Below are 223135 nucleotides of genomic sequence, written 5' to 3' on the forward strand. Positions count from 1 at the left end.
CGAGGGCTGGGCCACGTTCTGGCATTACAACCTGCTCAACACCATGTACGACAACGGCTGGCTGACCGACGGCATCATGATGGAATGGCTGCAGTCGCACACGAATGTGGTTTTCCAGCCGCCCGTCGGCCACCGGGCCTACAGCGGTCTCAACCCCTATGCGCTGGGTTTTGCGATGTACACCGATCTGCGGCGCATCTGCGAAAACCCGACGGAGGAAGACCGGCTGTGGTTCCCTGATTTTGCAGGCTCCGCCAAGGGCGCTGCGCCGGGCAGCCATGTCTGGCTCACGACCCTGGACTATGCGATGCGCAACTTCAAGGACGAGAGCTTCATCGGGCAGTTCCTGTCGCCGAAGGTGATGCGCGATTTCCGGCTCTTTGCCATCCGTGACGAAGAGGAGGCCAGCACCTACGAGGTGAGTGCCATCCATGACCAGGCTGGCTACCAGGCCTTGCGGGAAACCTTGTCCAGGCAGTATGACCTGGGCTCGCGCGAGCCCAATATCCAGGTGTGGAGCGTCAACCTGCGTGGTGACCGCTCACTGACCTTGCGTCATACCCAGCACAACGACAGGCCGCTGGGCGAGAGCACCCGGGAGGTGCTCAAGCATGTAGGGCGCCTGTGGGGCTTCACGGTGCACCTGGAAAGTGTCGACAACCAGGGCCATATCAAGCAGAACTGGACGGTGGTGCCGGCCACCGCCGACTGAGTCGGCTGGCGGTTCAGTCGTCCAGGTCCTGCATCAGGCTGTCAACGGCCCGTTGCATGATGCTGCGCTCTTCCAGACTGGTGGCCAGGCCTTCGTGGCGCAGCCGCTCCAGCGCCCTTTTGCTCAAGGCGTGCATCTGGCTGGTCTTGTTGTTGGTGAACAGGAAGAAGCGGCGGTTGGCACTGGCCCACAGCATGCGGGCAGTGATCCATTCACCTTCCACGAACAGTTTGTACCAGGCGCCGCTGCGCAGGGAGTCCAGCCAGCGGTCCACGGCTTCTTCGGCGAGGGACTCGTCGTGTTCGTCACCCAGGCCCATGGGAATCGTGGGCAGGTCACCCAGGCCCGTGTTCATGACGGGCTGCACCTCGTCAAACTCGAAACCGCTCTGGCCCATGGGGGGGAAGATCTCGTCGCGCATCTGCTGGACGAGCTCCTGGGGGGTCAGCTCTCGTGCAGGTTTGGGCATGGCTCGCAGATAGCGACCATGGATGCCGCGCAACTCGTCCAGCAGCGCACCGCGGTCCTCTGTCGGCATGTCGATCAGGGCCATGCCCTGGCGGATGCGTTCGATCAGGTCAGGCAGGTTCTGTCGCAACGCATCGCGCTCAGCCAGGGTGGTGGGGCGTTGCAGGCTGCCGATGAGGTCTTCCACCACGCGGAGCATGGACTGAATGAGGGCTTCATCGTGCTCAGGTGAGGACATGGTCTTGGCCATGACCTCGACCCAAGGCCCCAGCAGGAAGCTTTGTACCAGTTCCACGACCGGGTTGGCCAGCAGTTGCTCGCGGACCTGCTGGCGCAGGATGGGCATCAGCGTCTGCTGGTGGTCTGCGCGCTCCAGTCGGCTCACCGCCTGTTGATTGGGCTTGAGTTGGGCCTGATCCTGTTGCTCGATGAAATCCTGAATCTGGGAGATCGCCTCTTCGTACTGGTCCGCCAGCGGGGTGGGGGAGGTGGAGAGTTGCTCGATCAGCGGTTCAAGAAAGGCTTGAAACTGGTGCAGCTGGATGTTGTCGGTGTTTTCATACCCCGTGGCGAACGAGGCAATTTCGTTGATCAGGCGCCACGCCGGGTGCTGTGCCGTGCGCAGCACGCGGGGATCTTGAACGGCCATGCGTGACACGGCCGCTTCCAGCTGACCGATGAGGCGGCGGATCCCGGGTTGGAGTTCGGTATCCTGGACCATCTGATTGAACAGCCCAGACAGCAGGTGGAGGGTCTTGCGCTCGCTGGGCGACAGCGGCGCAGTGTCGTCCGCTGCCACGGGAACCCGTTGGGCCAGATTTTGCAAGGCGCCAGGTTGGGTGATGTCCACCTCGGAGTGGTGGGTGGTGCGGGGATGGGTCACGGCGCGGTAGGCCAGGGGGCTGACGCCTTGCTGCTGCAAATCGGCGCAGACGTCCGCGTACAGCCCCTGCAGGCGATCAGCCAGCGCTTTGCCCCCAAGGCGCAGCAGCATGTTGCGACCGGCCGGAGGCAAGCCGAGGCTTTGTACAGCCTTGCTGAAACCCCGTGCATAAATCACGGGGCGAAAAGGGTTGGCCTCAGGGCGCAGGCTGATTTCACCTTGCAGCGTGGCCGACAGGGCCTGCAGCTCACGCCATTCCCACTCGGCTTTCAGTTCGACGAGCTGAACCGTCCGCGAGATCTCGATGTCGACCTCGGCCTGGTCCTCATCGACCAGCGTCAGGTCATCGAGTCTCAGGGAGTCGAGGGTGGGCTTGCCTCCAACGCCCGTTCCCTCGTCATAAGACGATTCGATGGTCTTGATGAAGCTGGATTCGAGTGCGGCCTCAAAGCGCAAGCCCTGACTGGCGAGGGCTTCCGACACCTGAAAAAGCTGACTGCGATCTTGCGCCATGGCGAGATCGGCACTGGCGCTGCGCAGTGAATTTCGGACGTCATTGACGATCAGGTGCGCCAATTCGGCGCTGCGACCGAGGACGTGTCGATAGTGGCGTTGGAATGCCGGCGTGTTGGCCATATGGGTCTGGAGCTTAGCGGAGAACCGCCATTGTCAGTACAAGGAAATAAGCCGGTTTGCATGGGGGATTGCACCGGCTTGGCTACAAGCCAATGAATAGCAGGTTTTGGGCCCTGCTTATCCGGCTAAAGATTTTTTACATGTCCTGAAGAATCGGGCCAGCACCGCAGTTTTTTTGTTTGCACGCCATGGCCGACGACAGTTCACAGGACAAGCAGTTACCCGCCTCGGAGCGGAAGCTGAGAAAAGCCCGCGAGGACGGGCAGGTTGTCCGTTCGCGTGATCTGGGCCACTTTCTAGTCATCCTGGCTGCCACCGGGGTGTTGATCGCATTGACCCCCGTGTGGATGGAGCGCCTGCAGGAGCAGTTGCATGCGGGGCTGCGCTTTGATGCCCGCAGTGTCGCCAATCCCGATGTGATGTTCGAGCGTCTGGGCACCTGGAGCAGTCAGGCGCTCATGATGGTGGTGCCCTTTGGCCTGGGTGTGGCCTTGGCATCGGTCGCCGCAGCGGTGCTGTCGGGCGGCTGGGTGATGTCCTTCAAGGTGGTGTTTCCCAAGTTTGGCAAGCTCAACCCGATCGCCGGGGTGGGCAACCTGCTGTCCAAGCAGCAGATCATCGATGCCCTGAAGGCCTCTGCGCTGGGTCTGATCATCGGCGCTGTGGGTGCTGGCGTGCTCTACAAGGTCTGGCCCAATCTGGTCGATTTGCTGGCCAAGCCCTTGCCCTCGGCATTGGCGGACCTGGGGCAGCTCTTCAAGCAGGTGCTGATGTCGATGCTGCTGGTGCTGGCAGCTTTTGCCTTGATCGACTGGCCCTTGCAGCGTTTCCTGTTCATGCAGCGCATGCGCATGAGTCATCAGGAAGTCAAGGACGAATTCAAGCAGCAAGAAGGCAATGTCGAGGTCAAGCAGCGCATCAAGCAGCGCATGCGTGAAATGGCCCGCAAGCGCATGCTGGCAGCGGTACCTACGGCCGACCTGGTCGTCATGAACCCGACTCACTATGCCGTGGCCTTGAAGTACGACGAGGCTTCCATGGGGGCGCCGCGTGTGGTGGCCAAGGGGCTGGACCTGCTGGCCATGCGCATTCGCGATGTCGCCACGGCCAGCAAGGTGCCTGTGCTCGAGGCACCACCGCTGGCCCGTGCCCTGTACGCCAGCACCGAGGTCGACGCCGAGGTGCCGATGGCGCTTTACAACGCCGTGGCCCAGGTGCTGGCCTACGTCTACCAGCTCAAGGCTGCCCTGGCTGGCCGGGCACCGTTGCCTGGCAACCTGCCAGATCTGCAGGTGCCGGCTGAACTCGATCCGCAACACGGCAAGGTCGTGGAGGCTGAAGCATGAACCCGATGCTGCAACAAGTGCAAAACCTCCTGGGAGGCAAAGCCAAACACATCCAGATGCTGGGTGCCCCCATCGTCGTCCTGCTCGTGCTGGTGATGATGGTGTTGCCCCTGCCGCCGCTGGTGCTGGACATCTTCTTCACCTTCAACATCGCCATGGCGTTGATGGTGATGATGGTGTCGGCCACGATGCTGCGTCCGCTGGACTTCGCCGCCTTCCCGACCGTGCTGCTGCTGACCACCTTGCTGCGGCTGTCGCTGAACGTGGCGTCGACCCGCGTGGTGCTGCTGCAAGGCCACACGGGTCCCGGCGCAGCGGGCCGCGTGATCGAATCCTTCGGGCACTTCCTGATTGGCGGCAACTTTGCCGTCGGGATCATCGTGTTTGCCATCCTGGTGGTGATCAACTTTGTGGTGGTGACCAAGGGGTCCGAACGGATCGCCGAAGTGGGGGCCCGCTTCACCCTGGATGCCATGCCCGGCAAGCAGATGGCCATCGATGCGGACCTCAATGCGGGTCTGATCGATGAGAAGGAGGCCAAGCGCCGCCGTCGCGAAGTGGGTGAAGAGGCCGAGTTCCACGGTGCCATGGACGGTGCCTCGAAGTTCGTGCGTGGCGATGCCATTGCCGGCATCCTGATTTTGTTCATCAACATCATTGGCGGCTTCGTGATCGGGGTGGCCCAGCACGATCTGTCGCCCGGTGATGCAGCGAGCTCATATGTGCTGCTGGCCGTTGGTGATGCGCTGGTGGCCCAGATTCCTGCGCTGCTGATCTCGGTGGCTGCGGCCATGGTGGTGTCACGGGTCGGCAAGGACCAGGACATGGGCGCGCAGATTGCCGGCCAGATGTTCCGCAATCCGAAAGTCATCGGGGTGGCTGCGGGGGTCATTGGTCTGCTTGGCGTCATCCCGGGCATGCCGTTCCTGGTGTTCGTGCCGTTCGCGGCAGGCCTGGGCTACTGGGCCTGGCACCTGCAGAAGCAGGTTGAAGCCGCTGCCCGGGCGCCCAAGCCCGTTGACAAGCCGGCCGATGCACCAGCGAACAATGGCGAAGCGACCTGGGACGATCTGCAGCCTGTGGACACGCTGGGTCTGGAGGTGGGCTATCGCCTGATCCAGCTGGTTGACAAGGACAGGGGTGGGGACCTGCTTACCCGCATCAAGGGCGTGCGGCGCAAGTTTGCGCAGGAAGTGGGCTTCCTGCCGCCGTCCGTGCACATCAAGGACAACCTGGAGCTGCGGCCCAGCTTCTATCGCATCACCTTGCGTGGCGCCATCGTCGGCGAGGGCGAGGTGTTCCCCGGCATGCTGATGGCGATCAACCCGGGGCATGTGACGAATCCCATCAAGGGCACGGCTGCGGTGGACCCGGCCTTTGGTCTGCCTGCCGTCTGGGTGGAGGAGCGCCAGCGTGAAGCCGCGCAAATGGCGGGCTACACCGTGGTTGATCCATCGACCGTAGTCGCCACACATCTCTCACACTTGATGCAAGTCCATGCAGCCAAGTTGCTTGGCCGGGTCGAGACCCAGCAACTGGTAGAGCATGTGACGAAGCTGGCCCCCAAACTCATTGAAGACGTGGTCCCCAAGATGGTCGGAATCGCCACCCTGCAAAAAGTGCTGCAACTGCTCCTCGAAGAGGGCGTGCACATCCGTGACATGCGCTCCATCATCGAGACCATGGCAGAGCAGACGGCCATGTCGCCGCAGATCGCCAGCGACCCGACCGAACTGGCCCGCCGTATCCGCATCGGGTTGGCCCCGGCCATCGTGCAGCAGATCTATGGTCCGGTGAAGGAGCTCGATGTGATCGCCATCGAACCGGATCTGGAGCGTCTGTTGACCCAGGCCCTGACCTCGCAGAACGGCCCGATGCTCGACCCGGGCGTGGCCGACCACCTGACCCGCCAGGCCGCCGAAGCCACCCAGCGCCAGGAAAACATGGGTCACCCGGCCTGCCTGCTGGTGCCCGATTCGATCCGCCCGATGGTGGCCCGACTGATCAAGCGCGCAGCACCCCGTCTGAAGGTGCTGGGCCACAGCGAAATCCCTGAAACCCACTCGATCCGCATTGGTACCCTGATTGGAGGCCACGCATGAACGTCAAACGCTTTACCGGACGGAACTCTCGTGAGGCTATGCAGAAGGTCAAGCAGGCCTTCGGCGACGACGCCGTGGTGCTGTCGACCAAGCCGGCACCCGAGGGGGGCATTGAAATCCTGGCGATGGCGGGCGACAGCGTCCCTGCGATCGAGTCATATGCGAAAGAACCGGAGGTCGCTGTCGAGCCGGCTCTGTCGCGCGAAACAGCGTCCCGCCTGCGTGACAAGCTGGGCCGCGATGAGCCCGAGATGGATGGCCGCAAGGAACCCTCGGCAGGTCGCACTGGTGCATCTGGCCTGGTCGCTTCGGTACAGGACGATGTCAAGCAACTGGCCATGAGCACCTTGTCCTTCCAGGACTACGTGCGCGAGCGCATGCTCAAGCGTCGCCAGGCTGCACTGAAGACCCGCACCGAGCCCGCGCTGGAAGGCACGCCAGAGCAGCAACTGTCGCAGCGCCTGGGTAGTGTCAATCCTCGGCCTGCGCCGGTGTCTGCACCGGCCGCCCATGTGGATCTGGCAGAAGCACCGCGTGCAGCACAGGTGCTGCCTATGCGTGCTGAACCGCCCGTGGTGCGCGAAGCTGTTCAAGCTGCACCGAAGGCTGTGGCGGCTCGTCAGCCGGCACGTGCTGTGGTTGCCGACATGGACCTGAGCATGGCTGCGGTCACGCCCAGCCGTGCGCCAGCCAGCGAGCGCGTCGATGCAGCCACCGCCCAGGCGCTCAAGGCTGCACAAGACGCCAATGCCTCGATGCTGGAAGAGCTGCGTGCGATGCGCGCCATGATGAAAGAGCGCTTCGAAACCATCGCCTTCATCGAGAAGCTCGGTCGTACACCCGCTCAGGCCAGCCTCGCGCAAAAGCTGCTGGACGGTGGTTTCTCGCCGGTGCTGATCCGCAAGATGCTGGACGCGATGCCAGCCGATGTGAGCAACGGCGCCCAGGACGAGCACAACTGGGGTGCCCAGGTGCTGCAACGCAACCTGAACACCGCAGACAATGAAGCTGCCATCGAAGACCAGGGTGGCGTGTTTGCCCTGATCGGCTCGACCGGTGTCGGCAAGACGACCACCACAGCCAAGCTGGCTGCGATGTTTGCAGCCAAGCATGGTGCACAGAACCTGGGCCTGATCACGCTGGATGCCTATCGCGTGGGTGCCCATGACCAACTGCGCGCATACGGCCGCATCCTGGGTGTGCCGGTGCACATGGCGCATGACCGTGCTGCCCTGGAAGACCTGCTGGAATTGCTGTCCGGCAAGAAACTGGTGCTGATCGACACCGCAGGCATGGCCCAGCGTGATGGCCGTACCAAGGAGTTGCTCGACATGCTGGCGCACCGCAGCATCCGCAAGGTGCTGGTGGTCAATGCCTCGTCTCAGGGTGATGCCATTGAAGATGTGATGACGGCCTACCAGGCTCATGCCTGTGCCGGCGTCATCCTGTCCAAGCTGGACGAGGCCGTGAAGCTCGGGCCGGCTCTGGATGCCCTGATCCGCCACAAGCTGAAGGTGCTGGGCGTGGCCAATGGTCAGCGCGTGCCAGAAGATTGGCATCGCCTGTCGGCACAAGCCCTGGTTCACCGTGCCTTGCGTGCCAGTCTGAACCCCGCATACCGACTGGACCCCAACGAAGTGAGCCTGGTCTTTTCCACGCCCTCAGCGGGAGAAACGGTCATGCGCTCGGCCGCCATGTGAGCATCGTTCGAATCGACGTTTTGCCTGATCAACACAAGAAGTCAAGACCATGATCAGTTCTTCCAGATCGTCGGCCCCGACCAACCGTCCGGTCGATCAGGCCCAGGGTCTTCGCCAGATGTTCGCGACACGGGTGCTGAGATTCGTGCCTGTGGTCGCCAACAGTGCGGCAGCCCCATACGGCGGCGTGGTGCTGGAGCGGCTGTGTACCGCCTACGGCGCCATGGGCCTCCACACTTTGGTGGTCGATGCGAGCGAGCAGGCCCGGGCTCCGGGTGAGCTGGCTCAGTTCGATCTGAGCGAGGGTGTAGAGCAGCTGTCGCCGGATGTCAGTTACCTGGCGGCCCGCGGTCTGCCGTTGAAGTACGCAGACACCCGCGGCTCATGCAGCGCCTTCATGGATGCCGTGGCCGATGCTGCACCGCAATGCGATGTGGTGCTGGTGCACGCCTCTGCCAGCGAGTTGGTACGTGTCTTTGGCGATCGTGCCAAAGCGCACAACCTGAGACCCCTCGTTTTCTCTGATGACCGGCCAGAAGGCCTCACGAGCGCGTATGCTGGCGTCAAGCTCATGAGTCAGCGCGCACGCTGGATGGCCTATGACCTGCTGGTCTGTGCTTTACCCCAGTCTGACAGAGCCGATGCCATTGCGCAGCGGCTGGCTCAGTGTGCCGACAGTTTTCTGGGGGTCGCGCAGCGTCAGTGCGTGCGCATCAATCCACACGAACCGTCGAGCCTGGATCCGGGCGCGCGGTTCATCGAACTGGCGGCAGGGCTGTTGCAGTGTGCCCTGCCTCATACCCTGGGTGACTCGGCATTCGATCACCTCGTCTCACCAGGTGCGGCCCTGCCTTCGCGCATGGCCCCCGTTCTCAACTGATGTTCATGGAGCAGCACATGTACACCGCCAAAGGCCGCCTCGATATGGACGCCATGCTCCGCCAGTACAGCCCACTGGTTCGGAGACTGGCGCACCAGATGATTGCCAAGCTGCCGGCGAACGTCGAAGTGGATGACCTGATCCAGGTCGGCATGATCGGCCTCAGTGATGCGCTGACGCGGTTCGACGCAGGGCAGGGCGTGCAGTTCGAGACCTTTGCGACGCAGCGCATCCGAGGTGCCATGCTCGACGAGTTGCGTGGTGCCGACTGGATGAGCCGGGGCACCCGCAAGCAGCAACGTGACATCGAGGCCGCTGTTCACAAGCTCGAACAACGTCTGGGCCGAGCGCCGCAGGAAAGCGAGATCGCCAAGGAGATGGGCATGTCGCTGGTGGATTACCAGGAGATGCTCGGCAAGGTGCGCGGCACGCAGCTCATCCACCTGGAAGACATGAGCGGTGAAGATGGCGACAACGACTTCCTTGACCGCCATGTCAGCGACGAAGGCAGTGACCCGCTCAGCCTGCTGCAGGACCATCGTATGCGTACGGCTCTGGTCGAGGCGATCAAGAATCTGCCCGAACGTGAGCAGTTCGTCATGAGCATGTACTACGAACAGGATATGAATCTCAAGGAGATTGCGGCAGTATTGGGTGTCACCGAATCTCGCGTCTGCCAGCTCCACAGCCAGTCGATCGCGAGGTTGAGGGTCAAGCTCCGGGAGTGGTAGCCATGTTTTTCGATTTCTTGCGCAAGGAAGCGTCCGCAGTACCCCACCGTGCCAGCGAGGCTGATTCAGCGCTTGAAGTCGATGGCGCGCAAGCCGCAGGCAAGCCTTGCAGTTCCGAGGTCTACGAGCTCGCGCAGACGCTGCAACAAGATTCCAACGGCTTGGGTATGGAGGCCGCCGAGTTGCGCGGCACGCTGGAAGATGCCTCCGGTGTAGCCCGGAGACAGGCCGAAGCGTTCGGCTCGCTGGTGACCCAATTGCAGGACATCGGCCAGGCCCAGCAGCGCATCCACGAGGTCAGCCACCAGAGCCTGAAGGCCGTGGAGCAAGCCCGAGACGGGGTGGGCCATGTTGGGCGAGAAGTGGGTGGCGTACTCGAGTCCTTGCACGAGGTGGCAGAAGCCGCCAAGCAAATCACCCAGATTGCTTTGCAGACCCGCCTGGTGGCATTCAATGCGTCGGTTGAGGCCAAGCGCGCCGGTGAGGCCGGCCGAGGCTTTTCAGTGGTGGCCGATGCTGTGAAGGATCTGGCGACGCAGGTCGAGGACACCTCGAAAGCCATCATGGGTACGGTGTCGCTGCTGGATGAACGCATCCAGTCGCTGTCGCGTGATCTGCTGTCTACCGATGAATCGGTCGAAAGCCTGGATGGCAAGTCGCGTCGCATCACCTTCCACCATGCGCTGACGCAGGTGGAAGAGGGGGTGCTCCATGTCACCGAGGCTGCCAACCGCAGCCGGGCTGCCTCAGAAGGCATCAACCAGCAAGTCGAGCAGATGAATGTGGAAGTCGGGCATACCCACGACGCCCTGACCACGGCGCTCAAGCGCAGCGAGGCTGTGCTGTCGGTTTCCGAGCGCCTGATGGACCTGATTGCCGGTTGCGGCGTCTACACCCCCGACACTCCCTATATCGAACAAGCCCAGAAAGTGGCAGGCCAGATCGGTGCCGCGCTGGAGCAGGCCATCGACCAGGGGCGCATCAGTCTGGACGGGCTGTTCGACGAGCATTACCGACCCATGGCGGGCACCAACCCACCTCAGCATGCGGCATGCTTCAATGACCTCACGGATGAGCTGTTTCCTCTCATCCAGGAGGCGGGGGTGGCGGCCTTGCCGGACGTGGTCTTCTGCATCGCAGCCGATCGAAACGGTTATATCTCGACGCACAACCAGAAGTACTGCCAGCCGCAGCGGCAAGGGGATGTGGAGTGGAACACCGCCCACTCACGGTGGCGGCGCATTTTCAACGACCGCACCGGGCTGGCTTCGGCACGCAACGAACGGCCGTTCTTGCTGCAGACCTACCGCCGCGACATGGGCGGTGGTCACTTTGTGATGCTCAAGGAAGCGGCTGCCCCCATCATCGTGTGCGGGCGCCACTGGGGCGGCTTGCGACTCGCTTACCGCTTCTGAGTTGATCAGCCGATCCGGCCCAGCAACAGGAACTCCATCAGGGCCTTCTGCACATGCAGGCGGTTCTCGGCCTCATCCCACACCACGGACTGCGGGCCATCGATCACCTCGCCCGAGACTTCCTCGCCGCGGTGTGCGGGCAGGCAGTGCATGAAGAGTGCATCGGGCTTCGCCACGGCCATCATGTCGCTGTCGACACACCAGTCTGCAAAGGCCTTCATGCGGGCCTCGTTTTCGGCCTCGTAGCCCATCGATGTCCAGACGTCGGTGGTGACCAGGTCGGCACCACGGCAGGCGTCCATCGGGTCCTTGAAGATCTTGTAGCAACTGGTGTCCTTGACACCGGCCACGGTCGGGTCGATCTCGTAGCCACTGGGCGTGCTCACATGCACCGTGAAGCCCAGCAGTTCAGCGGCTTGCAGCCAGGTGTTGGCCATGTTGTTGCCGTCACCGACCCAAGCTACCACCTTGCCCTGGATCGAGCCCCGGTGCTCGATGTAGGTGAAGATGTCGGCCAGGATCTGGCAGGGGTGGTATTCGTTGGTCAGACCATTGATGACCGGCACACGCGAGTTGGCCGCGAACTTCACGATCTTGGCTTGCTCATAGGTACGGATCATCACGATGTCGACCATGCGCGAGATCACCTTGGCGCTGTCCTCGATGGGCTCGCTGCGGCCCAGTTGGCTGCCATCGGTGGTCAGGTGCACCACCGAGCCACCCATCTGGTACATGCCAGCTTCGAAGCTCACGCGGGTGCGGGTCGAGGCCTTCTCGAAGATCATGGCCAGCGTGCGGTCGGCGAGCGGCTGGTACTTCTCGTAGTTCTTGAAGCGGCGCTTGATGATGGCAGCACGCTCGAACAGGTAGACGTATTCTTCGGCCCGCAGATCCTTGAACTGCAGATAGTGTTTGATCAGACTCATACCAGGCTTCATGGGTGGAATCAGGCAACAGCAGGTTCAGACAGGAACTGGCGCACCAGCGGGGCCAGGATGGCCACGATCTGGTCAGCTTCTTCGGTGGTCAGGATGAGCGGCGGCACCAGGCGGATGACCTTGTCGGCCGTCACGCTCAGCAAGAGGCCGGCTTCCATGGCGCGCGAGAGGATCACACCACAGGGGCGATCCAGCTCGATGCCAATCATCAGGCCCTGGCCGCGGACTTCGGTCACGCCGGCCACCTTGCCCAGCTCACGCTCCAGCGCAGACATGAGGTGCTGGCCCACGCGGCCGGCATTGGCCAGCAGGCCTTCCTCTTCCATGATCTTGATGGTTTCCACGCCTGCGCGCATCGACAGCGGGTTGCCGCCGAAGGTGCTGCCGTGGTTGCCGGGCTTGAGCACATGGGCGGCGCGTGGGCCGCAGACGACGGCACCAACAGGCACCCCCGAACCCAGGCCTTTGGCCAGCGGCATCACGTCAGGCTGGATGCCGGCCCACTGGTGGGCAAACCACTTGCCCGTGCGGCCGACACCGCATTGCACTTCGTCGAGCATCAGCAGCCAGCCTTTGTCATCACACAGCTGACGCACGGCCTGCAGGTACTCGATGCGGGCCGGGTGGATGCCGCCTTCGCCTTGCACGGTTTCCATGAACACGGCGGTGATGTTCGGGTGGCTGTCCGCCACGGCACGCAGGCTGTCGATGTCGTTGAACTTGACGCGCACAAAACCTTCAACCAGCGGCTCGAAGCCCTGGTGGACCTTGGGGTTGCCGGTGGCCGACAAGGTGGCGATAGAGCGGCCATGGAAGGCGCGTTCACATACCACCACTTCTGCACGGTCGATACCCTTGTCATGGCCATACTTGCGGGCAATCTTGAGGGCTGCCTCGTTGGCCTCCAGGCCCGAGTTGCAGAAGAACACATTGGTCAGGCCCGAGCGCTCGACCAGCATGCGGGCCAGTTCCTCTTGCAGGGGCACCTGGTAGTAGTTGCAGCAGTGGATCATCTTGGTGACCTGATCCTGCAGGGCGGCCACCAGTTTCGGGTGCTTGTGACCCAGGGTGTTGACGGCGATGCCGCCCAGCCCATCAAGGTATTCGCGCCCGTCGGTGTCCCAGACGCGGCAACCGTCCCCATGCGTCAGGGCAATGGGCAGGCGGCCATAGGTGGGCATCACATGGGGCATCGAAACGGCGGTCATGACGAATCTCTCAGAAAAAAAGAAAAGCGCAGAAGCAATGCTGCGCCGATGCCTATTCTAAGTAAAAGGCACGCAACTGACCATGTCCGAAACTCAAGGGCATGATCAAATGACCGAAGTCCTGTCATGAGGGATTGCCCTGGAGCCCTACCGTGCCACGGGGATTCCGGCCATGTCGCTTGCGACATCCTTGCATGTGTCCGACAATGGAGGTCTGTCAGCGATGGATACCACCCTTGAAGTCGTGACTACTCTGAAGGCGGTTGCCGAGGATGATCCTCTGACCGCCTTTCCTGTTCCCCGCAGCCAGCAGACACAATCTGCGACTGCGCCTGTCAATCTACCCATTGCACAGTCTGTCGGAAGCGCCACCGTGTCGACGCCCCCATCTCGCACCAAGCCCCGTGAAGTGTTCATTCAGGGTGTGACCTCAGCCGGTCGCACCTTTCGTCCAAGTGACTGGGCAGAGCGACTGGCAGGCGCCATGGCTTCTTTCAGACCAGGCGGGGTACAGAAGGGCATTGGCGCTCACATCGGGTACTCCCCATACTGCGTGCCGACCACGCTCGGCAATGTGAAATGTGTGGTGGTCAACGAAGCCTTGCGCGACATCGAACCGATGGCCTGGGACTTCGTGATGAACTTCGCCCGAGACAATGACCTGCAGGTGCTCGACGCCTGCCTGCTGCCTGACCCTCCGTCTGCGCGTTGAGCTGATCTGACGGGTCATGAAGCCGCACGACCTGTTGCAGTTTCTCGACTCCGTGGCTGGCCGGCCCTTCCTGGCCGAATTTGTGCTGCGCAGCTATGCCAAGGGGCAGGTCGTCAGTACGCCCGGTGGCGATGTCTTCACCACCCATACCCCGACCTTTGTCGAAGCGGTTCAGGCTTCCGAGTTGATGCTGGTCGACACGCGTCGGTTCGCCGTGCTGCTGGCGCAGGAGCCTGCAGCGGTCTCCGGCATCATGCGGGTGTTGGGCACCTTGCTGGGCAACACGATCGGGGTGGTCGAGAACCTCGTTTTCCGTGATGCTCGACAACGGTTCACCCACTTTCTGGTCAGTGTGGCCCGGCGGCAAGGCGGGGCGGATGCGTCAGGCCGCTGCCAGGTGCAGTTGGGTGTCACGCTGACAGAGGCCGCCTTGCTACTGGGGTCGACGCGGCAGACCGTTTCAGCGGTGCTCAACGACATGGTCCGCGAAGGTCTGGTGGAGCGCGTGGGGCGGCAGAAACTGATCATTCACAACCTGGTTCAACTCGATGAGTGGGGTGCGCACCTATCTCCGTGAACGTCGGCCAGCCGACGGACGGCGACCCGAGGCCTTCCTAACCTCCCGATGGTTTTGACCTTGTTCGGGAGTTGTGCATGTCTTGCTGTAAACCAGGATCGTCCGCCGGTGTGGATCGCTACACCACCTTTGCCGGGATCGACTGTGGCGGGAACACCCGTCGCGTGATGGTGCTCATCGAGCACCACACCTTGCTGCAGGTCGATAGACCGGATGCTGCTTTTTGGGCTTATTTTCACCAACGGCGCAACGCGCGCACCGCTGTGCAATGCGATGACCTGCTGCTGTTGGCGAGTTTCGTCAACCAGGTCCGCGAGTTGTTCGAGTCTTGCAGTGACGCTGATGGCATCACCTTGCTTGAGCAGCTGGAAGCAGAGTGCTTTTGAGCTGAAAAGCAAAAAGCCCGCCGAAGCGGGCTTTTGTTTGTGGACACCAACTGGTGGTGTCGACAGGAGATCAGGCCAGAGCCTTGACCTTGGCAGCCAGGCGGCTCTTGTGGCGAGCGGCCTTGTTCTTGTGGAAGATGCCCTTGTCGGCGATCGAGTCGATCACGCTTTGAGCAGCCTTGAAGGCGTCAGAAGCCTTGGCCTTGTCGCCAGCTTGCACAGCCTTCAGCACGCCCTTGATGGCGGTGCGGAACTTCGAACGCAGGGCAGCGTTGGCAGCGTTCAGCTTGATGTCCTGGCGAACGCGCTTGCGGCCAGAAGCGATACGGACGGTCTTTTTGGCTTTGGAAGAAGATGCCATGATGTTTTGGGCCTTGCTGATGCCTGGTGTCTGTGGCGGGATGTGCCCCGACAAGACAGCCCAATTCGCACCCGGCAAAGCCAAGTTGGTTGGAAAGCCGAAAAATATACCACGATCTGTCCGATCTGACTAGAGGGGTGAGGGTCGTTCCTATAATGGGCCGCATGAGCCTGTTGAAATCTGCCTCGATTGTTTCTCTGCTGACGCTGGCTTCCCGCGTAGCGGGTCTGGTTCGGGAGTTGTTGATCGCCGCCATCTTTGGTGCCAGTGCCACCACGGATGCCTTCAATGTCGCTTTCCGCATTCCGAATTTGCTTCGACGCTTGTTCGCAGAAGGGGCGTTTTCGCAGGCTTTCGTGCCCATCCTGGCCGAAAGTCGAACCCGCCAGGGGGACGCACCCACACACGATCTGGTGAACGCGGTCGGGACGGTGCTGTTTGGCGTGCTTGCCGTGGTTTGTGTGCTGGGGGTGATCGGGGCGCCGGTGGTGGTCTGGTTGATGGCATCCGGGCTGAAGGACAGCGGTGGGTTTGATGCTGCGGTGGTGATGACCCGCTGGATGTTTCCCTACATCGGCTTCATGTCCCTGGTCGCGCTCAGTGCGGGCATCCTCAATACTTGGGGGCGCTTTGGGGTGCCTGCTGCCACGCCGGTGTTGCTCAACGTCTCGATGATCGGTGCTGCGGCCTTCCTGGCGCCGTGGTTTCGCCATGTGGGTGTGGAGCCCGTCTATGCCCTGGCTGTGGGCGTGATGGTGGGCGGTCTTCTTCAGTTGGCCATCCAGGTGCCGGCCCTGCTGCGCATCGGCATGGTCCCGCGCATTGGTCTCACCCCCGCGCGCTGGCGCGCTGCGTTTGCGCACCCAGGTGTCAAGCGGGTGCTCCGGCAGATGGCACCTGCTGTGCTCGGGGTGTCGGTGGCGCAGGTGTCCTTGCTCATCAACACGCAGATTGCGTCGCATCTGGGTGCCGGTGCCGTGTCCTGGCTGACCTATGCCGACCGCCTGATGGAGTTTCCGACCGCCATGTTGGGTGTCGCCCTGGGGGTGGTGCTGCTGCCCCAGCTGTCGCGCGCACAGGCGAGCGGCAATGTCACCGAGTTTTCCAATTTGCTGGACGGGGGGCTGAGGCTGGTGCTGATGCTCGCCTTGCCCTGTGCCGTGGCCTTGCTGGTGTTTGCCAAGCCCTTGGTGGCGGTGCTCTACCACTATGGGCGCTTCAACCCACATGACGTGCAGCAGACGGTGCTGGCGCTGTCCTGCTACGGTGTGGGGCTCATGGGTTTGATCGGCGTGAAGGTGCTGGCACCGGGTTTCTATGCCACCCAGGACATCCGCACACCCGTGCGCATTGGTATCTTCGTGCTGGTGATCACCCAGTGCTTCAACGCCATTTTTGTACCGATGCTGTCGCATGCCGGGCTGGCCCTGTCGATCGGGCTGGGCTCGCTGGTCAATGCCGGCTGGTTGCTGGTGGGTTTGCGCCGTGCCGGGCGTTACCAGCCCACCGCCGGTTGGCTGGGCTTCTCTGTTCGTGTGGTGCTGGCCACGGCACTGCTGGGCGCGGGTTTGTGGGTGGCCGCCCAGCATATCGACTGGATCGGTTTGCGGCAGCAACCCTGGCTCCGCATTGGTGCCATGCTGATGTGCCTGGTCGGCGCTGCCGTGGTGTATTTCGGCACGCTGATGGCCTCCGGCGTGAACCTGCGCCAGATCTTCCGGCGCTGATGAGCGGTTTCAGCCGAGGCTGCGTACGAGGTCGATGGCTTCTTCTACCCGCTCGACGGGGTGGATGGTGAGTCCCTCGATGGGCTTCTTGGGGGCATTCGCCTTGGGTACCACGGCCACCGAAAAGCCGAGCTTGGCGGCTTCCTTGAGGCGTTCCTGGCCGCGTGGTGCCGGTCGCACCTCACCGGCGAGGCCCACTTCGCCGAAGGCCACGAAGCCCTTGGGCAAGGGCTTGGCGCGCAGGCTGCTCTGGATGGACAGCAGCACGGCCAGGTCGGCTGCCGGCTCGCTGATGCGCACGCCGCCAACCGCGTTCACGAACACATCCTGGTCATAGCAGGCCATGCCAGCATGGCGGTGCAGCACGGCCAGCAGCATGGCCAGACGGTCGCGCTCCAGCCCCACGCTGAGGCGGCGCGGGTTGGGGCCGCTGGTATCGACCAGGGCCTGCAATTCGACCAGCATCGGGCGGGTGCCTTCCAGGGTCACCATCACGCATGACCCTGGCACAGGCTCGCTGTGCGTGGACAGGAAGATGGCGCTCGGGTTGCTGACCCCCTTGAGGCCCTTTTCCGTCATGGCGAACACGCCAATTTCGTTGACAGCGCCAAAGCGGTTCTTGATGGCGCGGATCAGACGGAACGAACTGTGGGTGTCGCCTTCGAAATAGAGCACCGTGTCCACGATGTGCTCCAGCACACGCGGGCCGGCCAGTGCGCCTTCCTTGGTGACATGGCCCACCATCACCATGGTGCAGCCGCTGGATTTCGCTACGCGTGTGAGGTGGGCTGCGCATTCGCGTACCTGCGCCACGGAGCCTGGGGCCGAGCTCAGTTGGTCTGAGTAGATGGTCTGGATGGAGTCGATCACGCAGAAGGCCGGCTTTTCGGCATCCAGTGTGGCGATGATGTTTTCCAGCTGGATTTCAGCCTGCACGCGCACCTGATGGCCATCCAGCCCCAGTCGGCGGGCCCGCAAGGCCACTTGCGCGCCGCTTTCTTCGCCTGTCACATAGAGCACAGGCATTTGCCGGGACAAGGCATCGAGGGCCTGCAGCAGCAGTGTGGATTTGCCAATGCCCGGGTCACCCCCGATCAGGATGACGCCGCCGGCCACGATGCCGCCGCCCAGGACCCGGTCGAGCTCTTCCAGCCCGGTGGGGGTGCGCGAGACATCGGCCGCTTCGATTTCGGAGAGCGTGGCCACAGGCTGCGCTGCATTCAGGCCGCGCGTCAGTGCCTGCATGCGGTTCTTGCCAGGGGTGTCCACGCGGGTTTCTTCCAGCGTGTTCCAGGCCTGGCAGTGCGGGCATTTGCCCAGCCACTTCGGGCTGGTGCCACCGCACTCGCTGCAGGTGTAGATGGTCTTGTCCTTGGCCATGCAGGCTCAGTCGGCCAGGGCGCCGTTGGGCGGGGACTGTTGCTTGATGGCCTGGAACTGGCGGTCCAGATCCTGGCGCAGCTTGCGGCGCAGCTGGGCTTCATGGAAGCGGCGGTGCTCGTCCGGGGTCTCCGGCATCAGCTGCTGCACCGGGGTTGGCTTGGCATTCTCGTCCACGGCCACCATGGTGAAGAAGCAGCTGTTGGCGTGGCGAACCACCTGGGTGCGGATGTTTTCGGCAATCACCTTCACACCGATTTCCATGGAGGACGTGCCAGTGAAGTTGACCGATGCCAGGAAGGTGACCAGTTCCCCCACGTGAATGGGTTGTCGGAAGATGACGCGGTCCACGGAGAGGGTCACGACGTAGCAGCCGGCATAGCGGCTGGCGCAGGCGTAAGCCACCTGATCGAGCAGCTTCAGGATGGTGCCGCCATGTACGTTGCCGGAGAAGTTGGCCATGTCAGGTGTCATGAGCAGGGTCATGCGCAACTGATGGCGTTTGTGATCGATGTCCATGTGTGATTGTGGTGCAATTGTCATGAGGTCCTCAGCAGGAGGGCCTTTGAAGCAAGTTCCATGCTGTTGACCAAATGCCTTAGCCGTGATGCGGTTGCAGCACTTCCACTGATACGCGAGGTGAAATGGCGCACATCAGCTCATAGCTGAGTGTGCCGCAATGGCGGGCGACTTCGTCAATCGGCAAGAGGGTGGGGTGGCCATCGACATGAGGGCCCTGGCCCCACAAGGTCACCTCCGCACCCACATCGGCTTGCGGCACCAGGCTGAGGTCCACGCACAGCATGTCCATCGACACCCGCCCGATCAGTGGCACGCGCACGCCATTGACCAGCACGGGGGTGCCATTCGGGGCCACGCGGGGGTAGCCGTCGGCATAGCCGCAGGCGACCACGCCGATGCGCATGGCGCGGTCTGCCGTGAAACGGCTGCCATAGCCGACGGTGTCACCAGCCTGGAGTTGCTGTGTGCCGATGATCTTGGAGTGCAGGGTCATGGCGGGCAGCAGCCCCCAGTCCGCAGCCGAGTGCTCGGGGTAATCGGGCGAGCCGCCATAGAGCATCAGACCTGGCCTCACCCAGTCGCCGCGGACGGCGGCGTCCTTGCCGTGGCGCAAGACCGCAGCGCTGTTGCAGACGCTGCGCTCGCCACTGAGGTCGGCGCAGGTGCGGTTGAAGACCGCCATCTGGTGGTCGATGCCCCGCGCCGTGTCGGCATCCGAGAAGTGGGTGATGAGGGACACCTCTTCAACCTGCGTCAAGGCGCTCAGGCGTGTCCAGGCGCTGCGAAAGGCGTCCGGGGTGAAGCCCAGGCGGTTCATGCCCGTGTTGAGCTTGAGGAACACGCGGTGCGGCCATTCGGTCTTGTGCTGGGCCAGCCAGTCGATCTGTTCGTCGCAGTGCACCACGTGCCACAGGCCCAGACGCGAGCACCACTCCAAGTCGCGTGCATCAAACACGCCTTCCAGCAACAGAATCGGGCCGCGCCAGTCGAGTTCGCGCAGACGGCGGGCTTCTGCAATTTCCAGCAGGGCAAAACCATCGGTGCCGCGCAGGCCCTCAAAGACGCGCTCCAGGCCATGGCCGTAAGCATTGGCCTTGACGACCGACCAGACTTGCGCATCAGGTGCGCACGCTCGGGCGCGCTGTAGGTTGTGGTGAAGGGCGTCGATGTGGATCAGGGCTTCTAAGGGGCGCGGCATACCGAGATTGTGCCAGCCGACGTGCTATAACCGGCGGCTCAACCTGCGTGTTTCTCAAGTGGCGCAGAATTCGACTCTTGATGACACGCGTGATGCTCTCGGCTGCCTCTCTATGAAAAAAGGCTTTTTCACCATCATGGCGGCGCAGTTCTTCAGCTCGCTCGCCGACAACGCCTTGTTCGTGGCTGCCGTCGAGTTGCTGAGGACTTCAGGCGCCGGCGAGTGGCAACGAGCCGCGCTGGTGCCCATGTTTGCGCTGTTTTATGTGGTGCTGGCGCCCTTCGTTGGCGCCTTCGCCGATGCGCTACCCAAGGGGCGCGTCATGTTCATTTCCAACAGCATCAAGGTGGTTGGCTGCCTGTTGATGCTGTTTGGTGGGCACCCGCTGATGTCGTACGCCATCGTGGGGCTGGGTGCAGCGGCTTATTCGCCGGCCAAATACGGCATCCTCACCGAACTGTTGCCACCTTCGCAATTGGTGAAGGCCAATGGCTGGATCGAAGGTCTGACGATTTCGTCCATCATCCTGGGGGTGGTGTTGGGTGGGCAGTTGATGGGCGGGCATGTGGCGCCGCATCTGCTGTCCTTTGATGTGCCGGTGATTGACACGGGGGTGGACACGCCCGCCGAGGCGGCCATTGCCTGTCTGATTGTGCTGTATGTGATTGCGGCCTTGTTCAACCTCCGCATTCCCCGTACAGAAACCCCCTTGCAGCCCATGCCGTCTCAGCCATGGGTTCTGGTTCCTGATTTCATCGCCTGCAACCGGCGGCTCTGGAAAGACAAGCTGGGCCAGATTTCGCTGGCCACGACGACCTTGTTCTGGGGTGTGTCTGGCAACCTGCGTTATATCGTTCTGGCCTGGGCGGCTGTGGCCCTGGGCTTCGATACGGTGAAAGCATCAGCCCTGGTGGGGGTGGTCGCAGTGGGGACGGCAGTTGGCGCTGTGGTGGCGTCCATTCGCTCCAGGCTTGATCGGGCCACAGGGGTCATTCCGCTGGGTATTGCCATGGGCCTGCTGGTGCTGGGCATGAATTTCATCCGGGACTTGCCTGTGGCCGTGCCTTTCCTGATCATTTTGGGGGGCTTGGGCGGTTACCTGGTGGTGCCCATGAATGCGCTGTTGCAGCACCGTGGCCACAACCTGATGGGGGCAGGGCGGTCCATCGCCGTGCAGAACTTCAATGAACAGGCCTGCATCCTGGTGCTGGGTTTGGGCTACAGCAGCCTGACCAAGGTCGGGTTGTCTGCCTTTGGCGCCATCACTGTTTTCGGCTTGTTTGTGGCGGGCTCCATGGCCCTGATCCGCCGGTGGCACCAGCGCAATCTGGTCCACCATCGCGAAGAAGTCAGTCATCTGCTGGCCATCGCGCGCAGTGATGGCCACCACGGCCACCACTGAAGTCTGCTCAGCTCAGCGTCGGCGCGAGCTGCCGCCACCCAGCAGGGAGCCCAGCACGCCCCGGATGATTTCACGGCCCACCGTCGAGCCAATGGTGCGTGCGGCAGATTTGGCGACCGTTTCCAGAATGGAGTCGCTTCGGCCATTGCCTTTGAGAACCGAGCCCGCCATGTCGCCCAGCCAGCCACCGGCTGACCCTGCGGCCGCATCCTGGGCGCCACCGGGCGTGCCGCGCCGGAAGGCGTCGGCTGCTTCGTCTTTCATCGAGCGCTCACCCTTGGGGGCTGCGTCGGTGTTGGCGGGGCTGCTGGCTGCGCGGCCTTTGAGCTTCTCGTAGGCTGATTCCCGGTCAACCGTCTTCTCATACACACCGGCTACCAGCGAGCTGCTCAGCAAGCCCTGGCGCTGCGCAGCTGTGATGGGCCCGATCTGGCTACCAGGCGGCAGCACGAACACCCGCTGGGTGATCTCGGGGCGGCCCTTGTCATCCAGCAGGCTGATGAGGGCCTCGCCCACGGCCAGCTCGGTGATGGCGGTGGCGATGTCCAGGCCCGGGTTGGCGCGCATGGTCTCTGCGGCGCTTTTGACGGCTTTCTGGTCGCGCGGGGTGAAGGCGCGCAGGGCGTGTTGCACACGGTTGCCCAGCTGACCCAGCACGGTGTCGGGTACGTCCAGGGGGTTCTGGGTCACGAAATAGACGCCCACCCCCTTGGATCGCACCAGCCGTACCACCAGCTCGATGCGTTCGATCAGCGCGGCAGGTGCATCCTTGAACAGCAGGTGGGCTTCATCGAAGAAGAACACCAGTTTGGGCTTGTCGAGGTCACCGACCTCGGGCAGGGTTTCAAACAGCTCGGACAGCATCCACAGCAGGAAGGTGGCGTACAGCCGGGGGGCATTCATCAGCTTGTCGGCGGCCAGGATGTTGACGACACCCTTGCCATCGACGGTTTGCATGAAATCGCCAATGTTGAGCATGGGCTCGCCAAAGAACTTGTCGCCGCCTTGTTCTTCTACCTGCAGCAAGCCACGCTGGATGGCGCCCACGCTGGCCGCACTGATGTTGCCGTATTCGGTGGTGAACTGGCTTGCGTTGTCGCCCACATGCTGCAGCATGGCGCGCAGGTCTTTCAGGTCGAGCAGCAGCAGGCCATTGTCGTCTGCGATCTTGAAAACCAGTTGCAGCACGCCCTGCTGGGTGTCGTTCAGGGCCAGCATGCGGCCCAGCAGCAACGGGCCCATGTCGGAGATGGTGGCGCGCACAGGGTGCCCCTGCTCGCCGAAGACGTCCCACAGGGTGGTCGGGCAGGTGAACGGCTCGGGGGTGTCGATGCCCCGTTCCTGAAGGATGCCGGCCAATTTCGGAGACACCGTGCCCGCTTGCGAGATGCCGGTCAGGTCGCCCTTGATGTCCGCCAGGAACACGGGTACACCCAGTTTGGAGAAGCTTTCAGCCAGTTTCTGCAGCGAGATGGTTTTGCCGGTGCCGGTGGCGCCGGTGATCAGGCCGTGGCGGTTGGCCAGGGCGGGCAGCAGGTGACATTCGGTATCGCCGTGACGGGCGAGCAGGATTGGGTCGGCCATGACAGGGCTCCACTGCGGGTGACGAGGTAAAATCCAAGTATCACTCAGCTTTGACTGAGTCCAATCTGTTCAGCGCGCGATGGCAGGTCGTCTTCGCGCGCTCTGTCGTTATCCATAGACATTCATCCGGAGCACTACGCCATGGCCGGTCATTCCAAGTGGGCCAATATTCAACACCGCAAGGGCCGTCAGGACGAAAAGCGCGGCAAGATCTGGACCCGCCTCACCCGTGAAATCATCGTCTCAGCCCGTCAGGGTGGCGGTGACATCGCGATGAACCCGCGTCTGCGTCTGGCCATCGACAAGGCCAAGGCGGCCAACATGCCGGCCGACAACATCAAGCGCAACATCGACAAGGCCACGGGCAACCTCGATGGGGTCACCTACGAAGAAATTCGCTATGAGGGCTACGGCATCGGTGGCGCAGCCATCATCGTCGACTGCATGACGGACAACCGCGTGCGCACGGTGGCCGATGTGCGTCATGCCTTCAGCAAACATGGCGGTAACCTGGGCACCGAAGGTTCGGTGGCTTTCCAGTTCAAGCACGTCGGGCAGTTCCTGTTCGCGCCGGGCGTGAGCGAGGACAAGGTCATGGAAGTGGCCCTGGAAGCCGGCGCTGAAGACGTCGTCACCCATGACGATGGCTCCATCGAGGTGCTGAGCGCACCCGCCGACTTCGAGGCCGTCAAGGCCGCGCTGGAAGGCGCTGGCTTGAACCCGGAAATCGCCGAAGTGACCATGCGTGCAGAAAACACCGTGGCGCTGGCCGGGGATGAGGCTGCACGCATGCAGAAGTTGCTGGATGTACTCGAGGACCTGGACGACGTCCAGGACGTGTATCACAACGCTGAACTGGACTGAGATCCTGACCACACCATGAATATTCTCGTCATCGGCTCGGGAGGCCGTGAACATGCCCTGGCCTGGAAACTGGCCCAGTCGCCCAAGGCGGGCAAAGTGTACGTGGCCCCTGGTAACGGCGGCACCGCACGCGACAGCCGCCTGGACAATGTGGCCATCACCGATGTGAAGGCCCTGGCTGACTTCGCTCAGGACAACAAGATCACCCTGACCGTGGTGGGCCCGGAAGCACCGCTGGCGGCTGGTGTGGTCGATGAATTCCGTTCGCGTGGCTTGCGCATCTTTGGCCCCACCAAGGCTGCTGCGCAACTTGAAAGTTCCAAGGCCTTTGCCAAGGACTTCATGAAGCGCCATCACATCCCGACGGCGTTTTATGAGACCTTCACCGATGCTGCTGCCGCCCACGCGTACGTGGATCACCATGGCGCCCCCATCGTCATCAAGGCCGATGGCCTGGCGGCGGGCAAGGGCGTGGTCGTGGCGATGTCGCTGCAAGAGGCCCATGAGGCCATCGACTGGATGCTGCTCGACAACAAGCTGGGCGTGCAGCACAACGCGGGCGGCGCCCGTATCGTGATCGAAGAGTTCCTGCAAGGCGAAGAAGCCAGTTTCATCGTGCTGGCCGATGGCAAGAACGTGCTGGCGCTGGCTACTAGCCAGGACCACAAGCGCCTGCTGGATGCCGATGCCGGCCCGAACACGGGCGGCATGGGGGCCTATTCGCCCGCCCCGGTGGTGACACCCAATGTGCACGCCAAGGCGATGCAGGACATCATCCTGCCGACACTGGCTGGCATGGCCAAGGACGGTATTCCCTTCACGGGCTTCCTGTATGCCGGTCTGATGATCGACGCTCAGGGCAACCCCAAGACGCTGGAATTCAACTGCCGCATGGGTGACCCCGAGACGCAGCCGATCATGATGCGACTCAAGAGCGACCTCATCGACGTGTTCATGCACGCCACCGACGGCACGCTCGATCAGGTCGAACTGCAGTGGGACCGGCGCTTTGCGCTGGGCGTGGTCATGGCCGCTGGCGGCTATCCGCTCGACCCGAAGAAGGGCGATGTCATCACCGGCCTGCCTGTGGAGGCTGAAGATGCCGTGGTGTTCCATGCTGGAACCACCATGGTCGATGGCAAGGTGCTCACCAGTGGTGGTCGGGTGCTGTGCGTGACGGCCTTGGGTGAATCTGCCAAGCTCGCCCAGCATCGTGCCTACGAGTACCTGCGCGGCATCCAGTTCGATGGCATGCAGTTCCGCACCGACATTGGCTGGCGCGCCATCAAGCCCCGCTGAGCACAGACCATGAATCAGGCTGACCTCCAAACGGGCGCCGTGCGCGCCTACTTGCTCGATTTGCAGGACCGCATCGTGTCTGCTTTCGAGCAGGCCGACGGCAAACCCTTCTTGCGTGATGCCTGGACCCGTGACCCGGGTGAAAGGCTGCAGGGCGATGGTTGCTCCCGCCTGGTCGAGGACGGCCATGTGCTGGAACGCGGTGGGTGCAATTTCTCGCACGTCAAGGGGGCCACCATGCCGCCTTCGGCCACGCAACACCGGCCTGAGCTGGCCGGGTGCCCGTTCGAAGCCATGGGCGTGTCGCTGGTGTTTCACCCCCGCAACCCTTATGTGCCCACCGTGCACATGAACGTGCGCATGTTTGCTGCGCACAAGCCTGATGGCAGCCTGGTGGCCTGGTTCGGCGGTGGCATGGACCTCACGCCTTACTACGGGTTCGAAGAGGATGCGCGCCACTTCCACCAGGTATGCAAGGCATCGCTGGCTGCATTCGGTGACGACAAGCATCCTCGCTTCAAGGCCTGGTGCGACGAGTACTTCTTCCTCAAGCATCGCAATGAGGCGCGCGGTGTGGGTGGCATCTTCTTTGATGACTTCACCGAGCTGGGCTTCGATGGCGGCTTTGACATGATCCGCTCGGTCGGCGACGCCTTCACCGAAGCCTATCTGCCCATCCTGCAGCGCCGCCGCGATACGCCTTATGGCGAGGCGGAGCGCGATTTCCAGGCTTTCCGCCGGGGGCGCTATGTCGAGTTCAATCTGGTGTGGGACCGCGGTACCCTGTTTGGGCTGCAATCTGGTGGTCGTACCGAGAGCATCCTGATGTCGATGCCACCCCTTGTGAAGTGGCGTTACGACTGGCACCCCGAGCCCGGCACGCCCGAGGCCCGTCTGTACACCGACTTCCTGCCTCCGCGTGACTGGGTCTGATTTCGCCCAGTCGGTTGCCCCGCGTCGAGTCGGTTTGATGGGCGGCAGCTTCGATCCCGTCCACCAGGCGCACGTGAACCTCGCAGCGCTGGCTCTCGCGCAATTGCACCTGGACGAGGTTCGCTGGATACCCGTCGGCCACCCCTGGCAGAAATCACGCCAGCTGGCTTCGGCGGCAGACCGCCTGGCCATGGTTGAAGCGGCCACGGCTCACGAACCCCGGTTTGTGGTGGACCCCATCGAAGTGAACCGATCGGGCCCGTCGTACACTCTCGACACCGTGCGGGCCCTGCAAGGCAGTGCTGAGCCGGATCCGGGCCATTGGTTTCTCATCATCGGACAGGATCAGTACGCCAATTTCCACACCTGGCATGGCTGGCAGGAATTGCTGCAGCGCGTCACGCTGGCTGTGGCAGGTCGTGCTGGCGAGCCACCGCGCCCTGGTGACGCATTGGCAGCCCAGCCTCACGATGTGGTGATGCTGCCCTTGCCCCCCATGCCGGTTTCTTCAACTGACATCCGCGCCCGACTGGCGCGAGGTGAGTATCCCGCCTCCCTGGCGCCTGCACTGGTCCCCGAGCCTGTGGCGCGCTATATTGCCAACCATCAACTCTACGCCCCGAGCCACCGCTGAATGGACATTCGTAAACTGCAACGCGCCATCGTCGATGGCCTGGAAGACGTCAAGGCACAAGATATCCGTGTCTTCAACACCGAACACCTGTCGCCCTTGTTCGAGCGGGTGATCATTGCCACGGGTAACTCCAACCGCCAGACCAAGGCACTGGCGTCGAGCGTGCGCGAGGCCGTGAAGGGCGCCGGTTTCCAGGTGATGCGCACCGAAGGCGAAGACAACAGTGAATGGATCATCGTGGACTGCGGCGCTGCTGTCGTGCACGTGATGCAGCCGGCCATCCGCCAGTACTACCAGCTCGAAGAGATCTGGGGTGAGAAGCCGGTGGCCATCAAGCTCAAGTCCACCAAGACTTCCCTGGTCAAGGCTTCCGAGCCCATGGACGCAGAGGCGCCCGTGAAGCCCCGCAAGGCGTCTGGCAAGGCCACCGCTGCACAGAAGGCAGCAACCACGGCACCGACCACCCGTCAGGCTGCCGCGAAGAAAGCGCCCGCCAAGAAAGCGGCGCCCAAGACTGTCGTGGCCAAGAAGGCAGCCGCCAAGAAGGTGGCTGCGCGCAAGACCGCCAAGGCCCCTGTGGCCGAGACTGTGGTGGTCAACAAGCCAGTCAAGAAGGTGGCCGCCAAGAAAGTGGCTGCCAAGAAGGCACCTGCCAGGAAGCCTGTCGCAGTGAAGAAGGTTGCGGCCAAGAAGACTGCCCGCAAGGCCTCATGAAACTGACCGTGGTGGCGGTGGGCCAGCGTCAGCCGGCCTGGGCCGACACGGCCTGTGAGGATTACCTCAAGCGTTTTCCGCCTGACTGGAAGGTCGAGGTCAAGGCCATCAAGGCCGAGCCTCGCGAAGGCAAGCCTGTGCCTGTCATCATGCAGGCAGAGGCCAACCGCATCGAGTCTGCCCTGGACCGTGGTGTGCGACGCATCATCCTGGATGAGCGTGGCACCCGCCTGACCAGTGTGGAGTTGTCGCGACGCGCCGAGGCGTGGATGCACGATGGCCGGGACGTGGCCTTCATCATTGGCGGCGCAGATGGCATTGATCCGGCGCTCAAGCAGACGGCCGATGAGACCATGCGTCTGTCTGACCTGACCTTGCCGCATGCCATGGCGCGCGTGATGCTGCTGGAGCAGCTCTACCGCGCCTGGTCGCTGTTACACAATCACCCTTATCACCGCGCCTGAGTTGCCTGGGGCGCGGTTTGCTGATTCCTGACCATGTCCCACCAGCCCGACTCAGAACACTTCATCTACCTGGCATCACAAAGCCCTCGTCGCCGTCAGCTGTTGACACAACTGGGCGTGCGGTACGAGATGCTCCTGCCCGAAGCGCATGAAGATGCGGAGGCGCTGGAGACCGAGCGTGCAGGTGAAAAGCCGGAAGACTACGTGCAGCGCGTGACGCTGGCCAAGTGGGAGGCTGCCCGCGCCAGGCTGGATCGCTGGCGCGCCACATCGGGCCACACGCTGGCGCCGGTGCTGTGTGCTGACACCACGGTGGCCGTCGATGACGACATCCTGGGCAAGCCGCAAGATGCCGCTGATGCCGCACGCATGCTGACCCGCCTGTCGGGACGCAGCCACCGGGTGCTCACCGCTGTGGTGGTGGATGGGCGTATTCTGGTCAGCACCTCGCATGTTGAATGGCGGACACTGGACGACGACGAAATCGCCCGTTACGTGGCCAGCGGGGAACCCATGGGCAAGGCCGGGGCCTACGCCATCCAGAGCCAGGCCGCAGCGTGGACGCGTCGCATGGACGGCAGCTACAGCGGCATCATGGGCTTGCCACTCTTTGAAACAGCGGAATTGCTCAAGCCTTTAGGCTGGCGGTTCTGAGTCGCTTCCACCGAATAGCTCACCGGACCTTTGCGTATGGCCTTTCCTCACGACATCCTGATCAACTGGACTCCCCAGGAGACCCGCGTCGCCATCGTCGAAAACGGCGCTGTGCAGGAGTTGCACGTCGAGCGCGCACTGGAGCGCGGCCTGGTCGGCAACATCTATGCGGGCAAGGTTTCTCGTGTCCTGCCAGGCATGCAGTCGGCCTTCATCGACATTGGGCTGGAGCGCGCCGCTTTTTTGCATGTGGCAGACCTGCATGCGGAAGACGGCGGCAGCAACCGCCGGCACAGCGAAGCCCCTGTGCCCATTGAGAAGCGGGTGCATGAGGGCCAGACCCTGATGGTGCAAGTCATCAAGGACCCCATTGGGACCAAGGGGGCTCGGCTGTCTACCCAGGTCAGCATTGCAGGCCGCTTGCTGGTGTTCCTGCCGCAGGACGAACACATTGGCATCTCGCAGAAGATTGGCTCGCCCGAACTGCGCGAGCAACTGCGCCAGCGCATGCTGACATTGCTGGGCGAGGCCGATAACCGGGAAGGGCGCACCCGTTCCGGGGGCTTCATCTTGCGGACCAACGCAGAAGACGCATCTGACGAAGAGCTTGCCGCCGATATCGCCTACTTGCGCAAGACCTGGGCAACCATCCGCGAGCAGGCGCTCAAGGCGGCACCGGGGTCGCTGTTGTATCAGGACCTGAACCTCGCTCAGCGGGTGCTGCGAGATCTGGTCACCGATCAGACCCAGAGCATCCGCATTGACTCGCTGGTGCAATTCCAGTCGATGCGCGCTTTCGGGCAGGAGTTCACCCCCTCGGCAGTGGGCAAGCTGCAGCACTACAAGGGCGAGCGCCCCATTTTCGACCTCTACAACATCGATCAGGAAATCGAGAAAGCCCTGGCGCGTCGGGTGGATCTGAAGTCGGGCGGGTACCTCATCGTGGACCAGACCGAAGCGCTCACCACCTTTGACGTCAACACCGGTGGCTATGTCGGTGCGCGCAATTTCGACGACACGATTTTCAAGACCAACCTGGAAGCGGCACAGGCCATTGCGCGGCAGCTGCGGCTGCGCAATCTCGGGGGCATCATCATCCTGGACTTCATCGACATGCTGCGAGAAGACCACCGGGAGCAGGTGCTGGCCGAGTTGCGCAAGCAACTGGGGCGCGACCGCACGAAGATGACGGTCAGCAGTTTCTCTCCCCTGGGGCTGGTCGAGATGACCCGCAAGCGTACGCGTGAATCGCTGGCCCACATGCTGTGTCAGCCTTGTCCGACTTGTGAAGGCAGGGGGCAGGTCAAGACGGCGCGCACGGTCTGCTACGACATCCTGCGCGAAATTTTGCGTGAGGCTCGGCAGTTCAATCCCAAGGAATTCCGGGTGGTGGCCAGCGCCGCCGTGGTCGAGATGATGCTGGACGAAGAAAGCGACCACCTGGCCGGTTTGATCGAGTTCATCGGCAAGCCTGTGTCACTTCAAGCGGAACCTTCTTTCTCGCCAGAGCACTATGACATTGTGCTGATCTGACATTGCTTCGTAAATATTGGCACAATAGCAACCTTGACCGTGTCACAACGGCAAACAAGACAATGCCTGATCTTTTATTGAAACAGACAGCTTCTTCGCCTGTGCTGGCTTCGCGCCGCAGTTGCTTGAAGGGGCTGATGTCTGGTGGTGCGCTGGCGGCTACAGGGCTGTTCGCTGCACCGGCTCTCGCACAGTTCCGAGTGGAAATCTCCGGCGTGGGTGCCACCCGTATTCCGGTGGCCATTGCCCGGTTCCGCGGTGAAGAGCGTGCTCCGCAACCGGTCTCGGCCATCGTCTCGGACGACCTCAACCGCTGTGGCCTGTTCCGTGTGCTGGACGCCTCGTCCGCCGGGATGGATGATGCGGCCCGCCCCAACCTCAGCGACTGGCGTGGCAAAGGTGCAGATGCCTTGCTGGCTGGCTCCATCACGCAGTTGGCTGATGGTCGATACGACATCCGTTACCGTATCTGGGATGCTGTCAAGAACCGCGATTTCGGTATCCAGAGCCTGGTGGTGACGGCCATCGACCTGCGCCTGGCTGCACACCGCATCGCCGACGACATTTATGAAAAGCTCACGGGTGACAAGGGGGCGTTTGCCACCCGCATCGCCTATGTCGCCAAGACCGGCAAGCGCTATGTGCTGTGGGTGGCCGACTCTGACGGCAAGGGCGAGCGAGATGCCCTGACCAGCTTGGAGCCCATCATTTCGCCGGCCTGGTCGCCTGATGGCAGCAAGCTGGCCTATGTGTCGTTCGAAGGCGGCAAGGCTTCGGTCATGGTGCAGGAGCTCACCACTGGGCGTCGCTACACGGTGGCCCGTTTCAAGGGCACCAACAGCGCACCCTCGTGGTCGCCTGATGGCCGTCAACTCGTGGTGACGCTGAGCCGCGATGGTGGCTCGCAACTGTATGTGATCGGGGCGGATGGCAGTGGTGCACGTCGGTTGACCCAGAGCGGCGCCATTGATACCGAAGCCACTTTTTCGCCTGACGGCGCCAGCTTGTACTTCGTCAGCGACCGTGGCGGCACACCCCAGATTTACCGCATGCCAGCGGGTGGTGGCAGCGCCCAGCGCCTGACTTTCAACGGCCCCTACAACATCAGCCCGGCCATCAGCCCGGACGGCAAGTCGATGACCTTCATTGCGCAGGTCAATGGTGCTTTCCGTGTGCATGTGATGGACTTGGCCTCGGGCCAGGTGAAGGCCCTGACCGATACCCGTGATGACGAGAGCCCGAGTTTTGCCCCGAATGGCAAGACCATCATCTACGCCACACGCGCCCAAGGCCGTGACGTGCTCATGACCACCTCGCTGGATGGTCGCATCAAGGCCACCCTCAGCACGCCCTTGGCCGATGTACGTGAGCCCGTCTGGGGCCCCGATATGTTTGGTGCCAAGCGCTGACTGCCTGACGCCGTTTGCTTGTCTGTATGTTGATATAGGAGAAATTGAAATGAAGGCTTCCCGCTACCTCTTGTTGAGTTTTGCCAGTGCTGCCGTGCTGCTGGCTGGTTGTGCATCGTCCGTGAAGCTGGATCAGCCCGCACCGATCGTGGACAACAGCGCTGCATCCAAGAGCGGCTCTGGTTCCACGGGCTCGGCCTCGGCTGTGGCCCCGGTGGTGGTTGATCAAAGTGCTGGTGCAGATGCCAACGCCAATGTGGCCCGCGTGGTGTATTTCGACTTCGACAGCTATGTCGTGAAGGACGAGTTCCGCCCTGTGGTGGAAACCAATGCCAAGATCCTGACGAAGTCGCCTGCCAAGAAGATGATGCTCGAAGGGCATACCGACGAACGTGGTGGCCGCGAGTACAACCTGGCCCTGGGCCAAAAGCGTGCTGAAGCGGTGCTGAAGTCGCTGACCCTGCTGGGCGTCAAGGGCGAGCAGCTCGAAGCCGTGAGCTATGGCAAGGAGCGTCCTGCTGATGCAGGCCACACCGAAGAAGCCTGGGCCAAGAACCGCCGCGTCGAGCTGAAGGCTCAGTGACCCACTGACTGTTGAGAAAGGACTACCCGGATGAGTGCCAAGCTGATGTTGGGTCGGGTGCGCCCCTGGGTGGTCGCGATTGCCGCCCTGGGCGGTGTGATGCAGGCGCAGGCAGGTATCTTCGACGATGATGAGGCCCGCCGTGCCATCCTGGAGTTGCGCGAGCAACGCACGCGCGACCAGGAACAATTCAAGGCCCTTGAGTCTCAGATCGAGCAACTCAAGAGCGGCCTGCTCGATATGAATGCCCGTATCGAGCAGTTGCGTCAGGACCTCGCCTCTCAGCGTGGTGACAACGAAGTGCTCGGACGTGATTTGTCTGATCTGCAACGTCGCCAGAAGGATCTGCAGCAAAGCGTCGATGACCGCGTGCGCAAGCTGGAGCCCCAGACTGTGACAGTCGATGGCAAGACTTTCCAGGCCGAGCCCGACGAGAAAAAGCAGTTCGAAGACGCGCTGACCAAGCTGCGTCAGGCTGACTTCGATGGCAGTGCTGCTGCCCTTCAGACCTTCCTCAAGCGCTTTCCTACATCGGGCTATTACGACTCGGGCCTGTACTGGCTGGGCAATGCGCAATATGGTCAACGCAACTACAAGGACGCGATGACCACATTCCGTGCCTTGCTGGCGCGCACGCCTGACCAGGTGCACGCGCCTGAGGCCATGCTCTCGATTTCGAGTTGCCAGACCGAACTGAAAGACACCAAGGGGTCTCGCAAGACGCTGGAAGACCTGGTCAAGCAGTATCCCAAGAGCGAAGCAGCCCAGGCGGCCAAAGACCGCTTGACCACGCTGGGCAGCGGGACTGCAGCTGGCAAGTCGCGCAAGGACTGAGCGGGTGACGGCATCCACGGTGAGTCAGGCGTCCTGCCACACGGACGCCGATCTGGAGCGCCGGTTTGGCGGTCTGCGTCGGCTGTACGGCGAGGCGGCTTATGCGCGCTTGCGGGCAGCCCGCGTGGTGGTGGTCGGCATTGGTGGCGTCGGTTCGTGGGCTGCCGAGGCCCTGGCTCGCAGTGGCGTGGCTGAACTCACGCTGGTTGATCTGGACCACGTGGCCGAGTCGAACATCAACCGGCAAGTGCATGCGCTGGAGCGCACCTTGGGTCAGGCCAAAGTGCTGGCCATGAAGGAGCGCATCGCTGACATCCATCCTGGTTGCCTGGTGCACGATGTGGATGAGTTCGTCGATGAGCAGAATGTGGCGGATTTGCTGCAGGCCAACCCGGTTGATGCGGTCATCGACTGTTGCGACCAGGTGCGGGCCAAGGCGGCCTTGGCTGCATGGGCCATGCAGCATGGTGTGCCTGTGGTGATGGTGGGGGCCGCCGGCGGCAAAAGCCGCCCCGAACTGGTGGAAACAGCCGATCTGGTCGAGGTGACGCATGACCCTTTGCTGTCGAATGTGCGGCAACGGTTGCGTCAACGCCACGGTGCGGCCCGCAAAGGGCGCATCGGTGTGCACTGTGTGTTTTCTCGCGAAGCCGTGCGTCCGCCCCAGGATGCCACCTGTGACACCAGCGGTAACGATGGGTCGCTGAATTGCCACGGGTATGGCTCCAGCGTGACGGTCACCGCCACATTTGGACTGGTTGCTGCAGCGGAAGTGATCAACACCTTGATCAAGACGTAAAAAGCAGCATATAATTTAAGGCTCATCTGCCGGGTCGGTAGCTCAGTCGGTAGAGCAGCGGACTTTTAATCCGTTGGTCGCGAGTTCGAGTCTCGCCCGACCCACCAGCCACACAGTGTTGCGGCTAGCTGATGAAAAAATTGCAAGACTTGCTTGCGTAGCCGAAAAAAATCGGTATATAATTCAAGTCTTCGCAGCGTACCCAAGCGCTGCAGCCAAGCTGAAAAGCAAGGCGAAAAAATGAGCGGGCTCTTAGCTCAGTTGGTAGAGCAGCGGACTCTTAATCCGTTGGTCGAGTGTTCGAGTCACTCAGGGCCCACCAAACTTTCAAAGCCACCTGCGCAAGCAGGTGGCTTTTTGTTTTGTTGGGGGGTACGTGAGGAAGCAAAAAAGCCTCCGAAGCAGGGCCTCGGAGGCTGTCAAAGGATGCTGCCTTGCGGCAGTGAATCCCGTCCTCTTGTTTGCGGAGAGAACGTCTCTCAGGAGAGATCAGGTGGCTGACAGCGAGGTGCTGACGGGCAGACCGGTCAGGTAGCCCACGGCAGCGCCGAAGCGGTTTTCATAGTTTTCGTTGATGGTGGCGACCACCGTGGTATTAGCCTTGACGATGCTGTGGATAGACTCCCAGTCGCCGGGGTGCTGGAAGTTGCTCAGCACGTAGGCGAAGCCATTGATGTCGTCAGACATGTGCAGGCCGGTCGATTCAGCACCGGTCGGGCACGACAGGATGCGGGTCAGTGTCTTCGTGTCCACGTTGTAGGCCCACAGGAAGTTGTTGACGTGCATGCCGCTGTCTTCGCCGATGAACAGGGTGCGCAGCTTTTCCGAGAACTTCAGGTTGTCGGGGTTGGCAATCTTGTCAGGGTTAGCTGTGTTACCCAGGCTGTCCGAGCTGATGTCTTGGCCCAACAGGATGAACTTTGAGCTGGTAGGCACCCATTCGCTGTTGATGGCGTGGCCGTCGGAGTCCACCTGGCCGCCGGCCATGGTGTGCTCCAGCACGCCACCGGCGTTGATGGCGGTGGCAAAGTTGACGTTCAGTGACGAAACGTTGCTGCTCTTGCCGGTGACCATCGAGTCCTTGATGGCGGAGATGGCCGAGTAGGCCTTCTTGTCGGCGATGTTGACGGTGGTGCCTTCCATCTTGGTGAAGGCCAGGCTGCCGCCCTTCATGGCAGCGTAGCGGTGGGTTTCCAGGAAGGCTGCAGCCTTTTCCTTGCCCGAGATGGCGCGGACCCACACGTTGGTCTTGTTCAGCACAACCTTGGTGTAGCTGCTGTCGCTGGGGTCGGTGGTCACCGAGTTCATGATGTCCGTGCAAACGATGCCGCCATCGACCAGGGCCTTGATTTCGTCGCTGGTGGCCGAGCCCAGCTTGATCCAGCTGATGGAGCCGGTTGAGGTGTCGTTCAGCTCGGTGGTGTACTTGGCCACATACAGCGTGCCGGCAGACAGGTCCTTGGCGGTGTCGGCCACGAACATGAACAGGCCGCCGTTGGTGGCATCGTCACCCATCAGCGCGGTGCGGTTGTCGGGCATGACCTGGATCAGTTCATGCGAAATGCGGCCCATGCAGTAGTGTTTTTTGATGGTGCCGGTACCGTCGGGGTTCACGGTCACCTCAGGCAGGTGGCCGTAGTGATAAGGGTTGGCGGTGCTGCTGTCGCCAAACAGGTTGGTGCTGAAACCACGCAGGGTGGACAGTGGTTGACCCAGGGCACCCTGATCGAACGCATCTGGCTCATATTCTTCAGAAGACAGGTGGGTGCCCCAGGGCGACAGGCTGGCGCCGCAGGTGATCCACAGGCCCTTGACACCGGAAGTGTCGACATTGTGGTACTTGACCAGGCTCAGCTCGCCGGTGGTCTTGTTTTGGTCCAAGGTGAGCACGGCAATGGGCGAGGGCAGCAGACCGTACATCGAGGTCAGTGCCTGGTTGCGGGTGGTGTATTCGAACTGCACCACGGCAAACACGGTGTTGCCGGTGACGCCGGTCACGGTCGGGTTGCTGACAGTCAGCAAGGTGCTGCCGTCCGGGCAATCGGAGAAGAACTGACGGGTGGCAAGGGCAACGGAGGTGTCGTAGATCGGCTCGTTGTCGATGTTGTAGTAGCCGCCAGCGATCACGGTTCCGCCCTTGCCGTCGGAGACCTGCTCGCCCGTGATGAAGAAGGTCTTGTAGCCCAGATCGTACGTCTTGGTGGTGTTGTCGCTGTAAGTGACCACCATGCTCGAGTCAACTGTGGTGGTGGCAATGTTTTCGGGGTTGGCCAGGGTGGGTGCGGCCATGCCGGTGAAGCTCACGGACGAGATTTTGGCGCTTGTGCTGGAGTCGTTGCTGCTGCCGCCGCCACCGCAGGCAGTCAGCATGGCCGTAGAGGCGCCTGCTGCGAGGGGGAACAGTGGCATGCCGCCAAGCAGCTTCACCAGATTGCGACGGGACAGGTCGGGGGTACGTGACATGGGAACAGCTCCGGTATGGGGTAAATCAATCGGAGGCGACGATAGAGGTGTCGTGTGACGTAGTCCTTACCTTTCTGTGAATCAAATGTGACAGCAAAAATAGTCACATTGATCAAGATCAAGTGTGCGGGTGCGGCTGGAAATTGACCGGATGTCAGGTGTGGTTTTTGCAGATGTTGATGTGAAGGACTCCGCAAAGGGCGTGCGTGCACGACATTCAGTCACAAGCTGAACCAAGTCGGTGAGTGCATGGCGGAGGCCGCACAGCGAGGAGGTGTTCCTATGGCTAGAGCGCACCACGAGCGGGCAAGCATCGAGCTGATGACGATCTATCAAATCAGCAAGATCCTGGGCTCGTCCCTGGACATCCATAAGACCTTCAGAGAGGCACTGAATGTATTGGTGTCCATGATGGGCTGGCGACGCAGTGCCGTGTTGCTGATGTCCGATGAGGGCCACCTGGTGGGACAGTGCGCAGTGGGTTACTCCCGCGACGAGGCGCAACGGCTGGAGTTCGCAGTAGGGGAAGGGATTGTCGGTCGGGTGTATGCCTCCGGCATGCAGATGGTGGTTCCGAATATTGCCGATGAACCGCTCTTTCTGAACCGTACCGGCGGGCTGGAGCAGACGCCTGCCGAGCAGATTGGCTACATCGCAGCCCCCATCAAGGCTGATCGACGAACACTGGGCGTGCTCAGCATGGACCGCATCGTCAATGAAGAGCACGCCTTGTTTGATGAGGATGCCCGCTTGCTCGCCATGGTGGCCACCTTGCTGGGGCAGAACCTGTTGTTGCATCGCAGTGTGGCTGCCGAGCACGAGCGCTTCACTGACGAATCCCGCCGTCTGGCCAAGGCCCTCAAGCCTGTTTACCAGTTGGACACGGTGATCGGCCGCTCCTCGCGCATGCAGCAGGTGTTTGGCGAGGTGCATCAGGTGGCGCCGGCACGCACCACCGTGCTGTTGCGTGGCGAAAGTGGCACCGGCAAGGAAGTGATCGCGCGGGCTGTTCACAACCTGTCACCACGCAAGGACCACCCATTCATCCGGGTCAACTGCGCGGCGCTCACGGAGTCGCTGCTTGAGTCGGAACTGTTCGGGCACGAGAAAGGCGCGTTCACCGGGGCCATGGGGGTGCGCAAGGGGCGCTTCGAGATGGCGCATGGCGGCACGCTGTTCCTCGATGAAATTGGCGATATCTCGGCCTCGTTCCAGGCGAAGCTGCTGCGTGTGCTGCAAGAACGTGAGTTTGAGCGGGTGGGGGGCTCCACCCCGATTCGGGTCGACGTGCGTCTGGTGCTGGCGACCAACCGCAACCTGGAAAAGATGGTGGCGGCGGGTGAGTTCCGTGCTGATTTGTATTACCGCATCAATGTGGTGAGTGTGTTCCTGCCGCCATTGCGCGAACGCAGGGAAGACATCCCACTGATGGTCGAACACTTCCTGTCGCGATTCAACAAGGAAAACGGACGGAAAGTGAAGGCCACGCCCAAGGCGATGAAGGTACTGTCAAGTTGCTATTGGCCTGGCAATGTGCGTGAGTTGGAAAACTGTGTGGAGCGCACGGCCACCATGGCGGCCAACAACGAGTTGACGGACCTCAGCTTCCCCTGCCACGAGAACCGCTGCCTGACGCAGGTGCTGCACCATGTGGAGCGTGAAGATGCGGTTCGACCAGGTCGCCCGGTCAACATCCCGGTGACCGAAGTGCCGATGCGCTCCAGTGAGGCTGAAGAATCGTACGGGCATGGCTCGGATGTCGCCGTGGCCGAGGCACCTCGCAGCGCGGTCGCCTCCGCGCCGTCGGACAAACCGGAAGGCGAGCGTGAGCGCCTCATCTGGGCCATGGAAAAGTGCGGTTGGGTGCAGGCCAAAGCAGCCCGCTTGCTCAACATCACACCCCGGCAGATGGGCTATGCCCTGCAGAAGTACGACATCGAGGTCCGCAAGTTCTGAGGGCCTCTCAGCGACACCAAGAGGGCACCGACTGGTGCCCTTTTTCATGGTCTGGCAGGGTAGAGGCGCGTCTCAGACTTCCGGTGCAAAGCACACGGACACTTCCTCGCAAGACTCGCAATGAGGTGACTTGCAGATGAGCACCTGCGCCCGTTCGCAGATCTCGCGGTAGAGGAACTTCTTCCAGCGCATGTTCTGGCTGTTGCGTGCCTTCAGTGCTGGAAAGTGGCGCTGCATCAGGGTGTTGAGTTCGGCCCGGTCTGTCAGCCCCAGGTCCTGCCAGAGGTGGTTGGGGCCCATGCTGCATTCGGCAATGCGCGCAATCAGCATGCGGGTGGTAGGACTGTCGTCTGCGGCGTATTCCTGCAGCAGGCGCGCCACGTCGGCGATCTCGTCAGCCAGCATGGCTTGGAGAACCTCTGTGGGCAGCATTGTGTTCATGACAGGCCTCCAGTCGGGTAGGGGCACGCAGATGTGCTGAACACCCTGAGGGGCAAAAGCCATGCCATGCGTGTTTCCCTCTGAGCGGCTTCCATGTCGGGTCCAGACGCTGTCAGCTTTGTCAGAGAACCGACAGCACGACGTCGACAGACGTGTGCCAAACCTGCCAAGCCTCACCCAAGTGAAACGCTATGGAATGTCTAAGTGATTGATTTGAAATGGTTTTAAGGGTGGCACGGAACTGGCAAAGGCCCTCTCAGTCGGGCGGCTCGCCCATGACCAGGGGAACTTCATGGACGCATCATCACTTGCATCAAAGGCCTACATTGGTATCGGTCAGATCCGCCCCTTGGGCGCCGCACCAGAGCCCGAATCGCACAGCGGTTGTGGCACCAGCGGTGGCTCGGGGAAATCGAGCTGCGGCTCGTCGGGTGGCCCTGACGACATGCCCCCGGAGATCTGGGAAAAGGTGAAGAACCATCCCTGTTACTCCGAAGAGGCCCACCACCACTATGCCCGCATGCACGTGGCTGTGGCGCCGGCTTGCAACATCCAGTGCAACTACTGCAATCGCAAGTACGACTGCTCGAACGAGTCACGCCCTGGTGTGGTCTCGCAAAAGCTGACGCCCGAACAGGCCGTCAAGAAGGTGCTGGCCGTGGCCAGCGAGATTCCGCAGATGACCGTGCTGGGCATTGCCGGCCCTGGCGATTCACTGGCCAACCCAAAGAAGACCTTTGACACCATGCGCATGCTTCATGAGCAGGCGCCGGACATCAAGCTGTGTCTGTCGACCAATGGTCTGGCGCTGCCTGATCAGGTCGACGAGATCGTCAAGTACAACATCGACCACGTCACGATCACCATCAACATGGTGGACCCGGCTGTGGGCGAGAAGATCTACCCGTGGATCTTCTGGGACCACAAGCGTGTCACCGGCTACGAAGCCGCCAAGATCCTGCATGAGCGTCAGATGCTGGGCCTCGAGATGCTGACCGCCCGCGGTGTGCTCACCAAGATCAACTCGGTGCTGATTCCCGGTATCAACGACGAGCACCTGATCGAGGTGAACCGCGAAGTGAAGAAGCGCGGGGCCTTCCTGCACAACATCATGCCGCTGATTTCGGAAGCCGAGCACGGCACCTACTTCGGCCTCAATGGCCAGCGCGGCCCGACTGCGCAGGAATTGAAGGTCGTGCAGGATGCCTGTGCCGGTGGGGCAAACCTGATGCGTCACTGCCGTCAGTGCCGTGCCGATGCGGTCGGCCTGCTGGGTGAAGACCGCAGCGATGAGTTCACGCTCGACAAGATCGAGGAAATGGAAGTGGTCTACGACCTGGACAAGCGTCGTCAGTACCAGGACAAGGTCGAGGTGGAGCGCCAAGCGCAGCAGGCTGCCAAGCAGGAAGCCCTGTCGGCCCAGACCGATGCCGACGGTGCCGTGGGCGACATCAAGGTCCTGGTGGCTGTGGCCACGGAAGGCGGCGGTCGCGTCAACCAGCACTTTGGCCACGCCACCGAATTCCAGATCTTCGAGGTGTCCGCCAAGGAAGCCTTGTTCGTCGGACACCGCCGCGTCGACCTGTACTGCCAGGGTGGCTTCGGTGAAGACGAGCAACTGCCGTCCATCGTGAACGCCATCAACGACTGCCATGCCGTGCTGGTGTCGAAGATCGGTGCCTGCCCGCGTGACGAGCTCAAGGCTGCGGGCATCGAGCCGGTGGACGCCTATGCCCACGAGTTCATCGAAAAGGCGGCCCTGAGCTGGTTTGCCGACTATTGCTCGCGCGTGGCGAGCGGAGAGATCACCCACCAGGCGCGTGGCGATGCCGTCATTCGCCAGGGTGCGTTTACCGCGGAAGCGGCTGCCTGACCCCCACTTGTTTGCGAAGGAGAACATCATGGCCCTCAAGATCATTGCCTCTACCTGCACCGGCTGCTCGGCTTGCGAGCCCGAGTGCCCCAACGTCGCCATCAGCGAAAAGGGTGGCGTTTTCAAGATCAACCCTGACCTGTGCACCGAATGCGAAGGCCAGTACGACGCGCCCCAGTGCGTGTCGGTCTGCCCGGTTGACGGCTGCATCGTCAAGGTCTGAAGGAGCACCTCACCATGATCCCCAACATGACCGTGACACAGGCCGCAGAGCGCTTCATGAAGCGCATGGTGCGGTTCTCCGGCCTGCCCACCACAGCAGGGTTCCGTCTCACCGTGACGCCGGGCGGTTGCTCTGGCTACAGCTCCGAATTCACGGTGGAAGCGGCTCCCCAGGATGGGGATCAGGTGTTCGACATCAACGGCATGAACCTGTTCCTGCCGGCACAAAGTCGACTGATGCTGGACGGGGTGACCGTGGACTTTGCCGACACGCCCACCCAGTCCGGCCTGACTTTCTTCAACCCGAATGCCGGTGCCTGCGGTTGCAGCAGCAGCGGTGACAGTGCCAGCACTTCGCCGCCCAGCGTCGCGAAGATCGAGATTGCCTCGATCCGTTCGTCGATGCCTCGGCCGGTGAACTGATTCGCACAAGGCAGGCCACCATGACGCCCCCGGCACCGTTCGATGCGGAAGGCGACTTCGATGTCGCCGTGCTGGGCGGCGGGCTGCCTGCCGAGGTTGAGGCGCTGATCCGTGACGCGGGGTTGATCCGTCAGGATCGTGACCGTGCCTTGCCCTTGCTGATGGAAGCCAGGGCGCTGGCACCACGGCATCCGGCCACCCTGATCGCCCTCTACCGTTTCCATTTTTACGGACATGACTTGCGCGCGGCGCGTGAAGTGGCCTGGGCGTCACTGCGCGTGGCTCGCGAGGCCATTGTCTCGGGCGCACCTGAAGACCGCCCCTGCGACGATGAACTGGTGCTGAGCGCGCCCATCACCGATGAACAAGCGCGCTTCGACCCCTCCGTGCGCTTCTATTTGTTCACGCTCAAAGGCCTGGCCTATCTGAGCCTGCGCCTGGGCGATCTGGAACTGGGACGCCGTGCCTTGCAGGTGCTGCAGACGTTGGACCCGCAGGACCGCGTGGGTGGGGCGGTGCTGGCCCAGGTGCTGGCGCGCGCCGAGGCAGGGCTGTTGGATGACGATGATGACAGCACCGTGCTGCATCCGCAGGCTTCTGCAGCCCCTTCACCGCGCGGCTGGAGCGCCCCATGATGGCTATGGACACGTCTGCACCGACCGCCACGGCACCAGGTGGCGACATCGCACCCATGGATTGGCAAGGCCAGGCACTGGACTGCACCAGTTGCGCCTACCGCGCGCTGCTGGAAGCCGGGCGGTGCGAGCTGGGCCGGTCCTGTGTGCAGGACTGCTATGCCCGCCGCATTGACCGCTTCATGCACTGGAATCCGCAACTCGCCAACGAGCTGCTGGACCACCCCTATTTCGAAGTTCGTGCCATTGCTTCCCGGTTCGCCGATGTGTTTCGCTTGCCGGAGTTGATCAACGACCCGGATGAAACCGTGCGGCTGCAACTGGCCTTGCGATTGCCGCAGCGTCAGCTCATGCGACTGTGTCATGACCCGCATCGTGAAGTGCGCATCCGCGTGGCCCAGCGCCTGGACACGGCCAACCTGTCTTCCATGATCCACGACGACGACTATGCCGTGCGCCAGGTGGTGGCGCGTCGCCTGCCCGTGGCCTTGCTGCCCTTGCTGGTCAGCGATGTGGAAAGCGAAGTGCGCGAAGAGGTGGCCCAGCGCATCGAGATGCCCGCGCTGATGCGTCTGATCGACGACCCCTCTGATGTGGTGCGCCGTGTGGTGGCCGAGCGCCTGCCGGCGCCCTTGCTGGGCCAATTGGCCCGCGATACCGATTTGCTGGTCCGCTGGGAAGTGGCCCAGCGTGCCCAACGTGACGTGTTGGTGTGGTTGCTGAAGGACCCTGATGACGAGATTCGTCAGGCGGCTCGCCAACGTCTGATGCCCGGTGACGCTGTGAACAACCCAGGAGAAGCCCATGGTTGATATCGCCCGTGATGACGATGTGATCGAGGTGGCCGAGCCGCCACGCTTCCATTACGGAGAGCGTGTGGTGAGTCGCAGCACGATCCGCAACGACGGCACTTTCAACGGCAAGGACATCGGAGATGTCCTGGTCAAGAAGGGCGACATCGGCTACGTGGTGTCGATTGGCACCTTCCTGCAGCAGTTCTACATCTATGCCGTCGAGTTCACCGAGCACGGCTATCGGGTTGGCATGCGTGCCAAAGAGCTGATGACGCTCGACAACCTGCCCGAAGACATCCTTGCTCAACTGGGCGAGCGTGCCGACGAGCTTCAGAACCTGAGATGAGGTCAGCCATGATGATCGAACCGCGTGAAGCACTGTATCAATGGGGCCAGCGAGTGGTGGCCCTGGTCGACCTGATCAACGACGGCACCTACCCTGAACGGCCGGACGATGCCGTGCTGGCCGAAGTGGGCAGCGAAGGCGAGATCGTGCAGGTCGGGCACCATGAAGAGGCCAATCAGCCGGTCTACATGGTCGACTTCGATGGCACCGTGGTCGGTTGCGTCGAAGAGGAAATCATGCTGCTGCAGGAGTTGCGCAACATGGTCACCGAAGCCCGTGGACAGGTGCCGCAGCCGGCTGATGACAGTCGGCCTGGTGCACCCTGATCCAGGCCGAAGCGAGGTGGCGGAGATGGCCGTGATGCAGCGTTCGTCCCGAGGATCCGTGCTGGACCTGGACCGCCGCCGCATACAGCGCGCGCTGCGTGAGCGGGTGCGCTACCGCTATGTGCAGCCGCATGTGGACCGGGTGGATGCCGGCTACATGATCACCAGCCCTTGTTGCTCTCGCAATGTGGACCCGGACGGTGGTGTCATCGAGATCGCGTGGCTTCAGCCCATCGAAGAAGGCTGGCGTGTGTACTCGCGCGACCACGCCAACCACGCCTGGATCTTGCAGGAAGAGTCCGATCAGTTGCAGGTTTTGCTGGACGTGATCTGTGTGGATGCAGAAAGGGTGTTCTGGCCATGAGTGCACTGAATCTCTACCTGGACAGCAACGCCACCACGCCGCCTGCAGCAGCGGTGATGCAGGCAGTGTTCGATGCCATGCAGGGGCATTGGGCCAACGCGTCATCTACACACGCGCAAGGGCAATTGTCGAAACAACTGCTGGTTGCGGACCGCGGCAAGGTGGCGCGCTTCCTGGGCTGCAAGCCTGCCGAAGTCGTGTTCACCAGTGGTGCCACGGAAGCCAATCACATGGCTTTGCGTGGCGGGATCGGCTTCAACAACCGCATGCGGCTGGTGGTGAGCGCGGGTGAGCACGCCGGCGTGATGAAACTGGCGCGCCATCTGGCAGGACTCCCTGGCGTCACCGTGGACATGATCCGGCTCACGCCTGATGGCGAGCTGGACCTGGCGCATGCCGCCGAACTGATTCGTGACGATGTGGCGCTGGTGTCGGTGATGGCGGCCAACAACGAGACCGGTGTGCTGATGCCCATTGGCGAGCTGGCACGCCTGGCACACGAGCGTGGCGCTATGTTGCACGTTGACGCCACCCAGTTGGTGGGCAAGCTGCCGTTTGACTTTGCACGCAGTGGTGCTGACCTGGCATCGGTTTCCGCACACAAATTTCATGGCCCCAAGGGCATCGGTGCCTTGCTGGTGCGCCAGGGGCTGAACTGGCCAGTGCTGTTCCAGGGCTCGCAGGAGCGGGCGCGACGCGGCGGCACCGAGAACCTGCCCGGCATCCACGGCTTCGCAGTGGCCGCTGAGGCGCTGACGCTGTCAGCCGAGGCCTGGGTCACGCGGGCATCGGCGTTGGCCGCCATGCGTGATCGCCTGGAGCAGGGCTTGCTGAGTCGCCTGCCAGGTACGGTGGTGTTTGGGCAGGTACAGACCCGTTTGCCCAACACCAGCTACCTGCGCTTCGGGCGTGTACATGCCGACGTCGTGCTGCAACGGCTGGAGCGCCTGGGTGTGATGGCTTCGTCAGGTGCAGCCTGTTCGGCTGGTGGCAATGAGCCCTCGCATGTGTTGACGGCCATGGGCGTTTCCCGCGAAGAGGCGCTGTGTGCAGTTCGCCTGTCCTTGCCCGATGACCTGCAGTCCCCGCAGATCGATCAGCTGATGGCCAGCCTCAGCGCCGAACTGGCCCCGCTCATGGCCGAGGCCCGTGCCACCCCCGATTCCCAACCATCCATAGCCCCACCAGGAGTGTTTGCATGAAAGTCATGATCCGCAAGGCCGCCAATGGCACGCTGTCTGCCTATGTGCCCAAGAAGGATCTGGAAGAGCCCATCGTCTCGATGGAGCGTCCGGAGATGTGGGGTGGCACGGTGACCCTGGCCAATGGCTGGCAACTCGCTTTGCCCGAGATGGCTGAAGGTACCAGCCTGCCCATCACGGTGGAAGCCAAGCGCACCTCGTCGGGCGACGAGTAAAGCAGGAGGTCGGCATGAGCATCACCACCGAACAGCTCGATACCGCAGTCAAGGTGCTGGGGGAAGCCGCCAGTGTGCGGGCAGCCGCAGCCGCATTGCGCGAGCAGATGGCCCCCCTGCACGTCACGGTGCTCGATGCCTTCGACATGCGCCGTGAGACGCCTGCGGCCCGTGTAGCAGACCGCGCGCTGTATCTGATGTCAACCGACGGGCACTGCTGGTCCGTCACGGTCGAGCCCGCCCAGGCTTCGGCCTTCGTGCTGACGCAGGCCTGATCCGGGACCACCTCAAGGAGTCACACCATGGAAGAAGAACTCGACTGGATCGCCTTGTCGGACCCCGACGTCACCACGGACGAACTGGAAGCCGTGGTGATGTCCCTGCGCAGCAGCGACCTGTCCGGCGGGCCGGTCGTGCAGGCCTTCGAAGAAGCCTATGCCCGCTGGTTGTCGCGGCCCCATGCCGTGGCCGTGACCAGCGGCACATTGGGCCTGTGCCTGGTGCTCAAGGCCTGGGGCATTGGCCCGGGCGACGAGGTCATCACCACGGGCTATGCCTGGCACCAGATCGCCCACGCCATCGACATCGTGGGAGCCACCACGGTGCTGGCCGACATCGATTACTGGTGCGGCTGCATCGACCCGGTGAAGGCGGCAGAAAAAATCACGCCGGCGACCAAGGCCATTCTGGCCAGCAACATCAATGGCCACCCGGCAGACTGGGCCGCGTTGCGTGAACTGGCTGACCGGCATGGCATCAAGCTGATCGAAGACAGCACCGAAGCCATTGGCTCTCGCTACCAGGGGCAGCTCGTGGGCAGCTTTGGTGACGCGGCCATCTTCGATTTTTCGCAGCCCTCCGCCCTGTGCTGTGGGCAGGGCGCCATGGTGGTGACCGATGATGCCCATCTGGCCAGCGAGGTGGGCTACCTGCTCGAGCGCAAGGTGAAAGACCGGACCTCGGTCTCGGTGGGTAGCCGGGTGCCCTGGCAGGCCACCATGAGCGATCTGGATGCCGCCCTGGGCCTGGCGCAACTGGGTCGCATCGACGAGATCCTGACCAAGCGCAAGCAGGTGGAAGCCTGGTACCACCTCGAAATGCAGAGCTTCGAAGGCATCAAACCACCGTACCTGGCCGAGCACATCGACGAGGTGCACTGGATGCTCTACAAGATCCACCTGGGCAAGCGCTTCACCGGCAGTGCCCGCAACCAGATCATCGACGACATGGACTCGAACGCGGTGGAGTGCGCCATTTACTGCATGCCACTGCACCAGCAGTTCCATTACCAGCAGCAAGGCAACAAGCGTGGGCAATTGCCCAACACCGAGCGCATTGCAGACCGCTCGATGTGCCTGCCTTTCCATGCCCACATTGACCAGGATGAAGTCAAGTTCATCGTCAAGACGCTCAAGGATGCCTCGGTGAATGTCGGGGCCGGGGCGGCCATCTACTGACATCGCAAACCGGAGCACCCCCATGACCGTGACCACCGCCCCCGCCGCCACCGACACGTGGCTGACCGACATCCAGCAAGGGCTGCAGGCCCGCCGCATCGTGCCCTATCTGGGGCCGGGCGTGCTGAGCCTGATTCCCGAGCCCCTGGTGCCGACGACACCGGAAGCCCTGGTGGCCAGGCTGGTGGTCAAGGCCACCGTGCCGCACAAGATTCGCAATCGGCTGACCCAGGCGGCGCAGTTCATCGAGAACTTCAAGCACCGCAAGACCATCGTGACCCTGATGAACGAGGCCTTCACGGCGGTACCCGAGCCCAGCGCATTTCACCGCTGGCTGGCCCGCACGGGGGCACCGCTCATCGTTGAGAGCTGGTATGACGACACCTTGACCAAGGCTTATGAGCTGGAGCGTCCGCAAGGGGACTGGGGACAGGCGCAAGGCCTGTCGCAGTCCGAGCACTTTGGCACGTGGACGGCCTTCTATGACGCACAGGGCCAACTGGCCGAGTCGTACGGGAAGGACTGGAGTTCGCTGGTGTACCGACCGATTGGCGGTCACAGCCCGGCAGGCAACTACCTGGTGTCGGACTCCGACTATGTCGAGGTGCTGACCGAGATCGACATCCAGACCCCGATTCCGACCGAGGTGCAGACCTTGCGTACGGGCAAGTCTTTCCTGTTCCTGGGCTGCCGCTTCAACGACCAGCTGACCCGCAGCTTTGCCCGCCAGATCATGAAGCGCTCCAGCGATCGGCACTGGGCTGTGCTGCCCGAGCCGCCTACCCGCATGGAGGCGCGCTTCCTGGAAGAAAACAACGTGACCCGCATTGATCTGCCTCTGGCCGAAGTGGCAGCCATGCTGGCCACAGCCTGAACACATTTCCCCCCTGTCTTTGATCTTGCACACAAGGAGAAAACCATGACGACCCTCACGATCATGCCAACCGGTATCACGTTTGAAGCTGAACCCGGTAGCACCTTGCTGGCTGCCCTGAAGGCAGCTGGCGCCACCATCATGAGCAAATGCGAAGGCAAGGGCCAGTGCGGTGCCTGTCATGTCTTCGTGCATGAAGGCCGCAAGGGCCTGTCCAAGATTCAGCGCACGGAAAATGAAAAGCTCGACACCATGGTGGGCGTGGGTTCGAAGTCCCGTCTGGCTTGTCAGGCCACGCTGGGCGAAGAGCCCGTCACGGTGGAAGTGCTGACCTTCGTTTGAGACTGGCAGGGCTTTTGACAACCATGTACGGTGCTGCCTTGCTGAAGACCATCGATGAAACCGGGGTCGCGGTGCTGACCCTGACAGAAGGTCTGGAAGACTCGGAACTACTCGCCTCCCGCCTGACCCGCGGCGAGGTTGAGCGCCAGTTCAAGTTGCTGGCCATGGCGGCCAGTGGCCTGCCGGAGACCTGGCGCAGTCAGTTGCCCGAGGTGGACTGGGACGGCCTGCAAGGCTGTGCCATCACGCTGGATGGCCCACGCGGTGCCGAGCTGGATGAGGCGCTGGTGTTTGCCGCGCGCTCACTGGTGCCGGCCACCTTGATGTGGATGCGTGTCTACCGGCAGCAGCAACCCCAGCTGTTTGCCATGACCATCGCCTGACCAACACGGAAGCCACCCGCTGACACAGAGGGTGGCTTCTGGCGTGGGCAAGCAGCAGGTGTGTCAGGACAGCAGCTTGCTGCGTTCCTTCTGGCTGTAGTTGCTCATGTGCCCCTCGGCCGCCGCTCGTTGCCGAGCAGCCTTGAGGATGGCGGCACTTTTGCCTGGTGCTGCAGGGGCCGTGACGCACTTTTCCAGATTGGTCGATCCGCACTTCGGGCAGGTTGGCACGGTTGACGACCGCACCAGCAGTTCGAAGTGGTTGTCACAGGCGGGGCAGTGGTAGTCGTACAAAGGCATGGTGTTTTGTCGGGATTCCGACATCCGTTGCGGTGACACCTGCTTCAGTGCAAGAACAATGCCGCGCCTGTGGTCAAGCAATCAGGCAGTCTGGGCCGCCTCAGGGCGTGCAGATGCGCGGCGGCGCTCGGACATCTCGCGGCCCATGCCGTGCAGATCCCAGGCCGCGATGCGGGCCTTGGCTTCCGGGTAGATCAGCGATTCTTCCAGTGCCATGTGATCCTGATACAGCGCCGCGAACACTGGAATGCCGTGAACCAGTTGGTCCAGGTCATACCAGGTGTAGCCCGCTGCAATCGATTCCAGTTGGGGCGCCAGTTCCAGCCAGTCCTCTTCGATCCAGCCATGGTCCTGAATCAGTCGGCGGGTGGCTTGAACCAGTTCATCGTCACCGCTGGACAGGAGGGTAGGGAACACATGCTTTTCTTCGTCCAGGTGGTGCTGGCGTGCTGTGTTCGAAAAGAATTGATAGATGTCTTGAGCCAGAGCCTGGGTCTGCCCATCGACGCCGCGCTCCTGCAGCATCTCGACCAGTTCTCCCAGGCGCTGCAAGGCAAGCACCATTTGCTGGTGACAGGCATCCAGTACATCAAACGGCTGAATGGCGAGGCCGCGACGGCCCAAGATAGCGGTGATATCGAGGTTGGTGGACATGTCAGCTCCTTAGGGACATTACTGAGTTCATTCTGATCAGGCAGGTGTTCACCGGCTTGCGTTAGGTCAAGCCCGATAGAATCGGCGCCATCCAGTCATCCGGGTTGTCATCGTGTCTGACCGTCTCTTCGTCCTGTCCCAGTATGTGTTGCCCAAGCAGTTGCTCACCGAATTGGCCGGGCGTCTGGCCTCTGCCAAGGGCGGCAAGCTGACCACCCATGCGATCCGCTGGTTCATCGGTCGATATGGGGTCAACATGGCCGAGGCGGCCAACCCGGATCCGGCCAGCTACAGCACCTTCAACGAGTTCTTTACCCGACCATTGAAGTCGGGTGCACGGCCTCTGGCTGCAGCAGCACAGGTGTGTCCCGTAGACGGTGCCATCAGCCAGTTCGGGCCCATTGAAAAAGACCAGATCTTCCAGGCCAAGGGGCACAGCTATTCCACGACGGCCCTGGTAGGCGGTGATGCCGAGTTGGCGCGGCAGTTTGAAGATGGTCGCTTCGCGACGATCTACCTCAGCCCGCGTGACTACCACCGCATCCACATGCCGTGCGATGGGCGCTTGCGCCGCATGATCTATGTGCCAGGTGAGCTGTTTTCGGTCAATCCCGCCACGGCCCGCGGTGTGCCCGGTCTGTTTGCCCGCAACGAGCGGGTGGTGTGTGTGTTCGACACGGCCGAAGGCCCCATGGTGCTGACATTGGTGGGCGCCACGATCGTGGGCAGCATGGCCACGGTGTGGCATGGCACCATCAACCCACCGCGCAGCCGCGAGGTCCGGGAGTGGCGTTACGACGATCAGCACATCGAGCTCAAGCAGGGCGACGAGATGGGCCGCTTCATGCTGGGCTCTACCGTGGTTTTGCTGTGGCCGAAGGCTCCTGCCAGCCAGGCCGCGTTTCACCCTCAGTGGGCGCCAGGCAAGGCCGTGCGCATGGGTGAAGCCATGGCGGGGTTGCCGACAGCCTGATGGCGTGTGTCAGGTCGGCGCAAGGGCGAGCTGTCGCTGGCTCTCGAACCGCCGTGTGACACCTGAGTACGGATCGACAAAGCTCAGTTCGCGCGCCAGCAACTGCAAGGGGCGCGTGTAGTCAGGTATGCCGTCTGGCAGCAGCACCGGATAGATGAGGTCGTTGATGATGGGCACGCCCAACGCATGCATGTGGGCGCGCAACTGGTGCTTTTGACCGGTGCGGGGGCGCAGGCGATAGTGCGCGCAGGCACCGGTCCGTGCAATCAGCTCGACGGTGGTTTCGGCATTGGCTTCGCCATCCACTTCCTGCATGGCCATGAACCGCTCGCTTTCAACCAGTCGGCTGCGATAGGTTTGCGGCAGGACCAGGTCATCGCGCCAGGGGGCAACTGCTTCGTAGGTCTTGCTCACCAGGCGATCACGGAACAGGGCCTGATAGGCGGCACGCGTGGCCGGTTGCACGGTGAACACCACCAGCCCGGCTGTGTCGCGGTCGATCCGGTGCATGGGCACCAGGGTGTCGATGCCCAGTTTGCGCTTGAGACGGACGAGTAAGGTTTCCTGCACATAGCGGCCTGATGGCACGACGGGCAGAAAGTGAGGCTTGTCAGCCACAACCAGGAAATCGTCCTGAAAGACGATGGTTTCCTCGAAGGGTATGGCTGGTTCGTGCGCCAGTTTGCGGTAGTAGTAGACCGTTTCCCTAGCCGGGTAGGGCGTCTCTGGCGGGAGTGCCTGGCCTTGGGCGTCAAGGACTTCGCCAGCGTGCATGCGGGCGGCCCAGTCTTCGCGGGTGACTGCAGGCAGCTTGTAGCAAAGGTAGTCCAGCAGGGTGGACCAATGGCCGGGTGGCAGGCACAGCCGGCTGGGGCTGACGCCGTTGATGGTCGGGAGCATGGCGCAAGACGATATCAGCACGAAACCGTTTGCGTACGGTTCGTGCAAGTCGCAGAAATGTGGTTTCCCGTTATCGGAAATGAGAATTACATCGCTACAGTTCGGTTCTGGTCAACATAAACCGCCTCCAATTATACACGTAAGTTTACGGTACCCATGGAGGCGGCTCCGTCACATCTGATCTGTCACGAGCAGTCTGTATGAGCATCGAAAAGAACAACACCGCGGCGGCAGTCACGCCGCGTCGCCGCAAGAATCCGGAAGCCAAAGCGGCCTTCCGTGATGAGGTGGTGGCCATTGCTCGGCAACTTTTCGCCGAGGAAGGGTTTGAAAGCGTCTCCCTGCGCACGATTGCTGCGCGCGCAGGGTGTTCGCCCATGACCCTGTATGTGTATTTCCCCAACAAGCTGGCCATGTTGCGCTTCATCTGGGCTGACATCTTCAAGGCGGTTTTCGCCGAGATGGAAGCGGCCATGGCCGTGCAGCCCGATGCCGCGTCCAAGCTGCGCGCCTATGGTCTGGCCTGGTTCCACTACTGGTTGGCGCACCCGGAAAACTACCGGGTGGTGTTCATGAACCAGGACGAAGGCACGTACCACGCCAAAGCGGACCAGGACGGTCTGGATCAGCCCTTCTTTGCCGATGGCGAGTTGGCGATGTCCCATCGTCGCTTGCTGGCCGGTGTGTTCGAGGAAGGCATGGCGAAGGGACAAATCCGCCAGATGGCCTCGGAGCGGTGTGTGCAGGTCTTCCTGGCGCAGTTGCTGGGTGGGGTGCACGGCATCATCACCGTGCCTGAATTCAACTGGGATCCGGTGGATGCGCTGACGGTCGACCTCGTAGAGGCGAGCGTACGCAGCTTCCGTCCCGACTGAGCCCGTCAGCCGCCCATGTCCTGCCGGCAAATACCCATGCTGGCAGGGTGGCGTGGCCGCGGGCACAATGGCGCCCATGACCACCCGACCGACTCCTGAACTGCTGCTTCCCGCCGGCTCGCTCGAGAAGATGCGCGCCGCCTACGATTTTGGCGCCGATGCCGTCTATGCCGGCCAGCCACGCTATTCCCTGCGTGCCCGTAACAACGAATTCCGCCTGGAGCAGTTGCAGCAGGGCATTCAGGAGGCCCATGCACGGGGCAAGAAGCTCTACGTCACCAGCAACCTGATCGCGCACAACGACAAGGTGCGCACCTACCTGCGTGACATCGAGCCGGTGGTTGCCATGAAACCGGACGGCATCATCATGGCCGACCCGGGTCTGATCATGATGGTGCGGGAAAAATGGCCGGAGGTGCCGATTCACCTCTCGGTGCAGGCCAACACCACCAACTTTGCGACGGTGAAGTTCTGGCAGAAGATGGGCGTGCAGCGCATCATCCTGTCTCGCGAACTCAGCCTGGACGAGATCGAGAAAGTGCGCCAGGAATGCCCGGACATGGAGCTGGAGGTGTTCGTGCACGGGGCACTGTGCATTGCTTACTCGGGGCGCTGCCTGCTGTCGGGCTATTTCAACCGCCGCGACCCCAACCAGGGCACCTGCACCAATGCCTGCCGCTGGGAATACAACACCTATCAAGGCACGCAATCGTCCGACACCGGTGAGGTCATCCCCATCAAGCTGGAAGGGGACTTCAATTTCGCCAAGGAACAGGAAGATGCCGAGAAGGCGTTTTCGGCCTGCGGTGATGGCAAGCGGCATCCCGCGGCCGATCAGGTCTATCTGATCGAGGAAGCGGGCCGCCCTGGCGAGCTCATGCCCATCATGGAAGATGAGCATGGCACCTACATCATGAACTCGAAGGACCTGCGTGCGGTCGAGCACGTCGAGCGTCTGGCGAAGATCGGTGTCGACTCGCTGAAGGTGGAGGGGCGCACCAAGTCGCTGTACTACGTGGCCCGTGTGGCCCAGGTCTACCGTCAGGCCATTGACGATGCGGCGGCGGGGCGTCCGTTCAACCCGGATCTGCTGCTGCAGCTCGAAGGCATGGCCAACCGCGGCTACACCGGCGGTCTGCTGGAGCGTCGTCCCGCGCAGGACTATCAGAACTACATCGTCGGGCACTCGCAGTTCCAACGCAGCCAGTTTGTGGCCGAGGTGCGCGGCATTGACGATGGCTGGGCTGAAGTCGAGGTCAAGAACAAGTTCTCCGTGGGGGACACCATCGAGGTGATCCACCCGCAGGGCAACGAGATCATCCAGCTGGGCGCCATGCGCAACATGGATGGCGAGCCCATCGAGGTGGCTCCCGGCAGCCCGCTGCACGTGCGCATCCCGCTGGACGCGCGTTACAAAGGGGCCTTGCTGGCCCGCATGCTCAACGCCGCCTGAGGCGACGGCCTGCGCCATGAGCGGGCGGGCGATCAGGCCCGTCGGCTCAGGGCCCGCTCGATGAAGTGGCGAGGCACCGTGGGTTTGGGCACACGCACGTTGAACCAGCTGCGGACATCGGTGTCGAGGCAGATGCCGTGCATATAGTTGTAGATCGCCTTTTTCAGCGCCTGCCCCATGGCATCGTGGTCGGTGCCGGTCGGGTCGATGAAGGCGATGTCGTTCTTCGCGAAGCTGACCGGCGGCAGGGCCTGCAGGGTGATGCCGTAGTCCTCGGGGTTCAGGCCGACAGGAGAGTGCACCGTGCAAGCAAACCGGTGGAAGAAGCCAGACTGGATGCAGCCTTGCTCGAAGAGCTGGCGCACGTATTCCAGGGCGTCGACCGTGTCCTGCACGGTCTGGGTGGGGAAGCCGTACATCAGGTAGGCGTGTACCAGGATGCCGGCCTCGGTGAACGAGCGTGTCACCTGGGCCACCTGTTCCACCGATACGCCTTTTTTCATCATGGCGAGCAGGCGGTCAGAGGCCACCTCCAGGCCGCCTGAGATGGCGATGCAGCCGCTGTCGGCCAGCTCTTCGCACAGCTGGGGCGTGAACGATTTTTCGAAGCGGATGTTGCCCCACCAGGAAATGCCCAGGTTGCGGCGCTTCAGTTCGGCGGCCAGGGCCCGCAGGGCTTTCGGGGGCGCAGCTTCGTCCACGAAGTGGAAGCCTGTTTGCCCGGTTTCCTCAACGATGGCCTCGATGCGGTCGACCAGCACCGAGGCGTTGGCGCCCTCGTAGCGCGAGATGTAGTCCAGGCTGACGTCGCAGAAGCTGCACTTTTTCCAGTAGCAGCCGTGGGCCACGGTGAGCTTGTTCCAGCGCCCGTCCGACCACAGGCGGTTCATGGGGTTGAGCATGTCCAGCAGCGACAGATAGCGCTTCAAGGGCAGCCCGTCCCAGGTGGGGGTGCCCACTTCCGCGAAGGGCACGTCGGGTTCCGGCCAGTTCATGTAGCGCACGGCGCCGGAGTCCGCCTCGCGTACGAAACAGCGCACCAGACGTTCGCGTGAACGTTCGCCGTGCAGGTGCTCCAGCAGGGCGATCAAGGGGCGCTCGCCAGCGTCCAGCGTGACGAAGTCCATGTAGTCGAACACGCGCGGTTCGCTCAGTTCGCGCAGTTCGGTGTTGACGAAGCCTCCGCCGAGCGAGGTGATGATGCTCGGGTCATGTGCCTTGATGAACTGCGCTATGCGGAAAGCGGCGTACACAGAGCCCGGAAAGGGCACGGACAGCAGCACAAGGCGAGGGCGGTGACGCTCGAGCGCCTGCAAGGTCAGGTCGCGCAGCGTCTCGTCGACCAGGGTCAGTGGGGCCGACAGGGCTTGGGCCAGTGGCTCGAAGGTGGGCTGACTGGCGGCCAGCGATTCGGCGTAACGCACGAACTCGAAGCGGGGGTCGACGGCATGCTTGATGACATCGGCGAGATCGTTGAGGTAGAGCGTGGCCAGGTGCTTGGCGCGGTCCTGCATGCCCAGGGCACCGAAGGCCCAGGCCAGTGAGTCGCCCCCTTCCTCGTCGACGTAGGCCTCGAGGTTGTCGAAGCGGGGGCCTTCGGGCAGAAAGGCACGGTTGCAGATGCGGTGACCCAGGGTGGGGTCGTCTCCCTGCAGGAAAGCGATGACGCGGTCAATGGTGCGCAGGTAGTCGTCGACATGCTCGACAAAGAAGGCGACCGTGCGCGAGGCGTGAGCCTGACCGGATGCCTGGATGTGCTCATGGATGGCCTGCAAACCGGTGCGTGACAGCATGCGCAGCACGGTGGCCAGGGCCAGGTCTTCCTGCACGGCATCCACCCCGCGCGAACGCAGGAAACCCGTCAGGTAGGCCGTGGACGGGTAGGGGGTATTGAGCTGCGTCATCGGGGGGATGACGGAGAGGACGCGGAAATCAGGGCTGGGCATGCCCAAATTGTGCCAGTCAGCTAGACCGCAGGGAGTGCCAACAGCTGTCGGACCTGTTGTTCGATGGCCTGGCGGACCTGGGGCTTGAGCGCCTTCAGCCAGCGTGTCGGGATACCCTGCAGGCCTGAGCGCGCGCCGGCCAGCATGCCGGCAAGGGCCCCCGTGGTGTCGGCATCGTCGCCGCGGTTCACGGTGGCCACCACGCACGCTTCGAAGTCGGGCTCCTGCAGCACGAAGTGCAGCACGGTCTGAACCGTGTCGACGATGTAGCCGGTGGCCCGCCCAGGGTAGGGGTCAAACCGGAAGGCCGGGTACTGCGCCACCAGTTGGGCGGCACGCTCGGGCATGCGTCGGGATGCGGTCTCGGGTGCGAGGATCCAGTCCCGCACCATGTGGCCCAGACACAGCGTGGCGGCATCGGACAAGGGATGGTGGTGGGTGAAATGCGCCTGCTCGATCGACCAGCGCTCAAAGGCAGCCGAGCTGTGCAGCGTGGCCAGCACCACAGGCAGGTTGCGCATCAGCGCCCCATTGCCTCCATCGCCTTCGCGCAGCGGTCCTTCCAGCGAGCCGTCGCCCATGTAGCGCCGGATGCCCCGACGGCAGGTGTTGCCGCAGTCGACCGGCCCCTGGCGCAACCACTCGACCCAGGCTTGTGCCACATGGGGCATGGACCAGCCCTGTGCGTCGACCATGGCCTGGCCCAAGGCGAGCGACATGGTCGTGTCGTCGGTGACGTCGCCGGCGGGCAGTTTCAGCCAGCCTCCGCCGGTGATCTGGTCGTGCACCCGGTATTGGTAGGCAATTTCGCGGGGCGTCATGAACTCGACCGTGGCACCCAGCGCGTCACCGATGGCCAGCCCCAGATACGCGGCCAGGGCGCGGTCGTGCACCGAGCCGGCAGGGATGGTGTTGGCTGAGGGCTCAGACATAGGATGCCTTGACGCGGTAGGCCCCGCCCAGCGCAATCACTTCGCTTTCGCCGGCGAGCAACGACTTGCCGAGCAAGCCGGGGAAGAACAGCAGCTTTTGCACGGGCACATCGGTTTCGAGGATCCAGTCGCCAAACATCTCGGCTTTCTCGCGCGACAGCGCAAAGGAGTTGAGGTTGTTGAGCAGCAGCACGCACTCGCGTTCGCGCAGGCTGCCAGCAAGCAGTCGGTGTTCGCGCAGGTTGTTGACCCCCCGCCAGACCTTGATGCGGGTCCGGGCGGGCAGCCCGAAGCGGCGTGCACACCATTGGCAGAATTCGAACAACAGATCGAGTTGCTGGTTGATGTTGTTGTTGTGAAAGCGACTGGTGTACTTCTCTTCGATGTAACGCATCCAGGCTGCCGACGGGTAGTGATCCAGCAGTTCGTGGTGGAAGGTGGGCGCCAGGCCAAAACGGCTTTCCACCCAGCCCTTGAGCACGGAACCCTGGGGGCTGTTGGAGTCAAATCCCCAGCCTTCCAGCACCTTCAGGTAGCTGCTCTTCCAGCGCAGTTGTTCGGCACGGTTGCGGGCATCCGGATCAGGGCGCAGACCAAAGGTGATGCTCATGAAATGGCGAAACACGTCGCTGGCTTCCTGCAGGTCGGACACGGTGTCGAGCACCTTGAACAGGCCGAGTGCCGATTCCCGGGTGCCGTGGATGCGCAACCGAACCGCGTGCTCGTTGAAATCGACCGAGCCGATCAGACCTGGTGGCACCCCCACCAGGTTCGTGCCTGTATTCAGCAGGGGCCAGTCGAACATGGATGACACGCGGGGCTGGGATTCAGGCCTTGTCGGGGTGGCAGGTGGCAGAGGGGTGTGCGGCAGCACAACCTTCGAGGGAACGAGGGCCTTCACTGGCTGCCGGGCGCAAGCCGACCCAGGCTGCCACGGCATCGGTTTCGAAGCCGACCATGTAGCTGGTGCAGCCATCAGCTTGCGTCACCGACATCAGGGGGGCGGCGAATCAACAGGGGTTCGTGCAGCATCAGGGCCAGGGCCTCATCGGCCCCGAGGTGGGCTGGCTGGACTTCACCCGACTTCACCCTTGGCGCAGCCATGTTGAACCAGCGCGGCACGGGCAGCGAGCCGAAATAGCCGAGCAGGCGTTCGGCCGTCCAGGGCTCGGCCAGCAGGTTGCGCACATCCAGCGTGTGGCCCGCTTCGGTGAGCATGATCTTCTGGCGGGCGTTGCCGCCACAGCCAGGTTTCTCGTAGAACACGATGTGGGCCATGGGTGCTCCTGCGGTCTCAGACCGGGCGGTTTTCGTTCGGGTTGCGCACAGGGCCCATCAGCTCCAGCCCCTCGCTGTAGGTGATCATGTCGAAGGTGATGTCGAACTTCATGGCGGCCTCGGCGATGACGTCCAGCTTGGTGCCGGTGTCCATGCGCTTGAGTTCATTGCGGTCCAGGTAGAGCAGTTCCAGCAATTCGTTGTAGACCGTGGCCTCGTCGATGGGCAGCACATAGAACATGGCGCCCTTGTAGGGCACCTGGTACTTTTTGCTCAGGTCGATGTTGTTGCAGAACAGGAAGTACTTGCCGCCAGCTGTGAGGGCCGTGCCCAGCACCTCGGCCACGTCCTTCAGATGCTCGAAGGACAGCAGGTAGCCCGCCAAGAAAGGGATGGTCTTCTCGCCAGCCTGGGCAATGGCCATCACCTGGTCGCAGGTCAGCTCGGGCGGGCGGGCTTCATCGGCCATCTGGGTGGAAAAGCGCAGCGCCAGTTCTCCACGGAAGCCGAAGCGGCCCGGCTTGCCGGTGGGTGCCTTCAGCACCGGGTTCTGCAGGCGCTTTTGCGCCTCAAGGGGCCCGAAGGCGGTCTGGTCGATCGTGGGCTTGTCGGTGACGGCGCTCATGGCATGTACTCCTGTCAGGCTGGTGACTCAGTGGGGACGGTCGTTGCGGATGAAATCGGCGGTCTTGAAAAAGGCCTGCATCAACTGGGCACGCAAGGCCTCGTCAGCGACCACTTCATCGAGCGCGCCTTTCATGCACAGCATCCAGGCGTCGCGCTCGGCCTCGCCAATGGGAAACGGCATGTGGCGGCGCCGCAGGTGAGGTTGCCCGCGCTCGGCTGAATACACGCGCGGGCCACCCAGCCACTCGCTGAGAAACAGCCTCAGCACAGCCTTGGTATGCGAGAGATCGGGCTCGTGCATGGCGCGGATGCCGGCGGCTTGCGGAAGGGTATCCATGAGCCGATAGAAGGCATCGACCAGCGCGGCCACAGCCGGTTCACCACCGATCTTCTCGTAGTGCGGATTGACCGGCGCAGCCAGCTTGAGGCCGGCTTGGGGAGGTTTGTCGTGCGTGTCCATGCGCACGGATGCTGCAAACGCCGTACCAGCGTTGTGTGGGCCGGCACATCACCGACCAAAGCGCACGGATTACCGAGTGGCGATGTCCTTTCTGCCACGGGGTGTCGGTGTGCTTGAGCGCATTGGGCGTGTCCGACAGGTCTGTTTTGTTCCTGACGCCAGTAGGGTCTTTTGTCGGCTTTCGCACAAACAAAAAAGCCCCCTATCAAAAACGAACAAAAGTGAATTTATTCAATTAAATCAATGACTTAATGATTGTGTTCTGGCTTGGCACGGCAGTTGCGGTAGGGGGAGTGCGCAGACCATGTCTGGCCAGAGGGTGACGACAGACGAAGACCGATAACGGCACCGAAGGCTCTCCAGGGTCGCGACTTCGCAACCTGCTTTCAATCCTCAGCATCATTTTTTTGGAGAACTGCTATGTCCCTCAGACAGATCGCCTTCTACGGCAAGGGTGGTATCGGCAAGTCGACCACTTCTCAAAACACGCTGGCTGCTCTGGCCGAAATGGGTCAAAAGATCCTGATCGTCGGCTGCGACCCCAAGGCTGACTCGACTCGTCTGATTCTGCACGCAAAGGCCCAGGACACCATCCTGTCGCTGGCTGCTGAAGCTGGCTCCGTGGAGGACCTGGAAATCGAAGACGTGATGAAGATCGGTTTCCGCGACATCCGCTGCGTGGAATCCGGTGGCCCGGAACCTGGCGTGGGTTGCGCTGGTCGCGGTGTGATCACCTCGATCAACTTCCTGGAAGAAAACGGTGCCTACGAAGGCGTGGACTATGTGTCCTACGACGTGCTGGGTGACGTGGTGTGCGGTGGCTTCGCCATGCCCATCCGCGAAAACAAGGCCCAGGAAATCTACATCGTGATGTCCGGCGAAATGATGGCCATGTACGCCGCCAACAACATCTCCAAGGGCATTCTGAAGTACGCCAACAGCGGTGGTGTGCGTCTGGGCGGCCTGGTCTGCAACGAGCGCAAGACCGACAAGGAATACGAACTGGCCGAGTCCCTGGCCAAGAAGCTGGGCACCCAGCTGATCCACTTCGTTCCTCGCGACAACATCGTGCAGCACGCCGAACTGCGTCGCATGACCGTGATCGAGTACGCACCGGACAGCAAGCAAGCTGGTGAATACCGCACGCTGGCCCAGAAGGTTCATGCCAACAAGGGCCAGGGCATCATCCCCACCCCCATCACCATGGACGAGCTGGAAGACCTGCTGATGGAACACGGGATCATGCAAGCCGTCGACGAGTCGCAAGTCGGCAAGTCTGCCGCTGAACTGACTGCATAAGACCACGAGGGGGGCCGGGGGCCTCCCTCTCGGAACCCCCCTCTGATGAATTCACGACCGGAGTCACACCATGAGCATGACTGTTGAAGAACGCAAGGCCACGAACAAGGCCTTGATCGATGAAGTCCTCAAGGCCTATCCCGAAAAGATGGCCAAAAAGCGCGCCAAGCACCTGGGCGTGTACGAGGAAGGCAAGCCCGATTGCGGCGTCAAGTCGAACATCAAATCCCTGCCCGGTGTGATGACCATTCGCGGTTGTGCTTATGCCGGCTCCAAGGGCGTGGTGTGGGGTCCGATCAAGGACATGATCCACATCTCTCACGGCCCCGTCGGCTGTGGCCAGTACAGCTGGGCTGCTCGTCGCAACTACTACATCGGCGTGACCGGCGTGGACACCTTCGTGACCATGCAGTTCACCTCTGACTTCCAGGAAAAGGACATCGTTTTCGGCGGCGACAAGAAGCTGGAAAAGATCGTCGACGAAATCCAGGAACTGTTCCCCCTGAACAAGGGCATCTCGGTGCAGTCCGAGTGCCCGATCGGTCTGATCGGTGACGACATCGAAGCCGTCTCCAAGAAGAAGTCCAAGGAATACGACAACCACACCATCGTGCCGGTGCGTTGCGAAGGCTTCCGTGGCGTGTCCCAATCGCTGGGCCACCACATCGCCAACGACGCCATCCGTGACTGGGTGTTCGATGGCAAGACCAAGAAGGAACGCGAATTCGAAGCGACGCCTTACGACGTGGCCATCATCGGTGACTACAACATCGGTGGCGATGCCTGGTCGAGCCGCATCCTGCTGGAAGAAATGGGCCTGCGCGTGATCGCCCAGTGGTCTGGCGACGGCACCATCGCCGAGCTGGAAAACACCCCGAAGGCCAAGCTGAACGTGCTGCACTGCTACCGTTCGATGAACTACATCAGCCGCCACATGGAAGAAAAGTACGGTATTCCATGGGTTGAGTACAACTTCTTCGGCCCGACCATGATCGAGAAGTCGCTGCGTGAAATCGCTGCCCACTTCGACGACACCATCAAGGCCAAGGCTGAGGAAGTCATCGCCAAGTACAAGCCGCTGATGCAAGCCGTCATCGACAAGTACAAGCCCCGCCTGGAAGGCAAGAAGGTCATGCTGTATGTGGGCGGTCTGCGTCCTCGTCACGTGATCGGCGCCTACGAAGACCTGGGCATGGAAGTGGTGGGTACTGGCTACGAATTCGGCCACAACGACGACTACCAGCGCACCACGCACTACATCAAGGACTCCACGCTGATCTATGACGACGTGACCGGCTACGAGTTCGAGAAGTTCGCCGAAGCGATCAAGCCTGACCTCGTCGGTTCGGGCATCAAGGAAAAGTACGTCTTCCAGAAGATGGGCGTGCCCTTCCGTCAGATGCACAGCTGGGACTACTCCGGCCCCTATCACGGCTACGACGGCTTCGCCATCTTCGCTCGTGACATGGACATGGCCATCAGCAGCCCGATCTGGGGCCTGACCAAGGCACCCTGGAAGAAGGCCGCCTGACCGAGCGAGTCCGGCCCCGGCGTTTTGCGGCGGGGCCTCTCTGAACAGATATCGTTTTTCTGGAGAGCACCATGCCTCAAAACGCCGACAAGATCATCGACCACGAACTGCTGTTCCGTGAGCCCGAGTATCAAGACCTCTTTGCCCGCAAGAAAGAGTTCGAATACAACCACGCCGACGACAAGATCAAGCAAGTCGTCGAGTGGACCAAGACCGAAGACTACAAAGAGAAGAACTTCAAGCGTGATTCTCTGGTGGTCAACCCCGCCAAGGCCTGCCAGCCGCTGGGTGCCGTCTTCGTGGCCAACGGCTTCGCCAAGACCATGTCCTTCGTGCACGGTTCGCAAGGCTGCGTCGCCTACTACCGCTCGCACTTCTCGCGTCACTTCAAGGAGCCGACCTCTTGCGTGTCGTCCTCGATGACCGAAGACGCAGCCGTGTTCGGTGGCCTGAACAACATGATTGACGGCCTGGCCAACACCTACAACCTCTACAAGCCCGACATGATCGCCGTGTCGACGACTTGCATGGCCGAGGTGATCGGTGACGACCTGGACGCCTTCATCAAGAACTCCAAGCAAAAGGGCTCCGTGCCTGCCGAGTTCGACGTGCCGTTCGCACACACCCCGGCTTTCGTCGGCAGCCACATCACCGGCTACGACAACGCGCTGCTGGGCATCCTCAAGCACTTCTGGGATGGCAAGGCCGGTGCGAGCACGCCTCTGACCCGCGTGCCGGATGACTCGATCAACTTCATCGGTGGCTTCGACGGCTTCGTCGTGGGCAACATGAAGGAAATCAAGCGCATCTTCGACCTGTTCGGCGTCACCTACAACATCATCTGCGATCCGTCCGAAGTGTGGAACACCCCCACCGATGGCGAGTTCCGCATGTATGAAGGCGGCACCACCAAGGAAACCGTCGAGAAGGCTCTGAACGCCAAGGCCACCATCGTCTTCCAGGAATACTCTTGCGAGAAGACCGCGAAGTACATCAAGGAAAAGGGCCAGGAAGTGGTCGTGCTCAACAGCCCGATCGGCGTGGCTGGCACCGATGCCTTCCTGATGGAGCTGTCGCGTCTGACCGGCAAGCCGGTTCCTGCCGAACTGGAAAAGGAACGTGGTCAGCTGGTTGATGCCATGGCTGACAGCCAGGCTCACCTGCACGGCAAGCGCTTTGCCATGTACGGCGACCCCGACATGATGCTGGGCCTGACCCAGTTCCTGCTGGAAATCGGTGCCGAGCCTGCTCACATTCTGGCCACCAACGGTGACAACGATTGGGCAGCCAAGGTGCAGTCGGTGCTGGATGCCTCGCCTTACGGCAAGGCTGGCAAGGCCTATCCGAAGCGTGACCTGTGGCACATGCGCTCGCTGTTGCACACGGAGCCGGTGGACTTCCTGATCGGCAACACCTATGGCAAGTACCTCGAGCGTGACACGGGCACCCCGCTGATCCGCATGGTCTTCCCGATCTTCGATCGCCACCACTACCACCGTTACCCCATCTGGGGCTACGAAGGCGGCCTGCGCGTGCTGGTCTCCTTCCTGGACGAGTACTTCGAAACCCTGGATGCCAACACGATCATTCCGGGCAAGACCGACTACTCGTACGACATCATCCGCTGATGCGGACCACAAGGCCGGGGCAAGGTGCTCCGGCCTTTTTCGCTTGGTGAGGATCACATCATGGGCGTGTACGTCAAGAGCACTGAAGATGGCCGCAAGGTCGAAGTGATCGATGGCTGGCTGTGTCTCGCTGGCCACCGCGAAACCGATACCCTGGTTCCACTGATCGAACACCCGAACCGGCAGGCGATTGCCCGTGCCGTGCCGGGCGCGACCCACATGGGTGGGCGCATTCCTTTGCGGCATGACGAGGCAGCCGTGGCGCAAGGTGCGATGGACGAGGCTCGCCGCAACTTTGAAAACGATCCGGTGGCCATCCAGGAACGATTCCGTCGCCTGGTGTGGGCCAAGGCTTCGGCCGACGGCGTGGAGTGAACCCGATCTGACAGGGGGCAACGATGATCTATGTCGTGGAAGTGCCGCATGAGGGTGACCCTCATGCCTGGTTCGCCTTCGATGGCGAAGACCTGTTCAACAAGGTCATCGTGCATGACAGCCTGGAGCCCTGGGAGGTGCACGATGTGTCGACCCCCCGCGAGCTGATGGAACTGGTCGGTCACCTGCCTGGTACGGAAGAGGCCGAGCAGGAGTTTCCCGGCATCTGCACGCTCGCGCGTGAATATGGGTGGGACACACCGCTTTACCGGGCTGACCATGTGCTTGAGCGTGGAGCCTATCAGCCAGACCCTGTGAGCGTGGAGGATGCCTGTGCGGCGGCCTTGCGCCAGCGTGTGGGTGAATCTGCCGCGCAGGGTCCATTGAAAGCCGTGCGCATTTTCTGGAGTGACCCGGAAGCGGTGCTGGCGACCGAAGGCAGCGAGCCGCTGTTCTTCGAGCAGAACAACTGGCGCGCCTTGTACGCCTTGCGCGAGCAATTGCTGGCGCTGGATGTCCTGGCCGAGAACTGAGCCGATGCACAGCGCCACCACTGGGCAGGACGGTCTGTCTGCCATCACCTTTTTCAAGGGCTTGAGCGAGGACTATGGCCGTGCCATGGCCCAGTTGCAGGGCAAGGGCATGTTGCTTGATGCCGTGCTGCAACTGGCCTGTGACAGCTTTGATACCAATGTCAGCGCACAGACGGCCAAGCTGCCAGCGCTGGACTGCCACAAGGGGTGCGCGACCTGCTGCACCTTGCGCGTGACAGCCACGGCCCCCGAGGTGCTGATGGTGGCGCGCTTCATCCGCGCGCTGGACCCGGCGCTACAGGCCCGCGGCATCGACCTGCCGGGCCAGGTCGCTCGGGCCGATCAGCTCACCCATGGTCTTGCTGAAACGGCTCGCGTGGCCGCGCGTCAGCGTTGCCCTTTCATCGCCCAGGGCGTCTGTGTCATCTACCAGGTCCGGCCGTTGGCTTGCCGCGGGCTGGCGTCCTACGACAAGCGGGCATGTGCCCAGGCGGCGGCCGGGCAGATCGACGCCATTCCGTATTCCGAACCGCACATGCAGGTCCGCAGCCTGGTGCAGAACGCCATGCAGTCGGCCATGCGCGATGCTGGTCTGGCCTGGGGCAACTACGAGCTCAATCAGGCCTTGACCATGGCCTTGAATGAGCCCTCGCTGGAGGCGCGGTGGCTGGCTGGCGAAGACGTGTTTGCGGCAGCCCAGGTCAGCGAGGTGGACCCGGCTGACATGGCGTCTACCTTCGACGCCATCAAGCAGGCTGCCTACTGACCTGGCGGGCCGAGAGGCCTTGGCATGTTCCCGACAGCGGCTTGTCGGGTTTGCGACCAGCCTTCTGATGTGGTGTGTCGGATACCGGTTGGTTGGATGCTAAGTCATTGATTTCAGGTTGATTTCAGGCTGGCACCGTTTGTGCAATGCACAGCTTAACCCCCCACCGGAGCCGACCATGTCAGCATCGCTCAAGCAGAAGATCGCCGAAGTCTTTGACGAACCGGGATGCGACAAGAACCAGGGCAAAAGCGAGAAAGAGCGCAAGAAGGGTTGCACCAAGCAGCTCTCTCCTGGCGCGGCGGCGGGTGGCTGCGCCTTTGACGGCGCCAAGATCGCCTTGCAGCCCATCGTGGATGTGGCTCACCTGGTTCATGGCCCCATCGCCTGCGAAGGCAACTCCTGGGACAACCGCCACAGCGCCTCGTCCGGCTCGCAGATCTACCGCACCGGCTTCACCACCGACATCAACGAGCTCGATGTGATCTACGGTGGCGAAAAGCGCCTGTTCAAGTCCATCCGCGAGATCCTCGACAAGCACAACCCGCCGGCCATCTTCGTCTACCAGACCTGCGTGACGGCGCTCATCGGTGATGACATCGAAGCCGTGTGCAAGCGTGCCACCGAAAAGTTCGGCAAGCCGGTCATTCCCGTCAACAGCCCGGGCTTTGCCGGCCCGAAGAACCTGGGCAACAAGCTCGGTGGCGAGGCGTTGCTGGACTATGTGATCGGCACCGAAGAGCCCGAATACACCACGCCCTACGACATCAACATCATTGGCGAGTACAACCTGTCGGGCGAACTCTGGCAGATCAAGCCCTTGCTCGATGCGCTGGGCATCCGCATCCTGTCGTGCATCTCGGGCGATGGCCGCTATCACGATGTGGCCAGCAGCCATCGGGCACAGGTCAACATGATGGTGTGCTCCAAGTCGATGATCAACATCGCCACGCGCATGCAGCAGAAGTGGGGCATTCCTTACTTCGAGGGCTCGTTCTACGGCATTGGCGACATGAGCGACACGCTGCGCCAGATTGCGCGCCTGCTGGTGCAGCGCGGCGTCGGGGAGGACCTGCTGGACCGCACCGAGCGCCTCATCGAGGTGGAAGAGGCACGTGCCTGGCAGCGCCTGAGTGCTTACAAGGAGCGCCTCAAGGGCAAGCGGGTGTTGTTGATCACCGGCGGTGTGAAGTCCTGGTCGGTGGTCTCGGCTCTCCAGGAAGTGGGCATGGAGATCGTTGGCACCTCGGTCAAGAAGTCGACCAAGGAAGACAAGGACAAGATCAAGGAGATCATGGGGGATGACGCCCACATGATCGACGACATGACGCCGCGTCAGATGTACGACATGCTGCGCGATGCGCGTGCCGACATCATGCTGTCCGGTGGGCGTTCGCAGTTCATCGCGCTCAAGGCCCGTATGCCCTGGCTGGACATCAACCAGGAACGTCACCATGCCTATGCAGGCTACGAAGGCATGGTCGAACTGGTCGACGAAATCGACAAGGCCTTGTCCAACCCCGTCTGGCAGCAGGTGCGCATTCCTGCCCCATGGGATGAGGTTGATGCAGGCATGCTGCCGGCCGAGCCCTTTGTGCGTCCCGAGACAGCCGGCTCCTCGGCTGCCCACGTCTGAGGAGGCCCGGCATGGCACAGGTCGTCGACTCGAAGAAAGCGTGCGCGGTCAACCCGCTGAAGATGAGCCAGCCTCTGGGCGCCAGCTATGCCTTCATGGGGCTGGACCGCTGCATGCCAGTGATGCATGGCTCGCAGGGCTGCACCTCGTTTGGGCTGGTGTTGCTGGTGAGGCACTTCAAGGAAGCCATCCCGCTGCAGACCACGGCCATGAACGAGGTCACCACCATCCTGGGTGGCTTTGAGAATGTTGAAAAGGCCCTGCTCAACATCAAGCAGCGAGCCAAGCCATCGGTCATTGCCATCTGCTCCACCGGGCTGACCGAGACCAAGGGTGACGACGTTGAGGGCTATCTGGAGCTGGTTCGCCAACGCCAGCCCAGCCTGGACGACACCGCACTGGTCTATGTCTCCACGCCTGACTATGTGGGTGCGTTCGAAGACGGCTTTGCCAAGGCGGTGAAGGCCATCATTGACGCTGTGGTCGAGCAGCAGGATGCCAGCAACGGCTTTGCCACGGTCGCGCGTGACACGCAGCAGGTGAACGTGCTGGCGGGCAGTCAGCTCACGCCCGGCGACATCGACGAAATCAAGGACATCATCGAGTCCTTCGGCCTCAAAGCCATCGTGCTGCCTGATGTGTCCCGTTCACTCGACGGGCACATCCCGGAAGATTGGCGTGGCACGACCCTGGGCGGCACCACGCTCGACGAGATTCGCCGCATGGGGAACTCGGTGGCGACCCTGGCGATCGGCGAGCAGATGCGCGCTGCGGCGCTGTCGCTCAACGAGCGTGCGGGGGTGCCGCTGCATGTGTTCGACCGCCTGACCGGCCTGGCTGCCAACGACCGTTTCCTGACCACCTTGTCTCAAATCAGCGGCCAGCCTGTGCCGGCGCGCTACCGGCGTCAGCGCAGCCAGTTGCTGGACGCCATGCTCGATGCCCACTTCTATCTGGGCAACCTCAAGGTGGCCATCGGTGCAGAGCCGGATCTGTTGTACGCCGCTGGCATGACCTTGCATGAGCTGGGCGCCAAGCTGGTGAGCTGCGTCACCACCACGCACTCCAAGGTGCTTGAGCTGTTGCCGGTGGAGCAGGTGCTCGTAGGGGACCTGGAAGACCTGGAAGCCGCCGCCAAGGACTGCGACGTGATGATCACCCACTCGCATGGCCGGCAGGCGGCCGAGCGGCTGGACAAGCCCTTCCTGCGCCTGGGCTTTCCCATCTTCGACCGCATCGGTAACTCGCACCGGGTGATGGTGGGCTACCGCGGCACGCGTCAGTTCATCTTCGATGTCGCCAACCTGATGATGGCCCACATCCCCCATGCCGGCCCGGATCACTGGCCCTTGCCCGAGGCGGCTCAGCGTGTGGCGCAGCCCGCGGCGGTGACGCTGCCCTGGCCGGCCAGCCGTTCCCCTGTTTCAACCAATGGAGTCGCACCATGAAAGTGGCTTTCAGTACCCAGGACAAGCAGCGCGTTGACGCGCACTTCGGTTGGGCCAAGAACCTCTCGGTGTACGAAGTGACGCCGGAGGGGTACAGCTTTGTCGAGAACTTCGAGTTCGGCGGCAAGCTGGAAGAAGACGGTGACGAGGACAAGCTCGCCCCCAAGCTCGAGGCCATCAAGGACTGCGCGATCTTGTATGTCGCGGCCATCGGTGGCTCGGCGGCTGCCCGCGTGGTCGCCGTGAAGATCCACCCGATCAAGGTGGCTCAGCCCGAACCCATTCTCGACATCCTGGAAAAGCTCCAGGACGTGCTCAAGGGCACACCTCCCCCCTGGCTGCGCAAAGCCTTGCTGAAAGGCCAGGAGACCCCCGCCCACAACTTTGAAGACGAAGACGAGGTCAACCATGGCTGAAGCCGCCACCCTGGACGCCCCCACCGACGAGGCCTTGATGGCCACGACATTCGTGCGTGAACTGGTCAAGATGCTGCGTGCCCAGGACACCCACGGGACCTGGGAAGGCAAGTCGGATCGGCAATTGCTCGACCCCTACATCCTCACCGCCGAACAACGCCGCGAGATTCCCATCATCGGTGACCCGGATCCCGAGATCCTGTGGCGGCTCGAGTTGTTCTACAACGCCATTGGCGTGGCCATTGAGCGTGAGACTGGCAACATGGTCTCGCCCATGATGAAGATGAGCCACGAAGGCTTTGGCCGCATCGTGTTGATCGCAGGTCGCCTGGTGGTCGTCAACAAGCAGTTGCGTGATGTGCATCGCTTCGGTTTTGCTTCGCTGGCCAAGCTCGCAGAGCAGGGCGGCAAGTTCCTGACCGATGGTGTCGAGATGATCCGCAAGTACCCCGATGTGGCCAATTACGGAGCCTGAGCGCTGGAGCCCACCATGGACGCCGAAGAACTGAAGACCCAACTCAAGAAACTCAACGCCAAGGCCACGCAGGCCAAGATGGACCTGCATGACCTGTCTGAAGAGCTGCCGACCAACTGGGAAAAGATCCTGGAAGTGGCGCAGCGTTGTCACGATGCCCACGCTGCGCTGATGGAGGCCCGCAAGGCCGCCGCAGCGGCCAGCGCCTGAGGCTGACCACTGTCAGGGAGTGCCGTCATGAGCCACTTTTCCGTCACGATGCCCAGCGGTGCCAGCTGGGAACCCAATTTTGTTCAGAACATCAACGAAAACACCTGCATTGGTTGTGGTCGCTGCTTCAAGGTGTGCCCGCGTGGTGTGCTGGAGCTGGTCGGCCTCAATGATGAAGGCGAGCGGGTCGGCCTTGACCCTGATGGTGACGATGACGAGGAATACGAAAAGAAGGTGATGACCATTGCGCACCAGGAGTTGTGCATTGGCTGCACCGCCTGCTCGAAGATCTGTCCCAAGAAGTGCTACACCCACGCACCGGCCACGGTGTGATGTAAGCTAGTCGGGCGGGTAGCGTTCTGCTGCCCGCCACCTCCCTTTTTTTCATTTGTCTTTCACAGGTGATCAGATGCGCGGACCGTTGTATATCTCAGAATATAGCGATAAGGCCATCAAGCGAGCCAAACGGGCGACCCACTTGGGGCGAGAGGTGGACTGGTCGGAGCGTTTGCCGGTGGTCTGGCGTGCGCTGGCCATCGGGCCGTTGTGGATCGATGTGCACCGCGACCTCGAGTTGGCTTCAGAGCGCTGGGTGGGCTACGACGAGGAGGACGATGCCTGCTACTGCCGATACCGCTTCCGGGTGGAGGGCGGTGTGCGCGATGGCATGACGGGGGAGTCCAATGACGGGGGCTACAGCGAAGACCTGGCGGCCTGGCGCATGCGCGATGGCCGCTGGCTGATCCACCGCATCATCATGTGCCAGCGTCCGGCCATCACGTCATATGGCTTTTATGCCTTCAGCGAGAGGATGCCCAGATGAGCACCTCCCGTGCTTGGTTCATCTCAGGCAGGAATGGCCAGGATCACGTGCGAGGCCTTGATGACCGCGCAGGCATCCTTGCCCACGCTCAGCCCCAGCTCGGCCACCGCTTCGTTGGTGACCACGGCGAACACCTCGGTGCCGCCAGGCAGGGTCACACCGACCTCGGTGTTGACCGAGCCCTTGGACAAGGTCGACACCTTGCCGGCGAGCTGATTGCGGGCGCTGAACTTCAGACCGCTGTCGCTGGTGGCCAGCATCACCCAGGGGGCCTTGACCAAGGCCACCACGTCCTTGCCGACAGTCAGGCCGAGCGATTGCACCCCGCCGACGGTCACGATGGCCACCAGCGTGTCGCCTCCTGCGGTCTTGACCAGGACCTCGGAGTTCACCGCTCCCGGGTGGATGGCCGAAACGGTGCCCTGAAACACATTGCGCGCACTGACTTTCATGAGAACTCCTTCAATGAGGTTGACAGCGATCACGTGCTGGCACAACGATTGCGTTATATCTTTTCATATACGACAAAAGTGATGCAGCCAGGCCAGTCTAGGTGCTTCACTTGTGAAGTTGCCATCCATAACTGATTGATTTGATCTTGTTTTTTTGGTGCGAGCTGGCCCTTTTTTGGTCACGTACACGCACGACCAACATGGCGCTATGTCGCATTTGCAACAACGAAAGCCTTGCTGCCCTACATGACTGATTCTCGCTCTTCCCATACCCCGCGCCTGGTCTCCAAACTGGAGGTGTCGACGGATCTGGGTACCTTCCTGGGCGACACCCGTATTCGGCTGCTGGAAGCCATCGACCAGTATGGGTCGATCTCGCAGGCAGCCAAGCATGTGCCGCTGTCCTACAAGGCAGCTTGGGATGCGGTGGATGCGATGAACAACCTGGCCGATCAACCGCTGGTGGAGCGCAGCACGGGCGGCAAGCACGGCGGGGGCACGGCGCTGACCGAGCACGGGCGCAAGGTGATTGCGCTGTATCGGGCTGTCGAGGCCGAGTACCAGGCTGCGCTTGATCGCCTCATGAGCCAGTGGTCCGACATGGACTCGGGCAACGTGCGTTCGTTCCAGCAACTGCTGCGGCGCATGGCCATGCGTACCACGGCGCGCAACCAGTTTGTCTGCACCGTCAGCGGTTTGCGCGAAGGGGAAGTCGACTACGAGGTCTTCCTGCGCCTGGACAACCACAACGAACTGGTGGCGGTCATCACCCGCGACTCGGCCGAGCAACTCGGCATCACCATCGGCACCGAAGTGGTGGCGCTGGTGAAGGCCTCGGCCGTGCTGCTGATGACCGATGCCAGCTTGCGCACCAGCGCCCGCAATCACCTGTGGGGCACGGTGCAGCGGGTGGTGGATGGGCCAGTCAATGCCGAGGTCACGCTGGACCTGGGGGCTGGCAAAACAGTGACCGCCGTGGTGACACGCGAATCCGTGGTGTCGCTGGGGGTAGAGATCGGGCAGCGTGCCTGCGCGGTCTTCAAGTCTTCCAGTGTGATTTTGTCGATACTGGGCTGAATGGCCCGTTTTCATAAGGAGTTTCAGATGAATTCGAGTCGTCGTACCAGCCTGGCCTGGGTGATCAAGGCGTCTGCCGCCTGTGTGCTGTCCAGCCTCGCGTGGGCTGCTCAGGCTGCGGATGTGCAAGTGGCCGTGGCAGCCAACTTCGCGGGTCCGTTCCAGAAACTGGCCGCCGAGTTCGCGACCGAGACAGGCCATCACGCCATCATCGTCACCGGGTCGACCGGCAAGTTCTACACCCAGATCAAGTCGGGTGCACCGTTTGAAGTGCTGCTGGCCGCAGACGATGAAACGCCCAAGAAACTGGCCGAAGAAGGCCTGGCCGTGAAGGGGCAGGAGTTCACCTACGCCAAGGGCAAGCTGGTGCTGTGGAGCGCCAAACCCGGGTTTGTCGATGGCAAGGGCGAGGTACTGAGCAAGGGCCAATTCGAGCATCTGGCCGTGGCCAACCCCAAGCTGGCACCTTATGGCGCAGCCGGCATGGAGACCCTCAAGGCCCTGAAGCTCAGCGAGGCCCTGGCCAGCAAGATCGTGCAGGGCGACAACATCGGCCAGACACAGCAGTTTGTGGCCACCGGCAACGCCGAGCTGGGCTTTGTAGCCCTGTCTCAGGTCGCTCCGCCGGACAAGCCTTTTGTCGGTTCGATGTGGGTGGTGCCCTCCCAGTACTACACCCCCATCCTGCAGGATGCTGCCTTGCTGACCAAGGGTGAGGCCAATCCGGCTGCTGCTGCATTGTTGAAGTTCCTCAAGGGGGACAAGGCCAAGGCCATCATCAAGTCGTACGGATACGAGCTCTGATGCTGGATGCGCAGGACCTGCTCGCGCTGAAGCTGACAGCCGAGCTGGCGTTGTTCACGACGCTGTTGTTGTTGTTGATCGGGACTCCGATTGCGTGGTGGCTGGCTCGTACCACCTCACGCATGAAGGGGGCGGTGGCTGCCGTGGTGGCCTTGCCCCTGGTCCTGCCGCCCACGGTGATCGGTTTTTACCTGTTGCTGCTGATGGGCCCGAACGGGCCTGTCGGCAAGCTCACCCAGGCCATGGGGCTGGGCTTGCTGCCCTTCACGTTTGCCGGTCTGGTGGTGGCCTCGGTGCTGCATTCCTTTCCCTTTGTGGTGCAGCCTTTGCAGCAGGCGTTTGAAGCCTTTGGTGCCCGCCCCATGGAAGTGGCCGCAACCTTGCGCGCCAGCCCCTGGGATCGTTTCATGACCGTGGCTTTGCCTCTGGCACGCCCGGGCTTTCTGACGGCGGGTGTCCTGGGCTTTGCCCACACGGTGGGTGAGTTCGGTGTGGTGCTGATGATCGGGGGCAACATCCCGGGGGCCACGCAGGTGTTGTCCGTGGCTTTGTACGGGCATGTGGAAGCGATGGATTACGACAAGGCCAATGTGCTGGCTGGGGGCATGGTGGCCTTTGGCTTCCTGGTGATGCTGGCCTTGTATGCGCTGGGTGGTCAGGTGGGTGGGCGTCCGGCTGCCCAGCGCAGCCGTTCCGGAGAGTCTCATGTCTGAAGTGCAGGCTGACCTTCAGCTGGATTACCCAGGTTTTGCCCTGAACGTGTCCCTGCGTTTGCCAGGCAAGGGGGTGAGTGTGCTGCTGGGCCCGTCGGGCTGTGGCAAGACCACCATCTTGCGGGCTCTGGCAGGGCTGGAGCGTCCTCGCGGGCGCGTGTCACTCAATGGCTCGGTCTGGCAGGACGATGCGGCACAGGCAGCCTTTGTGCCGACGCACCGCCGAGCCATCGGCTATGTGTTTCAGGAAGCCAGCCTGTTTCCGCATTTGAGCGTGCGGTCCAACCTGGAGTATGGCCGCCGCCGCATCCCCGAGTCGGAGCGCCGGGTCGGCATGGATGAGGCGGTTGAACTGCTGGGCATCGGGCACTTGCTGGACAGGCGTCCGGATCGCCTGTCTGGTGGCGAGCGCCAGCGGGTCGCCATTGCCCGCGCGCTGCTGACCAGCCCTCGGCTCTTGTTGATGGACGAGCCCTTGTCTGCGCTGGATCCGGCGCGCAAGGCGGAAATCCTGCCTTATCTGGAGCGGCTCAACCGCAGCCTGGGCTTGCCCATGGTCTATGTGACCCACTCGCATGAGGAGGCCGCTCGTCTGGCCGATCACCTGGTGCTGATGCAGTCTGGGCAGGTTGTGGCCAGTGGCCCGGCAGCCGAATTGATGGCCCGACTCGATTTGCCCCTGAGTCATGCCGATGACGCCGCGGCGCTGATTCAGGCGCGGGTGGTCGAGCATGACCCGGTCTATGGTCAGACGAGGCTGGATCTGGCCGGGCAGTCGCTGTGGGTAGGGGCCAGCGACGCCCTTGAGGGGGACACCGTACGGGCCCGGGTGCTGGCGCGCGACGTCAGTGTTGTGCTGGCGCGCCCGGTGGGCAGCAGCATCGTCAACATCCTGCCGGCGCAGATCGAGGCCTTGCGTGACGATGGGCCTGACACGGTGACCCTGCAGTTGCGCATTGACAAGACGGTGTCTGCGCGCGGAGAGTCACCTCTGCTGCTGGCGCGCATCACCCGACGGTCTTGTGATGCGCTGCGTCTGCGTCCGGGGGGAGCCCTGTTCGCCCAGATCAAAGGTGTGGCTTTGATGGGGTGAGATGATGGGCGCCTGCCCTGGTTCATCTGGAGAGTGCCTCATGTACCAACGTCTGCCCGATACGGTTTTGCTCGAGTGGTTGAAGGAGGACGCCCCTTATGGCGATCTGACTACCCAGACGCTGTCGCTTGGCAAGGTGTCTGGCCACATTGTGTTTGCCGCGCGCCAGCCCATGACGGTGTGTGGAGCGGAAGAGGCCGTGCGTTTGTTCGAGTTGTGTGGCGCCTCGGCGCGAATCGGTGCACCTTCAGGCCGGCATGTGCTGGCGGGGGGCGAGTTGCTGTTCGCTCAGGGGCCGGCTCCGGCCTTGCTGTTGGCCTGGAAGGTGGCCCAGACCATGATGGAGCTGGCCAGTGGCATCGCCAGTGAAGTGGCGCGCATCGTGACCGAGTTGCGTGCAGCCGGGCACCAGTTGCCGCTGGCCTGCACGCGCAAGACGTTTCCCGGTACCCGGTCCCTCATGGTCAAGGCCGTGCTGTCGGGGGGCGGTGTGATGCACCGCCTTGGTCTGTCTGACAGCCTGTTGCTGTTTCCCGAGCACCGCATCTTTGTCGATGCCGACATGGACGACATGGTCGGGCGCTTGCGTCGGGCCCAGCCCGAAAAGCGGTTGGTGGTGGAGGTCACAACCCTGGAAGAGGCCTTGACACTGGCGGCTTCCGGCGCCGAGGTGTTGCAACTCGAGCGCTTTTCGCCGGATGCCGTTCGGCAATGCAAGACGACCCTGCATGCCAGCCATCTGCACCCCTTGCTGGCTGTGGCGGGCGGGGTCAATGCGTCCAACGCCGTGGCTTACGCTGAAGCGGGTGCCGATATCCTGGTGTCGTCGGCGCCGTACCACGCCCAGCCCAAGGATGTTGAAGTCCGGTTCTCACGCGATCTTTGAGTCGTTGGCAGCGGTGCGGGCTGCTTCCACCCGGTTGCGGCCATTGGCTTTGGCCAGATACAAGGCCTCATCGGCCATGCGGACGAGATCGGATGGCCGATCATCCTGCCCCGGCACCAGCGTGGCCACACCAATGCTGCAACGCAGGTGCAGGTCGGATCCACCCTGCACCAGCTCTGTGCTGGACAGGCGGGCATTCATTCGGTGGGCAACCTGCAGGCCGCCTTCCAGATCGGTGCCCGGCATCAGCACGATGAACTCTTCGCCACCATAGCGAGCGACCAGATCGGTCGGGCGCATCACCTCACGCTGGAAGATGTGGGCTGCATCCTGCAGACAACGGTCTCCCACGAGGTGGCCGTGGCTGTCGTTGATGCGCTTGAAGTGATCCAGATCGATCAAGGCCAGGGTGAGGGGGGCATTTTGTCGACGGGCATCAGCCCAGGCCATCGCGTACCGTTGGTCGAAGCACAGCCGGTTCGGAATCTGGGTCAGCGCATCGGTCAGGCTCAGGCTTTCAAGTTGGCGTGCACGTTCTTCTGCCAGGTAGCGGGCATGAAGGCCGCTGATGTAGTCGTTGCGAACCACGCGACCAGCGCCGATCACGTAGGCACCGAAGGCCACGCACAAGATGGCCAGCACGATGTGCCCCTGTCCGCGGACGAACAGGGCTGTGGCGACAAACGGCAGGATGCCGCTTGCCGTGAAGGCGATGGACAAGACCTCGTCCAGCGAGAGTGACACCGTCGCCCCGATGAGCAGTGCGACACCCACCACGATGAGCAGCAGGCTCAGGGGGGCCATGGGGGGCCAGGCCAATGACACGGATGTGGCGATGCTCCAGACCAGGATGTGGGCACAGGCCAGCAGCCTGAATTGCAGGAAGGTCTGATCCAGTGGATGGAAGGCGGTGCGTTCCAGACGCATGCCCAGCCATCTGCGCCACCCGGCGATCAGGGTCAGGGGTATGAGAAAAATGGCGGTGACCAGGGGTTCGCGCCAGAAGAAGTGATCGATCTGGGCGATCAACAGCCAGAGCAGAGGGTAGAGCAACACCGCAGCGTGAACCCGCTCACCCATGTCGCGCAGTACATGCTGGCGGATGTGGTGCTCGTTGGCAAACAGCGTGCGTGAGGGCGTGACAGCGTCTGGCATGAGATCCACGGGCCCATCAGATGGCCCCAGTTCAAGATCACTACTGATCTGCTTCTCAGCTTACGCGCTTGCTCTGGCCGCTGTCGAATACATTGTTATGCCTATGGCTAATAAGACACGCTGTAGCGGTGGCCCTTGAAATTGAACACGGCGGATTTCAAACGGATCGACTCGAGCACCAGATCGTCTGCAGGCTTGTCTCCCTCGTGGAAAACCTGGCTGTTGATGATCAGCATGCGGTTGGCAGGCACGTCTGAATACATGGCTCCGCCAATGACCAGGGTCGGCAGGCTGCGCCGGATCGCTTCTGGCAACTCATTGGCTGACCCGAGGCGATCTGCAGCTGATGATGTGGCGACGGTGGAAGCGGGGGGCGCGGACGGGCGGCTCGCAGGGCGAGCTTCCTCCGGAGGTGGTCGGGTGCCCGGTGCTGCGTCCGGCTGAGGTCGCCGCGCCGGGCCCATGGGGGCGTGGGCTTCCGTCTGATCCGGTGGGGTCATTCGGGGCATCGGCGCCACCTGCTGCGGTGGCGTGGGCGGGGTGTCTGGTGTGGCTTGGGCCATGACCTGAGCTGGCTGGCTGGAAGCAGGCGGCGACCCCGCAGGCACCACCCACCAGATCAGTCCACCGAGCAGCAAGGCCGTCGCCGTGGCAGCAGCCCAAAGCAAGGTGGCGTGGCTGCCCCGTGCGGGTGGTCCATCGCGATGGCGAGCCGAGGGTGTTGCCTGGGTTGGCGAAAACACGCCGGGGACGCTGTGCTGCTCTCGCTGGGATTCGGCTTTGCGCAGGGCTTCCAGGATGTATGACATGGTTTGACGCTCAGCGTGAAGAGGCCGGAGAGGTCGCCAACGAAGGCTCGTTGATACCGACGACGTGGTTCAGTGCCATGAAGGTGGTGGCGCCCACGACGCCATCGGGCTGCAACCCCTGGCTGACCTGGAAGTCGATCACCTGTCGCTGCATGGCTTGATCGTAGCGTTGCCCAGGCGTTGTCGGGCTGGTCGAGCCATGCACCTTGGCCAGCTGCGTGGCCAGCCAGTCTACAGATGGCCCGCTGTCACCCGGTGTGATCTTGTTTCGATAGCCGCTGGGGCTGCGCCACATGGTGGCGAACTCACCGCGCCACAGCAGCGACAGGGTGGCCAGTGTCACCTTTCTGGCTTCTCCGTTGACCAGCAAGGTGGCGTCAGCGCTGCTCAGACCGATCAGGATGGCGTAGCCAGACTGATGCGGACCTGCTTCGAGATACAGGATTGCCGGGCGATCCAGCTGGCGCAGCTGGCTGAGCCCCCCTCGGCTTTTGTAGCACTGGATACCCTTCGCCGCGGCACGTGCACACGGCGTGCCATGGCCGGCCTCCAGTTGCCAGAAATCGGCCAGGCTTTGCCAGGCCGCCTGCTCATCGGTCATCCAGGTGGCCTGGATTTGCGCTGCAGAAGCCGGGTGGGGGGACTGGTGTTGCGTAGACGCAGAGGCCGCCGTGATCGGATGACTGGCAGCCGGGGTTGCGGACGCGGTGGGGGCTGGCAGCGAGGAGGCTTCAGGTTGTCGTGTTGACACGATGGCGAGACCCGTCAACGCGGCAACCCCGGCGCCTGTCAGTGCGCCCCATGCCCAGGGCGACCACCGCGTGCCGGACCGGACAGGTGTGGCTGCAGGGCTGTCTTCGCCGAACACCTCTGCGGCAGCCTTGTCGACGATGCGCTCGTCCACCGTCGCCACCCCTTCGACAAAAGCCCCCAACAAGGCGCGGTCACACAGCAGGTTGATGCGCCGAGGTATGCCACGGGCCAGCTTGTGGATGCGGGTCACCGCCTTGGCGGTGAAGGGGAGTGCCCCTTTGAGACCAGCCACTGTGAGTCGGTGCTGGATGTACTGGCGGGTTTCTTCTGCAGACAGCGCATCCAGATGGAATCGGGCAATCACCCGTTGGGCCAACTGCTCGAGTTCGGGACGGGTGAGCATGCCCCGCAGCTCAGGCTGGCCGATCAGGATGATCTGCAGCAGCTTGCGTTCGCTGGTTTCCAGGTTGGTCAGCAGGCGCAGTTGCTCCAGCACGTCCGCAGAGAGGTTCTGCGCTTCGTCGATGATCAGGACGTTGTTCTGGCCGACCCCATGGGTCTTGAGCAGGAACTCGTTGAGCGGGTCGATGAAGTCCTTGATCGTGGCGGTGCCCTGGCCCTGGTGGGCACAGGGCACGTGGAATTCATCGCAGATCGACTTCAACAGCTCGGTGACGGTGAGCTTGGGGTTGAAGATGTAGGCCACGTTGCATCGGCGTGGAATCTGCTCCAGAAAGCAGCGGCAGACGGTGGTTTTGCCCGCACCGATTTCACCTGTGAGCAGCACAAAGCCGCCTCCGGCATTGACGCCGTAGAGCAGGTGGGCCAGGGCTTCCCGGTGCCGTTCGCTCATGAACAGGTACCGTGGATCGGGCGCGATCGAGAAGGGTTCCCGCTTGAGTCCGAAATAAGTGGCGTACATGCCGCAAGGATAACTGGCGCCGATGACGCCAGCGGTACGGATCAGCCCAGGTTCGCTTGTGCAGCGGTCGGTGCCGCCACATCGATATGGGGCTGAGGGCCCTGTTTGGCGCGGTACATGGCGATGTCAGCCTGCTTGGCCAGCTCGATTTCCTCCAGCCCGTGGTCAGGGAAGAGGGCGATACCGATGCTGCATGACACCTGCAGCGTGAGCTCGCCCACGACAAAGGGCGTCACCAGGGTGCGGTGGATCTTGCCGGCAACATGCCGGGCAATGTCGGGCCCATCGACCACCGGTAGCAGCACCACGAATTCGTCACCGCCAATTCGGGCCACGGTATCCGACTCTCTCAGCGTATGCTGGATGCGCTCTGCCGCCTGCACCAGCAGCTGGTCGCCGACTGCGTGCCCATAGGTGTCATTGACCGGCTTGAACTTGTTGAGGTCCAGGAACATCACGGCCAGCTTGCGTTGTTCCCGTTTGGCCGTTGCCAGTGCGCGGTTCAGCCGGTCGGAGAACAGTGCGCGGTTAGGCAGCCCGGTGAGCGGGTCGTGCTGGGCCATGTGGCGCATGCGGTCTTCAACCTGGCGGCGCTCCGACACGTCGCGGGTGACACCCAGTATCCCGATGATCTGGCCGGCGGCATTGTGCATGGGGGTGGTACGCACTTCGGTCCAGACAGCACCGCCACCCTTGCGGGTTTGTTCGATTTCACCTCGGAATTCCTCGACTGGCTGGTGGTTCCGGATGGCATCAAGCAGTTTGTCGATTTCCTTCTGGATGATGGCGGCAGACTCCGGTGCGGCTGTCTCGATCGGGCTGAGCTGCATCATTTCTTCAGGCAAGAAGCCACTGAGCTTCTGGATGGAAGGGCTGATGTAGGTGAAGTTCCCTTCGGTGTCCAGTGTCCAGATGACGTCGGATGCATGGTCGGCCAGCATGCGGTGACGCTCTTCGCTGTCTCGCAGGGCCTCGGCCGCATGGCGGCTGTTCGCCAGGGCTTTGGTGAGCCGGCGGTTGATGTGGTGGATGTAGAAGGCGATGCCGCTGACCACCAGCCCGAGACCCGCTACGACATAGGCCCATGTCAGGTCGGTCTGCGGGTTGGGATCGTAGATCATGTCATCGATCGGGAAATTGGTGGGCAGCAGGCCCAGTTCGGCATAGGTGTCGGCAATGTGGCGCCAACGGCCGGTGCTCATGTAGCCAATTTCAACCAGGTCGGGCATCAGCAGCGGAATGGTCTTGCGTGCCTCGTATTGCAAGGATTCCAGTGAGCGGCTCGCATCGTATTGATCGTGTATCAGCCGGGCGATTTCGTCGGCGTGATTGACGGCGTATTGCCAGCCCCGCAAGCTGGCCTCCCGGAACGCCTTGACCCGTTGCGGGTGCTGTCGCAGTTCCGCTTCGGTGGTGAACAGGTTGTCGCCGTAAAAATCGATGCCGGCGGAGCGGGGTGTGTAGACCTGATATCGGAAATGGACCTTGTCGAGGTAGTAGGCCTCGTTGGTGACGAAGGCCGAGATGGCATCGACCTTGCCATCCATCAGGTCTTGCGGGCTGTAGCTGTGAGGGATGCGCTGGAGCTGTTCCAGCCGGACACCCTCCCGGCGCAGGTAGGCCTCAAGCTCATCGGACTGTGGCTCAAGCATGATGCGCTTGCCGATCAGGTCGTGCACGCTCTGCGTGGCGCTGTCGTAGCGAGCCAGGATGACCATGGGCGAGTGCTGGAAGATGACGGCCAGCACCACCACAGGTTGACCGACTTGTCGCGCCAGCAAGAGGCTGCTGTTGCCTATGCCGTATTCGGCCTGGCCATTCAGCACATTGAGGACCGGGTGGGTCTCGGGGTGGGCCGGCACGATGTCGACGTCCAGCCCCGCTTCTTTGTAGTAACCCTTTTCCTTGGCAGCGTAGTACCCGGCGAACTGAAAGGCGTGGGTCCATTTCAGCTGCAGGGTGACCTTGTCGAGCTTGTCGGATGCCCAGCAGGGCATGGCGATGCAGCAGGCGATCCAGATCAGGGTCGCCTGCAGGAGTCCGCAGAAGGTGCTGGGAAATCGAGCTCGCACAGGTGGGGGCAACCGCTCCGATGGAATGACGCCATCTTAGCGATGCCCCTGGGCCTGTATACGGGGTACAGCCCGTTTTTTCGCGTCAATTCGTAGCTTCTGTGGCGCCGATCAAGGTCTTGACCGCATCTGGCACCGGGGCACCAAAGGCGTAGGCGTCCATGCACAGGGCACTGTCTTCGATGCCGCCAGGCAGCCTGGTTGTCAGAGCCGGATCGAGCCCGCCTGCACCCATGGCCACGAACAGCGGTTGCAGATGCTCGTCCATGGGGTGGGCGCGCTCGGCGAACGGGGCGCGTTCACGGTAGTCCAGCATTGCGGTCAGGTTCCCGGTCCGAATGGCCTCGTCCATCCAGCCTGAAAACGCTTCCACGTAGGCGTGAGGGGCACCGCCCGGACGGTAGTCGCGCAGGTTGTGTGTCATGCCACCCGAGCCAATGACCAGGTAGCCCTGTTCGCGCAAGGGCGCGAGGGCCTGGCCGAGCCGCAGGGCACCGGCAACACCCGCATCAGGGTTCAGCGACACCTGCAGCACCGGTACATCCGCCTGAGGGTAGAGGTGCATCAACACCACCCATGCACCGTGGTCCAGCCCCTGGTGGGGGTTGGCGCGGGCCGGGACGCCGCCGGACTGCAGGGCGTCGACCACCTCCTTGGCCATCACCGGCGACCCGGGCGCAGGGTATTGCAGGGTATAGAGCACCCTCGGGAAGCCGCCGAAGTCATGGATGGTGGGCGGGTGCAGGTGGGCGGTCACTTCGGTGTTCCAGTTGGCCCAGTGGGGCGACACGATCACCACGGCCTTGGGGCGTGCCAGGCTTTCACCGAGCTTGTGCAGCACAGGGCCGATGCGGCCAGGTTGCAGGGCAAAGGTGGGGGCGCCATGGGAAATGAACAGTGCAGGCAAGGTGGTCATGCTGATCTCCAGATGTGGCGAAAGCGCCAGCGTTGACCTCACTGTAGTGTTCATTTTTTGATTTATAAATAGGCCTCGGTGGTATTGTTTGTTCCGAATTTCAGGACAATGGCATGGACCGATTCAAGGAAATGGCCACACTGGTGGCCGTCGTGGACGCCGGCAGTTTCGTGCAGGCGGCCGAGCGGCTGCGTTCGTCCAAGGCAGCGGTGTCGCGCATCGTGGCCGATCTGGAGGGACGCCTGGGCGCACGGCTGCTGAACCGCACCACGCGTCGGTTGTCGCTCACCGAGGCGGGCCAGGCCTATGTCGAGCGCTGCCGGCAGATCCTCGACGAGGCGGATGAAGCCGATGGCCTGGCGGGCATGAGCACCAGCCGGGCGGTGGGGCTGCTGCGGGTGAATGCCCCCTATACCTTTGGCGTGGTGCACCTGGCGCCCTTGTGGGGGCCCTTCATGCAGATGCACCCTGATGTGACGCTGGACATCAGCCTGTCAGACCGGGTGGTGGACCTGGTGGAGGAAGGTTTTGACCTGGCCGTGCGGATTTCCGACATGCCGGACTCATCGCTGGTGACACGCCGCCTGGCGGGGTCGGCTGTGGTGATGTGCGCGGCGCCAGACTATCTGCATGAGCATGGCCACCCTCGCACGCTGGAAGACCTGGCGCATCACCACATCATTGCCTACAGCTACTGGCGCCAGGGTGACACCTGGAGCTTCGACTCCCCGCAGGGCCGACAGGCTGTGCTGACCCGCCCGCGGCTGCGCGCCAACAACGGTGACATCTGCCGGGCAGCGGCCCTGGCGGGGCAGGGCATCGTGCTGCAGCCGACCTTCCTGGTGGGGGAAGACATCCAGCAGGGCAGGCTGGTCAGGGTGCTGCCGGAACTGGTGGCGCCTGAACTGGGGGTGTATGCCGTGTATCCTTCTCGCAAGCACCTGTCGGCCAAGGTGCGGGCGCTGGTGGACTTTCTCTCCGATGCGTTTCGCGATTGCGCCGGCTGGCAGATCTGACGCAGTCCATGTCCATCCATCATCACCATCGCGAGTCCGCGGACGCTCCGGCCGAACCACCCTTTCCCATCACGTCCATCGTCGACACGAATGTGATCCTGGTGGCCAACGGGCAACACCCCGCCGTGACGCAGGCGTGTCGTGCTTGCTGCATCGCCTGGCTGCAGCGCATCATGAAAGAAGGCCGTGTGGCCCTTGACGACGCCTACCTCATCATGACCGAGTACCAGCACAAGACCCACACCAGCACCGGTGACGGGGTGGGTGACCAGTTCGTGCGGTGGGTACTGCACGAGTTTGACAACCCGGCCAGGGTGGATCAGGTGCGCATCGACCCTGACGAATGGAAAGGCTTTGCTGCCTTTCCTGCCGACCAGCGGCTGGTGTCGTTTGACCCGTCTGACCGCAAGTTTGTGGCGGTGTCGCGCTGCCATCCCGAACGCCCGCCCATCCTGCAGGCGGCTGATTCGAAATGGCTGGACTGGTCCGGCCCCTTGGCCGAGTACGGCGTCAACATCCTGTTCCTTTGTGGCAATGAACTGCAACAGTTCCATCAGCACAAATTCGGTATCTGAATCTCATGACTGACTTTTTCCGATTTCCTCACACGCCCCACATTGCCTGGCTGGCCGCAGGCACGCCGCGTGACGACAAGGTGCTGAGTCCCGAAGAGGGCGAGGCCCTGCTGGCGCATTCGGTCGTGGTGGAAGAAAAGCTTGACGGCGCCAATATGGGCATTTCCTTCGGGCCAGATGGTGTGTTGCGCGTGCAAAACCGCGGTCAGTACCTCAACAAGCCCTATGGTGGGCAGTTTGCCCGCCTGCAGGAATGGCTGGCCGTGCGCGAAGATACCTTCTTCGATGCCCTGGGTGACCAGCTGATCCTGTTTGGCGAGTGGTGTGCCGCACAGCACTCGCTGGATTACGACGGTTTGCCCGACTGGTTCATGGCCTTCGATGTCTATGACCGCCAAACCGAGCGCTTCTGGAGTACCCGCCGTCGCCACGAGCTGGCGCACAAGCTCGGGGTGCGCGAGGTGCCACGTGTCAGCCAGGGCGACACCACCTTGCCGGTGCTGATCGACTGGGTGAAGAGCCACCGCAGCCATTACCGCGAAGGCTCTCTGGAAGGTGTGGTGATCCGCTACGAAGATGAAGACTGGCTCTTGCAGCGAGCCAAGCTGGTCAGACCGGACTTCGTGCAGAGCATCGAAGAGCACTGGCGCAGCCGCGCTCTGCAGTGGAACCGGGTCATCTGGACTGAAGACCAGTCCTGATCAGGTGCGGCCTGAGCGCACGCGCCAGGCTTTTTCTGCTTCCGCGGCCAGCCAGACCAGCGCCGAGCAACCCACGCAGATCAGCAACTCGATGGCTGTCAACGGGGCCGTGTGAAAGAAGCCGTTGAAGGCGGGTACATAGATCGTCACCAGTTGCATCGCCATGCTCAGCGCCACGGCGCCGAGCAGGGGCAGGTTGCTGCGCAAGCCCAGTCTCCACAAGGGCTGGGTTTCGGATCGGATGCCCAGCAGGTGGGCCATCTGCGTGAAAGTGAGCGTGGTGAAGACCATGGTCTGCCAGTGTGCGTCGCCTGCATGCAGGGCCCAGGCCTGTACGCCCAGGCACAGCAGGCCGATCAGCAACCCCACCCAGACCGTGTGTTGCCACAGGCCATGGGCAAAGACGCTTTCGCCAGGCGGCCGGGGTGGGCGCCGCATGATGCCAGGTTCGGCCGGCTCGGTTGCCAGCGCGAGCCCAGGTAGGCCATCGGTGACCAGGTTGATCCACAGGATGTGGATGGGCAGCAGTGGCACCGGCAGACCCAGAAAGGGCGCCAGAAACAGCACCCAGATTTCGCCCGAGTTGCCGCTCATCGCGTAACGAATGAACTTGCGGATGTTGTCGAAGATACGCCGACCTTCGCGAACCGCTGCCACGATGGTGGCGAAATGGTCGTCCAGCAGCACCAGGCTGGCTGACTCGCGGGCCACGTCCGTGCCGTTGCGCCCCATGGCAATGCCGATGTCGGCTGCCTTCAACGCGGGGGCATCGTTGACGCCATCGCCCGTCATGGCCACGAACTCTCCCAGGGCTTGCAGCGCTGTGACGATGCGGATTTTCTGGGCCGGGTCCATGCGCGCGTAGACGGAGACCTGTTGCACGATCGCCTGCAGGCTTGCTTCGTCAAGCTGGGCCAGCTCTGCCCCAGTGATGACCTCGGGGCGGTCCGACGGGACTGATGGCGGTGCGATGCCCAGTTGGCGGGCAATGGCCAGGGCTGTGGCAGGGTGGTCCCCGGTGATCATCACGGGGCGGATACCGGCTTGCAGGCATTCTTGAACGGCCGCACGGGCTTCCGGGCGGGGCGGGTCCATCAGCCCGATGAGCCCTACGAGGGTGAGATCGCGCTCGAATTCGTCGGCAGACAAACCCGTCCAGGGTGTCTGCCCGGTGCGGCGGGCCACGGCCAGCACCCGCATGCCTTGCTCGGCCATGGACTGCGCGCGTGCCAGCATCGCATCAGGGCGCTCCAGTAGGGTCACGCCCTGTTCGTCGCAAATGGCTGTGCAGCGCGGCAGCACGGCTTCCGGTGCCCCTTTGGTCAGGGCCAGCCAGCCATCGCCCTGGCGGTGCAGGGTCGTCATGCGTTTGCGATCTGAGTCGAATGGCCATTCGCTCAGGCGCGGGTGCTGCGCCTGGTAGCCTGCCACATCCAGCCCGGCAGCCTGTGCCTGCTCCAGTAGCGCCGTTTCGGTGGGGTCGCCCAGCCAGCCCTGTGGCGTTGAGCGTGCGTCGTTGCACAGGGTGGCTGCCTGCCACAGCAGGGTACTGTCTGCGCCTTGGCTGTGGTGCGCGACCACCGCCATGCGGTTGAGTGTCAGGGTGCCGGTCTTGTCAGAGCAAATGGTGGTGACCGAGCCCAGCGTTTCGACCGCTGGCAGCTTGCGGATCAGGGCCTGCACCTGAACCAGTCGGCGCGCCCCCAGAGCCAGCAACACGGTGACCACGGCAGGCAATGCTTCGGGGATGGCGGCCACGGCCAGGCTGATGGCGGTGAGTGCCATCAGCAGCCAGGGCTCGCCACGCAGCAAGCCCAGCGCAAACACCACCACACAGATCAGCAGCACGGCCAGCGACAGCCGCTGACCGAATGCGGCCAGCCGGCGCTGCAGCGGGGTGGTGCGCTCCACGCTGTCTTGCAGCAGAGTGGCCACCTTGCCCAACTCGGTCTGCGAGCCGGTGGACACCACCAGCCCCACCGCCCGGCCATGGGTCACCAGCGTGCCTTTGAAACCGATGTTCAGGCGGTCGCCCAACGAGGTGGCCCCTGTCGGCAAGGCATGGGTGTGCTTCTCGACAGATACGGACTCACCGGTCAGGGCAGATTCATCGACACGCAATTGCGCCACGTGGTGCAAGCGCAGGTCGGCCGGGATGAAGTTGCCTGCCTCCACCAGCACGACATCGCCCGGCACCAACTGCGCGGCATCCACCACATGGGGTTGACCTTCGCGCCTGACCTGGGCCTGGGATGCAACCATGCGCTTGAGCATGTCCATGGCCTTGTCGGCCTGCCACTCCTGGGTGATGGCAATGGCGGCGTTGAGCACCACGATGACGAGTATGACCACCGTGTCCGTGACATCGCCCATCACCCCGGAGACCACCGCCGCCGCCAGCAGGATGACGATCATGAAGTCCTTGAACGGACTCAGCAGGCGGGACCACCAGCTTCGGGGCGGGGCTTCGCGCAACTTGTTGGGGCCATGTTGTTCGAGTCTCGCTTGGGCCTCCTCATGTGAGAGCCCCTGTTGAGGGTCCACGTGCAACATGGCCGCGACTTCCCCCGCCGTGATCTCGTGCGTCTTGACGTTCGGATCGAAGGGTGTCTTGATGGTCTCGGGCATGGCACAACACAAGGCGGCACTTGGCCTGCCTGAAGGGTCGATTCAGCGTGAACAGTACCATGTCGGGCCGCCGTCTTTGTGAATCCGATCACCGTCAGGATGCTTCCGTGGAAGACCAGCACAGTATTCCCTTTCTTCGAGAAACCATTCTGTTTTTGGCGCTGGCCGGGATCCTGATCCCGGTTCTGCAGCGCCTGCGTGTCAACCAGGTACTGGGGTTCCTGGCGGCAGGTCTGCTGCTGGGGCCTTTTGGGCTGGGGCTGTGGACTGACCAATGGCCGTGGCTGGAGACCTTCACCTTTCCGCAGCGAGAAGGTGTGTCGGTGCTGGCCGAGCTGGGCGTGCTGTTCCTGATGTTCATGATCGGCCTGGAGTTGTCGGCCGAGCGCTTGTGGGCCATGCGACGCTGGGTGTTCGGCATCGGTGGGCTGCAGGTGATCGTCAGCGCGGTGCTGATTGGCGGCCTGGCCCTGGGGTTCGGTCACCGCTGGGAGTCGGCCCTGGTGCTGGGGCTGGTGCTGTCGCTGTCGTCCACTGCGGTGGTGATGCAGTTGCTCACGCACACCCAGTCGCTGGGTACGCCGGTTGGGCAGGCCACGTTCTCGGTGCTGATGCTGCAGGATCTGGCCGTGGTGCCTGTGCTCATCCTCATTGGCGTGCTGGGTGCAGAGGGGGATGTCGACGTCTGGTCTTTGCTGGGGTCCTCGATCCTCAAGTCGGTGGCGGCGGTGCTGCTGATCATGGTGGTGGGCGGGCGTTTGATCAGGCCGCTGTTTCGAACGCTGGCCAAGCAGCGTCAACCCGAAGTGCTGATGGCGCTGACCTTGCTGGCCACGATGAGCATTGCCAGCATCACGGCCTATGCCGGCTTGTCGATGGCACTGGGGGCCTTCCTCGCAGGCCTGTTGTTGGCCGAAACCGAATACCGGCATGAAGTGGAGGTCACCATCGAGCCCTTCAAGGGGCTGCTCATGGGGCTGTTTTTCATGTCGGTGGGCATGGCCATTGACGCACGCGAGGTAATGCAGGCCCCCATGTGGCTGGCGCTGTCGGTGCTGGGGCTCATCTTGATCAAGGCTGCTGTGGTGGCCGTGCTGTTCCGGCTGGGGAGCTTGTCCTGGGGACAGGCGCTGGAAGGCGGCCTGTTGCTGGGGCAGGGGGGCGAATTTGCCTTCATCGTCGTGGCGGTGGCCGCCACGTCGGGCGTGCTCGATGGCGAGGCCGCGCAGTTCATGCTGCTGGTGGTCAGCCTGAGTTTGTTCGTGACCCCGCTGGTCGCCAGGCTGGGCCGGGATCTGGGGGCCATGCTGGACGCCCGAAAGGGGCCGGTGCTGGACATGGCAGATGACACATCCCGGGTGCCGGATGCCGTGGGCCATGTGGTGCTGGCGGGCTTCGGTCGGGTTGGCCGCTTGATTGCCGATGTGCTGGTGGACCAGAAGGTGAACTTCATTGCGCTGGAGCATCAGGCCGAGCGCGTGCACCGGATGCGGCGGCACTACCCGCAGCTGTTTGTCGGCAACGCCGCCCACGGGGCCCTGTTGCGCCATATCCATGTGGCGCAGGCGTCGGTGGTCGTGCTCACCATGGATCAGCCCCATGCCGCCTTGCAGGCGGTCAAGGCCGTGAGACAGGTGTCGGCCACCTTGCCCATTGTGGCCCGTTCACGTGACGAGTTGCATGCGAAGCAACTGCGCGAGGCCGGTGCCAGCATGGTGATTCCCGAGACGGTCGAGGCGGGTCTGCAGGTGTCGGCCTTTGTGCTGCAGGCACTGGGTGTGGCCGATGCCCAGGTGCATCAGGTTCTCGACCGGGAGCGTCAGGCGCGCATCACCGCGCTCAACGATCACTCCCTTTGAGCAAGGCGTCGATCACGCCGGCGCCTGTCCCCCCTTGGGGGTCCAGCTCCATCACCTTGTTCAGATACAGCCGCGCGGCATCAGGGTCCTGCTTGCGCATGCGGATGAAGGACAGCGCCTTGAGGGTGAAGAGCCAGAAGCGTGCCGGGCCGGGGGACTGGAAGTCCGCCATGTCGATGGTCACGCTTTGCCAATCGTCTGGCAGATGGGCTTGTTCGGCGGCCACTTCCAGCCCTTTGAGGGCGGCCAGTTCGGCTTGCTCGAAGTCGGCATGGCGGGCGTGGAACTTGTACAGCAGGTAATACAGGGAAGGGCACTCGGGCGCGCAGACCTGTGCGGTCCACAGCAGGGCCAGTGCCCGCTCCGGGTTGTCGGCCTGACGCGCCTCTTCTACCAGGCGCTTGACCTGCGGCGGCACATCGCCGCCGAACAGGTCTGTGGATGACTCGCCAGTGAGGATGTTCACCATGTCCCCGCAGAAGCGGCCAGACGGGTTACAACCTCACCGCCAATCAGATGCTTTTCGAAGATCTCGGGCACATCTTCAGGCTTGACGCGGCTGTAGAGCACGCTGTCGGGGAAGACCACGACGTTCACACCGCCGTCACAGGGGCCCAGGCAGCCGCTGTAGGTGATGCCGACCTGGTCGTAGGCCTGGCGGGCCTGCTGCTCCTTCCAGAAGGCCTGCAGCACGGCCTGGCCGCCTTGGGCGGCGCAGCAGCCACGCGGGTGTCCAGGCGGGCGTTGTTGGGCACAGACAAAGACACTGCGGTCAGGGCGGGACATGGGCAACTCCAGTACAGCAGGGGGCAACCCCCCATGGTTTCAAGTCGAATCAGGCAGCGAGCTTGCGCATCAGCTGTTCCAGCTCGGCCACGTGTTCGGCTTCTTCTGCGGCGAATTCCTTGGCCATGCGGCGCACCTCGGGGTCCGTGGTGGCGGCCACGATGGCGGCGTAGAACAGCTGGCTGCGCTCTTCACCATCCAGCGCCAGGCGCATGGCCGTGGGCACGTCGGTCAGACCGTCCATGCCTGCCCATGCGGCCTGTTCGGGGCTGACCCCATCGGGCCATTCCCATTCGTCGTCGGCCATCTTGGGCAGGTTGTGGAACCCGCCGCGGGCCATGGCGTCCTTCAGGTGCATGCGCGAGAATTCGGCCATGCGGCCAAAGAAGCTGGCGGCTTCCTTGTTGCCATAGGTGGTCATGGCGGCTTTCAGTTCCTCGTAACGCCGCGCGGCCTCGTATTCGAGCTGGATGGCGTGGGCGAGGAACACCTTGATGTCATTCATGAGGATCAACCAAACTTGAAGAGGATGCCGTGGCCGCCGCGCGGGTATTCCCATTCGACGTTGGCGTGTTCCGAGCAGATGATCCGGCAGCTGCCGCATTCCAGGCAGCCATCGGTGATCAGCGTCACGGCGCCGTTGCCTTCGGCCTTGTAGCAACTGGCCGGGCAGACGAAGGTGCAGCTGCGGTCCTTGCAGTCACTGCGGCAGACTTCGCTGTCCTTGATCTTGATGTGCGGGCGGCCGGCGTCCACCTTGTAGCGGTTCTGGAAGAGCTTCTCTTCCACATTGACTTGGATCGGCGTCATGGTGTGTGCTCCGTTTCAGTTCAGGGTGGAGAGGGCGCTCAGCGGAAAGCGCGCCACAGCTTGAAGGCGTCTCCGACCAGGCCGCTGAAGGAGCGGGTCTGGCGGAAGCTGGAGAAGATCTCCTTTTCCTTGGTCTTCTTGTCGATGTTGTCGACGGTGACCATGGTGCGGGCTGCCTTGTTGAGCAGTTCCGGGTAGGTCGTGAAGAAGTGCGGGTTCTCGTGGAAGACCTTGGGCATGTCGCGGTACTTCTTGAGGTCCTTCATCACGAAGCTCTCGTCAAGCGCCTTCTGATACGACTTCAGGGTGGACTCGACCAGCGGCTTGCCGGCGGCCTTGGCGGCGATCACGGTCTCACCGGCCAGGCGACCCGTGGTCATGGCCAGGTTCGAGCCTTCCCGGTGCACGGCGTTGACGAAGCCACCCGAGTCGCCCACGATCATCCAGCCATTGCCGTAGACCTTGGGCACGGCGAAGAAGCCGCCCTCGGGGATCAGGTGGGCGCAGTACTCCTTCATCTCGCCGCCTTCGATCAGCGGGGCGATGGAGGGGTGCTTCTTCATCGTTTCCAGCAGGGTGTAGGGCGAGGTGCGGTTCTCGTTCTTCTTGAAGTCGCCCAGCATGCAACCGATGCCGATGGTCAGCGAATCCTTGTTGGTGTAGAGGAATCCCGTGCCCATCATGCCGTCGGTGATCTTGCCCACCATCTCGATGACGACGCCTTCGTCTTCCTTGATGTTGAAGCGTTGCTGGATCACTTCTTCGGGCATGAAGAGGATTTCCTTGACGGCCAGGGCCACATTGTTGGCCTTGATCTCGCCGTGGAAGCCGGCCTTGCGGGCCAGCGTGCTGTTGACGCCATCGGCCAGCACCACGACGTCGGCATAGACGTCGCCCGCTTCACGGTCGCATTGCACGCCCACCACCTTGTCGCCATCCATGATGAGGTGCTGCACGGTGGTCTCGCAAATCACCAGGGCGCCGGCTTCACGCACTTTCGAGCTGAACCACTTGTCGAATTGCGCGCGGATGATGGTGTAGCGGTTGTAGGGCGGCTTGTTGTAGTCCTCGCTGCGGAAGTGGCTGCCGATGAAGGACGCATCGTCCAGCACCCACATGCGCTGCTCGATGATGTGACGCTCCAGCGGGGCATCTTCGCGGAAGTCGGGGATGATCCGCTCCAGCGCGTCGGCATACAGGATGGCGCCTTGCACGTTCTTCGAGCCCGGGTATTCGCCACGCTCGATCTGCAGCACCTTCAGGCCGGCCTTGGCCATGGTGTAGGCCGCGGCGTTGCCGGAAGGACCGGCGCCCACGACGATGGCATCGAAGTGTTGTTTCTGTTTCATGTGCTTCTCCTGTGAGGCGCAGCGGCTCAGGCCACCTTGCGGACGCGTTGATCCAGATGAGCCTGGAAGGCCTGGGTCAGGGCCGGCAGCACCTGCATGGCGTTGCCGACGATGCCGTAGTGGGCGAAGTCGAAGATCGGGGCATTGGGGTCGGTGTTGATGGCCACGATCACATCGGAGGCTTCCATGCCCACGCGGTGCTGGATGGCCCCGGAGATGCCTGCGGCGATGTAGAGCTTGGGACGCACGGTCTTGCCGGTCTGGCCCACCTGGCGGTCGGCGTCCACCCAGCCAGCCTGCACGCAAGGGCGTGTCGCGCCCACTTCGCCACCCAGCACGCGGGCCAGGTCAAACACCAGCTTGAAGTTGTCCGGGCTCTTGAGACCCTTGCCACCCGAGATGATCACGTCTGCATAAGGCAGGTTGATCTTGTTCGAGTTGGCGTCAGGGATGAAGTCCAGCAGCTTGGTGATGATGTTGGTTTCGATCAGACCCAGCGTGTCTTCCGATGTGGTGCCCGTGCGGCTGGCATCGGCGCGCGGCATGGCCATCACGCGGGGGCGGACCGTGGCCATCTGCGGGCGATAGGCCAGCGTCATGATCGTGCACAGCAGCGAGCCGCCGAAGGTGGGGCGGGTGGCTGCCAGGGCGCGGGTGTTGGGGTCGATGGCCAGTTCCGTGCAGTCGGCCGTCAGGCCCGTCAGCAAGGTGGTGGCCACCGAGCCAGCCAGGTCACGCCCTTGCGATGTGGCGCCCAGCAGCACGATTTCCGGTTTGTACTTGTTGACCAGGTCCGTCAGGCCCTTGGTGAAAGGCTCGTTGCGGTAGCCCTTGAGCACCGGGTCACGCATGAAGTAGACATGGTCGGCGCCGAAGCTGATGGCCTCCTTGGCGAAGTCATCCAGCTTTTCATCCGGACCGCCAAGCAGCACGCCGCACAGGGGCGAGCCGAGCTGGTCGGCCAGCTTGCGGCCTTCGCCAAGCAGCTCCCACGACACGCTGTGCGGGTGACCACGTTCATGTTCGATGAAGACCCATACGCCCTTGTAGGCCTTGAGCTCTTCAGACAGCTCCAGGTTGCGGCCGCGTCCGGCGGGCTTGAGGGCAGGCTTGGCGTCACTCATGATGATGCTCCGGGTAGGTGATGACAGCGGGGATGGGGTTCAGGCACTGAGCTTTTCAACCAGGTCTTCTTCCAGCGTCGGGTGGCGCGTGAAGATGGACTGGATGAGGTTCAGCGAGACGTCACGCAGCGACGAGGTCTCGACATTCAGCATCTCGGCCTTCTCGGCGCGAGGTGTCGGGCCGAACACGCGGCTCACGACGGTGGGCGAGCCCTTCAGGCCGATCTTGGTGAGGTCTTCGATGCCGGCGTCGTCCTTGTTCCACTTGCGCACCTGGTAGGCGGCGGCGTGGATCATCGACGGCATCGACGCAAAGCGCATCTCGTTGGTGTTCTCGAGCATCGTGATCAGGCAGGGCAGAGCCGTCTTGAGCACCTGCACGCCACCTTCACCACGGCGCTCCACCGAGATGGTGTTGGCTTCGAGGTCGGTCTCGGCAATGCGCGATACATAGGTCAGCAGATTCAGGCCCATGCGCTTGGCGATGCCGGGGCCGACCTGGGCGGTGTCGCCGTCGATGGTCTGCTTGCCGGTGAAAACAATGTCGACCTTCTGCTCGGAGTTCAGTTTGCGGATGGCAGCGGCCAGTGCGTAGGAGGTCGCCAGCGTGTCGGCACCGGCGAAGGCACGGTCGGTCACGAGCACGGCATCGTCGGCACCGAAGGACACGCACTTGCGCAGCGCTTCTTCAGCTTGAGGCGGGCCCATGCAGATCACCGTCACGCGACCGCCGAACTTGTCCTTCAGGCGCAGCGCCTCTTCCAGCGAGAACAGGTCATACGGGTTCACGATGGCCGGCACACCCTGCCGCATGATGGTGTTGGTGACGGGGTGCACGCGGATCTGGGCCGAGTCCGGTACCTGCTTGATGCAGACGACGATGTGCATGGTGTGCTCCTGCTGGTGAGGTCGATGCGGGCAAAAGGGGAAATCAGGCCGCGCCTGGGACGGCGGGGACGGTGAACTGGGGAACGACGCCACCTTGCGACGGCAGGGTCGAGCGCAGGCTCTGCATGGTCACGTGCTGATGGCCATCGGCTTCCTGGAAGACCTTGAAGACCTTTTCCTGGGCTGGGGTCGAGCGCACGAAGTCTGAATAGGCCTTGGCCAGCAGGTTGCGATAGAGTTGGTAGAGCGCCTGTTCGTCGTCCTCGGGCAAGGTCGGCTCAAGGCGGATGTACTGATAGAAGCGCTTGAGGATGTGCAGCCGGCTCACGTTCACCACAGCGAGCTCATAGGGCACGCCAAAGAAGGTGAGGAAGTCTTCGGCCGAAGACAGCGTTTGCAGTTTCTCGGTCAGGTCGTTCATCATGATGAAGCTCCGTGGCGGTGGCTGAACGTGGGTTGTGCGCAGGTGTCATCGCACGCGTGGCAGGCACCTTCGTCACTGGTGGTGACGGGGGAGCCCCCCTTGATGCTTTTGAGTTCTCGTTCGAGTTCGGCGATGCGGTCAAGCAGGCAGCCGATGGCCTTGCCGACCGGGTCGGGAATGAGGTGATGGTCCAGATCGATGGGCAGCCCCTTGGCCAGCGACTTGGCGCCTTTGCGTACCACCACCCTGCCAGGGATGCCGACCACGGTGGCGCTTTCGGGCACGTCTTCGATGACGACGGAGTTGGCGGCCACGCGGACGCGGTTGCCCAGCTTGATGGGCCCAAGAATCTTCGCGCCGGCACCAACCACCACACCGTCACCCAGCGTGGGGTGGCGTTTGCCTGCGCGCCAGGTGGTACCACCCAGGGTGACACCGTGATAGAGCGTCACGTCGTCGCCGATCTCGGCGGTTTCGCCGATCACGACACAGGCGCCGTGGTCAATGAAGAAGCGTCGTCCGATGGTGGCGGCGGGGTGGATGTCGATGTTGGTGACCAGCCGGGCCATGAATGACAGCCAGCGCGGCAGGTAACGCCAGCCACGTGCCCACAGCACGTTGGCGAGGCGGTACAGCGCCATCGCCTGTACCCCGGGGTAGATCGTCCAGACTTCGAAGCGCGAGCGGGCAGCGGGGTCGCGTTCGAGCACGCAGGCCACGTCCTCCTTGACCTTGGCCCACCAGGAGGGCCCGACGTCGGCTGTGGCAGAAACAGGGGTAGGGGTCATCGCAGCCATGGCCTGCAGTGCGGGGTCGTCGCGTTTCATGACGGCAACCCCATGGAGTGGGTTTCTTCAAGGAAGAAGCGCTGCAGCTCATCCGATGTGGGTGCCCGCTTCGTGTCGACGGCATGGGCACGGATGCGCTCCAGCAGCGATTGCACCTGTGGCTCCATCACGGGCAGCCCCAAGGCCTGGTACGCCACCTTCACAGCTCTGGAGCCGGAGTGCTTGCCCAGCACCGTGCGGCGCTGGCGGCCCACCTCTGCCGGGTCGAAGCCTTCGTAGGTGCTGGGATCCTTCAGCAGGCCATCCACATGGATGCCCGACTCGTGGGTGAAGACAGCCTCGCCGACGATGCTCTTGTTGGCAGCCACCGGCCGACCGGAGGCGCGCGCTACCAGCTGAGAGATGTTGCACAGCTCGGTGGTATGCACGCCGCAGTCCAGGCCATGCACATGGCGCAGGCCCATCACCACCTCTTCGAGTGGCGCATTGCCTGCGCGTTCGCCCAGACCATTGACGGTGGTGTTGGCATGCGTGGCGCCGGCGCGGATGGCAGCCAGGGTGTTCGCGGTAGCCAGCCCCAGGTCGTTGTGGGCGTGGATTTCGATGTCGATGTCGACGGCATGGCGTAACTTCAGAACAGCATCGAAGGTGCCAAATGGGTCCAGTACGCCGAGCGTGTCGGCAAAGCGGATGCGGCTGGCGCCACATTGCTGCGCCAGTCGGGCCACTTGCGCCAGGAAGGCCGGGTCGGCGCGCGAGGCGTCTTCCGCACCGACGGAAACCTGATGACCCGCGTCATGCACGGCGCTGACGAATTGTTCGACTTGCTCCAGCACCCAGCCCCGGCTGCGCTGCAGCTTGTGCTGGATGTGCACGTCGGACACCGGAATCGAGAGGTGCACGATGTCGATATCGCACTTGACCGCAGCCAGCACGTCGTTCTCGCACATGCGGCCCCAGACCATCAGCTTCAGGGGCAACTGCAGTGCAGCGATGCTGTTGATGGTGGCGATTTCCGCCTCGCCCATGGCTGGAATGCCAATTTCCATTTCCGGCACGCCGGCATCCGACAGGGCTTGCGCGATGGCACATTTTTCAGCCACCGTGAACGCCACACCTGCGGTCTGTTCACCGTCTCGCAATGTCGTGTCGTTGATGATCGGAGCTTGCATGGTGCGGGTCTCAATCAGTGGCGATGCCAGGGGTCTTGCAGGGTGAATTGCAAACGGTGTGCCACCCCTGTTTGTGTTGTGGGTATTTGTTTAATTTGTTGATTTGATTGGTTTTTATTGTCTTGCTGGCGCCAATGCAACAAGCCCCTCAACACCACTGGGCGTGGTCTTTGAGGGGCTTGTCGTGTTTGTGTCGTTTCCCACATCCAGCCTGGTGGCTGGATGGGTGTCAGTTGCGTTCGCGGGCGTGGTTGCGGCTGTGCTTGGGCAGCTCGATGGTGATGTCGCCATCCTTCAGATGCACGCAGCAGGCCAGGCGCGAGCTTGGTTCCAGACCCCAGGCGTTGTCGAGTTCGTCGTTTTCTTCGTCGTCCGGTTCGTCGACGGTGGACGCACCGGCACGCACATAGACGTGACAGGTGGCACAGGCGGCCACCATGTCACAGGCGTGTTCGATGGCGACGCCGTTTTTCAACAGGGCCTCGCACAGGGACGCGCCCTTGCGAACTTCAAATTGCTGGCCTTCGGGGCACAGCTCGGCATGGGGCAGGACCGTGACCGTTGGCATCGGCAAACCTCGGTGGTGTTCAGGTGATGGATTCGAGCACGCGGCCCGACAGGGCCTTGCGGATGCTGGCGTCCATGCGACGGGCAGCAAAGTTGGTGGTGACCATGTTGAGCGCGCTGCACGCCGACTTCACCGACTCGGTGTCGGCCTCGGTTTCCAGCCGCTCGGCAACCAGGTTCATCGCATCGCGGATGTGCTGGCGCTCGGCCGGTGAAAGCAGCTCATGACCATCGTCGGCCAGGGCGGCCTCGGTGGCATCCAGCAGGCGGCGGGCATCCACCTGGGCTTCGCGCAGCATGCGCAGTTGCATGTCGGCCTGGGAGCGGGCCACGCTGTCTTGCAACATGCTGGCGATCTGGTCGTCATTCAGGCCATAAGACGGCTTGACCTGCACTTCAGCATGTACGCCTGTGGTCTGTTCGCGCGCCGATACCGAGAGCAAGCCGTCGGCATCGATCTGGAACGTCACGCGGATGCGCGCAGCCCCGGCCACCATCGGCGGGATGCCACGCAGTTCGAAACGGGCCAGTGAGCGGCAGTCGTTCACCGATTCGCGCTCGCCTTGCACCACATGGATGGACATGGCGGTCTGCCCGTCCTTGAAGGTGGTGAAGTCCTGTGCACGCGAGGCGGGCAGGGTGGAGTTGCGGGGGATGATCTTCTCGACCAGGCCTCCCATCGTTTCCAGCCCCAGTGACAGCGGAGAGACATCCAGCAGCAGCCACTCACCGTCGCCACCACGGTTGCCTACCAGCGCATCGGCCTGGATGGCGGCACCCAAGGCCACGACCTCATCCGGGTTCAAGTCGGTCAGGGGTTCACGCCCGAAATAGCTGGCCACGGCCTCTCGGACCACCGGCATGCGGGTCGAGCCGCCCACCAGCACGACACCGTCAATGGTGTCGACCTCGATGTCGGCGTCCTTCAAGGCGCGGCGGGTGGCACTGAGGGTTTTCTGAATCAGTCGGGCCGACAGTTCGGCAAAGAGTTCACCGGTGAGGGTGTAGCCCTGTACATCCACCGCGTCAAAGCTCGACAACGCTTCTTTGGCTGCGCGGGCGGAAATCAGCAGATGCTGCTGCTCCATGCCGCTGAGGCTGCCCCAGTCCTTGCCGGCCTGTTCGGCCAGCCAGTGGGCAATGGCACGGTCGAAGTCATCGCCCCCCAGGGCTGAATCGCCACCGGTGGATAGCACTTCGAAGACGCCCCGCGTCAGGCGCAGCACCGAGATGTCGAATGTGCCGCCACCCAGGTCATACACCGCAAACACGCCTTCAGCGCCCTTGTCGAGGCCATAGGCGATGGCAGCGGCCGTCGGCTCGTTGAGCAGACGCAGCACATGCAGACCGGCCAGACGCGCCGCGTCCTTGGTGGCCTGGCGCTGGGCATCATCGAAGTAGGCAGGTACGGTGATGACCACCCCGGTCAGATCGCCACCCAGGGAGGCTTCGGCGCGGTCCTTGAGCGCCTTCAGGATGTCAGCTGACACCTCGATGGGCGACTTGACGCCGGCGGCGGTCTCGATCGACACCATGCCGGGGGCATCCAGCAAGCGGTAGGACGGCGCACCGGCCTTCATCACATCGGCCAGGGTGCGCCCCATCAGGCGCTTGACCGAGGCAATCGTGTTCAGGTGGTCCGCCCCTTGCGCGGCCAGGGCATCGGCCCCGACCACGGGCGGCACCTCGGGGTCTTCTCCGTAGCGGACCACCGATGGCAGCAGCACGCGGCCTTCGTGGTCCACCAGCACCTTGGGCAGCGCGCTCATCACCGTGGCAATGAGCGAGTTGGTCGTGCCGAGATCGATGCCCGCTGCCAGCCGGTGCTGGTGAGGGGCGGCGCTTTGTCCCGGTTCAGCGATCTGCAGCAGTGCCATAAGGTGCCTTTCAGACAGGATCAGACGGCGAAACTTTCGCCACAACCACACTCGGCCTTCGAGTTCGGGTTGTTGAACTTGAAGCCCTCGTTGAGGCCTTCGCGCACGAAGTCGAGCTCGGTGCCATCGATGAAGGGCAGGCTCTTGGCATCCACCAGCAGGGTCAGGCCGTGGCTCTCGAACGAGATGTCCTCCGGGCCGGCTTCGTCGGCGAATTCCATGGAGTAGGCTAGGCCCGAGCAGCCACTGGTCTTCACGCCCAGGCGCAGGCCGATGCCCTTGCCGCGCTTGACCAGCGACTTCTGAACATGGCGGGCGGCGGTGTCACTGAGGGTGATGGCCATGGTGCACCTCACATCGAGAAGGAGCTGCCGCAACCACAGGTGGTCTGGGCATTGGGGTTGTGGATCACGAAGCGCGAGCCTTCCAGGCCATCTTCGTAATCGATGTCGGCACCGATCAGGTACTGCAGGCTCATCATGTCGATGACCAGGGTCACGCCGTCCTTGTCGACGCGGGTGTCGTCTTCGTTGAGTTGGTCATCGAAGGCGAAGCCGTACTGAAAGCCCGAGCAGCCGCCACCGGTGACATACAGGCGCAGCTTCAGTGCGGGGTTGCCTTCTTCGGCGATCAGCTCGGCCACCTTGGCGGCAGCAGAGGCGCTGAAGTTCACGGGTGAGGGCGGTGCTTCGGCAGCGAGGTTGGCGGTGGCAACAGCGGTGTCCATGTCGATCTCCTAGGTGGGGCAGAACCGAGCGGCAGCTCAGCTGGGTTGGCAGACGGGTTGGTCGGGCAGCGTCACCGGTGCGGTGGCGCCTTGGGTGGCCTTGGCCTGGTAGTCGGCGACGGCCGCCTTGATGGCGTCTTCGGCCAGGATGGAGCAGTGGATCTTCACCGGGGGCAAAGCCAGCTCTTCGGCAATCTGGGTGTTCTTGATGGCCAGGGCTTCATCCAGCGTCTTGCCGCGCACCCACTCCGTCACCAGCGAGCTGGATGCGATGGCTGAACCGCAGCCATAGGTCTTGAAGCGGGCGTCTTCGATCACGCCGGTGGCCGGGTTCACCTTGATCTGCAGTTTCATCACGTCGCCGCAGGCAGGCGCACCCACCATGCCGGTGGCCACGCCTTCTTCGTCGGCCGAAAACGAGCCAACGTTGCGGGGGTTTTCGTAGTGGTCAATCACCTTGTCGCTGTAGGCCATGGTGGGGCTCCTGAAGGCTGTGTGAGGGCTGAAGACGGATGGCTGCGCTCAGTGCGCAGCCCACTGGATGCTGTCGAGGTCGATGCCGGCCTTGACCATGTCCCACAGCGGGCTCATGTCGCGCAGCTTGTTGACGACCTCGGTGACGCGGGCAATCGTGAAGTCGATCTCTTCGACCGTGGTGAAGCGGCCGATCGTGAAACGAACGGAGCTGTGTGCCAGTTCATCGCTGCGGCCCATGGCGCGCAGCACGTAGCTGGGCTCCAGGCTGGCCGAGGTGCAGGCGGAGCCGGAGGACACGGCGATGTCCTTCATGCCCATCAGCAGCGACTCGCCTTCAACATAGTTGAAGCTCACGTTGAGGTGGTTGGGTGTGCGGCGCTCGAAGTCGCCGTTGAGCTGAACTTGCTCGATGCCCTGCAGGCCCACCCACAGGCGGTCGCGCAGGCTGCGGATGCGTTCCAGCTCGACGCCCATGTCCTTGGCAGCCAGGTGATACGCCTCGCCCATGCCGACGATCTGGTGGGTGGGCAAGGTGCCCGAGCGCATGCCGCGCTCATGACCGCCACCATGCATCTGGGCTTCGATGCGCACGCGTGGCTTGCGGCGCACGTAGAGCGCGCCAATGCCCTTGGGGCCATAGCTCTTGTGGGCCGACATCGACATCAGATCGATCGGCAGCACGCTCAGGTCGATGCCAACCTTGCCGGTGGCCTGGGCCGCGTCCACATGGAAGAGCACCCCCTTGCTGCGGCAGATGGCGCCCAGCGCAGCGACGTCCTGGATCACGCCGGTTTCGTTGTTGACAAACATGACCGACGCCAGCACCGTATCGGGCCGCAGGGCGGCAGTGAACAGGTCGTGGTCCACCAGGCCGCTGTCAAGCACTGGCAGCACGGTCACGTCCCAGCCTTCGCGTTCCAGTTCGCGCACGGTGTCCAGCACGGCCTTGTGTTCGGTGGCCAGCGTCACGATGTGGCGGCCCTTGCCCTTGAGGAACTGTGCGGCTCCCTTGATGGCGAGGTTGTTGCTCTCGGTCGCGCCAGAGGTCCACACAATTTCGCGTGGGTCGGCGCCAATCAGCAGGGCCACCTGCTCACGGGCGATCTCGACAGCCTCCTCGGCAGCCCAGCCATACGCATGCGAGCGGCTGGCCGGGTTGCCAAAGCGCTCCGTGAGGTAGGGAATCATCTTGTTGACCACGCGCGGGTCCACCGGGGTGGTGGCGGCGTAGTCCAGATAGACGGGGCGCTTGGGAGACACGTGCAGGGTCGTCATGGAGGCTCCTTTGGCTGCGTCGCCCGGTGTCGGGCAAAGCGTGTTGAGGAGCCTTATGCAAACCTGGTGCCACCCTGATGGTTTGCCCTAGGTGCTTGATTTTCTTGATAAAAATCAAAAAGTCCCTGGATTCGGGACTTTTGTCGATACGCTCAATGTCGTGTGGGTTTTGTCGGGTTTGTTCGGTCCGGCCTCTTCTCGTCAGGACGAAGCCAGCCAGCGCTGCGCCAACCTGACCCACAGCGCGGCCCCTAGCGGGATGAGCTCGTCATTGAAGTCATAGCTGGGGTTGTGCAGGGTACAGGGCCCCAAGCCATGCCCGCTGGTACGGTGCAGCCCATCTCCATTGCCAATCACGAAGTAGGCGCCCGGCTTGGCCTGCAGGTAGAAACTGAAGTCTTCGGCACCCATGGTCGGTTCGAATTCCAGCACCTTGTCTGCACCCGCCACCTCGGTCATCACGTCACGAACGAAGGCGGCCTCGTCATCGTGGTTGATCGTGGCCGGGTAGTTGCGGTTGAACTCGAATTCACAAGTGGCCCCAAAGGCCGCACAGGTGTGTTCGGCCAGGGCGCGCATGCGTTCTTCGATCAGGTCCAGCACGTCCGGCGTGAAGGTTCTGACCGTGCCTTGTATGGTCACGTAGTCAGGCACCACGTTCGTGGCTTCACCTGCCTCGATCATCGTGACCGAAATCACCCCGGTGTCGATCGGGCGCACATTGCGGGTCAGGATGGTCTGGAACCCCAGCACCATCTGGCAGGCCACAGGAATGGGGTCGACACCCAGGTGCGGCATCGCCGCGTGGGCGCCTTTGCCCTTGACGACAATGCAGAATTCATTGCTCGACGCGAAGCAGGGACCCGGCTTGACAGCCAGTTCACCGACCCGCAAGCCCGGCCAGTTGTGCATGCCGAAGATCGCATCCATCGGGAAGCGATCGAACAGACCGTCACGCATCATGGCGGCAGCACCCCCGCCGCCTTCTTCGGCTGGCTGGAACACCAGGTTCACCGTGCCATCAAAGTCGCGGTGAGCAGCCAGGTATTGGGCTGCGGCCAGCAGCATGGCCACATGACCATCGTGTCCACAGGCGTGCATGCGGCCATGGAAGCGGCTGGCATGGGGAAAAGTGTTGCGTTCGGTGATGGGCAGGGCGTCCATGTCGGCACGCAGCCCGATCGAGCGCTTGCCAGGACGGCCTTGAATGACGCCCACCAGCCCGGTTTTGCCCAAACCCGTATGCACCTCGATACCCCAGCTGCGCAGGGCGTGCGCGATGCGGTCTGACGTGCGCTCTTCTTCGAAACTCAGTTCGGGGTGCGCATGCAGATCACGACGGAAGGCACGGATGGCCTCGGCGTGGTCTGTCAGGTCTGACAGCAGGGCAGGGAGGGATACCAGGGGCTCGTGAGACATGTCGCGGAGTCGGCGTGTCGACGCAGGGAGGACCGCATCATCTTAGCCCCTTATCACGGCGTCGGCACCCGGTGTGACACGGTGCCGACGTCGCACGCTCACTTGCTCTTGAGCGACTCGATCAGGTCGATGTAGGCCTGCTTGGCCTGGTCGGTCGATTGACCCTTCAGTGCAGCCCAGGCGTCGTACTTGGCGCGGCCCACGAAGTCCATCATGCCGGGGCGGTCGCCTTGCACATCGCCAGTGCTGCCTTGCTTGAAGAGCGAGTAGATCTTCAGCAGGGTTTCGTTGTCAGGTTTGGCGGGCAGTTGCTTGGATTCAGCCACAGCTTGTTCAAAGCGCGTATTCAGGTCGGACATCTTCGTTTCCTTGGCTCGGGAACAGTGTTTTACGTTGCAGGCGCGAATCTTACCGTTCGCGCAAGGCCCTACGCGCCCCTTGTCTGCGGTGCTTCCCTACAATCGCGGGTTCCATGAGTGCCGTCTCCTTTCAACACGTTGCCAAGTCCTTTGCCTCTGCAGGCCGGACTGTCCATGCCCTTCAGGGTGTCAGTTTCGACATCGAGGAAGGGGAGTTCTTCGGGCTGCTGGGCCCCAATGGGGCTGGCAAGACCACGCTCATCAGCATCCTCGCCGGCCTCAGTCGTGCCAGTGCCGGTGCGGTGTCGGTGTTCGGCAAGGATGTCGTGCGCGACTATGGCGAGGCCCGCCGTCTGCTGGGTGTGGTGCCCCAGGAGTTGGTGTTCGACCCCTTCTTTTCGGTGCGTGAAACCCTGCGCATCCAGAGCGGCTACTTCGGGCAGCGGCACAACGACGACTGGATTGACGAATTGCTGTCAAACCTGGGTTTGTCGGACAAGGCCGAGGCCAATATGCGACAGCTCTCCGGTGGCATGAAGCGCCGTGTGCTGGTGGCGCAGGCCCTGGTGCATCGCCCCCGTGTGATCGTGCTGGATGAGCCGACTGCCGGTGTCGACGTCGAGCTGCGCCAGACCCTGTGGCATTTCATCGCCCGCCTCAATAAGGAAGGGCACACGGTGTTGCTCACCACCCACTATCTGGAAGAGGCGGAAGCCCTGTGCCACCGCATCGGCATGCTCAAGCAGGGCAAGCTGGTGGCGCTGGACAGCACCTCGGCCTTGCTGTCCCACACCGCCCACACCTGGTTGCGCTTCAAGACGGACGACGCCTTGCCGGCTTCGCTGGCGGCTACCGCGCGTGTCACGGGGCGGATCGTGCAATTGCCGGCGGGTGATGCTGGCCAGGTCGAGCAGGCACTGGCCACCTTGCGTCAGGCTAACTGCCGGGTGGAAGACCTGGAGTTGGGGCGAGCCGACCTGGAAGACGTGTTCCTGAGCATCATGCAGAACGAGACCACGGAGGTGCGCGCATGAGCCTTGCTCGCCAATGGGGCCTGGAAGGCGTCCGCCCCCTGTTCGCCAAAGAGGTCCTGCGTTTTTGGAAGGTCAGTTTCCAGACGGTGGCAGCCCCCGTGTTGACGTCCGTGCTCTACCTGCTCATCTTTGGTCATGTGCTTGAAGACAGGGTGCAGGTGTTTGAAGGCGTGGGCTACACCCGCTTCCTGATCCCGGGGCTGGTGATGATGAGTCTGCTGCAGAACGCCTTTGCCAACAGCTCCTCGTCGCTCATCCAGAGCAAGATCACCGGCAACCTGGTGTTTGTGCTGCTGACGCCGCTGTCGCATCGGGCGTGGTTTGCTGCCTATGTGGGCGCCGCACTGGTGCGGGGTGTGGCCGTGGGTCTGGGCGTGCTGGTCGCCACGGCCTGGTTCGCCTTCCCATCCCTGGCCCAGCCCCTGTGGGCGCTGGTATTTGCCATGCTGGGCGGGGTGTTGCTGGGCACGCTGGGCCTGATCGCCGGGCTCTGGGCTGAAAAATTCGATCAGCTGGCCGCGTTCCAGAACTTCATCATCCTGCCCATGACCTTTCTGTCAGGGGTTTTCTATTCGGTCCACTCGCTGCCCGGCGCCTGGTATGCCGTCTCGCACCTCAACCCGTTTTTCTACCTGATCGATGGCTTCCGCTGCGGCTTTTTCGGCGCCAGCGATGCCAGCCCCTGGCTCAGCCTGGCTGTGGTGTCGACTGCGACACTCGGGGTTTCGCTGCTGGCGCTGCACCTGCTCAAAAGCGGGTACAAAATCCGTTCCTGAGATTCCTTTTTTCCACCCCTCACGCCTTTTCACATCATGGCCGATCCCACCGCAGAAGAAGTCCAGCAATTCATTGCCAACGGCATGCCGTGCGAGCATCTGCAGGTCGAGGGTGACGGGCAGCACTTTTTTGCCACCATCGTGTCGGCAGAATTCGAGGGAAAGAGCCGCATTGCACGACATCAGCGTGTGTACCAGGCCCTGGGCGATAGAATGAAGGCCCAGATCCACGCCCTGTCGATGAAGACGCTGACCCCGGCGGAGTGGGCTCAATAAGCTCGCTGTCGGGGCCCTGATCACCTTCAGGGCCGGATCGAACCTTTACGAATCAACCCAGGCGTGAGTTGCCGGCCGATGGCGGTCGGCCTTGCGCTCTTTGTGCTTTTCATGGACAAACTCCTGATCCGCGGTGGCCGTCGTCTCCAGGGCGAAGTGACCATTGCCGGCGCCAAGAATGCGGCGCTGCCGGAACTCTGTGCTGCCTTGCTCAGCGCCGAGCCCGTGACCCTGGTGAATGTGCCGCAACTGCAGGACGTCAACACGACGTTCAAGCTGCTGGCCAATATGGGCACGGTGTGTCAGCGCGATGCCGATCATCCAGATCGCGTGGTGCTGGACGCGGGTGGCGTGACCAACCCGGAGGCGCCCTATGAGCTGGTGAAGACCATGCGTGCCTCGATCCTGGTGCTGGGCCCCTTGCTCGCCCGTTTCGGCAAGGCCCACGTCTCCTTGCCTGGTGGTTGCGCCATTGGTTCACGGCCCGTGGATCAGCACATCAAGGGCCTGCAGGCCATGGGTGCGCAGATCACGGTCGAGCGCGGCTATATCGAAGCCGCCTGCCCGCTGGGCGCTGATGGTCAGCCTCAACGTCTCAAGGGGGCCCGCATCACCACCGACATGGTGACGGTGACCGGCACGGAAAACCTGATGATGGCCGCCACCCTGGCCGAAGGTGAAACCGTTCTTGAAAATGCCGCCATGGAGCCCGAAATCAGCGATCTGGCCGAGATGCTGATCGCCATGGGCGCTCGCATCGAAGGACATGGCACCCCGCGTATCCGTATTCAGGGTGTCGAGTCGTTGCATGGCCTGTCTGCTGACAAGCCGCACCACATCATTCCCGACCGCATCGAAACCGGCACCTTCCTGTGCGCTGTGGCGGCCACCGGCGGCGATGTGACCTTGCGTCGCGCCAATGCCGAGCACCTCAAGGCCGTCATCGAAAAGCTCCGCGAAGCCGGTGTCAACCTGGAAACCGGCGACGACTGGATCCGCGTCAAGGCCGATACCCGCCCCAAGTCGGTGGGTTTCCGCACCCGCGAACACCCCGGCTTCCCAACCGACATGCAGGCACAGTTCATGGCCTTGGACTGCATTGCCGATGGCACGGCCGTCATCACGGAAACCATCTTTGAAAACCGCTTCATGCACGTCAACGAGCTGGTGCGCCTGGGCGCCCAGATCAACGTCGACGGCCACACCGCCGTGGTGAAGGGTGTGCCGCGCCTGTCCGGTGCCAGCGTCATGGCGACCGACTTGCGCGCATCTGCCGGGCTGGTCATCGCTGGTCTGGTGGCCGATGGCGAAACCCTGGTCGACCGCATCTACCACCTGGATCGTGGCTATGACCGCATGGAAGTGAAGCTGCGCGCCATCGGCGCCGACATTGAAAGGGTCAAGGCATGATCACGCTGGCGCTGTCCAAGGGCCGCATTTTTGAAGAAACGCTGCCGCTGCTGGCTGCTGCCGGCATCGAGGTGAGCGAAGACCCGGAAAAGTCGCGCAAGCTTATCCTGGGCACCAACCGCCCTGATGTGCGCGTGGTGCTGGTGCGTGCCACCGATGTCCCGACCTATGTGCAGCATGGTGGCGCTGACATTGGTGTGGCAGGCAAGGACACCCTCATCGAACACGGTGGGGCCAATCTGTACCAGCCGCTCGACCTGAAGATTGCCAAGTGCCGCATGAGCGTGGCTGTGCCGAGCGGCTTTGACTACGCCGGTGCCGTCAAGCGCGGCGCCCGCATCCGTGTGGCCACCAAGTACACCAGCATCGCCAGTGACCACTTCGCCAACAAGGGCGTGCACGTCGACCTCATCAAACTGTATGGTTCGATGGAGCTCGCGCCCTTGATCGGCATGGCTGATGCCATTGTTGACCTGGTCTCCACCGGCAACACCCTCAAGGCCAACAACCTGGTCGAAGTGGAAGAGATCATGCAGATCTCCTCGCGCCTGGTGGTCAACCAGGCCTCGCTCAAGCTCAAGCGCGAGCGCATTCGCCAGATGATCGAAGCCTTCGAATCCGCTATTCCTGCCTGATAGAAACGTCATGACTGTCCAGATCCGCCACCTTGCCACCAGCCAGCCCGATTTCGAATCCGCGTTCCGGAAGGTGCTGCATTGGTCTGCGGAGACCGACAGTGCGATCGAAGACCGTGTCGCCGCCATCCTGGCCGATGTCCGTACCCGTGGCGACGCCGCGGTGCTCGAGTACACCGAGCGGTTCGACCATCTGCCTGCTGCGTCGATGGCGGTGCTGGAGTTGGGGGCGGACGAGTTGAAAGCGGCCTTCGAAAGCCTGCCTGAAGTGCAGCGCAACGCCCTGGAATCGGCCGCACGTCGCGTGCGCAGCTACCACGAGCGCCAGAAGCAGGCCTGTGGCCTGAGCTGGTCCTATCGTGATGAAGATGGCACCCTGCTGGGCCAGAAGGTCACGCCGCTGGACCGCGTGGGCATCTACGTGCCCGGCGGCAAGGCGGCCTACCCATCGTCGGTGCTGATGAACGCCATTCCTGCCCATGTCGCGGGTGTGGCCGACATCATCATGGTGGTGCCCACCCCGCGTGGCGAGAAGAACCAGCTGGTGCTGGCTGCCGCCTATGTAGCTGGTGTCAGCCGTGCCTTTACCATCGGTGGGGCACAGGCGGTGGCCGCGCTGGCCTATGGCACCGAAACCGTTCCCAAGGTCGACAAGATCACCGGCCCGGGCAATGCTTATGTGGCCAGTGCCAAGAAGCACGTGTTCGGTCAGGTGGGCATCGACATGATCGCCGGTCCGAGCGAGATCCTGGTGCTGGCCGACGGCTCTACCCCGGCCGAGTGGGTGGCGATGGACCTGTTCAGCCAGGCCGAGCACGACGAGCTGGCCCAGAGCATCCTGCTGTGCCCGGACGCTGCCTATATCGCCCAGGTGCAGGCCGAGATCGACCGCATGCTGCCGACCATGCCGCGCGCTGACATCATCCGTGCCTCCCTGGAAGGGCGGGGTGCGCTGATCCTCACGCGTGACATGGAAGAAGCCTGCGAGATCAGCAACCGCATCGCACCCGAGCACCTCGAGGTGTCCTCGCGTGAGCCGCACCGCTGGGAGCCGTTGCTCAAGCATGCCGGCGCCATCTTCCTGGGCGCCTACACCAGCGAGTCGCTGGGCGACTACTGCGCCGGCCCCAACCACGTGCTGCCTACATCGAGCACGGCCCGTTTCTCGTCGCCGCTTGGGGTCTACGACTTCCAGAAACGCTCCAGCCTGATCGAGGTCAGCGAAGCGGGTGCCCAGATCCTGGGCAAGACAGCGGCTGTGCTGGCCTACGGTGAAGGGCTGCAGGCCCACGCTCAGGCCGCCGAGTTCCGCCTCAAGAAATAAGAAGAAGCCGAGTTCATCATGAGTCTTCTGGACGTTTTCCGGCCCGATGTGCGGGCCATGCATGCCTACGTGGTTCAGGATGCGGCGGGCTACATCAAGCTCGACGCGATGGAGAACCCCTTCACCTTGCCGGCCGATTTGCAGGCTGAGTTGGGCCAGCGTCTGGCCCGGGTGGAGCTCAATCGCTATCCTGGTCCGCGCATTTTTGACCTGCAGGCTGCCTTGCGTACCTACGCCCATGTGCCTGAAGACTACGGCCTGGTGCTGGGCAATGGCTCGGATGAGTTGATCTCGATTCTGTCTGTGGCCTGCGCGCAGCCGGGGGCCGTGGCGTTGGCGCCGCTGCCGGGTTTTGTGATGTACGAAGCCTTTGCCAAGCAGGTCGGCATGCGCTTTGTCGGTGTCCCGCTGACGACCGATTTCGAGCTTGATGTTCCCGCCATGCTCGAGGCGATCCGCACGCACCGCCCGGCATTGACCTACATCTCCTACCCCAACAACCCGACGGCCAATCTGTGGAGCCTGGATGCCATCGAGCAGGTCATTCAGGCCGTGGCAGCGAATGGCGTGGGTCTGGTCGTGATCGACGAGGCCTATCAGCCTTTTGCCAGTCAGAGCTTCCTGCCGCACCTGCAGGCCCATCCCAATGTGCTGTTGATGCGCACCTTGAGCAAGTTCGGGCTGGCAGGTGTCCGCGTGGGGTACATGATGGGCCCGAAGGACCTCATCGAGCAGGTCGAAAAGGTGCGTCCGCCCTACAACATCAGCGTGCTCAACACCGAAGCGGCGCTGTTCGCACTCGAACACGCCGATGAGTTTGCCCGCCAGGCCGAAGTCGTCAAGTCGGAACGCGAACGCCTGATGGCAGCCCTGCGCGACATGCCGGGTGCCAAGGCCTATCCAAGTCAGGGCAACATGATCCTGGTGCGGGTGAACGATGCGGCGAAGGTGTTTGCCGAGCTCAAAGCGCGTCGCATTCTCATCAAAAATGTCGCCGGAATGCATCGTTTGCTGGCAAACTGTGTTCGCCTGACCGTAGGGTTGCCCTCGGAAAACGACGCCATGATGGCTGCGTTGTCCGACATCCTGCGTGAACCCCTCAAACTCCAAGCTGAATGAACGCTCCCGACATGGTCGCAGCCAACCCCTGCGATGACCGCGTGGCCGAAGTGTCGCGCCACACTGCCGAGACCCAGATCACTGTGCGCGTCAACCTGGACGGCACGGGCAAGGCCAAGCTGCATACCGGCATCGGTTTCTTCGACCACATGCTGGACCAGATTGCGCGCCATGGCCTGATCGACCTCGACATTCATGCCGTGGGCGACCTGCACATTGACGGCCACCACACGGTCGAAGACGTCGGCATCACCCTGGGGCAGGCCGTGGCCAAGGCTGTGGGTGACAAGAAGGGCATTCGCCGCTACGGCCATGCCTATGTGCCGCTGGACGAAGCCTTGTCGCGGGTCGTGATCGACTTTTCCGGGCGGCCGGGGCTGCATATCGATATCCCTTTCACCTCGGGCAGCATCGGTGGGTTTGATACCCAGCTGACCTACGAGTTCTTCCAGGGCTTCGTGAACCACGCTGGCGTGACCCTGCACATCGACAACCTGAAGGGCGTCAATGCGCACCACCAGTGTGAAACCGTGTTCAAGGCGTTTGCCCGCGCCATGCGTGGCGCGCTCGAGCGCGATCCCCGTATGACCGGGATCATCCCTTCCACCAAAGGCTCTCTGTAAGCGGCCGCGTGACATTCCTCTCTTGATGCCATGAGCCAGACCTCCACCGTTGCCGTCATCGATTACGGCATGGGTAACCTGCGTTCCGTTTCCCAGGCCGTCGAACACGCGGCACAGGGCCTCGACGTGCGTGTTGTCGTCACCAATGATCCCGATGTGGTCCACGCTGCCGACCGTGTGGTCCTGCCAGGGCAGGGCGCCATGCGTGACTGCATGCGTGAGTTGCGCGAAGCCCACCAGGGCGGTTTGCTGGCCGCCGTGCTGGACGCCGCTGCCCGCAAGCCGCTGATGGGCGTGTGTGTCGGCATGCAGATGCTGCTGGACCACTCCGAAGAGCAGGACACGCCTGGTCTGGGGCTGATTCCCGGGCGCGTGATCCGCTTCCGTCTGGAAGGCCGCACCCAGGCTGATGGCAGCCGCTACAAGGTGCCACAGATGGGCTGGAACCGCGTGTCCCAAAGCCGCCACCCAGGTGTCTGGGGCGGCGAACCCCACCCGGTGTGGGGGGGCATTCCCGACGAAAGCTACTTCTACTTCGTGCACAGCTACCACGCCGTCGTGGACAATCCCCAGCACAGTGCAGGGGAAACCGACTATGGGGTTCGCTTTACCTCGGTGGTAGCGAGGGATAATATTTTTGCCACGCAGTTCCACCCCGAAAAAAGTGCCCAGCATGGTCTGGACCTGTATCGGAATTTCCTGCGCTGGAACCCCTGATCCTTCTTTTTTCTTTTTCCCACCTCCCGTAGCAAAGACATGCTGCTGATTCCTGCGATTGACCTGAAAGACGGCAAGTGCGTGCGCCTCAAGCAAGGCGACATGAACGATTCCACCACCTTTGGCGAGGATCCCGCCGCGATGGCCCGACGCTGGCTCGATGCGGGGGCCAGGCGCCTGCATCTGGTGGACCTCAATGGCGCGTTTGCCGGCAAGCCCGTCAACGAAGCTGCCATCAAGGCCATCCTCAAGGAGGTGGGCGAAGAGATCCCCGTGCAACTGGGTGGCGGCATCCGTGACCTCGACACCATCGAGCGCTATCTGGACGGCGGCCTGAGCTACGTCATCATCGGCACCGCCGCGGTGAAAAACCCCGGGTTCCTGAAGGACGCTTGCACGGCCTTTGGCGGCCACATCATGGTGGGTCTCGACGCCAAGGACGGCAAGGTCGCAACGGATGGCTGGAGTAAGCTTTCCGGGCATGAAGTGGTCGATCTCGCCAAGAAGTTCGAAGATTACGGCGTCGAAGGCGTGATCTACACCGACATCGGCCGTGACGGCATGCTGTCGGGCATCAACATCGACGCCACGGTGAAGCTGGCGCAGGCCTTGAGCATCCCCGTCATTGCCTCCGGCGGACTGTCCAACATCGCCGATATCGAAGCCCTGTGCAAGGTCGAGGATGAAGGCGTTGAAGGCGTCATCTGCGGTCGTGCCATCTACAGCGGCGACCTCGATTTCGCAGCAGCTCAGAAGCGCGCCGACGAACTCAACGGCAGCGAAGGCTGATCGTCGTGCTGGCCAAACGCATCATTCCCTGCCTGGATGTCACAGGCGGTCGGGTCGTCAAGGGTGTCAATTTCGTTGAGCTGCGTGACGCCGGAGATCCGGTCGAGATCGCAGCCCGCTACAACGAGCAGGGCGCTGACGAACTCACCTTCCTGGACATCACGGCCACCAGCGATGGGCGCGACCTGATCCTGCACATCATTGAAGCCGTGGCCAGCCAGGTTTTCATCCCGCTCACAGTGGGTGGTGGGGTGCGTACCGTCGAAGATGTTCGCCGCTTGCTCAATGCCGGCGCCGACAAGGTCAGCTTCAACTCGGCCGCGGTAGCCAATCCGCAGGTCATCCGTGATGCTTCGGACCGCTACGGCTCGCAGTGCATCGTGGTGGCCATCGATGCCAAGCGGCGTCAGGGCGATGACCTGGCAGTGCGTGGTCCCGGTTGGGATGTCTACACGCATGGCGGCCGCAAGAATGTGGGCCTGGATGCCGTGGCATGGGCTCGGCAGATGGCCGAATTCGGCGCCGGCGAGATCCTGCTGACCAGCATGGACCGCGACGGCACCAAGGTGGGTTTCGATCTCGAGTTGACCCGCGCGGTGAGCGATGCCGTCAATGTGCCGGTGATCGCCTCGGGCGGTGTCGGCAACCTGGATCACCTTGCAGACGGTATCCAGAAGGGCGGGGCTGATGCGGTGCTGGCTGCCAGCATCTTCCACTACGGTGAGTACACCGTGGCGCAGGCCAAGCAGCTGATGGCCGACCGGGGCATTCCGGTTAGGCTGTAAACCAGACAGGGCCCTTTGGGGCCCTTTTTCATGCCGGGTTGTCGATCTCGATGAACTCGTGTGCGAGACCCAGTTCGGTGGCCAATGCCGCACCCAGTGCCTGTACGCCGTAACGTTCCGAGGCATGGTGGCCGCAGCCGATGAAAGCGACACCGGTTTCCCGCGCGTAGTGGGCCTGGGGTTCCGAGATCTCCCCCGTGAGAAACACGTCTGCACCGGCTGCGATGGCCCCCTCGAAGAAGCCCTGAGCGCCGCCACTGCACCAGGCAACGCGGCGCAGCTCCCGACCGTCTCCTGGTACCACCACGGGCTCGCGCCCGCTCAGTTGGCGCACCTGAAGTGCCAGCGACTGGATGTCCTGATAGGCGCCCGCCGAGCCGATGAAGCCCAGATTCTGGTCGCCAAAACGGCCATCCGCTGTCAGACCCAGGCGTTGCCCCCATTGGGCGTTGTTGCCCAGCGTGGGGTGCGCGTCCAGCGGCAGGTGGTAAGCCAACAGATTGATGTCGTGGGCCAGCAGCAGACGCAGGCGTTCTTTCATCCACCCGGTGATGCGGCCATCATGGCCTTTCCAGAACAGGCCATGGTGAACCAGAATGGCATCGGCCTTGGCTGCGATGGCGGCTTCGATCAGTGCACGGCTGGCAGTGACCCCCGAGATCACGCGGCTGATCTCGCGCTTGCCTTCGACCTGCAGCCCATTCGGCCCATAATCCTTGAAACGTGAGGCCTCCAGCACCATATCGAGATGGTCAAGCAGGGTATGTCGGTCGATCACGGTCATTCTTTCCTGTCCTGTTCAAACTCAGTTCCATGCGGAAACTTTGGCTCATTTTCTCCCAGACTGTCACGGTCGCGTTGGCCGTGATGTTCGTGGTTGCCACGCTCAAGCCGGAATGGCTCCGTCGTCCTCCATGGGCCTTGATGGACACGGCTCCGCCGGTCGTCGTCAAGCAGACCGACATGCCTGCAGGCAAAGGGGTCGCTGCGCCCTACAGCTTCAGTGCAGCGGCTCGGCGTGCAGCGCCTTCGGTGGTCAGTGTGGTGACCAGCCAGAATGCGGCGGCACATGGTCGCAATTCGGACCCCTGGTTCCGCTATTTCTTTGGTGACCAGGAAGACCAGCCTCAGTCCGGCGTTGGTTCGGGTGTGATCGTGTCGTCCGATGGCTACGTGCTGACCAACAACCATGTGGTCGAGCGCATGGACGACATCCAGGTCATCCTGAGCGATGGGCGCAAGGCCAAAGCCAAGGTCATTGGTGCCGATCCGGAAACCGATCTGGCGGTCCTGCACATCCAGCTCGACAAGTTGCCGGCCATCACCTTCGGTAACTCGGATGCGTTGCAGGTCGGTGATGCTGTGCTGGCCATTGGCAACCCCTTTGGCGTGGGCCAGACCGTGACGGCAGGGATCGTCAGTGCGCTGGGGCGCAATCAGCTGGGCATCAACACCTTTGAGAACTTCATCCAGACCGATGCTGCCATCAACCCTGGCAACTCGGGCGGTGCGCTGGTCGATGTGACCGGCAACCTGATGGGCATCAACAGTGCGATCTACTCACGTTCTGGTGGCAGCCTGGGTATCGGTTTTGCCATTCCCGTGTCGACCGCACGCAATGTGATGGAGAGCCTGATCCGCGACGGACAGGTCACCCGTGGCTGGATCGGCGTGGAGCCGCGTGACCTGACACCGGAAATTGCAGAGACCTTCAATCTGCCGGTTCGCGAAGGCGTGTTGATCACCGGCGTGCTGCATAACGGCCCCGCCGCGCAGGGTGGTATCCGTCCGGGCGATGTGGTCGTGCAGGTGGCTCAGACACCGGTGGCCAATACAGCCCAGTTGCTCAACGCCGTTGCGGCACTCAAGCCCGGTCAGAAAGCGGCCATTCAGGTCCAGCGCAATGGCCAGGCTGTGGCACTCAGTGTCGTGGTGGCGCAGCGGCCTCGTGTCACAAGGCCGACCGCCAACAGCGGCAATCAGGAAGAGTGAGTCGAGTCGGTGGCAGCGGCATCCTGCTCGCTGTCACTGTCGCTGGCCTTGCCACCGGCCAGTTGGGCCGCCCAGATGCCCACTTCGTAAAGCAGGATCATGGGCACGGCGAGTGCCAGTTGGGAGACCACATCAGGCGGGGTCACCACGGCAGCGACCACGAAGGCGATCACGATGAAATAGCTGCGGAACGCCTTGAGCTTGGCAACCGAGACGATGCCCATGTGTGCCAGGATGACCAGCACCACAGGCACTTCGAAGGTGGCGCCAAAGGCCAGGAACATGTTCAGCACGAAGCTCAGATAGGCTTCGATATCTGGCGCGGCCGTGATCGACTTGGGTGCAAAGCTCTGGATGAACTTGAAAACCTGGCCGAATACGAAGAAGTAGCAGAAGGCGACGCCCGCAAAGAAGAGCAGGGTGCTGGAAATGATCAAGGGCATCACCAGCTTCTTCTCGTGGTTGTACAACCCCGGGGCAATGAAGGCCCACAGCTGGTAGAGGATGACAGGCAGGGCCAGCAAAAAGGCCGTCATCATGGTGATCTTGATGGGCACCATGAAGGGCGAGATCACACTGGTGGCAATCAGTGTCGTGCCCTTGGGCATGTGGGCGACCAGCGGCGCCGCCAGCATGTCATACAGGCCCGACGGGCCTGGATAGATGGCAAGCACCACAAATGCCACGGCCATGGCGAGCAGCGCCTTGACCAGTCGATCGCGCAGTTCGATCAGGTGGGTGACGAAGGGCTGTTCAGTGCCCTCCAGTTCATCTGGGCGTTGGTCGTTGTCGCTCACGGGGTGTTTTGAATCGAGTGTTAGCGCTGGGGCGGGCGAAAACGGGCTACCCGGGCCGCACCCGACTGGACATGGCGGCGTACACCATGCTGTTGTTTGTACCAGATGGGCATGGCGGTGCGTTTGATCCGCCAGTTCTTGCGGACTGGTTGCCCATAGCTCGGCGTGGTCGACGACTCGCCGGCGTAGAAACTGTCACCGGTGCTGTCCGCAGAAGACGACAAGGCCGATTGCACCTCTGTCTGTACCTCTGAGACGCTCTCGGAAACCGATTGCTGCACGGTGCGGGCGGCGTCCTCGACACCGGATTTGAACTTCTTGAGCTCTTCCAGTTCGATGGATCGGTTGACCTCCGTTTGGACCTGCGCCACATAGCGTTGCGCTTTGCCAACCAGCAGGCCGACCGTACGGGCCACACGCGGCAGCTTTTCCGGGCCGATGACGATGAGCGCGACCGCCCCGATCAGGGCGATCTTGTCAATGCCGAAATCAATCATGAGTGCACGAGGCCTTTACTCAGGCGTGCAGTTCAGGATTTGGTTTTGGCTTCAACGTCAACCGTGTTGCTGTCCGTCTTGGCAGCGTTGGTGACTTGCTGGGCACTGTTGGCGTCGGCGGTGGTGCCATCGCGCATGCCATCCTTGAAACCCTTCACGGCCGAACCCAGGTCGGTGCCGATGTTCTTGAGCTTCTTGGTGCCAAAGACCAGCATCACGATGATCAGCACGATCAGCCAGTGCCAGATGCTGAAAGAACCCATTTGCTTACTCCTAAAAGGTCAGGGGACCTGAAACGTATCAGCTGGTATGCAAGTCGCATACCGGAAACCGCGATTGTGGTCCGGATTGGTGCAGATTATGTGACGGTCTCGTCGTCTCTGCATCATGTGAACGACGTATGGCTTATTTTGTTTTTCGCATGGCGAATTCCTCAAGGCCGGACAGGCCTTCACGCCGAGCGAGTTCGTTGATCACATCCTGTGGCCCGAGGCCCAGGTGGGCCATGGCCACCATCGAGTGAAACCACAGGTCGGCCATCTCGCCAACCAGGGCCTTGTGGTGTTCCGGGCTGGCCTGGACAGCCATGTCCTTGGCTGCCATCACGGTCTCGGTGGCTTCTTCACCCACCTTCTTCAGGATGGCGTCCGTGCCCTTGTGAAACAGGCGTGCCACGTAGCTCTTGTCCGGGTCGCCACCCTTGCGGGATTCAATCACTGCAGCCAGACGCAGCAGCACATCGGCGGGGGGAAGGTTGTCTGCCATGGGCTGCCTCACTTGTAGATATTGCCGGGATCCTTGAGCACCGGGTCAACGCTGACCCACTGCCCATGTTCATATTTCTGGAAAAAGCAGCTGTGGCGTCCGGTGTGGCAGGCGATGCCGGGTGTATGGCCCAGTTGCTCCACCTTCATCAGCACCACGTCGTTGTCGCAGTCCAGGCGAATGTCAAGCACCTTCTGCGTGTGGCCGGACTCTTCGCCCTTGTGCCACAGGCGTTGGCGCGAGCGGCTCCAGTAGACGGCCTCACCCAGCTCGGCCGTTTTGGCCAGCGCTTCGCGGTTCATCCATGCAAACATGAGCACGTCGCCCGTGCTCGCTTCCTGTGCGATGACCGGCACCAGGCCGTTGTCATCCCACCGAATCTCATCTAGCCAGTTCATAGGCGCAAGTGTAGCAACTGGCCCCCATGACCCTGGTGGCAGCGTGCACAGGCAACGACAATAGCGTGATGAACGAAGCACAACGCGCATGCAGGCCCCTGGCCATCACGATGGGAGATGCCTGCGGCATCGGGCCGGAGATTGTCGCCAGGCTGTGGCTGGATCAGGCCATTCACTCGGCCCTGGTGGTGGGGAGCCCCGAGGTGATGCGCAGGGCGATGGATTGCGTCGCTGCGGCGCGAGGCTGCGCGGCGCCTCCTCAGGTCGTGGCGCTGGAGCGAGCTGAAGACTGGTTGGCGTTGCCCGCAGGTGCCATGCCGGTCTGGGCCCCGCCAGGTCTGCCTGCCGATCTGCTGGCGGCCCCACTGGGACAGATCGACGAGCGTGCCGGGCGTGCCGCAGCGGTGTGCATCCGGGCCGCGGTTCGCCTGGCGCAAGCGGGTGTCGTGGCCGGCATGGTCACAGCCCCCTTGCACAAGGAGTCGCTGGCCCTGGCGGGCGAAAGCTATCCCGGGCACACCGAATTGCTGCAGGCAGAAGGGGCCCCGGCTGGTCAGCCGCCTGCGCCGGTACGCATGATGCTGGCCAATGACCAGCTCAAGACGGTGCTGGTCACCATCCACGTCTCATTGCGCCAGGCCATTGAGGGGGTGACCTATGACGCCGTGCTGGAGACCTTGCGCATCACCCACCGCAGTGCCCGCTTGTGGGGGCAGCCTGCACCGAGGATCGCTGTCGCAGGCCTGAATCCGCATGCGGGTGAGGGTGGGCTGTTTGGCGATGAAGAGCTGCGCATCATTGGCCCCGCTATCGAGGCAGCCCGGGCTGAGGGCATCCAGGCGTCCGGGCCGCATGCGCCAGACACGGTGTTCATGCGTGCACGCCATGCGCCGCCCGCCCATCCGGGCGAGTTCGACGTGGTGGTGGCGATGTACCACGACCAGGGGCTGATCCCGGTGAAGTACATGGGGCTGGATCAGGGTGTGAATGTCACCCTGGGTCTGCCCTTCGTGCGTACCAGTCCGGACCATGGCACCGCGTTTGATCTGGCAGGAACGGGCCGAGCCGACCCCTCCAGTCTGCTAGAGGCATGGCGCATGGCGCGCCAGCTTGTCGATGCTTACGCAGCAGTCTTGCCGGATGACAGCTCGGCCAGCTGACGGCGCGCCCGTGCGGTGGCCCGTTCGAGCAATTCCGCCTGTTCGAAAGCCTTGAACCGACCGCTGTCGCACATCTTGGCGAGGGTGCGGCCCGTCAGGGAGATGGTCTGTTTGTGCTGGTGGCCGTGCGTGAAGATGAAAAAAGTGCGGCCTTCGCTCACCCAGGTCAGTCGCACCCGTTTCCATTGACCCTGCATCAGCATCTGGTAGGCCGTGCCCTTGTTGATGTGGTGCACCAGTTGCATCCCGGCCGTCGGCGGAGGTGGCGTGTCGAGATTGATATCCAGCTCGGAGAGCGTGGGGTCTTCTGGCGCAGCCCCAATCGTCAGATCAATGTCCAGCGGGTCGTCGGCTGAAGGCAGGGCGGCTTCCGGGATGAAGCCGGCAGATTGGACTTCTTCGGCTGACAGGGCGGTGACAACCGTGAGGGTTGAGGCCTCCTCCAGGTTGTCTGCCATCACCGGCAGCGGGTCATTGGCAGCCTCATCCCGCGAGGGGATGGCCAGTCGGTCCACCTTGTTGAGCTGCTGCTCCATCAGGCGGGTGGTGAGGTCGTGCGGCGGCTGTGCCTTGAGTGCTTCCGCGTGGGCCGGAAGCAGTTTCGAGAAGAAATCCTGGCGGGCTTCTTCTGGCCACTGGATCATGGACAGACCTTCGTTGAGGTCCTTCATGAGTTGGGGCAGCTTGATCAGGAAATCGCGCCGCAACTGCGGGCTGCCCTTGGGCTGGATGCTGACAGCCAATTCCCGACCGGCCTTCTTTATGCGGGTGGACAGCGGCGAGTCCATGCCGTCCCGTGTGGCGGCCATCACCTGGACCTGGCTCCAGATCTGGGTGAGGAATTCGCGCACGAATTCCGGCATGTCAATGTCCGCCAGCTCGCGCTTGAGCAGCTGCATGTAACGCTGCTGCACGCGCAGATCGGCTTCCTTGCCACTCAACAGAGCGGCCACAGCCGCACTTTCCGCACTTTCCTGCTTGTTTTGTTCGTCGATGAAGGCTTCGAGCTCGGCGAGCTTGGCCTCATAGAGGTCCATGCGGTCGAACTCGCCGTCCACGACATCGTCAATCAGGGACTTGACACGGGCCAGGCACGCCGGCCCCATGCCCTCCAGGCTGTCATCGAAGGCCGCTGACAGGGTGGCAATGCGGTTCACGAAGCGCCGAACCGGGTGCTTGCGTGAATTGAAGAAGCTCATGTCCTGCATGGCCACCCGCAAAACGGGCAGTTGCAGTCGAGCGATCTGGCGCGCCATCTGCGGCGGCACCTTGGGGTCGGACAGCACCTGATCGAACAGCGCTGCCACGATGTCGATCACCATCTGGCTCAGTGCCGCACCACCGCTGGCCTGTACCAGCTCATCTCGGTGGGCTCTGATCAGATTCGGGGCCATCATTTGCAGCCCGAACAGTTCGCTACCACCCGGTCCGACCAGGGTGCCAGGCGAGGTGCCGCCCCATCCTGCACCCATGGGGGTGGGCTGGGTTTCCTGGCCATCACCCGCAGGGGTGTGGTTGAGCTGGCGGATGAGCGCGGTCAGGTTGGCTGCCGCCATGGCATTGCCGCTCAAGGGCGCGGCCTGAGCTGCTGCGGCACCCCAGCCGGATGGGCCGGCACCCCAGCCGGACTGGCTGCTGCCGCCGGCGCCCAGCTCCCCGCCAGGCATGGCGACCCCGAACATCTCGCTCAAGGCCTTGGCTGCGCGCCGCTGGGTATCCAGCGGAACCGGCGCACTGTGACCGCCGCCCTGGCTACCGCCATGACCGGATGCGGTTCCGAGCTGTCCCGGTGAGGTCAGCGGACCGCTCTGGCTGCGTGGGCCGCTGTGAATCTGGCCCGGGCTGGTCGAGCTGGCGCCGCTGCTGCCTCGTTGGCGATGCATGGCAGGCGCGGCAGGCACAACACCTTGTGCCTTCAACTGGCCTACGGCGTGTTGGTAGCAGCCCGCCAATGTCGGTGCAAACAGGCGGGTGATGTGTTGCGCCAGTGTCTTGATGACCTCATCGTCCTGGCTGACGTGGGAGAGTGCCTCCAGCAGGGCGTAGGTGACGACTTGCGGACGCAGGGGGTTGTGCTCGACCAGGGTGTCATCCAGCAGTGTGGACAGGTGGTCGTGCAAGGCTTTGAAATCTGCATCGCACTCGTGTGCGAGCGACTGGGCCAGGCGCTCCGCAATGACATTGCGCTCGACCTGGGCGTTGTCCACCAGGCTCAGAGAGTCCCAGTCGGTTTCGGCATAGGCTGCGCCACCGGACGCCTTGCGGCGCGCGTCCTTGTCAGTGCGCTGCTGCAGCTCCTTGGCAAAAGCCTGGTTGAGGGCATTGGTGCGGCGTTGCAGGTCGAACTGCGCATTCATCAGCAACTGCCGTTGGGCGTTGCTTGTCGTGCTGCTGGCCAGCAGGCCCAGCTGGGCAGACGCCTTGTCGACGGCCTCCACCATCCCCACCTGGATGCGGCTCAGGCAGGCCTGCAGGATGGGGTCTAGTCGGGGGTCGATCACGGGGCGGTCCAGTACGGTGTGAAGGTCATGCTGTTACTTCCCAGCACTGTCCCACAAGGGACTGCCATTCTTCGCGTCGTATCGTTGACAGGCGCGACATACTTCATCAATTTTTCAAACTGTCACGATTGTCACGGCTTTACACGCACGGAAAGTCGCGTAACTGCAGCAAAAGTGGTGTTGATGGCGTTGTTTCCACCTGTCAGTCGTTCACGTAAAGCTCGCATGGGTCGTGCGCCTTCCTAAACCTTTTATTAGCCGAAAGTATTGACGTATTTCTAATCCTGTCAATTTTCTGCTTTGTAAAGTTGGGGCGGTGTCCAGATCGTGACGGTGTCGCACAGCTTCGGTCGGCATTGCGCTGATTTGTGGTGCCGACCTCCGCTAGAATTCTGGGTTGACCCCCAAACTATAGTCATCGTCCCAAAGGAAACCATGAGCAACCAGCCAGTGGATCAAAGCCGCCGGACGTGGGTGACCATCGCCTGCATCGCCGGTGGCGCAGGTGGTGTGGCCACCGCCGTGCCGTTCGTCTCTACCTTCCAGCCCTCGGAGCGTGCCCGTGCTGCCGGTGCCGCCGTCGAAGCGGACATCAGCGCGCTCAAACCCGGTGAGATGATGACCGTGGAATGGCGTGGCAAGCCCGTCTGGATCGTGCGTCGCACCCCCGAGCAACTTGCCGAGCTCGACAAGATCGCCAGCGAACTGGTTGATCCGAAGTCCGAGCGCAAGCCCAACGAACTGACGCCTGAATACGCACGCAATGTGCATCGTTCGATCAAGCCCGAGTACCTGGTGGCCGTCGGTATCTGTACCCACCTGGGCTGCTCGCCTTCTGCCAAGTTCAAGTCGGGCCCGCAGCCTTCGCTGCCGGACAACTGGCCGGGCGGCTTCCTGTGCCCTTGCCACGGTTCGACCTTCGACCTGGCTGGCCGTGTGTTCAAGAACAAGCCGGCTCCAGACAACCTGGAGATCCCCCCGCACATGTATCTGTCTGACACCAAGCTCCTCATTGGTGAAGACAAGAAGGCCTGATCGGAGATAAACAATGGCTGAATTCAAGCAAGCGCCTGCGGGCGCCTCGGCGGGCGAGAAGTTCATGACCTGGATCGACAATCGATTCCCGGCCACGAAGATGTACAAGGAGCACATGTCCGAGTACTACGCGCCGAAGAACTTCAACTTCTGGTATTTCTTCGGTTCGCTGGCCATGCTGGTGCTGGTGATCCAGATTGTGACCGGTATCTTCCTGGTCATGAACTTCAAGCCGGACGCTGCCGTGGCTTTTGCCTCGGTCGAATACATCATGCGTGATGTGCCCGGCGGCTGGATCATCCGCTACATGCACTCCACTGGGGCTTCCGCCTTCTTCGTGGTGGTGTATCTGCACATGTACCGTGGTCTGATCTACGGCTCCTACCGCACACCGCGTGAACTGGTCTGGATCTTCGGTTGCCTGATCTTCCTGTGCCTGATGGCCGAAGCCTTCATGGGCTATCTGCTGCCCTGGGGCCAGATGTCGTACTGGGGTGCACAGGTGATCATCAACCTGTTCTCCGCCATTCCGTTCATCGGTCCGGATCTGGCCATCCTGATCCGTGGTGACTACGTGGTCGGCGACGCCACCCTGAACCGCTTCTTCTCGCTGCACGTGATTGCCGTGCCGCTGGTCCTGCTGGGCCTGGTGGTGGCGCACATCATTGCGCTGCACGAAGTGGGTTCCAACAACCCCGATGGCGTCGAGATCAAGCAAGGCCCGAAGGATGCCAACGGTCACCCGCTGGACGGCATTCCCTTCCACCCCTACTACTCGGTGCACGACATCGTGGGTGTGGCAGGCTTCCTGATCTGCTTTGCTGCGGTGATCTTCTTCGCACCTGAGCTGGGTGGCTACTTCCTGGAGTACAACAACTTCATTCCGGCCAACCCGATGCAGACGCCGCCGCACATTGCGCCGGTGTGGTACTTCACCCCGTTCTACTCGATGCTGCGTGCCACGACCGATGTCATGGTCAACGTGCTGAGCGTGATCGTCGGTCTGGCTGCCGTGCTGAACTTCATCAAGGGCAAGGGCGCAGCCAAGTCCAAGGTGATGGTGCTGGTGGCTGGCATCGTGGGTGTGCTCCTGCTGAAGACCTTCGAGGCCAAGTTCTGGGGTGTGGTGGTGATGGGTGGTGCCGTGATCATCCTGGCCTTCCTGCCCTGGCTGGACAAGAGCCCGGTGAAGTCGATCCGCTACCGTCCGACCTGGAACAAGGTGCTGTATGCCGTGTTCGTGGTGATCTTCGTGGTGCTGGGCTACCTCGGCATCCAGCCTCCTTCCGAGGTGGGCACCCTGATCGCTCAGGCCGGTACGCTGTTCTACTTCGGCTTCTTCCTGCTGATGCCCTGGTGGAGCCAGATCGGTACGTTCAAGCAAGTGCCTGAGCGCGTGAACTTCAAGCCCCACTGATCGCCTGCACGAGAGAACCAACATGAAGAAAATTCTTGCCTCTTTGCTGGCCTCCCTCGCCCTGCTGGGCGGTGCCCAGGCCAACACCGAGCTGGTGCTGGACAAGTTCCCCAAGGAGCGTGTCTCTGACCTGGCTGCCCTGCAAAACGGTGCCAAGCTGTTCGTCAACTACTGTCTGAACTGTCACGCCGCAGCCTTCATGCGCTACAACCGCATGAAAGACATTGGCCTGACCGATCAGCAGATCAAGGACAACCTGCTGTTTGCCACCGACAAGGTGGGTGACACCATGACCGTGGCGCTGAATGCCAAGGATGCCAAGGAATGGTTCGGCGCGACCCCGCCGGATCTGACCTTGGTGGCCCGCTCGCGCGCCAGCGCTTCGGGTACCGGTGCCGACTACCTGTATACCTACCTGCGTTCGTTCTACCGTGACGACACCCGTCCGACCGGCTGGAACAACCTGGTGTTCCCCAACGTCGGCATGCCGCACGTGCTGTGGGAGTTGCAGGGTCAACGCGTGGCCAAGTTCGTGGACGAAGCTGATCCGCATGATCCTTCCAAGAAGGTGAAGCACTTCGAAGGTTTCGAAGAAGTGACCCCTGGTAAACTCAAGCCTCAGGAGTTCGACTCCGAAGTGGCTGATCTGGTTGCCTTCCTGCAATGGATGGGTGAACCGGCTCAGGGTCAACGTGTGAAGATCGGTTTTGGCGTGCTTGCATTCCTGGCGGTCTTCTTCGTGATCGCCTGGCGTCTGAACGCTGCTTTCTGGAAAGACGTCAAGTAATCCGGTAAAGCTGCGCACCGGTTGCCCGGTGTGCGCCTGACGCGCAGTGGCTTTCCTCTTCGGAGGGGCCTCTGCGCTTCATTGTTTTCTGGTGTTCGCACCCTACATAATCACAATCAGTCTCTCAGGAGCCTCCCGCCATGATGGTGCTTTACTCCGGAACGACCTGCCCTTATTCGCACCGCTGCCGTTTTGTGCTGTTCGAGAAGGGCATGGATTTCGAAATCCGTGACGTCGATATCTTTGCCAAGCCTGAAGACATCGCCTTGATGAACCCGTACAACGAGGTGCCCATCCTCGTCGAGCGCGACCTCATCCTGTACGAATCTCACATCATCAACGAGTACATCGATGAACGTTTCCCGCATCCTCAACTGATGCCTGGTGACCCGGTTGCGCGTGCCCGCGTTCGTCTGTTCCTGCTGAACTTCGAAAAGGAGTTGTTCGCCCATGTGAACACCCTCGAAGGTCGCGGTGGCGTCAAGGCCAGCGACAAGCAACTGGAGAAGGCTCGCTCGCAGATTCGTGATCGACTGACGCAGCTTGCTCCGATCTTCCTGAAGAACAAGTACATGCTTGGCGACGACTTCTCGATGCTGGACGTCGCCATCGCTCCGCTGCTGTGGCGCCTGGATTACTACGGTATCGAGCTGTCCAAGAACGCCTTGCCGCTGCTGAAGTACGCTGAACGCATCTTCTCTCGCCCTGCCTATATCGAAGCGCTGACGCCTTCGGAAAAGGTGATGCGCAAGTAATCGCTTGCGTACTCAGCGAAATCCATGAGCACTTCAAACGACTCCAGCAGCCAGGGCACCTCAACCCGTCCGTACCTGATTCGTGCCTTGCACGAATGGTGCACGGACAACGGGTTCACACCCTATCTGGCGGTCTATGTCGATCGCTCGGTGCAGGTGCCGCAGGAATACGTCAAGAACAATGAAATCGTCCTCAATGTCAGCTACGAGGCAACCAGCCAGATGCAGTTGGGGAACGATTTCATCGAGTTCAAGGCGCGTTTCGGTGGTTCGGCACGCGAGATCATCGTGCCGGTGGACCATGTGATCGCCATCTATGCCCGTGAGAACGGGCAGGGCATGGCGTTTCCGGTGCCCACCCCGGTGTCGGACGAGGGTGACGACACGGCTGATGCCAGCGTGGAAGCACCTGGTGGCACCGTGGAGCCCTTGCCTGAAAAGGAAAAAGGCGCAGGCCTGCACTTGGCAGCAGCTTCGGCAGAAGAAGACAGTGGCGAAGATCCAACGGAGCCCCCTCCAGCCTCGGGTGGACATGGTGCTCGACCGGCCCTGCGTCGCGTGAAGTGATGATCTGACCGGAAGTCGCGCTACAATGCGCCCCACGCCGGCTTAGCTCAGTTGGTAGAGCAACCGCCTTGTAAGCGGTAGGTCGTCAGTTCGAATCCGACAGCCGGCACCACATTCATCCATGTTGTTTGGTCAACATGGCAAACAAAAGCCCCTCTAGAGGGGCTTTGTTGTTTCTGACTGGGGCCCGTTCTCAGGGCGCTTCGGCAGGGCTTGCCAGCAGGCGGTTGAGGTCCTGCAGGTCCTCGGGCTTCAGTGTGCCGGTGGCCTGGCGCAGCTTCACCCCAGCGACCAATACGTCGTAACGAGCCTTGTAGAGGTCTTTCTGGGTGTTGCTCAGCGAAGTCTGGGCATCCAGCACATCCTTGTTGATGCGTACGCCCACCTTGTAACCGGTCTGGGTCGCTTCCAGCGCCAGTTTGGCGGAGGACTCGGCCGCTTCGTAGGCATTGACTTGAGCAAGGCCGGATTGCACCCCGAAATACGCCTGGCGCACGCCCAGCGCGACCGAGCGCTGCGCATTGGCCAGGTCGTTTTCAGCCTTGCTTTCTTCAGACAGCGATTGCTTGATCTTGTTCTGAACCGAGAAGCCGGAGAACAGTGGCATGTTCAATTCAACGCCGATGGCTGATGTCGTGCCTACGCCATTGTTGGCCTGAACACTCACAGGCCCATCGATCGCCAGACGTGCAACCTGCGCGGTGAGGTCCACGGTTGGCAGATGGCCGGCCTTGGATTTGCTGGTTTCCAGGCGGGCGACATCCAGCGCGACTTTGGCCTTGCGAACGGCAGGGGAGGCTGCTGCCGTGTTGACCCAGGCCTCCGGGTCGGCTGGTGTCAGCGCAGGCAAGCTCACAGGCGTGTGCAGCGGGTCTGGCTGGACCTGGTTGCGCCCGACCAACTGGTCGAGCGCCAGCCCCTTGACCTTCAGGTCGTTGCTGGCGGCGATCACCTGGGCGTTCGCCAGGTCGTAGCGAGCCTGGGCTTCACGGGTATCCGTGATGGTGGCGTTGCCAACTTCGAAGTTTCGCTTGGCCAGGGCCAACTGTTCCGACAGGGCTTTCATATTGGCCTTGGCGGTGGTCAGCACGTCCTGGGCAGACAGCACGTCGAAATAGGCTTGCGTGACCCGGACAATCAGGTCCTGTTCGGCACTTTGCAGGTCGGCATCGGCGACGATCAGGGATTGTTCAAGCTGGCTGATGTTGGCGTCGTTCGTGCGGTTGAACAAGGCATAACGGGCGCCCAGTGCCAGCTGTTTATTGGTAGCCGAGGTGTCGTAACTCACCCCCGGTACCCCGGTGTCCAGTGAGGAATCCAGGTGCCAGCGCCGCGCGTAGCCCGTCAGGGCCACGCTAGGGTAGCGCAGGGCGCCCGTCTGGCTGTCAACCTTGTGCTGGACGGCCTCGGCGGCGTTGACCGCAGCCAGATAGGCCGCATCGTAGCCACGGGCGGCCTGGTACAGCGCCTGCAGCGATTCAGCCTGGGCGGCGGAACCGAGCACCATGCCGGTCATGACCAGCAACACCTTGCGCAAGGGTGATGGTACGGCCGGGGTCGACAGTTTGTCTGGCATGAGGGGTCCTTGGGGTGGCGCCAGTTCAGAGCTTGAACTGGCTGGGTTCGGCAAAGCCTTCGAGGCGGGGCGCCGTCGTGTCAAACAGCTCTTGACGGGTGAACTGGCCGTTGGCGACACGCGTGTACAGGGTGGCCTGCATGATGGGCTCCTGTCCGACGATGGCCAGCAGTCGGCCACCTTCCTTCAGTTGGTCCAGCAGAGCCTGAGGTACCACGGCCACCGAGCCGGTCAGCAAGATGGCGTCAAATGGGGCCTGGCCCGCGAGGCCGTTGGCGCCGCTGTCCTGCAGCACTTCGGCATTGTTGATGCCCGCCTGACGCAGATTGGTGCGAGCGGTGGCGACCAGGTCGGCCTGGCCTTCCAGGGCGGTCACGCGCTGGGCCTTGTGGGCCAGCAGGGCCGTGATGTAGCCGGTGCCGACACCAATTTGCAGCACGGTGTCGTGCTTGCTGAGGTTGAGGTCTTGCACCATGCGGGCTTCCACGCGGGGAGCGGGCTCGACGCGGCCATGGCCCAGGGGGATGTCGATGTCCATGAAGGCCATGCCACGGTAGGCCTGAGGCACAAAGTCTTCGCGGCGCACCGCGGACAACAGCGCGAGCACGGATTGATCCAGCACGTCCCAGGGGCGGACTTGTTGCTCAATCATGTTGAAGCGGGCTTGTTCGATGTTCATGGGAGCTTCCTGGCTACGGTCAGAGACAAAACAAAGACGAAAAACGCCATTTTAAGAAGTGGATGGCCTGCGGCGACGGAACCAGTTGGCAAGATCGTCGAGATAACAGTAAATGACGGGCACGACGACCAGTGTCAGCAGGGATGAGGCGATCACGCCACCGATCACGGCCTGCCCCATGGGGGCACGCTGTTCCTGGCCTTCCGCTGTGGCAAAAGCCAGGGGCACCATGCCGAAAACCATGGCCAGTGTGGTCATCAGAATGGGGCGCAGGCGTACCCGTGCTGCCAACAGCAGCGCTTCCCGGCGTGGCAGCGGCGGAGCGTCATCGCGGTCACCGCTGTGGCCCAGACGGGCCCGGTTCGCAAAGTCGACCAGCAAGATGGCATTTTTGGTGACCAGACCCATCAGCATGATGATGCCGATGATGGAGAACATGTTGATCGTTGAGCCAAAGGCCAGCAGTGTGACCACCACGCCGATCAGGGTCAGCGGCAGCGAGCTCATGAGCGCAATGGGCTGCAGGAAGCTGCGGAATTGCGAGGCCAGAATCATGTAGATGAAGATGACCGCCAGAGCCAGGGCCGACAGGGCATAGGCAAAGGATTCCTTCATGTCCTTGGTGGAGCCGCCAAAGCGGTAGCGGTAGCCAGATGGCCAACTGGTGTTGTCGAGCACCTGGCGGATGTCGGTAGATACCTCGCCCATGGAGCGGCCAGCGACGTTCGCCGTGATTTCCACTTCGCGGTTCAGGTCGCGCCGGTTGATCTGCGTAGGCCCATGACCTTCGTTGATGTCGGCGATCTGATGCAGGCGCACCACTTTGGCTGTGCCGGTGTCGTCCAGCCCGGTGATCAGGGGCAAGTTGCTCAGATCGGACGAGGTGCGGCGGAACGCCGGGCCGAGCGACAGCTTGACGTCGTAGTTTTCATCGTCAGCATCGCGCCAGGTGCCGACGGTCTTGCCTTCGACGAGGATGCTCAGGGCATTGCTGACCGAGCCGACGTTGAGCCCCAGGTCAGAGGCGGCTTCACGGCGCACGGCCACGTCCAGTGTGGGCTTGTTGGGCTTGAGGCTGGTGTCGAGATCGACCAGACCCGGGATGTGTCTCAGACGTTCCAGGGTGCCTTGCGTCAGGCGGTCCAGTTCCTTGAGGTTGGAGCCCTGAATGGATACCTGGATGGGCTTTTGCCCACCGACAGGGTCGAGCAAGCCCACATGTGTCACCGTGATGCCGGGTACCTTGGCCAGCAACTCGCGCAGAGGGGCTGACATCTGGTCGACGGTACGCTGGCGCAGGTCCCGGTTCTTCAGCCGCACATAGATGGACACCTGGTTGCGGCCCAGCACGGCGCCCGTGTTGATGGTGGCCAGGGTGTAGTCCACCTCGGGTTCCTTGCGGATCAGGGCCTCCACTTGTCGGGTGCGTGCTTCGGTCGATTCGATCGAGGAGCCCGCCGGTGTATAGAAGGTGACGGTTGTTTCGGAGTAGTCGGCGCGCGGCACGAATTCGGTGCCCATCAGGGGCATCAGAGCAAAGCTGCCGATCAGGCTGGCCGCGGCGATCAGCAGCGTCAGGGCAGGGTGGTCCAGCGCCCAGTTGAGCCAGTTTTGATATTGAGCCGCGAGCTTGTCCGTCCAGCGTTCCACCGTGGCGGTGAGTCGGCCCAGTGTGCGGTCATACAGCGAGTTGCCTGCAGGCGTCGCGGCATGGGGGGCATGGATGCTCGGGTCGTGCCAGACGCTGGAGAGCATCGGGTCAAGGGTGAAGCTGACGAACATCGAGATCAGCACCGCCACCACGATGGTCAGGCCGAACTCGTGGAAGAACTTGCCGATGATGCCGCCCATGAAACCGATCGGCAGGAACACGGCCACGATGGACAGGGTGGTGGCCAGTACCGCCAAACCGATTTCACGTGTGCCATCCAGCGAGGCGTCCATGGCGGACTTACCCATCTGCACATGGCGCACGATGTTCTCCCGCACCACGATGGCGTCGTCGATCAGCAGCCCGACACACAGGCTCAGGGCCATCAACGTGATCATGTTGATCGAAAAGCCCAGCGCGTTCATGAACAGGAAGGTGCCAATGATCGAGATCGGCAGGGTCAGGCCGGTGATGACCGTGGAGCGCCACGAGTTCAGGAAGAAGAACACGATGATGATGGTGAGCACGGCCCCTTCGATCAGGGTTTCACGTACGGTCGATACCCCGACGCGGATCTGGCGCGAGTTGTCTCTTGCTACATCCAGCTTCATGCCGGTGGGCAGCTCGGCCTGCAGCTCGACGAGGCTCTGTCTCAGGCCGTTGACGACGTCGAGGGTGTTTTCACCTTGTGATTTGAGGATGTCCAGGGCGATGGTCCGCTGCCCGTTGAGCAAGGCCAGGCTGTCGGTTTCCTGCGGGCCGTCCCGCACGTCGGCAACCTCACCGAGGTGGACGGGCTGGCCCTTGCGTGAGGTCAGTACCATCTGACGGAAATCTTCAGCACCTTTGAAGCGGGCATGGATCTGCACCACGCGGTCTTGCTGGCTTGTGCGCAGGCTGCCGGCCGGTTGCTCCTGGTTGTCTTGCCGCAAGACATTGAGAACCAGCTCCGGGGTGATGCCCAGGGCTTCCATGTCACGCGGACGCAGGTAGACATTGATTTCGCGTTTGAAGCCGCCCACCAGGGTGACGCTGCCGACGCCGGCCACGTTCTCCAAGCGCTTCTTGAGCACCTGGTCGGCGTACGTGGTCATCTCGAGTTCGCTGCGACTGTGGTCGGGCGAGGTGAGCGCCAGCGAGAAGATCGGGCGGTTGGCCGGATCGAAGCGCAGCACTTTCGGGTCCTTCACTTCATCTCGGAGCAGGGGCCTCAGCACGGCCACCTTCTCGCGCACGTCTTCGGCTGCGCGACGGGCATCCATGTCGAGGTTGAACTGGATGATGACGACCGATGATCCTTCGTACGAGCGCGAGTACAGCTGGCTGATACCGGCGACCGTGTTGACCGCTTCTTCGACCTTGCGGGTGACTTCGGTTTCGACGATTTCAGGTGATGCGCCGGGGTAGTCGATCTGCACGACCAGGGTGGGCAACTCGATGTCGGGGAATTGGTCCACCTTCAACCGCTGGAATGAAAACAGCCCCAGCACGACGAGCGCGGCCATGACCATGGTGGCCATGACCGGGTTGCCGATGGACAGTCGGGTGAACCACATGGTGCTCAGCGCTTTCCTGGCTGCCTGGCCAGCTGCACAGGGGTGCCTTCAGCCAGCAGGCCGACGTTGTCCTTGAGCACCCGGTCGCCAGCTTTCAATCCGCGCAGGATGATGACCACGGCATCGCGCTGCGTGTTCGGGTCTGCAGCCAGCGCAGACCGACCCGCTTCCACTGTCTGCCGGACCACCTTGTCGTCACGTACCACCTGAACGAACTGGCGACCGCCTTCACTGAGGATGACCGAACGGGGCAGTGCCAGCGCCGTGAGTTGGTCGGTGTGGATGGCGCCTTGTGCAAAGAGGCCATGCCTCAGGCCCGCTTGCGTGTCGAGGGCCACATAGACGGAAATGGCGCGAGTGGCTGCCGCCGCAGTGGGGTTGATGCGGGCGATATGCCCGGTCACGGGTTTGTCGAGCCCTTCTATATGCAGCACCACAGGGTGGCCGATGCGGACGGTGACCAGGTCCTGCGGGCTGACGCCGGCTTCCAGCTCGAGCTTGCTGAGGTCCACGATCTCGACGATCCGCCCATCGATCGATACGCGCTCGCCAGGTTGCGTCAGGCGTTGGGATACCTGGCCCGAAATGGGGGCCAGGAGGTGGGTGTCTTGCAGGGACTTGCGTGCCAGTTCGACTGCTGCCTCAGCCGCCTGCTGATTGGCGAAGGAAGAAGCCGCGTTCGAGATCGAGTTGTCCAGCGCAACCTTGGAGATGAACCCCTGTTGCACCAGCGCCTTGTTGTTGTCCAGGGCCTGCTGGGCGATCTGGTAGAGCGCTTTGGCGCTGGCAGCTTGTTCCTGCGCCTGTTTCAGTCGGGCCTGGTATTCCTGGGGGTCGAGCTCGCCGATGAGTTGCCCCTTGGTCACGGTGTCGCCCTCGCGGACGGTCAAGCGAAGCAGTTCGGCTGAAACCTTCGCTTTCACCATGGCCGTGGTGACGGCTTTCACAGTGCCCGTCACCGGTACGGTGCCAATGAGCGCCATGGGTTGCACTGTGATCCAGTCGCCTTCTTGCAGCGCGACGTAGCGGCTCGCGACACTGGCCGAACTCTGTGCCAGTTCCGTCTGGATGGCCTTCTTGTGCAGGATGGCGCGCGTGATGCCACCGACCAGCAGCAAAGACAGCGAACCAAGCAGAATCCAGCGTGTAGTGCGTTTCATGGTGTGGTGGGCTGCTTGAGCAGGCCGTGCAACAGCAAGTCCATCTGGGTGGCCAGAAAGGTCATCGGCTCCAGTGGCGCCGGGCTGATGGCGCACACCGATTCACAGTGGCGGTACAGCACCAGATACTGGATGGGCGCAATCAGGGCGTGCACCACGGATTCGGTGTTGACCGGCCGGAACTCGCCTCGTGTCACACCTCTGTCCAGTGCGGCGATGATGAGGGCATGAGACGGCTTCACGACCTCGTCAACATAGAACTGGACGATGTCAGGAAAATGATGGGCTTCGTTGAGAATGGGCAGCAGCAAGCCGGAAGGCTTGCCCGAGCCGACACGCTCCCACCAGTTCAAGGCCAGGTCGCGAATCAGGTCACCCGTATGGCCCTCATAGCGTCCGATGATGTCATGGCTTTCGCGGATGACGGCAGTCAGGTAGGTGCGGACGACTGCCTTGAACAGCTCTTCCTTGCTGGGGTAGTACAGGTAGAGCGTGCCTTTGGATACCCCGGCCAACTTCGCCACTTCTTCGGTACGGGTGCCAGCGAAACCTTTCTCGGTGAACAGCGTGAGCGCTGCCTCCAGCAACTCTTGAGGCCTTTCGGCCTTGCGGCGTTGACGGTGGCGCCCGACAGACTGGATGAGCGTCTTGACCGGGCAGGAGCTGGGTTGATCGGCGTTCAAGGTTGGATCGTTTGACGTTAACTGACTTGTCGGTCAGTAATGTAGCGGTGTCCTTCAGGACGGTCAATCCGGTTTCATGAATAATGAACTGCATGAGCCGACCACAAGCCCAACCCCGCAGCGCCTATGCGCGTTTCAGCACCATCACCACCCGGTGGATGGACAACGACATCTATGGTCACGTCAACAACGTGACCTACTACAGCTACTTCGATACGGCGGTGAACACCTACCTGATCGAAGCAGGGGTGCTCGATATCCATCAGGGCGAGGTGATTGGCCTGGTGATCGAAACGCACTGCAATTACTTCGCGCCGCTGACTTTCCCTCATCCGGTGGAAGCGGGAATCCGGGTGGCGCATGTGGGGCGCAGCAGTGTGCGCTATGAAATCGGCCTGTTTGAATCGGGCTCGGACACGGCCGCTGCCTGTGGGCATTTCGTTCACGTGTATGTGGACCGTGCCACGCGTCGACCCGTGACATTGCCCGAGCCTTTCGTTGCAGCCTTGCAGCGCATCCAGTTGTCTGCAGACTGATTCCATCTTCAGCTTTTCAGGAAGTACACACCATGAGCCAGTCCGTCTCGGTTCCGCGCCAGCCTGACCACATCAATTCCGACACCATGGCCGCTGTGGATCATGCGATCGACAGTCGCCGCTCCATTCGCGCATTCTTGCCCAAAGAGGTGGCGCGTCAGGACATCGAAGACATCTTGCGCCTGGCGGCCCGCGCGCCATCTGGTTCGAACACCCAGCCCTGGAAAGTGCATGTGCTGACCGGCGCATCGCGTCAGGGGTTGTCGGACAAGATCATGGCTGCCTACCTGGACCCTGCTCAGGCCGAACAACACAAGGAAGAGTACGACTACTACCCACCGCAGTGGGTGTCGCCCTACATCGACCGTCGCCGCAAAGTGGGCTGGGACCTGTATGGTTTGCTGGGCATTGCCAAGGGCGACAAGCCGCGCATGCAAGCGCAACAGGGGCGCAACTACACCTTCTTCGATGCGCCGGTGGGCCTGATCTTCACGGTGGACCGCGTGATGGGGCGGGGCAGTTGGCTGGACTACGGCATGTTCCTGGGCAACCTGATGACAGCGGCGCGCGCCCGCGGGCTGGACACCTGCGCACAGGCCGCTTTCAACCACTACCACCGCATCGTGGCCGAGCACCTCGGCCTGGCTGATTCGGAGATGGTCGTGGTGGGCATGGCGCTGGGCTATGCAGACCCGGCTGCCATCGAGAACACCTTGCTGGCAGACCGCGAGCCGGTGACCGCTTTCACCAGGTTCCACGCCTGAACTGGTTTCAAACGACTGTTATAGGAGGGTCATTCCCAATGGCATGAGGGGTGTTCTGACCATGATCATTGTCGAAATCTTTTCGCATTTTGAATGGAGTCGACGATGAGCCTGATGGGCCAGATGATGAACATGCCGTTGATGATTTCCTCGCTGCTCAAGCACGCAGCGCGGCACAACGGTGACGTGGAGATCGTGTCCAAGCGCGTGGAAGGCGACATCCACCGCACCACCTGGGGCGAGGTCGAGCTGCGCTCCCGCAAGCTGGCTCAGGCGCTGCAACGCCTGGGCTGCAAGCCTGGCGACCGCATCGGTACGCTGGCCTGGAATGGCTACCGCCACCTGGAGTTGTATTACGGTACCTCGGGTGCCGAGTTCGTTTGCCACACCATCAACCCGCGCCTGTTCCCACAGCAGATCGCCTGGATCGTCAACGATGCACAGGACAGCGTGCTGTGCGTGGACCTGAACCTGCTGCCCCTGGTTGAAAAGCTCATCGAACACGTGCCGTCGGTGAAAGCCGTGATTGCCATGGTGGGGCGTGAGCACATGCCGGCGCAAAGCGGCATTCCCAACCTGCTGTGCTACGAAGACTTGCTGGCTGCTGAAGACGGCAACTATGACTGGCCTGTGTTTGACGAGAACACCGCGGCCAGCATCTGCTACACCTCAGGCACGACGGGCAACCCCAAGGGGGCGGTCTATTCGCACCGCTCCACCATCTTGCACACCTATGCTTCGGCCATTCCTGAAGCCATCAACCTGGGTGCGACCGGTGTGCTGATGCCGGTGGTCCCCATGTTCCACGTCAACGCCTGGGGCACGCCGTATTCGGCTGCACTGATCGGCTGCAAGCTGGTGCTGCCAGGGCATCACCTGGATGGCGAATCGCTCTACAACCTGATGGAGCAGGAAAAGGTCACCATCAGCGCCGGTGTGCCCACCATCTGGCTGGGTCTGTTGAACCACGTCAAGTCCAAGGACCTGAAGTTCAGCACCTTCAAGACCACGGTGATCGGCGGTTCGGCTTGTCCGCCGGCCATGATCCGTACATTCGAAAACGACTACAACGTCGAGGTCATCCACGCCTGGGGCATGACCGAGCTGTCACCGATCGGTACGCTCAGCCGACTGAAGTCGAAGCACCTGGAGTTGCCCATCGAGTCGCGCCAGAAGATTCTGGAAAAGCAGGGCAAGGCCATCTACGGCATCGACATGCGCATCGTCGACCACGACGGGCAGGAATTGCCCTGGGATGGCAAGGCGTCTGGCGATCTGGAAGTCCGTGGCCACTGGGTGATCAACAGCTACTTCAATGTGGATGTGTCGCCCCTGCACGATGGCTGGTTCCCCACGGGTGACGTGGCCACCATCGATCCCGATGGCTATATGCAGATCACCGACCGCTCCAAGGACGTGATCAAGTCCGGCGGGGAGTGGATCAGCTCGATCGATCTGGAAAACGTGGCCATGGGTCACCCCGCCGTGCACGAAGCCGCAGCCATCGCCGCCTTCCATCCGAAGTGGGATGAACGTCCGCTGCTGGTGGTCGTCAAGCGCCCTGGCGCCGAGGTCACCCGCGATGAGTTGCTGGCCTTCTACGACGGCAAGATTCCCAAGTGGCAGGTGCCCGATGACGTCGTGTTCGTCGACGAAATCCCGCACACAGCGACAGGCAAGATCTACAAGCTGAAGCTGCGTGAAACCTTCGCCAGCCACAAGCTGCCGACCGCCTGATCAGTGCGCTGAAGGGCGCGTTGTACGCGCTCTTTTTTTGCGACCGAGATGACCGAATTCAAGGGACATCCCTGAAGCGACCCCCGGAAACAGGGGGCTAACCTGACAGTGGCTTCAATCCACAACCGAGGAGACATCAATGAACTTTCAACGTCGTGCCCTGAGTGTGTTTGTGGGCGCTTCCCTGTGCGCCGGTGCTGCATTTGCCCAGAAGGGCGAAACCGTGAAGATCGCGTGGATCGATCCCCTGTCCGGCCTGATGGCCAACATTGGCCAGAACCAGCTGCGCACGTACCAGTTCTTTGCCGAGAAGTTCAACGCCAACAACCCTGCTGGCGTCAAGTTTGAAGTGATCAGCATCGACAACAAGCTGTCGCCCGCTGAAAGCCTCAACGCCTTGAAGTCGGCCATTGACCAGGGCGCCCGTTACGTCGTGCAGGGCCTGGGTTCGGGTGCGGCGCTGGCGCTGGTCGACGCCATCAACAAGCACAATGAACGCAACCCCGGCAAGGAGGTCGTGTTCCTGAACTACGCGGCGGTCGACCCTGATCTGACCAACAGCAAGTGTTCGTTCTGGCACTTCCGTCTGGACGCAGATACCTCGATGAAGATGGAGGCCATGACCACCTACATCAAGGAGCGTCCTGAGATCAAGAAGGTCTACCTGATCAACCAGAACTATGCCCACGGCCAGCAGGTGTCGAAGTTTGCCAAGGCAACCCTGCAACGCAAGCGCCCTGACATCCAGATTGTTGGTGATGACCTGCACCCGCTGGCTCAGGTGCGTGACTTCGCTCCCTATGTGGCCAAGATCAAGGCATCTGGCGCTGACACGGTCATCACCGGTAACTGGGGTTCCGACCTGGCACTGCTGGTCAAGGCTGCCAACGATGCTGGCTTGAAGGCCAACTTCTATACCTATTACGCCAACTTTGGCGGCACCCCTACCGCGCTGGGCAAGAGCGCTGATGGGCGTGTCTTCCTCGTGGGCTACGCCGACTACAACATGGGTGGCGTTTACACACCGCTGGCCAACGAATACAAGAAGCGTTTCAACGACGACTGGTACACCGGCGCGGTCTACCACGCCTATTCGATGCTGACCACTGCCATGGCCAAGGCCAAGTCCACCGATCCGGTGAAAGTGGCGTATGCGATGGAAGGCTTGAAGTTCAAGAGCTTCAACGGTGAAGTGGAAATGCGCGCCAAGGACCACCAGTTGCAACAAGGCCTGTTTGTGGTGGGCTGGCAGCCGGTGAGCCCCAAGGCCAGCTACGACGTGGAAAACACGGGTATGACTTTCTCCAAGGTCAAGTACTTCGACCCGTATGTTTCCAGCACCCCGACCTCTTGCCAGATGAAGCGTCCGTCCTGATCTCCAGGCCGGTTTCGTCTTGATCTGATCCGGGCCCCGTTGGGGGCCCTCACAGCGTGCCTGCCCCTGGGTAGGCGGCGCCATGCCCTTTTGATGCTATGGAATCCCTGGTTGTCAACATCCTCAATGGGCTGAGCTCGGGTTTGCTCCTCTTCATGCTGAGTTCGGGCCTGACCCTGATCTTCAGCATGATGGGGGTGCTGAACTTTGCCCACGCCAGCTTCTACATGATCGGGGCCTATGTGGCCTATTCGGTCTCAGGCTGGCTGGGCTTCTGGCCCGCCCTGTTCATCGCGCCGATCATTGTCGGTTTGCTGGGGGCGCTGTTCGAGCGCTTCAGCCTGCGTCGTGTGCACCCATTCGGGCATGTGCCCGAATTGCTGGTGACCTTCGGTTTGTCTTATCTGGTGCTGGAGCTGGTGCGCCTGATCTGGGGCCCGTCAGCCGTTCCGTATCAGGTGCCACCGTCACTGGATGGTCCTCTGTTCACCTTGGCCCACGTCAAGGGCGAAGGGCTTCACTTCATTTGGGGGCAAGCCTCTGACGCGCTCTGTGGTGCCGCCACGGACAACAGTTGCACGCGTTTCCCAGCCTACCGGGCCTTCATGGCTGGAGTGGCTTTGTTCATGCTGACGTCGATCTGGTTGCTGCTCACCCGTACCCGGGTCGGCTTGATCATCCAGGCGGCCTTGACCCACCCGGAGATGGCCGAGGCACTGGGACACAACGTGCCCCGCGTGATGATGGGGGTGTTTGGTGGTGGTTGCGCACTGGCCGGCCTGGCCGGTGTGATTGGCGGCAATGCCTTCATCACCGAGCCCAATATGGCCGCCTCGGTGGGCTCCATCATCTTCGTGGTGGTGGTGGTGGGTGGCATGGGGTCCTTGGCAGGCGCCTTCATTGCCTCCTTGCTGATCGGTCTGATTCAGACACTCGCCGTCACGATGGACGTGTCACTCGTGACCTTCATGCAGGCCATGGGCTGGCAGGTCAACTATGACAGCGCCTTCTACCCCCTGCTGAAAATTTCCATCTCGCAGATGGGCCCCATCCTGCCGTATCTGCTGCTGGTTCTGATTTTGATTTTCCGACCCAAGGGCCTGCTGGGCACGCGGGAGGAGTAAACCATATGTCGTCTTCCAAGGATTACAGTTTCAAGCCCTACAACCTGGGTCGCTGGGTGGTGTGGAGTCTGTATGCACTGGCGCTGTTGCTGGCCCCTGTGCTGTGGACCAGCAGCCTGGCCATGACCATGCTGTGCCAGATCGGCATTGGCATCATCGTCTGCCTGTCCTACAACATCCTGCTGGGGCAGGGCGGCATGCTCAGCTTTGGCCATGCGGTGTATTCAGGCCTGGGTTCCTTCCTGGCCATTCACACGCTCAACAAGGTGGCCGAGGGGGCCTGGCATGTGCCAGTCAGCCTCATTCCGCTGGTGGGCGGGCTGGGCGGGCTGGGTATCGCAGCCCTGCTGGGCTCTATCACTACCAAGAAGTCGGGCAATACCTTCGCCATGATCACGCTGGGCATTGGCGAGTTGGTGTGGTCCATGTCGCTGATGCTGCCAGAGTTCTTCGGCGGTGAAGGTGGCATTTCGACCAACCGGGTGGTGGGCGAACCTTTCATGGGTATCACTTTCGGGCCGCAAAAACAGATCTACTACCTGATCGCGGTGTATTGCTTCATCTGCACGGCGCTGATGTTCGCCTTCACTCGCACGCCGCTGGGCCGCATGCTCAACGCTGTGCGCGATAACCCGGAACGTGTTCAGTTCATTGGGTACAACACCCAGCGGGTGCGCTACCTCGGTTTCATGATTGCTGGCTTCTTCGCGGGCATCGCCGGTGGCCTGTACACCCTGAATTTCGAGATCGTGACCTCCGAGGTGGTGAGTGCCTATCGTTCGGGTGCCTACCTGCTGTTCACCTTCCTGGGCGGGTCGCTGTTCTTCTTCGGCCCCATCATCGGTGCCGTGCTGATGGTGATCGCTTCGGTGCTGCTGGCCGAGATGACCAAGGCCTGGCTGCTGTACCTGGGTCTCATCTTTCTGTTCATGGTGATGTATGCCCCGGGTGGCGTGGCATCGCTGCTGATGCTGAACATGCGCGTGGCGGCGTTCGGCATGCTCCGCAGGCTGTGGACCGCCTATCTCGGCATGGCTGGAACCTTGATCGTGGCGCTCGCCGGCGTCGCCGTGATGGTCGAAATGCTCTATCACATCAAGCTCAATGAGGCCCTGGGCCCCGAGATGACGCTGATGGGCGTGGCGCTGGACACCCGGGGTGCCGATGCCTGGGTGGGCGCGGTGATGCTGTGGCTCACCGGCTCTGCCCTGTTCGAGCTGGCGCGCCGTCAGTTCTCGGTGCAATGGGAACAGATCCAGGAAGACATCGAGCGCGAAATCGTGCGCCGTGAGTCCCTGTGACGCAGCAACAGCTTGAGGTCATCACATGAGCAAGACAACTTCATCCTCCGGGCTGGCGCTGGAGTTGCGCGATGTGCGCAAGTCCTTCGGCAAGACCGAGATCATCCGTGGCGCCAATCTGGCGGTGCGTGCTGGCGAACGTGTGGCGCTGATCGGCCCGAACGGTGCCGGCAAGTCAACACTGTTCAACCTGATCAGCGGCCGCATGGCGCCGACCAGTGGGGCCATCCATCTGCATGGTCAGGCCATTGAGGGGCAGACGCCCTATGACATCAACCGGCAGGGGCTGGCACGCAGCTTCCAGGTGTCGAACCTGTTCCCTCGGCTGTCGGTGTTCGAAAACATCCGTTGCGCATTGTTGTGGTCCATGGGTGAGCGATACGCCTTCTGGCGGTTCCTCTCCAACCTGAAAGAAGTCAATGAGCGTGCGGAGTTGATCCTGCAAAAGATCCACCTCTATCGCAAGCGAGATGTGCATGTGCAGTCGCTGACCTATGCCGAGCAGCGGGCGTTGGAAATCGGCGTGACCATTGCAGGCGGCGGCAATGTGGTTTTGCTCGATGAGCCGACAGCCGGCATGAGCAAGTCGGAAACGGCGCGCTTCGTCGACCTGATGCGTGAAGTCACCGAAGGCAAGACCTTGCTGACTGTGGAGCATGACATGGGCGTGGTGTTTGGCCTGGCCGACCGCATTGCGGTGCTGGTCTATGGCGAGGTGATTGCCTTCGATACCCCGGAGAACGTGCGCAACAACGAGCGGGTGCGTGAGGCCTATCTGGGCTCCGCACTGGCTGAAACCCAGGCCGCCGAGGCGGGAGTCTGAACCATGCTGTCCATCCAGAACCTGCATGCCTTCTATGGCAAGAGCCACATCCTGCATGGCGTGAACATGGAGGTCCACCCTGGTGAGATCGTGGCCTTGCTCGGCCGCAATGGCTCGGGGCGCTCCACCACCATCAAGACCATCATGGGCATGGTGCATGGCCACGGCTCCGTGCGCTGGAACGAGTCTGACATCCTGGGGCACAAGACCTATGACATCGCTCGCCGAGGTCTGGGTTATGTGCCCGAGAGCCGCGACATCTTTCCGAAGCTGACGGTCGAGCAGAACCTGCTGCTGGGGCGCCAGAACGGCAAGAAAACGAACCGCTGGGCCATCGAGGACATGTACCAGATGTTTCCTCGCCTGAAAGAGCGACAGCACACCGAGGCGGGTGTGCTGTCCGGCGGCGAACAGCAGATGCTGACACTGTGCCGCACCCTCATGGGTGACCCGGATCTGATCATGATCGACGAGCCCACCGAGGGCCTGGCGCCCAAGATCGTCGAACTGGTGGGGGAGTACCTCAAGGAGCTCAAGCGGCGCGGCCTGGCCGTGTTGCTGGTGGAGCAAAAGCTCACGATCGCCCTCGACATTTCCCAGCGCTGCTACGTGATGGGCCATGGGGAAATGGTGTTCGAAGGCACCCCTGAAGAGCTGCGTGCCGACGCGCGTGTCCGAAAAGAATGGCTCGAGGTTTGATTCGTCTTCCGTGTTTTCCCTAGGGGTCTTGGGAAGTCTGCAGCACCGCTGTAAGATGCGCTTCGCAATTCTTACAATGCGTCTTTTCAGATTTGTCTGCTGAGGACTTTTCAGGACTTCCTCCACACGAGAGAGATCGGCATGAGCACTTCCTACCAGGTCACCGACGGCGTTGCCGTCATCACCCTCGAGAACCCGCCTGTCAACGGTCTGGGCCAAAGCACCCGAGCTGGCATCGTTGACGGCATCCAGAAGGCCCAGGCCGATGCCGCCGTGCAGGCTGTGGTCATCATCGGCTCCGGCAAGGTGTTCTGCGGCGGTGCCGACATCAAGGAGTTCGGCTCGCCCAAGGCCTTTGCCGAGCCCGATCTGCACAAGGTGATCGAGCAGGTGGAGCAGTCGACCAAGCCCGTGGTGGCGGCCATCCACGGTGTCGCCATGGGCGGCGGCCTGGAGTTGGCTCTGGGCTGTCATTACCGTGTGGTGGTGCCGGGTGCCCAGATCGCTTTGCCAGAAGTGAACATCGGCATCGTCCCTGGCGCCGGTGGCACGCAGCGTCTGCCGCGCGTGCTGGGTGTGGAAGCTGCCCTGCAGATGATCACCACAGGCGCGTCGGTGCCCAGCGAGAAGTTGGCCAAGGCACCGGGCCAGAAGCTGTTTGACAAGCTGGTCGATGGCGATCTGCTGCCCGCCGCCGTGGCCTTCGCCAAGGACGTCGCAGCGGTGCGCCCGCTGCCGTCTGTGCGCAACCTGACTGTGGCTGCCCCGGCTGACGCCGACGCCTTCGCCAAGGCGCGTGCCGAGCTGGCCAAGACCCGCAAGCATCTGGAAGCGCCGCAACGTTGTGTGGACTGCGTGGAAGCGGCCACCAAGCTGGACCTTGACGCCGGCATCGCCTTCGAAAAGGACGTGTTTGCCAAGCTGGTGACCAGCGACCAGGCCCGTGCCCTGCGCCATGCCTTCTTTGGCGAGCGCGCTGCCAGCAAGATCCCCGATGTGCCGGACAACACCCCGCTGCGCAAGATCGAGAAGGTCGCCGTGATCGGCGCCGGCACCATGGGCGGTGGCATCACCATGTGCTTCCTGAATGCGGGCATCCCTGTCACCATTCTGGAGATGAAGCAGGAAGCCATTGACCGTGGCATTGGCATCATCCGCAAGAATTACGAAGCCCAGGTTAGCAAGGGCAAGCTCTCGCAAGAGAAGTACGAGCAGCGCATGAGCCTGCTGACCCCCACCCTGAGCTATGACGACATCGCCCAGGCCGACATGGTCATCGAGGCCGTGTTCGAAGACTTCGGCGTCAAGTCGCAGGTCTTCACCAAGCTCGACAGCTTGATGAAGCCCGGTGCCATCCTGGCCTCGAACACCTCGACCCTGGATGTCGACAAGATTGCCGAAGTGACGCAGCGCCCGGCCGATGTGGTTGGCCTGCACTTCTTCAGCCCCGCCAACGTGATGCGTCTGCTGGAAGTGGTGCGCAGCAAGCACACCGCCAAGGATGTGATGGCCACCGTGATGGCCGTGGCCAAGAAGATCAAGAAGGTTGCTGTGGTGTCGGGCGTGTGCGATGGCTTCATCGGCAACCGCATGTTCGAGCAGTACACCCGTCAGGCGTTCTTCCTGGTGGAAGAGGGTGCAACTGTGCAGCAGGTCGACAAGGCCGCTGAAGCGTATGGCTTCGCCATGGGCCCGTTCCGCGTCGGCGACCTCGCCGGCAACGACATCGGCTTCGCCATCCGCAAGCGCCGCAAGATCGAAAAGCCCGATGTGGTCTACAGCGCCATTGGCGATGCCATTTGTGAACTCGGCCGCTTTGGCCAGAAGGTGGGCAAGGGCTGGTACGACTACGAAGTCGGCAAGCGCGAGCCGGTGCCTTCGGCCGAGGTACAGGGTTGCATCGACAAGGTGCGTGCCGACAAGGGCATCACACCGCGCGCCATCAGCGACGAAGAAATCGTGCAGCGTCTGGTGCTGGCCATGGTCAACGAAGGTGCACAGATTCTCGAAGAAGGCATCGCCTCGAAGGCGTCTGACATCGACATGGTCTACCTGACTGGCTACGGCTTCCCCGTCTACCGTGGTGGCCCCATGCTTTACGCCGACATGCTGGGCCTGCCCAAGGTGGTCGAGCTGATGAAGGGCTTTGCGGCCACGTCGGACAACGACAAGGCTTTCTGGACGCCTGCGCCATTGCTGGCCAAGCTGGCGGCAGACGGCAAGAGCTTCACGGCCTGACAGGGCGGGCAGGGCTGGCAGTAGCCCGGTCGTTTCATTGACATGCGAGAGGGCCGCCGCAGTGCGGGCCCTCGCTGACTGCGCCTGAGGAGGTGCTGATGACTTCTTACGTCGAAACCCGCCAGGAAGGTCACGTCCTGGAAATCAAGGTCAACCGCCCGGAAAAGCACAACGCGCTGTCGCCCGAGATGTTCAGCGGCCTGGCGCAGGCTTACGGCGAGTTGCACCGCAACCCGGATTTGCGCGTGGCCATCCTGCATGCGGAAGGCAAGCACTTCACGTCGGGCATCGAGCTCGACAAATGGGCGCCGGTGTTTGCCTCCGGGCAGGGGTTTCCGACCCACCCTGGCGAGATTGATCCCTTTGGGATGCAAGGTGAGCGTCACCGCAAACCGGTGATCATGGCCACTCAGGGCAACTGTTTCACCTGGGGGGTGGAGATCATGCTGAACACGGAAATCCGTGTGGCGGCAGACGACACCCGCTTCGCGATGCTCGAAGTCAAGCGCGGCATCTTTCCCTGCGCAGGTGCTACGTTGCGGTTGCCGCAGCAGATGGGTTGGGCGAATGCACAACGCTTTCTTCTGACGGGCGATGCGTGGTCTGCTCAAGAGGCCTACCGCCTGGGGCTGGTGCAGGAAGTGGTGCCGGCTGGTCAGCAGCTCGACAAGGCCAGAGAGATCGCCGACAAGATTGCCAAGGCTGCGCCGCTGGGTGTGCAGGGGGTCATCAAGTCCACCCGCCTGTCGTGGACCGATGGCGAGGCTGCTGCGCTGAAGCAGTTGTATGTCGACATGGTGCCCGTGATGCGCAGCGAAGATGCCGCCGAAGGCGTGCGTTCCTTCATGGAGCGCCGCGAAGCTGTCTTCAAGGGGCGTTGAGACCCCGACACACAGACCACAGAGATACCGAGAGAGACACCCTATGAGCCACCGCGCCACCGTTGACTTCCTGCTGCACGATTGGCTGAAGTCGGACACGCTGACCGCCCGCGAGCGGTATGCCGAGCACAACCGCGAAACCTTCACCGCAGTGCTTGACCTGAGCGAGAAGATTGCCAAGGAACAGTTCGCGCCGCACAACCGCCTGATCGACACGCAGGAGCCCGAGTTCGACGGCGAACGCGTGCACTTGCCGGCGGAAACGCCTGCGGCCCTGCAGGCCTTCATCGAGTCGGGGTTGACGGCCGCTGCGCAAGATGCCGAGCTGGGGGGCATGCAGTTGCCCATGGTGGTCGACATGGCGGCCATGAGCTTCTTCTTCAAGGCCAGTGTCGGCATTGCCGCCTACCCGATGCTGACCAAAGGCAATGCGAACACCATCCTGGCGCATGGCACGCCCCGTCAGATCGAGGTGTTTGCCAAGCCCAGTCTGGAAGGCCGCAATTTCGGCACCATGTGCCTGAGCGAACCGCAGGCCGGCTCCAGCCTGTCTGACATCCTGACCCGTGCCGTGCCGGATGCGGAAGGCAGCACCCCTTGGGACAGTGACGCCTTCGGCCCCCGCTACCGTCTCACGGGCAACAAGATGTGGATCTCCGGTGGTGAGCACGAGATGGGTGAGAACATCATCCACCTGGTGCTGGCGAAGATCCCGGATGCCCAAGGCCAGTTGGTGCCCGGCGTCAAGGGCATCTCGCTGTTCATCGTGCCGCGCGTGCTGGTCGATGCCGATGGGCACCCCACAGGGCAGCGCAACGATGTCTCGCTGGCGGGGCTGAACCACAAGTGCGGCTACCGCGGTACCGTCAACACCCTGTTGAATTTCGGCGAGGGGCGCTTCCAAGTAGAGGGCCGCGCCGGTGCCGTCGGCTACCTGATTGGCAAGCAGGGCGAAGGCCTCAAGTGCATGTTCACGCTGATGAACGAGGCCCGCATTGGTGTGGGCCTGGGTGCGGCCATGCTGGGCTACGCAGGCTATGAAGCCTCGCTGGACTACGCCCTGCAGCGCCCGCAAGGACGCCACCTGGGCGCAGGTGGTAAAGACCACGCCAGCAAGCAGATTCCCATCATCGAGCACACCGACGTCAAACGCATGTTGCTGGCCCAGAAAGCCATCTCCGAAGGCGCGCTGGCACTGGCCCTTCTGTGTGCCCGTCTGGTCGACGAAGAAGCCACCGGCACGCCGGAAGAGGGCGAACGTGCCAACCTGCTGCTTGAGTTGCTGACGCCGATCGTCAAGAGCTGGCCCAGCGAGTGGGCACTCGAAGCCAACAGCCTGGCCATCCAGGTGCTGGGAGGATACGGCTACACGCGCGACTTCCCCGTCGAACAATATTGGCGTGACAACCGCCTCAACATGATCCACGAAGGCACCCATGGCATCCAGGGCATGGACCTGCTGGGCCGCAAGGTGATCATGAACGGCGGCAAGGCCCTGATGGTGCTGGCTGAGCGCATCAGCGAAACCATCCACAAGGCAGGTCAGGTGGAAGGCCTGGCCAGCTACGCCAACGAGCTGGCGCAGTCCCTGCAAAAGGTGGGGGCCACCACCAAGGCCGCCTGGTCGACCGGTGTGCCCGAAGAGGCCCTGGCCAACGCCACCCCCTTCCTGCAGGGCTTCGGTCACACCGTGCTGGCCTGGATCTGGCTGGAGCTGGCGCTGGCTGCGCAGGCCGGGCTGGATCGTGGCGACAGCGTCGTGGCGCCCGACGTGCTGCGCGGCAAGCTGGCCGCCTGTGCGTATTTCTTCCACTACGAGCTGCCCAAGATCGACGCGTGGCTGGCCGTGGTCAGACGCCGTGACATGACCTGTGCCCAGGTGCAGAAGGACTGGTTCTGATGCAGCCGATTCGACATGTGGTGATGTGGACGCTCAAGCGTCCGGAAGATGCGCCGCGGGTCAAGGCCCTGCTGGACAGCTGCCGCACCCTGGTGCCCGGCATCCTGGAATTTGACGTGGGCATCCAGACCGATGGGCTGGAAGCCAATTGCCAGGTGGTGCTGGTCTCGACCTTCGAGAGCGCAGCGGCCCTGGCGAGCTATCAACCCCATCCCCACCACCAGGGTGTGGTGGCCCAGATTCGCGAGATGGCGGCCACCCGCCATGTGGTGGACTACTACTGCTGAGGACAACGATGAGCACTCCCCGTAACGTTCAACAACTGTTTGACCTGACCGGCCGCGTGGCGCTGGTCACCGGTGGTTCGCGAGGCCTGGGCCTGCAAATGGCGATGGCCCTGGGTGAAGCCGGTGCCAAGGTGGTGATCAGCTCGCGCAAGGCTGCTGATCTCGAGCAAGCCGTGATGACCCTGCAGGACGCCGGCATCGACGCCCGCTGGGTGGCCGCTGACGCCAGCAAGCCCGAAGACATCAACCGCATGGTCGACGAGACCATGGAGCGCCTGGGCCACATCGACATCCTGGTCAACAACGCCGGGGCCACCTGGGGCGCCGCCGCCGAGGAATACCCTCTGGAAGCCTGGGACAAGGTGATGAACCTGAACGTGCGTGGCTACTTCCTGCTGTCGCAGGCCGTGGCGCAGCGCAGCATGATCCCGCGCAAGCAGGGCCGCATCATCAACGTGGCCTCCATTGCCGGCCTGGGTGGCAACCACCCCATGATGCGCACCATTGCCTACAACACCAGCAAGGGCGCCGTGATCAACTTCACCCGCGCACTGGCCTGCGAGTGGGGCCACAAGGGCATCCGCGTCAACGCCATTGCCCCCGGCTTTTTCCCCAGCAAGATGACCGCTGGCACCCTGGCCGCCGTGGGTGAAGAGCAGATGGCTGCTCATGCGCCGTTGCTGCGCCTGGGGGATGACGAAGACCTCAAAGGGGCCACCCTGTTGTTCGCATCCGAAGCCGGCAAGCACATCACCGGCCAGATCCTGGCGGTCGATGGCGGCGTGAGCGCCGTCACCGGCGGTTGAGTTGAGCCATCCGAGGAGACACACCATGAGCCTGACCAACCATCAAATCCTGCTGGCTTCGCGTCCTCAAGGCGAGGCCACTGTCGACAACTTCAAGCTGGTGGCCACGCCAGTGCCTTCGGCAGAGCAACTGGCCGACGGGGCCGTGCTGGTGCGCCACCACTTCCTGTCGCTTGACCCCTACATGCGCGGACGCATGAACGAGAGCAAGAGCTACGCCCAACCGCAACCGCTCGACAGCGTCATGCTGGGCGGCACGGTGGGCGAGGTGGTGGCCAGCAAGCACGCCCGTTTTGCCGTGGGCGACAAGGTGCTGGGCATGGGTGGCTGGCAGGAATACAGCATCGTCGATGCCAACGAACGCGGAGCGCTGCACAAGGTGGACACCACCCACATCCCGCTGGCAGCCTATCTGGGGGCCGTCGGCATGCCCGGGGTGACCGGCTGGTATGGCCTGGTGAAGATCATCAACCCCAAGGCAGGAGAGACCGTGGTGGTCAGCGCTGCCAGCGGCGCCGTGGGTGGCGTGGTAGGGCAACTGGCCAAGGCACGGGGCTGCCGCGTGGTTGGTGTGGCGGGTGGCGCAGACAAATGCCGCTACGTGGTCGACGAGCTGGGCTTTGACGCTTGCATCGACTACAAGGCGCGCCCCGACATGCGCAGCTTCTATGCCGCCTTGAAGGAAGCGACTCCCAATGGCATCGACGGTTACTTCGAGAACGTGGGCGGGATGATCCTCGATGCCGTGCTGTTGCGCATGAACGCGTTTGGTCGGATTGCCTTGTGCGGGATGATCGCCGGCTACAACGGTGAGCCCACCCCCATGCAGAACCCGGCGCTCATCCTGATCAACCGCCTGAAGGTTGAAGGCTTCATCGTCAGCGAGCACCCCGAAGTGTGGCCCGACGCCACCAAGGAGCTCGGGACCATGGTGGCCACAGGCCAGCTCAAATTCCGTGAATCGGTGGCGCAAGGCATTGCCAGTGCGCCCGAGGCTTTCCTGGGCTTGCTCAAGGGCAAGAACTTCGGCAAGCAACTCGTCCAACTCATCTGAACATCATCCGAGGAGACAGGAACATCATGTCCGCTTTGAAACTGCAGGCTGGCCAGACAGCCGTGATCACGGGTGCCGGCAGCGGCTTCGGCCTGGAGCTGGCTCGCCTGGGCGCCGAGAAGGGCCTCAACCTGGTGCTGACCGATGTGCAGCAAGACGCGCTGGATGCCGCTTGTGCCGAACTGCGTGCCAAGGGAGCCAAGGTGGTGGCCTTGCGTGGTGATGTCTCCCGTCCGGAAGACATCGAAGCCCTGGCTGCGGCGTGCAAGGAGCACTTTGGTGCTCCCCACGTGGTCATCAACAACGCTGGTGTGGCCCATGGTGGCCTGATCTGGGAGCACACCCACCGTGACTGGGAATGGGTGCTGGGCGTGAACCTGTGGGGCGTGATCAATGGCGTGCGCGTTTTCACACCGATGATGCTCGACGCTGCCCGCCAGGACCCGTCCTACCGCGGTCACATCATCAACGTCGCCTCGATGGCGGGCCTGCTGAACTCGCCCAATATGGGCGCCTACAACGTCAGCAAGCACGCGGTGGTCAGCCTGTCCGAGACCCTGTATCAGGATCTGGCTTTGGTGACCGAGCAAATCCACGCGTCGGTGCTGTGTCCGTACTTTGTGCCGACTGGCATCCACATGTCGCACCGCAACCGTCCTGCCGAGTTGCGCAGCGAAGGCAAGCCCACCCCCAGCCAGATGATTGCCCAGGCCATGAGCACCAAGGCGGTTACCTCGGGCAAAGTGACGGCGACCGATACCGCCAAGCTGGTGTACGACGCGATTGAGGCGGGGCAGTTCTACGTCTATACCCACCCGCAATCACTGGGCATGGTGCAGACCCGCCTGGATGACGTGGTCCAGGGCCGCAACCCGACCGACCCGTTTGCCGGCAAACCTGAAATTGGCGCCGAGCTGAAGAAGTCCCTGCGTGCCGCGATGGGCCTGGCCTGAAGCGCCTGGTGATCAGCGCCCGTCCTGTTCGCGGTGACGGGCGAGGGTCACCCCCCGTGGCTTGAAGCGCTGCATCAGCTGCTCCACGCAATACACCGAGCGGTGCTGGCCACCGGTGCAACCAATGGCCACGGTCACATAGCTGCGCTGATCGCCTTCCAGTGTGGGCAGCCAGCGCAGCAGAAATGCCTCGATCTGGGCGATCAGCTCGGCGGCTTCCGGCTGCTGAGCCAGGTAGTCGATCACGGGCTGATCCCGGCCGGTCAAAGGCCGCAACTCCTTGAGGTAGTAGGGGTTGGGCAGCATGCGCACATCGAACACGAAGTCCGCATCCATCGGCACGCCATTCTTGAAGGCAAACGATTCGAACACCAGGGTCAGGCGCGAGGGAGCAGCCTGCACGATGTTGCGAATCCAGGTGCGCAACTGCGCCGGACGCAGCAAGGTGGTGTCGATCACGGCCGATGCTTCACGCAGCGGTCCCAGCAACTCTCTCTCCAGATTGATGGTCTCGATCAAGGCTGCGGCCTGGTCTTCCAGTGCCGTGGCATTGGGCGCTGCCGGGTCGGTGATGATCCCGGCTTTCTGCATCAAGGGGTGAGGGCGGCGGGTCTCAGAGAAGCGGCGCACCAGGGCGTCGGTGCTGGCATCCAGAAACACCGACTTCACGCGCACGCCTTCCTGCTTCAACTCCGACAGCACGGGCAGCAAAACGGGCAGTGACTGGGCGCTGCGCACATCCACGGCCACGGCCACGGCGCGGCGTTCGCTCTCGGCTTTCTGCAATTCCAGCTTGACCAGGTCGCGCAGCAATTCTGGCGGCAGGTTGTCCACGCAGTAGTAGCCGGCGTCTTCCAGTGCGTTGAGTGCGACCGATTTGCCGGAGCCTGAGATGCCGGTCAGAAAAACGATATCGAGACTCATGCGGCCTCCTTGCCGCGGCGGCGTGGGGCGCTGGCAGCCTTGGTTTGCGCCACATCTGCCTGACGGGCGTGGTCCAGCATGGCTTGCGCGTGAGCCCGGCTGGTGTCCGACACCGCGCCACCCAGCATGCGGGCCAGTTCATGAACGCGGGCCTCATCGGCCACCGGGCGGATGTCACTCACGGTCTGGCCGTCTTGCAGCGATTTCGACACCACCAGATGCTGGTGTGCACAAGCCGCTACCTGTGCCAGGTGGGTCACGGCCAGGACTTGCCGCTCGTGTCCGAGCTTTTGCATCAGGCGGCCGACCGTGTCGGCCACGGCACCACCTACACCGGAGTCAATTTCGTCGAAGATCAGCGTGCCAGCTTGCTCGGCTTCGTCTGCCTGCTGCGCCGTGGTCACGGCAATGGCCAGTGCCAGGCGAGACAATTCGCCCCCCGACGCCACCTTGCCCAGCGGGCGCGGCGTGCTGCCGGCGTGGCCCGCCACCAGAAATTCCACCGACTCCAGCCCATAGGACTGGGGCTCGTCCTGCTTGACCAAGGCGACCTCAAAGCGGCCGCCAGACATCCCCAGGTCCTGTATGGCCTCGGTCACCATGCGTGCCAGTTGCGGCGCAGCCTGGGCGCGCTGACGAGACACGTCCTTGGCCACTTTCAGCCAGGCCTGGTGGGCAGCGTCGGCCGCTTGCTCCAGTGCAGCCAGGTCAGTGGCAGCATCCAGTTCAGCCAGCTCCTGCTTCCAGGCGCCCAGCAAATCAGGCAACTCTTCGGCCGGTCGGCGGAAGCGGCGTGCCAGGCTCATCCAGGTCGACATGCGCTGGTCGAGTTCCTGCAGGCGGTCCGGGTCCAGCTCGGTGTGGCGCAGCGCACTGTTGAGGCTGTGCGCGGCATCTTGCAGTTGCGCCTGCACGCTGCGCAACACTTCCAGCGCATTGGCCAGGCTGGGCTCGACCTCGGCCACCGGCTCCAGTGCATCAATGGCGCGAGAGGTCAGGGCCTCGGCGCTGCTGTCGTCTTCCGACACCATATCGAGCGCCTGGCGGGCCCCATCCAGAATGGCCTGACCATGGCTGAGCCGCTGGTGCTCGGCATTGATCTCGTCCCATTCGCCTGCCAGCGGGTTCAGCTTGTCGAGCTCGCCAATCTGCCACTGCAGACGCTCACGCTCGCTTTCCAGATCAGCCTGACGCCCGCGTGCCTCGTCCAATCGGCGTTGCGCATCGCGTCGGGCCACCCAGGCGCTGTGTAGCGCGGTGTGGTTGACCCCGGCTTGGGCGTCCACCAGGTTACGCACCGAGTCGGCTCGGGTCAGGCTTTGCCAGGCATGCTGGCCATGGATGTCGACCAGCTGCTCACCCAGTTCGCGCAACTGGGCCACGGTGGCGGTGCTGCCGTTGACCCAGGCCCGGCTTTTGCCCTGGGCATCGACCACACGGCGCAGCAACAGGGTGCCGCTCTCGCCAGCATCAAAGCCGGCTTCTTCCAGCCAGGGGGCCAGGCGGGTGGCCAGGCCGGGGTGCGGTTCGAACTCGGCAGTGATGTCGGCACGGGCACAACCTTCGCGCACCACGCCAGCGTCACCTCGGCTGCCCAGAGCGAGTTGCAATGCGTCGATCAGAATCGATTTGCCGGCACCGGTCTCACCGGTCAGCGCCGTGAAACCCTTGTGCAAATCTACTTCCAGGGCCGTGACGATGACGAAGTCGCGCAAGGTCAGGCGACGCAGCATCAGGCAACTCCTTCATTCCAGCGCAATTTGCGGCGCAAGGTGGCGTAATAGTTCCAGCCCTTCGGGTGCAGGAAACGGATGGTGTGACGCGAACGGCGCACGGTCACCCGGTCACCATGCAAGAGGCTGGCCAGCCCCTGCATGTCGAAATTCATGCTCGCATCACGGCCGGCCACGATGTCGATGGTGATGGTGCCGCTGTCAGGCACCACGATGGGCCGGTTGGTCAGGGTGTGCGGGGCAATGGGCACCACCACCCAGCCGCTGATGCCGGGGTGGAGCACCGGGCCGCCGGCTGACAGCGAATAGGCAGACGAACCAGTGGGCGAAGCCACGATCAGACCGTCGGCGCGGTAATTGGTCAGAAACTGCCCGTCGATTTCCACGCGCAACTCGATCATGCTGGCCGTGCCACCGCGGCTGACCAGCACTTCATTGATGGCGAAGCCCTCGTAGATGGTTTCATAACCGCCATTGCGGTTCAGGCGCTGCACCGAGCCGGAGAGCATCGCCCGATGCTCTTCCTCGTACTCGCCCGACAGAATCAGCGGCAAGGCGGTGTGGATGTCTTTGAACGGCACATCGGTGATGAAGCCCAGTCGCCCCTGGTTGATGCCGATGAGCGGCATGTTGAAGCGCGCCAGTTCACGCGCCGTGGCCAGCATCGTGCCGTCACCACCGACCACCACGGCCACATCGCATTGTTTGCCGATCTCGTTGAGGCACAGCGCTCCGTAATCGGTCATGCCGGTATTGAGTGCGGTGTCCTTCTCAAGCGACACCTCCAGACCTGCCCGGATGAGGATATTCGCAACATCTTCAAGGACTGCACGGATACCGTGAGCCTGGTACTTGCCGATCAGCGCGGCATGGCGGAAACGACAGGGGGAGGTCTGGGGCATGGGCGGAATTACACCACAGGCGTGGCATATCAAACACTTGTTTCCTACCGGTATAACCTCCATGTATGACCATGTGTTGGCAGCTGACTCTAGAATCGAAAAATATGCTGGACGATCGCTCAAAGATTCTTCTGAAGACGCTGGTGGAGCGCTACATCGCGGAAGGGCAACCCGTGGGGTCGCGCACACTGTCGCGCGCCTCTGGGCTGGATCTGTCTGCTGCCACGATACGAAACGTCATGGCCGATCTGGAAGAGCTCGGTCTCATTGCCAGCCCCCATACCTCTGCCGGGCGCATACCCACGGCCAAGGGCTACCGGTTGTTTGTCGACACCATGCTCACCGTGCCGCGCAACCTGTCACCCGACGAGTGGGCGGGTGACGCCCGCGAACACCTGGTGGCAGACCAGCCGCAGCGCGTCATCACCAGCGCAGCCCAGATGCTGTCCAACCTCTCGCAGTTTGTCGGGGTGGTGACCGCACCGCGCAAGAGTCTGGTTTTTCGCATGATCGAATTCCTGCGCCTGGGCGACAAGCGGGTGCTGGTGATCCTGGTGACGCCAGATGGCGACGTGCAAAACCGCGTGCTCTTCACCGCGCGCGACTACACCCAGAGCGAGCTGATCGAAGCTAGCAACTTCCTCAATGCCCACTATGCCGGCCTGACGATGGAAGAAATGCGCGAGCGTCTGCGCTCGGAGGTGGACCAGTTGCGTGGCGAAATTGCCGTGCTCATGCAGGCAGCGGTGCAGGTGGGCAGCGAAGCGCTGGAAGAACAGTCCGAGCAGGTGGTGGTGTCAGGCGAGCGCAATCTGCTGACCGTGCAAGATTTTTCGCACGACATGAGTTCCTTGCGCCGCCTGTTTGACCTGTTTGAGCAAAAGACCGAACTGATGCGACTGCTCGAAGGCTCGAACCGCGCCGAAGGCGTGCGCATCTACATTGGTGGCGAAAGCCAGGTTGTGCCCTACGAAGAGCTCTCGGTGGTGTCGGCCCCCTATGAAATTGACGGCAGGGTGGTGGGCACCCTGGGTGTGATCGGTCCCACCCGCATGGCCTACGACCGCATGATCGAGATCGTCGACATCACCTCGCGGCTCGTGAGCAACGCCCTGAGCCAGAAGTAGCTGCGGCTCACCCTACAATGCACGGTTGATTGTCTGGGGGCCGTTAGCTCAGTTGGTTAGAGCAGAGGACTCATAATCCTTTGGTCGTTGGTTCAAGTCCAACACGGCCTACCATCCCGTGCTTGCCGGTATCTGGTACTGCTTTTTTTGATATTTGTGTCAAGATTTATGCGTAAAGTGCATTTTGTTGATATAAATATCAAATGCAAACCCTCCAAGAGCTAGGTGAAGCTGTCGCCGAGCGCCGCAAGGCGCTGAACCTGCGTCAGCAGGTGGTCGCCGAGCAGGCTGGCATCACCCCCGAATCTCTGTCCCGCTTCGAGCGGGGGCGTGGTGCCGAGTTCGGTGCCCGCAAGCTGCTGGCCGTGCTGGCCGTGCTGGGCATGGAGTTGAACATCATCCCCACAGGCCAGGCAGGCACGCTGGACGAACTGCGCCGTGAGCGCAACCAGGCATGAAGCTCTCGGTCTATGTCATGGGCCGCGATGTGGCCGTGCTGGAGCAATCGGGCGACTTCAATAGCGTCCTGAGCTACCACGCCAACACGGCGCCTGACGACTTTGTCTCCCTCACGATGCCGGTGCGAACCGAATCGTACGTGTGGGATGACCAACTGCCGCCCGTGCTGCAGATGAACCTGCCCGAGGGCTACTTGCTGCAGGTGTTGCAAGAACAATTCGGCCCGCACATTGGCGCCAGCCCGATTGCCTTGCTGTCGGTCATTGGCCGCAACATGGTGGGGCGCATCCAGGTGGCCGCCACAGGTGCTGAACTGAGCCAGCCGGCCCAGCCCATCGAGGTGGCTGCGCTGCTGAAGGGCGATAACTCTGAAGAGGCCTTTGCCGAACTGGTTCGCCAACATGCCACCAGCGGTGTCTCTGGCGTGGTGCCCAAGTTTCTGGATGAGGCCGAAGAAGCGCAGCCAGCAGGCTCGCCATTGGCCGCGCACAAGAAGGCGAGCCTGATTGCGCGGCGGCACATCATCAAGGGCTCCAGCAAGCAATTGCCCTTTGTGGCCTTGAACGAGCACCTGTGCATGCAGGTGGCATCACGGGTCATGCCCACGGCCAATACCGAGGTGTCAGACGACGGCCAGGCCCTGGTCGTACACCGCTTCGATGTGGACGAACACGGCCAGCCGTACTGGGGCATGGAAGACTTCTGTTCACTGCTGGGCTTGCGGCCGGCAGCCAAGTACGACACCACCTGGGAGCGCATTGCCAAGGCTGTGCGTGACCACGTGCCTGCTGAGCGGCGGCTTGACACCTTCAGGCAATTAGCCACCACCTTGCTGCTGACCTACTCACTGCGCAATGCCGATTGCCATGCCAAGAACCTGGCGCTGCTGTACACCACCCGGGCTGATGTCCATCTATCGCCCGCCTACGACATGTTGACCACCAGCGTGTATGCAGGCTTTCAGCACAACCCGCCTGGCATCGAGTTCATGGGAAAGAAGACCTGGACGCCGGGTAAGAACCTGCAGAAGTTCATCGCCGCCACATTTGGCATTCAGCCCAAAGAGCAGACACAGATCGTGGAAGTGATCAGTGATGCGGTGGCTGATGTGGGCACGCAGGTTCGGGAAGCCATGGCTCAGCACGATGGCTTCAATGACATTGGCAAGCGAATGTTGATGGCGTGGTCCGACGGCGTGCAAGGTTTGCGGGACAAGCGTATCTATGCCGTTGGCGAATGGAAGCCGGGTGAGGCGTTTGAGCCACTTTCACCGCCGCCAAAGCAAAAGACATCATCCGAAAAGATCGGGCGTTCCCCTTTGATGGGGAAGCGATAAGACTTGAGCAAAGAGCAATGAACGCTGTAGAAATTGAACAGGCCATCTCTGACCTGGCCCTTCAACCCTTCGATGCAACGGAATTTCCGTACGCATTCCTTGCTGCATTTGGCAACAAGGAAACCACGCTCAAGCGCTTGCGCACGGGCAACAACAACGCCACCGATCTGCCTGGCGGCGTTCTGCTGCGCAACAACCTTCACATCGCCGTCTGCGATGCAGGCAATGTCGGCAAGACGCTCGCGGCCCTGCGCGCCAGCCAAGCCACGACCAAGGCCAAAGCAAAGTACATCTTGGCTACAGACGGCCAAGCCCTCGAGGCGGAAGAGCTCACCAGTGGCGAAACCATCGCCTGCAATTACGCCGACTTTCCGAACCACTTCGGTTTCCTGTTGCCCCTGGCAGGCATCTCCACCATCAAGGAGATCAAGGACAACCCCATCGACGTCCGCGCCACGGGACGCCTGAACAAGCTGTACGTCGAACTACTGCGAGAGAACCCTGCGTGGGCCAAAGACGAGCGCCGCAGCGACATGAACCACTTCATGGCGCGCCTGGTGTTCTGCTTCTTCGCAGAAGACACGGGCATCTTCAGTGATACCGGGATGTTCACGCAGACGGTTGACCGGATGAGTGATCGCAATGGCAGCAACACCCATGAGGTGCTGTCCGAGATTTTCCGGGCGATGAACATCAGTCGATCAGAGCGTGCTTCTGCCGATCCACGCCTGCCGACGTGGGCAACTGCCTTCCCCTACGTGAACGGTGGGCTGTTTTCCGGGAGCACCGAGGTTCCGCGCTTCACGCAGATGGCCCGTACCTACCTGCTGCACGCAGGGGCACTGAACTGGCGCGAGATCAATCCCGATATCTTTGGCAGCATGATTCAGGCGGTGGCCGACGACGAAGAGCGTGGCTCCCTGGGCATGCACTACACCAGCGTGCCAAACATCCTGAAGGTGTTGAACCCACTGTTCCTGGATGACCTGCGCGCCGCGCTGGCCGAGGCAGGTGACAACGAGCGCAAGTTGCTGAACCTCCGCAAGCGCATGGCACGCATCCGCGTGTTTGACCCTGCCTGCGGCTCGGGCAACTTTTTGGTCATCGCCTACAAGCAGATGCGCGAGATTGAGGCCGAGATCAATCGCCGCAGAGGCGAGGTGCACCGGGGCAGTGAAATCCCACTGACAAACTTCCGAGGCATCGAACTGCGCGACTTCCCCGCCGAAATTGCCCGCCTGGCGCTGATCATTGCCGAGTTCCAGTGCGATGTTTTGTATCGCGGGCAGCAGGATGCACTGGCGGAATTTCTGCCGCTGGATGCTCAGAACTGGATTGTTTGTGGTAATGCCTTGCGGCTGGATTGGTTGAGCATCTGTCCACCCACAGGGATAGGCGTCAAACTTTTGGCGGATGATCTGTTTGAAACACCACTAGACCAAGCGCAAATCGATTTTGAGAACGAAGGTGGCGAAACGTACATCTGCGGAAATCCACCCTACCTTGGGAGCAAGTGGCAGTCAGCCGAACAAAAGGCGGAACTTCAAGCCATCTTTGAAGGGCGCGAGAAGAAGTGGAAGACGTTGGACTATGTCGCCGGCTGGTTCATGAAAGCTGCTGATTTTGGAAAAGCTACCCAAGCAGCTGCAGCATTCGTCGCCACAAACTCAATCTGCCAAGGACAGCAGGTGCCACTTCTTTGGCCGCTAATTTTTCAAGCTAAGGCGCAGATCGCGTTTGCTCATACGTCATTTAAGTGGACGAATCTAGCAAGTCACAACGCGGGGGTTACTGTCGTCATTGTGGGAATCTCTCGTCGTTTGACAGGGCCACGTAAGCTGTACTCGATTTCTGCCGACGAAGGTCTAACCGTCAAGAATGCCGAGAACATCAATCCGTATCTTGCAGCAGGGCCAACCATCTGGATTGAACCGCAGAGTCGTCCTGTTTCTGATGTGGCGATCATGCAGTTCGGGAACCATCCCTACTACGGCGCTCCGCTGATCTTTTCAGTAGAAGAGGCACGGCACATCCTTACCTCGCACCCCGAGGCGCAGCCTTTCCTCAGGCCGCTGTATGGCGGGCACGAGTTCATAAATGCAGCACCGAGGGCATGCCTTTGGGTTGAAGACCGTTATGCCAGTATGCTTGCAGAATTGCCGGCAGTTGGCGCACGTTTCGCAGCTTCTGCCGCTGCTCGCAAAGCCGCAAGCAACGATAAGGCCGCGCAGAAGCTCGCGGAAACCCCGTGGCGTTTCCGAGACCAGATTACTGCTTCATCGCATACGCTGGTTATGCCGCGTGTCAGTTCAGAGAACCGCGACTACTTGCCGGTTGGCCTTCTGGAGTCTCGCGCTATCGTTCAAGATCAAGCGCTGGCCCTATACGACGCCCCCCTTTGGAACTTGGCGCTCATCGCTTCTCGCCTTCACTTGGTTTGGATTGCCACTGTGTGCGGCAAGCTGGAAACCCGATACCGTTACTCAAACACTCTTGGCTGGAACACCTTCCCAGTTCCCGCTCTGACTGAGCGAAACAAGGCAGACCTCACGCAGTGCGCCGAAAACATCTTGCTTGCCCGAGAGGCGCATTTCCCCGCCACCATCGCTGACCTGTACGACCCGGAAAAAATGCCGGACAACCTGCGTCACGCCCACGAACGCAATGACGAAGTGTTGGAGCGCATCTATATCGGCCGCCGTTTCAAGAACGACACTGAACGTCTGGAAAAGTTATTTGAGCTGTACACGAAGATGATGGCCGCAGAAAAAAGCAAGCCTGCCGCGAAGGCAGCAAAGGGAAGAAAGAACGCATCATGAGTAATCAAGCCAGCAACCCGACCAACGCCTATACCGTGCCGTCGGTGTCCATCGCTACCGCACGCACCGGCGCATCCAGTAAGGCCAATGAACTAGGCATGCGCGCCATGCAGGAGCGCGCCTATGCCAAGCGCGGTGAGCAGTACTTGCTGATCAAGTCGCCGCCCGCCTCAGGCAAGTCCCGCGCGCTGATGTTCATTGCGCTCGACAAGCTGAACAATCAGGGCTTGCAACAGGCCATCGTTGTCGTGCCCGAACGGTCCATCGGCGGCAGTTTTGCCGATGAGCCTTTGAGCCAGTACGGCTTCTACTGGGACTGGCACGTCGCACCGCAGTGGAACTTGTGCAATGCGCCTGGCGGCGACGAGCCGCGCGCAGCCAAGTCCAAGGTGGATGCAGTGCGCCAATTCCTGGCCAGCAGTGACAAGGCATTGGTCTGCACGCACGCGACGTTCCGCTTCGCGGTGGAAGAGTTGGGCATCGCCGCGTTCGACAACCGCCTGATCGCCATTGATGAGTTCCATCACGTTTCCAGCAACCCGGACAATGTGCTGGGCAGCCAATTGGGCGCCTTCATTGCACGCGACAAGGTGCACCTGGTGGCCATGACGGGCTCCTACTTCCGAGGCGACAGCGAGGCCGTGCTCGGCCCAGCCGATGAATCGAAGTTCGAGACGGTGACCTACACCTACTACGAGCAGCTCAACGGCTATCAATGGCTCAAGTCGCTGGACATTGGCTACTTCTTCTACACCGGCCCTTATGTGGATGCCGTCACCAAGGTGCTCGACCCAGCGCTGAAGACCATCGTCCACATTCCAAACGTGAACGCGCGCGAAAGCCTGAAGGACAAGCAGCGCGAGGTAGACGAGATCATGCACGGCCTTGGCGAATGGAAGGGTGTGGACCCCAGCACTGGCTTCCATCTGGTGACCACCAAAGATGGTCGCACATTGAAAGTGGCGGACCTGGTGGACGACAGCACCCCTGCTGTGCGCGCTCGTGTGCTTGAGGCGCTGAAAGACCCCGCACACAAGGACGACCGCGACCACGTTGACGTGATCATTGCACTCGGCATGGCCAAGGAAGGCTTCGACTGGATCTGGTGCGAGCACGCCCTGACCATCGGCTACCGCAGCAGCCTGACCGAAATCGTCCAAATCATCGGCCGCGCCACGCGCGATGCCAAAGGCAAGGAACGGTCACGCTTCACCAACCTGATCGCCGAGCCGACAGCCGAGCAGTCCGCCGTGACCGAGGCCGTGAACGACATGCTCAAGGCGATCTCTGCCAGCCTGCTGATGGAGCAGGTGTTGGCACCCCGGTACGAGTTCACGCCCAAAAATGCAGGCGCCCAGGAAGGGTTTGTCTACAACGACGGCGAGGGCTACAAGGAAGGCGGCGTCAACGTTGGTGTGAATGAAGCAACCGGCCAATACCACGTCGAAATCAACGGCCTCGTCAAGCCCGAGACGCCCGAGGCCACCCGGATTTGCAAGGAAGATTTGAACGAGGTAGTCACCAGCTTCCTGCAAGACAAGACAGCGCTGGAGCGTGGTTTGTTCGACAAGGAAAACACCTTGCCTGAGGAGCTGACCCAACTCCGCATGGGCAAGATCGTGCGCGAGCGTTACCCCGATCTGAGTGAGACCGATCAGGAAGCTATTCGGCAGCACGCGATTGCTGCCATGAACATCACACAGCAAGCGAAACTAGCCCTGGCTCAGGCAGACGCTAGCGGCGGAACCACGGTGCAAGGTAGCACTGCACTGCTGGATGGTGTGCGCAAGTTCGTCAACGTGCGTGACCTGGACATTGACCTGATCGACCGCATCAATCCCTTCGATGCGGCTTACGCCGTGCTGGCAAAGGCGATGGATGAGAAGTCATTGCGCCAGGTGCAGGCCGCCATTGCAGCAAAGAAAGTGAGCATCCCAGAGGAAGAGGCCCGAGACCTTTCCAAGCGCGCGTTGCAATTCAAGAACGAACGCGGACGCTTGCCTGACATCAACTCGGCCGACGCCTGGGAGAAGCGCATGGCCGAGGGTGTCTCTGCGTTCGCGCGCTACCGCGCGCAGGCCAAGGCGGCGCAAGCCCAAGGAGGCAACGCCAATGGCTGACATGGACGATGACGAACTGCTGGATGCGCTTGGCGTTGAAGTTGCGCCGCTCAAGGTATCGAGCCGCACCCCACGAGAGGAACGCATCATTGCGGGCTTTGAAGACATCCTGCGCTTTCACCAAGCGCATGGACGGGCGCCTCTGCACGGCGAGAGCCGCGATATCTTCGAGCGGCTGTACGCGGTTCGACTGGACCAGTTGCGCAAGCTGCCCGAGGCACAAACACTGCTGGTACCGCTGGACGAGCCAGGGTTGCTGGCTGGCCCCACCAGCCAGGCGGCTGATGTTGATAACCTGGACGAGGATGCTCTGTTAGCAGAGTTGGGTGTCGGAGATGCTGCGCCCACGGACGATGACATCACAGTGCTTCGCCACGTGCGATCCAGCGCAGAGAAACGCGCGGCCGAAGAAATCGCGGACCGTACGCCTTGCCAAGACTTTGAGCGCTTCCAGCCGCTGTTCGAGCAAGTCGAGCGAGACTTGAACGCCGGTATGCGCAAGACGCTCCGCTTCGGCCGTGACGCCGCCATTCAGGCGCATGACTTCTTCATTCTTGGTGGGCAGTTTGCGTATGTGGCGGAAATGGGTGACCCAATCAAGATGGCAACCGGCCACCAGGATGCTCGCCTGCGTGTGGTGTACAGCAACGGTACCGAAAGCAACCTGCTGCTTCGCTCACTTCAAAAGGCACTCTGGAAGGATGAGACTGGTCGACGGCTGTCTGACCCTGACATGGGACCATTGTTCGGTAGCGAGGCTGAACCCCACGACATCGAGTCCGGCACGATCTACGTGCTGCGTAGCAAGTCGAACCATCCTTTCGTGGCCCAGCATCGCGAGCTGATCCACAAGATTGGTGTGACTGGCGGCAAGGTTGAGACGCGCATCGCTGGCGCGGACAAAGACGCCACCTACTTGCTGGCCGATGTCGAGGTAGTTGCTACCTACAAGCTGCACAACTTGAATCGGGTGAAACTGGAGGGCATCTTTCACCGGCTGTTCGGCGCTGCTCAAATTGACCTGACTATCGAGGACCGGTTCGGTCATCCAGTCAAACCCAGGGAATGGTTCTTGGTCCCGCTCCATGTCATTGACGAGGCGGTGCAGCGAATCCTAGATGGATCGATCACGGGTCTGGTGTACGACCCTTCTCTGGCGAGGCTCACACCACAGTAGTTGGTGAAATTTCACAGCGGTAATGCAGGGAGAGGGGAACAATGAAGATCACACGGCTGCAAAAGGCCAAGACAGGCTAGGTCAATGAAGGGAGTGCAATGTGAGCACGTGCAAAGGGCGCGCTATGGGGACGGATGAAGCTTCGCTTGCTCGAGCGCTCCTGCCTTCGTGTGTCCGTCGATAGCAACTGTGGAAAGTTGAGCCGACTTCTCTGTCGCTAGGCGGCAATCCACTGAAGTACCCCCCTCATTCGTGGCATCTTTCCTAGACAAAGATGACAACTACCTTTAAGGTATGATCATTAGATGGCGTTCGCACTTCATTTCCCAACCCCGCCTGACACACACGAGCTCGACGAGTGTAAGGATCATGAGCGAAAAATCACACCTAGGTGCTGGGATCTGGCTGCTGTGCAGGCAGCTCTGCGTTCACGCCAGTTGTCAATTCATCTATCGACCACAGCTAGTGAGGATGTCGCGACGGAACTACGGTGGGATCTAAATGACATTAGAAACTTCTTTCTTAGCTTGGGCCCTCACAGGTACAACGACTCCGAATGGTGCCTCCCGCCCGAACACGGGAACCGATTTGCACCGATGGCAGCAGATAGCTATTTAATGGGTTTCGACAGAATTAAAGCGGAAGAAAATCAAAGTAGGCAGCCATATGTGTATTTGAAATTCACAGTACGCGAGAAAGTTGGCGGGATCATGATTTTTAGTCTGCATCCATCTAGATTTTAGTTTGGAGAGAAAAATGAAATACACGCATGTGTGCCCATTCTGTGAAGAAGGGAATGCTGTAGAGGTTGAGTATTCGACCAGAATTAAGCTTGGTAGAAGAATGGTCGTGGTTGAGGGGTTGAAAAAGACTGTGTGTGAAGTTTGTGCGAGCGAATCTGTTCCAGAAGAACTTCATGACGTAAATTTGGCTTTGATTAATCAGGCTGGTGATGTCTGTCGGGGTGCTGTCTCCGCTGGAATGTTGCGAGCTCTCCGAGAAGATTGGGACCTTACGCAGGTTGATGCTTCGAAACTTTTTGGAGCAGGCAAGAGTTCGTTTGCTAAATGGGAGTCCGGTCAGGCCAAGATCAGCACGCCTGCGGCACTACTTGTTCAGGTAGCCATGAATGTGCCTGGTGTGATGCCTTATCTCGGTAAATTGGCAAAAATGGCTGTGCGAGGGAAGCTGCCCCATGGGAAATCGCCGACAGCACTTCCCGTGGTAGTTTCCGGTGCGTATGAAACTGTTAGATTTCCGGATAATGTCGCTGCAAACGTTCTTTTCTTTAAGCATCGCAGTACACATAAGTCGTATCGCATGGCAACTGTGTCTGATGTTTTAAGGGAGGAAGATTGGGATGGCATATATTCTCCTCCCAAGAAATACAGTCCTGAGGCTTTGGTGCCCCTGGAGGCCGCGGCATGAGGCCTAGTCCGATACAAATGATAGAAGCCTTTCCTGAAAAGGTTTGGGTTGAGCTAAATAAGAATATTGACCAAAGTAGTGCTGATGAATCTCAGCTTGATAAGGTTGAGTTGCAGTTTCGCAAGCGTCTTGAGCCTTTTCCCGAATTTTGGGATGGCGACGAGCCATTCGAAGGAGCAAGAGATCGTACCTTCAAGGTTACGCTGGGCGTTCGGACCCCCGAGAGCACTGATGTTGGGGCTTATGTTTTTGAGATTGTGATTACCGGTGCATTTGCTTGCGTAGCGGAGAAGGTCGGTGCCCACAGTCCAGAGGATGCAGCCTATGAGTACGGCCTGACAATGTTGTATGGAATGGTGCGCGAGCAATTTGCAGCGATTACATCGCGAATGTTGCCTGGAATCAGAATGCTTCCGACTCTCAGTTTCATTGGTGAGCGTGAACACGAACTGAAAGCAAAAGAGGCTGAGCAGGCTATGGCTAAATAATCTGCTTTGATTGGGGTTGGGCCGTGTTGTGCGTATGTGTCGTTGATGAAGTAAAACAGCCTGGACCAAGCTGAAACATTGTGGCCCTGGCTCTAAGCGTTCATGTTGCCAAACGATCAGAATGCCTGGGTACAGTACCTTTTCAGGTACACCAGCAGTACAGTCATCAGCTTTGACAGATTCCGGAAAACTTCGCTAAGTTACTGTCACCAAAGTACTTTCAGCTTTTCTAGGCTACGGTTGCATCCGGTACATTTGCCTAGGTACACACCGTTGCCCGCCAACTCATAATCCTTTGGTTGTTGGTTCAAGTCCAACACGGCCTACCATCCCTTGCCTATCGTGTGTCAAGGTGCACTGATGCCAGAGCGGCAGTTGCCCCTTGTTACATCACCACCCCCATCAGGTGGTCCATCGCCACCCTCGGCGGCACAGAAAATCCCACGTTGCAGTACCAACCAATAAACGCAACGTCAGGGAACCCATCATGGGTCTGGATCCATCAGGCTTGGCCGCCATCATTGGGCGGTGGAGCACGCAATCGCGTCTGTACACGCTGTCGTCCCCCAATACGCAAAGCAGCTTGCCGGCCGACTTGATGGTCGAGAGTTTCGTGCTGCACGAAGCTGTGTCGCAGCCGTTCTCGCTGTACATCCACGCGCTGGTGCTTGATGCCCAGGTGGAGCTCAAACGCCTGACCGCGCAGCCCATCACTTTGCACACCACCTTGGCAGATGGCAGCCTAGCTCGCCGCAGCGGTTACGTCACGCAGGCTGATGCCCTGGAATCGGACGGCGGCCTGGCTCGCAAGGGCCTGCTGGTGCAGCCTTGGCTGGCCCTGCTGGGTCACACCCTGTGCAGTCGCATCTGGCAAGACAAATCCTTGATCGAGATGGTGGAAGACGTGTTCGCCGATCACGCCTCCATCGCCGCCTGGAAGTGGGATGCCGACGTCGCCAGCTACGTAGCCCAAGGCATGTTTGCTCGCAACGGGGGGCGGCGGTCCTATTGCGTGCAATACCGCGAAAGCGATCTCGACTTCGTGAGCCGCGTGTTGGCCGAAGAGGGCATTGCCTACCGTATTGAAGAAGATGAATCGGCTCCCGGCGGTCACACGGTGGTGTTCTTTGTCAGCAGTGCCTCTCAGCCGCAAGACCCAACCAGCGCAAGCAGCCTGGGCGGCTTGGGCATCCGCTTTCATCGCAGCAGCAGCCAGGAAGAACAAGACAGCATCCAGGCTATGGGCGCCGTGCGCCGTCTGGGCACCACCGCTGCGGTGCTGCAAGGGTGGGATTACCGGGCACACAGTGCCACCACAGTAGAGGTGCCTACGCATCACCAATGGGCCGGTGACGCAGCCACGAGCCTGCAAAACTGGCTCAGCAGCTACGACCCCACGGGTGACTACCTCTTTGGCACCCAGGACGAGGCCCAGTTCACGGCCACACGCCTGCAGGAGGCCCATGAGGCCCGCTACAAAACCTGGCTGGGCCGCGGCACCGTGCGCACTCTCCGAGCCGGTACCTGGTTGGCGATCACCCAATCCACGCTGGACCCGCTGTCCGCCCTCGGGCTGACGGAAGACAACAAGGCGTTCTTCATCTTCGCAACCGATGCCTACGGTGTGAACAACCTGCCCAAGGAGTTCAGCGAGGCCATCGTCAAGTCGCTGGGGCAGGCCGAATTGCCGCAACTCAATTTGTCTGTTGACCAGGACCATGCTGAGGTCGACACCCTGGCCTTGCAGCAACAGGCCGCTCAAACGGGCTTTGCCTGTCAGTTTCAGGCCTTGCGTCGCCACGTGCCATGGCGCGCCGTGCTGCTGGATGGTACCGGTCTGCGTCCACGCCCGCGCCCCACAGCCCTGGGCCCGCAGACGGCCGTCGTCGTGGGGCCGGATGGCAGCACCAGCCCTCAGGGGGCTGACGAGATCTACACCGACAAGCTGGGGCGGGTCAAAGTCATGTTCCACTGGCAGGCCAACCCGTGCGCACCGAGTCGGGCCAACAGCGATCACAGCTGCTGGGTACGCGTGATGCAACGCCTGGCTGGGCCGGGCATGGGGCACCAGTTCATTCCCCGTATCGGTCACGAGGTGCTGGTCGGTTTTTTGAACAACGACATTGACAGGCCTTATGTCCACGGCAGCCTTTACAACGGCCGAGGCGAGGGCGGCATACCCCGCACACCCGGCGGCGAGCCCGGGGCGGCAGATACCCGCGCGTTAACCGAGTCGAGCGACCACACGCCCAGCGGTCAGATGAACCTGGTGGGCGGCACCAGTGGCGGCAACAGTCCGGCCTGGCATGGCGCGGCGCCCGGCCCAGCGCAAGAGGGCGCATCGGGCCAGAACAACGCGGCTGCGCTCAGCGGCATCAAGAGCAAGGAGTTTGGTGGCGCTGGTTACAACCAACTGGTGTGGGACGACACCCCCAGCCAATTGCGCACCCAGCTGCACACCACGCAGGCCCAGACCTGGTTGCAAATGGGGCACCTGCTGCATCAGGCGGACAACCACCGAGGCAGTTTTCGGGGGCAGGGTTTCGAGCTGCGTACAGATGCCTGGGGTGGCTTGCGTGCCGCGCGTGGTGTGATGCTCAGCACCTTTAGCCTGCAGAGCGGTGCTGCTCAGACCGCAGAGCCAGCTGGCGACAACGCTGCAGGCATGGCACTGGCCAAGCAGTTGCAGCAGCTGGCCAGCACCTTCCACCAGGCTGCCAGCGCACACCAGACCGTGGGGCTGTCCATCGCGGCGGGCAGCACCCAAGCCAATCAGAGTGTGCTGGATGACACCCTGGCACCGGCTGCCGCGCTCACGCGGAGCCTGAGTGGCATGGTCAGCCACACCAGCCTGCCCAACGCAACGGCCGATGCGAGTGACAAGCACACAGGCGCAGGCACTGGCAAAGTGCCCCACATGGCCGACCCCAACATGGCCCTTGTCAGCAAGGCCGGCATCGGTATCACCGCTGGCCAAGATCTTCACCTGAGCAGCAACGACACCACAACGATTGCCAGCGGCCACGACACCCACTTTGCCGTAGGTGGCCAGGCGCGTGTCCATACCGGCCAAGCCATAGGCATTCTGGCTGGCGCCATGCAGCCGGGCAGCGAAGCAGCAGGCAAAGGCCTGACGCTGATCGCCGCACAAGGTGCGGTGGACATGCAGGCTCAGGCAGGCTCGGCACAACTCGCGGCCAAGCAGCAGCTTGAACTGAAAACTGCCAACGGCGTGGTCAACATCGCCGCCGCCAAGAAAGTGACCCTGGCTGTGAGCGGAGGGGCCAGCATCACCATCGAAGGCGGCAAGTTCACGGCGCAGTGCCCAGGGACGATCACCGTGAAAGCTGGCAAGAAGTCGATGGTGGGTGGGGCGACGCAGTCCTGGGTCATGCCCGATATGCCGCAAAGCGTTTGTATTGCATGCTTGTTGAATGCGGCCAAGGTTGGTTCTCCCTTTGCCAAGCGAGGCTGATTCATGAATGAACCCCGCGCCACCGGTCAACGTGCTTACGCCGCTGATATGCGGGCATGGTTCGCTAGCGTCAACAGACCTCAGCAGGTGTTTGCGTTGATTGACTTGGCCAACCTGCATCACCAGGCGGCTCAAGCCCTTCAGTACATTCGAGCAATGGGTGGCCGGTCCATCTTGCAAGATGATCGCGAGCAAGCCGCATTGGCGAGCGCATGGTTGGTGCGCTTGACCCACGATGACATTGGTCAGGAGGTGTTCGAGCGAACCGTGGTGTGGGCGGGGCAGAGCGCATGCGTGACCTGGCTCGAAAGTGCTTTGAGCTTGGACGAGTTGGCCCAACGGTTGCATCAAAGAACAAAAGCCGAGTTGCCTGAGGCTTACGCAGTGCTGTTGCGTTTCTATGATCCGAGGGTGCTGCCCGAATTGCATGCGGTGCTGGCCGATGATTTGGCAGGGTTTTTCAGAACGCTGGGGCGGTCATGGGTCTATGTTGGGCGCGACCAAAGCGTCCGATCCATTGTGTTGAGTGGCGAATTTGAGGCGGATGGATTCAGCCCGCCACTCAATCTCGATGCCGTGCAGTTCGCGGCGCTGTTGTCTGCATCAGAAGTGGATTCCGTGATGCCTGAGTTGGCGAGAGAGGCCCCTGAGGCCTTCATGGCCATGCCGTCCGAGCGGCGAGCATCGTTGACGCGTCGCTGCCTGGCGCTTGCCGACGATTGGCACCTGCAGGCCTTCGCGCATCGGGTCATGGTGGGCGTGCTCGCTTTAAAACTGGGGGAAAACTTCTACCAGCAGCCAGCATGGGTGCCGTGGATTGAACAACTTCGTCAAGGCAAGATCAATTTGATTCAGGCCATTGAAGGTGCAACCACACCATGAGGCATCTACACCTTGGGTTCCGAAATCACATGGGCATGATGAACTATTTCAAAACCTGGGCTCACAGCATGCGCATGCTTGCCGTCGCCCTGACCTGTATCTGGCTATGGGGTTGTGCTCAAGCGGACAAGCCCGGTGAGGCTGTGCCCGCAGTCAAGCTGGGTGAAGCGCAAGCATTGCTGATCCAGGGCTACAACTACACCGACGATGTCATCGACAGCTTTACTGTAAATGGCCAAGGTGGTGGGCGCTTGTATGTGAGTGGCCCTGACTCCGGAGGGGGCGGCTCGGTTTGCTGTGTGTCCTATCGACCGGGTACGCCCTTGCCGATCAAGTTGAGGGTGCGCTGGATGGGAGGGTATTGCATGGAGTTTGAAACCAGTGAATTCGGTCGGACAAACTCTTATCGAAAAGGTCTCTGGCGCGAAGCAGATGCATTTGCCGTTGACCTGTCTAACGGCAAGCCTCGGGCATTGGAGGTCCACATTTTCCCGGATGGGCATGTGGAGGCCGCGATCACAGAGGGCTATTCAAAGCCAAGGTTGGTTTTGTCTCGAACGGAAGATTTTGATCGGCCAGGCGTTCAACGTAGCTATCCCAATTGCACCGATGATCAGCTCAAACAATCAAGGTGGTAGGACCACCAGTGCCTCGGGTGACGAACAACATAGGCTTCCTATCCAACAGTTGACGAAGGTGGATTTCAAAGTCATGACTTTCAAAATGCGCACGCTTGCCGTCACCCTGATCTGCGTCTGGATCCTGGGTTCGGCTCAAGCGGAAGAGCCCAGTGAGGTGGTGCCTTTAGTGAGGCGGGGTGAAACGCAAGCATTGCTGATCCAGGGCTACAACTACACGGATGACTACATCGACAGCTTTACGGTGAACGGACAAGGAGGGGGCAATGTTCAGCTTAGCGGCCCTTACACAGGGGGAGGTGGAGGTGTTTGCTGCGTGTCTTACCGTCCGGGATCGCCGCAGCCAATTAGGTTAAAGGTGCGTTGGATAGGCGGGTATTGCATGGAGTTTGAAACCAGCGAATTCGGTAGGACAAACTCTTATCGGAAAGGTCTCTGGCGCGAAGCAGATGCATTTGCTGTTGACCTGTCCAATGGCAAGCCACGGGCATTGGAGGTCCATTTTTACCCTGATGGTCATGTGGAGGCCGCGATATCGGCTGGCAACACGCCGGCTCGACTAAAGCTCGAAGTGAATGAAAAAGGCGAGCGTCCTGGCGTTGAACATCAATATCAAACTTGTACCGATGATCAGCTCACACAATCAAAGTGGTAGGAGCATCAGCGCCTCGGGTGACGAACAAAAAGGCGTCCTATCTAACAGTTCACGAAGGTTGATTTCAAAGTCATGGCTTTCAAAATGCGCATGCTTGCCGTTACCCTGATCTGCGTCTGGATCCTGGGTTCGGCTCAAGCGGAAGAGCCCAGTGAGATGGTGCCTTCAGTGAGGCGGGGTGAAACGCAGGCATTGCTGATTCAGGGCTACAACTACACCGACGATGTCATCGACAGCTTTACGGTAAATGGCCAAGGTGGTGGGCGCTTGTATGTGAGTGGCCCTGACTCCGGAGGGGGCGGCTCGGTTTGCTGTGTGTCCTATCGACCTGGTACCCCCTTACCGATCAAGTTGAGGGTGCGCTGGATGGGAGGGTATTGCATCGAGCGTGTCAAAAACCCGTACCCCTATGGCAAGCCGTATTACGACAATCGGCGAGGCCTTTGGCGCGAAGCAGATGCATTTGCCGTTGACCTGTCTAACCGCAAGCCTCGGGCATTGGAGGTCCACATTTTCCCGGATGGGCATGTGGAGGCCTCGATCACAGAGGGTGATTCTGATCCAAGGTTGAGCTTGCCCCGAACGGTTAATTTTGAGCGCCCTGGTGTTCAACATACCTATCCCAATTGCACCGATGATCAGCTTAAACAATCAAAGTGGTAAGACGCCCAGCACGACGGGGCCTTCTCTGAGGCCGAACTTGACCGGGCTGATCGCTACGGCTGAAGCTCGAGATACCTTGTCCGCGCCCGTCTCGTTGGCTCCGCCTGCGCCCGCAGTCCATAAAAGCCTTGTAGAACAAGCACGAGCATTGCAATCCAAGCTAGGTGATCGGCTCGCACCGCATACCTGCAAGGTGTCACTGAAGATCGGTTTTTTCTTCGACGGCACCGGCAATAACATGGATGCCGATCTCGACACGGATGAGCATAGCAACGTGGCCAGATTGTTGAGGGCTTATCCGAGCGAGATGCAGGAGCGGGGGGTATATCGCTATTACATCCCCGGGTTAGGCACCTACTTTCGCGAGATTGGCGACATTGGCGATGACGATGGTGCAGCCTTTGCCAAATACGGCGATGCACGTCTCGATAAGGCCATGCAGTGGCTGGATGAAACGGTCCTCAAGCATCCTGCTGACAAGATTGAACGCATTCAGGTCTCTGTCTTTGGTTTTTCTCGGGGTGCAACGCTGGCTCGTGCATTTGCTCGACGCATCCAGGCGCGCTGTGCCCTTGATCCGCTGAACGTCAATCAGCATCTGTGGCCGAGCGTCGGTAAGCCTTTTGCTATCCAGTTCCTCGGCTTGTTTGACACGGTCGCTTCGGTAGGTATCCCAGCCAGTGCCGGTGTGGGTTCCCTGTTCCTAGCCAAGAATTGGAAGGATCTCGAGCCTTCGCTGGAAAGTCGGCGCTCCAGCCTGTTCAGTGGCTTGGCCGCCCAGGCTTTTGGTGATCAACCTGGAGCCGACCCGACTCCCGGGGCGTGGGATGGGCACATGGGGTGGGCGAAGAATTTGCGTGTACCCCCCGTGGTCCAGCGCACTGTTCATCTGATGGCGATGAACGAAATTCGCAACTCCTTCCCACTGGACACCATTTGGGACGGAGTCCGTATGCCTGCGAATGCTGAAGAAATTGTCTACCCTGGCGCCCATTCCAATATTGGTGGCGGCTACAGGCCGGGGGAGGGGGGCAAGAGTACTTCGCGGGGTCTGATGCTCAGCAAAATCCCCTTGAGAAAGATGTATGACGAAGCGGTGTTGGCGGGGGTGCCCTTGCTGTCGCTGGAATCCGCCAACCTCAAGAGCGATTTTGAGTTTGACCCCGAGCTGCAAGAGCGATTCAACCAGACGCTGGCCAAAGCGGGTGTGAGCGCCGGACGCTTGGGCGACGCCTTGCTCGCACACAGTCAGCTTTATCTGCGCTGGCGCTTTCGCAAGATCCATCTGCGACTGCGCGCACAAGAGGCCGAAGGTATTCAGGCGCAAGAGGCTCGCTACCGAAAGGAAGCAGGCGAGATAAAGGCGCGAGAAGCCGAGTTGGAGAACGACCCAGCGCGCAAGAAGGCTGAGCGCGATATGAACAATAAACATGCTGAGTGGCAATGGGCCGTTCAGGTCGCACCAGATTATCCGCATGACCAGGAGGAGGCCGCCTACCTGGCAGCAAAAGCCAGATTTGACGAACTGAATGACCCGTATCTGCGCGAGCGCGCGAAACTGCGAACGCTGCCCAGCTATGGTGGTGAACTGGTAGGCAACCTGGAGGCCTATGATCGCCAACTGATGAAGGACGTGGCTTTCATCAAGTCACAGCAAGCAAAGGGCTACAAGAACTTACGCCCCCACTATGTCCGCTTGATGGAGGCTCACGACGATGAGTTTGTCCATGGCAAAGGTTTGTCGGATCCTTTGGTTATCAAGTTCTTCGACTCGTTTGTGCATGACTCTCTGGCCGGATTTGCCAAAGATGTGACCTTGCCGTCCGATCCACGCTGCTGCTACATCGGTGGCGACGATGAGTTGAAGTACGCCAACAACCAACGCATGCAGGATCAAGGATCACCCCGGTCGGCGGCTTGATTCAGCTTTGGCGATATCTCACTGACCCCGTCTCGGCTCAGCCAGACTCGCCGGCCGCCCAAAGTGATAGCCCTGCAGTTCGTCGACGCCCAAGCGCATGAGCGCCTCGGCCTGCGCGGGCGTTTCGACACCTTCTGCCACCACCTTCAGGCCAAACCGCTTGGCGATGAACACGGCCCCCTCGATCACGGCCAGGGCTCGTTCGTCGCCGGCCAGCACGAAGCTTTTGTCGACCTTGATGGCCGTGATCGGAAATTCGTGAAGACGTGACAGGGATGAGTAGCCGGTGCCAAAGTCGTCAATGTGCACCTCGACGCCCAGTGCCCGGACGGCATGGATCACGGCAAGAACCTGTTGCATGTCCTCTTCGTTGAAGACGGTTTCCGTCACCTCGATGATCAAGCGCGAGGGCGCCAGTTGAGCCTCCTGAAGACTGCTGGCCACTTCGGCCACGAACTCTGGTTGGAGCAACTGTTTGAACGAGGTGTTGACGGCCACCTTGGTGTTCAAGGAGCGCTGGCCATGCTCGTCTTGCCACGTGGCGGCCTCTTTGCACGCCCGACGCAAGACCCAAAGACCGATGTCGCAGATGTGGTCGGTGTCCTCGGCCAGCGGGATGAACTCCACCGGCGAAATGGGGCCGATGCCTGGGCAATTCCAGCGCAACAGTGCTTCGTTGGTGATGACCTCGTGGTTGGATGACGAGACGATGGGTTGAAACACGAGGTGAAGGCTGTTGTCGCTGGTGGCCCTGCGAAGGGCCTCGATCATCAGGTTTCGCCTCGCGCTGAGGTCCAGCAGCGACTGGTTGGTTTCCAGCGAACGGTTGCGGCCGATGCGCTTCGCCTCGGAAACCGCCAGATCAGCCAGGCGGATGGCTTCTCCCAGTTCGATGTTGTGTTCGTTCAGTGCATAGATGCCAAAGCCGAGGCTGGCGCCAATGTGGAGTTGTCGGTCCTGGATGTCATAGGGCTCGGTCAGCGCCTGGCGCACGAGTTCCAACTGGCTTGAGATGTCGCGTTGGGCGGTGTCGTGAAATGGGATGCACACCACAAATTCGTCACCACCCCAGCGGCAGACTGCACCGAATTGCTCCGCGCGATGGGTTTCGATGTTCTGGACAATGAAGGCCAGTCGGTTGGCTACTTCACGCAGCAGCAGATCACCCCAGTCGTGCCCCAGCCCATCGTTGATCTGCTTGAAATGGTCGAGGTCGATCATGGCCAAGGCGACCTGGGGATGGGTGTGGCGGTCCAGCTTCTTGTAAAAATGGGCCAGGCCACGGCGGTTCAGCAGCTTGGTCAAGGTGTCGTGATGGGCTTGAAACTGCAGCGCTTCAGTGCGCTCGGCCACACGCTGTTCAAGCTTGACGTTGGTTTGCGCCAGTTCGCTTGAAATGGCGGTCATCTTGTCAACGAGGGCCTGCTTTTCCAGGTCGAGGTTGACAATTTCCTTGAGCAAGGCGAAGTTGGCCTCATGGCCTGAAATCATCACCCAGGCGAAGATGCTGCCCAGGGTGGCCAGCACGATGAAGTTGTCGTCGGGCTGTTGAGAGAGACGAATGCACGCGGGTATCAGCACCAGCAGGATGTAGATCTTGCCGGATACCCTCAAGGGCGCCAAGGTGGCCGTCGCGCCGCCAGCCAGCGCAGCCAGCACGATGATGATGATGAATTGATTGGCACCGGAGAATTGTGGGATGCCCCACCACGCGAGCATGGCCCACTGGATGCCTGCCAACAGCAGGAGGGCTTCATGTATCTGTTGCCAATGGCGCCACCGGCTATGGGTCTTGCCCGGGCGCGAGTCTGCTTTGCAGACCAGGTAAATGCCGTAGCGGATGGCTGTGAAGCCGAGTGCCCCCACCACCCAGAACCACAACATGTGTGCTGTTTGCTGACGAAGGGAATAGGCGATACCGATGATGGCCGCCGCAGTGACAAGCAGCCCTCGGGGGTGGTGGGCCAGTGCCGTCAGCCATAAACGCTTGTTGGCGTCGTTCATGGGGTGACGGAATCAGCCCAGCATGGCTGCTTGACCGGTTTTGAATTTGCCCACCAGATTGGTCAGCAAGGCCGCCTGGTTGCGCAAGCTCTCGGCAGCGGCTGCGCTCTCTTCCACCAGTGCGGCATTTTGCTGAGTGGCCTGGTCAAGGTGACCAATGCTCTGTGTCACCTGCCCGATGGCTGATGTTTGCTCGCCTGCAGTGGCACTGATGTCCGCAATGAAGTCCGCTACCTGCTGAACCTGGCCCACGATTGATTCGATCACCGTGCCGGCATTGCCCACCAGTTGCGTGCCGCTTTCAACCTTGCTCACGCTGTCGTTGATGAGGGTTTTGATTTCTTTGGCGGCTTCGGCGCTGCGCTGTGCCAGTGTACGCACTTCGCCAGCAACCACGGCAAAGCCACGGCCTTGCTCTCCAGCGCGGGCGGCCTCCACCGCTGCGTTCAGAGCCAGGATGTTGGTCTGGAAAGCAATGCCGTCAATGACCGAGATGATGTCGGCCACTTTTTGCGAGCTGTCCGAGATTTGCTGCATGGTGGCGATCATGTCGCGCATCACCTCGCCACCGTTGGCGGCAGCCTGGCTGGCAGACGAGGCCAGCTCGGTGGCCTGTTTGGCAGTTTGGGCGTTTTGCACCACCGTGGACTGGATCTCTGCCATCGATGCCGAGGTTTCCTGCAAGCTGGCTGCCTGGGACTCGGTTCGATGACTCAGGTCGGCATTGCCGGCCGCGATCTGTGCCGAGCCGGTCGCGATGGAGTCACTGGTGTGGCGCACCTGACCGACGATGTCAGAGAGGTTTTGCTGCATGACGCCCAGCATCGCCAGCACGCTGTGCCGGTGCGCGTCGGCCTGCTTGTCGATGGGGCTCAGGTCTCCTGATGCGACACGCAAAGCCACGGCATTCAGGGTGCTGGGCTCCGTGCCGAGCGCACCTTGCAGATAGCGGACCAGCGACCAGCCCATGGCGGCTGCCGCGAACAGAGCAAGCAGGCAGACGGCAATCAGGGTGTTGCGCTGCCGTGAAAATTCGCTCTCGGCTTGTTCGATCAGAAGCTTGGATCGCTCGTCAGTCAGCGTGAGATAGCTGGTGACAGATTGAAGCAGGGCAGCCAGCAGCGGGCGGCATTTGTCATTCATGTCGGCTATGGCCGCTTCGTGGTCGCCACTCAACGCGAGATCCACAATGTGGGTGGCCACTGGCCCATATTGCTTTTCGATGGATTCGATGTCGGCGACCTTGGCGCGAACGTCATCCGGGATGGCCGGGTCGGACACAGCCGACTTGAGTTTGGTCAGGTACTCCGTGACGTCATGGTGTGCCTGGGTGACTGCTGCCTTTTCTTTCGCTATGTCATCTGCGCTTTTGACCAGCACCAGATTTCGGGCTGCAACAGCTCGGCGGTTGACCGCATTTCTGATTTCTGAAGCGAGGTGTGCACGCGCGTTGACGCCGTTCACAAACGACTCCAGTCGGCCGTTGGCGCTGTTCAGATCGAACAGCGAAATGACGGCCGTGGCGACCAGCATCAGCGCCATCATGCCAATGACCAGCATCAGACGCATCTTCACGGAAAGCGATTTCACTGCAGCCTCCAGATGAGGGTAGGTTCGGCTTGAATAAGTCGCCTCAGTATCGCCAAGTCTTGTTCGGGTAATTACTTGAAAATGCCTCGTATTTCACGGTCAGATGTGATTTGTTGCCGGCGTTTATATATACGCGTAAATACAAGTGCGCTGCAGGGGTGTCAACCTCCCTGCATTAAACTCTGCGGTTTTCGGACATATTTGGAGACACCATGCCGAACATCCAGCGCCATCTGGTCTGGGGGCTTGTCTCGATCCTGGGGGCTGCGGCCCTGGGTATCGTGGCATTGAGCCGCGGCGAATCCATCAATGCGTTGTGGCTGGTCATTGCAGCCGTGTGCACGTACCTGGTGGCTTATCGCTATTACAGCCTTTACATTGCCGACCGTGTCATGGAGCTTGACCCCAAGCGCATGACACCCGCTGTGCGCCACAACGATGGGCTCGACTATGTGCCCACCAACAAGTACGTGCTTTTCGGGCACCACTTTGCAGCCATCGCAGGTGCGGGCCCGCTGGTTGGCCCCGTGCTGGCGGCCCAGATGGGTTACCTGCCGGGCATGTTGTGGATCCTGGCTGGCGTGGTGTTCGCCGGTGCAGTGCAAGACTTCATCGTCCTGTTCATCTCGACCCGTCGTGACGGGCGTTCGCTGGGCGACCTGGTGAAGTCGGAGTTGGGCACGGTGCCAGGCGTGATTGCGCTGTTCGGCACCTTCATGATCATGGTGATCATCCTGGCGGTGCTGTCGCTGATCGTGGTGAAGGCCTTGATGGGCTCGCCCTGGGGGACGTTCACGGTGGCGGCCACCATTCCCATCGCCATCCTGATGGGGGTCTATGCACGCTATGTGCGCCCGGGCCGCATTGGCGAAATGTCCATCATCGGCTTTGTGCTGCTGATGGCCGCCATTGTTTATGGTGGCGATGTGGCGGCGAGCCCGGTGTGGGGCCCGATGTTCACGTTCGATGGCAAGCAGTTGACCTGGATCCTCATCGGCTATGGTTTCATCGCTTCGGTGCTGCCCGTGTGGTTGCTGCTGGCGCCACGTGATTACCTGTCGACCTTCCTGAAGATCGGGACCATTGTGGGCCTGGCCATTGGTATTGCCGTGGTGGCGCCCAAGCTGCAAATGCCGGCGCTGACCAAGTTTGTGGATGGTTCGGGACCGGTGTGGGCGGGTAGCCTGTTCCCCTTCCTGTTCATCACCATTGCCTGTGGGGCGGTGTCCGGCTTCCATGCCCTGATCTCTTCAGGCACCACCCCCAAGCTGCTGGACAACGAGAAGAACGCCCGACTGATTGGGTATGGCGGCATGCTGATGGAGTCATTCGTGGCCATCATGGCTCTGGTGGCGGCCTCGGTGATCGAGCCGGGTGTGTACTTCGCGATGAACAGCCCCGCCGCTGTGCTGGGCAAGACGGCCGAAAGCGCTGCCCAGGTCATCAACCAGTGGGGTTTTGTGGTCACGCCTGAGATGCTGGTGCAGACCGCCAAGGACGTCGGTGAAAACAGCATCATCTCGCGTGCCGGTGGTGCGCCCACGCTGGCTGTGGGCATGGCTCACATCCTGTCGAACGTGATTGGTGGCAAGACGATGATGGCCTTCTGGTACCACTTCGCCATCTTGTTCGAGGCACTTTTCATCCTGACTGCGGTGGACGCAGGCACCCGGGCCGGTCGCTTCATGCTGCAGGACCTGATGGGCACGTTTGTGCCCTCGATGCGCCGCATGGATTCGATCGTGGCCAGCCTGGTGGCGACCGCGCTGTGTGTGGCAGCATGGGGCTACTTCCTCTATCAGGGTGTGGTTGACCCGCTGGGTGGCATCAACACCTTGTGGCCGCTCTTTGGCATTGCCAACCAGATGCTGGCCGGCGTGGCGTTGCTGCTGGCGACCGTGGTGCTGTTCAAGATGAAGCGTCAGCGTTTTGCGTGGGTCACCATCGTGCCGACGGTGTGGCTGCTGCTGTGCACGCTGACGGCCGGCTGGCAAAAGATCTTCCATGACAGCCCGAAAATTGGCTTCCTGGCTGCGGCCAACAAGTACCAGACGGCGCTGGACAAGGGAGAGTTGCTGGCGCCGGCCAAGTCAGTCGAGCAGATGCATCAGATCGTCATGAACAACCGCATCGACGCCATCATGGCCGCGCTGTTCATGTTCCTGGTGGTGAGCGTGCTGGTGTTTGCGGTGATCTCGTGCCGCAAGGCGCTGGCGACCAAGCAGCGTACGGATCAGGAAACCCCGTTCGAACCCATGCCGGAAGGCGTGCAGGTTTGATTGGCCCATACTGAAAAGGATGGCAAGCATGTTTTCCGACCTGGGCCGTGTGGGCCAATACCTGGGGCAGGCCGCCCGCCTGATGGTGGGTATGCCTGACTACGGCACTTATGTGCGGCACATGCAAGCCAACCACCCGGACAAACCGGTCATGTCGTACGAAGAGTTCTTTAAGGAGCGACAGGAGGCGCGCTACGGCGGCGCCAACGGGCGACCGGGACGGTGTTGCTGAAATCATTCAGGGCTGATTGAAATATGAAAAGGCCAATGGGCTTCAGTCCATTGGCCTTTTGCATATGCCAGCGAGAAATGTGTGATTGCGTCAGGCAGACTGCTTATACGGTGCTGGCGGATACCAGGGTGATTTTCACGTTGCGGCTGCCATAGGTGATATTCACCTTGTAGCCAGATACGGTCACGCTGGTGAATTTGCCATGCACTTCACTGCCGCTGACCACGGTCAAGCTGTCGCCGACGGCGGGGGTATACCCATTGAAGCTGACCGTGAGCGTGCCGCCTAGCGTCACATCCTTGGCGCTGGTGATGCGGCCTTTGCCGCCACTGCCCACCACCACAGACAAGGCGCCGGCGGTTTGTGTATAGCGGCCGGTCAGTGCGACGTTTTCTGTGACCTGCAAAGTGCCTGCGCTTTGGTAGACGTCACCGGTGCCAAACGCGTTGGTAGATGCGCCCACCAGGGTGCCTGCACTCAGTACAGTGCCGCCGCTGTAGGTGTTGGCACCACTCAACGTGAGGGTGCCGGTGCCCAGTTTGGTCAGCAGGCCTGCGCCGCTGATGTCATTGGCCCACGTGTCGCTGGCGTTGAAGCCGCCTTCGCTCGCATCCATCGTGACGCTCACGTCACCATTGAATGCACCGTAGCCGTCAGCCGCAGCGACCAGGTTCAGTCGGCCCCAGCCTTCGCTGTCGTCCATGAGCGGGTAGCCTGAACTCAGCGCCGTGGTTTTCAATACCACGCGGCGTTGTGTGGCGGTCAGATAGGGAAAGCGTGTCTCCAGCAAGATCTCGGCCGCTTTGGGCACCTGTGCCGTCTGCGTGGTGCTGGCGATGGTGCTGAAGCCGAAGGTCAGACGCTGTTTTGCCAGCGCCTTCATGCTGGCGGTGCTGGCAAAGCGGTCGTTGCTGCTGGTGCCCGAGTGGGCGTAGGTGTAGAAGCTGCTCCAGTCGCTGACCCCGACGGCCGACATCATGATGGTATGAGCCTCGTCATACGCAGCCTTGCGGGTGGCGCTGTCAATGTTGTTGATACCTGCCACCACGGCGGCCATGCCCAGCATGCGGCCACCAATCACGTCCAACGGCGAGTGCATGCCGGCCAGGATGCGGTTGTTGCCGAGCTCCAGTGAGCGAGCCACCAGTTCCTGGAAGCGCTCCGGCATGACGTAGGCCATGGCCAGTGTGTCACGCACGGCCTCGGCGGTGTGGCCGCTGGGTTGGCCGCCATCGGTGGCTGCTGTGCTGCCTTTGGCAGGCACCAGGGTTGGGGCTACCACCACGTTGCTGCTCCAGCGCCAGGGGCGCGCGTATTTGTAATAGCGCTTGGCCGGTTCGGCAGAGGCGCTGGTCTTGTTGGTGGTGGCGTCGTTCAGGAAGTCCACCACCGCGCCAAAGCTGGTGTTGCCGCTGCTGGTGCTCACGCCCCGGTCTGTGCCGCGGTCGGTATAGAGCACCGTGGTGGCGTCCGAAGGGATGTCGGTTTGACAGTTGGTTGCTGTGGACGAGGTGGTCAGGCAGACAGTCTGCTGTGCGGCGGTGCGCCAGGCATCGGTGAGGGGGCCCATGCCGTCAGACACGCTATAGCCCTTGTTGCGCCGATCATCGAAGTAGGCGGCCGAGGCTTCGTCGTCTGTGCGGGCGGTGGTCTTGTCGACCACATACTGGATGTTGGCACTGTGGACTGTGGCGTTGAGGATGGTGCCATCCATGCCGTCACCGGTGTAGGCGCTGAAGTTCTCGCAGGAAGATCCTGAGACGGTGACACCGGCATCGACATAGCTGGTCTTTGGCGTCCAGAGGGCCAGGAAGCCCGTGAGCACGCGAACGCCGGCGTTGGTTTCCTTGGTCGCGTGGCAGCCGTCACCGCGAACGTTGGTGGCGTAGTAGTCCACAAACGGCAGCACGGTGGTCTCGTCCTGTACGGCAGCGGTTTCTTCGTAACCCAGGCCGGTGGGGGCGCTCGGGGTGGTCCAGCTGCTGGAGGAGCCGCCGCCACAGGCGACGAGGCAGGCGGAGGTGGCAACACTCAGGCTGAAAACCAGCCAGGACTTCTTGGCGGTGAACATGGCAGCAACTCGCTTCGTGAAACTCAGAAGCTGCGCATGTTCTTGTTACATTGTGACGAGGCGGTGTCGGGCTGGTGAAGGCACAGTTAAACGCAAAAACGTGCGCGTAAATGTTTGTTGACGCATGTTGATCGCAATTTCGATCAACAGCGTGTCACGCGCAGGTCACTCGAATCTGTAGTTGAAGAGCTTCAAGTCTTGAACATAAAGCGACTGAACAATGTCAACGCTGCGGCTGTTTCTGTAGGCCGCCCGATAGTCGCTATGGCTCTTTTGCGTGTTGATGTTCTTGCGCTCAGCCTTGAACGGGATGTTCAGTTTCTCGGCTACTTGCGCAAAATCGTCGTCCAGTGCTTCTTGCCGGCCAACAAAGTCCACGATCACCTTGCCGCACAAATCCACGATGAATGTGGACTGAGGGAGGATGTGGAGATTGCTGAGCAACTCTCCCTCGTGTAGTGCTCGCAAAACGAAGTCATCGAAATCCTGGTAGCGGCGAATGACTTCACCGACGGCCTGGTCATGCGCGCCACCTGCACCACCAGCCCTCAGATACTCATAGGCGGAGTAGAGCCTGTCAAACGGATTGCGTACGAACGAGAACTTGAATGCGTGGTCGAAATAGCTGCGGTTGGCTGCACGGTAGACAAACCATGGAAAGTGCTGGCGGTAGTGCACCCGGCGCTTGCCCAGCGCTGCCAGCACGGATGTGCCTGCTGTTTTGGGTATATGAATGAACAAGCAGTTGTGTTTGCGCTGATGCGCCTCGAATGGGAAGTACAGGTACTTGTCGACTGTGCGCTCAATGCGGTCCGCCAGACGATCTGGAATGGTTCGGGTTGCGGTCATGGCAGTGCTCCGGTGTTTGTTCTGGGTGTTCGAGTTTGCTCAACGGCTGCAAATGCATGCAGGAAGTGTCATCTGTGCGGAGAGGAAATCTTGTGCAGTGGTCAGGTTTCACATTGCTTTACCGATGGCCCGCGATTGTTTGCAAGATGGGCGTTATATTGTCCAATGATCTAAACAAATAAATGATTTGCATGATCGGCGATGTGCCGGATGCACCCGGCGAACTGGGGGCCAGGTGTTGTGCGGATCAGGAGAGACAAGGCCTTGCAGGACGTTTCATCATCTCAACGCGCCATTCATTGGCACCAGCAATCTGTGGATGGCGAGGCGCGCGCTCGTTTGAAGCAACAGCGTCCAGTCTGTCTGTGGTTGACAGGGCTGTCTGGGTCTGGCAAGTCAACCTTGGCCAACTTGCTTGAAGCAAGCTTGTATGACAAGGGTGTCCATACCTACTTGCTGGATGGCGATAACCTGCGCCACGGTTTGTGCAGCGACTTGGGCTTCAGCGATTCCGACCGCACAGAGAATATCCGTCGAGCGGCTGAGGTGGCCAAGTTGATGGTCGATGCTGGCCTGGTGGTGATCGTGTCGTTTATCAGCCCGTTTCGTGCGGATCGGGCATTTGCTCGGTCGCTATTCGAGCCGGGAAGCTTTTTTGAGGTCTTTGTCGATGCGCCATTACAGGCGTGCATGCAGCGAGACCCCAAAGGCTTGTATGCGAAGGCTCAACGAGGTGAGTTGAAAAACTTCACCGGCCTCGACAGTCCGTATGAGCCGCCAGAGAGCCCTGAGGTGCACTTGCGCACGGCTTCGGACTCGCCACAAGAGTGTGTGGAGATGGTGCTCCGTCGAATCTTGGCAACCCCGCTGGCTTGAGCGCCTGAGCGGGGTCGGGCCGGTTTCACCATTCGTTCTGGTTTTGAGCCACCAGCACCTTGCGGCTGGCTCCGTCATCGGCCGGTGGTGTGCGGCCCTTGCCCAGAAGCTTGGGCTTGAGTGTGGGGTCAGTCGGGTCATCGCCTAACCAGATACGCAGCAGCGCCGCGTAGAACTCCGTGCCGCGCAGAGGCTCCAGTAGAGGTCTGCCGTTGAGTTCAATGCGTGTGCCGCTACCAGGGAGCCAGTCCAGGGTGAGGACGTCGCCCTTTCTCAGCCCGTTGGGTTGCCGAGCGAGGGCCTTCACGACTTGGTTCATGTTGGCGCTGATTTGTTGCCGCCCCGTTTTTTCTGCATAACGCGTCAATGTGGACGCAATCGCCTCGTCAAATTCGCTGCTGCTGACGTTGCGCATCAGCGTGATCTGCATGCGTCGTGGACCATCCATGTTCATGATGCCGCTGGAGCTGTCGCGCCGGTCGGGCAAATAGAGGCCGATTGCATAGATGTTGAAGAACCAGCGCTTGCTGATGCCGGCTCCGTTGAGCACCAACTGCTGCCCGGAGACTTGCGTGGCGTTGGCCAGCCGTATGCCCTCCAGGTCAAGTGCCCAGCAGGGCGAGGTCAGGCTGAGTGACGATGCAAGCAGCCATGTATGGGGTTTGCGAAGTGAAATTGCCATGGTGTGTCTCCCGGTAGGACGGGTTGACAAGGCTGATCACGCCTCACCAGATGGTGAGATGCTTGACCAGCGCCCTTTGCAGCCAGTTGCGGCTGGCTGCGTCCTGCACATCGCCTTCTCCGCCCAACTCGATACGGGCGTTGAGAACATCACCTGAGGCGACCGTGTTCCCCGACTTGATGTCTTTGGGGTTGACGACGCCGGAGATGCGCAGGGTGGAAGTGCCGCCGTTGACCGAGATGCCTTTCTCGCCAGCGACGACCAGATGTCCGTTGGGCAGCACGTTGATGACCGAGGCGGTGATTTCGCCGGTCAGGGTGCTGGTGTTGTCAGTGTTGCCCTTGCCCTTGAACGAGTCGCTGCCTGAGGCAGAGGCATCCAGGTTGATGATCTTGTCGATCAGGCTGCTGGAGGTCGATGTGCCGTCACCAGGACCTTTGACCGCCACCGCATTCTCCCGGCTGGTGTCGGTGTTGAGCTTGCGAACCGCGGTGGTCTTTTCGGAAATGCTGATTTTCAGCGTGTCACCGATGCTGCGAGGGCGCTTGTCACCCGAGAACAGCGAGGTAGACACCATGGTCGGCTGGAAGATCGAGCCGTTGTTGACCTTCTCGATGTAGTTGGGCGGCGTGTTGGGCGTGACATTGAGCGGCTGTTGAGCGTAGGTGGTCGTGCCGCAAGCAGTCAGCGAACTGCCGATGACGGCGACCAGGATCAGCATCAAGACAAAGCGCGCAACGATTTCTGAAAACAGGCTCATGAATATGTTCATGGTTGAGCTCCATTTGTGGTGTTCTGGGCGGTTTTGATTTCGCCTTTGACCAATGCATGAATGGCTCTGGCGATTTTGTTTCGTGTGCCGGACCATTTGCCCATTTGCAGCTCGGCGCCAAGTTCGTAACCGCTGCTGCCAATGATTTCGCCATTGCTGCGTTGCAGTGTGAACATGGCGCGGCTCATGAATGGCTGGTAGGTTGAGCTGAATGGCGGGGTATCCCATTCCATATAGGCGCTGTATTTCAACCAGATAGGGCACTGATCGAGAACGCCGCTGATTTCATATATGCGGCTTTCAATCTGATGGGTTTTCAGTTCGTTTTGAATGGCAGGCAGTAGATCGGCGACCTGGGTATCCGGGTTGTATTCGATGCACAAGGTTGCAGGAGCGCTGGCGCCGTGGTGTACGAGGTAGCTCGCATCGCTGGGGCCTTGTGCAATGGCTGTGCTGGCTGCCATGCCGGTGGCCTTGATCAATTCGAACAAGGGTGATGGCGTGACGATCGAGCACGCGCTCAATGCCAGGCAGATCAGCGGCAGCAGAATCAGGCGAAGGGGCAGGGAAGGCATGGCTAGACTCGCACTGGGTGGGTCAGACCAGGGTGTCGATCAGGGCGCTTCCCAAGGCCGCGGTGGTACCGACGTAACCCAGCGTGTTGCTGGCAAACTGACCAACCGTGCTGGCAACGTCTCCTGCCGTCGACAGAACGGCAGCGCTTGCTTTATAGGTGTCGTTGGCGATGCTCTTGGTGACGCTGGATACTTCAGATGCGACATCCGAGACGGTGTCTTCCACGGTGTCGTACGCGTCGCTCACGGCGTTGACCACAGACTTCTCGGCCTTGACTACGGCGTTGGCGATCGAGCTGGCGGTGCTGCTGACCGAGCTGGCTGCATCGGATATGCCGTCTGTGATCGTATCGACCGTATCACCCACGGCATCGACGACATCACTGACTGTGTCGGTGACGGCGTCTGCTGCATCTTCTACGGCATCAACAGCCCCGGTGACGGTGTCGGAAACGAAGTCGGCCGCGGTTTCAAATGCATCCCCAATGGCGGAAAACGTGCTGCTGACGGCGCTTTCGGTCGTGTTGATGGCATTGTTGAGTGTTTGCAGGCCTTTCTCGCTGATGGAGACGACGGAACTGGCTGTATTGCCGGCAGCCTGGATGCTTGCAATACCGGTTGCCACGACAGGCCCATACTCTTTCACATTGGCTTCATAGGTACCCTGTTTTTTAGACAGGCTGTTTGCGGCATTGGTCGAATAGGTGTTCACCGAATTGCCAAGGTTGCTGATTGAGCTCATCGTGGCCTCCATTGGGTAGGTGAGCTCATGCTAGGCTTGGTGCTAATTTTCGAATTGATGATTAATCCGGTGAAATTCGGGTAATTAATATTGCTTATTGGAAATTATCAATAATATATATTCAAGTCAATATTCGTGACCTTCGCATCACATTGCGTCACAAAACATGTGCGAGTATCACAATCAGGACTCCCGGGTGTGTCTGCGTCGTGCGGCTGTGTGAAGAATGGTGAATAGGGGTGAAATAAGTCCGCGGTGTCATGTCGGTGGAATAATGGGGCGATCATGTTGAAGAACGAGCACCCCTTGCACCTGTACGTCGTGGAAGACGACGGCGCCTTGCGTGACATGCTGTCTGCTTATCTGGACCGCCAAGGCATGGGCGTCACAGCCTTTGCCAACGCAGAGGCCTTTCAGGATGCCTACGCCCGTGAGAAACCCGATTTGCTCATCCTGGACGTGGGACTGCCGGGCCTCAATGGGCTCGACCTGTGCCGCTGCATGCGTTCTGTTGGCGATCAGTTGCCCATCATCTTGTTGACGGCGCGCAGCGAGGAGATCGACCGCGTGCTAGGGCTCGAAATGGGTGCCGACGACTACCTGAGCAAGCCCTTCTCGGCTCGCGAGCTGGTGGCCCGTGTGCGGGCTGTGCTGCGTCGCTATCAGGGCGGCAGTGGCGAGCCCCTGTCTCAAAATGGTGTCCGTATCGGTGCCCATGCCTTCGTGCCGGAATCGCGAAGCCTGGTGAAGGGCGATGATTTCAGGGTGCTCAATCCGGTGGAATTTGCACTGTTGTCCGAGTTGGTCGCCCAGTCGAACGTGCCGGTCAGTCGCGAGCGGCTGATTGCCGTGTCACATGACGACGAAGATGATGTGACACCTCGCGCTGTGGACGCGGCGATCATGCGCCTGCGCCGGGTGGTGGAGCCCGACCCCTCTCAGCCTCGATTCATCCAGACCGTGCGGGGTCAAGGCTACGTGTTTGTGCCGCAGGGCGGCTGATGGCCATCGGTACCAGCTTTTCCATCGTCCGGCGAATGACCGTTCTGGTCATTGCCATTTCACTGGTCTCGCTGGTCCTGCATGTGTTCATGGCGTTCAATTTCGGACGCCCGATGATGCAGGAGTTGATCGATCACCTGGCCTCCGAGACGAGGCTGGTGCGCAGTGTTCTGCGCCGCTCTGTTCCAGAGGATCGCTACAAGGTGGCGCAGGCGCTGAGCTTGCCGCGCATGGAGGTGTCCCGCCAGCCTCCACCTGATGCCTTGCCCCGGCTGCCCTGGCAGGAGCTGGATATGCCTGGCGAGATGCTGGATGCCCTGGTCAGACAGTTGGGGCCGGACATCGAGATCGTCGAGGAGCCGCCCGCACGGGATGGCGCCTCCCGCGTTGTGCACATCGGGGTGCTGGTGGATGGGGAAACTTGGTGGGTGCACCACCGCTTGCCCGCCCGCTCGGCCAGTTGGGCCATCTTTCCACTGCTCATACCGGTGTTGCTGGTCGTTCTGGCCGGTACGCTGGCTTCCGTGATGGGCATCCGCCTGATCACTCGGCCGATGTCCTTGCTGTCCAAGGAAATGCTGTCCAGGCGAAAGCAGTTGTCACCCATTGAGCCGGCGCAGCCTGTCGGTGCCGAGTTGAACACCATGGTGAACGCGTTCAACGAGATGGTGCTGGCACTTCGGCGTTCAGATCAATCGCGTCGCAATTTGCTGGCAGGGGTGTCGCATGACCTGCGAACACCGCTGGCCAGATTGCGTCTGAGAGCGGAGCTGGAATGCCCTGACGCGGTGTTCCAGGCGATGGAGGCTGATTTCAAGGCGGTCGCACACATCATCGAGCAGTTCCTGGCCTATGCCCAGGGGCATGGCCCTCAGGAGTCTGGCCCGAAGGAGGCGATGGCTGATGTCATGCGTCGCAGTGTCAGCCGCTATGCTGAAGCAGGGCTGTCCGTCGAGCTGGGGCGAATCGATCAGACCTCGCTGATGGTGTCGTCAACCTCTCTTCAGCGGCTGCTGGGAAATCTGATCGACAACGCGCTCAGCCACGGCCAGCCTCCGGTGGTGGTGGCTTTGGAGGTGCGTGAGTCGGCGTGGGTTGAACTGGTGGTCTATGACCAAGGGGTCGGCATTTCGGCAGACGCCTTCGGGCAGGCCCTGATGCCCTTTGTCAAACTGGGCCGCCTCAATGACGAGGTGGGGCATTGCGGACTGGGGCTGGCCATCGTCAGCCAGATCGCTTCCATGCTGGGCGCGGAGGTGCGCCTGCATCCTTTTGACGGACATCGCTCCGGCATTGGTGTGCGCTGGCCAGTGTGATCCTAAAATCACGCTCCGTAGCCAACCAAGTCTGTCGAGATGTCCATTCGCCCGCAAACCGTCGTATCGCTGCATTACCAGGTGACCGATGTCGATGGCCGCCTGGTTGATCCCGGCGAGGCGCCCATGGTCTACCTGCATGGTGGTTTCGATGACCTGTTTCCCAAACTGGAAGCCGAGCTTGAAGGACACGCCGTCGGCGATGCGCTGACAGTGACACTCAAGGCTGCGGATGCCTTCGGACTGTATGACCCCGAATTGCTGCGGATCGAGCCCAGACAAGCCTTGCCTGGTGATTTGTCTGTGGGCAAGCAATATGAGGGCACCCCTGAAGATGGCACAGATCAGGACATGTTGATCTACACGGTGACCGACGTCACCGATGAGCATGTCGTTCTGGACGCGAATCACCCGCTTGCCGGGGTGGATCTGGTGTTCGACATCACGGTGTTGGATGTGCGAGAAGCCACGGAAGCGGAAATAAGTCAGGGTTGCGTGTTGTAACGTCTGGGTAAACACGGGGTAAACGTATGTGTGCCTGCTGTCGAAATGGCAGGCATGAGAAACCCCGTTCAACACAGCCCGGAAAATGATCCGCGATTGACCCTGGCGCCGGTCTATCCCGAGCCGGCTGATGGAACCTGGGGCGTCTGGCTGCTTGGCAGCGACTGGAAGCAGCGCTTGCGGATCTCGCGGTGCCTGGGCAGTGGCGTGATCTATCTGATCATCTGCTCGGTGCTGAACGCCGTGGTGCACATGGGTGACCTGCCTCCCGAGCCGGTGCTGCGCATCAGCGTGGCGGCACTGGCGGCAGTCTTTTTGTTCTACACCCTGCTGCGCACGGGCATCAGCCGCGCCTTCCGCGACCCATCGCTGACCATGCCTCAGATGCTGGTGGCGATCGGATGTGCCGCATGGATCTATACGCTGGGTGGTTCAGCACGCGATCTGATGTTGCTGTTTCTCGTGCCCTTGCTGATGTTCGGCTACCATTTTCTGCGCCCTTTGCAGGTCAGGCTGCTGGCGGGCTACACCCTGTTCATCATGGGCGGAGCCATGATCTGGCTGGTTCACCACAACCCACTGCGTTACGACATGGCGCAGGAGTTGTTGCGCTTCATGCTGCTGGCGGTGGTAGCCTCCATGCTGACCCAGTTCACTGCCCAGGATTCCGAGGAAACCTCAGGCTGGCTGCACGGCTTGATGAGGCTGGTGTTCACAGACGATGTGAAGCAACGTCTGCGCATTCAGCGCTCATTGGTGGCCGCCGCCAATTTCGTGATCTGCACCATTGTGCTGGGCTATGCCGTCAACACCGGGGCTGTTCCCGAGTTGGATGGCTGGTTGCTGGGCTCCTACATGCTGGCCCAGTCTGCGGTGTTCTACGGCTTGTTGCGCAGTGGGATCAATCTCCGTTTTGCAGACCCATCGCTGACCTTGCCCCAGATTCTGGTGGCCATCACCTGCGTGGTGGGCGCTTACGCCATCCTGGGTGGCTCGCGGGGGGCATCGCTGATGTTGCTGGTGCTGGTGTTGGTGTTTGGACTGTTCAACCTGACGGCTCAGCAAGCCCGTCTGGCTGCGTTCTTTGCGCTGGTGACACAAGGGCTGACCATGCTGGCCATGACGACCCTGGCGCCCCAGCGCTACCCGATGCGGCAGGAGCTGATCCATTTCCTGTTTGCCTGCACGACCTTGCCCACCATTTCCCTGCTGGCGGGTGAGATCAGCGAGTTGCGCTCCCGCCTGAAAGCACGCAAGGATGAGCTGGCCACGGCGCTGGAGCGCATCCAGACTTTGGCTACGCGTGATGAGCTCACAGGCCTGTTCAATCGGCGGCACATGATGGAAACGTTGCACCTGCAAAAGCGCTTCAGTGACCGAGGAGGGCGCATTTTCTGCATCGGCATCATCGACATCGACTTTTTCAAGCGCATCAATGACACCTATGGTCATGGCGTGGGGGATGAGGTGCTGCGCGCCTTTGCCCAGGCCATTCAGAGTGAGTTGCGTGAATCGGATGTGATCGCCCGCTGGGGGGGAGAAGAGTTCCTGCTGATGTTGACGGAGTGCCGGGTCGGGCAGGCTGACGCCATGCTGGAGCGGGTGCGGGACATGATCAACGACGCCCGGGTGTCGAGATTGATCCCCGAGCTGCGGGTGCGCTTTTCTGCAGGGATGGCAGAGCAGCGTTTCGATGAAGATGTCGAAGAAACCATCGAGCGGGCTGACCAGGCGCTCTACCGTGCCAAGCGAGCTGGGCGCAATCGCACGGTGCTGGCGAGTTGATCCCCATCTGCGCTGGAGCCGGGCAGTGCTTACCAGTCCGAGCTGTCGATCTCTGGCGGGGCACCGGCTTCACCCATGAGTTCAATCTGTTGTCGCAGCAACTGGGTTTGCTCGGCCCAGTAGGCGGATGAGCCAAACCACGGGAAAGCGGCTGGGAACGCGGGGTCTGCCCAGCGACGGGCCAGCCAGGCACTGTGATGCAGGATGCGCAGGGTGCGCAGCGGCTCGATGAGTTGCAGTTCCCGCCAGTCGAAGTTTGCAAACGATTCATAGCCTTCGAGCATGGCGTGCAACTGGCGCTGGCGCTCTTGTGGCTCACCGCTGAGCAGCATCCACACATCCTGGATGGCGGGCCCCATGCAGGCGTCGTCCAGATCCACGAAGTGCGGGCCGTCCGGGGTCCAGAGGATGTTGCCGACGTGACAGTCTCCGTGCAGCCGCAGCTGTTTCAGCCCGTCAATGCGCGCAAAGGCCTCTGCGGCCAGATCGAGTGCGCGGTCTGCTGCGTCGCGCCACAGTGTTTGCTGGTCCGGGCTGACCATCTGGTGTTCGATCAACCAGTTGCGCGCAGCACGTCCGGTTTGCTCGACCCCCATGGTCGGACGGTGACGGAACGGCCGGGAAGCACCGACGGTGTGCAGTCTGGCCAGAAACCGGCCAAGGCGCTCGAGCACGTCGGGGTCTTCGAGCTCGGGTGCACGGCCACCACGCCGCGGGGTGAGTGCAAAACGCAGGGTGTTGGCCACGGCCAGCGTAGGTGGATGGCCCTCGGTGTGGAGTTCGAGTGAAGAATGTGGGGTGACTTGCAGCGACAGTGGCGCAACCGCCGGCACTTCGGCGGCCATCAACTCCTGGGCGAACTGGTGTTCTTCCAGGATTTGGGCATGGGTCCAGCGTCCTGCCCGGTAGAACTTGGCAATGACGAAGCTGCCATCATCCAGCCCGACCTGGAAAACGCGGTTTTCATAGGAATTGAGCTGCAGCAAGCGCCCATCACACTCCATCCCGACAGCTTGCAGGGCTTGGAGAACGAGGTCGGGCGTGAGGTCGGCGTAGGGGGTCTCTTGGAGCATGGCGCATCTTACGCGCCATGGCTCATGGCTTGATGCGAACGGGAGCGCCCCACCACATCAGCTTGTCGTTGATGAGGTGCATGAGCAGGCCGCTGGCGGCCAATTGCAGGGCCAGGATGGCGGCGTTGTCCGGCACCTCGCCAGCAACGGGGGAGGGCAGCATCACCATGGCGACCATGCAGCCCAGAAAGGGCAGGCAGCCGGCCAGTGATGCCGCAGCCAGGGTGCGCCAACTGACGTCTTTGCGACGACCAAAGGCTTTCAGAATGCCCAGCTTCCATGCCGCACGGAAGTAGTTCGTGAGCAGCACGACAGCCAGAACAAGTACACCGACGAGTGAGCTGATGGGAGTCATGCCTTGCACACTTTCTTCTGCTGAAGAGGAAGCCGACAAACCGCTGCGGCTTCAAGTCTCCAGCATACTGATTCTGGTGCGCAATGCTAGGGTTAACCCTCAAGTGAGGGCGTAAAAATGCCGCACTTAATCGAGTTGTGTGGCATTGGCCATCGCTTTGAGCACGCAGCGGTTGATGTCGGCGAAGCTCATGAACAGCGCTTCGGCCGATTCGCGGATTTCATCGAGCGTCTGGCCTTCCATGGCCTTGACCAGGTTCAGATAGGCCGCATAGGGGCCGCTGCCGTCAGACAGCACCTGGAAGACACGTTCGGGGACGGGAATGGTCTTGAGCAGTTCGCTAAAAGGCTGGTGGAACATGCGGTCCAGCAGCGAGAACACCCCACAGATGAACAGCTCGCTGCGCATTTCGTCGTCGCCACTGATGCGCGCCAGCTCTTCGAGCAGCATGCCGCGGCGCACCGAGGCGAACATCACGGGGCGCATGTTCGGGTCTTTCGACGCCGTGGCCAGCAGCAGGGCCAGCCAACGCTTGAGGCGCTGGTAGCCGAGGATCATGATGGCGTGGCGGAAGGAGCTGATCTCGACCGACAGGCCAAACGCAGGGGAGTTGATGTAGCGCATCAGCTTGTAGGCCAGGGCTGGATCGCGCTTGAGCGTGCTTTCCAGCTCGTCGATCTCGGCCTCCTTGTGGACCTGGTCGATCAGCTGCACGATCACTTGCAGGGCCGGCTGGTCAGACGCCTTGCCTGAGGTGGTGATGGCGTCATCGATTGGCCAGCCCAGCACGGCAGTAGCGCCGCGGCGGAAACTCAACTCCATGGCGTCGACATTGCCGATATTGGACTGGATGTGGCCGATGGTACGCACGACGCCCTCGGGCAAGCCGGCCGGAGCAGGTGCGTTGCCTTCCAGGCGGCGGTCATCGTCAAAGTCGATGATCGAGTGCTTGAAGCAGGGCAGGATCTCTCGCGGCAGCTCCTTGAAAGGGCGGCCCTTGAGCAGCAACTCGTTGCCGTTGGCGTGCAGGGTCTTGATCGGTTCGAGGTATTCCGGGTCCGTTGCCATGAAGGCCGGGATCTCGATCAGGATGTGGGTGGCCGGCTGGGCATTGATGAGCTCACGCAGCAGCCGCTCGCCCAGGACATTGACCCACACCTGAGGCCCACCCACGGGCCAGGCTTCGGCAATGGCGTCAAGCAGCCCACGGGCATCCAGATCCTGGCTTGGGTTGAGGGGGAACACACTCAGACGCGTGGCACACACGCCGCGGTTGCGGTCAATGACGGGGCAGTAGGACAGCGCGATCTGATTCAGGATGGGGTGGTCGGTCATAAAGGCGTTGGCTGATCAGATCAACCATTGATGTACTGGAACAGCGAGAGTTTCTGGATCATCGCGTAACTTTGCAGCGCAGCCTGATAACCAGACTGCTGATTCTGGAAGTTCGAGATGCCATCCACCATATCGAGATCTTCGGCATTCGAGCGCTCGGTTTGAGCAGCAAGTTTTAACGAACTGTTACGGCTCTCGATGCCGTCCATGCGGTTCAAAGCCTCGCCCACTTTAGATCGCGATGCCTGGATGTTCGACAACACGCTGTCGAGATCGGACATGCCGGTGTTGACCACCTGCTGGATATTGCCGGATGCCGTTTCATTTTGCAGGCCGTAGATGGCCTTGTCCAGCGAGTCAAAGATGCTCAAGTTGTACTGCGAATCCTTCACGAGGAAGCTGTCACCATTGTTTGGTGTGCCAGAAACCGTGATCGACATGCCATTGAAGGTGATGGCCTGACCGCTGGTGTAGTTCCCTGATGCCACAGTGGTGCTGCTGTCCTGGTCCACGACGTTGTAAGTCGTTGGGGTGGTCGTGGTGTCAAAGCTGATGGCGTAACCATTGGTGGGCATGGGCGTGGCCATGAAGGTGGTAGGGTCGGCCACTGTGCCGGGGCTGATCCAGGCCGAACCTGTGTTGGTGTAGTCGCCCGTGCTGGCATCCAGGGCTGCACTGGTGACAAACATGCCATTGCCGGAGGGGGCGGACAGCCAGGTAGCCCCGCCGTCAACGGTCAGGCTCAGGGCTTCGGTGGCCGGTGACATGGTTTCGCCATCGTTGCCTTGGAATTGCACCGAGTGGCCCAACGCGTTGGTGGAATCCGGGGCATCTGCGAATGGTGGGCTTTCCGAGCCCTGGCCGCCGAAGATGTAACCCCCACCGCCATCGGGGCGGTTGGCTATGGACATCAGTTGCTTGCGGATTTCTTCCAGGCGCTTGGCCAGGCTGTCGCGTTGCTGGCTGTCATAGCTGCCATTGCCTGCTGCCACGAGCGCTTCGCGGGCCTGTTGCACCAGCTCAACTGTGTCACCCAGGGCTGATTCGGTCAGCGTCATGACGTTGCGGCTGGCATCGAGTGCGCGTTGATTGGCCTCGGTGTTTGAAATGGTCGCCAACGCGCGCTCTGCTCGCGCCGCGGCGATCGGGTCATCGCTGGCGCGGTTGACGCGCTTGCCCGACGTGAGCTGCATTTGCGACTCGGACATGTCCGATTGACGCTTCTGCAGGGTTTCGACAGAGGTGTCGTAGTTGTGTGCGGTACTGATGCGCATGGTCTACTCCTCAGCCTATCGGGCCGTGTCCAGCAGGGTGTTGAAGACTGTCTGGGCGATCTGAAGGATTTTGGCGGACGCTTGATATGACTGTTGAAACTGAATCAGCCGGGCAGCTTCTTCGTCCAGATTGACGCCGGTCTTGTTGAGCAACAGATCTTCCGAGTTGGACGCCAGGGTCGAAGAAATGTCGTATTGTGTTTGGGCATCCTGCACCCGCACACCAATGCTGCCAATCGCCTGCGAGTAGGCATTGGTGATGGTGGCACCGGGCGCAATGCCCGCTGCGCCCTGGTTCAGCCGTCCAACCAGGTCTTCATCACGCAGCGCGAGCAATGACAGGGCATTGCCGTTGTTGGCAGAGGAATAGTCTGTGGCGGGCTTGATGCTGATGATGTCGCCATTCTTGGGGACGCCATTGAGCGATAGTTCGAAGCCGTTGTACGAAATGGGTGATCCCGCTGTCCAGGTGCCTGTCGACACGACATTGGCCGATGTGTCCTGGAGTTCGTAGCTGCCCGAGTCGTCGGTGAAAACCACATTGAGCGCGTCGTAGGTCGTGGTCGGGCTGGCAACGATCGACAGCGAGGCCACACTGGCCGTGCCGGTGTTGTTCGCGTCGACGGTGGCGATGACCGGATTGGCGGCAGCAATACCCGTGGGTTGGTCCAGCACCCGCTTCATGGCGCTGGCTGCATTGCCAACGGGGCGCAGTAGAAATTGATCCCCACTGACAAACGAGGCCGTGTCAATGTTGATCTGCATGCCGTCCACCTGGTCGCCATCCGCGACCGACCAGGTGCTGTTGTCGCTGAGTCGGGTGAGCGTGTAACCGCCGGAGCCATCCTCTTCGAGCGTGTAGTCACTGGCCTGCAGTTCTCGGGCATCCACAATGCTCAATGTGACCGGTGGACTCGTGAGGGAGGAGCCGTTGTTCTTGTTCGGTAAAACTTCCGGATCACCCACGTCGAACATGGGGTCACCCGCCGAAGCCGGGGTCTTCAGGTTCAGACCGAACGACTGCTGCTGATTGATGCGCCAGCTGATGGCGGTGGCCATCTGGCCCAGCAGATTGCGGGCAGCCGGAATGTCCTCGTTCTGAACGGTCAGAAGACCGGACAAGGTTCCACCAGTGATCAGGCTGTCATCCAGCGGGATGGTGGTGTTGTCACTGCCGATCGTGATGCCGACCTTGGTGGCGTCGAAGTCGTCGAGTGCCACGCCGACCGTGCGTACGCTGTTGCCCAGAACCAGTTGCTGACCGCCTCCCAGAAAGACGCTCAGTGAGCCGTCGTCTGCCTCGACTGTCGAAATCTGGACTTTCTGGTTGAGGTTCTTGACCAGCAGGTCGCGCTGGTCGAGCAGGTCGTTGGGGCTGTGGCCGGCCCCTTGGACGGACGCAATTTTCTGGTTGAGGTCGGCAATCTGGGCGGCCAGGGAGTTGACTTTGTCAACCGTGGTCTTGATGTCAGCGACCACGCCCGCTTGCAGTTCATCGAGCTGGGTACCGGCCGTGCGCATGCGGCTGGCCAGTTCTGCCGCGCGTGACAAGGTGACCTGACGGGCAGAGAGGTCTTGCGGCTGGTTGGCCACGTCCACGAAGGAGTTGAGCAGCTGGCTGGCTGAATAGCCGATACCCGATTCACCTGTGGGCAGGGCCTTTTCAAGCTGGGTTAACTTGTTGAGCCTGACCTCGTCGGCAGACGATGCAGCCAGATTCCGATTGGTTTCACGGGTGAGAAACTGATCCGAACTGCGCGTGACGGTCTGGACCTTGACGCCACGACCAAAGAAGCCGGCGCCCGTGTAGCGGCCACTTTCCGTGGCGAGCTGGACTTCCTGACGCGAATACCCCTCGGTATTGGCATTGCTGATGTTGTGCGCAATCGTGTCGAGCACCGCCTGGTTGGCGAGCATCGACCTGGCGCCGAGTGCGAGGATGCCGGAACCCATTTTGGCCTCCCGTGTCCGATCAGGTCACCGAACGCTGCACACGCAACGTGGTGTTGATGACCTTGGTGAGCTTGTCTGCATAGGCCGGGTCGGTGGCGTATCCGGCTTTTTGCAATCCGCGGGCAAAGCCATGTGCCGTGTCTGCCTGAGCCACAGTCTTACTGTAGCGGGGGCTCTGACTGAGCAGTTTGGCGTGGTCGGTGAAAGCGTCCGCGTAGGAGTCATATGCACGGAATTTGGCAGTGACCTTGCGCGCCACGCCGCCGACGTATTCGGTTGTGGTGACCTCAGCGACCTTGCCTTTCCAGTCTTTCCCGGCTTTGATGCCGAACAGGTTGTGACTGGTCTGGCCATTGGCCATCTTGATCTCATGCTTGCCCCAGCCGGATTCGAGCGCGGCTTGTCCGAGGATGTGGTTTGCAGGAATGCCTGTGGCCTCCTCAGCTGCCCGTGCGGCCGCTTGATGCTTGAGAACGAACTGCTCGGATTGATTCAGCTTGCGGCCATTGGTGTCTGTCGTGATCGCCGTTTGCCCAGTGGTTTCCGGTGGCGTCACCAAGGTGTTGGTCACCTGGCGGCTCAGTGCCAGGTCAGCTGTGCTTTTGAGCTGGCTGCCGTTTGTCGCAGCTGATGTGCCGCTTTGTACATTGAGCTGGCGCTCAAGTTGGCGCGCAATCATGTCCCCCAGGCCGCCCTGGATGCCGGTCATCTGGTTGGCCAGTTGGGTGTCCAGCATGCTGGTACCCATTTCGGTTGACGCGTTGTCCATCAGCCCGGAACTCTGGGTCGCCGAGCGCATGCTCTTGACCAGCTCCTGCATGAACAGGCCTTCGAGCTGTTTGGCGGTTTCCTTGATGGCCTTTTGAGACTTGCCGTCGTTCGACATCGCCTTAAGGCGGTCGAGCGAGCGCAAGTCCAGGCTCATGCCCTGGGTGTTGCCCGACGAGATGCTCATCAGATCACCTCCAGTTCAGCTTGTAAGGCGCCCGCCGCCTTCATGGCCTGGAGAATGGCCAGCAGGTCCTGCGGGTTGGCGCCAAGGGAGTTGAGGGCCTTGACCACGTCGGTCAGCTTGGTGCCGGCCGGCATCTGAATCAGTGAGCCCGGTTCGGAGTTGATCTTGATGTCGGCCTTCTCAGCCACCACCGTCTGGCCTTGCGAGAGCGCATTGGGCTGGCTGATGACCGGGGTCGAGTTGATGGTGACCGAGAGGGCGCCGTGCGCCACGGCACAGGGCCCCAAGGTGACGGCCTGGTTCATCACGATCGACCCTGTGCGGGCATTGATGATGACCTTGGCGGCAGGAATCGCGCGCTGGATGGGCAGGTTTTCCACGTCAGCCATGAAAGCCACGCGCTCTCCGGGCTGCTCGGGCAGTTTGACAGCCACGGTGCGACCGCTGAGGGCTTCGGCCGTGCCAGCGCCCTTGGCGCGGTTGATGGCGTTGGCGACATCGCGAGCGGTGTTGAAATCATCGGCCTGGATGTCGAGTTGGGCGATGGTGCTTTGCATCCAGGGCGTGGGCACGCTGCGCTCGACGGTGGCCCCAGCGGGGATGCGGCCAGCGCTCAGGTGATTGACCTGGACTTTGGATCCACCTTGGGACGCACCCGCTCCCCCCACGATCATGTTGCCCTGGGCCAGACCATAGATCTGGCCGTCTGCGCCTTTGAGCGGGGTGGCGATCAGGGTGCCGCCGCGCAGTGACTTGGCATTCCCCAGCGACGACACGTTGACGTCAATGGCTTGACCGGGTTGTGCGAAGGGCGGCAGGGTAGCGGTTACCAGTACCGCAGCCACATTCTTGGGCTGCATGGTGGTGCCAGATGGCACATTGATGCCAAGCTGTTGCAGCATGGCATTGAGACTCTGGGTCGTGAACGGCGTCTGGGTGGTCTGGTCACCCGTTCCATCCAGGCCCACCACCAGACCATAGCCAACCAATTGGTTTGAGCGTATGCCCTGTACTGTGGCGACTTCCTTGATGCGTTCGGCACGGCTCTCGACTGGCCACCACAGCGCTGCGGAAGCAGCTGCAAAAGCCAGTGCGATCAGCAGTTTGATGAGTCTGTCGGTGGTGTTCATGAGGCCAAATCCGATGGGGGTTCGACCTCATTCTCGCGATCTTTAGATCGGCAGAACGCTCAAAAAGAAGTGAGCTAACCAGCCTATTTCCTGAGCGTCGGCTTGGCCGCCGCGCCCTCGCTGCTCGATTCTGACGTTGGCAATCTGGTTGGAGGCCACCGTGTTGCCTGGCTGGATGGTCATCGGGTCGATTTGGCCGGAGAAGCGCAGCATTTCCACGTTGGCATTCACACCGATCTGTTTTTCGCCAGAAATGATCAGGTGTCCGTTGGGCAGCACCTCAATGACCGTGGTCGTGATCGTTCCTGAGAAATTGTGGGCTGACTCGGTGGTGCCTTTGCCGTCGAATTTGTTGGACGTCTTGACGTCTGCATTGGCCTTGGCAACCTGCACAGCATTGAGGAAGGGCAGTGTATTGGCCGTGACACCGACGCTGTCCACCTTCTCGATGTTCGAGGTTGATTTCTGCTTGGCAGCGATGTTTTCTGAAATGTTCACGGTGATGATGTCGCCCACCAGGCGCGCCCTGTGTGTTTCGTACATGGGCCGATAGCCTGCAGGCTGAAACAGCGACCCATTGCCCGCTGGAACCAGCGCGGCAGCCGAAGGTCGGGCCTGCGTGGGTTCCAGTACATCCACCTTGGCGTAGGTCGGGATGACGGAGCAGCCGCTCAGCAAGACGCCGGAAGCGACAGCACAGAAGGTGAGGGTGCGCAGTGTGTTCATCACAGTTGTCCCAGGCGTTGCAGCATCTGATCGGAGGTCTGGATGGCCTTCGAGTTGAGTTCGTACACGCGTTGCGACTGGATCATGGTGATGAGTTCCTGCACCACGTTCACGTTGGACGACTCCACAAAACCTTGCGACAGGATGCCGAAGTTGTCAGTACCGGGGTTCGCGGTCTGTGGTTGACCCGACGCGGCAGTTTCCGCAAACAGGTTCTGCCCTTTGGGGTCGAGGCCGGCCGGATTGATGAAAGTGGCGAGCTGGATTTGCCCGAGGGTCTGCGGGTCGGTTTGTCCCGAGATGGTGGCGGTCACCGTGCCATCGTTCGCAATGGTCACGCTCTTGGCGTTGGTGGGAACCGTCAGGCCCGGTTGCAGCAGATAGCCGTTGTTGGTGACGATCTGGCCCTGATTGTCAACCTGGAATGAGCCATCGCGGGTATAGGCCGTGGTCCCGTCAGGCATGGTGATCTGGAAGAAACCATTGCCGTTGATGGCCACATCAAGCTGGCTATCGGTTTGCGTGAGCGTGCCTTGCGTGAACTGGCGGCTGGTGGCAACGGGGCGCACACCCAGGCCCACTTGCAGGCCGGTGGGCAACTGCGTCTGCTCTGAGCTGCTGGCGCCACCCTGACGCAGGGTCTGGTACATCAGATCCTCGAACACGGCATGCGAGCGCTTGTAGCCGTTGGTCGAGCTGTTGGCCAGGTTGTTGGAAATGTGGTCCATCTGCGTCTGTTGGGCTTCCATGCCCGACTTCGCAATCCAGAGTGAACGCATCATGGCCTTGCTCCTTAATGTGGGTCAGTCAGATGGCTGTAATCAGCCATTGGTCGACAGCAGTTGGCTGGCGGACTTTTCGTTGCTTTCGGCGGTCTGCAGCAATTTCATCTGCGTCTCGAACTGACGGCCGGCCGCAATCATGCTGATCATGGTTTCGATCGGGTTGACGTTGGAGCCCTCCAGGGCACCGTCCTGCAGGCGGGCATTCGGGTCCGCGCTCAGATCGCCATCCGGGCTGCGGAACAAGCCATCGTCGCCGCGGTTGAGTTTGCCTTCCGGGGTGACCAGCTTGAGCTTGCCGACCTGGGTCATCTTGCCGTTGGACTGCCTGGCAGTGATGGTGCCGTCTTCGGCAATCGTGGGCTGCGTGTTGGCCGGGATGTTGATGGGGCCGCCGTCCCCCATGACGGGCAGACCGTTCTGTGTCATCAGGGTGCCGTCGGCAGCCACCGTCAGGGCACCAAAACGCGTGTAGGCCTCGGTCCCGTCCAGCGCCGATACGGTCAACCACGACTTGCCCTGCATGGCCACATCGAGGGGTTGGCCGGTGACCGTGATGGATCCGGCAGCATCGTCGTAGCCCACGGTGGTCTCAAGCGAATAGACGCGGGTGCTGGCGCCATCACCCCGTACTGGGACAGCCCGGATGGCCTGAAGCTCGGCCCGAAAGCCCGTGGTGCTCACGTTGGCCAGGTTGTTGGCCAGCACTTCCTGGCGCTGCATGTCCATCTTGGCGCCCGACATCCCGAGGTAAATCATGCGGTCCATGACGCTCTCCTGTTATTCCGTACTCACCGATCAGCGGATGTTCACCAGGGTCTGCATGACCTGGTCTTCCGTCTTGATGGTCTGCGCGTTGGCCTGGTACATGCGCTGGGCCACCATCATGTTCACCAGTTCACCGGTCAGGTCGACGTTGGACTCTTCCAGTGCGCCAGACTGCAGCAAGCCCAGATTGCCGGTGCCGGGTGTGCCCGTCACGGCGGCATTCGATGCATAGGTGGCTTGCCACTCGTTGTTGCCGATGGGCTGCAGCCCTTGCGGGTTACGGAAGCTGGCCATCACGATTTGCCCTGCCGGTTTGGACTGCCCGTTCGAGTAGCGGGCCAGCACCACGCCGGAGGAGTCGACGGTGATGCTGGAGAGGTCGCCAGGGGCGTAGCCGTCTTGCGACATGTTGGTGACCGAGAAGTTCGAGCCGTATTCGGTCGAGTTCGAGAAGTCCATCGTGATGCCGCTGATCACCTCAGTGGTCGAGGGGGTGGCGCTGGACGTCGTGCTCGACACGGTCACAGAAGGAATATCAGGCAGGGTGAATGACCCCGTCGAAGACGTTCCGGTGGCATTGCCGCTGGCATCGTAGGTGGTGATGGTGCCAGGGTCACCCGCTACCGGGCTGCCGTTGGTCAGGTCGGTGGCAGTACCGCCTGTGGCCGGGAAGTTGATGGTGGCCACTTTCATGGGGTTGCCGCTGCCATCAGTCTGGATCGATGTGCCGTTGGCTGTGACATACATGTCCCAGGAGTCATCGCCGGTCTTCTGGTAGTAGTAGCCCAGACCAACGGGTTGCCCTTTCACGTCATAGACGGTCTGCGAGGTGGTGTAGCTGTAGGTGGACGCGTCAGAGAAGTCGATGGCTGTACTCAGCGTGTTGGCGGTCGACTTCAGGTTCATTTCCAGGGTAACTTTGCTGGATTGCTGGGGCGAAATGCCCCCTGTCGTGAGCTGCAGCGGCACCATTTCACTGGTGTTGGTGATCGTGCCAGTCGAGTCGGCCTGAAATCCGAGCAGCGAGTGACCTGAGTTGTTCACGATGTAGCCGTCGCGGTCGATCTTGAACTGCCCGTTGCGGGTGTAGTAAGTCTGATTGCGGTCATCCTGGACCTGGAAGAAGCCGTTGCCGTTGACCGCCAGGTCCATCGGGTTTTCCGTGGTGGTGATGTTCCCTTGGGTGAACTGCTGGGCCACGGCACCGACCATTGCACCAATCCCGATGTTGTTCGAGCCCGAACCGTTCAGTGCCGCTGCGTACATGTCGGCGAATTCGGCTCGGGCCGTCTTGGCACCATAGGTGTTGCTGTTGGCGATGTTGTTGCCAATCACTTCCAGGTTCTTGGAAGACACATTCAGACCGGAGAGACCTTGCTGGAAGCCCATGATGTTGTCCTTTCAGGGTGCGGCGACGGATAGGGTGACGTGGGGCTCGGTTCAGGCAATGGCCTTGACCTTGCTGTAAGCGGTGGTGCCGCTGTTGGTGAGTTCGAGGTTCAGCGTGCCGTCGGAGTTGCTGACGGCATTGACGGTGTCGACCATCAGGGGCGTGTTGGAGACGGCCGTGCTGCCGTTGGCGGCCACGACCTTGAAGGTCAGCTTGCTGGCATCCACGCTGGACGGGACTGTCCACTGGAAGCTGTGTCGACCTTTTTCCAGTGCTCCCTCGTCGACGGTGTCGATCACCGAACCTGACCCATCGAGGATCTGAATCTTCACGCTGCTGGCCGAACCGCTGAGATCGACTGCACCCACGCCAATGCCCTGGCTGGTGTCGACTGCCAGCTTGTTTCCTTCCAGCAGCACCTGATGGCCCACCAGGCTGGCGCCCTGGAGGATTTGCATCTGGCTGAATGAGTCGGTCATGCCGCTCATGGTGGTGTTGAGCTTCTCGATACCGGTCACCGTGTTGATCTGAGCCATCTGGCTGGTGACCTGTGCGTTGTCCATCGGGTTGAGCGGGTCCTGGTTTTGCAACTGGGTGACCAGCAACTTCAGAAAGCGATCGGACGTGGCCGTGGTGTCCGTGGCATTGGTGGTGGTCGAACTCTTGCTGTTCAGCTTCGAAATGACCGAGTTGTCAGTGACGGAGGTGGTGGTGGTCATGGTGATGCTTCCTCAGGTCAGGAGCCTTGGCCAAGTTGCAGGGTCTTCATCAACAGGCTCTTGGCCGTGTTCATGACTTCGATGTTGTTCTGATAGGAGCGTGAGGCCGAGATCATGTTGACCATCTCTTCGACCGGATTCACGTTGCTGTAGGTCACATAGCCATCCGCATCCGCTTGCGGGTGGTTGGGCTCCAGTGCGCGGCGCCCGGGCGAGTTGTCTTCCGTGACCTTGCTGACCGTGACCCCCGCGGTGCCGGCATCGCCCATGGGTGTGGTGGAGAACACCACCTGGCGCGCCTTGTAGGCGCTGCCATCGGGGCCAGCGACCGTGTCGGCATTGGCCAGGTTGGATGCCACCACATTGAGTCGCTGGGACTGGGCGCTGACGGCGCTGCCTGCGACATTGAAGATATTGAACATGGACATGATCTATGCCTTCCTTACTGCCCCGTGATGGCGGTGTTGAGGGTCTTGATCTGACCGTTGAGGAATCGCAGCGTCGCTTCGAAACGCACGGTGTTGTCAACGAAGGTGGCGCGCTCCCGATCCATGTCGACGGTGTTGCGGTCCAGGTTCGTCTGGGCATTGGCTGCGTAATTCAGTTCTGGCTGGGTGCGTGAGTCGACCGAGGTGCCGTTGAGGCCCATGTGGCCGTTGCTCGATGTGGCCAGTTGCACCGATGAAGTTGGCAGACCTGTCTGTGCGCTGGATGACTGCCCCGTGGCCGCACGCAATGCCTTGGAGAAGTCGAAGTCACGAGCCTGGTAGCCGGGTGTGTCTGCGTTGGCGATGTTGCTGGCGATCACGCGCTGACGCTCGGACCGCAGCACCAGGGCTTCGGTCTGGAAATTCAATGTATCGGTGATGCGGTTCAGCATGGCGGCCCTCCGGCTCCTGTTCGCTGCGCCTGTCGCTGTCGACACCTCAACGCAGCTTGGAAGGGATGGTGAACCTCCGAGCGCCAAACATGAGCCGGATAAGCGCCCCTTTCTCGGCGCATTTCCTGTATCTGACTGTGGGCTGTGCTGCTTACAGTGTGTGCATCATGCGTACGCCCATCCATTCATCGCTGGAACAGGTTCCATCGCCACTGCGTCAGCCGAGCAGGCTCGACTCGTGGGGTGTCGATGCGGGCCAACTGTGGTCGGCGGTATGCAGTGGCCTGATCTGGTTGCTGGTCTGTGGTGGCGCGGCCCTTTTCGCCCAGCGCGCCCATGCGCAGCAACTCACAGCCGATGCGAACGAACTTCGTCACCGCGTTGAGGGGTTGGTGGCCTCATCGAAGGTTGAAAGCGTTGGTAACAATGGTGCGAAAGGCTTTCAGGTGGAGGTCGTGCTCGGTGAGTTGGACCATCGCCTGAAATTGGCACCATGTGAAAAGACCGAGGCGTACCTGCCAACAGGCATGCGACTGTGGGGGCAGACCCGGGTCGGTCTGCGCTGTGTGCAAGGACCGGTCCGCTGGAATGTGTTCTGGCCTGTGACCGTCAAGGTCTGGGGGCAAGCCGTGGTGCCCGTGGTTGCCTTGCGTCCCGGCGAACCCATCAACCAGGGTGACGTGGCCATGGCGCGAGTCGATTTGGCTGCTTCATCTTCGCCCGCTGTGACCGATATGGCATCTGTGGTGGGGCGGATGGTGTCTCGTTCCGTCCAAGTCGGACAAAGTTTGCGTGAGTCGGATGTGAAGGCTCGGCGCTGGTTTTCAGTTGGTGACATCGTTTCCCTGACTGTGAAGGGTCAGGGCTTTTCTGTGGTGTCTGAAGGCACGGCACTGACGCCGGGTGACGAAGGTCAATGTGCCCGGATTCGCGTAGAGAATGGCCGTACTGTGTGTGGCGAGCCTGTGGGTGAGCGGCGAGTGGAGATCGTTTTATGACGTGGATTTCCAGTCACTTATCCCCCCGGAACATGGGGGCATCGCTGTTTGGCATTAAAGTTGATCGTGACCGCGTCGATATCGCGGATGTGACCACTCGGTATCTGCCGAGGTGAAGGAGTACATCATGAAGATCGGCAATCCTACTGACAAAGCCATAGGCGGGACCTCTGGCGCCAAGACTGAAAGCGCAACCTCGACCAAAACGTCGGGGCAGACGACTTCGCTCGAAGGCGGCGTGTCGTCCAGCGCGAAGGTGACCTTGTCATCTGCTGCCACGACCCTGATGACCACGGTAGACCCCACGTTCGATTCGGACAAGGTCGCCTCGGTCAAACAGTCCATCGAAGACGGTAGCTACCAGATCAGCCCAGAAGCCATCGCTGATAAGCTCATCGCCAATTCACGCGAGTTGCTTGAACGTCACTGACCTGTTGTTCTGATATGGCCAGTGCCTTCATGCCTGCGGTGGATTTGAGTGCGGCCGTCTCAGCCATTGAGCTGGGACTGCAGGCACTGGATGCGGCTTTTTCAGCCCATGATCCTGGTGCAATCGAAGCCAGCTCTCAGGCGCTTCACAAGGCTCTGGCCGACGCGGTTGTGGTCTTTCGCCATGCTTCGCGTGACGGCAAGTCACCCATGACGCCTGAATTGCGTCAACGCCTGCTGTTGGCGCAGGCGCGGGTCATGGGGCAGCAGCAGACGGTGCACCGCGCAGCGGGTTCCATCGAGCGCACCCTGAGCGTCTTGCTGCCACAGACAGAAAGCCCATCAGCCTATGGTGGCCTGTCGGGGCGCAGCGGCGCTTTCGGGATCAAGGGCTATCAGCCCTGATCCTCTGCCATCCCTTCCACCATCACCTGTACGCGCTGACGGCCCTGGAACTCATCCAGGCTGATCCGATAGGCGAGCCGGGCTGTCTCCGGCAGCGGCATGGTCCGGCCGAACCAGATGCCATCACGCACCTGCCCCTGCACCCGCAAGGTCAGTTTCATGTGGCCTGACCCTACCAGACGCTGGCCCACCACCTGGACCTCGTCGCTGAACACGGGTGCATCAAAGCCGGGCCCCCACACCGCCTGATCCAGCAGTGCAGCACCTTCTGGCGTGAACCACTCGGTTGCCAGCGGGCCGTCGGTGTCCAGTTGCCGTGCCAGCAAATGCGCGTCGAGGCCCGCTTCTGCAATCGACTGCATGGCGTGCTCGAAGGTCTCGAAGTCTTCTTCTGCAATGGTGCAACCTGCCGCCATGGCGTGGCCACCAAAGCGTTTGAGCAGACCAGGGTGCCGTTTGCCGAGCAGATCAAGCGCATCGCGCAGATGGAATCCGGCAATGGATCGACCGGACCCCTTGAGCAGCCCGTCCTGACCCAGTGCAAAAACGAAGGTGGGGCGGTGCAGGCGGTCCTTGAGGCGCGATGCCACGATACCGACCACGCCTTCATGGAACTCCGGGTCAAAGATCGAAATCGCCGCAGGTGGCTCGCCTTCTGGCAGCAGGGAGTCGAGCATGGCTTCCGCTTGCTCGCGCATGCCCGATTCAAGCTCGCGCCGCTCGCGGTTGATGCTGTCGAGCTGCTGGGCCCATTGGCGAGCCCGATCCGGGTCATCGGTGATCAGGCATTCGATGCCCAAGCCCATCTCGGCCAGGCGGCCGGCCGCATTCACACGAGGTCCCAGGGCGAAGCCGAAGTCCTGGCTGCTGGCACGGGTGGGATCGCGGCCCGCTGCCTGGTACAGGGCAGCGATGCCGGGCTGCATGCGTCCGCTGCGAATGCGTTTGAGCCCCAGGCTGACCAGTCGGCGGTTGTTCTCGTCAAGCCGCCCCACGTCGGCGATGGTGCCCAGTGCGACAAGGTCGAGCAGGGCATCGATGCGGGGCTGACTTTGTGCGTCGAATGCGCCTCGCTTCCGCAACTCGGCACGCATGGCCAGCAGCACGTAGAACATCACGCCCACCCCCACCAGGGCCTTGCTGGGAAAGGGGCAGCCAGGCTGGTTCGGGTTGACGATGACGTCGGCGCTGGGCAGGTCAACCTGTCCATCGTCGCGCACCACCGGAAGGTGGTGGTCGGTGATGATCACGCGAATGCCCAAAGCCTGAGCCCGCTTGACTGCTTCATGGCTGGCCATGCCGTTGTCCACCGTGATGAGCACCTTGGCCTGCTTGGCTGCCACCAAGTCCACGATAGGGGGCGTCAATCCATAGCCATGGATGGCGCGGTCAGGCACCACATAACTCAGTTGCCCAGGGCGGGCGCCCAGCATTTTCAGGCCACGCAAGGCCACGGCGCAGGCCGTTGCACCGTCACAGTCGTAATCGGCGACCACGCACAGCTTGTCGCCAGCAGCCAACGCGTCGGCCAGCAGCAAGGCAGCTTCCTGTGCACCTTTCAACTGGGTGGGCGGCAACAGGCGGGACGGGGTGTCATCCAACTCGTCAGCTGAGCGGATGCCGCGGGCCGCATACAGCCGAGCCAGCAGGGGGTGGATACCTGACTGCTCCAGAGCCCAGGCTGAACGTGGCGGGATCTCTCGGGGTGCGAATTTCATGTGGCGCTCACAGCGCAGCCAACTGGGCTGACAGCAGGGGGATGGGGCTGATGCCCAGCAAATGCTTGAGCCAGTCGCCGACTCGTGCAGCAGGATTCATCGTTCTGCCGGCCTCCCAGCTCGCCGCATGGCGTTCGCCACACAGGCTCAGCGTCACCGGTTGGCCAGCCTCCAGTGCCAGGCGCGCATCAGCCAGCACCGTGGCGTCGAGTCGTTCCCAGGCCGCCAGCCAGTCTGCCATGTTGGTGGCCAGCAAAGGCGTGCGCAAGGCATCGTCCAGCCGTGTCGTCGCTGGCAACGAGCTTGGCGTGCCTGCAGGCAGAGCGCCCGTGCCACTGAGCCAGAAGGAATTGACGGGCAGTTGACCTGCGGCCGCGCGCTGGTCGTTGAGCGGGTGCTGGTACATCAGCATCTGCACCTCGTTTTGCAGACGCTTGACGAGGCGTGCGTTGGGGTGTTCTGGCAGCCAGACATCGGGGTTGCGGCCGATGACCCGATCCAGCGAGGCCGTTGGCAGATCACGCAGGCTCTCATGCGAAGCCAACCAGCAGGTGGGAGACTGGTAGTGCAACGTCCAGCCTTCCTCTTCGAACCACGGGCGAATGGCTTCCAGCAGGGTGTGCGACTCGCTTTCGTGCAGATGCAACTCGTCCGGGTCGAGCATGGTGAGGCTGTCGCGCCCCATCAGCCAGTGGCATGGGGTCAGCACGCCCCAGGCCTGCTGGGCTACCTCGATCCCCGTCTGTCGTGCCTGCCAGGCCGCCCAGGGCAGGCAGCCGTCGTCGAGCGCCTGCCACCCCAGTTGCTCGGCCAGGATGCGTTCATGGGGCATTGACAGCGCGTATTCATCGGTTCCGATGGGCGTGTCTGGTTTCAGATGGGCCAGCAGAAAACGCAGGTTGCTCAGGTGCTCTGCGCGGTCGAGTTGGGGCAGCGCTTGCTGGCAAGGTTCGGCCAGGCTGGCTGCAAAAGGCAGGATCACATGCACGGTGGGTGCTTTCAAAGACGCGAAAAGGTTCTCAATGAGAAACCGGACAGTCGACAGGCGTGATTATCCAGTGGGTACACTTCCGGCACCATGAATCTCCCTTATGAATGGCGAATCGGCTGGCGCTATACGCGTGCGGGCCGTGGTGCGCGCCGCAATGGCTTCATATCCTTCATCTCTGGCGTGTCTGTGCTCGGCATCGGCCTGGGGGTGGCGGCTCTCATCATTGTGCTGTCGGTGATGAACGGCTTCCAGAAGGAAGTGCGAGACCGCATGCTGTCGGTCATCGCGCACATCGAGATCTACGACGCCGGTGGTGCTCCCCTGGAAAACTGGCAGGCATTGGCCGCCAAGGCGAGGCAGAACCCTGCTGTGGTTGGTGCGGCACCCTTCGTGCCGGCCCAGGCTTTGATCGCCCGCGGTGAAGACATGCGTGGCGCCATGGTCCGGGGCATCGTGCCTGCGGAAGAGGCGGCTGTGACCCCGCTGGCGGCACGGCTCCAGCCCGTTCTGCAGCGCTTGACGCCGGGCAGTTGGGGCGTGGTGATCGGGGTCGAGTTGGCCCGCACACTGGGCGTGCGAGAGGGTGACCCGATCACCTTGGTTGCCCCCTCCGGCCAAGTGACGCCGGCTGGTGTGGTGCCACGGGTGAAGCAGATGACGGTGGTAGGTCTGTTCGAGGCAGGCCACTATGAATACGACTCGGGCATGGTGCTGATGCATGCCGAAGATGCGGCTCGTTTGTTCCGAACGGGGGGCATCACGGCTGTGCAACTCAAACTCAATGATGCCCAGGCGGCCCGGGCTGTGGCCGCGCAGTTGTCCGAATCACTAGGGGCCGGTGTGTTCGTGCGCGACTGGACGCAGACCAACCGCAACTGGTTCGAGGCCGTGCAGATCGAAAAGCGCATGATGTTCATCATCCTCACGCTGATCGTGGCGGTGGCAGCGTTCAACCTGGTGTCCACCCTGGTGATGACGGTGACCGACAAGCGTGCGGACATCGCCATCTTGCGCACACTGGGGGCCTCACCCGCCTCCATCATGGGTATCTTCATGGTGCAGGGGGCACTCTCCGGCATCATGGGCACACTGGGGGGGCTGGCGCTGGGCTTGCTGGTGGCCTTCAATTTGGGGCAGATCGTGCCCTTCATCGAGCATCTGCTGGGTGTCAACTTGCTGCCTGGCAGTGTCTATTTGATCAGCAAGATGCCCAGCGACCCGCAGGCCGGCGACATCCTGCCCATCGCCCTGATTTCCCTGGTGCTGGCTTTTGCGGCCACGGTCTACCCGAGCTGGCGTGCCAGCCGCGTGCAGCCCGCGGAAGCCCTGCGCTACGAATGAGTCGAGGAACATCGCATGTTTGGTTTGACAGAAGAGCAGATCTCCCACTTCGGGGTCACGTTTGGTGTAGGGGCGTTCATCCTCTACATGTTTTTCATCATCTTCCAGCTGGCGCGTGAGTCCAAGGCGGGCAAGATGGGCACCTTCGTGCTGATGCTGGTGCTGGGGCTGGGCATGATCGGCTTCATCGCCAAGAACGTCATTGCCTGGGCACTCAATATCTGACGGATGATGATGCCTGAACACTTTCAACCTGCGGTGTTGCTCGCCCAGGGCCTGTCCAAACGCTTTCAAGAGGGTGTGCTCGACGTCACCGTGCTGCAAGGGGTGGATCTGCGCGTCGAGCGTGGTCAGACTCTGGCTGTAGTGGGGGCTTCAGGCTCTGGCAAGAGCACCTTGCTGCACCTGCTGGGTGGGCTGGATGCGCCCACTACCGGGCGTGTTGAACTGATGGGGCGCGACCTGTCTGGCATGAGCGCGGCCGAGCAGGGCGTCTGGCGCAACCAGCACCTGGGGTTCATCTACCAATTCCACCACTTGTTGCCTGAATTCTCAGCGCTGGACAACGTGGCCATGCCCCTGTTGATTCGGCGCATGCCCTTGGCTGAGGCTCAGCAGCAGGCGCAACGCATGCTGGACAAGGTAGGGTTGGCGCCGCGTAGTCAGCATCGCCCAGCCGAATTGTCCGGTGGCGAGCGCCAACGTGTTGCAGTGGCGCGTGCACTGGTGACGCAGCCGGCCTGCGTGCTGGCCGACGAGCCCACGGGTAACCTGGATCGTGTCACTGCTGATGGCGTATTCGAGCTGATGCTGGATCTGGCCCGCGAGCAGGGCACCTCGTTCGTGCTGGTGACCCATGATGACAGTCTGGCTCAACGCTGCGATGCCAGACTGCATCTGGTGCGGGGAAGGCTCAGTTCCGAGGTTTGAGCGCAGGGGGCATCACGATGTGGATCGATACCCATTGCCACCTGGACGCCCCTGAATTCGACGCAGATCGCGCCGAGGTGGTCAGCCGCGCCCGACAGGCTGGTGTGGGCATGATGGTGGTGCCGGCGGTCACGCCCTCGACGTTTGCAACGGTCCGTGCTGCCGCAGACATGTTCGGGCTGACCTATGCCTTGGGTATTCACCCGCTGTTTGTGCATGACATGTCGGCTGACGATGCGCTGGCCATGCTCGACGAGCACCTGACCCGCTGGCGTGATGACCCACGGCTGGTGGCCGTGGGAGAAATTGGCCTGGATTTCTTTGTGCCTGCCTTGCAGACGCCTGCATCGCTGGCCCTGCAGGAGCGCCTGTATGGTGCTCAACTGGAACTGGCAGCCCGTCATGGCCTGCCTGTCATCCTGCATGTGCGACGCAGTGCCGACGCTTTGCTCAAGCAACTCCGCCGCTGCCGCGATGAGGGGCGGCCTGTGCCTGGAGGCATCGCCCACGCCTTCAATGGCAGCCACCAGCAGGCACGGACTTTCATGGAGTTGGGGTTCAAGCTGGGGTTTGGCGGCGCGATGACGTTTGAGCGCGCTCAGCAGATCCGTCGTCTGGCTACGGATCTGCCAGAGGACGCGATCGTGTTGGAAACCGATGCGCCGGACATCCCGCCGCATTGGCTTTATAAAACGGCCGAACAGCGCTCGGCAGGCGAGCGTAGTCGCAACGAACCTGTCGAATTGCCCCGGATCGCTGAGACGCTGGCCACCTTGCGAGGCTGGAGCCTGGCGCAAACCGAGGCACAGACCATGGCCAACGCGCTGGCGGCTTTGCCACGTTTGCGTCCCGTTGTTCAGCGGCTGTCTTCCTGACCGATGTGCAGGCGGTGGGCCAGCGCCCATACCAGCAAGGCCCAGGCTACGCCAGCGACCCAGCCGGCCACCACGTCAGAGGCCCAGTGCACACCGAGATAGACGCGGGACAGGCCGACCAGCACACTCAATAGGACAGCAATCAGGATGGCATAAACACGCAAACTGGTGCGAGGTGCCAGCCGCGCGATCAAGGTGGCCAGGGTCAGGAACACAATGGCTGACATCATGGCGTGACCACTTGGGAAACTGTAGCCTTCAGCCAGCGTGCCATGGAAGTCGAGGGCAGGGCGTGCCCGCATGAATACCCCCTTGAGCGCATGGCTGGTAGCCCAGCCACCTAGACAAGATGCCGCTGCCAGCCAGGCCATGCGATGCTGTTTGGTCATCAACAGGTAACCCCACACCATGGTGCCCAACAAGATCAATACGGTCGGGCTGCCGAGGGCCGTGATGTCCCGCATCACGTCGGGTAACCAGGTGGGCCCCCAGGCACCACCCTCAGTGCCCGCCGTGCGACACCAGCGTAAAACCCACGCATCGGCCGCATGTGTTTCGCCAGTAAGGGCTTCGTTGGCGAGCAGCAGAAACCCCCATAGCGCGCTCATCGAGAGGCCCAATGGCCACAGTAGTTGGGCCTCTATGTTGTGCCTCAGGCGATGCATGACATGCCTCATGACGCGACTCCGGCCATGCTGAAAACGGCGCGCCAGGCTTGCAGCTTGCGTTCGAATGACCATGTTGCATTGGCCGGGCTCGAAGATGGCAGCTTGTACACGGGCAAACCCAGGGCGCTGGTGATTTTCATGTGCCGTGCGGATTCGCCGCCGTTGTGCGCAATGGCGCGCAGACTGGGCGTTTGGGCGATGAGGCCTGCCAGATCATTCAACTCGGCGGCCTCGATGGCCGTGTCGAGGCTGCCTTCTCGTCGGCAGTTCGCATAGACGTCCCAGATGGCCACCCCATGGGCTTGCACCACGGGCAATCGCTGCGCATAGGGCAGGTTGCTCAAGGCCTGTTCACCAGTCAGCCCCCAGATGGCTGACAGCAGTGGCCAGAATTGATTGCGCGGGTGGGCGTAGTACTGCTGCGCAGCCAAAGAAGCCACGCTGGGAAAGCTGCCCAGAATGAGCAGTCGGGCATGGGGCCCCCACACCGGAGCCAAGCCCTGCAGGCGCGGCGCAAGGGTGTTGCGGGATGAAGTGCGAACCATGCCCGCGACTGTGCCACACTCGCCTGCGTGAAACGCCGACCTACCTTGCCTGATGCCACGATCTCCGAAGAACGTGGCGTGCGCTACCTCCACCTCGAAACACCCTGGATCCAGGGGGCCATGCGAATTCGCCAGCCTCAGAAGCTGGAGCTTGAGTACATCCAGCGCATGATGTCGTGGCTTCTGTTGCGAGATCCCGTGTCATTGGCGGAGACCCGCTGCCTGCAACTGGGCTTGGGCGCAGCAGCCATCACCAAGTATTGCCACAGCGTCTTGCGGCTGCCGACCACGGCGGTGGAGATCAATCCGCAAGTGATTGCTGTATGCCGAAACTGGTTTCATCTGCCGGAGGATGACGAGCGCCTGAGTGTCATCCAGGCTGACGCCGCACGCTATGTGAACAACGATGCCCATGTGGCCAGTGCGGACGCCGTGTGCATCGATCTTTACGATCACGAAGCTGCCAGCCCGGTGCTGGATGATGAGTCGTTTTACCAGGCGTGCTGGCGGGTGCTCGATGATGGCGGCGTCATGACCGTCAACCTGTTTGGCCGAGACGCCAGTTTTGACCGCAGTGCCGCGCGCATCCAGGCTGCTTTTGGCGAACACCGAGTCGCCAGACTGAAGCCGACGACAGACGGCAACACCATCGTGCTGGCCTGGAAGGGCTTTGACTTGCCAGACCGAGAGACGCTGCTTCAACGTGCGGAAACTTTACAGGCGCGCTATCAATTACCTGCGCCAAAATGGGTCAAGCTTCTGTCCACGTTTCAGCCCGCTCAGCGTACCGCCTCGACATGACCGCCGCTTCCTCGTCTTTCGCTGCCCAAGCCCAGCCTCATTCCCGTCGTGCCAGTCTGCCCAAAGGGCCACTGGACTGGAAGCACCTGCTGGCCTGGCTGGTTGCTGACGGGTTGATTCCGGCGAAGGAGGCCGAGCGCGTGGCGCAGCGCTTTGCCGCGGGGGACAGCGCCCAGCATCCGCTGGTTCGCCTGGCTGCCATGGGCCTCAAGCGTGCCGACAATGGAGCGGTGCTGGAGCTGGAGCCCCTGACCGAGTGGTTGGCAACTCACCTGGGCTTGCCCTACCTGCGCATCGACCCCCTCAAGGTCGACGTGGCCCGGGTGTCAGAAGTCATGTCGATCACCTATGCCGAGCGGCGCAAGGCGCTGCCGGTGCAGGTCGGGCTCACCGAAATCACCATTGCCACCTGCGAGCCGCTTGATGTCGACTGGCTGGATGAAATCCTCGCCCACACCAAAAAGACGGTGAAGCTGGCTGTTGCCAGTCCGCTTGATCTCCAGCGCTTCCGCACCGAGTTCTACACCCTCGCACGCTCGGTGCGCGAGGCCAACAAGCGCACCGGGGACACCGTGGCGCACAACTTCGAGCAACTGGTCGAACTGGGGCGCACCAATCGACAGCTCGATGCCAATGACCAGGGCATCATTCAGGTGGTGGACTGGTTGTGGCAGTACGCCTTTGACCAGCGGGCTTCCGACATCCACATCGAGCCCCGTCGCGAAATGGGCGCCATCCGTTTCCGGATTGATGGCGTGTTGCATACCGTCTACCAGGTGCCGCTGTCGGTGATGCAGGCCATGACCGCGCGCATCAAATTGCTTGGGCGCATGGATGTGGTCGAGAAGCGCCGGCCGCTGGATGGCCGCATCAAGACCCGCAACCCCGGTGGTGACGAGGTGGAAATGCGCTTGTCGACCATGCCGACCGCCTTTGGCGAAAAGCTGGTGATGCGGATTTTCGACCCGGACAACACGGTCAAATCGCTTGAAGCGCTGGGCTTTGCGCAGTCCGAGCAGCAGATCTGGGAGCAACTGGTCTCGCGGCCGCACGGCATCATCCTGGTGACCGGGCCAACCGGTTCGGGCAAGACCACCACGCTGTACTCCACCCTCAAGCGACTGGCGACTGAAGAGGTCAATGTCTGCACGGTGGAAGACCCGATCGAAATGATCGAGCCCTCGTTCAACCAGACGCAGGTGCAGCCTGCCATCGACCTCAATTTCGCGGAGGGTTTGCGCGCCTTGATGCGGCAAGACCCCGACATCATCATGATCGGCGAGATCCGGGATCTGGAAACCGCCGAAATGGCCATCCAGGCCGCGCTCACCGGCCACCTGGTGTTCTCCACACTGCACACCAACGATGCGGTCTCGGCCATCACCCGGCTGACCGACATTGGCGTGGCGCCGTATCTGATCAGTGCAACCGTGATCGGCGTGCTGGCCCAGCGTCTGGTGCGGACCCTGTGTCCATCGTGCCGGCAGCCGGATGATGCCTTGTCATCCGAGACCATGGCTGACGCCATCAAGCCCTGGCGCATGAACGGCACCTTGCACCCTTACAAGCCCGTGGGCTGCCTGGATTGCCGCATGACTGGCTTCAAGGGGCGGGTGGGGCTGTACGAGATGTTGCCTGTTTCGGACGCCATGCGTGCGGCCATGCATCCCACGGTGGACATGGCGAAGCTGCGTCAGACTGCGGCGCAGGAAGGCTTGAGGCCGCTGCGTCTGTCCGGGGTCATGAAGGTGGCCGAGGGCCTGACCACACTGGACGAGGTGTTGCGCAATACACCGCAGTGGGAAAGCTGAGCCGGCAGAGATCAGTTGCCGTGTGTCAGCGGCGCATTCACCGGGCACAGTGAAAACGCGGGCACCTTGACCTCGCAACGTATGCCTTTGGGTTGTGCGTCCTGCCAGACGACGATTCCCCCCAATTGCTTGACGCGCTTGCGAACGCCGCCCAGGCCCAGTCCGTGTGACCAGTTCTGCGGGGCGCTACCCACACCGTTGTCCGATACGCTCAGGGTCAGGCAATCATCCTGAAACTGCAGGTCTACGCGCACCTGTTTTGCCTTGGCGTGGCTGATGGTGTTGTTCACCAGCTCGCGCAGGATCCGGGTCAGCGCTGACCACTGCACCATCGTGAGGGTGACATCGTGGTCTATGGCCATTTGCCATACCAGCTCGCAGTGCACCGAGCTCAGTCGCTGACTCAGGTCGCGCTTCCACTCGCCCGCCGCCTCGTTGAGCGTATGGCTTTGAGCCGCCAGACCGCGGGTCAGCGTCTTGAGATCCTGCAGGGTGTGGCGGATGTACTCCTCTATGCCCGAGTTGGGCGCCTGGTACATCAGCGTCAGCAGTCGGGCGCCGATGTCGTCATGCAGGTCTTGTGCAATGCGCAAGCGCTCCTCTGAGCGGCCTTGTTCCACAGCTTGGTCGAAGTTGAGCGCGCGCCCCAGTTGGTCGATGACCCGGTCTGCCAGTCGTGCGTCTTCCGAGGTGAACAGCCTCAGGCCTTTGCCCGCATGCTTGAGCAGCAGGATCTCGTCGACATGGGATGCATTGCGCAACGACGGCATGGGCATCAGCAGCACGGAGCCATTGCCGCGCAACTCGGCCTGCGCCAGTTTGCCCCTGACCACGGCGGTATCGAGCGGTTCAAACAGCTCCTGCATGAGGCCGAGCAACAACGGCGGCAGACGGTCCGGGTGTGCTTCGAGCTCTCGGGCGATGCGGTAGAGCCGCTCGAACAGCCGCTCCATGGTGATCGGATCTCGTCCGGGCATGCGGCTGATCAACCAGCGGCGAACACTGACGTAGCTGCCAAACGCCAGAAACAGAGACAGTGTCATCGAGGTGAACTGCCCCAGAGAAAACACGGCCACGAAGAGCAGATCCATGGAGGCGGCCACGGTACTCGATGCAGCCAGCATCGAAAACTCCTGAAGAATGCGCTTCGATCTGGACAGATAGGGGGCCAGGAGCAACTCGGAGGCAAAAAACACATGCCACGTCATCACCCCGTACGTGGCGATATTGAGTTGCATGTCGGGCCGGGTGCTGCCCATCGAGACAGACAGAAGCAACAGGCACCAGGTGCCCAATGAAATCAGCCCGAAGCGTTGCAGGATCAGCGTGAAGGGGTGGGGGTTCACTTTCAGTGATCGATGCAGCAGCCAGAGCGTGATCAAACCGATCGCAATGCCTCCACCATGAACCCACAACCAGCTTCCCTGAGAGGGCAGGCCCATGCTGAGCCAGGCCATGACGGCTGCTGTGACCCAGCCGCCCGCAATCACCCATGGCCAGTTTTGCACCTTGCGAGGGTGCAGCATGGCAATTTGCACAATAGCGCCGGCACTGATGGCGTCCATCACGGCACGCACGGATGCGTCCAGGGGAATGAACCAGTCAGGCAGGAAAATGTCGAGGTTGTGCTCAACCGCGATGAACATCAACTGTGTCGCCTGACACATTGTGAGAATGAAGAACGCGACATTCCGCCACTGCGGTCCGGCGAGCACCACCACCCACCCAACCGAAAAGAGTGTCAAGGCCAGCAGGGCGAGCAGCCAGAACAGGGGGTTCAGGCCGGACCACCCCCGACGTTGCAGCACAATGGGTTCGTCAGGTGTGTCAACCAGCCCTAATTGGAGCAGCACCTGGTTGGATGCTGCGGCCTGACTGACCCGGTTGATGGCCTCGTGCAGGGTGGTGAAGCGTGCACGGGCCTGTGGAGAGCTGATCCAGTAGGACGAGCGATGCAGTGCCAGCACGTCGATGGCGGCAGCCAGCGTCACAGGCTCCTCATCCACGGCCGGGATGGTGACGCGAATGGCTTCGACGAGATGACCTTCCAGCCGCTGCAGTGCGGGGTTGTCGACGGTCTGAATGCGAACTTGGCCGTTTGCTGTAGGCTTCAATGTCAAGGGCAGGCGAGGCTGGCTGGTCAACCAGTGAGCAGCCAGGAACACTGCCGCACACCCGGTGAGCACCGCCACCACGAGCAGGCGCAGCCGCCAGCCCATCCACTTGGGTAACTCCTGCTTGCCTCTCAGAACCTCGTCGAGGGTAGGCAAGGTTCCCGCACTGTAGGGTGTTGAGTCTGCGGCAGCCATGGCTGCTCCCCTGCTCAGACCAGCCCTTGCTTGCTGGCCAGTACGGCAGCTTCGGCTCGGCTGGAGACGTTCAGCTTCTTGTAGATCGACTTGATGTGGTCATTCACCGTGAACCACTTGATGCCCATCAGAGATGCAATTTCCTTGATGGTGAAGCCCTTGCTGAGGTAGGTCAGTACCTCACTCTCGCGCGGCGTCAGCCGCTCGTAGTCTGGCTGCGGGGCTGGTTGTGGTGGATTCACCGGAGCCGCCATGCTGGCCGACGGCAACTGCGGGTCGGCTGTTCGGAAGTGGGTCAGCAGCCTCCGCGCAATCGCAGGGGACAGGGGCGGTTGGCCTCGGACAATTTTTTGCAGTTCCTCTACCAGCACCTCGAAGCGGTCCTCCTTGAGCAGGTAGCCATCTGCGCCACATTGCAGTGCAGGGAACAGGTGCTCATCGTCCGAGTACAAGGTGGTCACGATCCGCGTGGCGGGGTATTGGGACAACTCCTGCAGCAACTCCAAGCCGCTGCCATCTGGCAACTCCAGGTCGACCAGGATCAGTTGATACGGGTCATCCGCGCGGGCGGGCCGGCCGCCAGCGGTGTGGCCCAGCAAGCGACGTGCGGCTTCCAGATCTCCTGCCTCGGTGATGCTGCTGATATCACTGAAACTTTCCTTCACCACACGGCACAGGAATCCCCGGGCAACGGGGTTGTCTTCGAGGATGAGAACCTTGACGGCCATGGGGTGAGCTCCCGAAAGCGGACAGCGCAGATGGTGGTGGATGAACGGGGGCCTCACCCGAGGTGGAGGCAAACTTAGCGGGATTATCCAGTTTCTGCGCGTCAATGCGGTGAAATGGCCTAAATGGCTCCCAGGCTTAGGGGGGCGCTTCTACAATCAAGCTCATGCACATCCTGATTGCCAACGACGACGGGTACCTGGCTCCCGGCATTGAAGCCCTGGTCAAGGCCTGCGAAGGCCTGGGCACGCTCCATGTCTTTGCGCCTGAACGCAATGCCAGCGGCACGTCCAATTCGCTGACTCTGCACCAGCCCTTGACGGTTCACAAGGCCGCCAACGGCTTCCGTTTCGTGACAGGCACGCCGTCAGACAGCGTTCATCTGGCCCTGACTTCCGGGCTGATTCCCAAGCCAGATTTGGTCTTGTCCGGCATCAACAACGGCGCCAACATGGGTGATGACACCCTGTACTCTGGCACGGTGGCCGCAGCAACCGAGGGTTTCCTGTTTGGCATCCCCGCAATCGCGTTTTCCCTGACGGACAAAGGCTGGGCACATCTGGACGCCGCTGCACGTGTGGCCCGTCGCATTGTCGAGTCGGTGCTGGCCAGCCCGCCAGCAAGCAGTCCCTGGCTGCTCAACGTCAACATGCCGCCACTGCCTGACTTGGATCAGGCTCCCTGGCAGATCACCCGCCTGGGTCGGCGTCATGCGAGCTTTCCCGCCATTGCGCAAACCAACCCCCGAGGCGAACCCATCTACTGGATCGGGCCCGCGGGCGAGGTCCGTGATGACGGCGAGGGCACCGATTTCCAGGTCACCCGTGCCGGTGGCGTGTCCATCACCCCATTGCAGGTCGACATGACCCACCACGCCGGGTTGCCAGGTTGGCAGCAATGGTTGGGTAAGCCATGAGCGAACACGGCAACCCTCGCAAAGGCGGCCGGTTTCCCTTGCGGCTGGATCAGGTTGCATCGGCCCCCAAACCGGCAGCCCCGCGGGAGTTGCTGCGCCCGCAAGCACACCTGCAGGCGGTGGAGCGTGAGCGTCGGGTGCAGGGGGGGCAGACGCCCCAAGGCGTGGGCCTGGACTCGATACATGTGCGCCGTCGCATGGTCGAGCGTTTGCGGGCGGATGGCCTGTCCCACCCCCTGGTGCTGGATGCCTTTGCCCGTTTGCCGCGACACCTGTTCGTGGACACGGCGCTGGTCAACCAGGCCTACGAAGATACCAGCCTGCCCATCGGTCTGGGGCAGACCATCTCCAAACCCTCTGTGGTCGGGGCGATGGTGGCTTTGCTGTGCGCTCGCCCCGGCTTGCGCGTTCAATTGGACCAGGGCAAGCCATTGGGCAGCTGCCTTGAAATCGGCACAGGCTGTGGTTACCAGGCCTCTTTGCTGGCGCTCATGGCCCGGCAGGTGGTGTCCGTCGAGCGGCTGCGCGATCTGCATCTGAAGGCGCGGCAGAACATTGATACCTTGCGACGCAACGAGCCTGGATGGCCGGACGTCCGTCTGGTGTATGGTGATGGCATGCTCGGGCATCCGCCTCAGGCGCCTTACGACACCATCATTGCTGCGGCCGGCGGGTCCCAGTTGCCTCAGGCCTGGCTTGATCAGCTTGCACCCGGTGGCAGGCTGGTCGCGCCGACGGCGCACCCCGGTGGAGCCGGGCAGGTGTTGACGGTCGTGGACCGCCACGCAGATGGGCGTCTGGAGCAGACCGTATCCGGTGCCGTGCTGTTTGTACCTCTAAAATCGGGCATCACCTGAATGCTCACAATGCACAACATGTCGAATTCCAGGTTGTTGATGAGCGCCGCTGTCTTGCTGGCGCTGGCGGGCTGCGCATCCCAAACTCACCGCGCGCCTGTTGAAGACCGATCCAAGGCTGCCGGTGGCAGCTCGTCCGCTCCGAACCGTCTGCCACCAGGCGCCGAAAACGCTGGCAAGCCTGGTTATTACACGGTCAAACCGGGCGACACGCTCATCCGCATCAGTCTTGAAACAGGCCAGAACTGGCGAGACCTGGCCAGCTGGAACAGTCTGGACAATCCCAATCTGATCGAGGTGGGCCAGGTACTGCGTGTCGTGGCGCCTGCCTCCGAGGCGTCGGCGTCCAGCTCTTCGTCGGGTACCAAGGCGATTGCATCGCCTCGCATCGAGGCCCGCACGGTCGACTCGTCGAGCAAGCCAGCTTCAGCGGCCAGCAAGCCCGCAGGCAGCAGCTCCAGTGCCTCGTCGGCGTCTGCGGCCAGTAGTGCGGCTGCATCCTCGTCCAGTGCATCGTCTGACACCAAGGACACCCCGGCGCGCGATGCCGACGAGCCGAACTGGCAATGGCCGGCCAGCGGGCCCATCATTGGCAACTTCGAAGAAGGCAAGCGCAAGGGTCTGGTCATTGGCGGCAAGGCGGGGGACCCGATCTTTGCTGCGGCCGATGGTCGCGTCGTGTATGCCGGTTCTGGCTTGCGCGGCTATGGCAACCTCATCATCATCAAGCACAACGCGGACTACCTGACCGCTTACGCGCACAACCAGACCTTGCTCGTCAAGGAAGACCAGACCGTGCGCAAGGGGCAGAAAATCGCTGAAATGGGCTCGACTGATGCAGATCGCGTGCAGTTGCACTTCGAGATCCGCAAGCAGGGCAAGCCGGTTGATCCTGCACGTCAGTTGCCTTCGCGCTGATTTTTCGCAGGCGGGTCCTGCGACAATCGGGGGATGAGTGAAACGAATGCATCCCCCGAGGTGCCGGTTCCTCCTGGTGAGGAATGGCTGAAAGTAGAGTCCCTGGATCTGGAAGCCCAGGGTGTGGCGCACCGTGCCGATGGCAAGGTCGTCTTCATCGAAGGCGCGCTGCCCGGCGAAGAAGTGCGTGTGCAGGTGAGCCGTCGCAAGAATAACTGGGAGCAGGCCAGCATCACCGAGATGCGCTGTGAAAGTGCCCAGCGGGTGCGCCCTCAGTGCGAGTTTTTTGGTCTGTGTGGCGGCTGCAAGATGCAGCATTTCCAGGCCTCAGCCCAGGTGGCTGTCAAACAGCGCGTGCTGGAAGACAACCTCTGGCATCTGGGCAAGGTCAAGCCTGAAACCTTGCTGCGCCCGATTGAAGGGCCCGCTTGGGGCTACCGCTACCGCGCCCGTTTGTCGGTGCGCTATGTGGCCAAGAAGGACACCGTGCTGGTGGGCTTTCACGAACGCAAGTCCCGCTATGTGGCGGACATCCGCTCGTGCGAAATCCTGCCGCCTCACGTGTCCCGCCTGCTGATGCCCTTGCGTCAGTTGATCGGTTCGATGGCCGAGCGTGATCGCCTGCCGCAGATCGAGGTAGCGGTGGGCTCGCAGGTGACCGCGCTGGTTCTGCGTCACCTCGAGCCATTGGGCGCCGGCGACATCCAGAAGCTGCGTGACTTTGCCGCTGAGCACAGCACCTGGCAGGATGGGCGCTTTCCGATTGCCTGGTGGTTGCAGCCCAAGGGGCCGGACACCGTGGCGCCGCTCGATGCTGACGCGCCTGGGCTGGATTACCAATTGCCCGAGTTCGGCGTCACCATGCCGTTCAAGCCGACTGACTTCACACAGGTGAACCATGCCATCAACCAGGTGTTGGTGGGGCGTGCCCTGCGCTTGCTGGGTGTGCAGTCACAAGAGCGCGTCATTGACTGGTTCTGTGGTCTTGGCAATTTCACCTTGCCGCTGGCTACCCAGGCGCGTGAGGTGCTGGGCATCGAAGGCAGCGAGCAGCTGGTGGCGCGCTCGCGTGAAAACGCCCGCTTCAACGGCTTGGCTGAGCGCACCAGTTTCGTGGCTCGTAACCTGTTCGAAATCACCCCGCAGGAATTGGCCAGCTACGGTCATGCGGACAAATGGCTGGTCGATCCGCCACGGGAAGGGGCATTTGCGCTGGCCAAAGCCGTGGCTGATCTGCATCAGGATCCCAGCCTGGTGCCAGACTGGGTGCCACCCCAGCGCATTGTCTACGTCAGCTGCAACCCGGGCACGCTGGCACGTGATGCCGGCTTGCTGGTGCATCAAGGGGGCTACCGTTGCGTGGCCGCCGGTGCAGTGAACATGTTCCCCCATACCGCGCACGTTGAAAGCATGGCGGTGTTCGAGCGGGCTTGAATGGCGGGCTCTGTGCCATCCGCATGAAAAAAGGCCGGGGGAGTCCCGGCCTTTTTGTTGTGGGGTGTGACGGACTCAGAGCACTTCCGAGGCGTAGTCGGCCAGGCGTGAGCGCTCGCCGCGTGCCAGCGTGACGTGCCCGCTGTGCGGCCAACCCTTGAACTTGTCGACGGCATAGGTCAGGCCCGAGCTGCCTTCAGTCAGATAAGGCGTGTCGATCTGAGCCAGGTTGCCCAGGCAGATGATCTTGGTGCCTGGGCCTGCGCGCGTGATCAGGGTCTTCATCTGTTTGGGCGTGAGGTTTTGCGCCTCGTCGATGATCACGATCTTGTTCAGGAAGGTGCGCCCGCGCATGAAGTTCAGGCTCTTGATCTTGATCTTGCTGCGCACCAACTCGTTGGTGGCGGCACGGCCCCACTCGCCAGCACTGTTGTCGCTGCGTGCCAGGACTTCCAGGTTGTCGTCCAGCGCGCCCATCCAGGGCGACATCTTCTCTTCTTCCGTGCCCGGCAGGAAGCCGATGTCTTCACCCACCGGCACCGTCACCCGGGTGACGATGATCTCGGTGTAACGGCGCTCGTCAAGTACCTGGCTCAGGGCCGAAGCCAGCGTCATCAGGGTTTTGCCGGTACCGGCCGAGCCAGTCAGCGTCACGAAGTCGCATTCCGGGTCCATCAGCAGGTTGAGCGCGAAGTTCTGCTCGCGGTTGCGTGCCGTCACGCCCCACACCGAGTTCTTCAGGTTGCTGTAGTCCTTCAGGGTGCGCAGCACCGCGGTTTTGCCGGTGATCTCGGCCACCTTGCCATACCAGGGGGTGGCACCGGGCGACTCGAAGTAGACAAACTGGTTGACCAGCAGGGCAGGGACCGTGGGGCCGCTGATGCGGTAGTAGGTCGAGCCGTTTTGCTGCCAGCTTTCCATGCCCTTGGCGTGGCGCTCCCAGAAATCGGCCGGCAGGGCCATGACACCCGTGTAGAGCAGGTCGCCGTCTTCCAGTGCCTTGTCGTTGAAGTAGTCTTCAGCCGGCAGACCCAGGGCGCGAGCCTTGATGCGCATGTTGATGTCTTTCGACACCAGGCTCACTTCGCGGCCAGGGTGCTGGTCACGCAGGGCCTGCACCACACCCAGGATCTGGTTGTCGGCCTTGCCTTGCGGCAGACCCGTTGGCAATTGCACATCCAACCCGACGGTCTGGAAGTACAGCTTGCCGCCGGCTTCCTTGTGGCCGGTCTTGGCCAGTTCGATGCCTTCGTGCGGATCCGACTGGGAGCGGTGGCTCATGTCGGCCGCCAGGGCGTCCAGTTCACGGCTGACCTGGCGGGCATTGCGCGCCACTTCGGTCATGCCCTTCTTGTGGCCGTCCAGCTCTTCGAGCGTGATCATCGGCAGATAGATGTCGTGCTCTTCGAAGCGGAACAGCGACATCGGGTCGTGCAGCAGCACGTTGGTGTCGAGCACGAACAGCTTGACCGGGCCTGCCGGGCCCTTGCGGCGGCGCGTCGGGCCCGATGTGGTGAGTTGAGGCGCGGTGGCCGGTGCCACAGCAGGTGCAGCAGGCGCCTCAACCGTTTTCTCGGCGCGAACCGGTGTGGTGCGGGTCTTCTTCGACACAGCCGGTTTGACGACAGCAGGTTCTGCCACGGGGGCAAGGGTCTTGACCGGTTCTTTGCTCACCAGTTCGAGAACGGGTGGGCTGCTTGTCTTGGCCGACGCCGAGGCACCTGTGCGCCCAGCGGTCTTGGCTGGTTTGGGCTGGGACGTGAAGTCCTCGGCACTCAGCATGTCAGCTCTTTTGGCAGGTGGCTTGGGAAGAGGCATGGTGTTTTCCGATCAAGGAAAGGCACAAACAAAAAGGCCGCACAGCGTACCGTGCGGCCTCACACTGAACGGACAGGGAGAAGTCAGCCTGTCGGGGTTCGGAAACTGGACTGAGTCGGGAAAAGCTCAGATGCATGAAGCTCATTATGCATACTCCATGCCCGCAGAAAGCAGGTGTCGACGTCGTGCAACACCCGTGGCTTCACCAAATGAAAAGAGCGCCCGAAGGCGCTCCTGGAACCGAGCTGATGGGCTATCAGGCGGCTTCTTGCTTCAGCGATTTCACGGCAGTCAGCACGTCATCGACGTGGCCGGCCACCTTCACGCCACGCCATTCTTCACGCAGAACGCCGGTGGCATCGATGAGGAAGGTGCTGCGTTCGATGCCTTTGACCTTCTTGCCGTACATGATCTTGTTTTTGACCACGCCGAACATGTGACACATCTTTTCTTCCGTGTCAGCAATCAGTTCGTAGGGCAGTTCGAGGTTACCCTTGAACTTGTCGTGCGAGGCCAGGTTGTCGCGTGAAACCCCGAACACCACAGCGCCAGCCTTGACGAATTCCTTGTGCTTGTCACGGAATTGCATGGCTTCGGTGGTACACCCCGGGGTGTGATCCTTGGGGTAGAAAAACAGCACGACGGTCTGGCCGATGAAGGCCTGCGGTGTGAATTTCACTCCACCCGTGGCGACAGCTTCAATTTCGGGCAGCGGTTTGTTGAGGGCGGGTGTCATGTGTTTACGAGTGATCAGCCTGCTTGAACAACCTGCGATTATAAAGTGGGATTGGCTTGTTCCATAACTGAAGCGTTGTTTCCCCCATGTGAACGGGTGGGGGTCAGGTCGTGGTCAGCAGGGCAGCGACCACACGTCGCCCTTCGCCGACCAGGATGTTGTAAGTGCGGCAGGCGGCCGGGGTGTCCATGGTTTCAATGCCGATGCGCGCCTTCATCAGGGCGCCCAGCAGGGCGGGCGGGGCAAATCGCAGGCGCGTGCCGCTGCCGAAAATCACCACTTCGGGTTGCAAGGCCACCAATTGGGCGAAGTGTGCCTCGGTCAGGTCCTCCAGTGAGGCAGGCCCCCATGCCACCGGGGTGCCGGTGGGGGGCACGATCACGCTGCCCACATGGGGCTGGCCGTTGATGGAGATGCTCTCATTCGTGTAGGCGTTGATGATGTTCACGCCTTCGGCACGGTCTGCGTGGAGTTTCATGGGGCTGAGGGGTAGGGGCTGTGGTTAAATTCTATCTTTGGCCTCTCCAGGCCATCTTTTCCTGTACGGAGACATTGTTTTGAAGCCGATTGCCAAATCCAGCAAGCTAGCCAACGTTTGTTATGACATCCGCGGGCCTGTGCTGGAAAAGGCGCGCCAGATGGAAGACGAGGGGCAGAAGATCATCAAGCTCAACATCGGCAACCTC

224 protein-coding genes and 4 tRNA genes (2 of these 228 cut by a window edge) are annotated in these 223135 nt (G+C 61.7%); 137 read left to right on the top strand and 91 right to left on the bottom strand.

The window, feature by feature from the left end; genetic code table 11:
- Positions 1-712 carry the 3' end of a SpoVR family protein gene (locus ACE3PH_RS05775; protein ID WP_374317045.1) on the top strand. It extends 824 nt beyond the left edge of the window, so the window shows 712 of its 1536 coding nt (coding positions 825-1536); its start codon lies off the left edge, out of view; the stop codon is at positions 710-712.
- Positions 713-725: 13 nt separating this feature from the next.
- On the opposite strand, the gene ACE3PH_RS05780 is transcribed toward ACE3PH_RS05775, so the two are convergent.
- On the bottom strand, positions 726-2699 hold the full coding sequence (locus ACE3PH_RS05780) for a DUF1631 family protein (RefSeq protein ID WP_374317046.1): 1974 nt from the start codon (positions 2697-2699) through the stop codon (positions 726-728).
- Positions 2700-2887: 188 nt separating this feature from the next.
- Here ACE3PH_RS05780 and flhB point away from each other — a divergent pair, with 188 nt between their 5' ends.
- Genes flhB through ACE3PH_RS05810 form a run of 6 tightly spaced genes read left to right on the top strand, consistent with a single transcriptional unit; the run spans position 2888 to position 10873 of the window.
- Positions 2888-4045: a flagellar biosynthesis protein FlhB gene (gene flhB, locus ACE3PH_RS05785; RefSeq protein ID WP_374317047.1), complete on the top strand. Its 1158-nt coding sequence runs from the start codon at positions 2888-2890 to the stop codon at positions 4043-4045.
- The gene (gene flhA, locus ACE3PH_RS05790) at positions 4042-6147 is read left to right on the top strand and encodes a flagellar biosynthesis protein FlhA (RefSeq protein WP_374317048.1); all 2106 of its coding nucleotides are present in this window, start codon (positions 4042-4044) and stop codon (positions 6145-6147) included. Before flhB ends, flhA begins: the two co-directional genes overlap by 4 nt.
- Entirely contained in the window at positions 6144-7847 is a 1704-nt protein-coding gene (flhF, locus tag ACE3PH_RS05795) for a flagellar biosynthesis protein FlhF (protein WP_374317049.1), read from the top strand. The genes flhA and flhF overlap by 4 nt, the downstream gene beginning before the upstream one ends.
- Before the next feature lie 49 nt (positions 7848-7896).
- Positions 7897-8727, top strand: a complete 831-nt coding sequence (locus tag ACE3PH_RS05800) for a flagellar biosynthesis protein (RefSeq protein WP_374317050.1) — start codon at positions 7897-7899, stop codon at positions 8725-8727.
- A 17-nt stretch (positions 8728-8744) separates the two neighbouring features.
- Entirely contained in the window at positions 8745-9458 is a 714-nt protein-coding gene (locus ACE3PH_RS05805) for an RNA polymerase sigma factor FliA (RefSeq protein WP_374317051.1), read from the top strand.
- Between the two features lie 2 nt (positions 9459-9460).
- Positions 9461-10873, top strand: coding sequence for a methyl-accepting chemotaxis protein (locus ACE3PH_RS05810; protein WP_374317052.1), 1413 nt, complete (start codon positions 9461-9463; stop codon positions 10871-10873).
- Between the two features lie 5 nt (positions 10874-10878).
- On the opposite strand, the gene argF is transcribed toward ACE3PH_RS05810, so the two are convergent.
- On the bottom strand, positions 10879-11811 hold the full coding sequence (gene argF, locus ACE3PH_RS05815; protein WP_374317053.1) for an ornithine carbamoyltransferase: 933 nt from the start codon (positions 11809-11811) through the stop codon (positions 10879-10881).
- Positions 11812-11819: 8 nt separating this feature from the next.
- Positions 11820-13019 carry an aspartate aminotransferase family protein gene (locus ACE3PH_RS05820; protein WP_374317054.1) on the bottom strand — a complete coding sequence of 400 codons (1200 nt, stop codon included), beginning with the start codon at positions 13017-13019 and terminating at the stop codon, positions 11820-11822.
- Between the two features lie 373 nt (positions 13020-13392).
- Here ACE3PH_RS05820 and ACE3PH_RS05825 point away from each other — a divergent pair, with 373 nt between their 5' ends.
- From ACE3PH_RS05825 to cowN, 3 genes are all read left to right on the top strand, one after another.
- On the top strand, positions 13393-13731 hold the full coding sequence (locus ACE3PH_RS05825) for a DUF3579 domain-containing protein (RefSeq protein WP_374317279.1): 339 nt from the start codon (positions 13393-13395) through the stop codon (positions 13729-13731).
- A 16-nt stretch (positions 13732-13747) separates the two neighbouring features.
- Positions 13748-14308: a Crp/Fnr family transcriptional regulator gene (locus ACE3PH_RS05830; protein ID WP_374317055.1), complete on the top strand. Its 561-nt coding sequence runs from the start codon at positions 13748-13750 to the stop codon at positions 14306-14308.
- A gap of 77 nt (positions 14309-14385) precedes the next feature.
- Positions 14386-14694, top strand: a complete 309-nt coding sequence (gene cowN / locus ACE3PH_RS05835; RefSeq protein ID WP_374317056.1) for a N(2)-fixation sustaining protein CowN — start codon at positions 14386-14388, stop codon at positions 14692-14694.
- 70 nt (positions 14695-14764) lie between these two features.
- Here cowN and rpsT read toward each other — a convergent pair whose 3' ends face one another.
- Complete coding sequence (rpsT, locus tag ACE3PH_RS05840) at positions 14765-15055, bottom strand: 30S ribosomal protein S20 (protein WP_374317057.1); 291 nt, start codon at positions 15053-15055, stop codon at positions 14765-14767.
- Positions 15056-15219: 164 nt separating this feature from the next.
- On the opposite strand from rpsT, the gene murJ reads away from it, so the two are divergent.
- Complete coding sequence (murJ, locus tag ACE3PH_RS05845) at positions 15220-16782, top strand: murein biosynthesis integral membrane protein MurJ (protein WP_374317058.1); 1563 nt, start codon at positions 15220-15222, stop codon at positions 16780-16782.
- A 9-nt stretch (positions 16783-16791) separates the two neighbouring features.
- Here murJ and radA read toward each other — a convergent pair whose 3' ends face one another.
- From radA to alr, 3 genes are all read right to left on the bottom strand, one after another.
- The gene (radA, locus tag ACE3PH_RS05850; RefSeq protein ID WP_374317059.1) at positions 16792-18162 is read right to left on the bottom strand and encodes a DNA repair protein RadA; all 1371 of its coding nucleotides are present in this window, start codon (positions 18160-18162) and stop codon (positions 16792-16794) included.
- 6 nt (positions 18163-18168) lie between these two features.
- Complete coding sequence (locus ACE3PH_RS05855) at positions 18169-18675, bottom strand: acyl-CoA thioesterase (RefSeq protein ID WP_374317280.1); 507 nt, start codon at positions 18673-18675, stop codon at positions 18169-18171.
- An 85-nt stretch (positions 18676-18760) separates the two neighbouring features.
- Positions 18761-19882: an alanine racemase gene (gene alr / locus ACE3PH_RS05860; RefSeq protein WP_374317060.1), complete on the bottom strand. Its 1122-nt coding sequence runs from the start codon at positions 19880-19882 to the stop codon at positions 18761-18763.
- Between the two features lie 112 nt (positions 19883-19994).
- Here alr and lplT point away from each other — a divergent pair, with 112 nt between their 5' ends.
- Positions 19995-21284, top strand: a complete 1290-nt coding sequence (gene lplT / locus ACE3PH_RS05865; RefSeq protein WP_374317061.1) for a lysophospholipid transporter LplT — start codon at positions 19995-19997, stop codon at positions 21282-21284.
- Positions 21285-21296: 12 nt separating this feature from the next.
- On the opposite strand, the gene ACE3PH_RS05870 is transcribed toward lplT, so the two are convergent.
- On the bottom strand, positions 21297-22868 hold the full coding sequence (locus ACE3PH_RS05870) for a helicase HerA-like domain-containing protein (protein WP_374317062.1): 1572 nt from the start codon (positions 22866-22868) through the stop codon (positions 21297-21299).
- 141 nt (positions 22869-23009) lie between these two features.
- On the opposite strand from ACE3PH_RS05870, the gene ACE3PH_RS05875 reads away from it, so the two are divergent.
- The 14 genes from ACE3PH_RS05875 to ACE3PH_RS05940 all read left to right on the top strand — a co-directional run bounded on the left by ACE3PH_RS05875 (position 23010) and on the right by ACE3PH_RS05940 (position 33910).
- On the top strand, positions 23010-23732 hold the full coding sequence (locus ACE3PH_RS05875; RefSeq protein ID WP_374317063.1) for a YebC/PmpR family DNA-binding transcriptional regulator: 723 nt from the start codon (positions 23010-23012) through the stop codon (positions 23730-23732).
- A 15-nt stretch (positions 23733-23747) separates the two neighbouring features.
- Positions 23748-25031 (top strand): phosphoribosylamine--glycine ligase, encoded by a 1284-nt coding sequence (purD, locus tag ACE3PH_RS05880; protein ID WP_374317064.1) that lies wholly within the window; start codon positions 23748-23750, stop codon positions 25029-25031.
- Between the two features lie 9 nt (positions 25032-25040).
- A complete protein-coding gene (hemF, locus tag ACE3PH_RS05885; protein WP_374317065.1) occupies positions 25041-25964 on the top strand; it encodes an oxygen-dependent coproporphyrinogen oxidase in 924 nt (307 codons plus the stop codon).
- Positions 25951-26598 (top strand): nicotinate-nucleotide adenylyltransferase, encoded by a 648-nt coding sequence (gene nadD, locus ACE3PH_RS05890; RefSeq protein WP_374317066.1) that lies wholly within the window; start codon positions 25951-25953, stop codon positions 26596-26598. The genes hemF and nadD overlap by 14 nt, the downstream gene beginning before the upstream one ends.
- Positions 26599-27312 (top strand): ribosome silencing factor, encoded by a 714-nt coding sequence (gene rsfS, locus ACE3PH_RS05895; RefSeq protein WP_374317067.1) that lies wholly within the window; start codon positions 26599-26601, stop codon positions 27310-27312. It abuts the gene before it with no gap.
- A complete protein-coding gene (gene rlmH, locus ACE3PH_RS05900; RefSeq protein WP_374317068.1) occupies positions 27309-27776 on the top strand; it encodes a 23S rRNA (pseudouridine(1915)-N(3))-methyltransferase RlmH in 468 nt (155 codons plus the stop codon). The genes rsfS and rlmH overlap by 4 nt, the downstream gene beginning before the upstream one ends.
- Positions 27777-27809: 33 nt before the next feature.
- On the top strand, positions 27810-28430 hold the full coding sequence (locus ACE3PH_RS05905; protein WP_374317069.1) for a nucleoside triphosphate pyrophosphatase: 621 nt from the start codon (positions 27810-27812) through the stop codon (positions 28428-28430).
- Positions 28431-28466: 36 nt separating this feature from the next.
- The gene (gene rng, locus ACE3PH_RS05910) at positions 28467-29963 is read left to right on the top strand and encodes a ribonuclease G (RefSeq protein ID WP_374317070.1); all 1497 of its coding nucleotides are present in this window, start codon (positions 28467-28469) and stop codon (positions 29961-29963) included.
- A gap of 62 nt (positions 29964-30025) precedes the next feature.
- On the top strand, positions 30026-31372 hold the full coding sequence (tolB, locus tag ACE3PH_RS05915) for a Tol-Pal system beta propeller repeat protein TolB (protein ID WP_374317071.1): 1347 nt from the start codon (positions 30026-30028) through the stop codon (positions 31370-31372).
- Between the two features lie 49 nt (positions 31373-31421).
- Positions 31422-31955 carry a peptidoglycan-associated lipoprotein Pal gene (pal, locus tag ACE3PH_RS05920; RefSeq protein ID WP_374317072.1) on the top strand — a complete coding sequence of 178 codons (534 nt, stop codon included), beginning with the start codon at positions 31422-31424 and terminating at the stop codon, positions 31953-31955.
- Between the two features lie 30 nt (positions 31956-31985).
- Entirely contained in the window at positions 31986-32789 is an 804-nt protein-coding gene (gene ybgF, locus ACE3PH_RS05925) for a tol-pal system protein YbgF (RefSeq protein ID WP_374317073.1), read from the top strand.
- A 4-nt stretch (positions 32790-32793) separates the two neighbouring features.
- Positions 32794-33588, top strand: a complete 795-nt coding sequence (locus tag ACE3PH_RS05930; RefSeq protein ID WP_374317074.1) for a ThiF family adenylyltransferase — start codon at positions 32794-32796, stop codon at positions 33586-33588.
- Positions 33589-33619: 31 nt separating this feature from the next.
- Positions 33620-33695: transfer RNA gene (locus ACE3PH_RS05935), tRNA-Lys, on the top strand.
- Positions 33696-33834: 139 nt separating this feature from the next.
- Positions 33835-33910: transfer RNA gene (locus tag ACE3PH_RS05940), tRNA-Lys, on the top strand.
- 167 nt (positions 33911-34077) lie between these two features.
- Here the strand turns inward: ACE3PH_RS05940 and ACE3PH_RS05945 are convergent.
- Positions 34078-36051: a PhoX family phosphatase gene (locus ACE3PH_RS05945; protein ID WP_374317075.1), complete on the bottom strand. Its 1974-nt coding sequence runs from the start codon at positions 36049-36051 to the stop codon at positions 34078-34080.
- 282 nt (positions 36052-36333) lie between these two features.
- Between ACE3PH_RS05945 and nifA the strand changes: the two genes are divergently transcribed.
- Positions 36334-38007, top strand: coding sequence for a nif-specific transcriptional activator NifA (gene nifA / locus ACE3PH_RS05950; protein WP_374317076.1), 1674 nt, complete (start codon positions 36334-36336; stop codon positions 38005-38007).
- A gap of 72 nt (positions 38008-38079) precedes the next feature.
- Here nifA and ACE3PH_RS05955 read toward each other — a convergent pair whose 3' ends face one another.
- Positions 38080-38448, bottom strand: a complete 369-nt coding sequence (locus ACE3PH_RS05955) for a nitrogen fixation protein NifQ (protein ID WP_374317077.1) — start codon at positions 38446-38448, stop codon at positions 38080-38082.
- A gap of 292 nt (positions 38449-38740) precedes the next feature.
- Here ACE3PH_RS05955 and nifB point away from each other — a divergent pair, with 292 nt between their 5' ends.
- From nifB to ACE3PH_RS06030, 15 genes are read left to right on the top strand one after another with little or no spacing between them, the layout of a single operon-like run.
- Positions 38741-40321 (top strand): nitrogenase cofactor biosynthesis protein NifB, encoded by a 1581-nt coding sequence (nifB, locus tag ACE3PH_RS05960; protein WP_374317078.1) that lies wholly within the window; start codon positions 38741-38743, stop codon positions 40319-40321.
- Positions 40322-40349: 28 nt separating this feature from the next.
- Positions 40350-40544, top strand: coding sequence for a 4Fe-4S binding protein (locus ACE3PH_RS05965; RefSeq protein WP_374317079.1), 195 nt, complete (start codon positions 40350-40352; stop codon positions 40542-40544).
- Between the two features lie 14 nt (positions 40545-40558).
- Positions 40559-40966: a HesB/IscA family protein gene (locus ACE3PH_RS05970; RefSeq protein ID WP_374317080.1), complete on the top strand. Its 408-nt coding sequence runs from the start codon at positions 40559-40561 to the stop codon at positions 40964-40966.
- A gap of 20 nt (positions 40967-40986) precedes the next feature.
- Positions 40987-41601, top strand: a complete 615-nt coding sequence (locus ACE3PH_RS05975) for a hypothetical protein (protein WP_374317081.1) — start codon at positions 40987-40989, stop codon at positions 41599-41601.
- Positions 41598-42413: a 4Fe4S-binding leucine-rich repeat protein gene (locus ACE3PH_RS05980; RefSeq protein ID WP_374317082.1), complete on the top strand. Its 816-nt coding sequence runs from the start codon at positions 41598-41600 to the stop codon at positions 42411-42413. The genes ACE3PH_RS05975 and ACE3PH_RS05980 overlap by 4 nt, the downstream gene beginning before the upstream one ends.
- Positions 42406-42741, top strand: coding sequence for a nitrogen fixation protein NifZ (locus tag ACE3PH_RS05985; protein ID WP_374317083.1), 336 nt, complete (start codon positions 42406-42408; stop codon positions 42739-42741). Before ACE3PH_RS05980 ends, ACE3PH_RS05985 begins: the two co-directional genes overlap by 8 nt.
- Positions 42742-42749: 8 nt before the next feature.
- Complete coding sequence (locus ACE3PH_RS05990) at positions 42750-43067, top strand: nitrogen fixation protein NifZ (RefSeq protein ID WP_374317084.1); 318 nt, start codon at positions 42750-42752, stop codon at positions 43065-43067.
- Positions 43042-43431 (top strand): hypothetical protein, encoded by a 390-nt coding sequence (locus tag ACE3PH_RS05995; protein ID WP_374317085.1) that lies wholly within the window; start codon positions 43042-43044, stop codon positions 43429-43431. The genes ACE3PH_RS05990 and ACE3PH_RS05995 overlap by 26 nt, the downstream gene beginning before the upstream one ends.
- Positions 43428-44633, top strand: coding sequence for a cysteine desulfurase family protein (locus tag ACE3PH_RS06000; RefSeq protein ID WP_374317086.1), 1206 nt, complete (start codon positions 43428-43430; stop codon positions 44631-44633). Before ACE3PH_RS05995 ends, ACE3PH_RS06000 begins: the two co-directional genes overlap by 4 nt.
- On the top strand, positions 44630-44848 hold the full coding sequence (gene nifT, locus ACE3PH_RS06005) for a putative nitrogen fixation protein NifT (protein WP_374317087.1): 219 nt from the start codon (positions 44630-44632) through the stop codon (positions 44846-44848). The genes ACE3PH_RS06000 and nifT overlap by 4 nt, the downstream gene beginning before the upstream one ends.
- A gap of 14 nt (positions 44849-44862) precedes the next feature.
- Positions 44863-45123, top strand: coding sequence for a hypothetical protein (locus ACE3PH_RS06010; RefSeq protein WP_374317088.1), 261 nt, complete (start codon positions 44863-44865; stop codon positions 45121-45123).
- A 27-nt stretch (positions 45124-45150) separates the two neighbouring features.
- Positions 45151-46305 carry a DegT/DnrJ/EryC1/StrS family aminotransferase gene (locus ACE3PH_RS06015; protein WP_374317089.1) on the top strand — a complete coding sequence of 385 codons (1155 nt, stop codon included), beginning with the start codon at positions 45151-45153 and terminating at the stop codon, positions 46303-46305.
- Between the two features lie 22 nt (positions 46306-46327).
- Complete coding sequence (locus ACE3PH_RS06020) at positions 46328-47179, top strand: SIR2 family protein (protein WP_374317090.1); 852 nt, start codon at positions 46328-46330, stop codon at positions 47177-47179.
- Between the two features lie 45 nt (positions 47180-47224).
- A complete protein-coding gene (locus ACE3PH_RS06025; protein ID WP_374317091.1) occupies positions 47225-47521 on the top strand; it encodes a 2Fe-2S iron-sulfur cluster-binding protein in 297 nt (98 codons plus the stop codon).
- Positions 47522-47544: 23 nt separating this feature from the next.
- The gene (locus ACE3PH_RS06030) at positions 47545-47904 is read left to right on the top strand and encodes a hypothetical protein (RefSeq protein WP_374317092.1); all 360 of its coding nucleotides are present in this window, start codon (positions 47545-47547) and stop codon (positions 47902-47904) included.
- 63 nt (positions 47905-47967) lie between these two features.
- Here the strand turns inward: ACE3PH_RS06030 and ACE3PH_RS06035 are convergent, their stop codons facing one another.
- Both ACE3PH_RS06035 and ACE3PH_RS06040 read right to left on the bottom strand, forming a co-directional pair.
- Positions 47968-48228 carry a zinc ribbon domain-containing protein gene (locus ACE3PH_RS06035; protein ID WP_374317093.1) on the bottom strand — a complete coding sequence of 87 codons (261 nt, stop codon included), beginning with the start codon at positions 48226-48228 and terminating at the stop codon, positions 47968-47970.
- Positions 48229-48285: 57 nt separating this feature from the next.
- Positions 48286-48858: a hemerythrin domain-containing protein gene (locus ACE3PH_RS06040; protein ID WP_374317094.1), complete on the bottom strand. Its 573-nt coding sequence runs from the start codon at positions 48856-48858 to the stop codon at positions 48286-48288.
- Positions 48859-48970: 112 nt separating this feature from the next.
- Between ACE3PH_RS06040 and asd the strand changes: the two genes are divergently transcribed.
- Positions 48971-49831: an archaetidylserine decarboxylase gene (asd, locus tag ACE3PH_RS06045; RefSeq protein WP_374317095.1), complete on the top strand. Its 861-nt coding sequence runs from the start codon at positions 48971-48973 to the stop codon at positions 49829-49831.
- Between the two features lie 9 nt (positions 49832-49840).
- Here asd and ACE3PH_RS06050 read toward each other — a convergent pair whose 3' ends face one another.
- Positions 49841-50731: a pseudouridine synthase gene (locus ACE3PH_RS06050; protein ID WP_374317096.1), complete on the bottom strand. Its 891-nt coding sequence runs from the start codon at positions 50729-50731 to the stop codon at positions 49841-49843.
- A 200-nt stretch (positions 50732-50931) separates the two neighbouring features.
- On the opposite strand from ACE3PH_RS06050, the gene ACE3PH_RS06055 reads away from it, so the two are divergent.
- Together ACE3PH_RS06055 and yegQ are read left to right on the top strand one after the other, a co-directional pair.
- The gene (locus tag ACE3PH_RS06055) at positions 50932-51606 is read left to right on the top strand and encodes a TetR/AcrR family transcriptional regulator (protein WP_374317097.1); all 675 of its coding nucleotides are present in this window, start codon (positions 50932-50934) and stop codon (positions 51604-51606) included.
- Positions 51607-51682: 76 nt separating this feature from the next.
- A complete protein-coding gene (gene yegQ, locus ACE3PH_RS06060) occupies positions 51683-53059 on the top strand; it encodes a tRNA 5-hydroxyuridine modification protein YegQ (protein ID WP_374317098.1) in 1377 nt (458 codons plus the stop codon).
- Between the two features lie 32 nt (positions 53060-53091).
- Here yegQ and ACE3PH_RS06065 read toward each other — a convergent pair whose 3' ends face one another.
- The 7 genes from ACE3PH_RS06065 to ACE3PH_RS06095 are packed head-to-tail and all read right to left on the bottom strand — an operon-like array spanning position 53092 to position 58302.
- Positions 53092-55005 carry a radical SAM protein gene (locus ACE3PH_RS06065; protein WP_374317099.1) on the bottom strand — a complete coding sequence of 638 codons (1914 nt, stop codon included), beginning with the start codon at positions 55003-55005 and terminating at the stop codon, positions 53092-53094.
- A gap of 20 nt (positions 55006-55025) precedes the next feature.
- On the bottom strand, positions 55026-55937 hold the full coding sequence (gene draG / locus ACE3PH_RS06070; protein ID WP_374317100.1) for an ADP-ribosyl-[dinitrogen reductase] hydrolase: 912 nt from the start codon (positions 55935-55937) through the stop codon (positions 55026-55028).
- Positions 55930-56742, bottom strand: coding sequence for an NAD(+)--dinitrogen-reductase ADP-D-ribosyltransferase (locus ACE3PH_RS06075; protein ID WP_374317101.1), 813 nt, complete (start codon positions 56740-56742; stop codon positions 55930-55932). The genes draG and ACE3PH_RS06075 overlap by 8 nt, the downstream gene beginning before the upstream one ends.
- Before the next feature lie 22 nt (positions 56743-56764).
- On the bottom strand, positions 56765-56932 hold the full coding sequence (locus ACE3PH_RS06080) for a hypothetical protein (RefSeq protein ID WP_374317102.1): 168 nt from the start codon (positions 56930-56932) through the stop codon (positions 56765-56767).
- Positions 56913-57215: a hypothetical protein gene (locus ACE3PH_RS06085; RefSeq protein ID WP_374317103.1), complete on the bottom strand. Its 303-nt coding sequence runs from the start codon at positions 57213-57215 to the stop codon at positions 56913-56915. The genes ACE3PH_RS06080 and ACE3PH_RS06085 overlap by 20 nt, the downstream gene beginning before the upstream one ends.
- A 16-nt stretch (positions 57216-57231) precedes the next feature.
- Positions 57232-57840, bottom strand: coding sequence for a hypothetical protein (locus ACE3PH_RS06090; RefSeq protein ID WP_374317104.1), 609 nt, complete (start codon positions 57838-57840; stop codon positions 57232-57234).
- A 27-nt stretch (positions 57841-57867) separates the two neighbouring features.
- Complete coding sequence (locus tag ACE3PH_RS06095) at positions 57868-58302, bottom strand: group II truncated hemoglobin (protein WP_374317105.1); 435 nt, start codon at positions 58300-58302, stop codon at positions 57868-57870.
- A 420-nt stretch (positions 58303-58722) separates the two neighbouring features.
- Between ACE3PH_RS06095 and nifH the strand changes: the two genes are divergently transcribed.
- From nifH to ACE3PH_RS06160, 13 genes are all read left to right on the top strand, one after another.
- Positions 58723-59601, top strand: a complete 879-nt coding sequence (nifH, locus tag ACE3PH_RS06100) for a nitrogenase iron protein (RefSeq protein WP_374317106.1) — start codon at positions 58723-58725, stop codon at positions 59599-59601.
- A gap of 70 nt (positions 59602-59671) precedes the next feature.
- Entirely contained in the window at positions 59672-61132 is a 1461-nt protein-coding gene (nifD, locus tag ACE3PH_RS06105) for a nitrogenase molybdenum-iron protein alpha chain (protein ID WP_374317107.1), read from the top strand.
- 71 nt (positions 61133-61203) lie between these two features.
- On the top strand, positions 61204-62760 hold the full coding sequence (gene nifK / locus ACE3PH_RS06110; RefSeq protein ID WP_374317108.1) for a nitrogenase molybdenum-iron protein subunit beta: 1557 nt from the start codon (positions 61204-61206) through the stop codon (positions 62758-62760).
- Between the two features lie 60 nt (positions 62761-62820).
- A complete protein-coding gene (locus ACE3PH_RS06115) occupies positions 62821-63135 on the top strand; it encodes a hypothetical protein (protein ID WP_374317109.1) in 315 nt (104 codons plus the stop codon).
- 23 nt (positions 63136-63158) lie between these two features.
- Positions 63159-63668 (top strand): hypothetical protein, encoded by a 510-nt coding sequence (locus tag ACE3PH_RS06120; protein ID WP_374317110.1) that lies wholly within the window; start codon positions 63159-63161, stop codon positions 63666-63668.
- A 4-nt stretch (positions 63669-63672) separates the two neighbouring features.
- Positions 63673-64434 (top strand): YkgJ family cysteine cluster protein, encoded by a 762-nt coding sequence (locus tag ACE3PH_RS06125; protein WP_374317111.1) that lies wholly within the window; start codon positions 63673-63675, stop codon positions 64432-64434.
- Between the two features lie 178 nt (positions 64435-64612).
- The gene (gene nifE, locus ACE3PH_RS06130; RefSeq protein ID WP_374317112.1) at positions 64613-66070 is read left to right on the top strand and encodes a nitrogenase iron-molybdenum cofactor biosynthesis protein NifE; all 1458 of its coding nucleotides are present in this window, start codon (positions 64613-64615) and stop codon (positions 66068-66070) included.
- 11 nt (positions 66071-66081) lie between these two features.
- Positions 66082-67518, top strand: coding sequence for a nitrogenase iron-molybdenum cofactor biosynthesis protein NifN (nifN, locus tag ACE3PH_RS06135; RefSeq protein ID WP_374317113.1), 1437 nt, complete (start codon positions 66082-66084; stop codon positions 67516-67518).
- On the top strand, positions 67515-67934 hold the full coding sequence (nifX, locus tag ACE3PH_RS06140; protein WP_374317114.1) for a nitrogen fixation protein NifX: 420 nt from the start codon (positions 67515-67517) through the stop codon (positions 67932-67934). Before nifN ends, nifX begins: the two co-directional genes overlap by 4 nt.
- Positions 67927-68409 (top strand): NifX-associated nitrogen fixation protein, encoded by a 483-nt coding sequence (locus ACE3PH_RS06145; protein WP_374317115.1) that lies wholly within the window; start codon positions 67927-67929, stop codon positions 68407-68409. The genes nifX and ACE3PH_RS06145 overlap by 8 nt, the downstream gene beginning before the upstream one ends.
- A 15-nt stretch (positions 68410-68424) precedes the next feature.
- Entirely contained in the window at positions 68425-68619 is a 195-nt protein-coding gene (locus tag ACE3PH_RS06150; protein WP_374317116.1) for a CCE_0567 family metalloprotein, read from the top strand.
- Positions 68620-68646: 27 nt separating this feature from the next.
- Positions 68647-68952: a ferredoxin III, nif-specific gene (gene fdxB / locus ACE3PH_RS06155; protein WP_374317117.1), complete on the top strand. Its 306-nt coding sequence runs from the start codon at positions 68647-68649 to the stop codon at positions 68950-68952.
- 157 nt (positions 68953-69109) lie between these two features.
- Complete coding sequence (locus tag ACE3PH_RS06160) at positions 69110-69442, top strand: hypothetical protein (RefSeq protein ID WP_374317118.1); 333 nt, start codon at positions 69110-69112, stop codon at positions 69440-69442.
- Between the two features lie 23 nt (positions 69443-69465).
- On the opposite strand, the gene ACE3PH_RS06165 is transcribed toward ACE3PH_RS06160, so the two are convergent.
- Complete coding sequence (locus ACE3PH_RS06165) at positions 69466-69894, bottom strand: molybdopterin-binding protein (protein WP_374317119.1); 429 nt, start codon at positions 69892-69894, stop codon at positions 69466-69468.
- A 246-nt stretch (positions 69895-70140) separates the two neighbouring features.
- Between ACE3PH_RS06165 and ACE3PH_RS06170 the strand changes: the two genes are divergently transcribed.
- The 5 genes from ACE3PH_RS06170 to modD are packed head-to-tail and all read left to right on the top strand — an operon-like array spanning position 70141 to position 74467.
- Complete coding sequence (locus tag ACE3PH_RS06170; RefSeq protein ID WP_374317120.1) at positions 70141-70971, top strand: TOBE domain-containing protein; 831 nt, start codon at positions 70141-70143, stop codon at positions 70969-70971.
- Between the two features lie 27 nt (positions 70972-70998).
- Positions 70999-71775, top strand: coding sequence for a molybdate ABC transporter substrate-binding protein (gene modA, locus ACE3PH_RS06175; protein WP_374317121.1), 777 nt, complete (start codon positions 70999-71001; stop codon positions 71773-71775).
- Positions 71772-72488 (top strand): molybdate ABC transporter permease subunit, encoded by a 717-nt coding sequence (modB, locus tag ACE3PH_RS06180; protein ID WP_374317281.1) that lies wholly within the window; start codon positions 71772-71774, stop codon positions 72486-72488. The genes modA and modB overlap by 4 nt, the downstream gene beginning before the upstream one ends.
- The gene (gene modC, locus ACE3PH_RS06185) at positions 72481-73581 is read left to right on the top strand and encodes a molybdenum ABC transporter ATP-binding protein (protein WP_374317122.1); all 1101 of its coding nucleotides are present in this window, start codon (positions 72481-72483) and stop codon (positions 73579-73581) included. The genes modB and modC overlap by 8 nt, the downstream gene beginning before the upstream one ends.
- A gap of 40 nt (positions 73582-73621) precedes the next feature.
- Entirely contained in the window at positions 73622-74467 is an 846-nt protein-coding gene (gene modD, locus ACE3PH_RS06190) for a ModD protein (protein WP_374317123.1), read from the top strand.
- Here modD and ACE3PH_RS06195 read toward each other — a convergent pair.
- The 5 genes from ACE3PH_RS06195 to ACE3PH_RS06215 form a co-directional block, all read right to left on the bottom strand.
- Complete coding sequence (locus tag ACE3PH_RS06195) at positions 74453-75622, bottom strand: GGDEF domain-containing protein (protein WP_374317124.1); 1170 nt, start codon at positions 75620-75622, stop codon at positions 74453-74455. The genes modD and ACE3PH_RS06195 overlap by 15 nt on opposite strands.
- A gap of 107 nt (positions 75623-75729) precedes the next feature.
- Positions 75730-76431 (bottom strand): general secretion pathway protein GspB, encoded by a 702-nt coding sequence (locus tag ACE3PH_RS06200; RefSeq protein ID WP_374317125.1) that lies wholly within the window; start codon positions 76429-76431, stop codon positions 75730-75732.
- A 10-nt stretch (positions 76432-76441) separates the two neighbouring features.
- Positions 76442-78106 carry an AAA family ATPase gene (locus ACE3PH_RS06205; RefSeq protein WP_374317126.1) on the bottom strand — a complete coding sequence of 555 codons (1665 nt, stop codon included), beginning with the start codon at positions 78104-78106 and terminating at the stop codon, positions 76442-76444.
- Between the two features lie 41 nt (positions 78107-78147).
- Positions 78148-80103, bottom strand: coding sequence for a diguanylate cyclase domain-containing protein (locus tag ACE3PH_RS06210; protein WP_374317127.1), 1956 nt, complete (start codon positions 80101-80103; stop codon positions 78148-78150).
- A 160-nt stretch (positions 80104-80263) separates the two neighbouring features.
- A complete protein-coding gene (locus ACE3PH_RS06215) occupies positions 80264-81094 on the bottom strand; it encodes a class III extradiol ring-cleavage dioxygenase (RefSeq protein ID WP_374317128.1) in 831 nt (276 codons plus the stop codon).
- Between the two features lie 113 nt (positions 81095-81207).
- Between ACE3PH_RS06215 and ACE3PH_RS06220 the strand changes: the two genes are divergently transcribed.
- From ACE3PH_RS06220 to ACE3PH_RS06230, 3 genes are read left to right on the top strand one after another with little or no spacing between them, the layout of a single operon-like run.
- The gene (locus tag ACE3PH_RS06220) at positions 81208-82110 is read left to right on the top strand and encodes a LysR family transcriptional regulator (protein WP_374317129.1); all 903 of its coding nucleotides are present in this window, start codon (positions 81208-81210) and stop codon (positions 82108-82110) included.
- A gap of 8 nt (positions 82111-82118) precedes the next feature.
- Positions 82119-82685, top strand: a complete 567-nt coding sequence (locus ACE3PH_RS06225; protein ID WP_374317130.1) for a hypothetical protein — start codon at positions 82119-82121, stop codon at positions 82683-82685.
- 5 nt (positions 82686-82690) lie between these two features.
- Complete coding sequence (locus tag ACE3PH_RS06230; RefSeq protein WP_374317131.1) at positions 82691-83386, top strand: RNA ligase family protein; 696 nt, start codon at positions 82691-82693, stop codon at positions 83384-83386.
- Here the strand turns inward: ACE3PH_RS06230 and ACE3PH_RS06235 are convergent, their stop codons facing one another.
- Positions 83387-86014 carry a cation-translocating P-type ATPase gene (locus tag ACE3PH_RS06235; protein ID WP_374317132.1) on the bottom strand — a complete coding sequence of 876 codons (2628 nt, stop codon included), beginning with the start codon at positions 86012-86014 and terminating at the stop codon, positions 83387-83389.
- Between the two features lie 107 nt (positions 86015-86121).
- Between ACE3PH_RS06235 and ACE3PH_RS06240 the strand changes: the two genes are divergently transcribed.
- Positions 86122-87873, top strand: a complete 1752-nt coding sequence (locus tag ACE3PH_RS06240) for a cation:proton antiporter (protein WP_374317133.1) — start codon at positions 86122-86124, stop codon at positions 87871-87873.
- Here the strand turns inward: ACE3PH_RS06240 and ACE3PH_RS06245 are convergent.
- The 18 genes from ACE3PH_RS06245 to ACE3PH_RS06330 form a co-directional block, all read right to left on the bottom strand.
- Positions 87854-88342: a hypothetical protein gene (locus tag ACE3PH_RS06245; RefSeq protein ID WP_374317134.1), complete on the bottom strand. Its 489-nt coding sequence runs from the start codon at positions 88340-88342 to the stop codon at positions 87854-87856. The two genes, ACE3PH_RS06240 and ACE3PH_RS06245, sit on opposite strands and share 20 nt — an antisense overlap.
- Positions 88336-88659: a ferredoxin gene (locus ACE3PH_RS06250; RefSeq protein WP_374317135.1), complete on the bottom strand. Its 324-nt coding sequence runs from the start codon at positions 88657-88659 to the stop codon at positions 88336-88338. Before ACE3PH_RS06250 ends, ACE3PH_RS06245 begins: the two co-directional genes overlap by 7 nt.
- Before the next feature lie 49 nt (positions 88660-88708).
- Complete coding sequence (locus ACE3PH_RS06255) at positions 88709-89164, bottom strand: ferritin family protein (RefSeq protein ID WP_374317136.1); 456 nt, start codon at positions 89162-89164, stop codon at positions 88709-88711.
- 5 nt (positions 89165-89169) lie between these two features.
- Positions 89170-89469: a ferredoxin family protein gene (locus ACE3PH_RS06260; RefSeq protein ID WP_374317137.1), complete on the bottom strand. Its 300-nt coding sequence runs from the start codon at positions 89467-89469 to the stop codon at positions 89170-89172.
- Positions 89470-89507: 38 nt separating this feature from the next.
- The gene (locus ACE3PH_RS06265) at positions 89508-90818 is read right to left on the bottom strand and encodes an FAD-dependent monooxygenase (RefSeq protein ID WP_374317138.1); all 1311 of its coding nucleotides are present in this window, start codon (positions 90816-90818) and stop codon (positions 89508-89510) included.
- Between the two features lie 26 nt (positions 90819-90844).
- Positions 90845-91942, bottom strand: coding sequence for an electron transfer flavoprotein subunit alpha/FixB family protein (locus tag ACE3PH_RS06270; RefSeq protein WP_374317139.1), 1098 nt, complete (start codon positions 91940-91942; stop codon positions 90845-90847).
- A gap of 39 nt (positions 91943-91981) precedes the next feature.
- Positions 91982-92830, bottom strand: a complete 849-nt coding sequence (locus tag ACE3PH_RS06275; protein ID WP_374317140.1) for a nitrogen fixation protein FixA — start codon at positions 92828-92830, stop codon at positions 91982-91984.
- A gap of 43 nt (positions 92831-92873) precedes the next feature.
- Entirely contained in the window at positions 92874-93251 is a 378-nt protein-coding gene (gene nifW, locus ACE3PH_RS06280; RefSeq protein WP_374317282.1) for a nitrogenase stabilizing/protective protein NifW, read from the bottom strand.
- Positions 93251-94081, bottom strand: coding sequence for a serine O-acetyltransferase (gene cysE, locus ACE3PH_RS06285; RefSeq protein ID WP_374317141.1), 831 nt, complete (start codon positions 94079-94081; stop codon positions 93251-93253). The genes nifW and cysE overlap by 1 nt, the downstream gene beginning before the upstream one ends.
- Positions 94078-95214: a homocitrate synthase gene (gene nifV, locus ACE3PH_RS06290; RefSeq protein ID WP_374317142.1), complete on the bottom strand. Its 1137-nt coding sequence runs from the start codon at positions 95212-95214 to the stop codon at positions 94078-94080. Before nifV ends, cysE begins: the two co-directional genes overlap by 4 nt.
- A gap of 229 nt (positions 95215-95443) precedes the next feature.
- On the bottom strand, positions 95444-95782 hold the full coding sequence (gene fdx, locus ACE3PH_RS06295; protein WP_374317143.1) for an ISC system 2Fe-2S type ferredoxin: 339 nt from the start codon (positions 95780-95782) through the stop codon (positions 95444-95446).
- Positions 95783-95801: 19 nt separating this feature from the next.
- Positions 95802-97658 (bottom strand): Fe-S protein assembly chaperone HscA, encoded by a 1857-nt coding sequence (hscA, locus tag ACE3PH_RS06300; protein ID WP_374317144.1) that lies wholly within the window; start codon positions 97656-97658, stop codon positions 95802-95804.
- A gap of 20 nt (positions 97659-97678) precedes the next feature.
- A complete protein-coding gene (gene iscA, locus ACE3PH_RS06305; protein WP_374317145.1) occupies positions 97679-98002 on the bottom strand; it encodes an iron-sulfur cluster assembly protein IscA in 324 nt (107 codons plus the stop codon).
- Positions 98003-98010: 8 nt separating this feature from the next.
- Complete coding sequence (erpA, locus tag ACE3PH_RS06310) at positions 98011-98385, bottom strand: iron-sulfur cluster insertion protein ErpA (RefSeq protein ID WP_374317146.1); 375 nt, start codon at positions 98383-98385, stop codon at positions 98011-98013.
- Between the two features lie 36 nt (positions 98386-98421).
- Entirely contained in the window at positions 98422-98859 is a 438-nt protein-coding gene (gene iscU / locus ACE3PH_RS06315; RefSeq protein ID WP_374317147.1) for a Fe-S cluster assembly scaffold IscU, read from the bottom strand.
- A 48-nt stretch (positions 98860-98907) separates the two neighbouring features.
- Entirely contained in the window at positions 98908-100137 is a 1230-nt protein-coding gene (locus ACE3PH_RS06320) for an IscS subfamily cysteine desulfurase (RefSeq protein WP_374317148.1), read from the bottom strand.
- A gap of 201 nt (positions 100138-100338) precedes the next feature.
- Complete coding sequence (locus ACE3PH_RS06325) at positions 100339-101556, bottom strand: M20 aminoacylase family protein (protein WP_374317149.1); 1218 nt, start codon at positions 101554-101556, stop codon at positions 100339-100341.
- A 98-nt stretch (positions 101557-101654) separates the two neighbouring features.
- Positions 101655-101915, bottom strand: coding sequence for an acyl-CoA-binding protein (locus tag ACE3PH_RS06330; protein ID WP_374317150.1), 261 nt, complete (start codon positions 101913-101915; stop codon positions 101655-101657).
- Positions 101916-102028: 113 nt separating this feature from the next.
- Between ACE3PH_RS06330 and ACE3PH_RS06335 the strand changes: the two genes are divergently transcribed.
- The 11 genes from ACE3PH_RS06335 (at position 102029) to hisF (ending at position 111403) form a co-directional block, all read left to right on the top strand.
- Positions 102029-102949: an ABC transporter ATP-binding protein gene (locus ACE3PH_RS06335; RefSeq protein ID WP_374317151.1), complete on the top strand. Its 921-nt coding sequence runs from the start codon at positions 102029-102031 to the stop codon at positions 102947-102949.
- Entirely contained in the window at positions 102946-103725 is a 780-nt protein-coding gene (locus ACE3PH_RS06340) for an ABC transporter permease (RefSeq protein WP_374317152.1), read from the top strand. Before ACE3PH_RS06335 ends, ACE3PH_RS06340 begins: the two co-directional genes overlap by 4 nt.
- A 36-nt stretch (positions 103726-103761) precedes the next feature.
- Positions 103762-104001, top strand: coding sequence for a BolA family protein (locus ACE3PH_RS06345; protein WP_374317153.1), 240 nt, complete (start codon positions 103762-103764; stop codon positions 103999-104001).
- A gap of 111 nt (positions 104002-104112) precedes the next feature.
- Positions 104113-105411 carry a UDP-N-acetylglucosamine 1-carboxyvinyltransferase gene (gene murA / locus ACE3PH_RS06350; protein WP_374317154.1) on the top strand — a complete coding sequence of 433 codons (1299 nt, stop codon included), beginning with the start codon at positions 104113-104115 and terminating at the stop codon, positions 105409-105411.
- Entirely contained in the window at positions 105408-106046 is a 639-nt protein-coding gene (hisG, locus tag ACE3PH_RS06355; protein WP_374317155.1) for an ATP phosphoribosyltransferase, read from the top strand. Before murA ends, hisG begins: the two co-directional genes overlap by 4 nt.
- Positions 106047-106056: 10 nt before the next feature.
- A complete protein-coding gene (hisD, locus tag ACE3PH_RS06360; RefSeq protein WP_374317156.1) occupies positions 106057-107370 on the top strand; it encodes a histidinol dehydrogenase in 1314 nt (437 codons plus the stop codon).
- Between the two features lie 18 nt (positions 107371-107388).
- Positions 107389-108489, top strand: coding sequence for a histidinol-phosphate transaminase (gene hisC, locus ACE3PH_RS06365; RefSeq protein ID WP_374317157.1), 1101 nt, complete (start codon positions 107389-107391; stop codon positions 108487-108489).
- Complete coding sequence (hisB, locus tag ACE3PH_RS06370; RefSeq protein ID WP_374317158.1) at positions 108486-109112, top strand: imidazoleglycerol-phosphate dehydratase HisB; 627 nt, start codon at positions 108486-108488, stop codon at positions 109110-109112. Before hisC ends, hisB begins: the two co-directional genes overlap by 4 nt.
- 30 nt (positions 109113-109142) lie before the next feature.
- Complete coding sequence (gene hisH / locus ACE3PH_RS06375; RefSeq protein ID WP_374317159.1) at positions 109143-109829, top strand: imidazole glycerol phosphate synthase subunit HisH; 687 nt, start codon at positions 109143-109145, stop codon at positions 109827-109829.
- Positions 109830-109868: 39 nt separating this feature from the next.
- Positions 109869-110618 (top strand): 1-(5-phosphoribosyl)-5-[(5-phosphoribosylamino)methylideneamino]imidazole-4-carboxamide isomerase, encoded by a 750-nt coding sequence (hisA, locus tag ACE3PH_RS06380; RefSeq protein ID WP_374317160.1) that lies wholly within the window; start codon positions 109869-109871, stop codon positions 110616-110618.
- A gap of 5 nt (positions 110619-110623) precedes the next feature.
- Positions 110624-111403 carry an imidazole glycerol phosphate synthase subunit HisF gene (gene hisF, locus ACE3PH_RS06385; RefSeq protein WP_374317161.1) on the top strand — a complete coding sequence of 260 codons (780 nt, stop codon included), beginning with the start codon at positions 110624-110626 and terminating at the stop codon, positions 111401-111403.
- Positions 111404-111431: 28 nt separating this feature from the next.
- Here hisF and ACE3PH_RS06390 read toward each other — a convergent pair whose 3' ends face one another.
- Complete coding sequence (locus ACE3PH_RS06390; protein WP_374317162.1) at positions 111432-112187, bottom strand: Nif3-like dinuclear metal center hexameric protein; 756 nt, start codon at positions 112185-112187, stop codon at positions 111432-111434.
- A 29-nt stretch (positions 112188-112216) separates the two neighbouring features.
- Here ACE3PH_RS06390 and ACE3PH_RS06395 point away from each other — a divergent pair, with 29 nt between their 5' ends.
- The gene (locus tag ACE3PH_RS06395; RefSeq protein ID WP_374317163.1) at positions 112217-113395 is read left to right on the top strand and encodes a S1C family serine protease; all 1179 of its coding nucleotides are present in this window, start codon (positions 112217-112219) and stop codon (positions 113393-113395) included.
- On the opposite strand, the gene tatC is transcribed toward ACE3PH_RS06395, so the two are convergent.
- The 5 genes from tatC to hisI form a co-directional block, all read right to left on the bottom strand.
- Entirely contained in the window at positions 113383-114192 is an 810-nt protein-coding gene (gene tatC, locus ACE3PH_RS06400) for a twin-arginine translocase subunit TatC (RefSeq protein WP_374317164.1), read from the bottom strand. The genes ACE3PH_RS06395 and tatC overlap by 13 nt on opposite strands.
- 20 nt (positions 114193-114212) lie before the next feature.
- Positions 114213-114689, bottom strand: coding sequence for a twin-arginine translocase TatA/TatE family subunit (locus ACE3PH_RS06405; RefSeq protein WP_374317165.1), 477 nt, complete (start codon positions 114687-114689; stop codon positions 114213-114215).
- A gap of 32 nt (positions 114690-114721) precedes the next feature.
- A complete protein-coding gene (tatA, locus tag ACE3PH_RS06410) occupies positions 114722-114952 on the bottom strand; it encodes a Sec-independent protein translocase subunit TatA (RefSeq protein WP_374317166.1) in 231 nt (76 codons plus the stop codon).
- 142 nt (positions 114953-115094) lie between these two features.
- Positions 115095-115454 (bottom strand): phosphoribosyl-ATP diphosphatase, encoded by a 360-nt coding sequence (locus ACE3PH_RS06415; protein ID WP_374317167.1) that lies wholly within the window; start codon positions 115452-115454, stop codon positions 115095-115097.
- A gap of 8 nt (positions 115455-115462) precedes the next feature.
- Positions 115463-115852 (bottom strand): phosphoribosyl-AMP cyclohydrolase, encoded by a 390-nt coding sequence (gene hisI / locus ACE3PH_RS06420; RefSeq protein ID WP_374317168.1) that lies wholly within the window; start codon positions 115850-115852, stop codon positions 115463-115465.
- A 68-nt stretch (positions 115853-115920) separates the two neighbouring features.
- Between hisI and pdxA the strand changes: the two genes are divergently transcribed.
- A complete protein-coding gene (pdxA, locus tag ACE3PH_RS06425) occupies positions 115921-117012 on the top strand; it encodes a 4-hydroxythreonine-4-phosphate dehydrogenase PdxA (protein ID WP_374317169.1) in 1092 nt (363 codons plus the stop codon).
- On the opposite strand, the gene ACE3PH_RS06430 is transcribed toward pdxA, so the two are convergent.
- Positions 116973-119513 (bottom strand): DUF1631 family protein, encoded by a 2541-nt coding sequence (locus tag ACE3PH_RS06430; RefSeq protein WP_374317170.1) that lies wholly within the window; start codon positions 119511-119513, stop codon positions 116973-116975. The genes pdxA and ACE3PH_RS06430 overlap by 40 nt on opposite strands.
- Positions 119514-119948: 435 nt before the next feature.
- On the opposite strand from ACE3PH_RS06430, the gene petA reads away from it, so the two are divergent.
- The 6 genes from petA to ACE3PH_RS06460 all read left to right on the top strand — a co-directional run bounded on the left by petA (position 119949) and on the right by ACE3PH_RS06460 (position 124186).
- Positions 119949-120548: a ubiquinol-cytochrome c reductase iron-sulfur subunit gene (gene petA, locus ACE3PH_RS06435; protein ID WP_374317171.1), complete on the top strand. Its 600-nt coding sequence runs from the start codon at positions 119949-119951 to the stop codon at positions 120546-120548.
- Positions 120549-120561: 13 nt separating this feature from the next.
- Positions 120562-121965 (top strand): cytochrome bc complex cytochrome b subunit, encoded by a 1404-nt coding sequence (locus ACE3PH_RS06440; protein WP_374317172.1) that lies wholly within the window; start codon positions 120562-120564, stop codon positions 121963-121965.
- A gap of 22 nt (positions 121966-121987) precedes the next feature.
- The gene (locus ACE3PH_RS06445; protein ID WP_374317173.1) at positions 121988-122752 is read left to right on the top strand and encodes a cytochrome c1; all 765 of its coding nucleotides are present in this window, start codon (positions 121988-121990) and stop codon (positions 122750-122752) included.
- 140 nt (positions 122753-122892) lie between these two features.
- Entirely contained in the window at positions 122893-123507 is a 615-nt protein-coding gene (locus ACE3PH_RS06450) for a glutathione S-transferase N-terminal domain-containing protein (RefSeq protein WP_374317174.1), read from the top strand.
- 24 nt (positions 123508-123531) lie between these two features.
- On the top strand, positions 123532-124074 hold the full coding sequence (locus tag ACE3PH_RS06455) for a ClpXP protease specificity-enhancing factor (protein WP_374317175.1): 543 nt from the start codon (positions 123532-123534) through the stop codon (positions 124072-124074).
- A 36-nt stretch (positions 124075-124110) separates the two neighbouring features.
- A tRNA-Thr gene (locus tag ACE3PH_RS06460) sits at positions 124111-124186 on the top strand.
- Positions 124187-124267: 81 nt separating this feature from the next.
- On the opposite strand, the gene ACE3PH_RS06465 is transcribed toward ACE3PH_RS06460, so the two are convergent.
- The 5 genes from ACE3PH_RS06465 to ACE3PH_RS06485 are packed head-to-tail and all read right to left on the bottom strand — an operon-like array spanning position 124268 to position 131379.
- Complete coding sequence (locus ACE3PH_RS06465) at positions 124268-125650, bottom strand: TolC family outer membrane protein (protein ID WP_374317176.1); 1383 nt, start codon at positions 125648-125650, stop codon at positions 124268-124270.
- A gap of 25 nt (positions 125651-125675) precedes the next feature.
- On the bottom strand, positions 125676-126329 hold the full coding sequence (locus tag ACE3PH_RS06470) for a protein-L-isoaspartate O-methyltransferase (protein WP_374317177.1): 654 nt from the start codon (positions 126327-126329) through the stop codon (positions 125676-125678).
- Positions 126330-126380: 51 nt separating this feature from the next.
- On the bottom strand, positions 126381-129536 hold the full coding sequence (locus ACE3PH_RS06475; RefSeq protein ID WP_374317178.1) for an efflux RND transporter permease subunit: 3156 nt from the start codon (positions 129534-129536) through the stop codon (positions 126381-126383).
- Between the two features lie 5 nt (positions 129537-129541).
- A complete protein-coding gene (locus tag ACE3PH_RS06480) occupies positions 129542-130696 on the bottom strand; it encodes an efflux RND transporter periplasmic adaptor subunit (RefSeq protein WP_374317179.1) in 1155 nt (384 codons plus the stop codon).
- Complete coding sequence (locus tag ACE3PH_RS06485) at positions 130693-131379, bottom strand: TetR/AcrR family transcriptional regulator (RefSeq protein ID WP_374317180.1); 687 nt, start codon at positions 131377-131379, stop codon at positions 130693-130695. Before ACE3PH_RS06485 ends, ACE3PH_RS06480 begins: the two co-directional genes overlap by 4 nt.
- A gap of 92 nt (positions 131380-131471) precedes the next feature.
- Between ACE3PH_RS06485 and ACE3PH_RS06490 the strand changes: the two genes are divergently transcribed.
- From ACE3PH_RS06490 to ACE3PH_RS06560, 15 genes are all read left to right on the top strand, one after another.
- Positions 131472-131915 carry an acyl-CoA thioesterase gene (locus ACE3PH_RS06490; protein WP_374317181.1) on the top strand — a complete coding sequence of 148 codons (444 nt, stop codon included), beginning with the start codon at positions 131472-131474 and terminating at the stop codon, positions 131913-131915.
- Between the two features lie 86 nt (positions 131916-132001).
- On the top strand, positions 132002-132679 hold the full coding sequence (locus tag ACE3PH_RS06495) for a nitroreductase (protein ID WP_374317283.1): 678 nt from the start codon (positions 132002-132004) through the stop codon (positions 132677-132679).
- A 105-nt stretch (positions 132680-132784) separates the two neighbouring features.
- Complete coding sequence (locus ACE3PH_RS06500; protein WP_374317182.1) at positions 132785-134416, top strand: 3-(methylthio)propionyl-CoA ligase; 1632 nt, start codon at positions 132785-132787, stop codon at positions 134414-134416.
- A gap of 139 nt (positions 134417-134555) precedes the next feature.
- Positions 134556-135791, top strand: a complete 1236-nt coding sequence (locus ACE3PH_RS06505) for a branched-chain amino acid ABC transporter substrate-binding protein (RefSeq protein WP_374317183.1) — start codon at positions 134556-134558, stop codon at positions 135789-135791.
- 98 nt (positions 135792-135889) lie between these two features.
- Positions 135890-136915, top strand: coding sequence for a branched-chain amino acid ABC transporter permease (locus ACE3PH_RS06510; RefSeq protein ID WP_374317184.1), 1026 nt, complete (start codon positions 135890-135892; stop codon positions 136913-136915).
- A gap of 5 nt (positions 136916-136920) precedes the next feature.
- Positions 136921-138216 carry a branched-chain amino acid ABC transporter permease gene (locus tag ACE3PH_RS06515; protein WP_374317185.1) on the top strand — a complete coding sequence of 432 codons (1296 nt, stop codon included), beginning with the start codon at positions 136921-136923 and terminating at the stop codon, positions 138214-138216.
- Between the two features lie 25 nt (positions 138217-138241).
- Positions 138242-139039, top strand: coding sequence for an ABC transporter ATP-binding protein (locus ACE3PH_RS06520; RefSeq protein WP_374317186.1), 798 nt, complete (start codon positions 138242-138244; stop codon positions 139037-139039).
- 3 nt (positions 139040-139042) lie between these two features.
- Complete coding sequence (locus tag ACE3PH_RS06525; protein WP_374317187.1) at positions 139043-139738, top strand: ABC transporter ATP-binding protein; 696 nt, start codon at positions 139043-139045, stop codon at positions 139736-139738.
- A 141-nt stretch (positions 139739-139879) separates the two neighbouring features.
- A complete protein-coding gene (locus ACE3PH_RS06530) occupies positions 139880-141976 on the top strand; it encodes a 3-hydroxyacyl-CoA dehydrogenase NAD-binding domain-containing protein (RefSeq protein ID WP_374317188.1) in 2097 nt (698 codons plus the stop codon).
- Between the two features lie 98 nt (positions 141977-142074).
- Positions 142075-142857 (top strand): crotonase/enoyl-CoA hydratase family protein, encoded by a 783-nt coding sequence (locus ACE3PH_RS06535; RefSeq protein WP_374317189.1) that lies wholly within the window; start codon positions 142075-142077, stop codon positions 142855-142857.
- 43 nt (positions 142858-142900) lie between these two features.
- Complete coding sequence (locus tag ACE3PH_RS06540) at positions 142901-144757, top strand: acyl-CoA dehydrogenase (RefSeq protein WP_374317190.1); 1857 nt, start codon at positions 142901-142903, stop codon at positions 144755-144757.
- Positions 144757-145044: a Dabb family protein gene (locus ACE3PH_RS06545; protein ID WP_374317191.1), complete on the top strand. Its 288-nt coding sequence runs from the start codon at positions 144757-144759 to the stop codon at positions 145042-145044. The genes ACE3PH_RS06540 and ACE3PH_RS06545 overlap by 1 nt, the downstream gene beginning before the upstream one ends.
- An 8-nt stretch (positions 145045-145052) precedes the next feature.
- Positions 145053-145850, top strand: coding sequence for an SDR family oxidoreductase (locus ACE3PH_RS06550; RefSeq protein ID WP_374317192.1), 798 nt, complete (start codon positions 145053-145055; stop codon positions 145848-145850).
- Between the two features lie 25 nt (positions 145851-145875).
- A complete protein-coding gene (locus tag ACE3PH_RS06555; protein WP_374317193.1) occupies positions 145876-146904 on the top strand; it encodes an NADP-dependent oxidoreductase in 1029 nt (342 codons plus the stop codon).
- A 26-nt stretch (positions 146905-146930) separates the two neighbouring features.
- A complete protein-coding gene (locus ACE3PH_RS06560) occupies positions 146931-147857 on the top strand; it encodes an SDR family oxidoreductase (RefSeq protein WP_374317194.1) in 927 nt (308 codons plus the stop codon).
- Between the two features lie 12 nt (positions 147858-147869).
- Here ACE3PH_RS06560 and rapZ read toward each other — a convergent pair whose 3' ends face one another.
- From rapZ to ACE3PH_RS06575, 3 genes are read right to left on the bottom strand one after another with little or no spacing between them, the layout of a single operon-like run.
- Positions 147870-148781 (bottom strand): RNase adapter RapZ, encoded by a 912-nt coding sequence (gene rapZ, locus ACE3PH_RS06565; protein ID WP_374317195.1) that lies wholly within the window; start codon positions 148779-148781, stop codon positions 147870-147872.
- Positions 148778-150514, bottom strand: a complete 1737-nt coding sequence (recN, locus tag ACE3PH_RS06570) for a DNA repair protein RecN (RefSeq protein ID WP_374317196.1) — start codon at positions 150512-150514, stop codon at positions 148778-148780. Before recN ends, rapZ begins: the two co-directional genes overlap by 4 nt.
- A complete protein-coding gene (locus ACE3PH_RS06575) occupies positions 150514-151416 on the bottom strand; it encodes an NAD kinase (protein ID WP_374317197.1) in 903 nt (300 codons plus the stop codon). The genes recN and ACE3PH_RS06575 overlap by 1 nt, the downstream gene beginning before the upstream one ends.
- A gap of 104 nt (positions 151417-151520) precedes the next feature.
- Between ACE3PH_RS06575 and hrcA the strand changes: the two genes are divergently transcribed.
- The 15 genes from hrcA to ACE3PH_RS06650 all read left to right on the top strand — a co-directional run bounded on the left by hrcA (position 151521) and on the right by ACE3PH_RS06650 (position 170604).
- Complete coding sequence (hrcA, locus tag ACE3PH_RS06580; RefSeq protein ID WP_374317198.1) at positions 151521-152543, top strand: heat-inducible transcriptional repressor HrcA; 1023 nt, start codon at positions 151521-151523, stop codon at positions 152541-152543.
- A gap of 37 nt (positions 152544-152580) precedes the next feature.
- Positions 152581-152657 (top strand) — tRNA-Ile (locus tag ACE3PH_RS06585).
- 89 nt (positions 152658-152746) lie between these two features.
- Positions 152747-153001 carry a helix-turn-helix domain-containing protein gene (locus ACE3PH_RS06590; protein WP_300510022.1) on the top strand — a complete coding sequence of 85 codons (255 nt, stop codon included), beginning with the start codon at positions 152747-152749 and terminating at the stop codon, positions 152999-153001.
- Positions 152998-154338 carry a type II toxin-antitoxin system HipA family toxin gene (locus ACE3PH_RS06595; RefSeq protein WP_374317199.1) on the top strand — a complete coding sequence of 447 codons (1341 nt, stop codon included), beginning with the start codon at positions 152998-153000 and terminating at the stop codon, positions 154336-154338. The genes ACE3PH_RS06590 and ACE3PH_RS06595 overlap by 4 nt, the downstream gene beginning before the upstream one ends.
- Positions 154339-154355: 17 nt before the next feature.
- Positions 154356-157157, top strand: a complete 2802-nt coding sequence (locus ACE3PH_RS06600; protein WP_374317200.1) for a class I SAM-dependent DNA methyltransferase — start codon at positions 154356-154358, stop codon at positions 157155-157157.
- Positions 157154-159277: a DEAD/DEAH box helicase gene (locus tag ACE3PH_RS06605; protein ID WP_374317201.1), complete on the top strand. Its 2124-nt coding sequence runs from the start codon at positions 157154-157156 to the stop codon at positions 159275-159277. The genes ACE3PH_RS06600 and ACE3PH_RS06605 overlap by 4 nt, the downstream gene beginning before the upstream one ends.
- A complete protein-coding gene (locus tag ACE3PH_RS06610; protein WP_374317202.1) occupies positions 159270-160454 on the top strand; it encodes a GIY-YIG nuclease family protein in 1185 nt (394 codons plus the stop codon). Before ACE3PH_RS06605 ends, ACE3PH_RS06610 begins: the two co-directional genes overlap by 8 nt.
- A gap of 756 nt (positions 160455-161210) precedes the next feature.
- A complete protein-coding gene (locus ACE3PH_RS06615) occupies positions 161211-161882 on the top strand; it encodes a type II TA system antitoxin MqsA family protein (RefSeq protein WP_374317203.1) in 672 nt (223 codons plus the stop codon).
- 17 nt (positions 161883-161899) lie between these two features.
- Entirely contained in the window at positions 161900-162370 is a 471-nt protein-coding gene (locus ACE3PH_RS06620) for a hypothetical protein (protein ID WP_374317204.1), read from the top strand.
- Between the two features lie 487 nt (positions 162371-162857).
- On the top strand, positions 162858-165845 hold the full coding sequence (locus tag ACE3PH_RS06625; RefSeq protein WP_374317205.1) for a type VI secretion system Vgr family protein: 2988 nt from the start codon (positions 162858-162860) through the stop codon (positions 165843-165845).
- A 3-nt stretch (positions 165846-165848) separates the two neighbouring features.
- Entirely contained in the window at positions 165849-166727 is an 879-nt protein-coding gene (locus ACE3PH_RS06630) for a DUF4123 domain-containing protein (RefSeq protein ID WP_374317206.1), read from the top strand.
- Between the two features lie 35 nt (positions 166728-166762).
- On the top strand, positions 166763-167365 hold the full coding sequence (locus ACE3PH_RS06635) for a DUF3304 domain-containing protein (RefSeq protein ID WP_374317207.1): 603 nt from the start codon (positions 166763-166765) through the stop codon (positions 167363-167365).
- Positions 167366-167438: 73 nt separating this feature from the next.
- Entirely contained in the window at positions 167439-168020 is a 582-nt protein-coding gene (locus ACE3PH_RS06640; protein ID WP_374317208.1) for a DUF3304 domain-containing protein, read from the top strand.
- Positions 168021-168092: 72 nt separating this feature from the next.
- Positions 168093-168683, top strand: coding sequence for a DUF3304 domain-containing protein (locus tag ACE3PH_RS06645; RefSeq protein WP_374317209.1), 591 nt, complete (start codon positions 168093-168095; stop codon positions 168681-168683).
- Between the two features lie 37 nt (positions 168684-168720).
- The gene (locus tag ACE3PH_RS06650) at positions 168721-170604 is read left to right on the top strand and encodes a DUF2235 domain-containing protein (protein ID WP_374317210.1); all 1884 of its coding nucleotides are present in this window, start codon (positions 168721-168723) and stop codon (positions 170602-170604) included.
- 18 nt (positions 170605-170622) lie between these two features.
- Here the strand turns inward: ACE3PH_RS06650 and ACE3PH_RS06655 are convergent, their stop codons facing one another.
- Positions 170623-172608: a putative bifunctional diguanylate cyclase/phosphodiesterase gene (locus ACE3PH_RS06655; RefSeq protein ID WP_374317211.1), complete on the bottom strand. Its 1986-nt coding sequence runs from the start codon at positions 172606-172608 to the stop codon at positions 170623-170625.
- 12 nt (positions 172609-172620) lie between these two features.
- Positions 172621-174198, bottom strand: a complete 1578-nt coding sequence (locus ACE3PH_RS06660; protein WP_374317212.1) for a methyl-accepting chemotaxis protein — start codon at positions 174196-174198, stop codon at positions 172621-172623.
- A 212-nt stretch (positions 174199-174410) separates the two neighbouring features.
- Here ACE3PH_RS06660 and ACE3PH_RS06665 point away from each other — a divergent pair, with 212 nt between their 5' ends.
- Entirely contained in the window at positions 174411-176477 is a 2067-nt protein-coding gene (locus ACE3PH_RS06665) for a carbon starvation CstA family protein (RefSeq protein ID WP_374317213.1), read from the top strand.
- 28 nt (positions 176478-176505) lie between these two features.
- Positions 176506-176709 (top strand): YbdD/YjiX family protein, encoded by a 204-nt coding sequence (locus ACE3PH_RS06670; protein ID WP_374317214.1) that lies wholly within the window; start codon positions 176506-176508, stop codon positions 176707-176709.
- Between the two features lie 103 nt (positions 176710-176812).
- Here the strand turns inward: ACE3PH_RS06670 and ACE3PH_RS06675 are convergent, their stop codons facing one another.
- Both ACE3PH_RS06675 and ACE3PH_RS06680 read right to left on the bottom strand, forming a co-directional pair.
- Positions 176813-178780, bottom strand: a complete 1968-nt coding sequence (locus tag ACE3PH_RS06675) for a phosphatase PAP2 family protein (protein WP_374317215.1) — start codon at positions 178778-178780, stop codon at positions 176813-176815.
- A gap of 165 nt (positions 178781-178945) precedes the next feature.
- Positions 178946-179629 carry a sulfotransferase family 2 domain-containing protein gene (locus ACE3PH_RS06680; protein ID WP_374317216.1) on the bottom strand — a complete coding sequence of 228 codons (684 nt, stop codon included), beginning with the start codon at positions 179627-179629 and terminating at the stop codon, positions 178946-178948.
- 264 nt (positions 179630-179893) lie between these two features.
- Here ACE3PH_RS06680 and cysC point away from each other — a divergent pair, with 264 nt between their 5' ends.
- Complete coding sequence (gene cysC / locus ACE3PH_RS06685; RefSeq protein WP_374317217.1) at positions 179894-180505, top strand: adenylyl-sulfate kinase; 612 nt, start codon at positions 179894-179896, stop codon at positions 180503-180505.
- A 25-nt stretch (positions 180506-180530) separates the two neighbouring features.
- Here the strand turns inward: cysC and ACE3PH_RS06690 are convergent, their stop codons facing one another.
- The 4 genes from ACE3PH_RS06690 to ACE3PH_RS06705 all read right to left on the bottom strand — a co-directional run bounded on the left by ACE3PH_RS06690 (position 180531) and on the right by ACE3PH_RS06705 (position 183276).
- Positions 180531-181187: a chalcone isomerase family protein gene (locus ACE3PH_RS06690; protein ID WP_374317218.1), complete on the bottom strand. Its 657-nt coding sequence runs from the start codon at positions 181185-181187 to the stop codon at positions 180531-180533.
- 43 nt (positions 181188-181230) lie between these two features.
- Complete coding sequence (locus ACE3PH_RS06695) at positions 181231-181959, bottom strand: flagellar basal body L-ring protein FlgH (protein WP_374317219.1); 729 nt, start codon at positions 181957-181959, stop codon at positions 181231-181233.
- Positions 181956-182450, bottom strand: a complete 495-nt coding sequence (locus ACE3PH_RS06700) for a cell division protein FtsI (RefSeq protein ID WP_374317220.1) — start codon at positions 182448-182450, stop codon at positions 181956-181958. The genes ACE3PH_RS06695 and ACE3PH_RS06700 overlap by 4 nt, the downstream gene beginning before the upstream one ends.
- Before the next feature lie 106 nt (positions 182451-182556).
- The gene (locus ACE3PH_RS06705; protein ID WP_374317221.1) at positions 182557-183276 is read right to left on the bottom strand and encodes a hypothetical protein; all 720 of its coding nucleotides are present in this window, start codon (positions 183274-183276) and stop codon (positions 182557-182559) included.
- 285 nt (positions 183277-183561) lie between these two features.
- Between ACE3PH_RS06705 and ACE3PH_RS06710 the strand changes: the two genes are divergently transcribed.
- The 4 genes from ACE3PH_RS06710 to ACE3PH_RS06725 are packed head-to-tail and all read left to right on the top strand — an operon-like array spanning position 183562 to position 187883.
- Positions 183562-184278 (top strand): response regulator, encoded by a 717-nt coding sequence (locus ACE3PH_RS06710; protein ID WP_374317222.1) that lies wholly within the window; start codon positions 183562-183564, stop codon positions 184276-184278.
- Entirely contained in the window at positions 184278-185594 is a 1317-nt protein-coding gene (locus ACE3PH_RS06715; RefSeq protein ID WP_374317223.1) for a sensor histidine kinase, read from the top strand. Before ACE3PH_RS06710 ends, ACE3PH_RS06715 begins: the two co-directional genes overlap by 1 nt.
- 39 nt (positions 185595-185633) lie before the next feature.
- On the top strand, positions 185634-186098 hold the full coding sequence (locus tag ACE3PH_RS06720) for a peptidylprolyl isomerase (RefSeq protein ID WP_374317224.1): 465 nt from the start codon (positions 185634-185636) through the stop codon (positions 186096-186098).
- A 54-nt stretch (positions 186099-186152) separates the two neighbouring features.
- Positions 186153-187883, top strand: coding sequence for a diguanylate cyclase (locus ACE3PH_RS06725; RefSeq protein ID WP_374317225.1), 1731 nt, complete (start codon positions 186153-186155; stop codon positions 187881-187883).
- 29 nt (positions 187884-187912) lie between these two features.
- On the opposite strand, the gene ACE3PH_RS06730 is transcribed toward ACE3PH_RS06725, so the two are convergent.
- The 14 genes from ACE3PH_RS06730 to flgB form a co-directional block, all read right to left on the bottom strand.
- Positions 187913-188956: a serine/threonine protein kinase gene (locus tag ACE3PH_RS06730; RefSeq protein ID WP_374317226.1), complete on the bottom strand. Its 1044-nt coding sequence runs from the start codon at positions 188954-188956 to the stop codon at positions 187913-187915.
- Between the two features lie 22 nt (positions 188957-188978).
- Complete coding sequence (locus ACE3PH_RS06735; protein ID WP_374317227.1) at positions 188979-189311, bottom strand: hypothetical protein; 333 nt, start codon at positions 189309-189311, stop codon at positions 188979-188981.
- A gap of 126 nt (positions 189312-189437) precedes the next feature.
- Positions 189438-190646 carry an EAL and HDOD domain-containing protein gene (locus ACE3PH_RS06740; RefSeq protein WP_374317228.1) on the bottom strand — a complete coding sequence of 403 codons (1209 nt, stop codon included), beginning with the start codon at positions 190644-190646 and terminating at the stop codon, positions 189438-189440.
- Positions 190647-190666: 20 nt separating this feature from the next.
- Positions 190667-191920 (bottom strand): flagellar hook-associated protein FlgL, encoded by a 1254-nt coding sequence (gene flgL, locus ACE3PH_RS06745; protein WP_374317229.1) that lies wholly within the window; start codon positions 191918-191920, stop codon positions 190667-190669.
- 15 nt (positions 191921-191935) lie between these two features.
- Positions 191936-193873 (bottom strand): flagellar hook-associated protein FlgK, encoded by a 1938-nt coding sequence (gene flgK, locus ACE3PH_RS06750; protein ID WP_374317230.1) that lies wholly within the window; start codon positions 193871-193873, stop codon positions 191936-191938.
- A gap of 19 nt (positions 193874-193892) precedes the next feature.
- Positions 193893-194828 (bottom strand): flagellar assembly peptidoglycan hydrolase FlgJ, encoded by a 936-nt coding sequence (gene flgJ / locus ACE3PH_RS06755; protein ID WP_374317231.1) that lies wholly within the window; start codon positions 194826-194828, stop codon positions 193893-193895.
- Positions 194828-195958 carry a flagellar basal body P-ring protein FlgI gene (locus ACE3PH_RS06760; protein WP_374317232.1) on the bottom strand — a complete coding sequence of 377 codons (1131 nt, stop codon included), beginning with the start codon at positions 195956-195958 and terminating at the stop codon, positions 194828-194830. Before ACE3PH_RS06760 ends, flgJ begins: the two co-directional genes overlap by 1 nt.
- 42 nt (positions 195959-196000) lie before the next feature.
- Complete coding sequence (locus tag ACE3PH_RS06765) at positions 196001-196684, bottom strand: flagellar basal body L-ring protein FlgH (protein ID WP_374317233.1); 684 nt, start codon at positions 196682-196684, stop codon at positions 196001-196003.
- Positions 196684-197466 carry a flagellar basal-body rod protein FlgG gene (gene flgG / locus ACE3PH_RS06770; protein ID WP_374317234.1) on the bottom strand — a complete coding sequence of 261 codons (783 nt, stop codon included), beginning with the start codon at positions 197464-197466 and terminating at the stop codon, positions 196684-196686. Before flgG ends, ACE3PH_RS06765 begins: the two co-directional genes overlap by 1 nt.
- 39 nt (positions 197467-197505) lie before the next feature.
- A complete protein-coding gene (gene flgF, locus ACE3PH_RS06775; RefSeq protein WP_374317235.1) occupies positions 197506-198234 on the bottom strand; it encodes a flagellar basal-body rod protein FlgF in 729 nt (242 codons plus the stop codon).
- Positions 198235-198264: 30 nt separating this feature from the next.
- Positions 198265-199623: a flagellar hook protein FlgE gene (gene flgE, locus ACE3PH_RS06780; protein ID WP_374317236.1), complete on the bottom strand. Its 1359-nt coding sequence runs from the start codon at positions 199621-199623 to the stop codon at positions 198265-198267.
- A gap of 51 nt (positions 199624-199674) precedes the next feature.
- The gene (locus ACE3PH_RS06785; RefSeq protein WP_374317237.1) at positions 199675-200343 is read right to left on the bottom strand and encodes a flagellar hook assembly protein FlgD; all 669 of its coding nucleotides are present in this window, start codon (positions 200341-200343) and stop codon (positions 199675-199677) included.
- A gap of 17 nt (positions 200344-200360) precedes the next feature.
- On the bottom strand, positions 200361-200771 hold the full coding sequence (gene flgC, locus ACE3PH_RS06790; protein WP_374317238.1) for a flagellar basal body rod protein FlgC: 411 nt from the start codon (positions 200769-200771) through the stop codon (positions 200361-200363).
- A gap of 14 nt (positions 200772-200785) precedes the next feature.
- Positions 200786-201223: a flagellar basal body rod protein FlgB gene (gene flgB, locus ACE3PH_RS06795; RefSeq protein WP_374317239.1), complete on the bottom strand. Its 438-nt coding sequence runs from the start codon at positions 201221-201223 to the stop codon at positions 200786-200788.
- A 167-nt stretch (positions 201224-201390) separates the two neighbouring features.
- On the opposite strand from flgB, the gene flgA reads away from it, so the two are divergent.
- The 3 genes from flgA to ACE3PH_RS06810 all read left to right on the top strand — a co-directional run bounded on the left by flgA (position 201391) and on the right by ACE3PH_RS06810 (position 203055).
- Positions 201391-202221, top strand: coding sequence for a flagellar basal body P-ring formation chaperone FlgA (gene flgA, locus ACE3PH_RS06800; RefSeq protein WP_374317240.1), 831 nt, complete (start codon positions 201391-201393; stop codon positions 202219-202221).
- Positions 202222-202348: 127 nt separating this feature from the next.
- On the top strand, positions 202349-202651 hold the full coding sequence (flgM, locus tag ACE3PH_RS06805; protein WP_374317241.1) for a flagellar biosynthesis anti-sigma factor FlgM: 303 nt from the start codon (positions 202349-202351) through the stop codon (positions 202649-202651).
- A 29-nt stretch (positions 202652-202680) separates the two neighbouring features.
- A complete protein-coding gene (locus ACE3PH_RS06810; protein ID WP_374317242.1) occupies positions 202681-203055 on the top strand; it encodes a hypothetical protein in 375 nt (124 codons plus the stop codon).
- On the opposite strand, the gene recJ is transcribed toward ACE3PH_RS06810, so the two are convergent.
- On the bottom strand, positions 203046-204773 hold the full coding sequence (gene recJ / locus ACE3PH_RS06815) for a single-stranded-DNA-specific exonuclease RecJ (protein WP_374317243.1): 1728 nt from the start codon (positions 204771-204773) through the stop codon (positions 203046-203048). The two genes, ACE3PH_RS06810 and recJ, sit on opposite strands and share 10 nt — an antisense overlap.
- Before the next feature lie 7 nt (positions 204774-204780).
- Positions 204781-205776 (bottom strand): hypothetical protein, encoded by a 996-nt coding sequence (locus ACE3PH_RS06820; protein WP_374317244.1) that lies wholly within the window; start codon positions 205774-205776, stop codon positions 204781-204783.
- Positions 205777-205851: 75 nt separating this feature from the next.
- Here ACE3PH_RS06820 and ACE3PH_RS06825 point away from each other — a divergent pair, with 75 nt between their 5' ends.
- The 4 genes from ACE3PH_RS06825 to ACE3PH_RS06840 are packed head-to-tail and all read left to right on the top strand — an operon-like array spanning position 205852 to position 208910.
- Entirely contained in the window at positions 205852-207105 is a 1254-nt protein-coding gene (locus ACE3PH_RS06825; RefSeq protein ID WP_374317245.1) for a lipoprotein-releasing ABC transporter permease subunit, read from the top strand.
- A 15-nt stretch (positions 207106-207120) separates the two neighbouring features.
- The gene (locus tag ACE3PH_RS06830; RefSeq protein ID WP_374317246.1) at positions 207121-207330 is read left to right on the top strand and encodes a DUF2788 domain-containing protein; all 210 of its coding nucleotides are present in this window, start codon (positions 207121-207123) and stop codon (positions 207328-207330) included.
- Positions 207331-207333: 3 nt separating this feature from the next.
- Positions 207334-208035 (top strand): lipoprotein-releasing ABC transporter ATP-binding protein LolD, encoded by a 702-nt coding sequence (lolD, locus tag ACE3PH_RS06835; RefSeq protein WP_374317247.1) that lies wholly within the window; start codon positions 207334-207336, stop codon positions 208033-208035.
- A gap of 17 nt (positions 208036-208052) precedes the next feature.
- The gene (locus tag ACE3PH_RS06840; RefSeq protein ID WP_374317248.1) at positions 208053-208910 is read left to right on the top strand and encodes a TatD family hydrolase; all 858 of its coding nucleotides are present in this window, start codon (positions 208053-208055) and stop codon (positions 208908-208910) included.
- Here ACE3PH_RS06840 and ACE3PH_RS06845 read toward each other — a convergent pair.
- Together ACE3PH_RS06845 and ACE3PH_RS06850 are read right to left on the bottom strand one after the other, a co-directional pair.
- Positions 208892-209518, bottom strand: a complete 627-nt coding sequence (locus ACE3PH_RS06845; RefSeq protein WP_374317249.1) for a phosphatase PAP2 family protein — start codon at positions 209516-209518, stop codon at positions 208892-208894. The two genes, ACE3PH_RS06840 and ACE3PH_RS06845, sit on opposite strands and share 19 nt — an antisense overlap.
- Positions 209519-209583: 65 nt before the next feature.
- Positions 209584-210123 (bottom strand): DNA-deoxyinosine glycosylase, encoded by a 540-nt coding sequence (locus tag ACE3PH_RS06850; protein ID WP_374317250.1) that lies wholly within the window; start codon positions 210121-210123, stop codon positions 209584-209586.
- 27 nt (positions 210124-210150) lie between these two features.
- Between ACE3PH_RS06850 and ACE3PH_RS06855 the strand changes: the two genes are divergently transcribed.
- Entirely contained in the window at positions 210151-210924 is a 774-nt protein-coding gene (locus ACE3PH_RS06855) for a methyltransferase domain-containing protein (RefSeq protein ID WP_374317251.1), read from the top strand.
- On the top strand, positions 210921-212735 hold the full coding sequence (locus ACE3PH_RS06860) for a GspE/PulE family protein (protein ID WP_374317253.1): 1815 nt from the start codon (positions 210921-210923) through the stop codon (positions 212733-212735). The genes ACE3PH_RS06855 and ACE3PH_RS06860 overlap by 4 nt, the downstream gene beginning before the upstream one ends.
- 11 nt (positions 212736-212746) lie before the next feature.
- Here ACE3PH_RS06860 and ACE3PH_RS06865 read toward each other — a convergent pair whose 3' ends face one another.
- Positions 212747-215044 carry a sensor histidine kinase gene (locus ACE3PH_RS06865; protein WP_374317254.1) on the bottom strand — a complete coding sequence of 766 codons (2298 nt, stop codon included), beginning with the start codon at positions 215042-215044 and terminating at the stop codon, positions 212747-212749.
- 14 nt (positions 215045-215058) lie between these two features.
- Positions 215059-215772, bottom strand: a complete 714-nt coding sequence (locus ACE3PH_RS06870; RefSeq protein ID WP_374317255.1) for a LuxR C-terminal-related transcriptional regulator — start codon at positions 215770-215772, stop codon at positions 215059-215061.
- 164 nt (positions 215773-215936) lie between these two features.
- On the opposite strand from ACE3PH_RS06870, the gene surE reads away from it, so the two are divergent.
- Genes surE through rlmD form a run of 4 tightly spaced genes read left to right on the top strand, consistent with a single transcriptional unit; the run spans position 215937 to position 219895 of the window.
- Complete coding sequence (surE, locus tag ACE3PH_RS06875; RefSeq protein ID WP_374317256.1) at positions 215937-216686, top strand: 5'/3'-nucleotidase SurE; 750 nt, start codon at positions 215937-215939, stop codon at positions 216684-216686.
- Complete coding sequence (locus tag ACE3PH_RS06880; RefSeq protein ID WP_374317257.1) at positions 216683-217543, top strand: protein-L-isoaspartate O-methyltransferase; 861 nt, start codon at positions 216683-216685, stop codon at positions 217541-217543. The genes surE and ACE3PH_RS06880 overlap by 4 nt, the downstream gene beginning before the upstream one ends.
- Before the next feature lie 39 nt (positions 217544-217582).
- The gene (locus tag ACE3PH_RS06885) at positions 217583-218461 is read left to right on the top strand and encodes a peptidoglycan DD-metalloendopeptidase family protein (RefSeq protein ID WP_374317258.1); all 879 of its coding nucleotides are present in this window, start codon (positions 217583-217585) and stop codon (positions 218459-218461) included.
- A 33-nt stretch (positions 218462-218494) separates the two neighbouring features.
- Positions 218495-219895: a 23S rRNA (uracil(1939)-C(5))-methyltransferase RlmD gene (gene rlmD / locus ACE3PH_RS06890; protein ID WP_374317259.1), complete on the top strand. Its 1401-nt coding sequence runs from the start codon at positions 218495-218497 to the stop codon at positions 219893-219895.
- Between the two features lie 75 nt (positions 219896-219970).
- Here the strand turns inward: rlmD and ACE3PH_RS06895 are convergent, their stop codons facing one another.
- The 3 genes from ACE3PH_RS06895 to ACE3PH_RS06905 form a co-directional block, all read right to left on the bottom strand.
- Positions 219971-221713 carry a PhoH family protein gene (locus ACE3PH_RS06895; RefSeq protein WP_374317260.1) on the bottom strand — a complete coding sequence of 581 codons (1743 nt, stop codon included), beginning with the start codon at positions 221711-221713 and terminating at the stop codon, positions 219971-219973.
- Positions 221714-221969: 256 nt separating this feature from the next.
- Positions 221970-222449 (bottom strand): peroxiredoxin, encoded by a 480-nt coding sequence (locus ACE3PH_RS06900; RefSeq protein ID WP_374317261.1) that lies wholly within the window; start codon positions 222447-222449, stop codon positions 221970-221972.
- 103 nt (positions 222450-222552) lie between these two features.
- On the bottom strand, positions 222553-222927 hold the full coding sequence (locus tag ACE3PH_RS06905; RefSeq protein WP_374317262.1) for an Mth938-like domain-containing protein: 375 nt from the start codon (positions 222925-222927) through the stop codon (positions 222553-222555).
- 79 nt (positions 222928-223006) lie between these two features.
- On the opposite strand from ACE3PH_RS06905, the gene ACE3PH_RS06910 reads away from it, so the two are divergent.
- On the top strand, positions 223007-223135 hold the start of the coding sequence (locus ACE3PH_RS06910; protein ID WP_374317263.1) for a pyridoxal phosphate-dependent aminotransferase. The gene runs 1098 nt beyond the window's last position; 129 of the gene's 1227 nt are visible here — the first part of the coding sequence; its start codon is at positions 223007-223009; its stop codon lies beyond the right edge, outside the window.

Origin of the sequence: Aquabacterium sp. (assembly GCF_041909175.1) — a bacterium.
Classification (GTDB): domain Bacteria; phylum Pseudomonadota; class Gammaproteobacteria; order Burkholderiales; family Burkholderiaceae_C; genus Aquabacterium.

What these genes read in the sequence shown, in the direction of transcription:
- surE (WP_374317256.1), top strand. Translation starts at nt 215,937, where the DNA reads ATGCACATCCTGATTGCCAACGACGACGGGTACCTGGCTCCCGGCATT.
- ACE3PH_RS06655 (WP_374317211.1), bottom strand. Translation starts at nt 172,608, where the DNA reads ATGAACGACGCCAACAAGCGTTTATGGCTGACGGCACTGGCCCACCAC.
- ACE3PH_RS06405 (WP_374317165.1), bottom strand. Translation starts at nt 114,689, where the DNA reads ATGATTGATTTCGGCATTGACAAGATCGCCCTGATCGGGGCGGTCGCG.
- ACE3PH_RS06810 (WP_374317242.1), top strand. Translation starts at nt 202,681, where the DNA reads ATGCCTGCGGTGGATTTGAGTGCGGCCGTCTCAGCCATTGAGCTGGGA.
- ACE3PH_RS06270 (WP_374317139.1), bottom strand. Translation starts at nt 91,942, where the DNA reads ATGAGTGACGCCAAGCCTGCCCTCAAGCCCGCCGGACGCGGCCGCAAC.
- hisA (WP_374317160.1), top strand. Translation starts at nt 109,869, where the DNA reads ATGCTGCTGATTCCTGCGATTGACCTGAAAGACGGCAAGTGCGTGCGC.
- nifK (WP_374317108.1), top strand. Translation starts at nt 61,204, where the DNA reads ATGCCTCAAAACGCCGACAAGATCATCGACCACGAACTGCTGTTCCGT.
- ACE3PH_RS06710 (WP_374317222.1), top strand. Translation starts at nt 183,562, where the DNA reads ATGTTGAAGAACGAGCACCCCTTGCACCTGTACGTCGTGGAAGACGAC.
- nifT (WP_374317087.1), top strand. Translation starts at nt 44,630, where the DNA reads ATGAAAGTCATGATCCGCAAGGCCGCCAATGGCACGCTGTCTGCCTAT.
- ACE3PH_RS06115 (WP_374317109.1), top strand. Translation starts at nt 62,821, where the DNA reads ATGGGCGTGTACGTCAAGAGCACTGAAGATGGCCGCAAGGTCGAAGTG.
- nifA (WP_374317076.1), top strand. Translation starts at nt 36,334, where the DNA reads ATGGCTAGAGCGCACCACGAGCGGGCAAGCATCGAGCTGATGACGATC.
- ACE3PH_RS06785 (WP_374317237.1), bottom strand. Translation starts at nt 200,343, where the DNA reads ATGACCACCACCACCTCCGTCACTGACAACTCGGTCATTTCGAAGCTG.
- ACE3PH_RS06590 (WP_300510022.1), top strand. Translation starts at nt 152,747, where the DNA reads ATGCAAACCCTCCAAGAGCTAGGTGAAGCTGTCGCCGAGCGCCGCAAG.
- ACE3PH_RS06215 (WP_374317128.1), bottom strand. Translation starts at nt 81,094, where the DNA reads ATGACCACCTTGCCTGCACTGTTCATTTCCCATGGCGCCCCCACCTTT.
- purD (WP_374317064.1), top strand. Translation starts at nt 23,748, where the DNA reads ATGAATATTCTCGTCATCGGCTCGGGAGGCCGTGAACATGCCCTGGCC.
- flgM (WP_374317241.1), top strand. Translation starts at nt 202,349, where the DNA reads ATGAAGATCGGCAATCCTACTGACAAAGCCATAGGCGGGACCTCTGGC.
- ACE3PH_RS05805 (WP_374317051.1), top strand. Translation starts at nt 8,745, where the DNA reads ATGTACACCGCCAAAGGCCGCCTCGATATGGACGCCATGCTCCGCCAG.
- ACE3PH_RS06075 (WP_374317101.1), bottom strand. Translation starts at nt 56,742, where the DNA reads ATGTTCGACTGGCCCCTGCTGAATACAGGCACGAACCTGGTGGGGGTG.
- argF (WP_374317053.1), bottom strand. Translation starts at nt 11,811, where the DNA reads ATGAAGCCTGGTATGAGTCTGATCAAACACTATCTGCAGTTCAAGGAT.
- ACE3PH_RS06760 (WP_374317232.1), bottom strand. Translation starts at nt 195,958, where the DNA reads ATGAACACCACCGACAGACTCATCAAACTGCTGATCGCACTGGCTTTT.
- petA (WP_374317171.1), top strand. Translation starts at nt 119,949, where the DNA reads ATGAGCAACCAGCCAGTGGATCAAAGCCGCCGGACGTGGGTGACCATC.
- ACE3PH_RS05995 (WP_374317085.1), top strand. Translation starts at nt 43,042, where the DNA reads ATGACAGTCGGCCTGGTGCACCCTGATCCAGGCCGAAGCGAGGTGGCG.
- alr (WP_374317060.1), bottom strand. Translation starts at nt 19,882, where the DNA reads ATGCCGCGCCCCTTAGAAGCCCTGATCCACATCGACGCCCTTCACCAC.
- ACE3PH_RS06880 (WP_374317257.1), top strand. Translation starts at nt 216,683, where the DNA reads ATGAGCGAACACGGCAACCCTCGCAAAGGCGGCCGGTTTCCCTTGCGG.
- ACE3PH_RS05870 (WP_374317062.1), bottom strand. Translation starts at nt 22,868, where the DNA reads ATGGCCGACCCAATCCTGCTCGCCCGTCACGGCGATACCGAATGTCAC.
- recN (WP_374317196.1), bottom strand. Translation starts at nt 150,514, where the DNA reads ATGCTGCGTCGCCTGACCTTGCGCGACTTCGTCATCGTCACGGCCCTG.
- ACE3PH_RS06560 (WP_374317194.1), top strand. Translation starts at nt 146,931, where the DNA reads ATGTCCGCTTTGAAACTGCAGGCTGGCCAGACAGCCGTGATCACGGGT.
- ACE3PH_RS06540 (WP_374317190.1), top strand. Translation starts at nt 142,901, where the DNA reads ATGAGCCACCGCGCCACCGTTGACTTCCTGCTGCACGATTGGCTGAAG.
- ACE3PH_RS06695 (WP_374317219.1), bottom strand. Translation starts at nt 181,959, where the DNA reads ATGAACATATTCATGAGCCTGTTTTCAGAAATCGTTGCGCGCTTTGTC.
- modA (WP_374317121.1), top strand. Translation starts at nt 70,999, where the DNA reads ATGAATTCGAGTCGTCGTACCAGCCTGGCCTGGGTGATCAAGGCGTCT.
- flgJ (WP_374317231.1), bottom strand. Translation starts at nt 194,828, where the DNA reads ATGAGCATCTCGTCGGGCAACACCCAGGGCATGAGCCTGGACTTGCGC.
- ACE3PH_RS06715 (WP_374317223.1), top strand. Translation starts at nt 184,278, where the DNA reads ATGGCCATCGGTACCAGCTTTTCCATCGTCCGGCGAATGACCGTTCTG.
- ACE3PH_RS06765 (WP_374317233.1), bottom strand. Translation starts at nt 196,684, where the DNA reads ATGAACACACTGCGCACCCTCACCTTCTGTGCTGTCGCTTCCGGCGTC.
- ACE3PH_RS06025 (WP_374317091.1), top strand. Translation starts at nt 47,225, where the DNA reads ATGACGACCCTCACGATCATGCCAACCGGTATCACGTTTGAAGCTGAA.
- ACE3PH_RS06120 (WP_374317110.1), top strand. Translation starts at nt 63,159, where the DNA reads ATGATCTATGTCGTGGAAGTGCCGCATGAGGGTGACCCTCATGCCTGG.
- ACE3PH_RS06125 (WP_374317111.1), top strand. Translation starts at nt 63,673, where the DNA reads ATGCACAGCGCCACCACTGGGCAGGACGGTCTGTCTGCCATCACCTTT.
- ACE3PH_RS06575 (WP_374317197.1), bottom strand. Translation starts at nt 151,416, where the DNA reads ATGCCCCAGACCTCCCCCTGTCGTTTCCGCCATGCCGCGCTGATCGGC.
- flhB (WP_374317047.1), top strand. Translation starts at nt 2,888, where the DNA reads ATGGCCGACGACAGTTCACAGGACAAGCAGTTACCCGCCTCGGAGCGG.
- modD (WP_374317123.1), top strand. Translation starts at nt 73,622, where the DNA reads ATGTACCAACGTCTGCCCGATACGGTTTTGCTCGAGTGGTTGAAGGAG.
- ACE3PH_RS06680 (WP_374317216.1), bottom strand. Translation starts at nt 179,629, where the DNA reads ATGACCGCAACCCGAACCATTCCAGATCGTCTGGCGGACCGCATTGAG.
- ACE3PH_RS06615 (WP_374317203.1), top strand. Translation starts at nt 161,211, where the DNA reads ATGAAATACACGCATGTGTGCCCATTCTGTGAAGAAGGGAATGCTGTA.
- ACE3PH_RS06845 (WP_374317249.1), bottom strand. Translation starts at nt 209,518, where the DNA reads ATGAGCGCGCTATGGGGGTTTCTGCTGCTCGCCAACGAAGCCCTTACT.
- rpsT (WP_374317057.1), bottom strand. Translation starts at nt 15,055, where the DNA reads ATGGCATCTTCTTCCAAAGCCAAAAAGACCGTCCGTATCGCTTCTGGC.
- ACE3PH_RS06255 (WP_374317136.1), bottom strand. Translation starts at nt 89,164, where the DNA reads ATGAATGACATCAAGGTGTTCCTCGCCCACGCCATCCAGCTCGAATAC.
- ACE3PH_RS06065 (WP_374317099.1), bottom strand. Translation starts at nt 55,005, where the DNA reads ATGCCCAGCCCTGATTTCCGCGTCCTCTCCGTCATCCCCCCGATGACG.
- flgE (WP_374317236.1), bottom strand. Translation starts at nt 199,623, where the DNA reads ATGGGCTTCCAGCAAGGTCTCTCCGGTCTGAATGTGTCTTCCAAGAAC.
- ACE3PH_RS06260 (WP_374317137.1), bottom strand. Translation starts at nt 89,469, where the DNA reads ATGACGCCGATCCAAGTCAATGTGGAAGAGAAGCTCTTCCAGAACCGC.
- rsfS (WP_374317067.1), top strand. Translation starts at nt 26,599, where the DNA reads ATGGACATTCGTAAACTGCAACGCGCCATCGTCGATGGCCTGGAAGAC.
- flgA (WP_374317240.1), top strand. Translation starts at nt 201,391, where the DNA reads ATGCGTACGCCCATCCATTCATCGCTGGAACAGGTTCCATCGCCACTG.
- hscA (WP_374317144.1), bottom strand. Translation starts at nt 97,658, where the DNA reads ATGGCACTGCTGCAGATCGCTGAACCGGGACAAAGCGCCGCCCCTCAC.
- ACE3PH_RS06885 (WP_374317258.1), top strand. Translation starts at nt 217,583, where the DNA reads ATGAGCGCCGCTGTCTTGCTGGCGCTGGCGGGCTGCGCATCCCAAACT.
- nifD (WP_374317107.1), top strand. Translation starts at nt 59,672, where the DNA reads ATGAGCATGACTGTTGAAGAACGCAAGGCCACGAACAAGGCCTTGATC.
- ACE3PH_RS06490 (WP_374317181.1), top strand. Translation starts at nt 131,472, where the DNA reads ATGAGCCGACCACAAGCCCAACCCCGCAGCGCCTATGCGCGTTTCAGC.
- ACE3PH_RS06870 (WP_374317255.1), bottom strand. Translation starts at nt 215,772, where the DNA reads ATGGCCGTCAAGGTTCTCATCCTCGAAGACAACCCCGTTGCCCGGGGA.
- cysE (WP_374317141.1), bottom strand. Translation starts at nt 94,081, where the DNA reads ATGAAACGCGACGACCCCGCACTGCAGGCCATGGCTGCGATGACCCCT.
- ACE3PH_RS05965 (WP_374317079.1), top strand. Translation starts at nt 40,350, where the DNA reads ATGGCCCTCAAGATCATTGCCTCTACCTGCACCGGCTGCTCGGCTTGC.
- hisB (WP_374317158.1), top strand. Translation starts at nt 108,486, where the DNA reads ATGAACGCTCCCGACATGGTCGCAGCCAACCCCTGCGATGACCGCGTG.
- ACE3PH_RS05985 (WP_374317083.1), top strand. Translation starts at nt 42,406, where the DNA reads ATGGTTGATATCGCCCGTGATGACGATGTGATCGAGGTGGCCGAGCCG.
- ACE3PH_RS06010 (WP_374317088.1), top strand. Translation starts at nt 44,863, where the DNA reads ATGAGCATCACCACCGAACAGCTCGATACCGCAGTCAAGGTGCTGGGG.
- ACE3PH_RS06515 (WP_374317185.1), top strand. Translation starts at nt 136,921, where the DNA reads ATGTCGTCTTCCAAGGATTACAGTTTCAAGCCCTACAACCTGGGTCGC.
- ACE3PH_RS06725 (WP_374317225.1), top strand. Translation starts at nt 186,153, where the DNA reads ATGAGAAACCCCGTTCAACACAGCCCGGAAAATGATCCGCGATTGACC.
- iscA (WP_374317145.1), bottom strand. Translation starts at nt 98,002, where the DNA reads ATGGCCATCACCCTCAGTGACACCGCCGCCCGCCATGTTCAGAAGTCG.
- ACE3PH_RS06225 (WP_374317130.1), top strand. Translation starts at nt 82,119, where the DNA reads ATGTCCATCCATCATCACCATCGCGAGTCCGCGGACGCTCCGGCCGAA.
- ACE3PH_RS06720 (WP_374317224.1), top strand. Translation starts at nt 185,634, where the DNA reads ATGTCCATTCGCCCGCAAACCGTCGTATCGCTGCATTACCAGGTGACC.
- rlmD (WP_374317259.1), top strand. Translation starts at nt 218,495, where the DNA reads ATGAGTGAAACGAATGCATCCCCCGAGGTGCCGGTTCCTCCTGGTGAG.
- nifW (WP_374317282.1), bottom strand. Translation starts at nt 93,251, where the DNA reads ATGAACGACCTGACCGAGAAACTGCAAACGCTGTCTTCGGCCGAAGAC.
- ACE3PH_RS06730 (WP_374317226.1), bottom strand. Translation starts at nt 188,956, where the DNA reads ATGCTCCAAGAGACCCCCTACGCCGACCTCACGCCCGACCTCGTTCTC.
- ACE3PH_RS06265 (WP_374317138.1), bottom strand. Translation starts at nt 90,818, where the DNA reads ATGAAACAGAAACAACACTTCGATGCCATCGTCGTGGGCGCCGGTCCT.
- recJ (WP_374317243.1), bottom strand. Translation starts at nt 204,773, where the DNA reads ATGAAATTCGCACCCCGAGAGATCCCGCCACGTTCAGCCTGGGCTCTG.
- ACE3PH_RS06020 (WP_374317090.1), top strand. Translation starts at nt 46,328, where the DNA reads ATGACCGTGACCACCGCCCCCGCCGCCACCGACACGTGGCTGACCGAC.
- nifE (WP_374317112.1), top strand. Translation starts at nt 64,613, where the DNA reads ATGTCAGCATCGCTCAAGCAGAAGATCGCCGAAGTCTTTGACGAACCG.
- ACE3PH_RS06210 (WP_374317127.1), bottom strand. Translation starts at nt 80,103, where the DNA reads ATGCCCTGCTGGGCATCCGACAAGCTCGACAAGGTCACCCTGCAGCTG.
- erpA (WP_374317146.1), bottom strand. Translation starts at nt 98,385, where the DNA reads ATGGACACCGCTGTTGCCACCGCCAACCTCGCTGCCGAAGCACCGCCC.
- ACE3PH_RS06900 (WP_374317261.1), bottom strand. Translation starts at nt 222,449, where the DNA reads ATGACACCCGCCCTCAACAAACCGCTGCCCGAAATTGAAGCTGTCGCC.
- lolD (WP_374317247.1), top strand. Translation starts at nt 207,334, where the DNA reads ATGATGATGCCTGAACACTTTCAACCTGCGGTGTTGCTCGCCCAGGGC.
- radA (WP_374317059.1), bottom strand. Translation starts at nt 18,162, where the DNA reads ATGGCCAAGGACAAGACCATCTACACCTGCAGCGAGTGCGGTGGCACC.
- ACE3PH_RS06395 (WP_374317163.1), top strand. Translation starts at nt 112,217, where the DNA reads ATGCGGAAACTTTGGCTCATTTTCTCCCAGACTGTCACGGTCGCGTTG.
- hemF (WP_374317065.1), top strand. Translation starts at nt 25,041, where the DNA reads ATGAATCAGGCTGACCTCCAAACGGGCGCCGTGCGCGCCTACTTGCTC.
- ACE3PH_RS05945 (WP_374317075.1), bottom strand. Translation starts at nt 36,051, where the DNA reads ATGTCACGTACCCCCGACCTGTCCCGTCGCAATCTGGTGAAGCTGCTT.
- ybgF (WP_374317073.1), top strand. Translation starts at nt 31,986, where the DNA reads ATGAGTGCCAAGCTGATGTTGGGTCGGGTGCGCCCCTGGGTGGTCGCG.
- hrcA (WP_374317198.1), top strand. Translation starts at nt 151,521, where the DNA reads ATGCTGGACGATCGCTCAAAGATTCTTCTGAAGACGCTGGTGGAGCGC.
- ACE3PH_RS06205 (WP_374317126.1), bottom strand. Translation starts at nt 78,106, where the DNA reads ATGTACGCCACTTATTTCGGACTCAAGCGGGAACCCTTCTCGATCGCG.
- ACE3PH_RS06830 (WP_374317246.1), top strand. Translation starts at nt 207,121, where the DNA reads ATGTTTGGTTTGACAGAAGAGCAGATCTCCCACTTCGGGGTCACGTTT.
- ACE3PH_RS06250 (WP_374317135.1), bottom strand. Translation starts at nt 88,659, where the DNA reads ATGTCCCGCCCTGACCGCAGTGTCTTTGTCTGTGCCCAACAACGCCCG.
- ACE3PH_RS06445 (WP_374317173.1), top strand. Translation starts at nt 121,988, where the DNA reads ATGAAGAAAATTCTTGCCTCTTTGCTGGCCTCCCTCGCCCTGCTGGGC.
- ACE3PH_RS06905 (WP_374317262.1), bottom strand. Translation starts at nt 222,927, where the DNA reads ATGAAACTCCACGCAGACCGTGCCGAAGGCGTGAACATCATCAACGCC.
- ACE3PH_RS06530 (WP_374317188.1), top strand. Translation starts at nt 139,880, where the DNA reads ATGAGCACTTCCTACCAGGTCACCGACGGCGTTGCCGTCATCACCCTC.
- ACE3PH_RS06235 (WP_374317132.1), bottom strand. Translation starts at nt 86,014, where the DNA reads ATGCCCGAGACCATCAAGACACCCTTCGATCCGAACGTCAAGACGCAC.
- ACE3PH_RS06520 (WP_374317186.1), top strand. Translation starts at nt 138,242, where the DNA reads ATGAGCAAGACAACTTCATCCTCCGGGCTGGCGCTGGAGTTGCGCGAT.
- ACE3PH_RS06630 (WP_374317206.1), top strand. Translation starts at nt 165,849, where the DNA reads ATGAATGAACCCCGCGCCACCGGTCAACGTGCTTACGCCGCTGATATG.
- ACE3PH_RS06035 (WP_374317093.1), bottom strand. Translation starts at nt 48,228, where the DNA reads ATGTCGGAATCCCGACAAAACACCATGCCTTTGTACGACTACCACTGC.
- ACE3PH_RS06480 (WP_374317179.1), bottom strand. Translation starts at nt 130,696, where the DNA reads ATGAAACGCACTACACGCTGGATTCTGCTTGGTTCGCTGTCTTTGCTG.
- ACE3PH_RS06555 (WP_374317193.1), top strand. Translation starts at nt 145,876, where the DNA reads ATGAGCCTGACCAACCATCAAATCCTGCTGGCTTCGCGTCCTCAAGGC.
- ACE3PH_RS06510 (WP_374317184.1), top strand. Translation starts at nt 135,890, where the DNA reads ATGGAATCCCTGGTTGTCAACATCCTCAATGGGCTGAGCTCGGGTTTG.
- nifN (WP_374317113.1), top strand. Translation starts at nt 66,082, where the DNA reads ATGGCACAGGTCGTCGACTCGAAGAAAGCGTGCGCGGTCAACCCGCTG.
- ACE3PH_RS06740 (WP_374317228.1), bottom strand. Translation starts at nt 190,646, where the DNA reads ATGACCGACCACCCCATCCTGAATCAGATCGCGCTGTCCTACTGCCCC.
- ACE3PH_RS06275 (WP_374317140.1), bottom strand. Translation starts at nt 92,830, where the DNA reads ATGCACATCGTCGTCTGCATCAAGCAGGTACCGGACTCGGCCCAGATC.
- ACE3PH_RS06470 (WP_374317177.1), bottom strand. Translation starts at nt 126,329, where the DNA reads ATGAACATCGAACAAGCCCGCTTCAACATGATTGAGCAACAAGTCCGC.
- ACE3PH_RS06865 (WP_374317254.1), bottom strand. Translation starts at nt 215,044, where the DNA reads ATGGCTGCCGCAGACTCAACACCCTACAGTGCGGGAACCTTGCCTACC.
- ACE3PH_RS06320 (WP_374317148.1), bottom strand. Translation starts at nt 100,137, where the DNA reads ATGACGACCCTGCACGTGTCTCCCAAGCGCCCCGTCTATCTGGACTAC.
- ACE3PH_RS06440 (WP_374317172.1), top strand. Translation starts at nt 120,562, where the DNA reads ATGGCTGAATTCAAGCAAGCGCCTGCGGGCGCCTCGGCGGGCGAGAAG.
- hisI (WP_374317168.1), bottom strand. Translation starts at nt 115,852, where the DNA reads ATGAACTGGCTAGATGAGATTCGGTGGGATGACAACGGCCTGGTGCCG.
- hisG (WP_374317155.1), top strand. Translation starts at nt 105,408, where the DNA reads ATGATCACGCTGGCGCTGTCCAAGGGCCGCATTTTTGAAGAAACGCTG.
- flgL (WP_374317229.1), bottom strand. Translation starts at nt 191,920, where the DNA reads ATGCGCATCAGTACCGCACACAACTACGACACCTCTGTCGAAACCCTG.
- ACE3PH_RS06595 (WP_374317199.1), top strand. Translation starts at nt 152,998, where the DNA reads ATGAAGCTCTCGGTCTATGTCATGGGCCGCGATGTGGCCGTGCTGGAG.
- tatA (WP_374317166.1), bottom strand. Translation starts at nt 114,952, where the DNA reads ATGGGTTCTTTCAGCATCTGGCACTGGCTGATCGTGCTGATCATCGTG.
- hisC (WP_374317157.1), top strand. Translation starts at nt 107,389, where the DNA reads ATGAGTCTTCTGGACGTTTTCCGGCCCGATGTGCGGGCCATGCATGCC.
- pal (WP_374317072.1), top strand. Translation starts at nt 31,422, where the DNA reads ATGAAGGCTTCCCGCTACCTCTTGTTGAGTTTTGCCAGTGCTGCCGTG.
- nifX (WP_374317114.1), top strand. Translation starts at nt 67,515, where the DNA reads ATGAAAGTGGCTTTCAGTACCCAGGACAAGCAGCGCGTTGACGCGCAC.
- iscU (WP_374317147.1), bottom strand. Translation starts at nt 98,859, where the DNA reads ATGGCCTACAGCGACAAGGTGATTGACCACTACGAAAACCCCCGCAAC.
- ACE3PH_RS06095 (WP_374317105.1), bottom strand. Translation starts at nt 58,302, where the DNA reads ATGGACACGCACGACAAACCTCCCCAAGCCGGCCTCAAGCTGGCTGCG.
- ACE3PH_RS06735 (WP_374317227.1), bottom strand. Translation starts at nt 189,311, where the DNA reads ATGACTCCCATCAGCTCACTCGTCGGTGTACTTGTTCTGGCTGTCGTG.
- ACE3PH_RS06345 (WP_374317153.1), top strand. Translation starts at nt 103,762, where the DNA reads ATGGCCGATCCCACCGCAGAAGAAGTCCAGCAATTCATTGCCAACGGC.
- nifV (WP_374317142.1), bottom strand. Translation starts at nt 95,214, where the DNA reads ATGCAAGCTCCGATCATCAACGACACGACATTGCGAGACGGTGAACAG.
- ACE3PH_RS06450 (WP_374317174.1), top strand. Translation starts at nt 122,893, where the DNA reads ATGATGGTGCTTTACTCCGGAACGACCTGCCCTTATTCGCACCGCTGC.
- ACE3PH_RS06605 (WP_374317201.1), top strand. Translation starts at nt 157,154, where the DNA reads ATGAGTAATCAAGCCAGCAACCCGACCAACGCCTATACCGTGCCGTCG.
- ACE3PH_RS06080 (WP_374317102.1), bottom strand. Translation starts at nt 56,932, where the DNA reads ATGTCGGTGACGCAAGCTGATGGCTGCACCAGCTACATGGTCGGCTTC.
- ACE3PH_RS05905 (WP_374317069.1), top strand. Translation starts at nt 27,810, where the DNA reads ATGTCCCACCAGCCCGACTCAGAACACTTCATCTACCTGGCATCACAA.
- ACE3PH_RS05820 (WP_374317054.1), bottom strand. Translation starts at nt 13,019, where the DNA reads ATGACCGCCGTTTCGATGCCCCATGTGATGCCCACCTATGGCCGCCTG.
- flgK (WP_374317230.1), bottom strand. Translation starts at nt 193,873, where the DNA reads ATGGGTTCCGGCATCCTCGCACTCGGCGCCAGGTCGATGCTCGCCAAC.
- ACE3PH_RS06050 (WP_374317096.1), bottom strand. Translation starts at nt 50,731, where the DNA reads ATGCTCCCGACCATCAACGGCGTCAGCCCCAGCCGGCTGTGCCTGCCA.
- ACE3PH_RS06475 (WP_374317178.1), bottom strand. Translation starts at nt 129,536, where the DNA reads ATGTGGTTCACCCGACTGTCCATCGGCAACCCGGTCATGGCCACCATG.
- cowN (WP_374317056.1), top strand. Translation starts at nt 14,386, where the DNA reads ATGTCTTGCTGTAAACCAGGATCGTCCGCCGGTGTGGATCGCTACACC.
- ACE3PH_RS06690 (WP_374317218.1), bottom strand. Translation starts at nt 181,187, where the DNA reads ATGGCAATTTCACTTCGCAAACCCCATACATGGCTGCTTGCATCGTCA.
- flgG (WP_374317234.1), bottom strand. Translation starts at nt 197,466, where the DNA reads ATGATGCGTTCACTCTGGATTGCGAAGTCGGGCATGGAAGCCCAACAG.
- ACE3PH_RS06165 (WP_374317119.1), bottom strand. Translation starts at nt 69,894, where the DNA reads ATGAAAGTCAGTGCGCGCAATGTGTTTCAGGGCACCGTTTCGGCCATC.
- modC (WP_374317122.1), top strand. Translation starts at nt 72,481, where the DNA reads ATGTCTGAAGTGCAGGCTGACCTTCAGCTGGATTACCCAGGTTTTGCC.
- ACE3PH_RS06145 (WP_374317115.1), top strand. Translation starts at nt 67,927, where the DNA reads ATGGCTGAAGCCGCCACCCTGGACGCCCCCACCGACGAGGCCTTGATG.
- flhF (WP_374317049.1), top strand. Translation starts at nt 6,144, where the DNA reads ATGAACGTCAAACGCTTTACCGGACGGAACTCTCGTGAGGCTATGCAG.
- ACE3PH_RS05955 (WP_374317077.1), bottom strand. Translation starts at nt 38,448, where the DNA reads ATGAACACAATGCTGCCCACAGAGGTTCTCCAAGCCATGCTGGCTGAC.
- ACE3PH_RS06525 (WP_374317187.1), top strand. Translation starts at nt 139,043, where the DNA reads ATGCTGTCCATCCAGAACCTGCATGCCTTCTATGGCAAGAGCCACATC.
- ACE3PH_RS06825 (WP_374317245.1), top strand. Translation starts at nt 205,852, where the DNA reads ATGAATCTCCCTTATGAATGGCGAATCGGCTGGCGCTATACGCGTGCG.
- flhA (WP_374317048.1), top strand. Translation starts at nt 4,042, where the DNA reads ATGAACCCGATGCTGCAACAAGTGCAAAACCTCCTGGGAGGCAAAGCC.
- ACE3PH_RS06545 (WP_374317191.1), top strand. Translation starts at nt 144,757, where the DNA reads ATGCAGCCGATTCGACATGTGGTGATGTGGACGCTCAAGCGTCCGGAA.
- ACE3PH_RS06705 (WP_374317221.1), bottom strand. Translation starts at nt 183,276, where the DNA reads ATGAGCTCAATCAGCAACCTTGGCAATTCGGTGAACACCTATTCGACC.
- ACE3PH_RS06245 (WP_374317134.1), bottom strand. Translation starts at nt 88,342, where the DNA reads ATGGTGAACATCCTCACTGGCGAGTCATCCACAGACCTGTTCGGCGGC.
- yegQ (WP_374317098.1), top strand. Translation starts at nt 51,683, where the DNA reads ATGACCACCCGACCGACTCCTGAACTGCTGCTTCCCGCCGGCTCGCTC.
- ACE3PH_RS06625 (WP_374317205.1), top strand. Translation starts at nt 162,858, where the DNA reads ATGGGTCTGGATCCATCAGGCTTGGCCGCCATCATTGGGCGGTGGAGC.
- ACE3PH_RS06620 (WP_374317204.1), top strand. Translation starts at nt 161,900, where the DNA reads ATGATAGAAGCCTTTCCTGAAAAGGTTTGGGTTGAGCTAAATAAGAAT.
- flgC (WP_374317238.1), bottom strand. Translation starts at nt 200,771, where the DNA reads ATGTCCATGTTCAATATCTTCAATGTCGCAGGCAGCGCCGTCAGCGCC.
- ACE3PH_RS06330 (WP_374317150.1), bottom strand. Translation starts at nt 101,915, where the DNA reads ATGTCCGACCTGAATACGCGCTTTGAACAAGCTGTGGCTGAATCCAAG.
- draG (WP_374317100.1), bottom strand. Translation starts at nt 55,937, where the DNA reads ATGTCTGAGCCCTCAGCCAACACCATCCCTGCCGGCTCGGTGCACGAC.
- ACE3PH_RS05875 (WP_374317063.1), top strand. Translation starts at nt 23,010, where the DNA reads ATGGCCGGTCATTCCAAGTGGGCCAATATTCAACACCGCAAGGGCCGT.
- ACE3PH_RS06055 (WP_374317097.1), top strand. Translation starts at nt 50,932, where the DNA reads ATGAGCATCGAAAAGAACAACACCGCGGCGGCAGTCACGCCGCGTCGC.
- fdxB (WP_374317117.1), top strand. Translation starts at nt 68,647, where the DNA reads ATGAGCCACTTTTCCGTCACGATGCCCAGCGGTGCCAGCTGGGAACCC.
- ACE3PH_RS06500 (WP_374317182.1), top strand. Translation starts at nt 132,785, where the DNA reads ATGAGCCTGATGGGCCAGATGATGAACATGCCGTTGATGATTTCCTCG.
- ACE3PH_RS06150 (WP_374317116.1), top strand. Translation starts at nt 68,425, where the DNA reads ATGGACGCCGAAGAACTGAAGACCCAACTCAAGAAACTCAACGCCAAG.
- ACE3PH_RS05810 (WP_374317052.1), top strand. Translation starts at nt 9,461, where the DNA reads ATGTTTTTCGATTTCTTGCGCAAGGAAGCGTCCGCAGTACCCCACCGT.
- ACE3PH_RS06645 (WP_374317209.1), top strand. Translation starts at nt 168,093, where the DNA reads ATGGCTTTCAAAATGCGCATGCTTGCCGTTACCCTGATCTGCGTCTGG.
- ACE3PH_RS06670 (WP_374317214.1), top strand. Translation starts at nt 176,506, where the DNA reads ATGTTTTCCGACCTGGGCCGTGTGGGCCAATACCTGGGGCAGGCCGCC.
- ACE3PH_RS06000 (WP_374317086.1), top strand. Translation starts at nt 43,428, where the DNA reads ATGAGTGCACTGAATCTCTACCTGGACAGCAACGCCACCACGCCGCCT.
- ACE3PH_RS06840 (WP_374317248.1), top strand. Translation starts at nt 208,053, where the DNA reads ATGTGGATCGATACCCATTGCCACCTGGACGCCCCTGAATTCGACGCA.
- ACE3PH_RS05990 (WP_374317084.1), top strand. Translation starts at nt 42,750, where the DNA reads ATGATGATCGAACCGCGTGAAGCACTGTATCAATGGGGCCAGCGAGTG.
- ACE3PH_RS06860 (WP_374317253.1), top strand. Translation starts at nt 210,921, where the DNA reads ATGACCGCCGCTTCCTCGTCTTTCGCTGCCCAAGCCCAGCCTCATTCC.
- ACE3PH_RS06495 (WP_374317283.1), top strand. Translation starts at nt 132,002, where the DNA reads ATGGCCGCTGTGGATCATGCGATCGACAGTCGCCGCTCCATTCGCGCA.
- rng (WP_374317070.1), top strand. Translation starts at nt 28,467, where the DNA reads ATGGCCTTTCCTCACGACATCCTGATCAACTGGACTCCCCAGGAGACC.
- ACE3PH_RS06030 (WP_374317092.1), top strand. Translation starts at nt 47,545, where the DNA reads ATGTACGGTGCTGCCTTGCTGAAGACCATCGATGAAACCGGGGTCGCG.
- ACE3PH_RS05980 (WP_374317082.1), top strand. Translation starts at nt 41,598, where the DNA reads ATGATGGCTATGGACACGTCTGCACCGACCGCCACGGCACCAGGTGGC.
- ACE3PH_RS06200 (WP_374317125.1), bottom strand. Translation starts at nt 76,431, where the DNA reads ATGTCATACATCCTGGAAGCCCTGCGCAAAGCCGAATCCCAGCGAGAG.
- hisH (WP_374317159.1), top strand. Translation starts at nt 109,143, where the DNA reads ATGAGCCAGACCTCCACCGTTGCCGTCATCGATTACGGCATGGGTAAC.
- ACE3PH_RS06415 (WP_374317167.1), bottom strand. Translation starts at nt 115,454, where the DNA reads ATGGCAGACAACCTTCCCCCCGCCGATGTGCTGCTGCGTCTGGCTGCA.
- flgB (WP_374317239.1), bottom strand. Translation starts at nt 201,223, where the DNA reads ATGCTGAACCGCATCACCGATACATTGAATTTCCAGACCGAAGCCCTG.
- ACE3PH_RS06505 (WP_374317183.1), top strand. Translation starts at nt 134,556, where the DNA reads ATGAACTTTCAACGTCGTGCCCTGAGTGTGTTTGTGGGCGCTTCCCTG.
- ACE3PH_RS06550 (WP_374317192.1), top strand. Translation starts at nt 145,053, where the DNA reads ATGAGCACTCCCCGTAACGTTCAACAACTGTTTGACCTGACCGGCCGC.
- ACE3PH_RS06635 (WP_374317207.1), top strand. Translation starts at nt 166,763, where the DNA reads ATGATGAACTATTTCAAAACCTGGGCTCACAGCATGCGCATGCTTGCC.
- ACE3PH_RS06230 (WP_374317131.1), top strand. Translation starts at nt 82,691, where the DNA reads ATGACTGACTTTTTCCGATTTCCTCACACGCCCCACATTGCCTGGCTG.
- ACE3PH_RS06220 (WP_374317129.1), top strand. Translation starts at nt 81,208, where the DNA reads ATGGACCGATTCAAGGAAATGGCCACACTGGTGGCCGTCGTGGACGCC.
- murJ (WP_374317058.1), top strand. Translation starts at nt 15,220, where the DNA reads ATGAGCCTGTTGAAATCTGCCTCGATTGTTTCTCTGCTGACGCTGGCT.
- ACE3PH_RS06895 (WP_374317260.1), bottom strand. Translation starts at nt 221,713, where the DNA reads ATGCCTCTTCCCAAGCCACCTGCCAAAAGAGCTGACATGCTGAGTGCC.
- ACE3PH_RS05800 (WP_374317050.1), top strand. Translation starts at nt 7,897, where the DNA reads ATGATCAGTTCTTCCAGATCGTCGGCCCCGACCAACCGTCCGGTCGAT.
- nifH (WP_374317106.1), top strand. Translation starts at nt 58,723, where the DNA reads ATGTCCCTCAGACAGATCGCCTTCTACGGCAAGGGTGGTATCGGCAAG.
- rlmH (WP_374317068.1), top strand. Translation starts at nt 27,309, where the DNA reads ATGAAACTGACCGTGGTGGCGGTGGGCCAGCGTCAGCCGGCCTGGGCC.
- ACE3PH_RS06195 (WP_374317124.1), bottom strand. Translation starts at nt 75,622, where the DNA reads ATGCCAGACGCTGTCACGCCCTCACGCACGCTGTTTGCCAACGAGCAC.
- ACE3PH_RS05975 (WP_374317081.1), top strand. Translation starts at nt 40,987, where the DNA reads ATGACGCCCCCGGCACCGTTCGATGCGGAAGGCGACTTCGATGTCGCC.
- nifB (WP_374317078.1), top strand. Translation starts at nt 38,741, where the DNA reads ATGGACGCATCATCACTTGCATCAAAGGCCTACATTGGTATCGGTCAG.
- ACE3PH_RS06040 (WP_374317094.1), bottom strand. Translation starts at nt 48,858, where the DNA reads ATGTCCACCAACCTCGATATCACCGCTATCTTGGGCCGTCGCGGCCTC.
- ACE3PH_RS06600 (WP_374317200.1), top strand. Translation starts at nt 154,356, where the DNA reads ATGAACGCTGTAGAAATTGAACAGGCCATCTCTGACCTGGCCCTTCAA.
- ACE3PH_RS06390 (WP_374317162.1), bottom strand. Translation starts at nt 112,187, where the DNA reads ATGACCGTGATCGACCGACATACCCTGCTTGACCATCTCGATATGGTG.
- ACE3PH_RS06340 (WP_374317152.1), top strand. Translation starts at nt 102,946, where the DNA reads ATGAGCCTTGCTCGCCAATGGGGCCTGGAAGGCGTCCGCCCCCTGTTC.
- ACE3PH_RS05970 (WP_374317080.1), top strand. Translation starts at nt 40,559, where the DNA reads ATGATCCCCAACATGACCGTGACACAGGCCGCAGAGCGCTTCATGAAG.
- ACE3PH_RS06090 (WP_374317104.1), bottom strand. Translation starts at nt 57,840, where the DNA reads ATGAGCGCCGTCACCGACAAGCCCACGATCGACCAGACCGCCTTCGGG.
- ACE3PH_RS06675 (WP_374317215.1), bottom strand. Translation starts at nt 178,780, where the DNA reads ATGTTCACCGCCAAGAAGTCCTGGCTGGTTTTCAGCCTGAGTGTTGCC.
- ACE3PH_RS05780 (WP_374317046.1), bottom strand. Translation starts at nt 2,699, where the DNA reads ATGGCCAACACGCCGGCATTCCAACGCCACTATCGACACGTCCTCGGT.
- ACE3PH_RS06610 (WP_374317202.1), top strand. Translation starts at nt 159,270, where the DNA reads ATGGCTGACATGGACGATGACGAACTGCTGGATGCGCTTGGCGTTGAA.
- hisD (WP_374317156.1), top strand. Translation starts at nt 106,057, where the DNA reads ATGACTGTCCAGATCCGCCACCTTGCCACCAGCCAGCCCGATTTCGAA.
- ACE3PH_RS05830 (WP_374317055.1), top strand. Translation starts at nt 13,748, where the DNA reads ATGAAGCCGCACGACCTGTTGCAGTTTCTCGACTCCGTGGCTGGCCGG.
- fdx (WP_374317143.1), bottom strand. Translation starts at nt 95,782, where the DNA reads ATGCCAACGGTCACGGTCCTGCCCCATGCCGAGCTGTGCCCCGAAGGC.
- ACE3PH_RS06335 (WP_374317151.1), top strand. Translation starts at nt 102,029, where the DNA reads ATGAGTGCCGTCTCCTTTCAACACGTTGCCAAGTCCTTTGCCTCTGCA.
- ACE3PH_RS06085 (WP_374317103.1), bottom strand. Translation starts at nt 57,215, where the DNA reads ATGGCCCACATCGTGTTCTACGAGAAACCTGGCTGTGGCGGCAACGCC.
- murA (WP_374317154.1), top strand. Translation starts at nt 104,113, where the DNA reads ATGGACAAACTCCTGATCCGCGGTGGCCGTCGTCTCCAGGGCGAAGTG.
- ACE3PH_RS06465 (WP_374317176.1), bottom strand. Translation starts at nt 125,650, where the DNA reads ATGCCAGACAAACTGTCGACCCCGGCCGTACCATCACCCTTGCGCAAG.
- ACE3PH_RS06325 (WP_374317149.1), bottom strand. Translation starts at nt 101,556, where the DNA reads ATGTCTCACGAGCCCCTGGTATCCCTCCCTGCCCTGCTGTCAGACCTG.
- tolB (WP_374317071.1), top strand. Translation starts at nt 30,026, where the DNA reads ATGCCTGATCTTTTATTGAAACAGACAGCTTCTTCGCCTGTGCTGGCT.
- pdxA (WP_374317169.1), top strand. Translation starts at nt 115,921, where the DNA reads ATGAACGAAGCACAACGCGCATGCAGGCCCCTGGCCATCACGATGGGA.
- ACE3PH_RS06535 (WP_374317189.1), top strand. Translation starts at nt 142,075, where the DNA reads ATGACTTCTTACGTCGAAACCCGCCAGGAAGGTCACGTCCTGGAAATC.
- rapZ (WP_374317195.1), bottom strand. Translation starts at nt 148,781, where the DNA reads ATGAGTCTCGATATCGTTTTTCTGACCGGCATCTCAGGCTCCGGCAAA.
- ACE3PH_RS06640 (WP_374317208.1), top strand. Translation starts at nt 167,439, where the DNA reads ATGACTTTCAAAATGCGCACGCTTGCCGTCACCCTGATCTGCGTCTGG.
- ACE3PH_RS06015 (WP_374317089.1), top strand. Translation starts at nt 45,151, where the DNA reads ATGGAAGAAGAACTCGACTGGATCGCCTTGTCGGACCCCGACGTCACC.
- lplT (WP_374317061.1), top strand. Translation starts at nt 19,995, where the DNA reads ATGAAAAAAGGCTTTTTCACCATCATGGCGGCGCAGTTCTTCAGCTCG.
- ACE3PH_RS06455 (WP_374317175.1), top strand. Translation starts at nt 123,532, where the DNA reads ATGAGCACTTCAAACGACTCCAGCAGCCAGGGCACCTCAACCCGTCCG.
- flgF (WP_374317235.1), bottom strand. Translation starts at nt 198,234, where the DNA reads ATGGACCGCATGATTTACCTCGGGATGTCGGGCGCCAAGATGGACATG.
- ACE3PH_RS06170 (WP_374317120.1), top strand. Translation starts at nt 70,141, where the DNA reads ATGACTGATTCTCGCTCTTCCCATACCCCGCGCCTGGTCTCCAAACTG.
- ACE3PH_RS06850 (WP_374317250.1), bottom strand. Translation starts at nt 210,123, where the DNA reads ATGGTTCGCACTTCATCCCGCAACACCCTTGCGCCGCGCCTGCAGGGC.
- ACE3PH_RS06665 (WP_374317213.1), top strand. Translation starts at nt 174,411, where the DNA reads ATGCCGAACATCCAGCGCCATCTGGTCTGGGGGCTTGTCTCGATCCTG.